A 225,931-nucleotide genomic window follows, 5' to 3' on the forward strand; every position below is an offset into this window, starting at 1 on the left:
ATAGGGATAGAACAGCAGATAGCTCTCCACCCTGAGCCAGTCGAGCGCGGTGAAGGAGGCGGGCACGATGCCCATGCGCTTGCCTTCCTTGAGGATGGTGTCCCAGATCTCCACCGCGTCCTCGGACTTGCAGAAGATCTCGTAGCCGCGCTCGCCGGTATAGCCGGTGCGCGAGATCATCACAGGCTTGCCGAACAGGGTGGTCTGCATGTGGTGGAAATATTTGAGGTCCTTGATGCCGGGCACATGCTTGGCGAGGTATTTCACCGCCAGCGGGCCCTGCAGCGACAGGTCCTGCAGATCGTCGTCGAAGATGACGGCAACATTCTTGCCGGCAGCATCGCGAGCCATGTCCTCGAAGCCGGTGCCCGAGCCATAGACCGTCATCCAGCTGTTGGGGCCGGTGCGATAGAGGATGCAGTCGTCGGTGAACTTGCCGGCATCGTTGAGCACGCAGGCATAGGCCGACTTGCCGGGCACGATCTTGCGCACGTCGCGCGTGGTCAGGCGCTGCAGCACCTGATGCGAATGCGGGCCGACCAGATGGGACTTGCGCAGGCCGGACACGTCCATCAGCGCCGCCTTGGTGCGGATCGCCTCATGCTCGTCGGCGAGGTCGGACTTGGTATAGGTCCAGGCCGTCTCCATCCCGTTCCAGTCTTCCAGGGTGGAGCCGAGGGCTCGGTGGCGGGCTGCGAGCGGCGAACGCCGCCAGGACATGACACTCATGGATGTTCCCTTCTGTGATTGGTGGCCGGTCTTCGGACCGGTGTGGGTGGGCGGGCAAGGCCGGAGAGCGAGGCCGCGTTACATCCTCACCCTCGTCTTGTCCGGGTCGTAATGGGCAAAGCGCACGACCTTGGCCTTGAGGCGCTTCTGGTGGCCGTCGAGCTTGCCGATCTCGAGTTCGGTGCCGATCTCGGCCGAGCCGATATCGACGCGGGCGAGGGCGATGTTCTTGTCGAGAATGGGCGAACGCATGCCGGAGGTAACCACGCCGATGCGGGCGCGCCCGGCATAGACATGATCGCCGTGATGGGCGGTCTCGCGTCCCTCGATTTCCAGGCCGACGAGCTTGCGCTGCGGCTCGGCCTTGCGCTTGACCAGGGCCTCCTTGCCGACGAAGTCGCCCTTCTTGGAGACCAGCGGCACGGTGAAGGCGATGCCGGCCTCGAACGGGTCGGTCTCGTCGGAGAATTCGTAATGGGCGAAGATCAGCCCGGCCTCGATGCGCAGCATGTCGAGCGCCTCCAGCCCCATCGGCACCACGCCGAGCGGCTTGCCGGCCTTGAAGACGGCATCCCACACGGCCTCGCCATCGCGCGGATGGCAGAAGATCTCGTAGCCGAGCTCGCCGGTATAGCCGGTGCGCGAGACCACAACGGCGGGACCCTGGGCATGGCCGAGGCGGCCGACGGTGGAGCGGAACACGCCGATTTCGTTGGCGGCCGGCTGGGCCGGCGGCGTCCAGATGATCTTGGCGATGAGGTCACGGCTTTTCGGGCCCTGCACGGCGAGATTGTGGAGCTGGTCGGTCGAGGAGCGGATCCAGACCTTGAAGCCCTTTTCCTCGGCGAGCTGGCGCAGATGCACGCCGACATAGGGATCGCCGCAGACGAGGCGGAACTGCTGCGGCCCGAGGCGGAACACGGTGCCGTCGTCCAGCATGCCGCCATGTGGGTAGCAGATGGCGGTGTAGACCACCTGGCCGACCGAAAGCTTGGTGATGTCGCGTGTCACGGCATAGTCGAGCAGCGCTTCGGCGTCGGGGCCCAGCACTTCGAACTTGCGCAGGGCGGAAAGGTCGATCACCGCCACCTTTTCGCGGCAGGCCCAATATTCGGCCACCGCGCCATCGGCGAGGAAGGAATTGGCGAGCCAATAGCCGCGATACTCGACCATGCGGCGCGAAAGGGGAGCGACCTTCGAATGGAACGCCGTCTCCTTGGTGAAGACCGGAGGGGAATCGGGTGTCATGCGCGTAGCGATCGCCTTGGGGAATTCGTGATCGGCGTCATAGACGCGGACCTGGATATCGGTGGGGTTCCAGCCATTGGCTGGATCGATGTCGTCGGCACAGGAGGAGGCGGCGCAGGTGAGGTCGATCAGCGCACGCATCAGCACATAGTCGCCGGGGCGCGACCAGGGCTCGTCGGCACTGATGGTGCCGTCATGGTTGACCTGTGTGTTGAAGAAGAAATTGATTGCCGGCCAGCCGGGGCGGGGAGCGATGCCGTCCTGCGCCAGCACCCTGTTGAAGTTCTCCGAGCAGGAATCATGGCCCGGATAGCCCATGTCGTCGTAATATTTCATGGTGCAGGCGAGGCCGAAGGTGTCGTGCCGCCCGCAGGTGTCCTGCACCACTTCCACCGTGGCCCGCATGCGCTGGTCGAAGAATTTCGAGAACAGGCCGGGGCCGGGATAGGCGCGTCCCATCAGGGTGCGGGTCGCGGTGGCGTCGAGGCCGCATTCGATGCCCTGCTTGAGCAGCTCAGTGTCGAAGGCGAGGAAATCCGAGCATTGGCGCCCATCGATGTCCATGATCTGGATATATTGGCCGGCCTTGACCTCGAAACGCTCCGCGGTCGCGGCCTTCACCCGGAAGTCCTGGACCGGCGTGGCGAGAGGGGCGGCGGGCTGGCTCTGCGGCGCGCGCTTGGCGGTTTCATCGCTGCGCGCGATCTCCAGATGGAAGTCGGTGGCCGGAACCACGGCATCCGCCGTCGAATCGCCGGCCGGCACGATCAGCACGCAGGTCATGTCCCGCTCGGCCGCCAGTGAGAGGGCCTCTCCCGCCGGGGCGTCGGGTCCGGAGATCAGGATGCCGCTGGCACTGGCAAGATCGCGGCCGGCGAGTTGGTGATGGGTGGCGGCGGCATTCTCATTGGCGGCGATCAGGCCCGCCAGTGCATCGCGCGGGGCGGCGGGATGGCCCGAAGGCAGGCTCTCCTGCGCCGCAAAGGCATAGAGCAGGGCGTTCTGGCCGCCCTCCAGATCGGTCAGACGCAAGCGATCGCCCTTGCCGAGGGCGAAGACCTGGCTCGATCCGCCGGCGACACGAAGCATTTCGGCTTCAGGCATGGCAAACCACTCCTACAGGCAAGCGAACGGGCAGGACGCGCCCGGATGATTGACGATATGCAGCGCTACTCGGCTTCCTCTCCCAGCACCCGGTAGCGGCCGCCGAAGAAGAGCAGCGGCTCGCCCTCGACATTGTGCTCCATGTCGACCACCCGGCCGACGATGATGCGGTGGTCGCCGCCCTCGTACTGGGCATGGTGCAGGCAGTCGAAGGCCGCCATCGTGTCCGGCAGGATCGGCGCCCCGAAGCGCCCGGCCGTGTAGGCCACATCCGCCCATTTGTCCTGGCTCTGCCGCGCAAAGCGGGCCGAAAGGGCGCGTTGTTCCTTGCGCAAGACGTTCACGCAGAAGCCCGGCGCTTCCAGGAAGGCCGACAGGCTGCGGGCCTTGTTGGCGATGGAGAACAATACCAGCGGCGGATCGAGCGAGACCGAGGAAAAGGAATTGGCGGTGATGCCGATCAGCCCCGCGGTCGGATGGGCGGCGGTCACCACGGTGACGCCGGTGGCAAACAGGCCGAGCGCCCCGCGAAAGCGCAGGGGATCGATGGTTTCTGGAACGGTATCGGCCTTCGCTGGCTTTGTTGCAGAACCCTGGACCATCTTGCCTCATACCCTTACCGACGTCGGCGCTTACGCTCCGACACCGGTATACCCCGGATTCGCTCGAATCCGGGAGGCGGCCGCAAACCATTGCCGCCTCGTCGGGGCGGAAACCGAAACGGACCGCATTTCCTGCCGGGGATTGCGTTTCCAGCCGCATCTTACGCCGTCTTCCGAATGGCAGGGGGATTGATTTCCGCCAGAAGCCGCTCGGCCAGAGCGCGCTTGGCGTCCACATCCATCTTCTTGATCTCGTTGTTGAGAACGCGCTCGTTGATCGAGGTGTTCCAATAGTCGACTGCCTCGAAGCCCAGCAGCGAGGTCTTGCCCACGAACTGGCGCAGCACTTCGTTGGTGGGCCCCATCACCCAGCCGGCCTTGGCGTCGCGCAGATAGCGCTCGATCTGCAGCTCGGGCTTGTAGCCGGTGCCGCCGCAGGCATGCAGCATCTTGTCGGAGACGGCGGCGACGTTCTTGGCGGCAGCGAATTTCAGCTGCCAGAGCCAGTGCAGCAGGCCGGCGCGCGGCAGGAAGGAGACATCGCTCTTGTGGATCGACCAGTCATTGTTGCCGGTGGCGTCGTCCAGCGCCTTGGCGATGAGGAAATCCATCGAGCGCACCACATTGGTGTCGATGATCGCTTCGCCGACGTAATCCTGGATGGTGGCGTAGTCGGCCACCCGCATGCCGACATCCTTGTGGGTCTTCTTGGTGGTGTGCGCCTTGGCGATGTCGATCATGCCCATGGCGATGCCGCTCCAGCAGGCGGAGGAGCACAGCAGGAAGAAGGGGTCGACGATCTCGTCATTGGAGCGGGCGCCGTCCCCGACCGGGCCGACCAGGCGGTTGCGCGGCACCACCTTGTTGACTTCCAGCGGGCCGGACTGGTTGCCGCGCAGGCCAAGGCCGTTCCAGCTGCCGGGATCGCTGGTGATCTCATCGCCGAGGATGAGGAAGCAGGAGAGGTCGGCATAATTGCCGTTGAAGTTGGGAGAGGTCGTCTGGACGATATACCAGTCGGCAAAGCCGCCGGAGGTGGTCCAGGACGCCTTCTTGCGGACGTGCCAGCCTTCCTTGGTCTCCTCGACGCCCGAGGAGATCGGATACCAGAAATGCGATCCGGTCTCCGGATCGGAATAGGACAGGGTGCCGATCAGGCAGTCCTTGTCGAGACGGCGCAGGATGTCCTTCAGGGCTGCATTGTCGTGATGGCGCAGCAGGGCGGCGGCGACGGCACCGGTATGCATGGTGTAGCACATGGCCGTGGAGGCACAGCCATAGCGGGCGATGGTCTCCACCACCATGGCGACGCAGATGTGATTCTCGCCCTGGCCGCCGAGCTCCTTGGGCACGATCAGGCCCAGGAAGCCATGCTCGGCCAGGATCTGGAAATTCTTGCGCGGATAGGCGCGGTTGCGGTCGCTCTCGACAGCGTTGGCGCGCATCTCCGTCTGGCACAGCTCGATGAGCTTGGCCTGCAAGGCCTTCTGGCGGTCGGTCAGCATCCATTGCGGATCCCACTCGAAACCGAGGCCCCAGAACGGCTCATTCCCCCACATCTTGCGTGACGACATACGGGCATCCTTCGAATGGTTCGTCCCGCGCATTTTGCCTGCCCGGTGACGCCTGAAGTTTCCAGAGAAGAAACAAGTTTGTCCAGCAGGAAATTTTATCAGCCCGAATTCTTTTTGCTCCGTGACGGTTGGAGCCCTCCAATCGGATTGCTGTTGTGCTCAAAAAATAGGCAGAAATTCGGTTATTTCCCAGGGAATCGCAGAAAACTAAGGGTTGACGCTTCCTCAGAGTGTGTCAATCTTCACTCGCAGTAAAAAAGAGAGACGGTGGGTGAAGACGAGAGCCGTCGTGGAACTCTCGCAGCCAGCACCGCCCCAGCATCCAGTGCAGTCGATCAGATCCGGGGAACACAATGACGGCGACAACTGACGCAAATACGAGCGCAGGGGGCGAGAGCCAACTGCTGCGCCATATCGATTGGCGAGGAGCCTTCTGGGTAGCAAGCGGCGTACCGCCGCTCGTGCTGTTCTCGATCGGCGGCATTGCCGGCACCACCGGTACGCCGGCCTTCCTGATCTGGACGGCCTCCATGATCATGGGCTTCATCCAGTCCTTCACCTATGCGGAGATCGCCGGCCTGTTTCCCAACAAATCGGGTGGCTCCTCCGTCTATGGCGCCACGGCCTGGCTGCGTTACTCCAAGTTCATCGCGCCGCTCTCGGTCTGGTGCAACTGGTTCGCCTGGTCACCCGTGCTGTCGCTCGGCTGCTCCATTGCCGCCGGCTACATTCTCAATGCCCTCTTTCCGATCCCCGTCTTCACCGACAGTTCACCCGAAGTCCTGGCCTATATCGCTGCCCATGCCGGCACGGCGCCGGCTGACGCCATCACGGCGGTGACGGCGGCGGCGACCCCGGCGATCCGGACCTGGACGCTGTTCAGCCATACCTTCCCGCTCTTCGGCTTCTCGCTCAATTCGGTCTTCTTCATCGGCGCCGCGCTGATGCTCCTGACCTTCGCGATCCAGCATCGCGGCATTCTCGGCACCGCCAACACCCAGAAGATCATCGGCCTGATCGTCATCATCCCGATGCTGATCGTCGGCATCGTGCCGATCATCACCGGCCAGATCAACTGGGCCAACTATTCGCCGCTGGTCCCCCTCGCTACGGCCTATGCGCCGGCGCCCGGCAGCTGGAACGTCGCGGGCTGGACGCTGGTGCTCGGCGGCATGTTCATCGCGGCCTGGTCGACCTACGGCTTCGAGACCGCGGTCTGCTACACCAGCGAGTTCAAGGATCCGGGCCGCGATACCTTCAAGGCCATCTTCTATTCCGGCCTTCTGTGCATGCTGCTCTTCATCCTGGTGCCCTTCACCTTCCAGGGCGTGCTCGGATTGAACGGCATGCTGGCGACCCCCATCGTGGACGGTTCGGGCGTGGCAGCGGCGATGGCCGACATGGTGCATGGCGGCGCCATCATCAGCCAATTGCTGGTCATGCTGATGATCCTGGCGCTGATCCTGGCCATCATGACCGCGATGGCCGGCTCCTCCCGTACCCTCTATCAGGGCTCGGTGGATGGCTGGCTCCCTAAATATCTGAGCCATGTGAACTCGCATGGCGCCCCGACCCGGGCGATGTGGACCGACCTCATCTTCAATCTGATGCTGCTCGCCATCGCTGCGGCCGATGCCACCAGCTTCTTCTTCATCCTGGCCGTGTCGAATTGCGGCTATATCATCTTCAACTTCCTCAACCTCAATGCCGGCTGGATCCACCGGATGGACAATGGCCACATCAACAGGCCCTGGAAGGCGCCGACCTTCGTCATCGCCATCGGCGCCATCTTCGCCTATGTGAATGCCATGTTCATGGGGGCGGGCGCCAAGGTCTGGAACCCCCTGGCGCTGTGGGCGGGCCTGTGCACCGCCGCCCTCATCATCCCGGTGTTCTGCTACCGGCATTACATTCAGGATGGCGGCAAGTTCCCCGAGCACATGCTCGACGATCTCGGCCTCAGATCCGTCGACCTCCAGCAGAAGAAGGCGGGCATCCTGCCCTACCTTACCCTCGTGGCCGGCTTGGCCGTGGTGCTGCTGGCGAACTGGTACTTCGTCCTCTGACAAGGCCATACGGCCTTGACGACGAACGGGGCGCTTCGGCGCCCCGTTTTGCGTGAATAGGTCGAGACAATCCAGGGACCGGGCTTCGTCCCGCCGGGCCGATCAGGTCCGATAGCGTTCGAGCTGCGCGATGCCGAGCCGCGCGATGCCTGCGAGCTCCTCGCTGCTGGCGCCGTCCTGCGCCTGCACGGACATGCCCTGCACCAGGGCGCCGAGGAAGCGGGCGAGAGCAGCCGTATCGGTATCCGGCTTGAGGTTGCCCTCCCTGACGGCGCGCTCCAGGCGTTCGCGAAACATGGCAAGGGCGCCCAGGCGCAATGAAGAGACATGTTCGGCCACCGGCCGGTTCTCGCTGGCGCAGCGCAGCACGGCGGTGGAGATCATGCAGCCTCGAGGGTGTTCCTTGCGGGCATATTGGTCGGCCCAGGCGAGCAGGATGCGCTCGAAGGCTCGGACCACATCCGCTTCCTGCGCCAGTATCTGCGGCCCGAAAGCACCCACATGGCCGCGATACCAGATCAGGGCCTCCCTATGCAGTTCGGCCTTGGAGCCGAAGGCGGCATAGAGGCTCTGCGGCGTGATGCCCATCGCCTCGGTGAGATCGGTGATCGACGCGCCCTCATAGCCGAGGGCCCAGAAGGTATGAGCGGCGGCAGCGAGCGCCTCTTCACGATCAAAGCTGCGGGGACGCCCGCGGGGGCGTCTTTCGGCTTCGTTATTTTTCACAGTGTTCACTCTAGAAATATCCGAAGACCTGCTGTATTCAGGAATGACCATTGTGATAATAGTGGATGCCCGCTCATGAGTCTTCAGCCAAATGTCGCAGCCCTTTCCGCCGATCCGTTCCTCGACCGCCTGGATGGCGTGATCGACCGGGCGCTGGCCGAAAAGCGCATTGTCGGTACGGTCGTTCTCGTCGCCAGAGACGGCGATCGTGTCTATGAGCGCGCGGCCGGCCTGGCGGATCGCGAGGCCAGGCGAGCGATGGCGCCCGATACCATTTTCCTGCTCGCCTCGATCACCAAGCCCTTCGTCACGGTGGCGGCCATGCGCCTGGTCGAGCAGGGCGTGATCGGCCTCGACGATCCCGTGTCACGCTGGCTGCCCGACTTCCGCCCGCGCATGGCCGACGGGACCGAGCCGGTGATTCGGCTGCGGCATCTCATGAGCCACAGTGCCGGCCTCAGCTATGGCTTCCTCGAGCCGCAGGGCACGCCCTATCACCAGCTCGGCGTCTCCGATGGGCTCGACCACCATCCCGGCCTGACGCTGCCCGAGAATTTGCGGCGTCTGGCTTTGGCGCCGCTCGCCTTCGAGCCCGGTGCCGCCTGGCGTTATTCGCTGGGCATGGACGTGATCGGTGCCGTGCTGGAGCAGGCGAGCGGGGAGAGCCTGCCATCCCTGGTGCGCCGCCTGGTCACGCAGCCACTCGGCCTTGCCGATACCGGCTTCGCGGTGACGGACAGGTCCCGCCTGGCGATAGCCTATGCCGACGGCGACCCCGAGCCGCGATTGATCGAGGACGGCATGGACGTGCCGCTCTGGGATCAGGCGGTGCGCTTCGCGCCGAGCCGGATCTTCGATCCTGAGGCCTATCCGTCGGGGGGAGCCGGCATGGCGGGGACGGCCGGCGAGGTTCTCGCCCTCCTGGAGGCGATCCGGCGGGACGGTGCTCCGCTGCTTCGGGCCGAGACGGTGCGCATGATGATGACGGACCAGATCGGCAGCGAAGCGCAGGGGCCGGGCTGGCGCTTCGGGCTCGGCTGGGCGGTGCTCGACGATCCCGGCTTGGCGCTGTCGCCCCAGACCAAGGGCACGATCCGCTGGGGTGGCGCCTATGGCCACAACTGGTTCATCGACAAGGAGAGTGGGCTCAGCGTCGTCGTCCTGACCAATACGGCCTTTGAAGGCATGTCCGGCGCGTTCTCGCTGGATGTCCGCGACGCGATCTATGGCGCTGCGCCCTGAACCAGGAGGGCGGCTGCGGTCGCCTTGGCTTCCGCCAGCAGCCAATTGCGGAAGCGGCCCACATCGGGCCGTCCGGCGACGGTGCGGGGATAGACCAGCCAATAGCTGTAGTCGTTCGGCAGGATAAGATCGACCGGACACACCAGGCGGCCTTCCCGCAAGGCGTGTTCGGCCAGGAACAGCTTGCCGAGCGCCATGCCCTGTCCCTCGGCGGCCGCCTGCAGCAGATGGCCGTGGTCGTCGAAGGCATGGCCCGCCGCAAGGGCGGCTTCGGGCTGGCCGGCATGACGGAACCAGCGCGACCAGGCATCCCTGGGCGTGTCGTGCAGCAGATGGCTGGCAAGCAGGTCCGACGGCGAGCAGGGAGAAGGCAGCCCTGCTGCGATCGCCGGACTGCAGACAGGGCCGAGCATCTCCTGCGCGATCAGGTCGGCCTTGAGCCCAGGCCAGCGGCCGAGGCCCGAGCGGATGGCGAGATCGAAGCGGTCCTCGGTGAAGGCCCAGCTATCGGGTGAACTCGTCAGTTTTAGCTCGATATCGGGATGGCTTTCGCGAAAACGCCCGAGCCGGGGCACCAGCCAGCAACTGGCGAAGGAGGGCAGCACCGTGATGCGCAGGGGACCGTCGCGCCGGCCGCGCACGGTCTCGGTCACCGCCGCCAGGCGATCGAGCACCTCGCCGACTTCGGCAAGATAGGCACCTCCCGCCTCGGTCAACCGCAGGGCATGGCCCGCGCGTTCGAACAGCCGGACACCCAGCCAGGTTTCGAGCTGCCGCACCTGATGGCTGATCGCCGTCTGGGTCACGCATAATTCGTCGGCGGCCCGGGTGAAGCTGAGGTGCCGGGCGCCGGCCTCGAAGGCTCGGACGGCCACCAGCGGCGGTAGGCGACGCATGCTCGATGAATCCAGTTCATGGAGGGCGTGAAAATAGATCGTTTTGTCCGGCCCGAATAGTGGTGTTTCCATCCTTCCAGCGTACCGGCCCGTGCCCGGTGCGGCGTGTTGAAATGAGATCGCCATGCTCGTCTGGAATGTCTGGATTCTCTTCGCCGGCTATGCGGTGCCTCTGGTCATCAGTCCGGGACCGGGCAATACCGTGCTCACCGCCATGGGCGCCCAATATGGGGTGCGCGGTTCCGTGCGCTTCTGGGTGGGCTTCGAGATCGGCAATCTGGCGCTTTGCCTGATCTATGGCTTCGGCCTGGGGGAGGTCGTTCGCGCCCACCCCGGTTTCGCCTTCGGGCTGAAACTGGCGGGCATAGCCTACCTGCTCTATCTGGCCTGGAGCTTCTTCCGGTCGGCGGGCCACGACGCCGCTTCTGCGCAAAAGCGCCAGCCGCATCTCGGCCTGGTCGACGGCATCCTCTCCGTCGCCGTCAATCCCAAGATCCATTCGATGGTGCTGGCGATGTTCACGCAGTTCCTCGATCCCGCCGCCGGTGTCACCAGCACCGTCATCCAGCTCACGGCCGGTTTCGTGCTGATCTCGGTGCTCTGCCATTTTCTCTGGATCTATGCCGGAGCCAGTCTGCTTGGGCGTTTCCGCTCCGAGCGTGCCCAGCGGGCCCAGGGCTGGACCTTCGGCACCTGCATGCTGCTGGTCGCCGCCTTTACGGCGATCAATTGAGGATCGGTGCGGCGGCGTGACTTTCCGCCCGCGAGAGGACACCTCGCAACTGGTCCTGGCTTGGCCGGCTCAACCGGTCTATGAGCGCAGCTGGAAGCGTGCCCATGTTCGGCGGGCAGCGGAAAGCGGAGAAAATTATGCCCCACCTCATTGTGAAAATGCTGCCCGGCAGGTCCGAGGAGCAGAAGCGCAAGCTCGCCGACGCCCTGACCCAGGCCGTGATCGACAGCCTGAACAGCCAGGACAAGTCGATCTCGGTCTCGATCGAGGACGTGCCGGAAGAAGAGTGGACCCGGAAGGTCTACATTCCCGACATCCAGGACAAGCCGGATCTCGTCTACAAGAAGCCCGGTTACGACCCGTTCGCCTGACGGCGGATACGCCGGCGCTCAGCGTGCCTCGGCGGCTTCCTCGATCACGCCGGCGATGGCATCGAGCATGGCGGTGTCGTCGCCGGCCATGCCGTCCATGTCGGCCATGCGGCCGATCACGGTGGCCGCGATTTTTTCCTCCACCGTATTCTCGGCATAGGCGTAGTAGATCACGGCGCGCTGGCCGTCACGATGGCAGCGCCCCTCGATCTGCTGGAGCTGGATGGCGCTGTGGCGCATGTCGTGCACCACCAGCGAACGCTCGCGTTCTCCGCCCGGCATTTCGCCACGGTGGAGGGAGATCGCTTCGGTGACGGTGAACACCACGGCATCGAGCTCGCCGCGCTGGAAGGCCTGCCTGACGGCTTCGTTGCGCTCGCCGCTCTGGGTGCCGTTGATGGCGTCGACGCGCCAGCCATGGCCCCGCAATTTCTCGACCAGCAGGGCGCTCGTTTCCAGGAAGGCGACGGAAATCGCCACTTGCTGGCCATTGTCCATCAGGTCGTCGGCAAAATCGGCGGTGCCGGCGATGCGCAGGAGGCTGCCTTTCTGGCGAAAGCGCAGATCGGCGGCCCAACCCGCCGCCCGCCGCGTCGAGCCGCCGGCCAGGCCGACTTCCCGGCGGAATTCGCGCCAGGTCGCCTCATAGAGGCGCCGGTTCTCGGCATCGAGCGCGGTCGGCGTTACCTCGCGCTGCACTTCGGGCCAGCCGGCGATCTCCTCGGGCCGACGACGCAGGCCGATGGCATCGCGCCCCTTGTAGAGTAGAGAGGACATGGTGCGGCGGTCGTCCTCGTTCGGCTCCCAGGACCAGTTCTTCCAGCGCCCCTTGGCGCGCCCGATCCCGAGCCGCTTCATCAGGGCCCGGAAGCCGTCGAGATCGGCGGCCAGGCCCTCGCCCTTCCGCTTGTCGCCTTCCCGCGCGAACAGGCGGGCGAGATAGGAAAGTTCGTGCGGCGCCTGCCCGGCGGTGGCGCTCATATAGAGGGTGAAGTCGGCGGCCGCCGCCATCTGGCGGCAGACCAGTCCCTGCTGCGAATTGGGATTGCGGATGCGGTGGGCTTCGTCGATCACCACCAGCGGCCAGGTGCGCTTGGGCGTGCCGAGCTTGGCGAGTTCGTTGTTCTTGGCCCGGGTCGAGCGCTTGGTGCTGGTGGCGGGCGGCGCCATCAGCATCTTCGTGCGCTCGAAATTCATCACGGTGACCGCCTTGGCCGGCAGGCCGGCCTGCGCCATGGTCAGGCGCCATTGCGGAATGGCCCCCTTGGGGCAGATCACCAGGATTTCCTGTTCCGGCATGGCGCTCAGCGCCAGCCAGGCCGACAGCGTCTTGCCGAGGCCGGTCAGGTCGCCCAGCAGGAAGCCCGGCCGCCCGGCGCGGCGGGCGGCGAGGATGGCCTCGCTCGCCTCGACCTGATGCGGGCGGGGGATGAGCTGGGGTGCGGTGCTCACGCCTCGTCGCGGAAATAAGGCTCGACCTTGCCCTTGAGCTTGATGGTCAGGGGATTGCCGCGCCGGTCCTTGGCATTGCCGGCGGCGACCCGGATCCAGCCTTCGCTGACGCAATATTCCTCGACATTGGTCTTCTCGGCGCCGTTGAAGCGGATGCCGACGCCGCGCTCCATCAGCGCCTGGTCGAAAAAGGGGCTGTCGGGATTGGCGGCGAGGCGGTCGGGCGGGCTATCGGTCATCACGTCTCTCTCATGAAGATGTCAGACGCCGGATTAGCGCCCCAAGGCCGGAATGCCAACGCCTGATGTGAATTTTGTGCCATCGGGCGTGCCTTTCGCCGCAAGGCCGTCTAAGGAAAGCTCTGATGTAACGAACAAGGAGTGGCGCGATGGATGATCGGCCCATGAAGAAGGCCCGTATGCTCGCCGAGATCGCCAGCATCCAGAAGCAGGCCAAGGTCCTGGCGGTGCAGAAGAACCGCGGCGCCCATTACGAGCGGCTGGCCCGCGAGGCGGAAGAGCGCGTTGCCAAGCTGCGGGAATCGATCGCGGCCATCGAGGCGGAGCTCGCTGCCGCCAAGCAGTGAGGCGCAGCGCTATTGGAGTGGCAGGTTGCTGCAAGGTGCGGCACCGCCTGCCTGCGAAGGTGTCAATTGCATTGCGGATTTATGTCAGGAATGCAATATTGCATACGTGTTGAGCGAATTGGTTAAGAACTCGCCATATTCGACCCTTTAGCCATGCGAGCTATGCAATTCGGCATTGCGGCGATGTATGTTGCAGCGCAACATGAGAAGGTGGATACTCCTTGGCAACAAAGGAGTAGTCATCATGATCTTCGCAAGCATCATTGCTTATTTTAAGGACCGCATGGCCAAGCAGGCCGAGTTCCTGCGCCTGCTCGATGAGATCAACAGCCTGTCCGACCGCGATCTGCGTGATCTGCGTGCCGACCGCATGGAAATGATCCGTCATGCTCGCCAGCAGGTCTACGGTGCCCAGGCTGTCTGAGCACCGCCTTCCGTCGACGGACGAGTTTCGAACGCGCCGCCTTCTTCCCTGAAGGTGGCGCGTTCTGCTTTTGGGGGCAATGAACCCTCGGCAGCATCAGGCATAGGCAGGCATCTGGCCGTGCAGGGAGTGATCGAGAGCCTTGCGCAAATAGCGCCTGGCCTGTTCGAAGGCTGCGCTGTCGCGATCGCGCGGGCGAGGCAAGTCGACGCTGACCGTCTCTTCGATACGTCCGGGCTTCGGCGCGAGGACGACGACGCGATCGGCGAGCAGCAGCGCCTCCTCGATGTCATGCGTGACGAGAAGAAGGGTCTGCCGGTCCTCCAGCCAGAGCCGGGCGACATGATCCTGCAGGCTCGCGCGGGTCAGCGCATCGAGGGCGGAAAACGGCTCGTCGAGAAGAAGGATGCCCGGCCGCGCCGCCAGGGTGCGGGCGATGGCGACGCGCTGGGCCATGCCGCCGGACAATTCCTTGGGCCATCTTCTACCCTGTCCCTCCAGACCGACGCGTGCGAGGACTTCGGCGACCCGCCTGTCTCGCTCCTGCCGGGGCAGGCTGGCGAGGCCGAAGGCGACATTCCCCGCGACGGTCAGCCAGGGCAGCAGGCGCGGCTCCTGGAAGACGAAGCCGACGGTCTCCGCCGGGCCGCTGACGGGCACGCCATCGATCTCCACCCGCCCACGGGTCGCGGTTTCCAGGCCACCGATCAGGCGCAGCAGCGTGCTCTTGCCGCTTCCCGAGCCGCCGATGATGGCAACGGCCTCGCCGGGCGCGACGGACAGGTCGATGCCGCGCAGCGCCTGCGTGCCATTGGCATAGGTCTTGTCGAGATTGCGCAGCGACAGCATCAGCGGTCCCCGCCGGCGAAACTGTCTTCGTGATGCAGGAAGGGGTGGCTGAGCGCGACCAGGATCATGTCGCTCGCCTTGCCGATCAGCGCGAACAGGATGATGGTGGCGACGATCTCGTCGGGTTTGCCCAGTTGCTGGCCATCGACGAGCAGATAGCCGAGCCCTTCGGAGGCTCCCATGATTTCGGCAGCCACCACGAACATCCAGCCGAGGCCGAGGCCGACCCTGAGCGCCGTGACGACCTGTGGCAGGATCGCCGGCAGGAGGATGCGCCGTACCAGCTGCAGCCCTTTCAGCCGGAAGACCTGGCCGACCTCGACGATCTTGCGATCGACCGAGCGGATCGCGCTGGAAACGCCGAGATAGACCGGAAAGAACACGCCGACGGCGATGAGGATGATCTTGGATTGCTCGAAAATGCCGAACCACAGGATGAAGAGCGGTACCCAGGCGAGGGAGGGAATGGCACGCAGCCCCTGCAGCGTCGGGTCGACCAGGGTCCGGAACAGGGACGAATAGCCGGAGGCAGCGCCGAGTGCGATGCCGGCGAGAGCGCCGAAGAAGAAGCCGGCCCCGACCCGGGCCAGCGTTGCGAGGATGTGGGTGGTGAGGTCGCCATTGCGCGCCAACTCCAGCAGCGTCGCGGCGATGCGGCTCGGTGGCGGCAAGAGCCGTCCGTCGCTCCAGCCGGCATGGACGGCATATTCCCATGCCAAGGCGAGGGTGAGGGGCAGAAGCAGCCCGGCATAAGGCCGGACATGGCGAAGAGAAGGCCTGGTCGCCGGACGCCGCTCTTTCAACGCCTCCGGCGCGGCAGGGCTTTCGAGTGCCGTCATCGCCCGGCCTATTGCGTCTGTGCGCCGAAACGCGGGTCGATCAGCCCGTTCACTGCCGCGGGCACGTCGATCTCGGCCTTGATCACGCCGGCGCCCTGCAGGGCTTGCCCGGCGGCCACCAGGGTCTGTCGCTGGGCGTCCCCGATCGTGCCGGTCGACAGGTCGGTGCGGGTGAGCTGGCGTTCGATCACCGCATCGGGCAGCTTGGCGGCCGCGATCAGGCTCTGCTTGAGATCGGCGGGATTGGCGAGGGCGTGCTGGCGGCCCTTTTCATAGACGGCCAGCACGCGGCGCACGAGCTCGGGATGGGCAGCGGCAAAGGCCTCGCGCACATTCAAGACTCCCCAGCTGTTGAGCGCGGCATCGCGGAAGAAGAGTTTGGCGCCATTTTCAACCTCCGCGCCGGCCATGATCGGGTCGAGCCCCGCCCAGGCGTCGACATCGCCGCGGATCAGGGCAGCCTTGCCGTCGCCATGCTGAAGCGGCACGAGCGCAATGTCTTTTTCCTTCAGCCCGGCCGAAGCCAGCGCGCGGATGAGGAAGATGTGAGGATCGGTGCCGCGCGTTGCCGCCACGCGCCGGCCCTTGAGATCGGCGACGGCGGCGATGCCGGTGTCGGGGCGCGTCACCAGCGCAGTCCATTCCGGGCGCGAATAGACATAGACGGCTTTGATCGGATTGCCGTTGACGCGGCCGACCAGGGCGGCCGCTCCCGCCGTCGAGCCGAAATCGATGCTGCCGGCATTGAGGAATTCGAGTGCCTTGTTGGAGCCGAGGGACTGGACCCAGCGCACCGCGATGCCGTCGGCCTTGAGCTCCTCCTCCAGCCAGCCCTTGTCGCGGATCAGCAGGCCGACGGGATTGTAGGTGGCATAGTCGATCCGCAGTTCGGACGGATTGTCGGCGGCCTTGGCGAGCCGAGGCGCTGCAAGGCCACCGGCGACGAGGGAGGCTAGGCCGGCAATGAAGCGGCGTCGGGTCGGCAGAGCGGGGCGGGACACGGCATATCTCCGAAACAGATCCTCGTTCTATTAATACATAAAGATTGTAGACAAAATAGATAAAAACATCTCGCGCGGCCGCCCGAAGGGGGATTGTTCTCGCTGGGCATGGCTGCTAGCATCCGGCCATGCGCATTTCGTCTTTCTCAGCAAGCTGGTGGTGGCCCGTCTAAGCACGGACGGCCACGCATGATCATTGCACATCTGGCCGTCCCGGGAGGGGCGGCTTTTGATTTTTTGAAGATCAGCGCAGGAGCACCCAACCCGAGACGGCCGTAACTCGGAGTTGGCTCCATGACGGACCATATCTACCATTCGGCCGGCGGCATCCGGATCCATCGCACCTGCCGCGACCTCGACTATCCTCATGACCTGTCCGCCCTCGTCGATCGCCTGGACCGGCAGCGCGGCGCGCTGTTCTCCTCGGGCTGCGAAGTGCCGGGGCGCTATCGGCGCGGCGAGATCGGCTTCGTCGATCCGCCGCTGGTCATCACCGGCAAGGGCCGAAGCTTTCGGATCGGGGCCCTCAACCCGCGCGGCACCTGCCTCATCCCGGCTATCGAGGCCCGCCTGCGCCCGCTCGATCTCTTCGAGACCTTCACCAGGGGTGAGGACTATCTCGCAGGTGAGGTGCGCGCGGCGGAAGGCGGCTTTGCCGAAGAGGAGCGCAGCCGCCAGCCCAGCCTGTTCTCGCTGCTGCGGGCGGTGATCGAGCTCTTCGCAGCGCCCGACGACCCCCATCTCGGCCTCTACGGTGCCTTCGGCTACGACCTCGTCTTCCAGTTCGAGCCGATGGACCTCAGGCTGCAGCGAGCCGAGGACCAGCGCGATCTCGTGCTCTATCTGCCCGACGAACTGGTGGTGGTCGATCATGCCCGCCAGCGGGCGCAACGGCTGAGCTACGATTTCGGCGTCGAGGGACGCTCGACCCGAAACCTGTCCCGCGCCACTGAATCCCATCCCTATCGCATGCTGGCCGGCCCGGACCTGCCGCCCGAGAGCGACCACGCGCCTGGCGAATATGCTGCCATGGTCGAACGGGCCAGGGCCGCCTTCGCCCGCGGCGATCTGTTCGAGGTGGTGCTGGGGCAATTGCTGTCCAAACCCTGCGCGCAAGCGCCGAGCACCGTCTTTCGCCGGCTCAACAGCGCCAATCCCTCGCCCTTCGGTGCCCTGATCAATCTCGGCGAGGGCGAGTTCCTGGTGGCGGCCTCGCCGGAAATGTTCGTGCGGGTCGACGGAAGACGTGTCGAAACCTGCCCGATCTCTGGCACCATCCGCCGCGGCGCCGATGCCCTGGAGGATGCCGAGCGCATCCGCGAGCTCCTGAATTCCGCCAAGGACGAGGCGGAACTGACCATGTGCACCGATGTCGACCGCAACGACAAGTCGCGCATCTGCGAGCCCGGCAGCGTCAGGGTGATCGGCCGGCGCCAGATCGAGCTCTATTCACGCCTGATCCATACCGTCGACCATGTCGAGGGCCTGTTGCGGCCGGGCTACGACGCCCTCGATGCCTTTCTCAGCCATGCCTGGGCGGTGACGGTGACCGGGGCACCTAAGCGTGGTGCGATCCGCCATATCGAAGCCGAAGAGAAGAGCGCCCGGCGCTGGTATGGCGGGGCCTTCGGCTCGATCGGCTTCGATGGCGCCTTGAATACCGGCCTGACGCTACGCACCATCCGCCTGCAGGATGGGGTGGCGGAAGTCCGTGTCGGCGCCACCCTGCTGCATGACAGCGATCCCCTGGAGGAAGAGGCGGAAACCCGGTTGAAAGCCTCCGCCATGCTGGCCGTGCTCGAGAAGGAAACCCCCACGGTTGGCCGGCTGGTGGTACCGGTCCGCAGGGCTGGCCCCGGGCCGCGCCTGCTGCTCGTCGATCACGAGGATAGTTTCGTGCACACGCTGGCCGGCTATTTCCGGGCCGCCGGTGCCGAAGTCGTGACATTGCGCCCGGCTTTGGCGCGGCAAAAGCTCGCGGACGGGGAGCCGGCAGATCTCCTGGTGCTCTCGCCGGGGCCGGGGCGGCCGGCGGATTTCGCCATGCAGCGGACCCTGGCGCTTGCCTTGCAGCGCGGGCTGCCGGTCTTCGGCGTCTGCCTCGGCCTGCAGGGCATGATCGAATATTTCGGTGGCCGGCTCGACCTGCTCGCGAGGCCTATGCATGGCAAGGCCTCGCGGGTGGAGGTCGAGGACGGCAGGCTCTTCGCCGGCCTGCCCGGCAGCTTCCCGGTGGGGCGCTACCACTCCATCCACGCCGATGCGCAGGTTCTGCCGGCGGAGCTGCGGGTCACCGCGCGCGACGGCAACGGCGTCATCATGGCGGTGGAGCATGCCAGCCTGCCTCTGGCCGCCGTGCAGTTCCACCCGGAATCGGTAATGACCAGGCCCGAGATCGGCCGACGGATGATCGAGAACGTGCTGGCGATGATCGAGCATGGCGGCATGGCAACGGTGGCGGCGGAGTGATCAGGGTCATCCCGCGCGCGGTGCAGCATGCAATGCTGCGCCGCAGATGCGGGACCGTAGGCCGGGTGAGTCTCATTCTCTACGCGGTCCCGCACCTGCATCGCATCACTTCGTGCTGCAATGCGCGCGGGATGACTATGCATCACCACCCATGCGCAGGTTCCAGGTCTCGTAGGGGCGGCGGAAGGTCGGCAGGCGATCCTTCATGGCGGGCAGCGGCGCGAAGGGCTTGTGCGGCTCGGCCTGGTACCAGAACGCGACGGAGGAGAGGTCGTCCGAGCGCCGGTTGGCGTGGCCGTGCTCGATGCTGACGCGGATCGATCTGTGGAAGATCACCGGGTCCTCGATGTGCCAGCGATAGAGCGTCACCGGTTCGGTCCAGTTCGGGCCGCCGGCGGCGATGATGCCGTGATAGGGCGCGCTGTAGTCCTGTGTCGGGCACCAGGCCGTGTTGAAGTAATCCTCCGTGCCGGTGCCGTGCAGGGTCGGCGGCCAGGCATCGTTGGCGCCGGGGCTGCTCTCGCTGCGCGGCGCGATCGGCGCGGCCTTGGGCCCGATGCGCGGATCGGGCTTGCGCACCGTGTCGGGCACCGACAGGCCCGGCTCGCCATCGACGAAGATCATGTCGTCGCCCTCGCCATACCAGTCCCATAGGTCCGAGCGCCGCCGCGAATAGACGCTGTAGAGCACGCCGACATAATGGCCGTGCCCCTCCGCCTCCAGGATGGTGTAGTTGTCCTTGCCGTCGACGGTCTCGCCGCCGAACAGGAATTGCTCGTTGGCCAGGCCCGTTTCGTCCACGCCTTTGGGCCGGTCCTGGCGATATTGGGCGTGGAAGCGGCCGAGTCCCGGCTCGAGCTCTTCGTGCAGTTCAAGGTCGACATAATAGTAGAACAGCAGGTCGTCCTCGGCCTCGTTGGTAATAGTCAGCCTCATGTGGCTGGCGAACGGCATCGGGAAATAGCAGTTGAAGGCCTTGCCATCCTCGGGGCTGGCCTGCACCGGCAGGCTGGCGAAGTTGCGCGTGGCGGCATGGCCCATGCCGAAGAAATCGCCGATCGGCGTCTCGACGCTCGGATGCTCCTCGCCGTCCCAATAGGCCCGGAGCACGATCTTGCGCAGGAACAATTCGCTCTTGCAGGCGAGGGTGGCCCAGATATGGGTGACGATGCCGGCGCCGGCATATTCGGCGATAACAACCGTCTGCCCCGGCTCGATATGCAGCCTGTCGTCATTGCCGCCGGTGCGGTCATAGCTGGAGAAGCGGCGGGAGCGGCCTTCGCGCAGTTTAGCGAGGCCGCGCAGGGGCGAAAGTCCGGACTGGGTCATGCTCACTTCCTCGAAAGGCTTTTTTGGAAACGGGGGCAGCTCATTTCAGGCCGCTGGTCTTGATGGATTCGGTGATCTGGCGCTGGAACACGGCAAACAGGATCAGCATCGGCAGGGCGACGATGGTCGAGGCGGCCATCACATAGTTCCAGGCGCCGGCATATTGGCTGCGGAAGTTGGCGATCGCGACCTGGACCACCCACAGGCTGGAATCGGAGGCGACCGTGAGCGGCCAGAGGAAGGCGTTCCAGTTGGCCAGGAAGAACAAGATGGCCAGTGCCGCCAGGATCGGCCGGCTCAGGGGCAGCACGATGCTCCAATAGATGCGCCAGCGCCCGGCGCCGTCGATCAAGGCGGCTTCCTCCAATTCGCGCGGCAGCGACAGATAGTATTGCCGCAGGAGGAAGATGCCGAAGGCGTTGAAGATCGAGGGCACGATCAGCCCGGCATAGGAATTGAGCATGCCCATCGCCCGAACCAGGATGAAGAGCGGCACGATGATCACCGGCAGCGACACCAGGAAGGTGGAGAACATGGCGAGGAAGATTGTGTCTCGACCCGGGAAGTGCAGCCGCGCCAGCGCGTAGCCCGCCATGGAATGGAAGAACAGCGCGACGATGGTGACGATCGCCGAGACCAGGAAGGAGTTGAGGAGGTAGCGCAGGAAGGGGATCTCGGTCAGCACATGGAGGAAATTGCCGATGGTGGGTCGCTGCGGCACGAGATCGGGCAGGAACACCTCGGCCGGCGGCTTGAAGGCGACCACCAGCATCCACACCAGCGGGAACACCGTCATCAGCGCCAGGACGAGGCTGACCAGCATCCACAGGAAGCGCACGAGCTGGCCCGATGGGGGCAGGGCAGGGGCGTTGCGCTCAGGCATGATGGAAGCGCCCGCCCCGCGTCAGCCTGAACAGGATGAGGGTCACGGCCATCAAGAGCGCCACCAGCAGCGAGGCCATGGCCGAGGCATAGCCGAAGGCGCCGAACTGAAAGGCCTGGCGATAGATGTAGACGATCAGGGCGGAGGTGGCGTTGGCCGGGCCGCCCTTGGTCATGACATAGATGAGATCGAAGACCTGGCCACCGGCCGCCGCCATCACCACCGAGACCAGCACCACGAAGAAGCTGGTGGGACGCAGCAAAGGCAAGGTGATGTAGCGAAAGCGGGCGAGCGCACTGGCACCGTCGAGCTCGGCCGCCTCGTAATATTCGGCCGGGATGTCCTGCAGGCCGCCGAGAAAGATCAGCATGTAGAAGCCCATCATGAACCAGACGCTGATGGCCACGAGGGTGAACAATGCCAGGTTCGGATCGCCCAGCAGGGAAAGCCCGGGCAGGCCGAACCAACCGAGGAGGCGGGAGAGGATGCCGACCTTCTCCACCAGCAGGATCTGCCAGACCATGGCGACCACCACCAGGCTCACCATTTGCGGGGCGAAGAACATCGAGCGGATCACGGTTTCGAACCGCCCGCCGCGCTGCACCAATAAGGCGAGGCCAAGCCCGCTGACATAGAGGGCGGGCACCAGCAGGGCGGCATAGACGAGCGTCACCCTCAGCGAGGTCCAGAACAGCGGGTCGCGCCACATGCGCCCGTAATTGGCGAGGCCGACGAAACGATAGCCGCCGAAGCCGTCGACCTCGTAAAAGCCGATGGCCAGCGCCAGCAGCATCGGCAGGCCGACGAAGATGGCAAGGCCCAGGGCGTCAGGCAGTACGAAGAGATAGCCGGCGAGAGCATCGCGGCGGGCGGCGCGGGCGGATGTCATGGCGCGGCTCCCGCAAATCCATCAAGCGAGCAGTACAAGCCGCGACCACCCTTCTCCCCTTGTGGGAGAAGGTGCCCCGTAGGGGCGGATGAGGGGAGAAACGCAACCTTGCAAGGCGTCCGCCGCCACCCCTCATCCGGCGCTTCGCGCCACCTTCTCCCGCAAGGGGAGAAGGGTGGTCGCGGCTTTTTCTGAGGCCTCGCGCCTGCATCCCATATCGACGACAACACCACCCTACCCCTCACAGGATCGGTGCGCCGCTATAGCCGGCGAGGAAGGCGTCGAGCTGCTGGCTGGCCGCCGTTGCCGCTTCACGCGGATCGGTGCCGCCGAGCTGGGTGGCCTGGATCGCGTCGGAGATGATCTTGTAGACCTCGGGCGGTACGCGCGGTTCGGCCCGCGTGCCCGGATAGATCTCCTTGGAGAAGACGCCCATCCGGCCGGCCTGGAAGGCGGCGGAACCGGCGGCGAGGGCGCTGGAGCGCGGCGGCATGTCGCTCTTGGCGGTCGTGCACCAGTCGACCACCCGCTGGATCGAACCCTTGTCCATCGAGGCCAGGGCCCAAGCGCAGAATTTGGCCGCCGCGTCGGGGTTCTGGCCCTTGGCATTGGCGACGAAGGCCCAGCCGCCGCCGACGGTGACATACTTCCCGCCGGCCGGAACCGGCAGCTTGAACACGCCATAGGGCATGTCCTTGGCGTTGTTCTCCATGGCGGCGATGCCCCAGATGCCGACATTCTGCATGGCGGTGAGGCCGGCGCCGAGATTGGAAACGATGTCGAAGCCGCCGCTGACCACCTGCCGGGGCGCCGCGCCGGACTGGATGGCGTCCTGCCAGAGCTTGAGGGCCTGCACGGTGGCGGGGGAGTCGAAGGCGCTCTTGCCGTCCTTGCCCTGGATCTCGCCGCCGCCCTGCCAGAGGAAGGGATACCAGGTGAAGTTCTGATAATAGCCCGGCGTGGTCTCGAACAGCACGCCATAGCGGTTCGAGGTGGTCAGCTTCTTGGCAAGCTCGAGGAGCTCGTCCCAGGTCTTGGGCACGTCGTTCTCGTTCAGCTTGGCTTCCTCGAAGGCCTTGACCGAATAATAGAAGGCCATCGGCTCGACCTCCATGGGCACGCCATAGATCTTGCCGTCGACCTTGCGGTTGGCGATCACGCTATCGGGAAAGTCGGTGCGGGCTGCTTCCTCGATATGGGGCGTGAGATCGGCCAGCACGCCGCCATTGTAGTAGCGCAGGAAATCGCCCGGGCTGATCAGGAAAATGTCCGGACCCTGGCCCGAGGCGAATGCGGTGGCGAGCTTGGAGCCGGAAATGTATTCGCTGTTGACGATATATTCGAGCTCGACCTTGGGGGAGTGGTCGGCATTCCAGGCCGCCACCAGATCCTGGAACCATTTGACCTGGGGCTTCACGTCCCCGCCCGGCGCATAGAACTGCCAGAATTTCAGGGTGGCGTCCTGGGCCTGGGCCCCGGAACGATTGAGATAGGGGGTGTTCAGGAAGCCGCCCGCCAGGCCAGCGCCGGCGACGAGCAGGCCGCGCCGGCTGATGCCGGCACCACGGTTCTCGGGACCTATGGCCTTCACAGTCATGATTTCCTCCCTGTTGCCGGTTGTCGTGCCACCGGCTTGTCGTTCTCGACGGATGCGGCGTCTGCCGCCTTCCCGTCAGGCTGAATCGAAGGGGTGCAGGATGGATGGCACGGTTGCCGTACGCGGCGCGCCCGTGAAGCTGCCGTTCAGGCGTTCGAGCAGCATGGTTGTGGCCTGCCGGGCGAGGGTGGCCGGGCTGTTGCCCACCCGCGTCAGGCGCGGGCGGACATATTCGAGCTGGGGCAGGTCGTCGAAGACGGATACGGCGATCTGCCCGGGCACCGAAATACCGCTGTCGTAGAATTCCGTGAGGGCGCCGGAGGCCATCAGGTAGTTGGCGAAGAACACGGCCGTCGGCAGAGCATGGCCATGCTCGCGCTTGAGCCAGGCGGCCGCCTCGCGGCCCGATGGCGCGAGATAGCTGCCGGTGAAACGCAGAGCGGGATCGATGGCGACGCCATTGTCATCAAGGGCCTTCTCGAAGCCGTCGGCGCGTGCCATCGCCTCGGAGAAGAAGGCCGGGCCGGTGACATGGGCGACGCGCCTGTGTCCCTGGCGCGCGAGGTATTCCCCCATCAGATAGCCGCCGCCGAAATCGTCCAGCCGGATGCTGTCGACCGCCTGGTTGGGCAGATGGCCGATGAAGACGGTGGGAATGTCGATATCTTCAAGCACGTCATGCATGCCGTGCAGGGCGAAATCGCCGACGATGAGCCCGTCGACCCGACGGTTGCGGATCTGCCTGAGATATTCGCGGCCATGGTCCTGGGAATGGCCGCCGGGCACGTCCGTGTTGAAGATCAGCATGTCCAGGCCGACATGCTCCAGCTCGGACTGAGCCGTCTTCACCAGCTCGGGATAGAAGGGGTTGCGGATGTCGGGGATCAGCATGGCGACCGTATCGGTGCGCCCCGTGCGCAGGCTGCGTGCCTGGGGGTTGGGCTGGTAGCCCAATTCGCGGATCGCCTGTTCGACACGCTCGCGCAATTCCCTGGACACGCGATCGGCATGATTGATCGCATGCGATACGGTCGTGCGTGAAACGCCAGCTTTCTCGGCGACTTTCGATATCGTGCTCACTGGGGCATGATATCCAAGATGAATGCATTTGCAAATCGATTTGCATGCATATTGGGAGCGAGCTTTTCTGGGTGCGTGGACGTCGCGGCATGCGAGCAAGTCGCCGTGACGTCCGCGCACCCGCAGGGTCAGGGCGTGGCCTGCACCAGGGTACCGGAATAGAGGATGGGGCCGGTGGGCTGGCCTGAGGGGGAGCCGCCCTCCGGCTCCAAGGTCACCGCCAGGACGGCCTGCTGCACCACCTGCTCGGGTACGCTGGACAGGCGTGCCTTCTCCACCGTGAAGGGCCGGTCGCCGATCACGCCGAGCGATCGCGGGCCGGGCAGCTTGTCGTTCACCAGCCACAATTCATAGGACTTGTTCGGCTGGGGCCGGGCGGCCACCGGCCGGATGGTGAGGGAGCGCGCCTCGACATTCACCGAGACGATGAAGGCGGGGGAGGCGGCGTCCTTCTGCAGCACGGCGACGAAATTGCCGGGTTGCGCCGGATTGCGGAGTGAGGGCGTAAGGGCGAAGAGGGCCAGCCCCGCGGCCAGCGCGCCCGCACCCAGGGCGGCCATGCGCCAGCGCCGCAGGCGCCTTTCGAGCAGGGGAACCAGACTGTCTGTCCCGCCGTCGAGGCGGCCGAGGATGCTCGGGAACAAGGAAGCAGGCGCCTCCATGGGCGCGACGGTCTCGACCAGGGGAGCTAGACGACGCTCCCAGGCCGTGATGGCGGCATCGAGATCGGGCTCGCGCTGGCGCCGGGCCGCAACGGCGGCCCGTTCGGCCGTGTCGAGCGTGCCGAGCACATACTCGCCTGCCAGGAGATCGAGATCATCGCGCTCAGTCATGGCCGAGGCACTCCCTCAGCTGGGCGAGGCCGCGATGCAGCAGGGTCTTGACCGTGGGCACCGGCCGCTCGAAGCGCCGGGACAGGGCCTCGCGCGTGGCGCCGCGATAGTAAGCGAGCAGGATCATCTGGCGCCGCTCCTCGTCGAGGCCGGCGAGGCAGGAGAGCAGTCGCCGCAATTCCTCGCTGCGTTGGCGAGCCTCGAGCGGTTCGCTTGCTTCGGCCGGCAAATCCTCGATCTCCTGGACGTCGGCACCGGCTGAGGGGCGCGCGCTGCGCAGCAGGTCGATGGCGCGGTTGCGGGCGATCGTCGCCATCCAGGTCATGGCGGAGGCCTTGCCGGGGTCGAAATCCGCCGCCTTGTCCCAGATTCTCACGTAGATCTCCTGCACTGCATCGTCGGCCGCAGCCCTGTCACGCAGGATACGGAGCACCACCCCGTAAAGTTTCGCCTGTGTCGCATCATAGAGGCGCCGAAACGCGGCCCTGTCGCCGGAGGCGACGGCGTGCAGCAGGCCCTCCAGCGACGACCCTTCCTTCTCGTTGACGCCTCTGCTGCTGCTCAAGCCGATTGCCCCGGTTTCCGCCTGGCCTGGACTGGTCGCCCGCTTCAATCAAACAATAATTCGCTGCCCGGCGAAACAGAATTCCATCCTGAAATCCGGCGGGTTGGTGCGTACGTTGCAGCTGCGCAAAGGTTTCATCGAAATGTGGAAATAATTTTATTCACAGAAATGAAACTTCATGGGCCGTGTATCGTATCTATATATTTCATTGTTATTTCAGTTTTGAAAATAAAATTGAAGAATATTTTTTAATTCTGAAACTCGTGCGAAATCGAGGCGTAGATCTTCACGAGACGCGGACATCCCCGTGCTCCACCGCTCGGAACGAGCGGTGCAACCTTCCGGAGATCTATCATGACCCGTCGCACCTCCTCTTACGCAGCCGTCATCGGTGTGGTTCTCGCCGCCTCGGTGTTCTACACGGGTGCGGCCTTTGCCGAGACCACCGTCAATGTCGGCGGCGCGCCGATGTATCCCTCCAAGAACATCATCCAGAACGCCGTCAATTCGAAGGACCACACCACGCTGGTCGCCGCGGTCAAGGCGGCCGGCCTGGTCGATACCTTGATGGCCCCCGGCCCCTTCACCGTGTTCGCCCCGGTCAACAAAGCTTTCGGCAAGCTGCCCAAGGGCACGGTGAACACGCTGCTCAAGCCCGAGAACAAGGCGACCCTGACCGCCGTGCTGACCTATCACGTCGTGGCCGGCAAGCACTCGGCCGCCGAACTGATGTCCGAAGTGAAGGCCGGGGGCGGCAAGGCCACGCTCAAGACCGTGCAGGGCGGCACGCTCACCGTCGTGCAGGACGGCCGCAAGCTCGACATCATCGACGCCAAGGGTGACCGCTCCACCGTCACCATCCCCGACGTCAACCAGAGCAACGGCGTCATCCACGTCGTCGACACCGTGCTGCTGCCGCAATGATGGCTTGCGCCGGACCGCGGACGCATCCGCGGTCCGGTGCCTCCTTGATCCCTTTCGGGAGTCCGTCGCCATGACGCAATCTCACCCCCTGCCAGTTCCGGCCGTCGCGCCGATCCACCCGATGATCGTGCGGATCAGCCATTGGACAAATGCGGTCGCGATGCTGATGATGATTTCCTCAGGCTGGGCCATCCACAATGCCTATCCTACGCTGCCGTTCCCGTTTCCTTCGGCCCTCACGCTCGGCAGCTCCTTGATCGGCGGTCTGCAATGGCATTTCGCCGCCATGTGGCTGGTGATGGCCAATGGCCTGGTCTATCTCGCCTATGGCCTGGTTTCCGGCCGGTTCCGGCACAAATTGCTGCCGGTCACGCCGGCCGCCGTGCTCACCGATCTCAGGGCGGCGTTGGCCGGCCGGCTCGGCCATGAGGATCTCAGCCACTACAACGCCGTGCAGCGCCTGCTCTATCTCGGCGTGATTGGCGCCGGCGTGCTGGTGGTGCTGTCGGGCCTGGCGATCTGGAAGCCGGTGCAATTGCGCCCGCTCGTCATGCTGCTCGGCGATTTCGACACGGCCCGCCTGATCCATTTCGGCGCCATGTCGGTGATCGTCGGCTTCCTGGTCGTGCATGTTGCGATGGCCCTGCTGGTGCCGCGCAGCCTCGTCGCCATGATCCGCGGGCATTGAGGGAGGGTGTCATGCTGCGTGAACCCCATTCCGATACTGGCGCGATCCTCAAAGAGGCCGCCGGTCGGCTCGATCGCGCCACGCGGCGCCAGTTCCTGCGCCGGGCGCTCGGTCTGGGAAGCCTGACCCTGCTCGCCGGCTGCGATGTCACCGACGGCTATAGCGCCGAGGCGATGCTGGGGCGGATCTCCGATTTCAACGACCGCGTGCAGGCCTGGCTGTTCTCCCCGGAGCGCTTGGCGAAGGAATATCCCGAAAGCATGATCACTCGGCCCTTCCCGTTCAACTCCTTCTACGAGCCCAACATTCCGGACAAGGCACCGGTGATCGATGCCGGCCTCTATCGCCTGAACGTCACGGGCCTGGTCGAGCAGCGGGCGGACTGGACACTGCCGCAGTTGCACGCCTTGCCGCGCGTCACCCAGATCACCCGCCATATCTGCATCGAGGGCTGGAGCGCCATCGGCAGCTGGTCCGGCGTACCCTTCTCGCATTTCCTGCGCCGGATCGGCGCCGATCTCACGGCGAACTATGTCAATTTCCGCTGCGACGACAATTACGTCACCAGCATCGACATGCAGACCGCCCTGCATCCGCAGACGCAGCTCACCTTCTGGTTCGACGGGCAGGTGCTGCCGCGTGCCTATGGCTTCCCGATGAAACTGCGCGTGCCGACCAAGCTCGGTTTCAAGAACCCCAAATTCATCGGCGAGATCGAGGTGAGCAACGACTATCTCGGCGGCACCTGGGAGAGCCAGGGCTATAATTGGTTCAGTGGACTGTAGCTGCCTGTTTGCTCGTGGAAAAGAAAATGCGGGCGACGATGCCCGCACTTCCATGGATACTTCGCTTCCAGTGCTTCCGCGACGGGGACAGGCTGGCCTATTCGGCGGCGGCCTTCGTCGTCACGCTCGCTTCGGCGGCTTCCTGGGCCTTGAGGGCTTCGGGATGCGGCATCGAGATGATGTTGTAGCCAGAATCGACGAAATGTACCTCGCCGGTGACGCCGGTGGACAGATCGGAAAGCAGATAAAGCGCCGAACCGCCGACCTCTTCGATGCTCACCGTGCGGCGCAGCGGCGCATGGGCGCGCTGGTAGTTGAACATCAGGCGGGCATCGGAAATGCCGGCACCGGCGAGGGTGCGGATCGGACCGGCCGAGATGGCATTGACCCTGACGGCCTGCGGGCCGAAATCGGAGGCAAGGTAGCGCACCGAAGCTTCCAGCGCAGCCTTGGCGACACCCATGACGTTGTAGTTCGGCATCACTCGCGTGGAGCCGCCATAGGTGAGGGTGAGGATCGAGCCGCCATCATGCATCAGGTCGGCGGCGCGCTTGGCGATCTCCGTGAAGGAGAAGCAGGAGATCACCATGGTCTTGGCGAAATTGTCGCGCGTGGTGTCGGCGTAGCGGCCCTTGAGCTCGCTCTTGTCCGAATAGGCGATGGCGTGGACGAGGAAGTCGATCTTGCCCCATTCCCGCGCCAGCGTGGCGAAGACGCCGTCGACGGAAGCGACATCCTCGACGTCGCACGGCACCAGCAGGCTGGAGCCGACGCTGTTGGCCAGCGGCTCCACGCGCTTGCGCAGGGCATCGCCCTGATAGGTGAATGCCAATTGGGCGCCTTGGGCGGCAAGGCTCTTGGCGATACCCCAGGCGATCGAATGATCATTGGCCACGCCCATGATCAGACCGCGCTTACCTTGCATGAGCCCTGTCATGGCCTGCAACTCCAAATCCTGGTCATCAGTCACCAAAGCAAAGCGCGTTTTCGTGTGAACGTTACTTTGCTTTGACTCCTTGGTTGGACGCGCTTTGCGATTCGACGCGATCCCGTCAAATCGCAAAGCGCTTTGGGGCGCAATCAGACCAGAATCGGCCGATCAGCCCGCATTTCCGCCTCTTTACCACGTTTTGACAAAGCAGCCGGGGATTTGCTGGCTTCCCGGATCACTTTATCTGTCTCTTTGTTACCGGGCATGCTCATCCACGGTCTTCAAACTATGGATGAGCGCCTACCCTGGATAGTCCGGGCGGAACAGGCGGTGACCGATCTCAGGCGTCGAGGCGCTTGAAGACCAGGGCCGCGTTGGTGCCGCCGAATCCGAAAGAGTTGGACAGGACATGGCTGAGCTTGGCATTGTCGATACGCTTGCGGACGATCGGCATGTCAGCAAAGGCCGGATCCAACTCCTCGATATGCGCGCTCTCGCAGATGAAGCCATTATTCATCATAAGGAGTGAATAAATTGCTTCCTGCACGCCCGTCGCGCCCTGCGAATGGCCTGTCAGCGCCTTGGTCGCGGCGATCGGGGGGCATTTGTCACCCGAGCCGAACACTTTGCGGATGGCCTCGATTTCTGGCGGATCGCCGGCCGGCGTCGAGGTGGCGTGCGGATTGATGTAGTCGATCGGTGCCTTGATATTGGCCAGCGCCATGCGCATGCAACGCTCGGCGCCTTCGCCCGAGGGGGCAACCATGTCATGGCCGTCGGAGGTTGCGCCATAGCCGGCGATCTCGCCATAGATGCGGGCGCCGCGGGCCTTGGCGTGCTCCAGTTCTTCCAGTACCAGCACACCGGCACCGGCGGAGATCACGAAGCCGTCGCGATTCTTGTCATAGGGGCGGGAGGCCGTAGACGGGGTGTCGTTATATTTGGACGACATCGCACCCATGCCGTCGAACAACACGGCGAGCGTCCAGTCGAGTTCCTCGCAGCCGCCGGCGAACATCACGTCCTGCTTGCCATATTGGATCTGCTCATAGGCATTGCCGATGCAATGGTTCGAGGTCGCGCAGGCCGAGGAGATCGAGTAGTTCGTGCCCTTGATCTTGAACCAGGTCGAGAGCGTGGCCGAAGCGGTGGACGACATCGCCTTGGGCACAGCGAAGGGGCCGACCTTCTTGGAACTGCCCGACTCGCGCGCCTTGTCGGCAGCCTCGACGATGGTGCGGGTAGAGGGGCCGCCGGACCCCATGATGATGCCGGTGCGCTCGTTGGAAACTTCGTTGGCTTCGAGGCCTGAATCGAGGATGGCCTGCTCCATCGCCACATGGTTCCAGGCGGTACCGCCACCGTGGAAGCGCATGGCGCGGCGATCGACCACCGAGGCAGGGTCGAGCGTCGGCGCGCCATAGACCTGCGAGCGGAAGCCGTATTGGGCGAACTGCTCGGCGCGCGTGATACCGGATCTGGCCTCGTGCAAGCTGGAGAGAACCTCCTGCGTCGAGTTGCCGATCGAAGACACGATACCCATGCCGGTAACGACGACACGTCTCATGGCGATCCCTTCCAGTTTCGTGACCGCCCCACGATCCTCTCCGAGGAGATCGCCAGGCCGGCACTGCGTTCCCTAGAGAAAAGCGCGTTCAATGTGAACGCTCGCTTGCCCTAGCTCCTTGTTTCCAAGCCAATCCGACGGATTGGCGGGAGCGTCCTTGCGATTTGAGGCAATTGCGTCTCATCGCAAAACGCTTGAGCAGAATTTCGCAAGCGGCCCGGTTTTGGGCAAGCTCGGAAATTATGCTCGCTGCCCGCGGACGGGCAGGACCCGGACACGGACAGCCTAACAAAGCGTCGACCCCGTCGGCGCGTCGAGCGTCGTCGGGGCCGCACCCTGCATGTTTCAAAGCGCATTGCAACAGGCAGGCCAATGCCAGGCCCGACCGGAAACGCGCTCGATCCGCGCCGCGCTCAGGCCAGAAATCAGGCTTGGAACAAGCCGACGCGCAGATCCTTGGCTTCATAGATGGTGCGGCCATCGGCCTTTAGCCAGCCATCCGCAATGCCGAGAATCAATTTACCCTTGAAAACCCGCTTGAGGTCGACGCCATACTCGACCTGTTTGACGCTGGGCAGCACCTGGTCGGTGAACTTGACTTCGCCGACGCCGAGAGCACGGCCGCGTCCGGACTGGCCGAGCCAGCCCAGGAAGAAGCCGGTCATCTGCCAGAGGGCGTCGAGGCCAAGGCAGCCCGGCATCACCGGATCGCCCTGGAAGTGGCAGGAAAAGAACCACAGGTCCGGTTTGACATCGAGCGTGGCGCGTACGCAGCCCTTGCCATTTGGCCCGCCGGTCTCGGAGATCTCCGGGATGCGATCGAACATCAGCATGGGGGGGAGGGGCAATTGCGCATTGCCGGGGCCGAACATCTCGCCGCGCCCGCAGGCCAGGAGATCTTCATATTCAAAGCTCGAACGGCGTTCCGCCATTGCGTCTCAGTCCTCATCGACCAGTCAAAACCGCGTGGCCGGACAGGCGAGCCTGCCCGCTCCACGGCCTCCCCTTAACATAGCAATCCCGCAGCCGAAAGCGGGGGAAGGGTCGCGGGGGCGATGTTGCCCCCTTAAAAAGGACTCAAGCGGCTTTGTCGGACCACGGACCGGCTGGTCGGCAGGGGCATGCGTGCTATCGCGCCGCCGAATCGTAGCGGAATACCAGCGTGTCGTCGCGCCAGCCGGTTTGCGCACAATCCTTGGCACGTCGGGGAGCCTTGCCACGCAGGGTGATGATCGGCGGCTCTCCGGCCGCCGAGCCCTCGACGCGATAGGAGATCGGCCCGCATTCGCGCGAGAAGACATAGGCCTGGCCGCGATAGATGCCGCCGCTGGCGCTCCCCTTGAACAGCAGTGCCCCCTTGCGGACCCCGACCTCGGCCAGGCCCGGGCGCGGCGCCTCATAATAGAACAGGCGGTTGCCCTCGCTCGCCGAAAGCGCCACGCGCGAGCCGTTATGGTTCCAATAGCTCGAGATCGTGTAGGGTGGCGGATCGGGTCGAGCGGGCGCGGACGCAGGTGAGGCGGAGATCGGCGCCGGCCCGGCCGCAGGCTTGGCCAAGGCTTCCAGCCGCCGGCGCACCGAGGCGGCGCAATAGCCCTTCGGAAAATTGTCGAGATAGGCTTCGAGCTTGATCGGGGTGGGTTCGGTACCGAGATCGGTACAGGCCGCCATGTCCGCCTTGTCGGGGACCGGGCTTCCCGGCGCCGGCGATGGCTGCTGCGTGGCGATGGGGACCGAACCGGATATGGCGTTTCCAGACAGATAGAGATCACCGAGCAGGGCTTCATCCACCCACGGCGTCTGGCGCTGGTTCGTGGCGGCATGGACGTCCTGGCGTACCAGCGCCAGCATGCGACGGATCTCGATGCCGGCCTCCGGCAGTCGCTTCAGCAAGGCGGCCGCGAAGGGAGAATGGCCGTTGTCCCCATCGTCGGCGACGGCATTGGGGCCGGTGGCGAAGGCGACCAGCGTGCCGGTGCTGGCGGCGTCGAGCCGGGCGAGGCCGCGTGAGGCGCCGCGGCTTGCGCTTGCCGGCAGGGGATTGTTGCGGCAGGCATCCACCAGCAGGATCTTGGCCTTGGCGCCGGAAGCGCTCAGGATGTCGCTGATGTCGTCGAGTTTGATGGTCTGCGTGGCGAGATCGACGCGACTCTTGATGTCGGCGCCGACGGGAATGAGGAAATTGCGCTGGTCGACCTGCATGCCGTGGCCGGCATAGTACACCAGGGCGATATCGGCATCGGTGGCCTCGTTGCCGAATTCGGACATCGCCCTGAGCATGGCGGCATGATCGGCGTCGGTGGCGCGGATCACCTTGAAGCCGAGTGGGCCACCTGCGAGCAGCGTGGCCATGGCGTCGGCATCGGCGACGGGATTGGCGAGGCGGCCGAGCGTGCGATAGTCACCATTGCCGATGACGAGCGCGACACGCTTGTCGGCGAGCGCGACGGTGGCCCCGGCCAGCCAGAACAGACACAACAGCATTACGCAACGCCGGATCATCGCCCCACCCCGGATTCACGGCAGCACCACATCGATTGTGGCACGCGCGCCAGGCGCTGGCCAGTTCGGGGGGAACAGGCCGTAGGGCAGCTTTGCCAGGGCACCAGGACGTCGTCTCTTCGTGATAGATTTGTAAACGCTCGCACACTTTCCTCCGCATGGCTTTCCTTCGAGGATCGTGGAGGCTATCGTCGCGGCCCGAAATCGAAAGGCCACGCAGGGCCAAGGCGTCTTGCGATCTGGCCGTCGGCCGGGAATCGCAAAGACGCGTTCCGCTTGACTGCGTTCTGCTCCAGGGAGCCCCATTCGTGACCCTTCTTCCCCAGGAAATCATCCGCAAGAAGCGCGATGGCGCCGCTCTATCCGCGGCTGACATCGAGAGTTTCGTGCAAGGGCTGGTCGCCGGCAGCGTCACCCATGCCCAGGTCGCGGCCTTTGCCATGGCGGTGTTCTTCCGCGGCATGGCGATGGAGGAGCGCATTGCCCTGACGCGGGCGATGACCCAATCGGGCACCGTGCTCGACTGGCGCGGGCTCGACCTGCCGGGGCCGGTGGTGGACAAGCACTCGACCGGCGGCGTCGGCGACAATGTCAGCCTGATGCTCGGGCCGCTGGTGGCGGCCTGTGGCGGCTTCGTGCCGATGATCTCGGGCCGGGGCCTGGGGCATACCGGCGGCACGCTCGACAAGCTCGATTCGGTGCCCGGCTACGCCACCCAGCCCGATCTCGACCTGTTCCGCCGCGCCGTGCGCGAGGCAGGCACCGCCATCATCGGCCAGACCGCGGATCTCGCTCCGGCCGACAAGACCGTCTATTCGATCCGCGACGTCACGGCCACGGTCGAATCGATCCCGCTGATCACGGCCTCGATCCTGTCGAAAAAGCTCGCAGCCGGACTTCAGGCCCTGGTGATGGACGTGAAGACGGGCTCTGGCGCCTTCATGCCCACCCTGGAAGGCTCGCGCGAACTGGCCGAATCGATTGCGACCGTCGCCACGGGAGCCGGGCTGCCGACCACTGCACTGATCACGGCGATGGACCAGCCCCTTGCCAGCGCCGCCGGCAACGCCCTGGAGGTCCGCAATGCCGTGGACTTCCTCACGGGAGGGCAGCGGGATCTGCGCCTCCTGGAGGTCACCGTCGATCTTTGCGCCGAAATGCTGGTGCTCGGCGGGCTTGCCCGCGATACCGCCGAAGGCCAGGCGCGCATCGAGCAGGCTCTGGCGAGCGGGCGGGCGGCCGAACATTTCGCCCGCATGATCGCGGTGCTCGGCGGGCCGGCGGACTTCGTCGAGCGGCCCGAGCATTATCTGCCCGTTGCACCAGTGATTAAACCCGTCTTCGCCGAGCAGACAGGGCGGGTCGGCGGTATCAATACGCGGGCCGTCGGTCTCGCGGTGGTGGCGCTGGGCGGCGGGCGCACCCGCCCGCAGGATGCGATCGACCATGCCGTGGGCCTGACCGGCCTCGCCGAACTCGGCGCCGAGGTCGGGCCTGACAGTCCCCTCGGCTTCGTGCATGCGCGCAGCGACGCGGCAGCCGAAGCGGCGGCCGCCAGCCTGCGCACCGCCTACCGCATCGGAGAAGGCGAAGCAGCCCTGCCGCCGGTACTCGAACGCATTGGAGGAAAGTGACATGGGCCGCGCTCTCCTTCTGGTGATGGATTCCTTCGGCATCGGCTCGGCTGACGATGCCGAGCGCTATGGCGATGCGGGAGCGGATACGCTCGGCCATATCGCCGCGGCCTGCGCGGCGGGCCGGGCGGGGGAGAACGAGCATCGCACGGGGCCCCTGCGCCTGCCCGTGCTCACCAGCCTGGGCCTCGGCGCGGCTGCGCAGGCTGCGACAGGCACACTCCCGCCTGGCCTGGAAGGCGGCGTGGCCGAGGGGCTGTGGGGCTATGCGGCGGAGGTTTCCAAAGGCAAGGACACGCCATCCGGCCATTGGGAGATTGCCGGCTATCCCGTGCCGTTCGACTGGGGCTATTTCCCCAGGGAGGTGCCCTGTTTTCCTCCCAAGCTGATCGCCGCCATCGTCAAGGAGGCCGGGCTTGCCGGGGTGCTCGGCCAGCGTCATGCCTCGGGAACGCAGATCATCGCCGAACTCGGTGCCGAGAGCATAGAGACGGGCAAGCCGATCTTCTACACCTCCACCGACAGCGTGCTGCAGATCGCCGCCCATGAGGAGGCGTTCGGGCTGGAAAGGCTGTTGTCCCTGTGCGAGATCGCCCGGCGCCACGCCGACCACCTCAATATCGGCCGGGTGATCGCGCGGCCTTTCGTCGGCGATGCCGTCGGCGGTTTCACACGCACCGCCAACCGGCGCGACTATGCGGTGCCGCCGCCGTCCGACACGTTGCTCGACGTGGCAGAGCGCGCGGGACGGGGCATCGTCACCATCGGCAAGATCGGCGATATCTTCGCCCATCGCGGCACTGGCGAGATCGTCAAGGGCCCGAGCAACGACGCCCTGATCGATCGCACGCTCGAAGCTATGGGGCGCCTGCCCGATGGCGGCCTGCTCTTTGCCAACTATGTCGATTTCGACACGCTCTATGGCCATCGCCGCGATATTCCCGGCTATGCCGGCGCCCTGGAGCAGTTCGACATGCGCCTGCCGCAGATCCTGACGCGGCTGGGCGAGGAAGACCTTCTGATCATCACGGCCGACCATGGCTGCGACCCGTCCTGGACGGGAACGGACCATACGCGCGAATTCGTGCCGGTGCTGGCGCGTCTGGGCAAGCGCACGGGGCCGATCGGCCGGCGCGACAGCTTCACCGACATGGCCGCCAGCGTGGCGGAGCACCTCAGGCTGGACTGGCAGGGGGCGGGCAAGTCGTTCCTGTAGTCCGGAGGGCGTCGCCGAGGGAGAAGCGGGCAAGTGCCCGCGCACCCGCAGGTCCGCTCACATCTTCTCAACCATGATTCCAGACGGTGCGGCGAATTCGCGCCGCGTTAACGCCCGAGCATCCGCGACGCTTCCATCATGACCCCCGTTTCGAGGTGGGTCGGTTATGATCGAGCGTATGCATATGGTGTTGAAGGGCGGCATTTCCGCCGAGGACAGGGCGCAGTTCTGGGTGGGACTGACGCTGGCCGTCGCCACCGTCGTGCTGCTGTGCGCCAGCTTCCTCGACCTGGTCTCGATCTGAGGTTCTATCCGAGATTTTCCGGGCCGAAGCTCTCGGGCAGCAGCTCGTCGAGCGTGAAGCTGCGGCGGATGCCCTCGGGCCCTGCGACATGGATAGGTGTCGACGGCCTCGCGAATTCACGGATGCGCTGGCGGCAGCCGCCGCAGGGCGTGGTCAGGCCGGGCGCATCGGGGTGGGCGTCGGTCCAGCCCAGTACCAGGATTTCGGCGATTCCCGTTTCGCCATCCGCCACCATGGCCGAGATGGCGCCGCCTTCGGCGCAGGCCCCGACCGGATAGGCGGCATTCTCGACATTGCAGCCGGCATAGATCCGGCCCGAACGGCCGCGGATGGCCGCTCCCACCTTGAAGCGCGAATAGGGGGCGTGCGCCTTCTCGCGCACGGCCCTGGCGGCTTCGAACAGATCGGCGAGCGCGTCCATCAGCGTTCCTTGAGATAGGGAATGCCCGCGGCCTTGGGCGGCGTTGCCGCGCCGACGAAGCCGGCCAGCATCAGTACGGTGAGGATGAAAGGCAGCGCCGAGATCAGCTCGGAGGGCACCAGCATGCCAGCGACGACGAAGCCCGATCCCATGCGGATCGAGATGGCGTCGAGCAGGCCGAAGAGCAGGCAGGCGCCGAGCGCGGGCCAGGGCCGCCATTTGGCGAAGATCAGGGCCGCCAGGCCCATATAGCCGCGCCCGCCGGTCATGTTGGAGACGAAGGCGGCCGAGTCGGCGGTGGAGAGATAGGCACCGGCGATGCCGGTCAGCAGGCCGCAGATCAGCACGGCGCGGTAGCGCAGCCAGGCGACCGAGATGCCGGCGGTGTCGACCGCCTGCGGGTTCTCGCCGACGGCGCGCAGGCGCAGGCCGAAACGGGTCTTGTAGAGGACCCAGGCCGTTACCGGCACGCAGATGAAGGCGAAATAGACCAGGATCGAATGGCCGGAGAGCACGTCGGCATAGAGCTCACCGATCACCGGCACGCCCTTGATCGCCTCCGCACCCGGCAGCTCGATCGGTTGGAAACGGGCGGCGCCGCTGAGGCTCGGCGTGCGGCCGCCCTCGCCATACCAGGCATTGCCGATGAAGGCGGTACTGCCGAGCGCCAGGATGTTGATGGCGACGCCGGAAACGATCTGGTTGCCGCGATAGCGGATGGAGGCGATGCCGTGCAGCAGCGCAAAGCCGATGGAAACGATGATGGCGGCGATGAGGCCGAGCCAGGCCGAGCCATAGGTCGCGGCGGTGACCGCGGCGGCGAAGGCCCCCACCAGCATCTTGCCTTCGAGGCCGATGTCGACGATGCCCGAACGTTCCGAATAGAGGCCGGCGAGGGCGCAGAGCAGATAGGGCGTGGAGATGCGGATGGCGGCGGCCGCCACGCTGGCCAGCATGATCACGGTATCCATGGCGTCATGCTCCCTTGCCGGCGGGGGTGAACAGTTGGAACAGGGCAGCGAGCTGGGGTCGGAACATGGTCTCCAGGGCGCCGACGAAGAGAATGATGATGCCCTGGATCATCACGATCATGTTCTTGTCGAACACGGGGTTTTCGAAGGACAATTCCTGACCGCCCTGTATGAGCGCTCCGAACAGAATGGAAGCAAGCACGATGCCGGCCGGATGGGAGCGGCCCATCAGGGAAACGGCGATGCCGATAAAGCCGGCGCCGGCCGTGTAGTCGATGATCATGCGGTGCTGCTCGCCCATCAGCACATTGGCGCCCATCAGGCCGGCCAGGCCCCCCGAGATCAGCATGGCGATGATAATGATTTTCGCAGGCGAGATGCCGGCATAGACGGCGGCCGTCTGGTTGTGGCCGACCGTGCGCATCGCATAGCCGAGCCGCGTGCGCCAGATCAGGGCCCAGACCAGTAGGGCTGCGATCAGGGCGATCGGAAAGGCGAGATTGACGAGGGTGAGGTCGAGCTGGATGCCGATGCCGGCCAGGATGTCGCTGAGCAAGGGCATGCCCGTCGAATCCGGAAAAAGCTCGGACTTCGGCTCGCCCGAGCCCGGCTTCATCATCACGTTCACCAGAAGATACTGCACCAGAGCGGTGGCGATGTAGTTGAACATGATGGTGGTGATGACGACATGGCTGCCGCGCTTGGCCTGGAGGTAGCCCGGAATGAAGGCCCAGGCGGCGCCGAAGAGCATGCCGGCGGCCATGCCGAGCGGGATGGCGAGGAGCCAGGGCAGGCCGCCCAGATGCAGGCAGGCCCAGGCGATGCCGATGCCGGCGATCTGGCCCTGGCCGTCCACACCGATATTGAACAGTCCGGCATGAAAGGCGACGGCGACGGCAAGGCCGGCAAAAATGAAGGTGGTGGCATAATAAAGCGTGGTGCCCACGGCGTTGGCATCGCCGAACGCCCCGCCGATCATGGTGACGCCGACGGTCAAGGGGTCGGCGCCGACGATGATCCACACCGCGATGCCGGAGACGATGAAGGCCACCAAGACGTTGAGCAGCGGCAGGATGATGGTGTCGGCCCACCAGGGCAGGGTGATCAGGCTGGCGCCGCTGCGCCCCGAAAAGATCGCCCCCAGAAAGGCCCCGGGCGTGGTGGTCTGCCCGCTCATGCCGCTTCTCCCGAAACGCCGGCCATCAGGAGGCCAAGGCCGTTCTCGGTGGCGTCCTTGGCCAGGCACTCGCCGGTGATGCGCCCGCCGCACATCACCAGGATGCGATCAGAGAGGCCCATGATCTCGTCGAGCTCGACCGAAACCACCAGGATGCCCTTGCCGGCGTCGCGCATGCCGATCAGGCGGCGGTGAATGAACTCGATGGCGCCGATGTCGACGCCGCGCGTCGGCTGCCCCACGATCAGCAAAGCCGGGTCGCGCTCCATCTCGCGGGCTAGCACGATCTTCTGGGCATTGCCGCCCGAGAAATTGGCCGTCTTCAATTTCGGATCGCGCGGGCGCACATCGAAACGTTCCATCTTGTCGGTGAGGTCGGCGATGATGCGGCGGTAGTTGAGGAAGGGGCCGCTGCCGAGCTTGCGATCCTTCTGATAGCCCAGGATCGCGCTTTCATAGGCGGCGAACGGCTTGACCAGGCCCATCTTCATGCGGTCTTCGGGCACGTGGGCCAGGCCGAGCTTGCGCAGCTCCGCCGGGTCCGCGGCCGCGGCATTGCTGCCCCGCAGCCGGATCTCGCCGGAAAAGACCGGCCGGATGCCGGCAATGGCTTCCAGCAGCTCCGATTGGCCGTTGCCGGCGACGCCGGCGACGCCGACGATCTCCCCGGCCCGCACGGTGAAGGAGACGTCATCGACGCGGGTGATGCCCTTCTCGTCCTTGACGGTGAGGTTTTTCACTTCGAGGATGACGTCGCCCGGCTTGGCCTCGGCCTTGTCGACACGCAGCAGCACCCGGCGCCCGACCATCAGCTCGGCGAGCTCGGTGGGATTGGTCTTGGCGGTATCGACGGTGGCCACCATCTCGCCGCGCCGCATCACCGAGACGCGGTCGGTGATCGCCATGATCTCGCGCAGCTTGTGGGTGATCAAGAGGATGGTCTTGCCCTGCTCGCGCAGGACCTTGAGGATTTCAAAGAGCTGGTCGGCTTCGGCCGGGGTCAGCACGCCGGTGGGCTCGTCCAGGATGAGAATGTCGGCACCGCGATAGAGGGCCTTGAGGATCTCGACGCGCTGCTGGGCGCCGACGGGCAGTTCGCCCACCACGGCATCCGGATCGACTTCCAGGTGATAGCTCGTTTCCAGCCGCGCCAGTTCGGTGCGGGCATGCTCGCGCCCCTTCGCCAGCAGGCCGCCGCCCTCGGCGCCGAGCATGACGTTTTCCAGCACCGTAAAGGGATCGACCAGCATGAAGTGCTGATGGACCATGCCGATGCCGGCATCGATGGCATCCTGGGAGGAGCGGATCGCCTTCGCGGTGCCGTTGACGTGGATCTCGCCGCTGTCGGCCTCGTAGAAGCCGTAGATGATCGACATCAGCGTGGATTTGCCGGCGCCGTTCTCGCCGATGATGCCGTGGATGGTGCCTCTCTCGACCACGAGGTCGATCGCCTTGTTGGCGTGGACGGGGCCGAAACGTTTGTCGATTTGCTTCAGTTCGAGGGCAGTTGCCAAAGGGAGCCTCGCGGGAGCAATTAGGGGCCGATCCCGGATCGGCGAAGACGGCGGTTCATAGCTGAAAGGCGAGCCCAGGCCCAATGCGGTTCACTTAGGGAGGAAACGCTCCGATTTGTCATAGCCGGGCTTGACCCGGCTATCCAGGAACCCCACGCGCAACCGGTCGGGAGGTGGATTGCCGGGTCAAGCCCGGCAATGACAAAGGTCGTGCAGTCTCGAAGACACTTGAGTGAACGGCACTAAATCCGGGGACCCGCCTTTCAGCTTACGAAAAATGGTCTGTCCGCCCTCTCAGTTCACCGGGCAGACATTGTCCTTCTCGTAATTATGCACCACCACCTTGCCGTCGGCGATGTCCTTGGTCACCGCCTCGATGGCGGCCTTGTTGGCGTCGGTGACCAGGGGCTTGTTGTTGTCGTCCATGGCCAAGGCGACGCCGCTGTCCTTGATACCGAGCACGTGGGTACCGGCCTTGAACTTGCCTTCCTCGCCGTCCTTGAAGCCCTGATAGATCGCTTCGTCCACTCGCTTGAGCACCGAGGTCAGCACCTTGCCGGGATGCAGGCCGTTCTGGTTGGAATCGACGCCGATGCCGAGCTTGTCGCCGTCGGCGGCCGCCTGCAGCACGCCCAGGCCCGTCTGGCCGGCGGCGGCATAGACGATGTCGGCGCCTTGCGAGATCTGCGCCTTGGTGAGTTCGGCGCCGCGGCCGGGGTCGTTCCAGGCCGCCGGCGTGGTGCCGGTCATGTTCTGGATGACCTTGATCTGCGGATTGGCGGCCTTGGCGCCCTGGACATAGCCGCAGCCGAAATTACGAATGAGCGGCACGTCCATGCCGCCGATGAAGCCGATCGTGCCGGTCTTGCTGGTCTTGGCGGCGAGATAGCCGGCGAGATAGGAGCCTTCGTCGGCGCGATAGACATAGGAGGCGACGTTGGGCAGGTCGACGACGCTGTCGACGATGCCGAAATGCACCTTCGGATAGGCCTTGGCCACCTTCGCCAGCACGTCCTCATAGGCAAAGCCCATCACGATGATGGGATCGTTGCCGTCCTTGGCGAAGCGGCGCAGCGCCTGCTCGCGCTGGGAAGCATTGGTGATTTCGAAGTCGCGATAGGTCTTGCCGCTTTCCTTCTTCCAGCGCTCGGCGCCGTTATAGGCTCCCTCGTTGAAGGACTTGTCGAATTTGCCGCCGAGGTCATAGATGACCGCCGGGCCCGGCTTGTCGGCTGCCTGTGCCGCGCCAAATCCCGCAGTGCCGGCCGCCAGAATGGCGGCCAGGCCAAGAAGGGTCGATTTCATCACGCTCTCCCGCGCTCGTTCTCGCTCTTGGATGGGGGCCGCGCGGGAAAGGCTTCCCGTGCAGACCTTATGGTCAACATGGCATGCCGATTGCGCTATTGAGAAGAGGCGTTGTGCGGTTGCCCCTGATTTTCACATGGAATCAGGTGGGAAACGCCGGTTGGAAACGAGGATATGAGATGGCAAAGCTGGTCCGGCGCACTCTGGCGCTCGTCGCGCATGATCTGAAGAAGGACGAAATGGTCGAGTTCGCGCGCACCCACCGGGCCATTCTGGCGCGCTTCAATCTCGTCGCCACCGGTACCACCGGCAGCCGCATATTGGCCGCCTGCCCGGAACTGTCGCTGACACCGCTGAAGAGCGGTCCGCTCGGCGGCGACCAGCAGATCGGCGCCCTGATCGCCGAGGGGCAGGTGCATGGCCTGTTCTTCTTCGTCGATCCGCTTTCGCCCCTGCCGCATGATGTCGACGTCAAGGCGTTGACCCGGCTCGCGCTCGTCTACGATATTCCCATGGCCCTCAATGCCTCGACGGCGCACATGATCGTGGGCCAGCTGGTGGATTGAGGAGGGAGAGGCAAAGGCCCGGTGGGCGAAGAACGCGACACCAGCCGCCCCTTCGCCCCGTTCTTACGGGGAGAAGGTGAGGATGAGGGGCAGCGGGGCGCACACAAATAATAAGGCATTGCGTAGCCCCTCACCCGTACCCTCTCCCCGCAGGCGGGGCGAGGGGGACGCGAACGTCGCACTTTCATATCGAAGCCTTCATCTCGCCCGACCATGAAGGTCAGTATGGATCCTCACAAAATACCCTCCAGCCGGACATAGCTGGCTTCCATGCCGTGCTCCATGCCGGTCGCCAGCATCTGCTCGCGCACCTCGGCGCTCGGGAGGGTCATGCGCAGGGTCATCAGCGTGCCCGCACCGTCTGCCTCGAAGCGGGTCTCGACATGGTTGTCCGGCGTGGGGTCGGGCAGATGCATGCGCTCGACATGCACGATGCGGCTATGGGGCTCGAGCTCGACATATTCGCCCGTCAGGGAGAAGCCGCCGCTTCCCGAGGCGTCCCGCCATTCGAAGCGGATCTTGCCGCCGGGCCTGGCCTCGCTGATGCAGACGGGCATGGTGTAGCCGTCCGGCCCAAGCATCCATTGCTGGATGAGCCTGGGCTCGGTGTGGGCGCGGTAGACCGCCTCGGGCGGGGCGGCGAAGCGCCTGGTCACCACGACATGGGTTTCGCCTTCGGTTCGGATCGTGAGCTTGGTCATGGGGTTTCCTCTGTTTTCTCGGGAAGGCCAGGTTTCTCGGGCAGTCCTTGGGCCAGGAGCGCGTCCAGCCGGTCGTAATTGCGGGTGAGGGCTTCGCGCAGCAGGCCCAGCCATTGGTCGATGGCGGCGATGCCCTCCGGGGCGAGCCGGCAGGGTCGTCTCGTTCCCTCGGCGCGCCGGACGATCAGCCCGGCGCCTTCGAGGACCTTGAGATGGCGCGAGATGGCGGGCTGCGTCATCGCGAAGGGTTCCGCCAGCTGCATCACCGTCGCTTCGCCGCGTGCCAGGCGGCTGAGGATGGCCCGGCGGGTCGGATCGGACAGGGCGGCAAAGGTGTGGTCGAGATCGGGCATGGCGGTTGTGCTTCATAAATAACAATTTTGTTATATAACAAGATTGTTATAGTCAAGGCAAATTTCGTCGGCTCTCGCCGCGAGAGCGGGCCGGCGAAATCGAGTGACCGGCGATGCCAGCTGATGTATCGCTATACGGCCTGTTGGCTTGCCTCGGCCGGAGACGGCCGGCCCTTCGTCCAAGAATTGTGACGAAGACGCAAATTCCTTAGCGGACAGGCAGCTTTCGCGCCTTGCGGCCTGTGAAAGCCCCCCTTATATACCCGCCGAACCCGTGATTAATCCAACGTCAGTCACGGGGTTTCCGATAGGGACCGGCCGGGTTCCTGAGGGCTTTCCCGGCCTAGGCGCTGCTGCTTCGGGGCGCGCCGGTCTGCTGAATAGGAAGGATGAGAACTATGGCTAAAGTTATTGGTATCGACCTCGGCACCACCAATTCGTGCGTGGCCGTCATGGAAGGCACGAGCGCCCGGGTCATCGAAAATTCCGAGGGCATGCGCACCACGCCCTCCATCGTCGCCTTCACCGACGATGGCGAGCGCCTCGTGGGCCAGCCGGCCAAGCGCCAGGCTGTGACCAATCCCGAGCGCACCTTCTTCGCGATCAAGCGCCTGATCGGCCGCACCTACGACGATCCCATGACCAAGAAGGACATGGGCCTGGTGCCCTACAAGATCGTCAAGGGCGGCAATGGCGACGCCTGGGTCGAGGCGGACGGCAAGTCCTACTCCCCGTCGCAGATTTCGGCCTTCACCCTGCAAAAGATGAAGGAAACGGCCGAGGCTCATCTGGGCCAGCCGGTGACGCAGGCCGTCATCACCGTTCCCGCCTACTTCAACGATGCCCAGCGCCAGGCCACCAAGGACGCCGGCAAGATCGCCGGCCTGGAAGTGCTGCGCATCATCAACGAGCCGACGGCGGCTGCGCTCGCCTACGGCCTCGACAAGAAGAAGGCCGGCACCATTGCGGTCTATGACCTCGGCGGCGGCACTTTCGACGTCTCGATCTTGGAGATCGGCGACGGCGTGTTCGAGGTGAAGTCCACCAACGGCGACACCTTCCTCGGCGGCGAGGACTTCGACATGCGCCTGGTCGAGTATCTGGCGGATGAGTTCAAGCGCGAGCAGGGCATCGACCTCAAGAAGGACAAGCTCGCTCTCCAGCGCCTGAAGGAAGCGGCCGAAAAGGCCAAGATCGAGCTGTCCTCGACGGCCCAGACCGAGATCAACCTGCCCTACATCACGGCCGACGCTTCGGGTCCGAAGCATCTGGCTCTCAAGCTCTCGCGCTCCAAGTTCGAAAGCCTGGTCGACGATCTCGTCCAGCGCACGGTCGAGCCCTGCCGCAAGGCCTTGAAGGATGCCGGCCTGGCTGCTGGCCAGATCGACGAAGTGGTGCTGGTCGGCGGCATGACCCGCATGCCCAAGATCCAGGAAGTCGTGAAGCAGTTCTTCGGCAAGGAGCCCCATAAGGGCGTCAACCCGGACGAAGTGGTCGCCATCGGTGCCGCTGTCCAGGCCGGCGTGCTGCAGGGTGACGTCAAGGACGTGCTGCTGCTCGACGTGACCCCGCTGTCGCTGGGTATCGAGACGCTGGGTGGCATCTTCACCCGTCTGATCGAGCGTAACACCACGATCCCGACGAAGAAGAGCCAGACCTTCTCGACCGCCGAGGACGGCCAGACGGCCGTGACCATCCGGGTCTTCCAGGGTGAGCGCGAAATGGCGGCCGACAACAAGGCCCTCGGCCAGTTCGATCTCGTCGGCATTCCGCCGGCGCCCCGCGGCATGCCGCAGATCGAGGTGACCTTCGACATCGATGCCAACGGCATCGTCAATGTCTCGGCCAAGGACAAGGCGACAGCTAAGGAGCAGCAGATCCGCATCCAGGCTTCCGGCGGTCTTTCCGATGCCGACATCGAGAAGATGGTCAAGGACGCCCAGGCCAACGCCGAGGAAGACAAGAAGCGGCGTGAGCTCGTCGAGGTCCGCAACCATGCGGATGCGGCGGTGCACCAGGCCGAGAAGTCGATCAAGGAGCTTGGCGACAAGATCTCCGAGGCCGACAAGTCGACCGTCGAGTCCGCGATCACCGCCCTGAAGTCCGCGCTGGAAGGCGAGGACGCCGAGCTGATCAAGACCCGCACCAACGACTTGCAGCAGGCTGCCATGAAGCTGGGCGAGGCCCTGTATCAGCAGCAGCAGGCGGCTGGCGCGACGGAAGGCGAGGCCGGCACGAAGAATGACGATGTTGTTGATGCCGACTTCGAAGAAGTCGACGACGACAAGAAGCGTGCGTAATCTCTGACGATCGTGTGCGAGCCCTCGCCAAACGGCACGGACCTCCGAGGTTCGTGCCGGGTATGGCGGGGGCTTTCGCGCACCTTCGGGAGCAAGGCGCGTTCTAGCGGAGGCGCCCTTCGCTCGAATTGGTTGTTTCACACGTCTTTGCGAGCGCCGGTGGTTTGCCGCCCTTCGCAAAGACGCTTTCGCTGGGATGCTTTGAGCGATTCCTATGGCCAAGCGTGACTATTACGAAGTGCTCGAGGTTACTCGCGAAGTAACCGAAATCGAACTCAAGGCTGCTTTCCGCAAGCAGGCCATGAAGCATCATCCCGACCGCAATGCCGGTAACAAGGATGCCGAGGCCAAGTTCAAGGAAGTGAACGAGGCCTATGAAGCCCTGAAGGACCCGCAAAAGCGTGCGGCCTACGATCGCTTCGGCCACGCCGCCTTCGAACAGGGCGGCGGTGGAGGCGGCTTCGGCGGAGGCGGGGGCTTCGGTTCCTTCTCCGACATCTTCAACGACATCTTCGAGGATCTGGCCGGGCGCGGCCGCGGGCGCAGCAATTCGGGCGGGCGCGAGCGCGGCGCCGATCTGCGCTACAACATGGAGATCACGCTGGAGGAGGCCTTCAACGGCAAGACCGCCACCATCAAGATCCCGACCTCTGTCACCTGCGATGCCTGTTCCGGTTCCGGTGCCAAGGCCGGTTCCAAGCCGAAGACCTGCGGAACCTGCGCCGGCCATGGCCGCGTGCGCGCCACCCAGGGCTTCTTCTCGATCGAGCGCACCTGCCCGACCTGCCAGGGCCGCGGCGAGGTCATCGATAATCCCTGTCCATCCTGCGGCGGCGCCGGGCGCACCACGCGCGAGCGCACCCTCTCGGTCAACATCCCGGCCGGCGTGGAGGACGGAACGCGCATCCGCCTCGCCAATGAAGGCGAGGCCGGCTCGCGCGGCGGACCGTCGGGCGACCTCTATATCTTCCTGTCGCTGGCGCCCCACGAATTCTTCCAGCGCGACGGCGCGGACCTGCATTGCCGCGTGCCGATCTCGATGGTGACGGCCGCCATCGGCGGCGAATTCCAGGTGCCGACCGTCGACGGCGGCAAGGCCAAGGTGGCGGTACCCGAGGGTACGCAGACCGGCCGGCAGGTGCGCCTGCGCGGCAAGGGCATGCCGGTGCTGCGTTCGCGCGAGCATGGCGACATGTATGTCCAGCTCTTCGTCGAGACGCCCAAGAACCTCACGCGCCGCCAGCGCGAATTGCTGGCCGAGTTCGACGCGCAATCGTCGAAGGAGACCCAGCCCGAAAGCGCAGGCTTCTTCGCCAAGGTCCGTGATTTCTTCGACGGGCTCGGACAGTAATGGGGGGCGGGTCTTCAGACCCGCCTTTGTCGTGAGGCCGGAAGGGGGACTGGCGAGTCTGGCGATCCGCCCCCTGAAACGGCGGGAATGTGTTGCATGAATCTCCTGATCTTCGGCCTCGGCTACACCGCCTCGCATTTCGCGGCCCGCTATGGCGAGCGCTTCGCCGCGGTCACTGGCACTTTCCGCTCGACGGCGCCGCACGAGAAACTGCCGGACCTGCCCGGCGTGACGCGCCTGGCCTATGACGGCCTTGCCGGTTCGCCGGCCGCCGAGGCGGCGATTGCCGAAGCGACGCATATCCTCACTTCCATCGCCCCCGACGATGGCGGCGATCCTGTCCTGCGGCATTTCGACCGGGCCCTGAGGCAGGCGCCGAAGCTGCAATGGATCGGCTATCTCTCCACCGTCGGGGTCTATGGCGACGCCGGCGGCGCCTGGATCGACGAGACCGCGCCGCTGCGCCCGACCATGGCCCGCAATGCCATGCGGGTCGATGTCGAAAAGGAATGGCTCGAACTTGGCCGCGGCAAGGATGTGCCTGTGCAGCTTTTCCGGCTCGCCGGCATTTACGGCCCGGGGCGCAATGCCGTCGTCAATCTCAAGCGCGGCACCGCCCGTCGTATCGTCAAGCCGGGCCAGGTCTTCAACCGCATCCATGTCGAGGACATCGCCGGCGCCGTCGCCGCCGGCATCGAGAAGCCCGGGGCGGGGCCGGCCTTCAACGTCACCGACAACGAGCCGGCGCCACCTCAGGACGTGGTTACCTATGCGGCCGAATTGCTTGGTGTGACGCCGCCGGCCGAGATCGCCTATGACGAGGCCCAGATGACGCCGATGGCCCGGTCCTTCTATGGCGAGAACAAGCGCGTCTCGAACCGGCGGGTTCGTGAGGATCTCGGCTACATGCTGCGCTATCCGACCTATCGCGAGGGCATCCGCGCCTGTTTCGACGCGGATGCGTAACGGTCTTTTGCGGCCGCGACGATACAAGGCTGCTCAGGCAGTCCTCGATCGGCTCATTGCGGAATGATCGGCCGCGTGCTGCCGATCGGCCGTCCCGGCCGGCCGGGACGGGAGACCGGGGTCGGACGCGGGCCGCCCTGATGGGGAGGCCTCACGCCGGGCGGGCGAACGCCAGGAGGGCGGCCTCCAGGTGGACGGACCACTGGTGGGCGCGTCCCGGGCGGGCCAATGACGGGCGGCCGTGGACGCCAGCCAGGCCCGTGATGCGGCGGCCGTGGTCGGCCATGGCCCCACCAGGTGTTGTACCAGGGACGCCGCACATAATAGCGATCCCAATAGGCATAGCTGAACACGATGGCGGGGATCGCCAGCGCGCCGATACCGACATTGCGGTTCGCGGCGGCGGACAGATATTTGTTCGCCGACCAGCCCCGCTCGCCGCGGACGGAAATATCGCACCAGGAGCGGTCGGAGAGGCAGCCATGGATGAGCACGGCTTCGCCCGGCCGCAACGTGGTGACGGCCGGATATTGGGTGCCGGGACCGGCACGCAGATTGACATTGGCGGTGGCATAGCCGCGGACGGCCGCCTGCGCGCCGCCAGCCAACAGGAGAACGCCGCTACTGGCCAGGACGGCGATGAGCAAAGCCCGGACCAGGAGTGGGATCCGGATGAGGAGGCCCGTCTGATCGGGCTGAGGTGAGGGCATCATGCAACCCCATGCAGTGGAAGCCGCTCCGCAGGAGAGCCGGAGCGGCCTGACGCGGCCGACAATGCAACGTGCAGGCCTCTTCGCCAAGCAGGCAAGCCGACTATTTCGGTATTATTCGGTAGATTGGCAGCCGTGATGCTTCAGAGCGAAGCCGACAGATCGGTCAGGAAGCCGGCAATGTCGTCCGTGACATAGTCGACATGCTCGGCCTGGACGCGCTCGATTTCCCAGGCGTCGCGCACGATCTCGGCATCGAGCTTCGGCACCACCAGCACGGTGCGCATGCCCCGGTCATGCGGCACGATCAGATTGCGTGAGAGATCTTCGAACATGGCGGCACGAGCCGGATCGACGTCATGGCGGGCGAAAAAACTGGCATAGGTATCGGCGGCGGGCTTGGGCAGGTAGTCGGCCGAGACGATGTCGAAGACATCGGCGAAATGCTCCTCCACCCCCAGGCGCTTGACGATGTTCAAGGCGTGCCGGGTGGTGCCCGAGGTGAAGATCAGCTTGCGGCCGGGCAGCAGGCTGAGCGCGGTGCCGAGCAGTGGGTTGGGCTCCAGCGGCGAATGGTCGATGTCATGGGCAAATTCGAGGAAATGCGCGGGATCCACGCCCTCGTCGATCATCAGGCCGCGCAGCGAAGTCCCATAGCGCTGATAGTAATATTTCTGCAGCCCGCGCGCGGTGAGGCCGTCGACACCGTAGTAATTCGCCATCCAGGTGGTGATGCGGTTGTCGACCTGCTCCCACAGATTGGCGTGGTGAGGGTAGAGCGTATTGTCGAGATCGAAGACCCATGTGTCGACATGGGCGAAATCCGCCGACAGCTTCTCCGTGATTGTGGCTACGCTTTGATCCATGCTCGTCTCTATCATCCTTATGCCAGCATCGGGTGGCAAAGTTAAGGATGGATTGCGTGCGAACAGGGCGGCATTTCGCCCTTGTCCTGTCATCGGCTGCCTTGGGGATGCTATCAAATGCGGCGCTCCCCTGATTCCGTGGGGAGCCGAAATGTATGGAAGGGCAGCGATGACAGGGCGCGGTGAAGTCAAGCCGATCGACAGCTGGTATGTCGACCTGGAGGCCGAGAACGCCATGGGCGAGGGCCACGCCCCGATCTGGCGCCACCTCATCGGCCTGGTGATGGAGCGCGACCTCAGCGACTGCACCGTCCTGGACTTCGGCTGCAACCAGGGCGGCTTTCTGCGCCACCTCCATGCCATGCTGCCCTTCAAGCGGGGGCTCGGGGTCGATATCGCCGAGAAGTCGATCGAGAAGGCCAACCAGCTCAGGGCCGGCCTGCCCATCCGCTACGAGGTGCGCTCGACGATGCAGGGCGAGGATGCTCGGTTCGACCTCGCCTTCAGCCATGAGGTGATCTATCTCATTCCCGATATTGCCGCCCATGCCGCCGATATCCTCTCGGCCCTCAAGCCGGGCGGCGTCTACTACGCCGTGACGGGCTGCCATACCGACAATCCGCTCTGGCCGCGCTGGCGCAAGCTGGTGGCAGAGCGGACGAACACCGTCGTCCAGGACCGTTCGATCACCGATTACGCCCGCGTCTTCAGCGAGGCCGGTTTCGAAGTCTTCGGGCGCAGGCTGCGCTTCGAGGGCTTCCTGCCCTATTCGGGCGCCAGCGGCTGGATGCCCGACTTCGCCGACGAACTCGATTATTACGGGCAGACCAAGATCCTGTTCCGCCTGGTCAAGCCGCGCTGAGCGGATCCTATCCGCTCACGCTTGGCGGCGGCCGTGCCCCGATCTCGACATCGAAATGCGGAGCGCTGCCGGGGCCAAGGCTGACGAAGCGCCCGCGCACGTTGAATACGCGTTCGATCAGACCGCTCGCCGCCAGGGCCCCTGCCGTGCCGTCGAACACCAGCCGGCCCTTTTCGAGCAGGGATATGCGGTCGCAGACCGCCATGGCCTGGTTGAGGTCGTGCAGGGCCATCACCACGGTGACGGCGCGCTCGCGGGCGAGGCGCGTGAGCAGCTCCAGCACCTCCACCTGATGGCCGATATCGAGGAAGGAGGTCGGCTCGTCGAGCATGATGATGTCGGCCTGCTGGGCGAGGGCCGCCGAGATCCAGGCCCTCTGCTGCTCGCCGCCCGATAATTGGCGCAGGCTGCGCTGGGCCAGGGCGGTCAACCCGGTGCTTTCCAGCGCCCAGTCAATGGCGTCGAAGTCGGCGGGGCCGTAGCTGCGCAACAGGCCGACATGGGCAAAGCGCCCCTGCTGGACCAATTGTTCCACCGTCATCTCGTCCGGAGCCTGGGGCTGCTGGGGCATGAAGGACAGGCGCCGGGCAAGCTCTCGGCGCGACATCGTCGACAGGGTCCGGCCGTCGAGAGTGACCCGTCCTCCGCTGGGCTGGATCAGCCCGGCGGTGGCCTGCAGCGCGGTGCTCTTGCCCGAGCCATTGGGACCGATCAGGGCGCGGATCTCGCCGCGCTCCAGCCTGAAGTCGAACCCCTGCAGTGCCTTGTGGCTGCCATAGGAGACGGAAAGGGCGGAGCAGGAAAGGATCATGGCGGCACTCATGGCAGGCGGCGCAGCAGGATGACGAGGATGGGGGCGCCGCCGATGGCCGTGACGACACCGATCGGTATCTCATCGGCCTGCCCGATCAGGCGGCCGACGAGATCGGCGGTCGTGACCAGCATGGCGCCGAGGAGGATGGTGAGCGGTATCACGGCGCCGCCATGCCGGCCCGCCAGCATGCGGGCGAGATGCGGCACCACGAGGCCGACGAAGACCAGCGGCCCGACCGCGCCCACTGCACTGGCGGCGAGGCCGCAGGCCAGCATCAGCACCAGGGTGAAGTGGCGCCTGTAGTCGAGGCCGAAGGAACGCGCCACCGGCGCCTCGAACCGCAGCATGCCGATCGAGCGCTGCAGGAAGGGCAGGGCGGCCAGGCCGACGATGGTGAAGGGCAACAGGAACAGCACATGCTCCCAGCTGCGGGCGTAGAGGCTGCCCGTGAGCCATTCCAGCAGGATCTCGATACGGGCGGAGCCCCAGCCGGTGATCAGGCCGATGGCCATGGCATGCAGCACGGCCCCGACGGCAATGCCGCAGAGCGTGATGCGCAGGGGTCCGAGATCGTGGCGCAGTGCCAGCAGATAGATGATGCCGCCGGCGACGAGGCCGCCGATCAGGCCGGCGGCGGGAAGCCAGGCGATGGGGAGCTGGTAGAGCATGTTGCTGCCGCCGGCGGAGCCATAGACGGTGGCGAACAGGAAGAGGGTGACGGCGAGTGTGGCGCCCTGCGAGACGCCCATCAGCGTCGGATCGGCGAGGGGATTGCGGGTGATGGTCTGCAGGAGCAGGCCCGCCAGCGCGAAATGAATCCCTGCCAGGATGCCGGTGATCACCCGTGGCACGCGGAAATCGCCGATGATGAGATTTGCTTGCCGACTGCCCTGTCCCGTCAGGGCGGCCAGTACGTCGGCAGGCGCGACATGGCTGGCGCCGAGGAAGATGGCGGCGACGGCCACCAGCAGCGGGGCCCCGAGCAGCAGGGTGAGCCAGCTTCGTGCGGCAGCGGTTCTCGAGGGCAATGGCCTTGCCATCTCAGCGCTCCCTGCCTGCGCCGAAGTTCGGCCTTTGCGTCAGATAGACGAAATAGGGGCCGCCGATCAGGGCAGTGATGATGCTGACGGGAATCTCGCGTGGGGCCGCGAGGCTGCGGGCCAGCACGTCGGCGGCCACCAGCAGCATGCCGCCCGCCGCCAGGTTGAGCATGACGGCTGTCGCCGGCCCGGACGGGCGCAACAGGCGCACGATATGGGGGACGGCGAGGCCGATGAAGGCGATCGGCCCGGCCACCGGCGTGATGCCGGCGACCGGCAGTGTCGCCAGCACGAGCAGGACGGGCTTCCATAGGGCAGGATTGAGACCCATGCCGGCCGCGGCCTGATCGCTGAGGGACAGCATGGCGACGACGCGGTGGCAGAGCAGCGCCCCGATCAGGCTGGCCCCGATCCAGGGCAGCATGAAGGCGATGTGGCTCCAGGATCGTCCCTGCAGGCCACCGGAGAGCCAGAACAGCACGGCCGGCGATTGCGGGCCGCCCAGCAGCAGCATGTAGGTGGTGATACCGCCCAGGAAGAGCGCGACGGTCACGCCGCCGAGAGCCAGGCGCAGCGGCGAGGTGCGGCCGCCGCGGGCGATCCAGAAGGTGGTTGCCGCCGCCCCGAGTCCGCCGACAAGGCCGATCGGCGCGTAATAGATCGAGGAGAGCCAGGGCAGGAAGACGAAGCAGCCGACGATCGACGCGACCGCGCCGGCAGTGACGCCGGTGAGATCGGGGGAGGCCAGGGGATTGCGGCTGAACGACTGCAGCAGATAGCCCGACAGGCCGAGGCCGCCGCCCGCCAGGAAGGCGGCGATGCTGCGCGGCAGGCGCAAGGTCCAGACGATGGTGCTGTCGATGTTCGCGGTAGGCGCAAAGATCGCGTTGAGCGCAGTGTCGAGGCGCATGGGCTTGGCACCAACCAGCAGCCCGCCGAAGCCGACCAGGATGGCGATCAGCAGGAACAGGCCGGCCAGGGCGACCGCGGACAGGTGCCCGCCGGCCGTCCCTGCTGCTTGCCTTGCCGCTATTCCTCTCATTTCGAGGCGGCGGGGATCAGTTTGGTTGCCTCCGCCGCGACGTCCGGCTTGGGGAAAACATCCGGATAGAGGTAATGCGCGGCCTCGCGCAGGACGATCTCGCGCGCGATCGGGCCATGCGCCTCCACCCATTGGTCGCCGACATAGTAGACCCGGCCGTTCTTCACGGCGGACAGGCTGTTCCAGATCGGATTGTTCTCATTGGGACGATCGGGACCATAGTCATAGACGAAGATGACTTCGGGATCCTTCTCCAGCATGGTTTCGAGGCTCATCTCCACCCCGAAATTGTCGACCTTGTAGGTCGCGGGATTGTTGCCGGCAATGTTCTCGCCCCCCAGGGCCGTGAGGATCGCCGCGGTCATGTTCTCGTTGTAGAAGGTCCAGGGCGCATCGCCGGCCCACATCACCTGGAAGCGTGGATGCACGCCCTTGGGTGCCTTGGCGGCGAAGGCGGCCAGGTCCTGCTTGAACTGGGCATTGAGCTGTTCCGCCCGCTCCTTCTTTCCCAGAAGGGTGGCAAGCTGCGTGATGGTGCGGTCGCTATCGTCGTAGAGTTCGAGATTATAGGCAAGATAGGGGGCGATCTTCTGGTACTGCGCCGCATTGCCCTCGGTGTAGCGGCGCATGGCGACGATCAGGTCGGGCTTGGCCTCGGCAAGCAACTCCAGATTGGGCTTGGCGCGTTGGCCGATCTGGGGAATGTCCCTGGTCCGTCCGAGCAGGAAGTCGGGCTCCCGGCCCTTGACCATATAGGTGGTGGCTATCGGCTCGAGGCCGAGAGCGAGCATCAGGTCCACGCCGAAATAGGAGATCGCTGCCACGCGCTTCGGCGTGGCCGGCACATCGACCTTGATGCCGCGATCATCGGTGATTGCCGTGGGCTTGGCTTCCTCGGCCAGGACTGCGCTGCCAAAAAGCAGGGACAGGAGACTTGCTTTCAGTAGTGTCGTGATCGCTCTGAACAAGATATGCCCCGATTTTAATTATTCTAATTAAAACTATGTCGTCTCGACGCCTCGTCGGGCCGATTTACAAGGCAATATCTTTGCCTTCAAGAAAATTTACTTGAAGAGCAGTGGGCGAAATCGGGAGGAGCGGATCAAACAAAAGCCCGCACCGGCGAATGCCGGCGCGGGCTGAAAGCGGAACGGGGAAACTGTGGACTGTGCGTTATGGCGCTCAGCGCCGGATCAGCGTACCCGCGCCGTGATTGGTGAGGAGTTCCAGCAGCACGGCATGCGGCACCTTGCCGTCCATGATCACCACGGCCTCGACGCCCTTTTCGAGGGCATAGATGCAGGTTTCCACCTTGGGGATCATGCCGCCGGTGATGGTGCCGTCGGCGATCAGGCGGCGGATGCCTTCCACGTCGATTTCCTCGATCAGGTTCTTGTCCTTGTCGAGGATGCCCGGCACGTCCGTCATCAGCAGGAGACGGGTGGCGCCGAGCGCCCCGGCGATGGCGCCTGCGAAAGTATCGGCATTGACGTTGAAGGTGCCGCCGTCATCCGATGCCGCCACCGGCGCCAGCACCGGGATGATCTGCGAATGGATGATCTGGTCGAGCACGGTGGTGTCGACCTTGTCGGGCTCGCCCACGAAGCCGAGATCGACCACCTTCTCGATGGCGGAATCCGGATCGTAGATCGTCCGCGTCGCTTTCTTGGCGGTGAGCATGCGGCCATCCTTGCCGGAGAGCCCGACCGCGCGGCCGCCGGCGGCGTTGATGAAGCCGACGAGCTGCTTGTTGATCGAGCCGGCCAGCACCATTTCCACCACCTCGACGCTGGCAGCGTCGGTGATACGGTGTCCGGCGGCAAATTCGGACTGGATGCCGAGGCGCTTCAGCATTTCCGAGATCTGCGGGCCGCCCCCATGCACCACCACCGGATTGAGGCCGGCCTGTTCGAGCAGCACGATGTCGCGCGCGAAATCGCGGGCGACCTGCTCGCTGCCCATGGCATGGCCGCCATATTTGACGACGATGGTGGCATCGTCATGCTGCTGCATGTAGGGAAGGGCTTCGGAGAGGATTTCAGCCTTGTCGTGGACGCTCAAATTAGGGCTCATGGCTACGGGATCCGAAAGAGACTGGAAGCGCTTTTACAGCATGTTGCGGGCATGAAAAGAGGCGATTGCGCCAAATCGCAAGATGCCCGGGCGGTCACTCCATCGCTACCGAGGCCGGCTCGACCTTGGTCCTGAGCGGCCGCTCTTCCATGCGCAACAGGGCGCAAAGCGTGGCGAGCGATCCGAAGGCAGCGGCCAGGAACACCCAGCGGAACACCGAACCGATGTCGCTGCCGGCGGCAGCGATCGATTTCGCCAAGGTCTCGATGGTGACGTTGGCAGCGAGGTCGGCCGGCAGGCCGCCCATCACGATGGCGCCGAACACCGCAACGATCAGGGCGCCGCCGAGCGAGCGAAAGAAATTCATGGCGCCGGTGGCCGTGCCCATCTGGTGCTGTAGGACGGCGTTCTGGATCGCCACCGTGGTGACCGGCAGCATGGTGCCGATGCCCAGGGATGCGGCCGTCAGCAGGACTTCGAGCACCACCAGAGGCAGGGCCTGCGGATTGATCGAGATCAGGGCGAAGGCGAGGGTCGAGACGGCAAGGCCGATCAGGGGTGGGCGCTTATAGTGCGTGATGCGCGCCATCAGGCGGCCCGACAGTGTCGCCCCCGTGACGGTGCCGACCATCATCGGGATCAAGGCGAGGCCCGATTGGCTTGCCGTCAGGCCATAGACGCCTTCCAGCAGGATCGGCATGTAGATCGTCATGCCGATGAAGACGCCCATGCCGAAACAGGCGGCGATGGTGCCCGCCGCCACCACCGGATTGGCCAGGATCTCGGTGGGGATCAGCGGTTCGGGCGCGGTGCGCAGGCGGACGACGAAGCCGATCCAGAACAGGACGGAAAGGCCGAACAGGCCGAGGATCGGTGCCGAGGTCCAGGCATAATGCGGCCCGCCTAGGCTGAGGGCGAGCAGCAGGGCGATGGTAGCCACGGCCATCAGCGCCGAGCCGAGAAAATCGAGCTTGTGCGGCCTTTCGTGGCGCGGCAGCTTCTTGAGCACCGAATTCGTCATCCAGAAGGCGAGCAGGCCGAGCGGCAGGTTGATCCAGAAGATCACCGACCAGTGGAGCTTCTCGGCCATGAAGCCGCCGAGTACCGGGCCGGCGATGCTGGAGGAGACGAAGACGGTGGCGAAATAGGCCTGATAGCGAGCGCGTTCGCGTGGCGGAATGATATCGGCGATGATGGTCTGCGCCAGCGAGATCAACCCGCCGCCGCCGAGGCCCTGCAGAGCCCGCGCCAGGATCAGGGTCAGCATGGTCGGGGCGAGGGCGCACAGAATCGAGCCGGCCACGAAAGTGCCGATCGCCACCAGCAGCGTCACGCGCCGGCCGGCGATATCCGCCATCTTGCCATAGAGCGGCGTCACCGCCGTCGAGGTCAGCAGGTAGATGGTGACGACCCAGGGCAGATTCTCGAAATCGCCAAGCACGCGGCCGATCGTCGGCATTGCCGTGGCCACGATGGTCTGGTCGAGCGCCGCAAGGAACATCGCCACCAGCACGCCGATGATGATCGAGCGTATCTCCTGAGGGCTCAGCGCGGAACTGGCCGGTTCGGACTGGGTCATAACTGCTTTCCGGAAGCTCGGTCGCGGCTTCCTATTCTATGCAAAATATCTTGCACATTCCTCCGGATCGCGGCCTTGGACGACAAAGAGGGATGTGCCTGGAGCGGAAAGAAGAGGCGGGCCCGAAGACCCGCCTCTTCTTGGAAATGGCCGGAATGGCGTCCTTCAATGACCCGCCATCGATAATCGGCAAGCGCCTATTCGGCTGCCTCGCGGTTTGGCGCGGGGACCGGCTGCAGGTCGAGAGGCAGGCGCCGCTCGGCCTCGCCGATATAGTCGCGGGTCAGCGGTACGGCGTTGACCGACTTTGCCACCTGGATCTGGAAGACCATGTGGCCGCCCCAGCGGAAAGTGGCCTCGGAAGCGGCCAGATACATATCCCACATCCGGCAGAAGCGCTCGTCATAGAAGGAACGGATCTGGTCGCGATGATGGTTGAAGCGCTCGCGCCAGTGCTTGAGCGTCTCCGCATAATGGATCCGGAGGATCTCGATGTCGGTGACGACCAACCCGGCCCGTTCGATCGCCGGCAGCACTTCCGAAAGCGCCGGCGAATAGCCGCCGGGGAAGATATATTTCTGGATCCACGGGTTGGTGGCGCCGGGCCCGTCGGAACGGCCGATGGCATGCACGAGGCCCACGCCGTCCTCGTTCAACAAGGCGGCGATCTTGCGGAAATAAGCATCGTAATGGTTGACGCCGACATGCTCGAACATGCCGACGGAGACGATGCGATCGAATTTCCGGTCGAGGGCTCGGTAGTCGATCAGCTCGAAGCGCACGCGGTCGGCGATGCCGGCGGCTTGGGCCCGGGCGTTGGAAACCCGGTGCTGCTCTTCCGACAGGGTGATGCCGGTGACATCCGCCTTGGTCACGTCGGAAATGTAGAGACCCATGCCGCCCCAGCCCGAGCCGATGTCGAGGACCTTCACGCCCGGCTTCAGCAGCAGCTTGGCGGCGATATGCCGCTTCTTATAGGCCTGCGCTTCTTCCAGCGTGATGTCGAGGCTGGGAAAATAGGCGCAGCTATACTGCCGGTCCGCATCCAGGAAGAGGTCGAACAATTCGTCCTTCAGGTCATAGTGATGGGCGACGTTGTTCTTCGACTTTCCGGCCGGATTGTACTGGGCGATGCGCCGGCTGATCTTGCGAGCCGTGGAAGCGATGTTGCTCAGCGGGCCGATCGAGGTAGACCAGCCGATATTCTGCATGAACACGGCGAGCATGTCGTAGACATCACCCTTTTCGATGACGAGGCGCCCGTCCATGAAGGCTTCGCCCACTTCCAGTTCCGGATTGGTGAGAAGCTTCCAGGCTGTTGCCTTGTCTACGATTCGAATGGTGCTCGAAAAACCCTGGCCGGATCCGTAGGTATGAACGTGGCCTTCGGGATCAATAACTGTAAGTGCACCCTTTTTAATCAGGCGCTTCAACATAGTATCGAGAATAAACATCTGCAAAAACCCCAGCGGTTTCGCATCGCGGGAGCCCTTTCGGTCGCCTGCCGCTCTCATCACGCAGGGAGGACCGCCACTTGCCGGCTGGCAGATTCGACACGAACCGTTCCCAAATTGAACGCAATTTGAGCAGGGATGCAATTGTTTTTCTGCCCAGCCTAAACAAAATCAAAAAGCGCGACACGATGCCGCCTACGAATATTTTCCCGGAATCAGAATTCGGCCTGTCGGCGCGGGCCGGCAATTGATGGCGGAGCGCATTTTACCGTTGCGCTCTGTCGAATGCTTTCTATGATGCGCGTCTGCTAATTTGTCTGAGGAATGCGCCGCGTGTCTCCTACTCCCCTCCGCCTAGCCCAATTGCGCCATCAGGGTCGGCGCGCCGTCGTCGCCACCAGCGAGGGCGTCTCGCGCCTCATTCGCGACACCGCGACGGTGCTGGACCTCGCCAATGCCGCGATCGCTTCAGGTCACAGCCTGAGGGCCGAGATCGAGAAGCGGGGCCTGGGTGAGACCGTCGACCTCGCGGCCGCGCTTGCCGCCGGCGAGGTGCTGGCGCCGATCGACCATCCGGACCCAAGCCATGTCATGGTTGCCGGCACCGGGCTGACCCATCTCGGCAGCGCCGAAGGGCGCGACAAGATGCATCAGGACCTTGCCGATCTGTCGAAGGCCACCGATTCCATGAAGATGTTCCGCATGGGGCTCGATGGCGGCCGGCCGGCGCCGGGCCGGGAGGGCGTACAGCCCGAATGGTTCTACAAGGGCGATGGCTCGACGCTGATTACTCCGCAGGGCGCCTTGCCGTCGCCATCCTTCGCCCTCGACGCTGGCGAGGAGCCGGAACTGGCCGGCATCTATGTCAACGGGCCCGACGGCACGCCCTGGCGTATTGGTTTTGCGCTCGGCAACGAGTTTTCCGATCACGTCACCGAACGGCAGAACTATCTCTATCTCGCCCATTCCAAGCTGCGCGTCTCAGCCATCGGGCCGGAGCTCCTGGTCGGCGAGGCGCCCGCCGATATCCGCGGCACCTCGCGCATCCTGCGCCAGGGCAAGGTAATCTGGGAAAAGCCCTTCCTCACTGGCGAGGCGAACATGTCGCACACCATCGCCAATCTCGAAGGCCATCACTTCAAGTACCAGCTGTTCCGCCAGCCGGGGCAGGTGAACGTGCATTATTATGGTACGGCGACGCTGAGCGTCTCCGACGGCGTGGTGACCGAGCCCGGCGATGTCTTCGAGATCGCGGCCGAGCCGTTCGGGCTGCCGCTCGCCAATCCGATCGGGCGCGTGGACGCGCCATGGCCGACGGTGAAGGCGCTGTGATCCTAGGACCGCCGGCCTCCTGGCCGGCTCTTGGGAACTTCTGTCGTGCGAAAGACAGGATGCCGGCCAGGAGGCCGGCGGTCCTAGGATCATCCGAAATACTGCCCGAGAATGCGCTGGTAGATTCGCGTCAGGCTTTCCAGGTCGAGGATGTCGACGCGCTCGTCGATCTGGTGCATCGTCTTGCCGACCAGGCCGAACTCCACCACCGGACAGACATTCTTGATGAAGCGGGCGTCCGAGGTGCCGCCCGAAGTCGACAGCACCGGGCGGCGGCCGGTTTCCGCCTCGATCGAGGAGACGATCGCATCGACGAAAGCGCCGGGCGGCGTGAAGAAGGATTCGGAAGCCGAGCGCTCGAAGACGAGGTCGTAGGCCACTTCGTTGCCGGCGGCGCCGTCGAGCTTGCCGCGCACCCATTCTTCCAGGCTTTGCCGGGTCCAGCGGTCGTTGAAGCGGATGTTGAAGGTCGCGCGGGCATCGGCGGGAATGACGTTGAAGGCCGGGTTGCCGACATCCACCGACACCACTTCGAGATTGGAGGCGTCGAAATGGTCGCTGCCCTGGTCGAGCTCGCTCTGGGTCAGGGCGGCGAGCAGGCGCACCATCTGCGGCACGGGGTTCATGGCCAGGTGCGGATAGGCGACATGTCCCTGCTTGCCATGCACGGTGATGATGCCCGACAGCGAACCGCGCCGGCCGATCTTGACCATGTCGCCGAGGGCGTCGGGGTTGGTCGGCTCGCCGAGGATGCAATGGCCGATGCGGTCGCCCTTGGCCACGGCCCAGTCCAGCAGTTTCACGGTGCCATTGATGGCCGGGCCTTCCTCGTCGCCGGTGATCAGGAAGGCGATCGGCGCCTCGGGATTGGCATCGAGATGACGCAGGCTCGCCGCGACACTGGCGGCGACGCCGCCCTTCATGTCCACCGCGCCGCGTCCGTAGAGCTGTCCGTTGACGATGTCGCCGGAGAAGGGCTGATGGCGCCAGCGCGCCTCGTCGCCCGGCGGCACAACGTCGGTATGGCCGGCGAACATCAGGGCCGGCTTGTCCGGCGGCCCGATGCGCGCATAGAGATTGACGATATCAGGCGTGTCCTCGTCGCTGAACGGCACCAGATGGGCAGTGAAGCCGTTCGCCTGCAGCACCTCGGCCAGCAGCGTCAGGGCACCGCCTTCGGCCGGCGTGACGGAGGGGCAGCGGATGAGGGCCTGGGTGAGGGCGACGGGATCGCGGGGATCGAAGCTGAGATCAGTCATGGGGCGTTTGGGGGGGCGGGTCTTCAGACCCGCCTCTTTCTTGACAAATGATGCAGTTCCAGGGGGGGCTGAAGACTCGCCCCCGATGCGGCTCAGTGGTTTCCGTCGCGCAGCAATTCGTTGATGCTGGTCTTGGAACGCGTCTGCGCATCGACCGTCTTGACGATCACGGCGCAATAGAGCGAGGGGCCGGGGCGGCCGTCCGGCAGGGGCTTGCCGGGCAGGTTGCCGGAGACCACCACCGAATAGGGCGGCACATAGCCCTTGTAGGTCTGGCCGGTGGCCCGGTCGATGATGGTGGTGGACGCGCCGATATAGACGCCCATCGAGATCACCGAACCTTCGCCGATGATGACGCCCTCGACCACTTCCGAACGGGCGCCGATGAAGCAGTCGTCCTCGATGATGGTCGGATTGGCCTGCAGCGGCTCGAGCACGCCGCCGATGCCGACGCCGCCGGACAGATGCACGTTCTTGCCGATCTGGGCGCAGGAGCCGACGGTCGACCAGGTGTCCACCATGGTGCCGGTGGAGACATAGGCGCCCAGATTGACGAAGGACGGCATCAGCACCACGCCGGGCGCGATATAGGCCGAATGGCGCACCACGCAATTCGGAACGGCGCGGAAGCCGGCCAGGCGGAATTCCGTCGTGCTCCAGCCCTCGAACTTGGAGGGAACCTTGTCCCACCACAGGGTGCCGCCCGGGCCGCCGGCAATCGTGGTCATGTCATTGAGGCGGAAGGACAGCAGCACCGCCTTCTTCAGCCATTGATGGGTGTGCCAGGATTCACGGCCGGTCGCGCCGGGCACCTTTTCGGCGACGCGCAGCTTGCCTTCGTCGAGCAGGCCGAGCGTATGGTTGACGGCTGCCCGGATCTCGCCCTTGGTCTCGAAATTGCACTGGGCCCGGTCTTCCCAGGCGGCGTCGATCACGGTCTGCAGGCGGGCGATTTCCATGGCGTCTCCTCACATAATCCCGCCGCAAATGCCGCGCGAAAGCCGGGCCTGTCAAGTTCCAGACCGTCCTGGACTGGCCTAATCTCCCTCTCTCGGCTGTTGTGCCGACAAAGGGCTTGACGGCGCAAGGCATCGTTGCTGGTCTGCGCGCTCGATTGTTCCCTTTTGAGGTTTGCCATGTCCATTTCCTCCGAGAGCCATTCCAAACGTCTCGACAAGCTTGCCGAGACGGCCGTGAAGGTCGGCCTCGGCCTTGCGCCCGGCCAGGAATTGGTGATGACGGCCTCGATCGAGGCCTTGCCGCTGGTGCGCCGGATCACCGAGCATGCCTACAAGGCTGGTGCCAGCCTGGTCACCACGCTGTTTTCGGACGAGGAATCGACGCTGGCGCGCTATCGCTTCGCACCGGATGCCGCCTTCGACACCGCTTCGGGCTGGCTGTTCGACGGCATGGCCGCGGCCTTTGATCGCGGTGCCGCCCGCCTCGCCATCGCCGGCGAGGATCCCTCGCTGCTGGCTGGCCAGGACCCGGCCAGGATCGCGCGGGCCAATCAGGCGCGCTCGGCCGCCTACAAGCCGGCGCAGAAGCGCATCGTCGGCTTCGACATCAACTGGAACATCGTGTCCTACGCCTCCGCCGCCTGGGCAAAGGCCGTGTTCCCCAATGAGGCGGAGGAGGTTGCCGTCGCCAAGTTGTGGGATGCCATCTTCGCTGCTTCGCGCATCGATTCGAACGATCCGGTCGCGGCCTGGGCCGAGCATAACCGCAACCTGCATGCCCGTGCCGCCTACCTCAACGACAAGCGCTATGCCGCGCTGCATTACACCGGCCCGGGCACCGATCTCACCATCGGCCTCGCCGACGGGCATGAATGGCTCGGCGGCTCGTCCAAGGCCAAGAACGGCATCACCTGCAATCCCAACATCCCGACCGAGGAAGTCTTCACCACGCCGCATCGCGACCGGGTGAGCGGCTATGTCTCCGCCACCAAGCCCTTGTCCTACCAGGGCACGCTGATCGACAAGATCGCCGTGCGCTTCGAAGAGGGACGCATCGTCGAGGCCGATGCCGCCACCGGCAAGGACGTGCTCGCCAAGGTGCTGGATACCGATGCGGGGGCCCGGCATCTCGGCGAAGTCGCGCTGGTGCCGTTCTCCTCGCCGATCTCCCAGAGCGGCCTGCTGTTCTACAACACGCTGTTCGACGAAAATGCCGCCAGCCACATCGCGCTCGGCCAGTCCTACAGCCAGTGCTTCGTCAATGGCGGCTCGCTGAGCCCGGAAGAACTGGCGACGCGCGGCGCCAACAACAGCCTGATCCATATCGACTGGATGATCGGCTCGGGCGAGATCGACATCGACGGTATCGGCGCCGATGGCAAGGCCGAGCCGCTGATGCGCAAGGGCGAATGGGCGTAGCCGGTCTCGCCCTGGGCGGCTCAGCTCTTGGTGTAGCCGAGGCTCGCCTCGAGGTTCTCGAACGTGTCGTCCATGGCGTAACTGCGCAGGAAGGGCAGCGAGAAATGGCCGAAGCGCAAGGACATCTGGCTTTCCGCCTGCGCTTCGCTCGTCTTGCTGATCGCCGCCAGATAGAGCGCGGCGGCAAGACCACTGCGGTCCGCGCCGCCTTCGCAATGGATCAGGATGGGTTTTTCCGCATTGCGCAACAATTGTACCAGGGCGTCCGCCTGCAGGCCGCTCAGTTCGCGTGACGCGGACATGGCGAAATCGACATGGGTGACGCCGAGCCGGGCCGCTTCGGCGATCTCGGCGTCGTACCAGGCGGCGCCGGTGTTCCTACCGCGCAGATTGATCACCGTGCGGATACCCGCCTCATGGACATAATGCCTGAGCCGCCCGGGCGTGGGTTGGCCGGAGCGATAGAGTTCGCCGGCAACCACGGTGTGGAAATTGCCGCCGAGATATTGCAGGCCCAGATAGGTTGCGCCGGTGGCCAGGACGGCGGCACAGCCCAGGCCCGCCGCCAGGAGAACGCCCCTCAACCAGGCGGCAGTTCCTGCGCTGCGCCCGGTGGGGAATTTGTACGCTGAACCGCTACTCAACCTTCGCCTCCGACCACCTATCGTCGGCGCGTTCTAGCCCAGCAGAATTAGGGCAGACTTAGAGGGGGCTGCCGAGCATTGCCGCCAGGGCCTGGTGCAGGCCGGTTTCGCCACGCCGGATATTCCCGGTGACCTCCTCCACCTCGATGCGTCCGGCATTGTGGGCGTCGTACATCTCGGCGACGAGCTCGGCATAGCTCGCGCTCAGGCCGCCCTGAACCAAGGCGGGAAGCCACTGGGCGCGCGGCAGCTCCCGTGCCGCGATCTCCCGGCCGGTGAGGCTGGCCAGGGCCGAGGCGACATCCGCCGTGCTGTAGCGTTCCGGGCCTTCCGCGTGAAAGACGCGAAACCCGGCGCCGGAGCCGGTCGTCAGCAACTGGGCGGCAATTTCTCCGACGTCGGCAGCCGAAACCGTGGGAAACAGCTTGGTCACGGGATGATGCAGGCTGGGCAGGACACCGGTTTCGACCGCGCGCGGCAACAGCCGGGCCCAGTTCTGCATGTGCTCGGCCGACCTCAGCACCGTCAGGGGCAGGCCAAGGCCGCGAAGGGCCTCCTCCAGATGGTGAAAGGTCAGGGCGATCCCAGTCTCGCTGGCATGGTGGGCGCCATAGTCCGAAATTGCCAGCACGGAAGCTGGTCGGGTTTCGGCCAAGGCGGCGACGATCGCCTCGATCGAGCTGCGCATTTGCGCGCCGGCGTCGTCGCTGCGCGGGCTGATGGGGCAGATGACCTGAACCGCCTGCGCCTCCCGCAGGGCGGGGCGCAGAGCCTGGCCGTCATGGATGTCGGCCATGGCAATGTCGCAGCCAAGGGTTTGCAAGGCCGCTGCATGGTCCGCGTTGCGGATGATGGCCCTCACAGGTGCGCCGAGCTGGCGGAGCGTTTGGATCGAATGGCGGCCGATTTTGCCGTTGGCGCCCAGAATGACGAACATCGTGTCTGTCCTCGCTTGCTGTCGAGGCGCGATTGAAGACGTTCCGGCCGGCATCGTCGCACGCAAAAGGATGGCGCAAAGCAGAAAGGGATGAAAAAAACGGGAGCTTTGGCGTCAGGCGGCCTGTTCCCGCCTCAGGCGGGCGAGACCGGCCGGCGTCATGCCCAGGATGCGCTTCATGGCATGGGCGAGATGGCTTTGGTGCGCAAAGCCCGCGCTCAAGGCAACCTGACTGATCGGCAGGTCGCCGTTCGCGAGCAGGCGCCTGGCATGTTCCACCCGGCGCCGGATGACATATTGGTGCACCGGCAGGTCGAACGAGCGGCGGAACAGGACCTTGAGATGGGGCACGCTGATGCCGGCAACCCGCGCCAGCACCGCGAGGGAGAGATCATGCTCGAGATGGCTTTCGATGAATTCGACCAGATCGTCGCGCTGTCTTGCCGAAAGGGTCTGCCTTGCCGAAATGGCGGCCAGCCTCGCATGTCCGTCGACGAGGCGCACAGCCAGGGCCGAACCGAGGCCTTCGGCAACCAGGCGGTCGGTCGGAGTCCGTCCCGCCGGCTCGGCCAGGGCTTTGGCGATATATTCGATCCTGGCGTCGCGGCATTGGAAACGCGGGATCAGCCGGACGCGGTCGGGATCGATCTCAAGATCTTCGGCGGCCTTGCGCAGAAGGGCCGGGCTTACCCATAGGCGCAGGATGGTGCAATCGGCGTCGTCTTCCCATTCGCCATCCAACCCGGCCGGAACGATGTCGATGTCGCCATCGGACTGGATGCGGATGTAGCGTCGGCCGTCACAGCGGCAGGAGGCGTTGACAGGCCTGCCGACATGGACGCCAAGCCGGTGGAAGGGCGAGGCGGGCACATGGGTAAGGCCGGCGGCAATGTCGCGTCGCTCGACCGCAACGCCGATGGTATCAAGCCAGTCTGCGCTCATGACCGCTCCAATCGCCCAACCGGATATAGCGACTATGTGGCCATGAAAATGGCGCGCGGCCAGCCCGGCCACGGCATTTTTCAGGATCCTGCCGGGGCATTCGCGATTTCGCCGTTCAGGCGAGCCGAAACCAGGAGTTCGGCTACCAGGCCGCTGCGATCCGCCCGATTGGCCAGGGTGAGGGCGATGCCGTGGCCGTCGGCGATGGACCTGGCGATCGCCAGCCCCAATCCGGTCCCCTCGACATGCTGCGGTGCGGCCCGGAAGAAGCGTTCGAAGACACATTCGAGCAGGTCGGGATCGAGCCCCGGACCGCTATCCGTGATGCGGATGCCGTGCCTACCTTCCTCAAGGGTCTCGATCGTGATCTCGCCTCCGGAGGGGGTGTAGTGCAGCGCGTTTTCGATCAGATTGGTGAGCAGCGTCCGCAATTCCCTGGCGTCGCCGACAAGCGGAACCGCGCTGCGCCGCTGCATGCTCAGATGCAGTCCGCGGGCCTTGGCGATCGGTTCGAGTTCGGCAACGCAAGCCTGCGCCAGTACGCCGAGGTCCTGGGGCGTGTGTTCCTGGCCACCGGTGCCGGCTTCCAGGCGGGCGAGCTGGAGCATCTGGTTGGTGAGGTGGGTGGCACGCCTGGCACCTGCCTCCAGGTCATCGAGCCTCGCATGCAGTGCCGCACCGCGGGAAAGGGGCCTGAGATTGCCGATCTGCAGGGTGAGCGCGGCGAGCGGGGTGCGCATCTCATGTGCGGCATCGGAGATGAAGCGGCGCTGGCGTTCCAGCGTCTGCTGCAAGCGGGACAACAGATGATTCATCGCAGCGACGAGTGGCAGGACCTCGGATGGCACCCCTGTTACGGGAATGGGCGTGGTGTCGGCGGCTGATCGCGCGGACAGAGTGGCGGCGATACGCCCAAGCGGCTTCATCACCAGATAGATGACCAGGCCAAGGAAAAGCCAGGCAACCGGGATGAGGATGATGATCGGCAGCACGGCGCCCAAGGCGGCATGCTCGGCCAGCTCCGTGCGCGCTTCGATCTGCTGGGCGATCTGGACGGTGCGTTCACCCTCGACCAGGGTGTAGACCCGCCAGTCATGCCGGGCGACGGTCTCGTTCGAGAAGCCGGTACCGCTGCTGCGTGGAATGGCGATGGCGGGATTGGTCGAGCGCATCGGCGCGTCGGCGCTGTCCCAGACCTGAACGAGAAGATCGTCCTCGCGATTGCGCGTGCTTTTGATGGCAGGGCGCAGGCTGCGGGCATCAAGGGCGTAGACGGCGACCTGCTGCAGCTGCTTGTCGAGGAAGCGATGGGCCTCGCGCCGCACCGCGAAGTAGGAGGCGAGGGCCGCGCCGATGCCGACCACCAGCAGCACGGCGGCGATGGCGATCAGGCTCGACCAGCGCAGCGACATCAGGGAGCGTCCTTTGCGACCATCCAGCCGGCTCCACGCGAATTGCGGATGATGTCCTTGCCGAATTTCTTGCGGATGGCGTGGATCAGCACCTCGACGGCGTTGCTTTCGACCTCCTCGCCCCAGCCATAGAGGCGTTCTTCCAGCTGGCTGCGCGAGACGATCGCGCCGGGTCGTTCCATCAGGACCAGCAGCAGGGAAAATACCCGTGCGGTCAGCACATGGCTTTGGCCGCGATAGGTGACGCGGTGGCTTTCGAGATCGAGCTCGAGGTCGCCATGGACCAGCGTGGAGACGGCCTGGCCGCCATGGCGGCGACGCAGCACGGCCCGGATCCGGGCCTGCAACTCGCGCATCTCGAAGGGCTTGACGATGTAGTCGTCGGCGCCGAGATCGAGGCCGTCGACGCGATGGTCGAGGTCGTCCCGGGCGGTGATGATCAGGACCGGCGTGGTGTCGCCGCCCCGCCTCAGATCGCGCAGCAGTTCAAAGCCGGTCTTGCCGGGCAGGCCGTTGTCGAGGAGCACGACGGAATAGCCGTGTTGCCGCAAGGCCGCTTCACCGTCCGGGCCGTCGCGAACCCAGTCCACCGCCATGCCGGCATCGCCAAGCGCCTGCAGCAGCGCCTTTCCGATCATCGGGTCGTCCTCGATCAGAAGAATGCGCATGGGGCCGCCGCGGAAACAATGTGAACTCGGCGAGGATGGCAACCAATTAAGGGCTGATCAAGGAAGCGGCCCGCCTCACTTGGTTCCGTAGATGCGGTCACCGGCATCGCCCAGGCCCGGCACGATATAGCCGTGGTCGTTGAGGTGGCTGTCGATCGCCGCCGTCCAGATCGTCACGTCGGGATGGGCCTCGCGCAGATGCTTGATGCCTTCGGGCGCAGCGAGCAGGCAGACGAAGCGGATATCCTTGACGTCGCGAGCCTTCAGCCGCTCGATGGCGGCGACGGCGGAATTGGCCGTGGCCAGCATCGGGTCGAGTACGATCACCAGGCGCTCCGCCACATCGGGCGGTGCCTTGAAGTAGTACTCAACGGCCTTTAGTGTTTCGGGATCACGATAAAGCCCGATATGAGCGACACGAGCCGAGGGCACGAGGTCGAGCATGCCTTCGAGGAAGCCCTCGCCGGCGCGCAGGATCGGGGCCAGCACCAGCTTCTTGCCGGCCACGCGCGGCGCCTGCATCTTGGTCAGGGGCGTCTCGATCTCGACCATTTCCAGCGGCAGATCGCGGGTGACCTCGTAGCAGAGCAGGCGGCCGATCTCGTTGAGCAACTGCCGGAACCCCTTGGTCGAGCGATTCTTGTCGCGCATCAAAGTGAGCTTGTGCTGCACCAGCGGGTGGTCGACGACGATGACGCCTTCCATCGGAGTTTCCCTTCTTCACATTCTCCCTTTACCTAGCCGATTTCTCGGCCGGGGTAAGGCATCATAGCGCGCCTTCCACGCCTTTCGTCGCGGCTTAGGCTTAAGGTTTTCCGTTTTTGCAAGCTTGCGCATCGAAAAATCTGGCGTGAAACTTGCTTCTGGCCGCGGTCCATGCAGGATGCTGCCCGCAACAAGAGCAATAATCAGGATCGTGCGCGTTCATGGCGTTGTCGCAAAGGCTTGAGTTCCGCCAGACCCAGTCGCTGGTGATGACGCCGCAGCTGATGCAGGCGATCAAGCTTCTGCAACTATCCAACCTCGATCTCACCGCCTATGTCGAGGCGGAGCTGGAGCGCAATCCGATCCTGGACCGCGCCGATGGCGAGACCTCGCGTGAACCGGAGACACTTGCGCCAGCGCCCAGCGATCCTGCTGCGGGGGATTGGCTCAAGGACGACATGGCCCCCTCGCGCGAGGCGATGGAAGCGGGGCTCGGCACCGATCTCGACAACGTCTTTCCCGACGAGCGGCCCGCCGAAAGGCAGGAGGCGCCGGCGGCCATCGAGCAGTTGGCCGGCAGCGATCCCTATGTCTCGTCCTGGTCGAATGTCGGCGCGGGTGGGCATGGCGGCGACGAGGACGTCAATTATGAGGGCATGGCCGCGGCCGATCTTTCGCTGGCCGATCATCTGGAGACGCAGCTCAACCTGGCGACCCGCGATCCCGGGCGCCGGCTGATCGGCCGCTTCATCATCGATATGATCGACGAGAGCGGCTATCTCGTCGGCGACCTGGCGGAACTAGCCGAGCGCCTGGCTGCGCCGCTCCAGGAGGTGGAGGCCGTGCTCGCCATCGTGCAGGGCTTCGAACCGAGCGGCATCGGCGCCCGTTCGCTGAAGGAGTGCCTGGCGCTCCAGCTCAAGGAGCGCAACCGGCTCGACCCGGCGATGGCGACGCTGCTCGACAATCTGGAACTGGTGGCCAAGCGCAACATCCCGGCCCTGCGGCGCCTGTGCGGAGTCGACGATGAGGATGTGGCGGAGATGATCGCCGAATTGCGCAGCCTTACGCCCAAGCCGGGCCTGGCCTTCGGCTCCACGCCGGTTCAGCCGGTGGTGCCGGACGTGCTGTTGCGCGCGGCGCCTGACGGGACCTGGATGGTGGAGCTCAACCCCGACACCTTGCCGCGCGTGCTGGTCAATCAGAACTACTATGCCCGGGTGGCGCGCACGGCCCGCAGCGAGGCAGACAAGACCTTCCTGACCGAGGCGCTGCAGACGGCGAACTGGCTGACCCGCAGTCTGGAGCAACGCGCGCGCACCATCCTCAAGGTCGCTACCGAGATCGTGCGCCAGCAGGACACCTTCTTTGCCCTCGGCGTGCAATATCTACGTCCGCTCAATCTCAAGACCGTGGCCGATGCCATCGGCATGCATGAATCCACAGTGTCGCGTGTTACCGCCAACAAGTTCATCGCCTCGGCCCGCGGGCTGTTCGAGCTCAAATATTTCTTCACCGCCTCGATCTCGAACGCGGAAGGGGGCGAAGCGCATTCGGCCGAGGCCGTGCGCCACCGCATCCGCCAGATGATCGACGCCGAAGCACCCGATGCCATCCTGTCCGACGACACCATCGTCGCGCTGCTGCGCAAGGACGGCATCGACATCGCCCGGCGCACCGTGGCCAAATACCGCGAATCCATGCGGATCGCCTCCTCGGTGGAAAGGCGGCGGGAGAAGGCGGGGCGATGACGAGCGGTTTGCCGGTCCTGCCCATTGATGGCCGCCAGTCCGCGATGGCCCTGACGATCCAGCGCGGCGCCAGCCGGCTGCTGCGCCAATACGGCCTGACGCCGGTGCCGGAGGTGACGCTGCCCAATGGCCGCCGTGCCGATCTCCTGGCGGTCGGGCGCAAGGGCGAGATCTGGATCGTGGAAATCAAGTCCTCGGTGACGGATTTCCAGGTCGATCAGAAATGGCCGGAGTATCTCGCCTATTGCGACCGGCTGTTCTTCGCCGTCGGCCCGGATTTTCCGCTGGCCCTGCTTCCCGAGGCAGCCGGCCACATCGTGGCCGACGCCTATGGCGGCACGCTGCTGACCGAGGCCCCCGAGCAGCGCCTTGCCGCGCCGACGCGCAAGGTCCTCACCCTGCTGCTCGCCCGCCTCGCAGCGGGACGGCTGCACCAGGCCATGGATCCCGAAGGCGCCTTCGGCTTTGGCGAGTGATGCCCCCGAAGGCGTTATTGCCCGGCGAATGAGGTGACGAGCGAGACCAGTTCCGCATCCTGGCCGTTGAAGCCGTGATGCGCGCGGGACCGGCAGGGATTGCCGGTTTGCAGGCCGCCCTCCAGCCATTTCACCGTGACCCGCTCCCCGGCCCAGGCCTGGAAGGGCGCGACGCCTGCCGGTTTGGTGAAGCGGCAGCCATCCTGGCGGTGATGCACGACGAGCGTGGGCGGCAGCAGCCAGGGAGAACCGAGCATCGCCATGACGCTCTGGGACGGCCCTGAGCCCTGGCTGAGGAAGGCGGAGGTCAGCACCAGCCGGTCGGGCCTGGCGCCCTTCAGGAGGCCCTCGGCCGCTCGCTGCGTGCCGGCGGAGGTGGCCACGAGCGTGACGGGCCGCTTCAGGCCCGCCATGGTATCGACTGCGGTGGCGAGGTTGGTGCCCTTGTCGACCAGCAGGACGTTATAGCTCTTGGCGGCAAAAGTATCGCGGTTGCGGATGAGCACATTGTCGGCGCCGCTGCGGAACTGGCCGTTGGGCCCGACTTCGAGCCGGCCGTCGCCACCGGTGAGCAGGATGAGGCTGCCTTTGGCATGGGGATGCCGGATCAGGATGTTTTCGATGCCGGCGACGGTCACCGTCTCGCCACCGCTGGCGATCGCAGCTGTCTGGGCGAGGGCTGGCCTGCTTAGGGAGAAAAGGCCGAGGAAGCAAAGCGCGAAGGCCCCTCGTCTGCAAGGCGATGTATTCCAGCTCATGATTCGAACGGCCCCCGTTGTCCTCTCTCGATAGGAAGCAAGGGTTGCGGCTGGATTACGGGCAGGGCCTAGCGGCAGTGGACGGCATCAAATTTACATCCTTGTCTTGCTCCCCTGCGGCCGGTCATGATCTATGAAGCGAAAGGGCATATGGCCCGGGAGGAGCAGTTCCATGGATATGAGCGGTTCGCAGCGCATCGAGGCTTCGCGCGAGAAGGTCTGGGAAGGCCTGAACAATCCCGAAATCCTCAAGCAATGCATTCCGGGCTGCGAGTCGATCGAACTGGTTTCGCCGACGGAGATGACCGCCAAGGCCGTGCTGAAGATCGGACCGGTCAAGGCCTCCTTCAACGGTAAGGTCACACTGTCGGACCTCGATCCGCCCAATGGCTACACGATTTCCGGCGAGGGGCAGGGCGGTGTCGCCGGCTTTGCCAAGGGCGGAGCGACGGTGCGCCTCGAGGCTGATGGCGAGGACGCCACCATCCTCCACTACGACGCCAAGGCCGATGTCGGCGGCAAGATCGCCCAGCTCGGTGCGCGCCTGATCGACGGCACCGCCAAGAAGCTGGCCGGCGACTTCTTCGAGAAGTTCGGGCAGGCGATCTCGCCCAGGCCGGAAGGCGAGGAGGCTCCGGCCGAGCCGGAAAAGAAGGGCTGGTTCGGCCGCAAGAAGTGAGCCGGTCGCCTGTCCTCACGCGGGTATGAAGGGAATGCCGCGCAAGGCCTGGATGAAGACGAAGAGGGTGGCCGCACCATAGGCGAGCGCAACTGCGCTGATGATGAAGATGGCTGTGCGGCCGCTCACCCAGCGTTCCGCGGCCAGGCCCAGCACGGGCAGGATCTGCAGGACGTGCAGGCCCAGGAAATGGGCCACCCTGAGGTCACCGCCCGTGCGTGACCAGCCGAAGATAGGCACGCCCGCTGCATCGCTGCGAATGCCGCCGATCCAGTGGCCATTGCCGGCGGAAAGGACGCTGCCCGAGCCTGCGCCCAGCACGAAAGTAAGCGTCAGACCGAGCAGGACCGACAGCCAGAAGGCGGTCGACCAGGCCTGGGGGCGGTGTCGCAGCAGCAAGACCGCCAAGGCAGGGCTCAGGGCCGTGAGCGTCATCGCGCCGATGCCCATCAATGTGTACATCAGCCGATGGAACGGATCGGCCACGTTGTAATGCGAAGCAAGACCCCTGGCGGCCTGGAGGCTGATGTAGCCGATCTCGAAGGTGCTCGCGGCAAGGCCGAGGGTGACGAGGATCCTGATTGCCCGCCCGCGGCGCGTCTCTTCGGGCAAGGCGCCGATGAACCAGGCCAGCGTCAGGAGATAGAGGCCGACCGAGAGCTGGAACTTCAGCGGCTTCACCCAGACCGAGATGCCATTGAGCGTCCTGCCGTCGATCGCCAGGGCCATGAGGGTCGGGACCATCAGCGCCAGGATGATGAAGCCGCCTTGTGCCAGCAGGCGCTCGCGTCGCAGCAACTCATCCATCACTCGCCAGGCAAACGCATGCGGGCGGCAGGCAAGGCGAAGGCTGGGCGTGTTCGTCGTCATGCGGGTTCTCCTTGACGGCGCGAGAGGCCTCGCAGCCAGACGCTGCGCAGGGCCAGGAACGTCAGGAAGCCGATGGGGCCGAACAGGAAGGTGAGCGCGAGACAGGGCAGGACGGCCAGATGCGGCAATCCGGACCGTCTCGCCTCGCGCACCTCCCAGGCTCCGACCAACAGGTCGAAGGCGAGGTAATGCAGCCAGCCGGCCAGGAGCAGGCCGCGATGGCTGAACAACGCGCCGACGTCGCCGAGAGAGCCGAAGCCGCCTGCGGCTTCGCCCCAGAAGCGAAAGAGCAGGGCGGCATAGGCAAGACCGAGCATGATCGGAACGAATCTGGCGGCGATCAGCTGGGCGAGGGCCGGACGCAAGGGAGACAGGGCAAGCGCGATCCAGCCGCAGAGAGCAAGCATCCCGGCACCGGAGAAGATCTGATCGAGCGTGAACGCCTGGTCGAGAGCCATGTCGGTATCCTCAACTTGACAGTGTCAAGATAAGGATGGCAGCTATTTTGACATTGTCAAGATCGTGATGGATAGTGGCGCTCGCGCCGCGCAATGGCGCGGTGGCACCGGTGGTATGGAGCGGGTAGGAAGTGGAGCAACAGGGATCGACGGCGCATAAGGCCGGCTATCATCACGGTGACCTGCGGGCCGCGCTGCTGGCGGCCGCCGAACTCGTCCTGGCCGAACGCGGTGTCGAGGGTTTCACGCTTCGGGAGTGTGCCCGCCGCGCGGGGGTCTCCCACGCCGCGCCCGCGCATCATTTCGGCGACGTAGCCGGCCTCCTGACCGCGGTGGCGGCGCTGGGATTCGAGACGCTCACGCTCTTCATGCGTCGGGCCCGCGCCGGCATCGACGAGCCGGAGGCCCGATTGCGGGCGATCGGGCGCGGCTATGTCACATTCGCCCGCCAATATCCGGAGAGATTCCGGCTCACCTTCAACCGGCATCGCCTCAATATCGCGGACCCGGCCCTGAGGGCTGCCGGGCAGGAGGCCTTCGCCGAGCTCGAGACCGCCATTCGCCTGGTGACCAAGGCCGGCGACGGCCCGCTCGAGCGTGACCAGCTCGACGTCTTGCTGCAGACTTGGTCGGTCGTGCACGGCTATGCCCATCTCCTGCTGGCGGGGCAGCTCGACGGGCCACTCAAGGGCGGAGGCGAGGCTGCGGCGGATGCCGCCCTGGAAGGCGTGCTGGCCCGCCTCACAGCGCGATAGGCAGTCCGCCTGCGCGATCCCAGGAGAACCTAGATCCTCCTGAAAGTGAAATAGGCGCCGCGCCGACCTTCCCGGAGCGCCTTGGCTTCGTAGCGGGTGGAGCGCCAGCCCTCCCACGGCGTCAGCCAGTCGGCCTGGCGCTCGGCCGTCCATTCGAACTCGGACGAGCGCGCCACGCGCGCCAGGGCATAGGCGGCATAGTCGTCGATGTCGGTGGCAAAGCGCAGCTCTCCGCCCGGCTTGAGAATACGAGCCAGGCGCGTCAGCATCTCCTTGCCCAGGAAGCGGCGCTTGCGGTGGCGCCGCTTGGGCCAGGGGTCGGGATAGAGCAGATAGATGCGTGCGATCGAGCCGGCCGGCAGCCAGTCCACCACCGCCTTGGCGTCGTCGTCCCACAGGCGGATATTGGCGAGCCCGTTCTGCTCGATCTGCGCCAGCATCTTGGCGGTGCCGTTGACATAGGCCTCGCAGCCGATGAAGCCGATTTGCGGATTCTCGCCAGCGCGCTGGGTGAGGTGCTCGCCGCCGCCAAAGCCGATTTCGAGCCAGACCTCGCCGACAGGCTCCGGGAATAGGCCAGCAAGATCGGCGGGAGGCGGGGCGGTCAGGTCAAGACGCAATTGCGGGAGCGAAGCGGACATCAGGTCGGCATGCCCCGGCCGCAGGGTCTTGCCCTTGCGGCGGCCGAAGAAGGCGCCGTGGCCGCGAGGCGGGGCATCCGTGCCCTCGCCGAATTTGTCCTTGTCGTCTTCAGTCACGGCCCACATCCACCAGAGGAAAGCGCGTTTGGACGCAATCTACTCCAACATTTTGGTCGGAAGCGTCATTGCGATTCCGGATGACGCCGTCAAATCGCAAAATGCTATGAAAAAAGCCTCTCCCGGCGGGCGGGAAAGGCTTTGCGTTGACGGCTCGCGGCAGATCAGGCGCGCACGGCCTTCTTGATCGCGTCGGCGAGATCGGTCTTCTCCCAGGAGAAACCGCCGTCACGGGCCGACTTGCGGCCGAAATGGCCATAGGCGGAGGTGCGGGCGTAGATCGGCTTGTTGAGGTTGAGATGCTCGCGGATGCCGCGGGGCGTCAGGCTCATCACGTCACGCAGGGCCTTCTCGACCTTCTCCTCGGAGACGTTGCCGGTGCCGTGCAGGTCGACATAGATCGCCAGCGGCTCGGAAACGCCGATGGCGTAGGCGAGCTGGATGGTGCAGCGATCGGCCAGCTTGGCCGCTACCACGTTCTTGGCGAGGTAGCGCGCCGCATAGGCGGCCGAGCGGTCGACCTTGGTCGGGTCCTTGCCGGAGAAGGCGCCGCCGCCATGGGGGGCCGCGCCGCCATAGGTGTCGACGATGATCTTGCGGCCGGTCAGGCCGCAATCGCCGTCCGGGCCGCCGACCACGAACTTGCCGGTGGGGTTGACGTGCCAGACCGTGTCCTTGGTGACCCAGCCTTCCGGCAGAGTCTTGAGGATATGGGGCTCGACCAGCTTCTTGATGTCGCCGGAGGTGAGCTTCTCGTCGAGATGCTGGGTGGAGAGCACGATCTGCGTCACGCCGACCGGCTTGCCATTCTCATACTTCACCGTGACCTGGCTCTTGGCGTCGGGGCCGAGCATGCCAAGTTCGCCCGATTTGCGGGCCTTGGTGATGTCCTCGAGGATCTTGTGGGCGTAATAGATCGGAGCCGGCATCAGCTCCGGCGTCTCGCGGCAGGCATAGCCGAACATGATGCCCTGGTCGCCTGCGCCTTCGTCCTTGTTGCCGGAAATATCGACGCCCTGGGCGATGTCGGGGGACTGGCCGTGCAGCAGGACCTCGATCTTGGCCTTCTTCCAGTGGAAGCCGTCCTGCTCATAGCCGATCGCCTTGACGGCGCGGCGGGCGGCACTCTTGATCTTGCCCTTGGTGACGGTCTCGGGACCACGATATTCGCCGGCGATCACCAGGCGGTTGGTGGTGGCGAGGGTTTCGCAGGCGACGCGCACCTGGGAGGGGTCCATTCCGGTCTTGGCGGCCTCGCGATAGAACAGGTCGACGATTTCGTCGGAGATGCGATCGCAGACCTTGTCGGGGTGGCCTTCAGCGACCGACTCGCTGGTAAACAAATAGTCGGAACGGGACACGAATGTTTCTCCACGCCAAAATGGAACTCGGTATTGTCCCGTTTTGGCGAGGGGAAGCTTCGTCGTCAAGCGGCAAATCGTACGTTTTGTTCGTTTAAAGGAACGCGGCGCGATTTTCCATCACGCTTCCTGGCTTGGCGGCATCGCCAAGCCCGACAAAGGCACATCGAAGTCACAGGGGCGCTTTATTGGCCCGTTCCGTGGCTCAGGCTGCGTGTTCCTGGCTGAGCGTGGAGACGAGATCGACGACCCGGCGGCGCACCTTCGGATCCTTGATGCGGGCAAATGCCTTGTTCAGCTGCAGGCCCTCGGTGGTCGACAGGAATTCGATGACGTGCGAGGTATCGCTCTCGTCGGCATGTTCAGCCGTGTGCACGGCGCCGGTTTCGGGCGGCAGGCCCTCGAAGAAGAAGGAAATGGTGACGCCCAGGATCGAGGCGATCTGCTGCAGCCGGCTCGCACCAATGCGATTGGTGCCCTTTTCATATTTCTGTACCTGCTGAAAAGTAAGGCCAAGTGCCTCGCCGAGCTTCTCCTGGCTCATGCCTACCAGGACACGCCGGATACGGACGCGGCTGCCAACGTGCTGATCAATGGGATTGGGTACTTTCTTGATCATAATATTAACTCCAGGTCACTAGCAAATATTTGAAAATACAGCGACGAATTTGAAAATGAATTGCGGCCGCAACGTGGCGGAAGCACGGCATGCCAGAGATACAATTACGGCAGCGCAATCTGAAGTAGTTCAAATGCATCCTGCAACCAACAGGGTGACTATACCTCCTTATGCGGGAAAATCCAGTCAGTCTCGCGCTTTCCGCTTGGCGCGGTTGTAACAAATATGTGTTATCGCAGCTGTCGGCGATGGTTTCGACAACCAAGGCCGGCGCCGATTAAGGCAATCAGAAACAATCCGGCAATAATGCCGGTGCCGGCCGTGGCAAATAGCGGTGGTGGCAAGGTGGTGGGAAGGCGCGAATCGAGCACGCCGCTGGTGCCGAGCGGCAGGCTGGCGACGATGCGCCCCACCGGGTCGATTACGGCCGAAATGCCGTTGTTGCCGGCGCGGACCACGGGCAGGCCTTCCTCGATCGCGCGCGCCCTTACTTCGGTGAAATGCTGGTAGGGCCCCGGGGTGATGCCGAACCAGGCGTCGTTGGTGACGTTGAGCAGCCAGCCCGGACGGTTGGCCGGATCGATCACCTCGCCCGGAAAGATCGCTTCGTAGCAGATCAGGATGCCGGCGGGCGGCGCGTTGGGAATGTCGAGCGTGCGCAGGCCGGGGCCGGTCGAAAAGCCGCCACGCTGCTTGGTCAATTGCTCGAAGCCGAGGGATTCGAGCAAGGATTGATAGGGCAGATATTCGCCGAAGGGGACGAGGTGCACCTTGTCGTAATTGCCGATAATGGTGCCGGTGGCGTCGATGACGTGCAGCGAATTGAAGAAGCGCCAGCTGCCGTCGTCGAGATTTTCCTCTGCCCGGCCTGCACCCGTCAGCAGCACGGCCTTGGGCGCCACCAGGTCGCCGAGCACCTTGAGGGCCTCGGGATCCTGCGCCACCAGGAAGGGAAAGGCCGATTCCGGCCAGATCAGATGGGTTGTTTTGGCAAGGCCGTCGCTGCCGTCGGCGGCCGGCTGGCGCGACAGCGCGAGATAGCGCGTCAGCACTTCGTTGCGCAGGGCCGGATTGAACTTGGCATCCTGCGGCAGGTCGGGCTGCATGATGCGCAGTTGCACCCCGTCGACGAAGCTGGTGGGATGTTGGCCGAGGCGCCATACGCCGAAGGCCGCCATCGCGACCAGGACAGCGACGGACAGGGCCGGCCAGCGCCAGCCGCCTCGCCGCACCAAGGCGACAGGCGTGGAGAACAGGACGAGTGCGACGAGAGTGAGCCCATAGGCCCCGATCAGGGACAGGCTCTGCGCCAGATGAAGTTCCTCGGCGAGCGCATAGCCGAACAGGTTCCAGGGAAAGCCGGTCAGGATATGGCCGCGCAGCCATTCGACAGCAGCCATGGCGACGGCAAAGGCGAGGATGCGGGCAATTCCCCGTGACCATAGCAACCGCGCCAGCGCAAACCCGGCGGCGTGGAAGAAAGCAAGGCCGGCAGGCAGGAGCACCACTGCGAAGGGCAGCAACCAGGCGAATTGGTCGGCATCGACGAGGAAGGCATTGCCGATCCACCACAGCCCGGCCAGGAAATAGCCGAAGCCGTAGCACCAGCCGAGCCGAGCCGCCGAGCCGATGCTGCGCCAGAAACGGGGGGACGGATTCTCCGGCGCAGGGAAGGCGACGCCGTCCAGCAGCCAGATTGCCACCGGAAAGCTGACGGCCAGAACCGGAAAGGCATTGAACGGGGCCATGGCCAGCGCCGCGAGGGCACCTGCCAGGAAGGCGACGGCCATGCGTCGCCAGCCCCTCAGCCCGGCCAGACGGGACGCAAGTGCAGCGATCACGTGGCGCCGTCGCCGCTGGTTTCGTTCGCCGGGGTCCTCTCGCCATCGGCGGCTGCGGCCGCTTCATCGGCAGGGGACACCGTCTTCTTCTCGCGCTTGCGCCCGTCGCGCGGCCGAGTGATGCCGCTGCCGGCCGTGTGGATGCGGACCCGCTTCACCCGGCGCGGATCGGCATCGAGGATCTCGAATTCGAGCTGGCCCGGTCCCTGCACGATCTCGCCGCGCACCGGTACGCGGCCGGCCAGTGTCACCAGCCAGCCTCCGAGCGTATCGACATCGGCCTCGATCTCGTCCTCATGCATCTCCAGGCCGATGGCGGCGGCGACGTCTTCGAGATCGGCGCGGGCATCGGCAGTGAAGATGCCTTCGCCGGAGGCGACGATCATGTCGCCGTCATCCTCGTCATGCTCATCCTCGATGTCGCCGAGCACGATTTCGACGATGTCCTCCATCGAGACCAGACCGTCCGTGCCGCCATATTCGTCGATCACCAAAGCGAGCTGGGTGCGGGTGGCCTGCATCTTGGCGAGCAGGTCGATCGGCGGCATCGAAGGGGGGACGAACAGCACGTTTCGGGTCAGGGACTTCACCGAACTGAGCGGCGTCGACAGGGTGATGTTGCCCAGGGCGAGGGCCGCTTCCTTGGGCGAGGGCTTGACGGCCTCGCCGTCCCTGGCGGTTTCGCTCTCGCGGACCTTGCGGCTGCGACGGGCGGCAATGGCGGCCCGCGACGCCAGCCAGGCCACGAAATCGCGGATGTGCACCATGCCGCGCGGATCGTCCAGCGTCTCGTTGTAGACGGGCAGGCGCGAATGGCCCGCTGTCTGGAACACCTTGAGCAGGTCACCCAGGGAAATGTCGAGCGGCACGGCCACGATATCCGCCCGGGGCACCATGACGTCATCGACGCGCTTGCCGCGCAGGCCGAGGATGTTCTTGAGCATGGCCCGCTCCTCCGGAGAGAAGCTGGAATCCTCGCCGGCGCGTGTATTCTCGAGCGCGTCGGCCAGGTCCTCGCGGATGGAGGGGGCCGATTTCAGCCCGAGCGCGGACTTGATCCGCCCGAACAGGCCCTCATGCTGGGTGTCCTGGGTGGTGCCGGCTTGGCTGCTACTTCGATCGTTGCTGTCGGACATGGCTCTGGATGTTAGCTCGCTTCGCGCAACAAGGGCGCGTCGGCATAGGGATTGGCGATGCCGAGCTCGGCGAGAATGCGCACTTCCAGCGCTTCCATCACCTCGGCTTCGGCATCGTTCAAATGGTCATGGCCGAACAGATGCAGGAGGCCATGCACGGTGAGGTGGCTGAGATGGTCGGCAAAGCTCACGGAAGTTTCCTCGGCTTCCCGCGCGATCGTCTCATGGGCAAAGATGATATCGCCCAGCATCGGCGCCGTCGCGATGGCTTCTCCCACCGCCTGCGGGAAGGACAAAACATTGGTGGGCTTGTCCTTGCCACGCCATTCGGCGTTGATTTCGCGGATGGAGGCATCGTCGGTCAGGACGATCGAAAGTTCGGCTCCCGGTGCATGGGCAAGCGCCGCGACATCGATGGCTCTGGCCACGGCGCGCGTGATCAGGGCCTCGATGGCATCGAGGTCCTGCCAGAGCCCGCTCTCCTGAGCGATCTCGATGGTAATGGCATCGGTCATGACTTGGTGTCGCCCGAGGGCTTGCTGGAATCCTTGGCTTCATAGGCCCGCACGATCTTGGCAACCAGTTCATGGCGCACGACATCGGCGGCGTTGAATCGGCAGATGGCGATTTCCGGGATGTCTTTCAACAGGTCGATCGCCTCGATCAGGCCCGATTTCTGGCCGGGCGGCAGGTCGATCTGGGTCGGATCGCCGGTGATGATCATGCGCGAGCCTTCGCCCAGGCGCGTCAGGAACATCTTCATCTGCATCGAGGTGCAGTTCTGGGCCTCGTCCAGCAGCACGACCGAATTGGCGAGCGTGCGCCCACGCATGAACGCCAGCGGCGCCACCTCGATCATGCCCGAGGTCAGGCCGCGCTCGACGCGTTCCGGCGGCATCATGTCGTAGAGCGCGTCATAGAGCGGGCGCAGATAGGGGTCGACCTTCTCGCGCATGTCGCCGGGCAGGAAGCCGAGCCTCTCGCCCGCCTCGACGGCGGGGCGGGACAGGATCAGCCGGTCGGCCTCGCCCTTCTCGATCAGCGCCGCGGCGTGGGCGACCGCAAGATAGGTCTTGCCGGTACCCGCCGGGCCGGTGGCAAAGACGAGCTCATGCTTCTGCAACGCCCTGATATAGGCGTCCTGCGCCGGGGTACGGGCGGCAATCGTCTTCTTGCGTGTACCGACGGAGGCTGCACCGCCGGTCGTCGCTACTTTCGGCTTGCCTTCCGGCGTGAACAGCACGCCTTGCGAGGCGGCCATGCGCAACGCGCCGTCGACATCGCCCAGCGCCACCTGCTGGCCGGAGCGCAGGCGCTGATACAGGCTCTCCAGCACGCGCTTGGCCTGTTCCACGCTGTCCTTGGCGCCGCGCAGGGCAACGTGGTTGCCGCGGGCCGTCGCCTCGATGCCGAGCTTGCGCTCGATGAAGGCGAGGTTCTGGTCGTGCTGGCCGAAGAGCAGCGTGGCCAGGCGATTATCCTCGAAGGCCGTGACGATTTCCGCGGGAGCTTCTGTCGTCGGCAGGGGTGGGGTTTGCGTTGTCATGCGTGTCCGTCGTTCCTCGTCCACTTTCAAGCAACGGCCTCCCGGAAATCGGCGCCGGCCAGCACGCCATGCAGCGACCAGGCACCCGTGGCCGTGATCTCGACGGGAGCCACCGTACCGATCAGGCTGTCGTCCGCCTCGATCTGCACGGCCTGGAGATAGGGAGTGCGGCCGGCGATCTGGCCCGGGCGCTTGCCCTTGCGATCGAACAGCACATCCATGGTGCGCCCGATGCTGGCCTGATTGAAGGCCTTCTGCTGGCTTTCGGTCAGGGCCTGCAGCCGTGCCAGGCGGGCTGACTTCACCGCTTCGTCGACCTGATCCGCCATGCCGGCCCCCGGCGTGCCCGGACGCGGGGAATATTTGAACGAATAGGCCGACACATAAGTGACCTCTTCGATCAGCCGCAGGGTCGCCTCGAAATCGGCGTCGGTCTCGCCGGGGAAGCCGACGATGAAGTCGGAAGAAAATGCCATGTCGGGCCGGGCCTGCCGAATCTTCTCGATGAGCTTGAGATAATCGACTGCTGTATGCTTGCGATTCATGACATCCAGAATGCGATCGGAGCCCGACTGCACCGGAAGATGCAGGAAGGGCATCAGGGCCGGCAGATCGCGATGGGCCTCGATCAGGCTGTCATCCATGTCGCGGGGATGGGAGGTGGTGTAGCGCAGGCGCACCACCGGCTCGATGCGGGCGAGGCGATGCACGAGCTGGCCCAGCGTCCAGGCGCGGCCGTCCGGGCCTTCGCCATGATAGGCGTTGACGTTCTGGCCGAGCAGGCTGATCTCGCGCACGCCGGCATCGGCCAGGCGCTCGACCTCGGCCACGATAGCGGCAACCGGCCGCGACGTCTCGGCGCCGCGCGTATAGGGCACCACGCAGAAGGTGCAGAACTTGTCGCAGCCTTCCTGCACGGTGACGAAGGCGGAGGGGCCGCGGGCCAGGGTTTTCTCCCGCCGCGGCGCCGGCAGGATGGCGAACTTGTCCTCGACCGGAAAGTCGGTATCAACCGGCTTGGCCGTGCCATCCGCTTTGGCGAGCAGCTCCGGCAGGCGATGATAGGCCTGCGGGCCCACCACGAGATCGACGGCGGGGGCACGCCTGAGGATCTCCTGGCCTTCGGCCTGGGCGACGCAGCCGGCGACGGCGATCTTCATGTCACCGCCTTGGCGGCGGCGCTCGTCGCGCGCCACGCGCAGGCGGCCAATCTCCGAATAGACCTTCTCGGCCGCCTTTTCCCGAATATGGCAGGTGTTGAGGATGACGAGGTCAGCCTCGTCGGGATTGGCCGTTTCCACATAGCCCGTCGGCGCCAGCGTGTCGGCCATGCGCTGGCTGTCATAGACGTTCATCTGACAGCCATAGGACTTGATGAAGACGGTTTTGGCGCGAGTATCCCCGGAGCCGGCATCACCGTGCGGGTTATGCGGGCGTTCGATCTCGGTCTCGTCAGGAATCATGGGTCTCGCTATTGCCACCTTTCAAGGTGCTAGGGATAGCGGTTTTCCGATCCGATGAGAAGGGTTGAGTTGCCGCGCCCGGGTCCTTCCTGTTGCGAAAGGCTGCGCGAGGGGTGGGGTGAAGCGGCGGGCCTTGCCGACCTTGCCGGTTCCCGGCACTGTGCGCCATCCCATCAAGGCGATTCAAGCTCATGCCCTCTGTCGACCCCGCCGTATTTGCTTCCGATGCCGTGGCCGAGACCACGGCGGCGCTCAATGCCGACATCATCGCCAAGATGAGCGCTTTGCCGGATCTGTGGTCCTTCCCGCCCGAACTGATCCGCGAGACCCGGCGCCAGGGCAAGGGGATCTTCCCGCTGCAAGGCAAGAGTTCCCGGGCTGAAGTGCTGGAGATCGACGGCAAGCAGGGAAGGGTGCCGATCCGCATTATCGCACCGGAAGCACCGACCGGGGTTTACATGCACATCCATGGCGGCGGCTGGATGTTCAACCAGTCCGACTTCCAGGACGAAAGTCTGGAGAAGATTGTCGCGGCCACCGGCATGGCCTGCATTTCGGTGGAATATCGCCTGGCGCCGGAACATCCCTTTCCCGCCGGACCGGACGATTGCGAGGCCGCGGCGCTGTGGTTGGCGTCGGAAGGCAGCAAGCGTTTCCGCACCAAGCGCTTCTTCATCGGCGGCGAGAGCGCCGGCGCCCATCTCTCCGCGCTGACGCTGCAGCGCCTGCGCGACCGGCACGGCCTCACGCCCTTCGCGGGGGCCAATCTCATCGCCGGCTGCTACGATCTCGGCATGACCCCGAGTGCGCGCAGCTTCGATCGCGGCAAGCTGATCCTGACGCCGCGCGACATCGCGCTGTTCGTGCGGGCCTGCGTGCCCGATGGCGTCGATCTGCGCTCGCCCGATGTTTCCCCGCTCTATGGCGATCTCAACGGCATGCCGCCGGCCCTGTTCTCCGTCGGAACCTATGACGCCCTGCTTGACGATAGCGTGTTTATGGCGGGACGCTGGGAGGCGGCTGGCAATGCCACGACGCTCAGGCTGTGGCCGGGCGGCTGCCATGTCTTCCAGGGCTTCGACTTTCCGATGGCGCAGGAGGCCTTCGCCGAGGAGATCGCCTTCTTCAACGGGCATTGAGGGCACGGCCCATGCCTGACGAGGGCCAGATTTCGGTTTTCGACGATCCCGCTCCTGCAGATCTCCAGCGGCTCGACGATCTGCTCGACCAGGACAATATCGAGCGCACCGGTATCCGTGATGCACGGCTGCTGGCCATCCTGCTGCGCTCTGCAGAAGGCGAGCTTTATGCCGGCTTGCACGGGCATAGTTGGGGCGGTTGCTGCGAGATCAAGACGCTCTGGGTCGCCGAAGGCCGTCGTCGGCAAGGCCTTGGCGCGCGCCTCCTGGCAGCGGCCGAGGAAGAGGCGCTCCGTCGGGGCTGCTGCCAGATCGTACTGACGACCCACTCCTTCCAGGCGCCCGCCTTCTACGAGAAGTGCGGATTCCGGCGGTTGGCATCGATCGAGGATTATCCGCGGGGATATGCCAACATCGTGATGGTGAAACCATTGAAGCGGTGATGCAGCCTGCGTGCCGGCACCTTGTCCGTCTTTCCCGCGCGGTAAAGGCATGGGGCAGGAACGGGCGAGATGCCGGCAGGTTCGCGGTTCACCTCCGCTTCTTGCGCCAGGGTGCGTCCTGCTCCCAGTCGCCGGCCATGATCGAGCCATAGGGCAGGACCTCGTCGATCACCTCGGCGAGGCCGTATTTGTCGATCTGGGCCCGGACCGCGGCAGCATTCTTGTAGGCCTGCGGCAATTCGGACAGATCCGCCTTGCCACAATAGAAGCGCACGTCGATACCCTCGGGCAGGCCCGGCTTTTCCTGGCGCAGAAAGGCCGAGCGGCTGAGATTGCGGCCCGCCCCGTGCGGGGCGAAGCCGAGGGCCTGCTTGCGGTCGCGATGCGTCGTGATCAGGATCGGTTCGGCCATGTTGAGCGGGATCAACGTGCGGCCGTCGTCATCCGGCGAGAAGCCGGTCCAGGAGGGCGTGGCTCCCTTGCCATGATAATAGAGCCCGTCATCGCGCCGGAACACGAAATTGTGCTCGTTCCAGAACCGGTCGGCCACGGCATTGCCCAGCGATCGGGCGGCAAGGTCGTGAATGGCGAAATGGCTTGCCTTGGTCCAGCTCCGCGCGAATTGCAGAGCCTGCCAATAGGCCTGCCCCTCTTCACTCGAAGCCTGCAGCCAGGCATTGTGGGCCGGCACCCGCGGCGCCACGATCTGGGTGTGCCTGCGGGCGGCTGCCATGCCGCGCTTGTAGAGCTGGGCACCGAGCCCGCGCGAACCGTGATGGGTCACCAGCGCCGGCTGGCCGCTGGAGCTGAGGTGGCCGACATAGGCAAAGTGATTGCCGTCGCCCTGCGAGCCGAAATGGCCTGTTACGATGTTGCCGAGCCCGTGCAGGAAGGGATTGGCCTGCAGCGTGGCATCGATGTCGGGCGCGAAATCCGGGACGATCATCGCCTTGCGTCCGCCGGGGCCGAAATGAGTCGCGGCCTGGACCGCATCGAGGATGCGCCTGGGATCATCCTTGCGTGCAAACACGGTGATCGCCACCGAGCAGCAGATGTCGGCGGAATGAAAGCCGGGATGGATGGCGTCCTCGCAGGCGACCGCGCCGCCGACCGGGATCGTCCCGAGAGCGGTGCCGGAAGGGCAGGCGTCCGGCATCACGGCGCCGGCGACGATGGTCGGCACCCGCATGAGAGCGTCCATATGCGCGGTCACGGCCGCGAGGTTGGCCCGTTCGAGTTCGCCTTCGGCGTCGAGGAAGACGCCATAGGGCAGGCCATTGGTGCGCAGCAGGGTCTCGACCGGCTGCAAGGCCTGCAGGGCGGTGAAGATGGCATCGTCATCCGCGCCGGCCTGGCGCAGGCGATTGGCCTCGGCCAGGGCCTGCCCGAACCACTTGCCGGGCTGAAAGCCCCAGGCAATCAGCGTCGTGCCATCGATGGTGCCAGTGGTTGCGGTCATGTCGGGAGATGCCCCGTCCACATTCCGTGTCATTGCTCTGGTTCCGGTGTGTTGTCTTGCAACGCCGCGCAACAAGAGTTTGGGGCGGCACGGCGTTTAGGCCGATGCGCCGCTAAAAGCAAGCGGATTTCCCTTTGGGAAAGGTACCAGTACGCCGCAAAGAAAAAGGCAGGGAAATCCCTGCCTTTGAATGGATCGGATGGAAGGCTGCGATCAGGCGCGGGCGGCGCGACGCTCCTTGTCGCGCTCACGCCGACGGTCGAGCACCGGCTGGTAGGCGATCGAGGCATGATGGGGGCAGTAGGGGCCAGAGGGGCCGACGCGGCTGCCGCAGAAACGGAAGTCCTCACGCCCGGGATCGCCCAGCGGCCAGCGGCACATATGCTCGCGCAGTTCCATGATGGTGACACGCTCGGACATCGGGATGACGACTTCCTCGACCGGACGCAAGGCGGGTTCGGGGCGTTCTTCAATGGCGACGAGCGGCATGATCTGCGGAGCGAGGGCGGTATTGCCCCGCACCACGGGCGCGGAGGTCTGGGTGCGGAGCGGATGCGAGGGAGCCCGCGTGGGCTTGATGCGACGCTGTGGTGCCGGCGCGGGCGCCTTGGCCCGGCCAGACAAACCGAGTCTATGCACCTTGCCGATCACGGCGTTGCGTGTGACGCCGCCAAGTTCTGTGGCAATGGCGCTAGCAGACAGACCTTCTGACCACAGCTTTTTCAGAAGTTCTACCCGCTCGTCTGTCCAGTGCATCAGCCTCTCCTGCCTTCCGCCTTGTTTTCGCCCGAATTCGCTACGCCGAATCCTTTCCCATCAGCCACGATGTCGACAGAACATCGTTGCGCATGCACGCCATGAGCTGACAGGAGTTACGAGACGCCGCACGAGATGTCGTGCTTAACGAAGCCTTAACTACAATAGGCAGTGACTCTCGCGCAAGAGTCCTGCTGGCGCGGGGTGCGTTTTCCCCAGCTTCGGCGACAAAGTGAGTCTTTTCGGTAACAGCGGAGGGCGTGCAAGTTTCCGTTTACGTCACGGAAGGCCTGCAAAGGGATCGACAGGAAACCAGCGGCGCACGAGATCGGCATAGATGCCCTGTTCCCAGATCTGGAAAAGGGCATAGTCGATGGCCTGCTTGAGATCCCCGTCCTCCCGGCGCATGGCCATGCCGATGCCGTCACCGAAGAAGTGGCCGTCGAGATAGGGCGCGCCCGCAAAGCTGCAGCAATTGCCGGCCTCCGAGCCGTTGAGCCAGAGCGACAGGCCGATGCCGTCGGCGAAGACCAGGTCGATTTCTCCGCGCTTGAGCGCCTCGCGCAGCGCCGCGTCATTGGCGAAGGATACCAGGTTGGCGGTCTTGAGATAGGCCTTGGCGTAAGCGGCATGCGCCGTGTCGGCGACGACGCCGATGCGACGGCCGGCCAGTCCCTCCGGCGTCAGGGCCGGTGGCGGGTCCTGGCGCCGCATGGCGAAGCGGGCGGGGCGCATGTAATAGGGGCGGGAGAACTGCAGTCTTTCGCGGGCTTCCTTGCTCGGCACGAGCGAGGCAGCGATCACATCCGCCTGCCCCTCTTCCAGGGCTGCGACGATGGTGTCCCAGCGCCGGGCCTGGATGGTGCAGGGGACTTTCAGCTGCCGGCAGACCGCGCGGGCGAGGTCGACATTGAAGCCTTCCAGGGCGCCGCTGGATCCCTGGAAGTCGAAAGGCGGAAAATCGTCCTCCGTGAGGAAGCGGATCCGGCGTACGGATTTCAGATCCGGCCGCTCCGGGCGCCGGTGCGGATCCCACAGGCCGTAGGGGCCGGTGCCGGTCGGGGCTGCCGTGCTGTTGCCATGGGCGAGGATGGCGAGCATCAATCCGAGGAGGAGCGTCCAGAGGGCACCGAATTTCAACAGGCCATATTCCTATTGCAGCGGGGCCGGGCAGGGTTTCCCGGCGGGGTCCATGGATGTGTCCTGGAGTTGGCTGCTGCCCTGGCAGGGAGTGCCCGATCCTTTCCTGGATGCCGGTTGCAAGGCCAACCCTCGATGTCGCACTTTATCGAGCCTGCATGACAGTTTCCAGAAGAGCAACCACTTCGTCCGAAGAGGCGTGCAGGTCGAAGCTCGATTGTACGCGGCCATTCTTGTCGAGTACAAATACGGTGTCGGTGTGGTCGATATTGTAGTTCTTGCCTGTCCCAGGCAAGATATTTGCCTCTATACCGTAGATGTCGCGTATCGAGGCGAGTTGTGCCGGGTCGCCGGTCAGGCCGCGCAGGTGAGGGTCATAGGCGGCGAGGCTGGTCTTCAATTGCTCGGGCGTGTCCCGGTCGGGATCGACAGTGATGAAGAGGGCGTTGATCCGCGAGGCGTCCGGCCCGAGTTTCTTCAGCGCCTGCGCGAGCAGGAACAAGGTCGTCGGGCAAATGTCGGGGCAGTGGGTGAAGCCGAAATAGACCAGGCTCGGCTTGCCCTGCAATTCCTTGGAGTCAAACACGCGGCCTTCAGCGTCCGTCAACTTGAACGGCCTGTCGATCACGCTGATGGGCTTGTGCAGGAAAAGGAAGAGGGCCCATAGACCAAGGCCGGCAAACACAAGGAACGCTGCGCTGCCGATCAGGTATTTTCGACGCAGGAATACGGCCACTTAACGCGGCAGGGCGTTGGCCAATCCCTCGTAGCTGCGGCGCAATTCGACCAGGGCTTCATCGATCTCGCGGCGCTGACGCTCCAGATGTTCGATCTGCTCGCGGACGGTGCTGGCGCTGATATCGAGACTCGCCGTCTTGCCTTCACCGTGATGGGCAATCATCTCGCCGATTTCTACCAGGGTAAAACCCAGCCGCTTACCCTTAAGGATAAGTTGCAGATGCTCACGATCGCGTGCACTATAGAGCCGAGTCAGGTTGTCGCGCGTAGGATTGAGGAGACCCTTGTCCTCGTAGAAGCGCAAGGTTCGCAAAGTAACGCCAAATTCTCGCGCAAGGTCACCTATTGTATAGGTGGTCGTGCTATTCGTAGCGTTTTCTGTCTCTGCTACGAATACCGTCACCGGTTGGCCTTTTGTGTTTGTTGCCGACCTGGCTTCCAACTTTGACATGGTCTCTCTCTCGCGCCCGTTACAGGCTAGCAGCGCCGCTACTCATTCGTTGCAACAGGTACCATAATACGAAATCCGGGGGGCGTCAGCAATTAATATATTACCAAGCGAACGCCCAAATCTCCAGCAGGGAGATCATAGCCCTCGCTCTGCTTCCTTTCAAGGGTAACGTATTAAATTAGGGCGCGTTGAGCGTTTCGAACAACACGAGCATCAACAGAATTCTGACCTTGTTGCAAAGTCTAATGTCGGTTCTTGCAAGGTATCCCACTTTCCCGTCTGCTCTGCAGTTCGGGTCGGAAGGTTTTTAGTAAAAAAAGCGCTTTGGATGCTCTGCAATGTTGTTGCCATCGGGAAGAGCGCTAGGGCAGTGAGGGTTAACAGGATATTTACCCTGTTGCGCGAAACCTGCTGTTGCGGGCACTGCGTGCCGCCCTCTCCACGCGTTCCCGGCCCGGTTTTCCGGGGCGGAGGCTGGGAGAGGCGTGAGAATCAGGCCGTTCGTCGGCACGGGAAGCCAAATGAGCCAAGCAGCGTCATGGAGTGTCGAGGGCGTCGATTCCCAGACGCGCGAAGCTGCCGCCGTTCTGGCCCGCCGCTCGGGCATGACGCTTGCACAATGGCTCAAATCCACTGTTGCCGAGCAGAAATTGCATGAACCGTCGCTTTTTGAGACGCAGAGCGACCTGCCGGAATCGCCCTTGGCCGCGATTGCTCGGAAACTGGCTGCGACCCGGGAGAGGTATGTCGGTAGTGGTTCCGATGACCCGAAACGAAAGATCCAGACGGTAGAAGTCAGTGCGGCAGTGCTCGCGCGCCATATCCGTGCGAGTGAAGCCAGAATGGCGGGGCTGATCGAGCAACTTATCCACAGGCAGGAGCAGAGCGAGGTGCAGATGGCTGCCCTGGTCGATGCCCTGGTCGATGGTTTTGCGTCCCGGCCCGCCCCTGCGGCGCCGGTCGGCGAAGTCGATGCCCTCGACGATCTGGCGCGGGATCTGGAGCAGCGCATCGCCGGCATGGCCGACAAGATCGGTTCGTCCGCATCCGTACCTTCGGTCCAGCCTGCTCCTCGCGATGATCTGAGCGAGCAGATTGCGGCGCTGACGCGGGAGGTCGCCGAACTCAGGCGCAGCCATCCCCCGGCCGCATCCGGCCAGGAGGATCTCGCCGGCCTGCGTGCGGAGATGGCGGATCTCAGCCGGCACGTGGCCGACATCCGTTCCCCCGAACAATTTGCGCGCCTCGACAAGAAACTCGATCTGTTGGCACGCCAGGCCCAGGATCCGGCCGTGCTGGCCACACTCCAGCGGGAGACGGCCGATATTCGCGCCCGCATCGGCGATCTCGTCCGCCAGCCCGAGAGCACACACGAGCTTCATGAGAAGATCGATGCCCTGCGCCAGGCCGTCGACGAGGCGCAGTCCTCGACCAGTGCCTCGCTTACGGGGGTGATGGCCCGGCTCGAAGGCCTGGATGGGCGTGTCGTCGACGAGGCGGCTCTCTCCGCCCTGGAGCGGCAGATCGCTGCCATGGCCGGCAGCATCGAGGGGCTCGCCGGCGGCGGGCCTGGCGCTGCGCAGCTGCGGGCGGCTTTCGGCGAGACATTGGCCGGATCGGCGCTGGCCGCCTTGCCGGAGGAATTGCAGCGGATCTATCGTGAACTGCGCCAGTACCAGCAGGACGATGTCCGGGACACTCGAAAGGCTCTCGACTCCTTGCAATCGCTGCTGCACCAGCTCGGCAACCGCCTTGCCTCCGTCGAGGAGGTGGTCAGGAGCCGGGGCGGAGCGGTCGTTGCCGGACCGCCGGATCTGGCGGGGGTTCCGCCCTTGTTCGGCCGCGAGCGACCCGACGACATCGCCTGGTCGGATGACCTGCCGCGATCCCTTGCGGGTGACGGCCCCCGCAGTTCTGTCACCGACACACCGCACAATACCGGCCGTCCCAGCCAGGTTTCCGCACTCGGGGCGGGCGGCTCGCCGCCACCGAGCGGAACGCGCAGCGCCTTCATCGCCGCGGCGCGGCGGGCGGCGCGTGCCGCAAACGAGGCCGAGGGGGCTATCACGCGCGAGGAGAACGATCCCGTGACCGGAGGTGAACCTTTCTACAAACGGCACAAGCGCCCGATCCTGCTGGGACTGGCGGCCGTGACCATGATGCTGGGCGCGCTGCAGGGCGGCAAGGCCGGCGCCGCACCTAGCAGCCGGCCCATGACGCGCCTGAGCACGTCGGCAACGCCCCAGATGCGGCCGGAGATCGCCATACCCAAGCCCGAGCAGGCCGGCCAGGCCCTGGTTTGGTTCGAGGAGGCACGCCGGCTCGATCGGCCCGATGCCTCCACCCAGGATCTTGCCAAGGCGGCCGGGCTGTATCGCCAGGCGGCCCAGATGGGCTATACCCCGGCCTTGTTCCTGCTGGGGCTGGCCTATGACAAGGGCAGGGGAGTCGGCCAGGATGCCGTGCTGGCCGGGCTGTGGTATCAGCGCGCGGCCGAGCATGGCTCCGTGAACGCGATGTACAATCTGGCCGTGCTCTATGCCAATGGCGCCGTCATGGGCGCTCCCGATTACGAACAGGCGGCTCGCTGGTTCCATCAGGCCGCCGAGAAGGGCCATGTCGCCAGCCAGTATAATTACGCCCTGCTGGCGGCTCGGGGGCTCGGCACGCCGCGTGATCTCGCCGTTTCCTACCGCTTCCTCGCACTGGCCGCCGCGGCGGGCGATGCCGACGCCCTGATGAAGCTGGCGGAGATCGAGCCGCGCCTGACGCCGTCGCAACGCGCGGCGCTCGATGGCGGCAAGGCTGGGCACCATCCCTGCTGAGGGGAGCTTTGTTCCAGCAAGATGAGGAGTGACCAGCCCGCTCCCACGAGGGGAGAAGGAAGTGGCACTCCCTCACCCGCCCAGGCAGCGTGCGCGCGGGAAGGCAAAGACGCGTTCATCGCCCATCAGATGGGCGGTGAAGCCGTCGGGAAAGAGCGGCGCGAAGGCAGCGTCGCGCACGTTCAGCCCGCCGGCATAGGCGCCGAAGGCCGGCAGGATGGCGCGCCGGCCGTCGCCGGCAAAGCATCGCCGCCTGAGCGACCTGCCGCGCGTCGCCACCCGGGCGACCGGATGCAGGTGGCCGGCGATCTCGCCCGGCTCGGCTCTTGCCGATGGCTCATGACGGAACAGCACCGGCCCGATGGCGAGTTCCGGCGTTGCGGTGCCGCCAATGCCCGTGGGCGGATCCGGATCATGGTTGCCGGCGATCCAGAATATCTCGCGCCCGTGAATGCAGCGTTGCAGCGCTTCGCGATCGCCGGTGGCGAGACGGGTATCGGCGCGGCGGTCGTGGAAACTGTCGCCGAGGAAGACTAGTCGCTTCGCGCCGAAGCGGGACAGGAGCCGCGCCAGGCGCTTCAAGGTCTCGGCGGTATCATAGGGTGGCAGAAGCACGCGGCGTTCGGCGAAGGAGGAGCCCTTTTCCAGATGCAGGTCCGAAACGACGACCAGGCTTTCCTCGAGCCAGACCAGCGCGCCGTCGGCGGTGGCGAGGAATTCGACGCCCGCGACCGCCAGCACGGCTTCATCCCGCCGGATCATCTCAGGCGCTTTCTCTGTCGTCGGGTCGATCCTGCCGTCCAACCATGGCCTCCGCGATCAAATCATCCGCTGCCTCGGCGAGGACGCTGTCCGTCGCCTCGCCATAGACCGGCTCGCGGCCGATCTCCAGCATGATCGGTACCGCCAGAGGCGAGATGCGATCCAGCCTCTTATGGATGATTCGGCCCCTGATGCGCGAGAGCATGCCGGACAGGCGCTGGAGGTCGAGCAGGCCGGTGCGCGCATCCTCCCAGGCGGCGCGCATCAAAATGTGGTGAGGTTCGTGCTGGCGCAGCACGTCATAGACGAGGTCGGTCGATACCGAGATCTGGCGCCCGGTCTTCTCCTTGCCGGGAGCCCGGCGCTCGATCAGGCCCGAGATGATGGCGCAGGTGCGGAACATGCGCTTCATCAGGGCGGACTCTGCCAGCCATTCCTCGAGATCGTCGCCGAGCATGTCCTGGTCGAAAAGCTGGTCCATAGCGGCCCGGTGCATGTCCGAGACACCCCAGACCGCGAGCGCATAGTCGTTGGCGACGAAACCCATCGGCTTCAGCTTGGCTCGTTCCAGCCGGCGCGTCAGCAGCATGCCCAGCGTCTGATGGGCGAGGCGGCCCTCGAAGGGATAGCAGACCAGGTAATGGCGATTGCCGCGCGGAAAGGTCTCGACCAGGAGGTCGCCGGCCGGCGGCATCCGGGAGATGTCGCGCTGCAGGCGCAGCCAGTCCGCCACCTGGTCCGGCAATCCGCCCCAGCTGTCGGGATCGGCCAGCATCGAGCGCACCCGGCTGGCCAGATGCGTGGAGAGCGGAAACTTGCCGCCGGCGAAGGAGGGGATCTTCGGATCGCGCCCGGGCGGGGCGCGGGTGACCAGCACGTCCTCTTCCTGGATGCCTTCGAAGCGCAGGATCTCCCCGGCGAACAGGAAGGTGTCGCCCACCGAAAGCCCTTCGGCGAAATATTCCTCGACCTCGCCCAGCACCCGGCCGAAGCCGCGCCGGGCCGTGGTCTCGCCCGGTTTGCGTTTGGGCGGGCCGGAGGCCTTTGGGTCCATGAACCAGGGCAGATAGGGCGTCGGCTTGTCGGCGGCCATGCGCGTCGGCTCGCGCGGACCGCGATTGGAAAGGCGGACCTTGAGCAGGGCTTCCTCGACGATGGTGCCGACATTGAGCCGATAGGCCTGCGCCACCATGGGATTGGCGACGCGCCACAGGCCGTCCTTGCCCTGCCGGATCTTGGCGAAGCGGTCATAGGTCTTCAGGGCATAGCCACCGGTGGCCACGAAGGCGAGGACGTCGTCGAACGTCGCATGGTCGAGCCCGGCATAGGCTTCGGTGGAAACGATTTCCCGGTAGAGCGCATCGGCATCGAAGGGCGCCCCGCAGGCGACGCCGAGCACGTGCTGGGCCAGCACGTCGAGGGCGCCTGTGCGGGCGATCGGCGTGTCCTGCTCGCCGGCCTTGGCCGCATCGACGGCCGCCTTGCATTCCAGCACCTCGAAACGGTTGGTCGGCACCAGGATCGCCTGCGAGGGCTCGTCCAGCCGGTGATTGGCACGGCCGATGCGCTGCAGCAGGCGGGAAGCCCCCTTGGGTGCACCGACATTGATGACGAGATCGACGTCGCCCCAGTCGATGCCGAGGTCGAGGGTGGAGGTACAGACCACCGCCTTGAGCCGGCCGGCCGCCATGGCCTCCTCGACCCGGCGGCGCTGGCCGACTTCCAGCGAGCCGTGATGGAGCGCGATGGCCAGATTCTCCTCGTTCACCCGCCAGAGTTCCTGGAACACGAACTCGGCCTGCATGCGGGTGTTGACGAAGACGAGCGTGGTCTTGTGAGCCTTGATCAGGGCGTAGAGCTCGGCCATGGCGTGGCGCGCCGTGTGCCCGGCCCAGGGTAGCCGCTCGGCGGTTTCGAGGATGTCGAGCACCGGCGCCGCGCCGCCCTCGGCGATCACCAGGTCGGCCATGGCAGGGTGACCCGGGGATTGGGGCACGATCCAGCGCCGCAGTTCGTCCGGATCGCGCACCGTGGCCGAGAGGCCGACGACTTCGAGATCCGGCACGAAATGCCGCAGGCGCGCCAGGCCGAGGGCAAGCAGGTCGCCGCGCTTGGAGGTGACGATGGAATGAAGTTCGTCCAACACCACGCGCTTGAGACCGCCGAAGAGGTCGGCAGCCTCCCGACTTGCCAGCAGCAAAGCGAGCTGCTCGGGGGTGGTCAGCAGAATATCGGGCGGATCGCGCTTCTGGCGCTGGCGCTTGGCCTGGGGCGTGTCGCCGGTGCGGGTCTCGATGCGGATGGGCAGGCCCATCTCGCCGGCGGGACGCTCCAGATTGCGGGCGACATCGACAGCCAGCGCCTTCAGGGGCGAGATATAGAGCGTGTGGAGCGCGGCGGGACCATTGGCGCGGCGAGCTGCGAGATCGATCAGGCTCGGCAGGAAGCCAGCCAGGGTCTTGCCGGCACCGGTGGGGGCGATCAGCAGGGCCGAACGCCCACTGCGCGCCTTCTCGACAAGCTGGAGCTGATGCGGCCGCGGTGTCCAGCCGCGCGCAGCGAACCAGTTTGCGAAGATCGCCGGAAGAGTTGGGAGCGGGGCTGTGGAGATTGGATCTCCGTTCTCCCGCGTCCCGCTTTGTTCGTTCATGCCGCTATCGCCAATTCCTGCGGAGATATTGGCGTGCCGCGGTCAGATGTCCACTGCGGAGCTGAAGTGTCCAAAGCAAAGCGCGTTTTCGCGAAAACGCCTTTTTGCTTTAGCTCCTTGTTTTTGACGCGTCTTTGCGATCGTCGGCAATAGTGCCAAATCGCAAAACGCTTTAGCGGCAATCATAGATCGCCATGATGGTATAGGCCGAGACATAATTGCCCCAGCGCCCCGTGAGACTGTGGCGCATCGGCGGCAGGCCTCCGGCGCAGCCTTCACGGCGGGCGCGTGCATCGAAATCCCGCAGGATGGCCGGAGTGATCGGCTGCGACCGGCGCCAGTAGTAGAAATTGGAGACCATGAGGCCGCCGGCAAAAGGGCCCCCATCAATGCGCGAGATACGCTTGACCACTTCGCCCCGTGCGGTGTCCTGCGAGGTGCGGGTGATCAGGTCCAGGTCGCTGCGGCCGGCGCAACTGGCAAGACTGAGGCCCGCGGCAGCCACGATGAGAAGTTTCGAGTCCATGGTCTTTCCTCCGGGAAAGGCTGTGTCTTGGTTGAAAGCTGTTCGCGGGGCGTCCTGCGCCGCCGGGGCGTTCAGTCGCAGTCGTAATGGCCGATGATGCGATAGGCCGAGGTGTAGGTACCCCAGCGAGCGCTGACGCTGCGGCGTGTCGGGGCATTGCCGTCGAGGCAGCCGGCGCGGCGGGCCCGGATGTCCATGTCGCGCAGGATTGGCGCCGTTACCGGTTGCGGCCGATTCCAGTAGTAGAAATTCGACACCATCAAATTGCCGGCGAGGATGCCGTTGGTGATGCGGGTGGTGTTCTTGACGACCCGGCCGCGCGGCGTCTGGTCAGCCGTCCGCGTCAGGGTCTGCAATCCGTCGCTGGTGGCGCAGCTCGTGCAGGCGAGACCGGCCAGGACGACCGCGGAAACTCTCGAAAACATGATGCCCCCTTCAAGCGCATGACTCTCCTCTGGCTGGCAAGCAGCCAAGTCCCCCAGGCCATCCTTACGTTTGGGAAGTCATTTTGCCAAGGCACACGGCGTACCGGGAGCTGCGCCCGATCTTTCTCTCCGGGGGCGGCTATCGCTCGAGTACGACGACCTGGCCCGGTACCGGCATGCCCCGATCGGTGCGAGCCCAGGCATCGTCGAGATGGCGCAGGTGCAGGCCGGCCCCGGCCACCCAGTTCTCGATGCCGCCCCGTGAATGAGCGTAACGTAGATCGTGGTTCAGGATGAAGGCGGCCGGCTCGCTGTGGCTTTGGATCGTAAAGACGAACAGGCCGCCCGACACCAAGATACGGGCGGCCTGATGGAAGATGTTATCGAGATCGCCGAGATAGATGAAGACGTCGGCTGCCAGGATCAGGTCGGCGCTATCCGCGGCCTGCCGGAGAAGAAAATCGGCGATCTCGGCCTGCTCCAGCTGCCGATAGACCTGCTTGGCCCGCGCCTTGGCGAGCATGGCGGCGGAAAGATCGACCCCGACGATGTCCTGGCAGAGCGGGCGGAAGGCTTCGCCGACAAGGCCGGTGCCGCAGCCCAGATCGAGGGCACGTTGGAACGGTCCGTTTCGGCCGATCCCCTCCAGGGCCATGCGCAGCAGGGCAGGCCCGCGATAGGAGAGATCGTCGACCAGGGAACGCTCGAAGCGCGGCGCGTATTCGTCGAACAAGGCGGCGATATGGGCCGGCGTCATGGCGCCGTCGGGCGGCATCTCGCCGAGCCGGGCCAGGCGTGCGCCGGCTCCGGCTTCGTCGGCCGGGTCGAGACGAAGGGCCTGGCGATAGGTATCGATGGCTTCGCGCCGGCGGCCGAGCGTCTCGTTGAGATCGCCGAGGGCCAGCCAGCCGGCAGCCCAATCCGGCGCTTCGTCGAGGGCCTGCACCACCAACTCTGCAGCCGAAGCAAGATCGCCCCCCGCCTTGTAGGCCATGGCATAGGCGAAGCGGCGGTCGGCAACGGCGTTGCCGGAGGAGCGGGCTTTGAGCATGGCACGCCTATAGGCCAGGACCTGCGGCAAGAGAATAGCAAGAGAATAGGCCGCACTCGCAGGGGCGGTTCAATCCGTGGCTCCGATCGCATTGCTGTTGCCACCCGGATCCATTGGCGCTCGATCGCAGGCTGCATTGTGCGTGCTCTGCCAGGCCCCGAATGGGTCTTCTTCCGCCTGGGGCGACCTGAGATGATGGCAGCAATCGGCGAAGCGTTCCGCTCGGATTTTCGCGCCGACGCGGAACAGGCCGATGTCCCGGAGACCACGGTCGTTCAGTGCCTCCAGCGTGCGGGCGTGGCAGATTCGTTCGCGATGGCGAGAGACCGCAGCAGCGCCGAGGCGGGCGAATGCGCGGATCTTGGACGCAAGCCATCTCGGGGCTGCCGGTTGAGCGCCCATGCGAGACCTCCGGTGAGGTTGAGGATGCCTAGAGCAAAGCGCGTTCAGGCGTGAACGCTCATTTGCTCGAACTCCTTGTTTCCAAGCCAACCCGAAGGATTGGCTAAGGCGTCTTTGCGGTTCTTGGTGATTCCACCAGATCGCAAAACGCTCTAGGCCCTGTGGCCGGCGACCAATTCGCTGCGGTCGAAATTCATATGGGCGAAGCGTCGTCGATACTCCGCCGGGGTCATGCCGGTGTGGCGCTTGAACAGGCTCCTGAAGAACACGATGTCGGCATAACCCGTCTTGGCGCAGACCGCCTGAATGGACGTCGCCCCGGCTTCCAGCAGTTCCTTTGCCGCCGACATGCGCAGCATCTGGACATAGGCACCGGGCAGGGAACCGGTCGCAGCCTTGAAGCGGCGGATGAAATTGCGCGGACTCATGCCGCTGCGCCCCGCCAGCGCATCGAGCGACACGTCCTTGTCGAAATGCATGCGCAGATACTCCTCGGCCTCGCGAACCCGGCCGTCCGCATGCGGACGCGAGAGGGGAAGCACGGCGTAGCCGGATTGGCGGCCGCGCGGCATGCTGACGAGAAGGGACCTGGCGCATTGCAGGGCGACCTCATGGCCGCAGAACTTCTCCACCAGATAGAGACTGAGGTCGATCGAGGCATAGACGCCACCGCTGCACAGGATATGACCGTCCTCGGTGACGAATTGCTCGGTCTGCCAATGAACCTGCGGGTAGCGCCGGCGCAGGATGTCGGCAACGCCCCAATGCGTCGTTGCGATCCGCCCGTCGAGCAGCCCGGCCTCGGCCAGGAAGATCACGCCCGTACAGATGCCAGCGATGTAGGCACCCCGCTTATGCCATTTGCGCAGCCAGGAGAGGAAGGCCTCATCGCCGATGAAGCGATCCTGGATGTCCCAGCCGGAGGCCGGCACGATGACGATGTCCGCGTGCTCGACGTCGTCGATCGACAATGTCGGCACCAGGCCCAGTGCGCACAGGCTGGTCACGCCCTGGCCGTCGATGGAGACAGTCCGAACCCGGAATGGCGGCCTCGGGGTCTCACCATGAAGCCAATTCCACAGAGAACCGGCCGAGTGAAAAACCTCGAGCGGGCCAATGGCGGTCGAGGCATAGCCGCCATCCAGCAGCACGATCGTGACCTCGATCGGCTTGGCTCCCAGTTTGGCCGCTGCCGAGTCGCTCGAGGCTTCAGCCTGCGCCAGCATCGGAGCTCTCCGTGAAGCCTGCGCCAGGCAGCTCCCACAATCCGACCAGTGCACCGACCGGATCGAGGATGAGGGCGATCCGTGCCAAACCCGGTGCGTTGGCCGAGTGGACGACCACCTCGCCGCCGAGGGAGATGGAGCGTGCGAGGGCCTCCTCGAGATCGCCCACCTCGAAATAGGGCGTCCAATGCGAAGGTACGCCCTGTGCGCGATGAGCATGGCTGAGCTGGTAGGCAGAGCCGAAATCCATGCCGGACACATTGAATCGGGTAAATTGACCGCCGTTCATCGCTTCATCACTCGATCTCCAACCGAACATGCCGGCATAGAACACCTTGGCGCTCGCAATATTCGTTGCCGCGAGATCGACCCAGCGCAGGAGGCCACGGCACGGACGACCGAGGTCTGGAAATTGCGGATTTCGCATCGGCCTCATCCAACCAGGAACGGACGCCGCCTGGAGGAGGCGGCGTCCCGGCGTCAGGAATTGGCCGTCATCGGCTCGACCACGCTGCGGACTTCGGTGATCTTGGTCGCCGGAAAGCCGCTGAGCTTTGCATGCTCGCGGACAGCGTCCTCGTTCTCGGCCAGGTAGACGCAGAAGGTCTTGTCATCGACCACATAGGACTGCAGCCATTGGGCCCGACCCTCGAGCTTGGCCAAGGCGGCATTCGAGGTGCGGGCGACATCCTTGAGCTGGTCCCGGTTCAGGCCGCCGACCCCAGGAATGTCACGTTCGATCACATAGCGCTTCATCTCTTCGCTCCGTTTGCGGGTGAGGAAGGCGAGGATCGTCCGGTTCCCATCGGCAGGACAGGCGGCAGTTTCGACAATGTCGGATGGTGATCGTGACAATCGGACGAGCTGTCCTCAGCCCTGCGCATCCTAGCCGGCCGGCAGCGGACGCGGGCGACGAAGTCCCCACCAATCGCGCCAATCGGGCGCCGGCCCCAGGCAGGAAGCAGCCGGCGCGCCGAGACGGCCCCAGCCGTTTCGAGCTTTTGCGCTCGGGGATTTCAGGCAAAAGCGCAGCAGATCTCGGCGCTCCTGCCCACAGGAGCCGTGCGAGGATGATCCAGCGAAGCGTTTATTGGACGCCGGCCGACCAGTCCGGCCAATCCTTGATGATGGCATCGGCAAAGGCCGAGCCGACGCGATAGGCATTGGCGACGGACGGGCCGAAGCCGCCGGACTTAGCCGAGAGCGATTCCGCCGCGCTCTGGCCGGGTGCCTCGCGATCGAAATTGGAGGCGGTGCGCAGCACGGCGATACGCTCGAAATCGAGCAGGCCGGCATCGGCGCCGCGCTTGAGGGCGGTCAGCGTGGCATTGTCTTCCATCTGGGTGGTGCAGTAATTCGCCTTGCCGTCGGTGGCATGCCTGGCCCAGCGCTCCATGGCGTCGCCGATCCTGGAGCCGTGCCAATAGGTATCGATCGAGATGGTGTCGCACAGCTTCACCGCCGGCTTGGCGCGGGCGGCCTCGTCCTGGTAGCGGGCGCGATAAGCCTCGGCATCCTTGCCGTCGGCGAGCTCGACCGAGCGGGTCAGCGCGAAGGCCTTTTCCGCCAGTTTGGCGTTGAGGGCATAGACCTCGGTACCGGCGCTCCAGCCTGCCTTGTCGCTCGGCTTGGCGGCGCCGAGAGGCAGCATGCCGTCGGGCCAGTCGGACGGGATCTGGCGTGGGTCGATATCGTGGCGCAGCCCGCCATCGATGACATAGCGTGCCCACAGCGCCGATCCCAGCGTGCCATCCTTGGGGTCGATGCCGGCGATGCCGTCGATCAGGAAATAGGTCTGCTTCAGGTCGAATTGGCCGCCGAGCACAAGGGCTGCCGTCGAACTGGCCGCATTGGCATAGCCCATGGCGGTCGTCATCACGCATAGGCCCTCGGAATCGCAGGCGACGTCGGGATAGTCCTTCGACAGGCCGGGAACCTTGATTTTCGTCGTCAGCTTGCGAGCCTCGAGCCAGGGCTTGGTTTCCTCGCCGAACATGGTGATCACCATCACCTTGGGGGCAATCCGCTCGGCGGCGCTGACATGAGCGCTGCCGATGAGGGCGAAAGCCGCCGCAAGGCCGGCGCCGATGAGATGTTTGCCGGTGGATGACACCCGCGATCGGGCATTGGTCAGCATCGGCGTCCGGGTGAACAGCATCGGGATTGGATCTCCAGGGTGGCTTCTTCCGGTATCGCATGGATGCGGCGCTGTCATCCTGTCCGCGTCGCCGATACCCTGCAAAGATCGAGGCTGCCCGAAGCGGGGTTGCGGACGACACCTTGGCCCCATGCCGCTTTCACCCTATGTTCTCGCCATGCGGCCTTCGGACTTGCTGATTCCGACGCCGTCGGGGCTGTACTGCCCACCGGCGGACGTCCATGTCGATCCCATCAAGCCAGTCGAGCGGGCCCTGATCACCCATGCCCATTCCGATCATGCCCGCGCCGGCCATCGCCAGGTGCTGGCCACCGCCGAGACGCTGGCGATCATGGCGGCGCGCTATGGCGAGGATTTTTGCGAGACCCGCCAGACCGCCATCCTCGGGCAGACGATCGATCTCGGCGGTGTGAGCGCGACCTTCCATCCCGCCGGCCATGTGCTGGGCTCGGCGCAGATCGCCTTCGAGGCGAAGGGCCTGCGCATCGTCGCCTCGGGCGATTACAAGCGCCAGGCCGATCCGACCTGCCTGCCCTTCGAGCCGGTGCCCTGCGACGTCTTCATCTCGGAAGCCACCTTCGCTTTGCCGGTGTTCCACCATCCCGATCCCCGGCATGAGATCGGCAAGCTCATGGATTCGCTGGCCTTGTTTCCCGAGCGGGCCCATCTCGTCGGCGCCTATTCCCTCGGCAAGGCGCAGCGCATCATCGCCATGGCCCGCCATGCCGGGCATCAGGCGCCGATCTATCTGCATGGCGCCATGGAGAAAGTGACGCGCCTCTATCAGGATTTCGGCATCGAACTCGGGGCGCTGCAGCTGGTGCGCGACGTCAAGCCGGCCGGACTGGCCGGTGCCATCGTGCTCTGCCCGCCCAGCGCAGCCCAGGAAGTCTGGTCACGCAAGATGCCGGATCCCCTCAGCGTCTACGCGTCGGGCTGGATGCGCATCCGGGCGCGGGCGCGCCAGAGCGGTGCCGAGCTGCCGCTGGTGATCTCCGACCACGCCGATTGGCCCGATCTGCAGCGCTCGATCCTGGAAACGGGCTGTTCGGAGCTGTGGGTCACCCATGGCCAGGAGGACGCGCTGGTGCATTGGGCCCGCAGCCAGGGGCTGAAGGCCCAGCCCCTGCACATGATCGGCTATGGCGACGAGGAGGCCGAGGAGGCATGAACCGCTTCGCCGAACTGCTCGACCGCCTTGCCTATGAGCCGGGCCGCAACGCCAAGCTGCGCCTGCTGACCAGCTATTTCCGCGAGACCTCCGATCCGGACCGCGGCTATGCGCTGGCGGCGATCACCGGGGCGCTGTCCTTCCGCAACGCCAAGCCGGCCCTGCTGCGTGAATTGATTGGTGAGCGCGCCGATCCCGAGCTCTTCGCGCTGTCCTACGACTATGTCGGCGATCTTTCCGAAACCATCGCGCTGATGTGGCCGGCCCGGCCGGGCATGAACCATGCGCCCAGCCTGTCGGAAGTGGTGGAGGCCCTGAGCCAGGCCGGCCGTTCGGAAATGCCGGCGCTGATCGCCCGCCATCTCGACGCGCTGGATGAGAAAGGACGGTGGGCCTTCCTCAAGCTGATCACGGGTGCGCTCAGGATCGGAGCTTCCGCCCGTCTCGCCAAGAGCGCCGTGGCCGCGCTGGGCGCCCTGTCCCCTGATGATATCGAGTTGGCCTGGCCCGGCCTGCAGCCGCCCTATGAGAGCCTGTTTGCCTGGGCGCAAGGCAAGGGCGAGCGGCCCGAGAGCGGCAATCCGGCACCCTTCCGGCCGGTGATGCTGGCCCATGCCCTGGAGGAGGGCGATCTTGCGGCCATCCTGCCGGACAGCCATGTGGCGGAATGGAAATGGGACGGCATTCGCGTCCAGGCCGTCGGCGCGCGCACCGCGAACGGGCCGATGCTGCGCCTTTATTCGCGCACCGGCGAGGATATCGCCCCGGCCTTTCCCGATCTCGTCGAGGCCCTCGATTTCGAGGGCGCCATCGACGGTGAATTGCTGGTGCGGCGGCTCGGCGAGGATGGCGAAGGCCGCATCGAGAATTTCAACGCTCTCCAGCAGCGGCTCAACCGCAAGAGTGTGACGCCGAGGCTCATCGCCGACTATCCCGCTCATATCAGGGCCTATGATTTGCTGGCCGAAGGGGAGGAGGACCTGCGTGACCGTCCCTTCATCGAAAGGCGTGCGCGGCTGGAAGCCTTCGTGGCACGCCTGGCTTGCCCGCGTCTCGACCTTTCGCCATTGGTCGCCTTCGCCGCACCGGATGCCCTGGCGCTGGCCCGGGAGAATCCCGCCAACGCCGGGGCCGGTCCTGATGCCGAGGCGGTCGAGGGGCTGATGCTGAAGCGGCGCGACAGCCTCTATGTGCCGGGCCGGCCGAAGGGGCTGTGGTTCAAATGGAAGCGTGAGCCGTTCCGCATCGACGCGGTGCTGATGTATGCCCAGCGCGGGCATGGCAAGCGCTCCTCCTTCTATTCCGACTACACCTTCGGCGTGTGGAAGGGCGAGGAGCTGGTGCCGGTCGGCAAGGCCTATTTCGGCTTCACCGACGAGGAACTGCGCGACATCGACCGTTTCGTCCGCAACAACACGGTGAACCGCTTCGGCCCGGTGCGGGAAGTTGTCCACACCGCAGACAAAGGCCTGGTGGTGGAAGTCGCCTTCGAGGGACTGGCGCGCTCCAGTCGCCACAAATCCGGCGTCGCCATGCGCTTTCCTCGGCTGGCGCGCTTGCGCTGGGACAAGCCGCCCGGCGAGGCCGACAGGCTGGAAAGCCTCACTGCCCTGCTTGACCGCACGGCCGTCACGCCCGAAATAGGGGCTGGTACGACAGGAGATTAGCTATGGCTGGGCTGGAGAAGTTCATGGGCGGCTCGGTGATGGGCACGATTATCAAGCTGGTGGTGGTTTCTGTTGCCGTGGGCCTCGTGCTGGCCTGGCTCGACCTCACCCCCTGGGAACTCCTTGCCAGGCTTCGGCACTTCCTCGAGCGCCTCTCGGCGCAGGGTTTCGGCATGATCAAGGACCTGTTCGGCTATTTCCTGCTCGGCGCGGTGATCGTGGTACCGATCTGGCTCGTGCTGCGCCTGTTGAAATCCGCCCCCTCCGGCGGGCGCAAATAGAACGGCACACCCCTGTCGCCGGGTCTCGCTACGCGGCGAATTCCTTGGCAAAGCTGCCCAGGCTTTCGGCCGCCGCCCTGCGCATGAAGGCCTGGTCCGAGGCCACGATGAAGGTAGAGGCGCCGATTGTATGGTAGCGCTTCGCTTCGGCGGCGTTGGCCACCATCATGCAGACTGGCTTGCCCGCCCGTTCGGCCGCGGCGCAGATTGTCTCGACGGCAGCCTGTACCGGCGGCGCCTCGGGGCTCTCGGCCTGCAGGGCTACCGTAAGATCGCCCCGCCCGATGAAGACGGCATCGAGGCCCTCGGTTGCCAGGATGGTATCGATCTCCGCCAGCGCTTCAGGATCCTCGATCATCGCGATGAGGCTGACATGGGCGTCCTGCCGGTCGACATGCGGCCAGATGCCGAGGCCGCCATAGCGCCCGGCGCGCGGCGAATTGGAAAAGCCCCGTCGGCCGCCGCGATAGCGGCAGGCCGCGGCGGCCTCGCGGGCCCTCGCCGCGGAGGAGATATGCGGAACCAGGACGCCCGCGGCTCCATCGTCGAGGGCACCGAGGATGCGGGCGATCTCGGGCACGCGGACGATCGCGGCGGTGCCCGCTGCGCGTGCGGCCAGCATTATCAGTTCGGTCTGGCCGCGATCGAAGGGAGCATGTTCCTCGTCCACGACAACGAAGTCGAAACCGAGATCGCCGAGGATTTCGGTCGCGTGGACGGTGGGTGTCTTGATGAACGATCCGAGCAGGGGCTTTCGCGACAGCAGGCGCTGGCGGAAGGCGTCGGCCGGGCGTGCGGGGGCATTGTCGTGCATGGCGATGATTTTCTCTTGTTTCGATAGTCGAAACATTGTTTCTATGATTAGGTTCAACCTAAAGGGCGCCCGTGTCAATGGCCGGGCCTGCCCTGCCTCGTGAGGAACTGAAGAATGCCTCGTGTTAGCGGCCCGGGCGGTGACGGCGTGCAGGCGGTGGTTCTGGCCATGCGCATCCTGGAACTGCTGGCGGAGGAGGGGCGGCCCATGGGCGTGTCGGCGATGGCCGTCGCCCTGGAGACCACCAAGAGCCGGATCTGGCGCTATCTGCAGACGCTGGTGCAGCATGGCTACATCGTCCAGCTGCCGGAGACGGAGCGCTATCAGCTCGGCAGCCGCCTGATCAAGCTGGGGCAGGCCGTGGGGGAGGGGCGCGACATCGTCTCGGCCAGCGCCCGGGCCCTGCGGGAATTGCGCGACAGCCTGGGCCATTCGGCGGTGATCGCCCAGCTGGAAGCGGAGGGGGTGCGCGTGCTCACCACCGTCCCGGGTAAATCCACCGTCGAGATTGGCGTCCGGCCGGGGTCCCTGCTCGAGTTTCACAGTTCAGCCCAGGGCAAGATCGCCCTTGCCTTCGGCAATGACGCCTTGCGGGCCACCGTGTTCGGCATGCGCCTGGAGCGCCGCACCCAGGCGACGATCGTCACGCCCGGCGGTTTGCGCAAGGAGATCGAGCGCGTGCGCCAGGCCGGCTGGGCAATCGCGCCGAACGAGATCCTGATCGGCCTCAATGCGCTGGCGGCCCCGGTCTTCGATGCAGCCGGCTCCCTGGTCGGGACGCTGGCGATCGTCGATTCCGTGCAGTTCATCACCGAGACGCCCACCGCCGAGCAGATCGAGCGGACGGTCAGGGCCGCAAAGCAGGTTTCCGAAGCGCTGGGCTACGTGCTCGATTGACGGCCGCTGGCGGCCCTCTTGACAAGGGAGGACTTTGCTTCAAAAATAAATAGAACACCGTTTCGGTTAACGAAACAAAAAAAGGAAAATGGCTGATTGGGCGTGACCTGCGCCGGGCCGCTGGGAGGTTGCCATGTATGATGCTTCGGATCCGCGTTCGACGCTGGCGTCGGTCCAGGCCGGGCCAATGGCGACCGCCTTCGCCGGCGCCGATTGCGGCAAGTTCTATGAGGCCCCGCCCCAGGAGGACGATGCCAATGGCCGCAGCTGGCTCATCCGCAGCCAGCATTGCGTGGTCGCCTATAGCGAAGCGCGGGATGGCGCCTGTTTCTCCCGCGCCGCGCAGCCCGACGAATATGTGTTGCTCTTGCCCGATGCCGCCGTCAGCGCCGAGGTCGAGACCGCCGATGGCAAGACGCGTGTGCCAGGCTATTCGATTGCCTTCGTTCCGCCCGGCCCGAGCACGATCCGGATCGTGGGATCGGGGCCGGTCGTGCGCCTGTTCACCACCAGGGCCGGGGATCTCGTGGCCCGCTGTGCGAACGCGGCATCCTATGACACGCCGCATCCCAATGTGGCGCCCTTCCAGCCCTGGCCGGAAGCGGCGGGCGGATCGCGGCTTCATGTCTATTCGCTCGACGTGCCGGACGAACCGGGGCGGTTCGGGCGCATCTGGCGCGGCTCGACCATGATGGTCAACGTCCTGCCGGTGCAGCACGGGCCGCGCGACGTCACCAAGCTCTCGCCGCATCATCACGACGATTTCGAACAGATCTCCCTCGCGCTGGAGGGAGCCTTCACCCACCATCTGCGCTGGCCCTGGACCACGGATCTCAACGCCTGGCGCGACGACCAGCACGAATATTGCGAAGCGCCCTCGGTGATGGTGATCCCGCCGCCGGCGATCCATACCTCCCGCGGCATGCTCGCCGGGGTGAATCAGCTCGTCGACATCTTCTGCCCGCCGCGCCGGGATTTTTCGCTGAAGCCCGGCTGGGTGCTGAACGCCGCCGACTATCCGATGCCGGCCGAGGGTGCCGGGACCCCGTCCTGACGCACCGATCGCGCAGTAGAGCAGGCAGGACGAAGGAGGCAGTACCATGGACGCACTGACCATTGATACCGGATCGGCCGGGGATACCAAGCGCATCGACGCGCTGCTCAAGGGGGCGATCGATCCCCATGTCCATAGCGGGCCTTCGATCGCGCCGCGCGGGCTCGACCATCTGGAACTGGCCCGCCAGATGTCGGAGGCGGGCTTTGCGGCGGTGATCACCAAGGATCACGACTATGCCGGCGTTGCGACGGCGGCCCTGATTTCCCAGCATCATCCGGAACTCACCACCAAGGTCTTTTCCGGCATCGTGCTCAACAATGTGGTGGGAGGCATCAATCCCTACGCCGTCGAGCATACCGCGGCGATGGGCGGCAAGATCGTCTGGATGCCGACACTGGCCGCCGAGAACCATCTCGAATGGGAAAAGACCTCCTCCTGGTCGCATCCGGCGTCGACCCAGAAGATGCGGCCGGCCCGGGCGGTCCCGGTCCTCGATGCCAACAAGCAGGTGCTCGACGACGTCAAGGAAGTCCTGGACGTCATTGCCCGCAGCGGCATGGCGCTTGCCAGCGGCCACCTCCATGTCAGCGAGACCTGGATCCTGTTCGAGGAAGCGCGGCGCCGCGGCGTCGAGCGCCTGATCTTCACCCATCCGGAGGACATCGTCGGCGCGAGCCTGGACGATGTGAAGGAGATCGCCGCCATGGGCGCCTATGTGGAGCACTCGCTCTGCATGTTCCTGGAAGGATCGAAGTTCAAGACCCGCTCGGCGGAGGATCTGCGCCAGCAGATCGAAGCGGCCGGCGTCGACCGCACCATCCTGTGTTCGGATCTCGGGCAGGTCGGCGTGTTCAGCCCGCTGGAAGGATTCCGGCGCGGCGTGCGCCTGTGCCTGGAACTCGGCTATTCCGACGAGGCGATCCGCCGGATGGTCTCGACCAACACGGCGCATGTGCTCGGGCTGGAGCAACTCGTTTCCCAGGCGGCCTGAGCCTACGCCTGACGCAAGTTTGAGTTTCGCAATGAGTTTCGGCGGCATTTTCGGGCCGCCGAGTGCAGACGCATATCCGATGCTCACGCAGCGCCGGTTCAAGGCCTATCGACATAACCGGCCCCATTGCTCGCTTCTGCCAGGACGGTCGGACGCGCAGCCTCCAACATAAGGCCGGAAGCAGGGAGGAATGCATGTTCGCCTGGTTCACCAGTCTCGATCGTACCGAGCGCAAGACGCTCTATGCCTGTTTCGGCGGCTGGGCCGTCGATGCGCTCGACACCCAGCTCTACAGTTTTCTCATCCCGACCCTGATCGCGGTATGGGGCATGACGAATGCCGAGGCCGGCTTTCTTGGAACCTCGGCCCTGATCTCCTCCGCCATCGGCGGCTGGGCGGCCGGTATCCTGAGCGACCGCATCGGGCGCGTGCGCGTCATGAAGCTCGCCATCCTCTGGTTTTCGTTTTTCACCGTGCTGAGTGGCTTCTGCAACTCCTTCGAGCAGCTGCTTGCCGCCCGCATCCTGTCGGGCATTGGCTTCGGCGGCGAATGGGCTGCCGGCTCGGTGCTGATGGGCGAGATCATCCGTTCCGAATATCGCGGCAAGGCCGTCGGCACCGTGCAGAGCGCCTATGCGATCGGCTACGCCATTGCGGCGATCCTCTCCTCCATCCTGTTCGCGACGCTGCCTGATACCCAGGCCTGGCGCTGGATGTTCTGGCTCGGGGCAGCGCCGGCCATTCTGGTCCTGCTCGCCCTGCGCGGCGTGCCCGAGCCTGCCGTCTTCCTGGCGGCCCGGGAGAGGAGAGTGAAAGCCGGGGAGGCGCCGGCGAGCCCATTGATGATCTTCCACCGGCGCTATCTGCGCACCACCTGCCTGACCTCACTCCTGGCCTTCGGCGTGCAGGCGGGCGGCTTTTCCATGGTGATCTGGCTGCCGACCTTCCTGAAGACGGTGCGGGAAATCTCCACCGTGGGTGTGGGCTATCACATGTTCGTCCTCACCGTGGGCTCCTTCGTCGGCTATATCGTCGCCGCCTATCTGTGCGATGCCATCGGCCGCCGCCGCAACTTCCTGCTCTTTGCCCTGCTGAACTGGATCTTCATTCCGGCCTTCCTCTATCTGCCGGGTGGCGGGGTGGTGATGTTCGCGCTCGATTTCGTGCTGGGCTTTGCGGCTCTTGGCATCTACAGCGCTCTCGGGCCCTATTTCACCGAATTATTCCCGAACGCCATCCGGGGCAACGGCCAGGGCTTTGCCTATAATTTCGGCCGGGCCGCCGGCGCCTTCTTTCCCACGGTCATCGGCCTGATGACGGCAGGCGGCCATCTCCTGCTGCGCGACGCCATGGCCGTCACGGCCGTCAGCGCCTATTTCTTCGTGCTCCTCGCCATCGCCCTGCTGCCGGAAACGCGGGGCCGTGAACTCGCCGAGGAGGTCGAGAAGGAAAATGCCGGGCAAGGTGCGTTGCGCCTGGCGCAACCGGTTCCCGGGAACGGCTCGTAACGGGGGGCGGGCAAATCGGCTCGGGGGTATCTTGGGCGGGGCACCTTGGAATGACTCTTGATTGGGGCTACCAAGGCGCGAGGAAAATCACCGCCCATGCCCGCCGCTTCGATCGACGCCCCCATCCGCCCCGTTCCCGTCAGCCACCGCATCGTCATCGGCATCGCCGCGCCGATGACGTTGGCCCATCTGTCCACCCCGCTGCTCGGGCTGGTCGACACCGCCGTGATCGGCCAGATCGGCAGTGAGGCCCTGCTCGGGGCGGTGGCGCTCAATGCCCTCCTGTTCGATTTCCTGTTCTGGGGCTTCGGCTTCCTGCGCATGGGTACCGCCGGCCTGACGGCGCAGGCCGTCGGCGCCGACGACAGGCTGGAGCAACGGGCCGTGTTCCTGCGAGCGCTGGTGATGGCGGGCGTGCTCGGCCTCGCCATGGTGGCACTGCAGCGCGCGATTGCGGCGGTCGCCTTCCCGCTCCTCGGCGCCTCGCCCGAGGTGACCCATGCGGCGGAGGTCTATTTCGCCATCCGCATCTGGTCCGCTCCCTTCGCCTTCGCCAATTATGCCGTGCTCGGCTGGCTGATCGGCCTGGGACGGACCACCACCGGCCTGTTGCTGCAGATCGGCATCAACGTCGTCAACATCCTGCTCTGCATCCTGTTCACGCTGGGAATGGGCTGGGGCGTCGCCGGTACCGCCTGGGCCACCACATTGGCGGAAACCACCGGCGTCGTCGCCGGCCTGGCCGTAGTGATTGCCCATTTCGGCGGGAATCTGGGCGTGCCGCGGTCCCTCGTCTTCGACAGGGCCAAATTCGTGCGCATGATCGCGATCAACCGCGACATCATGCTGCGCACTTTCGCCTTGCTGGCCGCCTTCGTCTTCTTCGGGCGCCAGGGTGCGCTGGCTGGCGACGTGACGCTGGCCGCCAATGCCATCCTCAACAATTTCTTCCTGGTCGGGGGCTATTTCCTTGATGGCATCGCCACTGCGGCCGAGCAGCTCAGCGGGCGCTCGATCGGCGCCAACAATCGGCCGTCCTTCGAAAAAGCGGTGCGCTATTCGGTGATCTGGAGCCTGGGACTGGCGATCGGCATGTCCGCCGTGCTGTTTGCGGCGGGCGGGGCCTTCATCGATTTCATGACCACCAGCACCTCGGTTCGCGAGCTGGCCCGGCAGTTCCTGCCCTATGCCGCCGTCACGCCCATCGCAGGCGCGCTCGCCTTCACCTTCGACGGCGTCTATGTCGGCGCCACCTGGAATGCAGCCATGCGCAACCTGATGGCGCTGGCGCTCGCCTGCTATTTCGGGCTGTGGTGGTTGCTGCAGCCCCTCGGCAATCACGGCCTGTGGCTCGCCTTGATCGGCTTCCTGGTGGCGCGTGGCGCCGGGCAGGGACTGGCCTATTTCCGCCTGTTGCCGGGCTCCTTTTCAGGCATCCAGACCAAGGCCGCCTGAGCGGGTTGCTCCGGATTGCGGCATTGCGATACCTTCGTTGCCTGAAATTTTCGCTTGGCCTCGCCGGCAAAATTAGTTGTAATCGTCCACTATATCGAGGGCGGGGTGCTGATGTCCCGCCGGTGATTGGGAAGGACGGTCACGATGCTGGTCTCCGACGCCGAGCCGAAAACCCCGAGCGCCACCATCCTGTCGGTCGACAAGCTCACCGTCAGCCTGCCGCGCAACATGGAACGGCCCTACGCCGTCGAGAACATCTCCTTCGAGCTCAAGGCCGGCGAGATCCTCTGCATCATCGGTGAATCCGGCTCGGGCAAATCCGTCACCGCCAACACGATCATGGGCCTGCTGTCGTCATCGCTGACGGTGACGGGCGGGCGCATCCTGTTCAAGGGCATGGATCTGCTGGCGACCCGGGAAGAGCAGCTGCGCGACCTGCGCGGCCGGGCCGTCTCGATCATTTTCCAGGATCCGCTTTCCGCCCTCAATCCGCTGATGACCATCGGTGACCAGATCGCCGAGGCGATGGAGGCGCATGGCGTGGGCACGCCCGCCACGCGGCAGCAAAAGGTCGTCGAACTGCTCGGCGAGGTCGGGCTGCCCAATCCGGCGACCATCCGCCATCAATATCCCTTCCGCCTTTCGGGCGGCCAGCGCCAGCGCGTGATGATCGCCATTGCCCTGGCCCTCGATCCGGACGTGCTGATCGCCGACGAGCCGACCACGGCGCTCGACGTCACCACCCAGGCCCAGATCCTCGAACTCATCCGCAAGATCCAGCGCCGCAAGGGCATGAGCGTGATGTTCATCACCCATGATTTCGGCGTGGTAGCCGAGATCGCCGACCGGGTCGTGGTGATGGAAAAGGGCCGGCTGGTGGAGCAGGGCACGGCAGCCCAGGTCCTGCGCGAGCCACAGCATCCCTATACCAGGACGCTGATCGCGGCGGTGCCGCGCATGGCGGCCGATGATGCCGCGCCTGCCGCTCTGCCCCCTGTCATCCTCGAGGCGGAGGGGATCCGCAAGACCTATCAGGGGCAGGGGCGTTTCTTCGCCAAGGGCACGCCGGTACGCGCCGTCGACGATGTGAGTTTCTCGATCCGGCAGGGCTGCACGCTGGGGCTCGTGGGGGAATCGGGCTCGGGCAAGTCGTCGCTGGGCCGGGTACTGATGAAGCTGATGGGCAGCGATGGCGGCCGCATCCTGTTCGAGGGGCGGGATATCGCGCCCTTGCGTGAGGACGAGTTCCGGCCGCTGCGCCCGCGCATCCAGATGATCTTCCAGGATCCCTACGCCTCGCTCAATCCCCGCCATACCATCGGCCGCATCCTCACCGTCGGGCCCATCGCGCAGGGCATGGCCGCCGGCAAGGCCAAGGAGAAGGCGGTCGGCCTGCTCGCTCGCGTCGGCCTCGATGCCGGCGCCTATGACCGCTTTCCCCACGAATTCTCCGGCGGCCAGCGCCAGCGCATCGGCATTGCCCGCGCGCTGATGTTCGATCCCGTCCTGCTGATCGCCGACGAGGCGGTCTCTGCGCTCGACGTCTCGATCCAGGCCCAGATCCTGCAATTGCTGGCGCGCATTCAGAAAGAGATGCATCTGGCCATGATCTTCATCACCCATGATCTGCGCGTTGCCAGCCAGATCTGCGACGAGGTCGCGGTGATGTTCAAGGGCCGGATCGTCGAATCCGGGCCGCCGGCGCAGGTCTTTCGTAGACCGCAGAACGACTACACCAAGCGTCTGGTGGCGGCCATTCCGGGCAGCGAGTGGGAGCCGGCCGCATGAAGGTGAAACGGGCCAAACCGCCGACGTTGCCCGCGCATATCGATCTCGATGTGCTCGAGGATACGCTCAGCTTCTACATCCGGGTGATCAGCCTGGCGGTGTCGCGAGACCTCGACGAATGGCTCGATGGCCTCGAAGTGGCCAAGGGCACCGGCAAGGTCACCACGCTGCTGCTGGTCGACAGCCATCCCGGCATCCGCCCCTCGGTGATCGCCCATCTGGTGATGAAGGACCGTTCCGCCATGGGGCGGCTGGTCGACCACATGATCGAGCAGGGGCTGCTCACCCGCAAAATCTCGTCCGACGACAGCCGGGCCCACGAACTTTACATCACGCCGGCCGGCGCCGAGCTGGCCGCCAAGGTGCGTGTATTGGCGACGGAGCAGTCGAAACGCTTCTTCGACTTCATCCCCGAGCATGAGCAGAGACAGGTCATGGACATCCTGAAACGGGCCTATTGCCGTTTCGTGGGCATGCCGCCTCAGAACAGTGCCGACAAGGAAGGACAGGTGGCATGAGCGAGCAGAGGGTAGCCCTGATCTCGGGCGCCAATCGAGGCATCGGCCAGGCGGTGGCGGCCGAGCTCGCCAGCCGGGGATGGCGGCTTTCGCTGGGCATGCGGCGGCCGGAGCAGCCCGCCTGGGCGGATCCGGAACGCGTGCATCTGCAGGCCTATGACGCCGCCGATCCCCAGGCGGAGGCGGACTGGACCGAGGCGACCCTGCGGCGTTTCGGGCGCATCGATGCAATCGTCGCCAATGCCGGCATCATGATCCCCAAGAACGTCATCGAGGCCGAGGACGAGGATCTCGATGCCATGCTGGCCGTGAACGTTAAGGCGCCGCGGCGCCTGGCCAAGGCGGCCTGGCAGGCCTTGTCCGAGAGCGGGAGCGGGCGGGTGATCGTCATCGCCTCGCTGTCGGGCAAGCGGGTCAAATCCTCGCGGGCCGGCCTCTATTCCATCTCGAAATATGCGGCCGTCGCCCTGGCGCACGGCATCCGTCACGAAGGCTTCGAGCGCGGCATCCGCGCCACCGCGATCTGTCCCGGCTTCGTCGCCACCGACATGGCTCTGAGCCTGACCGACCGCTCGGCCGAGAAGATGACCTCGCCGCATGATCTCGCCCGCATCATCGCCATGCTGATCGACCTGCCCAACGAAGCCAGCGTCGCCGAATTCACCATCAACTGCCAGCTCGAAGAGTCCTACTGACATGCCCGGCCCCACTATCATTCCCGTCCAAGGCGACGCGGCGCTGCCCGCCAAGGTCGATGTCGTCGTCATCGGCGGCGGCATCATCGGCACCTCCACGGCGCTCGAACTGGCCGAGCGGGGCCTCAAGGTCGCGCTTTGCGAGAAGGGCGGCATCGGCCAGGAACAGTCGAGCCGCAATTGGGGCTGGGTACGCATCTCGCGGCGCGACCCGCGTGAAGTGCCCCTGATGGCCGAGGCGCTGAGGATCTGGAAGACGCTCGACCAGCGCGTCGAAGGCGACACCGGCTATACCCGTGCCGGCATCATGTTCACCTGTGAGAACGACAAGGAATATGCCGACCACGAGCGCTGGAACCGCAATCTCGACGGCTACCAGCTCGACTCCCGCATGATCTCGGGCACCGAATACAAGCGGATGTTTCCCGGCACCACCATGGACATCAAGGGGGCGCTGTTCACCGCCGAGGACGGCCGCGCCGAGCCGCAGCGCGCCGCTCCCCTGATCGCGGAGGCGGCCCGGCGCAAGGGCGCCGCCATCCTGACCGAATGCGCCGTGCGCGGCGTGGAGACGTCGGGCGGAGCGATCAGCGGCGTCGTCACCGAACGCGGGCCGATCGCCTGCAGTGCCGTCGTCCTGGCCGGAGGAGCCTGGTCGAGCCTGTTCTCCGGCCGCTTCGGCATTCGCCTGCCGCAGTTGAAGGTGAAGAATTCCGTCCTGCGCACCAAGCCGCTGGAAGGCGGGCCGGGACCGGCAATCTGGTCCAACGGCTTTGCCGTGCGCAAGCGCGCGGATGGCGGCTATACCATCGCCTCCGGGCACGAGAACGTCGTCGACATCGTGCCCAACAGCTTCCGCTTCTTCTTCGATTTCCTGCCGGCGCTGCGCAAGGAATGGCGTTCGCTCAATCTGAGGATGGGTGGCCGCTTCTTCGAGGAAGCCCGCGTGCCGAAGCAATGGGCGATGGACGAGGTCAGCCCCTTCGAACGCTGCCGGGTGCTCGATCCCGAGCCGGCGAAGGAATTGACCGATGTCGCCCTGGCCAATCTCACCAAGGCCTTCCCGGTCTTCGCCAAGGCAGAGATTGCGCAGCGCTGGGCCGGCTATATCGACGTCACGCCGGATGCCGTGCCGGTGATCTCGCCGGTCGAAGCCATACCCGGCTTCCACATCGCTACCGGCTTCTCCGGCCACGGCTTCGGCATCGGCCCGGCGGCCGGCAAGTTGATGGCCGATCTCGTCACCGGACGGCCGCCCTTGGTCGACCCGGCCAATTTCCGTTTCTCCCGCTTCTCGGACGGATCGAAGATCGAGCTGATCAGCGGGTTCTAAGCCTGCCGGCCTGGGAGATCTCGGGCCGGCAACCGACTGCAACAACCATAAAAATAAAGCCACTCTCCAGAGGAACTCATCATGTCGAAACAAGAGCGAAACCAGTTTCCCCATCCCAATCGCCGGCAGGCTCTCGGCCTGATGGCAGCGACCGGCGCCTCGGCGCTGCTGATGCCGGCCCTGCTCGGGCGGGAGGGGGCCCTGGCGGCCGGCAAGGACAAGCCGTCCGGCCAGATGGTCATCAGCTTCTCGCAGGAGCCGACGGTCTTCAATCCGCATCTGCTCCATATCGAGGTGGACGAGGGCATCCATTACAGCGTGTTCAATCCGCTGTTCGACGTCGATCCGGACGGCAAGTTCACGCCATCCCTCGCTGTCGAGGTGCCGAGCGTGGAGAATGGCGGCATTTCCGCCGACGGCCTCAATTGGAAGGTCAAGCTGCGCGATGGCGTGAAGTGGCATGACGGCAAGCCCTTCACGGCCGAGGACGTCAAGTTCACGCTGGAACTGATGGTCGACCCGAATTTCCGCAGCTGGCGGCGCACCGGCCACGAGCATGTGCGCGACATCAAGGTAGTGTCGCCCACCGAGATCACCTGGCGCATGGACAAGCCCTTCGCGCCCTATCCCTCGATCCTGGCCTCCACCTTCATCGTGCCCAAGCACATCCTCGGCGAGGCTGCCGATAAGAATACGGCGCCTTTCAACAATGCGCCCGTCGGCACCGGGCCCTTCAAGTGGAGCAAGCGCGTCGCCGGCGACTATATCGAGCTTGCCGCCAACGAGGATTATTTCGGAGAAGGCCCCTATCTGGAGCGCATCGTCTACAAATACATCCCCGACATGACGGTGATGTACACCCAGTTCAAGACCGGGGACGTCGATGTCCTGGGCCTGCAATGGATCACGGCCGACCATTACGAGGAAGCCAAGACGCTCGAGGGCAAGGTCGTGGATGTCGTGCCGAATGCGACCATCGAGTCGGTCGGATTCAATATGGAACGTCCGCAGTTCAAGGACCCGGCCGTCCGCAAGGCGCTCTATCATGCGCTGGATAAGAAGACGATCATCGAGGCGCTCTATTACGGCCTGCCTGCCCCGACCGAATCCTACATGCCGCAGCAGTCCTTCTACTACAATCCGGACCTTCCCAAGCAGGACTACGATCCCGAGAAGGCCAAGAAGGTGCTCGACGAGGCTGGCTGGGTGCCCGGCGCCGACGGAATCCGCGCCAAGGACGGTGTGCGCCTGTCCTTCAGCAATTCGACCACGGCCGGCAACCATCTGCGCGAGCAGGTGCAGCAATTCATGCAGCAATCCTTCAAGGACATCGGCGTGGAGATGACGATCTCCAACCTGCCGCCGGCCGTGATGTGGGGCGACTACTGGATGTTGTCGAAGTTCGACAGCGTTGTCGTCGGCATCAACTTCATCACCGGGCCGGATCCCGATACCTCGGACTATTTCATGTCGACTTCGAGCGGGGCGAAGGGCGGTAACGGCCAGAACACCTGGCAATATGCCAATCCCGAAGTGGACAAACTCCTGAAGGAGGCCGGCAACCTTTTCGTGCCGGAGGAACGCCGCAAGCTCTACTTCAAGATCCAGGAGATCATGCGGACCGACCTGCCCTTCCTGCCGATCTATCAATACGCCACCGTGCGTGGGCGCAAGAAGGGTGTGGAGGGCTTCCTGCCCAACATCAACAACCGCATCGACAGCTGGAACGTCAACACCTGGCGCTGGGCCAAATAGGCCTGCTGCCCCGGGGCAATTGCTTGGATTAGACGAGCTCCGTCCTACCCTCCCTCCTCCGGGGAAGGGGAGTGGGCCGGGGTCTCAACCCGAAGCGATTGCATTGGCCCGCCACCCTGCTGACAGCCGGCCCATAAGGCCGGCCGAGTGGAGACGATCCCATGCTGCGCTATCTCGCTGGCCGGTTGTGGCAGAGCCTCATCCTGCTGCTGCTGGTCTCGGTCATCGGTTTTGCTGTGCTCAATCTGGCGCCCGGCGGCCCGCTTTCGCAATACACGCTCACGCCGGGCATGACCAAGGAGGCGCTCGATCGCATCGCCGAGCAGATGGGCCTGAACCGCCCGCTGCCGATCCAGTATCTCGACTGGTTCTGGCGTCTGGTGCAGGGCGATTGGGGCCGGTCCTATCGCGACGGCCAGCCGGTGCTCGCCATCATCGGCGGGCATCTCTTCGCCACGCTGCTGCTGATGGGCTTTTCAACCCTGATTTCCATCGTCATCGGCACCTGGATCGGTGTGATGGGAGCGACGCGTCGCTATTCGCTGTTCGATACGCTGGCGACGGTGGGGGCGATGATCGCGCTCTCCATTCCCACCTTCTGGTTCGGCCTGGTGGGGATCTACCTCTTCTCGCTGAAGCTGAAATGGCTGCCGGCGGGCAACATGTTCACGGTGGGCGACGGCAGCTTCGCCGACTATGCCATCCATCTCATCATGCCCAGCATCGTGCTGGCGCTGGTGAATGTGGCGGTCTGGAGCCGCTACATGCGCACGGCCACGCTCGACGTGATCAACCAGGATTTCGTGCGCACGGCCAAGGCCAAGGGGCTGAAGCCGCGCCGCGTGCTGGTCAAGCACGTGATCGGCAATGCCCTGCTGCCGATGATCACCCTGGCCGGCCTGCAGATACCCACCATCCTGAGCGGAGCGCTGGTGACGGAAACCGTCTTCACCTGGCCGGGCATGGGCCGGCTGTTCCTCGATAGCCTGGGCTACAGCGACTATCCGGTGATCATGGGGCTTTTGATGTTCTCGGCGATCCTGGTGCTCATCGGCAATCTGATCGCCGACCTGCTGGTCGCCTTCGTCGATCCCCGCATCCGGCTCGGTTAGGGAGAAAAGCAATGGCCTCAGCAACTCTTTCCCCCGCATCGCCTTCGCCGAAGCCGCGCTGGTGGCGCAGTCGCACGGTACGGCGCTTCTGCCGGCATCGGCTCGCCATGGTCGGCCTGGCAATGATCATCCTCCTGACGCTTGCCTGCATCCTCGGCCCGCGCCTGCTGCCCTATGACGAGCTCTTCATCGATCTGAGGGCCCGCTTCGCGCCGCCCTTCACCGGCTACCACATCTTCGGCACCGATCCGCTCGGCCGCGACCTCGCCGCCCGCCTGTTCATGGCGGGGCGCATCTCGCTGCTCGTGGGCTTCTTCGCCATGTTGCTCAGCACGGCGCTCGGCACGGTGATCGGCGTCACCGCCGGCTATTATGGCGGCTGGGCCGGCTCAGCCCTGATGCGCTTCGTCGACGCCTTCCTGTCCTTCCCCAGCATCTTCCTCCTCCTGACGCTGGCGGCCTTCATCAAGCCGAGCCCGCTGATGATCACGGTGATCATCGCCGTCACCAGCTGGATGGAGGTGGCGCGCATCGTGGAGGCGGAAGTGCGCTCGCTGCGCGAGCGCGATTTCGTGCTGGCGGCGCGCATGGTGGGGCTGTCGAACAGCTGGATCATGTTCCGCGAATTGCTGCCCAACGTCATCGGGCCGATCATCGTGGCGGCGACGCTGACGGTGGCCCGCGCCATCCTGCTGGAGGCCTATGTGAGCTTCCTGGGCTATGGCATCCAGCCGCCGCTGCCGAGCTGGGGCAACATGCTCAACGGGGCCCAGCAATATCTCGCCAATGCCCCCTGGCTCGCCATCGTGCCGGGCGTGGCGATCACGCTCGCCGTCACCAGCTTCAACTTCATCGGCGATGGGCTGCGCGATGCCCTCGACGCCCGAAGCGACCTGAACTGAGAGGGCCTGGCCATGTCGAAATTCTCGCCCTTCGACGCGACGCTCTGGTATGCGACGGCCGCTCCCACCCCGCACACCGTGCCCCTGGCCGGGCGCGTGCAGGCCGATGTCTGCATCGTCGGTGCCGGCTATACCGGCCTCACCACCGCGCTTGAACTGGTGCGCAAGGGCGTCAACGTGGTGCTGCTGGAGGCCGAGCAGGCCGGTTTCGGCGGCTCCGGCCGCAATGCCGGCCATTGTACGCCGACCTTCACCCATTTCAGCCTGCCCGAATTGCGCAGGCTGCTCGGCGAACCCTGGGCCGAAAGGCTGATCGCCCGGCAGACCCAGGCCAATGCCCGCGTCAGCGCCATGATCGAGCGCTACCAGATCCAGTGCGAATGGCAGCAGAACGGCTATGTTCAGGCGGCGGCCCGCCCGGGTGCCATCGATGCCATCAAGCGCAAGGTCGAGGAATACAACGCCGTCGGCGCCCGCACCCGCTTCGTCGACAAGGCGGAGGTGGAGGCGATCACCGGCAGCCCGCGCTTCCATGGCGGCTGGTTCCACAGCGAGGCGGGCCATCTCAATCCGCTCGGCTATGCGCGCGGCCTGGCGCGGGCCGTGCAGCAGGAAGGCGGGATACTGCATACGGGCTCGAAGGTGACCAATGTCACGCGCGAAGGCCTGCGCTGGGTGGCCCATACCGCTGATGGCAGCGTGGTGGCCGACAAGGTGATCTTCGCCACCGGCGCCTATACGATGGAGGGCTGGCCCAAGCTCGACCAGAGCTTCAAGATCATGCGCGTCTTCGTGGCGGCGACGCAACCGCTCAGCGAGGAGGAGCGCCGCTCCGTCCTGCCCGAGAACACCACCATGCATGACGGCCGCGGTGACATCTATGTCTACAAATACAATGCCGAGGGCCGCATCGTCGCCTCGATGTTCCCGATGGGGCGGCGCGGGCGCGACCTTGCCTATACGCACCAGGTCATGAGCGATCGCCTGAAATGGCTGCATCCGCAGATCAGGCAGGAGATCCGCTGGGAGTATTTCTGGTTCGGCGAACTCGACATGCAGGCCAGGACCATTCCCCGTCTCTACGGCCTGGCGCCCGGCATCGTCGCCCTTACCGGCCTGTCGGGGCGCGGCGTGCCCACCGGCAGCATGCTCGGCGGCATCCTCTCGGAATGGGCGCTCGACGTGCCGGAGCAGGAGCTCTCGCTCAAGGTCGAGCCGCTGCACGAGGCGCCTTTCTATATGAGCTTCGGCCCCCAGCTCACGCTGCGCTACTACCGGGCGCGCGATTGGCTGAAGACCCGCATGGACGGCGCGCCCCTGCCGCCGCACGCCTGACGCGGGAAACTCCCCGATTTTCCACTGCAGAGAGCTGAAGGGCGCGACCGCTGGATCGCGCCTGCTGTCCGCTCGGGAAGAGAGGAGACTTCGATCACGGGCCGTAACGTGATCACAATTCGCGGATTTTTCTGGATATATGTTGACAGTATAACCTTCAATCTGCTGATTGTGATCACAATAGCGTGGGCCATCGTTCGGCGATGAACGGTGCCACAATCCATTCAGCGGAGGTTCCTCGTGTCCAGCACGCCGATCGACAATGCAGCCATCGAGGCGCGGGTGAAGGCCCTGCTGCCGGCGGAACGGCAGCTTTATGCCGAGCGTCGTCCCAAGGCGCGGGCCATGGCGGAGCGCAAGGGCAAGGGCCTCTTCGACAATGTGCCGATGCACTGGATGCTCGATTGGCCGATGCCCTTCCCGATGGTGATCGAGCAGGCGAGCGGCGTGCATCTCACCGACATCGACGGCAATGGGGTGGTCGATCTCTGCCTCGGCGATACCGGCGCCATGTTCGGCCACGGGCCCGAGCCGATCCTGGAAGTGCTGCGCAATGCCGGCCATCGCGGCCTGACGACGATGCTGCCATCCGCCGATGCCGAGATCGTCGGCGAACTGCTGGCTGCGCGCTTCGGCCTGCCGCATTGGCAGATCGGCGCCACGGCGAGCGACGCCAACCGTTTCGCCATCCGTGTGGCGCGGGCCGTGACCGGGCGGCGCAAGATCCTGGTGTTCGACGGCTGCTATCACGGCGCCGTCGATGACACGCTGGTCGATCTCGTCAATGGCCGTACTTTCTCGCGGGCGAGCCTGCTCGGTCAGGTGGTCGATCTCGGCGAGACCACCATTGCCATTCCCTTCAACGATGAGGAAGCGCTGCGCGGCGCCTTGGCGTCCGGTGAAGTCGCCTGCGTGCTGGCCGAACCGGTGATGACCAATTGCGGCATGATCCTGCCTGCGCCGGGTTTCCACGACACGCTGCGGCGGCTGACGCGCGAACATGGCACGCTATTGCTGATCGACGAGACCCATACGATTTCCACCGGCCTCGGCGGCTACACCATGCTGCACGGCCTGGAGCCGGACCTGATGGTGATGGGCAAGCCCATCGGCGGCGGCGTGCCGGTAAGCGTGTGGGGCATGAGCGCCGAGGTGGCCGAGGGGCTCGACCGGGCGCGGCGAGCGCGCGACAGCCATGGCCATTCCGGCATCGGCACCACTTTGTCCGGCAGTGCGCTGCAACTCGCCTGCCTGAGGGCGAGCCTGGAAAAGGTGATGACCTCAGGGACCTATGCCACCATGGCCGCGCGAACCGACATCATCGAGGCAGGCCTTATCAAGGCCATCGGGGCGCAGGGCCTGCCCTGGCATGTCACCCGCGTCGGCGCCCGGCTGGAAGTGGTGTTCAGCTCCGAGCCGGTGCGCAACGCGGCGGAAGCCCGTGAAGCCGCCTCCTCGGTCATCGAGGAGGGATTGCACCTGTCCCTGCTCAATCGCGGCTTCCTGCTCACCCCCTTCCACAACATGATCCTGGTCAGTCCGGCCTTGGCCGAGGCGCAAGCCCAGGAGCTGGTTGCCGCCTATGGCGAGATCCTCGCCCGCTTCTGCCAGGCCGGGGAGGCGGCGTAATGGCCGGCGCCCTGACGACGCGGCCGGCCCAGGCCGCTGATATTGCCGAAGCCGAGGCCTTCCTGGCCGATCATCCCGAGATCGGCGCCTTTGATCTCGTCCTTGTCGACATCAACGGTATTGCCCGCGGCAAGATCATCAGGCGGGAGGAACTCCTGCCGCTGTTCCGCGGTGGCCGGCATCTGCCCGGCTCCATTCTCAGCCTCGACGTCACGGGCGAGGATGTCGAGGAAACCGGCCTGGTCTGGTCGGATGGCGATGCCGACCGGCGCGCCTGGCCGATCGCCGGCTCCCTGGTGCCGCTGCCCTGGACATCGCCGCCGCGCGGCGAGGTGCGCCTGTCGCTGTTCGAGCTCGACGGCTCGCCGATGGCGGCCGATCCCCGCCATGCCCTGGCAGCCCAGCAGGCTTTGCTCCAGGCCGAGGACAGGCAGCCTGTCGCCGCCTTCGAGCTCGAATTCTACCTGCTCGATCGCGAGGCGACGGCAGATGGCCGCCCGCAGCCGCTCCGCCTGCCGCTGACCGGCGAAAGGCTCGGCGGCATCCATGTCTACAGCGTCGATGAGCTCGATCGCCTCGAGCCCTTCGTCGATGCCGTCTATCGCGCCGCCGAGGCGCAAGCCCTGCCGGTACAGACGCTGATCTCCGAATATGCGCCAGGCCAGTTCGAACTGACATTGCGCCATCGCGAGGATGCGCTGCGCGCCGCCGACGACCTGATCATGCTGAAGCGGCTGCTGCGTGCGCTCGCCGTCCGCCACGGCATGAAGGCCTGCTTCATGGCCAAGCCCTTTGCCGGCCGCGCCGGCTCGGGCATGCACGCCCATGCCAGCCTGGCAGGCCGGGACGGCGCCAATCTCTTCGCCGACCGCGACGGCGAACTCGCGCCGGCCCTGCGCCATGCCATTGCCGGCCTGCTGGAGACCATGACGGAGAGCATGCTGGTCTTTGCGCCCCATCTCAATTCATGGCGGCGCTTCGCGGCGCAGAGCTATGCGCCGACGGCGCCGAGCTGGGGCGTCAACAACCGGGCCGTCGCCGTGCGCGTTCCCGCCGGTTCGCCGGAGGGCCGGCATCTGGAGCAGCGCGCCGCCGGGGTCGATGCCAACCCCTATCTGGTTGGCGCCGTCGTGCTGGCGGGCATCCGCAGGGGCCTTGCCGCGCAACGCGATCCGGGGCCGGCAGCCACTGCCTATGCGAGCGCGGCCGATGATGCCCTGCCGGCCGATTGGCGCAGCGCCATCGAGGCGGCGGCCGGCTCGGCCTTCCTGAAGGAGGCCCTGGGCGAGCGCCTCCACCATGTGCTGCTGGCGCTCAAGCGGGCGGAATATCGGCGTTTTGCCGCCGATATCACCGCCTTGGAGCTGCAGCTTTACGGGGAGGTCGTCTGAGATGACCAGGCGGACCATTCTGATTGCCGGCGGCGCCGGTGGCATGGGGCTGGCGACGGCCCTGCGCTTTGCCCAGGACGGCGCGCGCGTGGTCCTGGCGGATCTTCCGGGCGCGCGTCTCGAAGAGGCCCGGGCCAAGGTGGCGGATGCGGGTGTCGAGGTGCTCGCTTTGCCGCTCGACATCCGCTCCGCCCAGGCCTGCCGCGAGGTGGTGGCGAGGGCGGCCGAGGCCGGTGGTCTCGACGTGCTCGTCAATGCGGCGGGCGTCTGGCTGGAGGGGCCCGCCACCTCGGTCAACGAGGAGGACTGGGACCGTGTGCTCGACGTCAACCTCAAGGGCGCGTTCTTCCTGATCTCGGCCGCCATTCCTCATCTCACGGCGTCGCGGGGCGTGATCGTCAACATCGCCTCCGATGCCGGGCTGGTCGGTAACAAGGGCGCGGCCGTTTATTGCGCCTCCAAGGGCGGGCTGGTGCTGCTCAGCAAGGCCCTGGCGCTGGAACTCGCGCCGCAGGGCATTCGCGTCAACGCCATCTGCCCCGGCGACGTCGCCACGCCGATGATCGAGTATCAGGCCGTGACCTATGGCGACGGCGATCCCGACGCCTATAAGCGACGGCTGCTCGGCAACTATCCGCAGGGCGAGAGTGCCCGTTTCATCAAGGCCGAGGAGATCGCCGGATTCATCCACTATCTCTGCCAGCCCGGCGCCGCCCCGATCACCGGCGCGGCCCTCTCCATCGATTTCGGCATCACCGCAGGCTATTGAATCCGGGCTTATGGCATGAAGACCTTCTACACCGCCGACCACCATCTCCATCACAGCGGCATGGAGCTTTCCTTCGGCAAGATCGTCGAGACATTCGAAAAGCCGGAACGCGCCGAGATCATCCTGGCACGGGTCAAGGACGTGGGCCTCGGGCCGATACTGACCCCGCAGGATTATGAGCTCGCACCGATCAAGCGCGTCCACACGCCTGATTATGTCGATTTCCTCAAGGGCGTGTATGAGGAATGGCAGGCCGCCGGCCGCGATGGCGAGGTCTGGCCCTATAGCTGGCGCCATCGTTCCATGCCGCCGATCGATAAGGCGCCCCGCGGCCTCGATGCCCGTCTTTCCTACTATTCCTTCGACATGGCCGGTTCGATCACCGCCACCACCTGGCAGGCGGCCAAGCGCGCCGCCGACACCGCGCTCGCCGGCGCCGATGCCGTGCTCGGCGGCGAGCGCACGGCCTTCTCGCTATGCCGCCCGCCCGGCCATCATGCGGGCCGTGATTTCTTCGGTGGCTATTGCTACCTCAACAATGCCGCCATCGCCGTGCAGCGTTTTCGTGATGCCGGCCGCTCGCGCGTCGCGGTGCTCGATGTCGACTATCATCACGGCAACGGTACGCAGGAGATCTTCTACGATCGGGCCGACGTGCTGGTCGCTTCCATGCATGGCGATCCCGATTTCGAATTTCCTTTCCATCTCGGCTATGCCCGCGAACGCGGCGAGGGAGCTGGCGAGGGCTTCAACCTCAACTATCCCCTGCCTTCAGGCACGCAATGGCCGGAATGGTCCGCCGCCTTCGAGGATGCCTGCCGCAGGATTGAGGCCTTCGATGCGCAGGCCCTGGTGGTCTCGCTCGGGGTCGATACCTACAAGGACGACCCGATTTCCCAGTTCAAGCTCGATACCCCGCATTTCAGCGAGATCGGAGCACGGATCGCGGCGCTGGGCCTGCCGACCCTGTTCGTGATGGAAGGCGGCTACGCCATCGGCGCGCTCGGGGTCAATGCCGTCAATGTCCTGACCGGCTTCGAACAGGCGGGAGGGTGAGATGGCTTCGGGATCTTTCGTCCGCTCGCGCTCCGTGTTGGTAACGGGCGCCGGGGCTCCCGACGGCATTGGTTTCGCCATTGCCAAGGCCTTCGGGCGTGCCGGCCTGTCGGTGGCGATCACGGCCTCGACCGACCGGATCTATCGCCGCGCGGCGGAACTGGAGGCCGAGGACATCGAAGCCTGGGCAGTAGTTGCCGATCTCACGCGGCCCGACGAGGTGCGCCGATTGCGGACGGCGGCCGGCGATGTCGACATCCTCGTCAACAATGCCGGCATGGGCAGCGTGCTGAAGCCGGCGGTGCAGAAGCGCTTCGTCGATCTCGACGAGGCCGAATGGAATCGCGGCATCGACGTCAGCCTGAACACCGCCTTTCTGGTGACGCGGGCCTTCCTGCCCGCCATGATCGCGAGGCGCCACGGACGCATCGTCAATGTCGCCTCGGTCACCGGCCCCTATGTCTCCAATCCCGGCGAAGCCGCCTATTCGACGGCCAAGGCGGGCATGGTCGGGCTGACCCACGCCCTCGCTTTGGAGGTGGCCGGGGATGGCGTCACCGTCAATGCGGTGGCGCCGGGCTGGATCGAGACGGGCTCCTCAACCGAGGAGGAGCGCATCGCTGCCCGCGCTACGCCGCCGGGCCGCGCAGGAACCCCTGACGAGGTCGCCGCTGCGGTGGCTTTCCTGGCCTCCGACGGCGCAAGCTACGTTAACGGCTCCGTGCTGGTGGTGGACGGCGGCAACATCCTGCAGGAGCGCAAGGGCTGACACTCCAATCCCCTTCGAATGAAAACTGCAACTGTGGTGTTAGTTCGCGCCCAGGCCGAGCGTATGCCGCAGCAGGTACATGCCATCGAGAATGTCGGCCTCGATGGCGGTGCGCAGTGAATCCGCATCGTTCCGGCGAATCGCCTCGATCGCCATCTTGTGCTTGTCGATGATCTCGGCGCCTTCGACCACATCATAGATGGTGCGCATGAAGGGGCCGAACTGCACCCACACGCTTTCGAGCAACGGCACCAGCACGTCCGAATTGCCGGCGCGGTAGAGCTCGAAGTGGAAGTTGTAATTGGCGAGCATGTAGACGTCGGCGTTGCCGGTCTTGTAGTTTCGGTTCATCGTCTCGTCATGGGCGATCATGCGCTCCAGCCTGTCGCTATCGACAAAAGGCAAAGCGCGCCGGGCGCAAAGCGGTTCGAGGGCGAGCCGTGCGCTCATCAGTTCCTCGAAACGGGCCACGGTCAGATGCGGCACGCAGACCCGCCTGTTCTGCTGGACCTCCAGGGCGTTCTCGGCGGCCAGGCGGCGGATCGCCTCGCGGCAAGGCATCACGCCCACGCCCAGCATGTCGCTGATGCCGCGCAGGCTCATGCTTTTGCCGGGATGGAAATTGCCGATGATCAGCTGTTCGCGCAGCGTCCTGTAGACCTGCTGATGCAGCGGGTTGGGCGTGGTGTCGGCCGGTTCGACGGCGGCGAGACTGTCGGTGCTCATCGCCGACTGTGATCACATTGGCGACCCGAGGGCAAGCACCGAAGCAGGACGGGGCGTCCTGCTATGCTCCGGCTTCGACCAGCACTGCTGCCGGATTGCGGATCAGGCCGAAACCCGGGGTGTCGGGAACGTCGAGGCGTCCGTTTCGAGGCACCGGTTCATTGGTGAAGAGGGGGCCGAAAACCGGCAGGACGTCCTGGCCGTCGGCGCTGTTGGCAACATATTCGCAATAGGGCGAATGGGGCTGCGACATCACGAAGTGATAGCTGAAGGGGCCGCTGCCATGCGGTACCACGGGAATGTCATAGGCGCTGGCATGGGCGGAGATCCGCAGCAATTCGGTCAGGCCGCCGACCCACATCACGTCGGGCTGCAGGATGTCGATATGGCGCCCCTCGATCAGCTTGCGGAAGCCGTAGCGCGAATATTCATGCTCGCCCGTCGTCCATTTTGTTGCCGGCAAAGCTCTCTTGAGCAGCGCATAGCCGTCGACATCATCGGGATGCAGCACCTCTTCCCACCAATAGATGTCGAGGTCCCTGCAGGCGGTGGCGAGCTCGATCGCATAGGGCACGTCGAGTGCCATGTAGCAATCCACCATCAGCGGATAATCGGGGCCGACGGCTTGCCGATGCGCAGCCAGGAAGGCCACATTGGCGCGCAGGCCATCGATACCGTCGGCCGGGCCATGGGGCAGGGGCACCTTGCCGCCCCAGAAGCCGAGCCGGCGGGCCGCTTCGGGCCGCGGGCCGGTGCAATAGAAGCGGATCTCATCCTTGGTGCGCCCGCCGATCAGCTTGTAGACCGGTTCCTCCCGCAGCTTGCCGATGAGATCCCACAGCGCCAGGTCCACCACCGAGATGGTTGCCAGTGGCAGACCCTTGCGGCCGTAATACATCGATGCCCGGAACATCTGGTCCCAGAGGCGATTGAGGTCGCGCGGGTCGGCGCCGTCGAGGAAGCGGCGGAAATGGTGCTGGATCAGCCAGCAGGCAGGCTCGCCGCCAAAGCCCGTGGCGAGGCCGACATGGCCGCTTTCGGTCTCGATCTCCACCACGATCGAGCCCATGACGTTGACGCCCCAACTGGTGCGCGAAGCCTTGTAGTCGGCATAGCCGGACATCGGATTGGCGATCAGCGTGTCGATCAGCCAATGGCCCTGCTTCTGGCTGAAATAATCGCCGCCGCCTTCGCTGCGGACCAGATAGGTCCTGACCTGCTTGATGCGGGGAGATGCCATGCCTCGTCCTTCCTGCGTTGGGTTGCGCAGAATAGTGACGCAAGAAATTTGTCAGTCAAGTTTACAAATTCCTGAAAGCTCACTCTCTTGTTGTCTGACAAATAATCCGATATCACCCGATTGCCCCGGAAAACACGGCGGCGCCGGCAGCACGGCCGGCATTCGGAAGGCAGGGAAGGACCGGCATGACCACGATCATTCGCTATGAGGGCCGCGGCGCCATCATCACCGGCGGAGCCTCCGGCATCGGCCTCAAGACGGCCGAGCGCATCGTGGCCGAGGGCGGTTCGGTCTCGATCTGGGACGTGGATGCCGCCCGCATCGAGACGGTGCGCCAGGCGCTGGGCCCGAAGGCCCATGGCATCGCCATCGACATCACCGACCCTATCGCCGTCGAGAAGGCGGCCCAGACTGCGGAAAGCCAGCTCGGCCGCATCGACGTGCTGGTCTGTTCCGCCGGCGTGGCGGGCAAGAACGAACTGCTGGTCAATTATCCGATCGAGGAGTGGAAGCGGGTCTACGACATCAACGTCAACGGCCTGTTCTACTGCAACCGCTTCGTTGCGCCGCTGATGCAGAAGCATGGCTATGGCCGCATCGTGAACGTCGCCTCCATCGCCGGCAAGGAAGGCAATCCCACGGCGTCGGCCTATTCCTCCTCCAAGGCGGCGGTGATCGGGCTCACCAAGTCGCTGGGCAAGGAATTGTCGAAGGAAGGCATCACCGTCAACGCCATTACGCCGGCAACGGTCGATACGCCGATCCTCCAGCAGGTCAGCCAGGCCCATATCGACTACATGCTGTCGAAGATCCCGATGGGGCGCTTCGGCACCGTGGAGGAACTGGCCGCCATCATCACCTGGCTCGCCAGCGAGGAATGCTCCTTCACCACCGGTGCCGTGTTCGACATTTCGGGCGGCCGGGCCACCTACTGATCGTGCATCAGCAACGGCGGGCCATCAGCGCCCGCACCAGCACCACGGCGAGCGCCGCCAGCCCGATGGCGGCGGCTGCGACGATGACGGTGAGGCTCGTCGTCACATAGCAGGGCGCGGAATTGGCGGGGTTCTGCTGGCAGGGCAGCCGGCTGTCGATCAACCGTGCCAGGTAATGTCCCTGCGTCTCAAGAAAGACCAGTATGGCGCAGCCGAGGGCCAGCAGCGCAAGGAAAGCGGTACTCGGACGCATGAAACGATCCTTCGGGAAGCAGTACCGGTTTCTCGCATCGATTGAGCAGTCCGGCAGTTTCGCGGGTCACAGCCAGCGGCGATTTGACAGCCACGGTTCCGGCCAAATCGGCTAAACAGGGGCGGATCGAGTCGCAGCCGACGGAGGAATATCGGACATGAAGGTCGTATTCAGCGAAACCCAGAGGCGCCACGATCCGACCTTCTTCCTGTCGAGCGGCACGCAGAGGCCCAATCCGGAAGTGCCGCGCCGCTGTGACATCCTGTTGCAGGCAGCCCTTGGCGCCGGCCTGACGCAGGTCGCGCCCGACGATGCCGGCCTGGTGCCCGTCGCCGCGGTGCACAAGCCCGACTACATCCACTTCCTCCGCCATATTCATGCGCGCTGGTGCGAGATCGATGGGGCCTCTGCCGAGGTGATCCCCAACATCCATCCCGATCGTCGCAACGGGGCTTATCCAGCCTCCGCCGTCGGACAGGCGGGTTATCATATGGCCGATACGGCCTGCCCGATCTCGGCCGGGACCTATGAGGCGGCCTTGGCCAGCGCCCATACGGCCTATCATGCCGCCGGCCTGGTGCTCGGCGGCGAACGCGCCGCCTATGCGCTCTGCCGTCCGCCGGGCCATCACGCCTTCGCCGATCTGGCCGGGGGCTTCTGCTTCTTCAACAACAGTGGCATCGCCGCCCAGGCCCTGCGCAGCCGCCACGACCGCGTCGCCATTCTCGATGTCGACCTGCACCATGGCAACGGCACCCAGGGCATGTTCTATGGCCGCCCCGACATCTTCACCGTTTCCGTTCATGCCGACCCCATCCGTTTCTATCCCTTTTTCTGGGGCCATGCGGACGAGCGCGGCGAAGGCGAGGGGCTCGGCTACAACCTCAACCTGCCCCTGCCGCGCAAGACGGGGGACGAAGGCTTCCTCGCAGCCCTCGACATCGCCCTGGACCGCATTGCCGCCTTCGCGCCGGGCGCGCTGGTGGTGGCACTCGGCCTCGACGCTTTCGAGGGCGACCCCTTCCAGGAATTGACGGTGACCACCAAGGGGTTCGCTCGCATTGCCGCCCGTATCGCCAGCCTCGGGTTGCCGATGGCGATCGTGCAGGAGGGTGGCTATGTCTGCGATGCGCTCGGCGACAATCTCGCCAGCTTCCTCGGCGGGCTGTGAGGTATTTTTCCAACCCCTATGGCTGACGACATCAAAATGCCGGGGTCGGGGCGTAGGTTCAGTGCTGGTTTGGGACGATTGAGGGAGTTGTTCCGATGACCAGTCTTGCCGTCGATGCCAGTGCCTTGCTGGCAGCCCTCTGGATGCCGGCCCTGTTCAAGGTTCTCGCCGCCGATATTGCCATCGGCGCGGTTATCCTGTCGGGCTATCTCTGGCACAGGAAACAGGAACGCTGCAACGCCGAGCTGTCCGAGCGCAAATGGGGCAGGCGCCATCTGCATGGCTGAAGCCGCCTTCGCCGCTATGGACGGTTTGCCTGAACTTGTCGCTTCAACGCTTTCTCTCAAGCGAAAGTCAGCCGGCTTTTCGGCATGACGGCTCAATGCACGATCGCACCAGCCGCATTGCCCTTCGACATCCACACCACCAAGGCATCGTTGAAGGAGGCCACGGCATCGCTGGCGATGGGGATGCGGATGATCGCCCCATCCGCGAATTCGAATTCGGCCACGGCAAATTGCCGATGTCCCGGTGAAGTGAGGCCGCGAAATTTCGTAAGAAGCGGCGTGACGACCGAGCCGTCTCCACTTCCGAGCGGGTCCGAAGGATCGCTCATCCAACCATCCAATGCCCAAGTCTAACAATTGCCTTCCCTATGACGAAAGGCTGTGACATGGGCGTGATATGAAATATATCACCTGAGAATTTTTTTAAGCCAATGACAAGCAGAGATATCATGCTGACGCAAAGGCATAAAAAATATACGAGTCGGTTGTCGCGATAGAGTCCGGCCATAATATAGAAATGGAAACGCTTCCTGGCCAATTCTTTCCAGGAAGCGTATCAGTATGCATCTATTTTTTATTGTATCAACGTGGCGTTCCCGAGCGGAAAACTGCCGATCCGCCGATCCGGACCGAAGCGATCGCCAGATCATCCGTCAGCACGACCATGTCGGACCGGCTGCCCCGATCGAGGCGGCCATAATGTCGGTCCATGCCAACGGCCATGGCCGGATAAAGCGAGGCCATGCGCAGGGCTTCGCCGAGATCGAGGCCGATCCGCTCATGCATGAAACGCACGGCCGAAATCATGTCGAGATCGGCGCCTGCGAGAGTGCCGTCATCGAGGGTCAGGCGGCCGTTTTCGCGTTTGATCACACGGCCATTGAGCGTGAACTGCCGCATATCCGTGCCGATAGTGGCCATGGCGTCCGTGACCAGGAAGATCCGGCCGGGTTGCTTCTTGGCCCGTAGCGCGATGTCGATGGTGATGGGGTCGACATGGATACCGTCGGCTACCAGCCCGGCGGAGAGGCCGCCGAGTGCGATCGCCGTGCCGGCAAGTCCCGGCTCGCGATTCTTGATCTGGCTCATGGCGTTGAACAGATGCGTGGCCATGGAGGCACCGGCTTCCGCGGCTGCGACCACGTCGCCATATTCGGCGTCGGAATGGCCGATGCTGACGACCAGACCGGCCTCCGCGAGGCGGCGAATCTGGGCCGGCGTTACCGATTCCGTCGCGACCGTCGTGAGCAGGACGGGAACCTGGCCTCTGGCGGCAATCAGCCTAGCGAGATCGGTCTCCTCCATCGGGCGGATCAATTGCGGATCATGCGCGCCTTTGCGTGAAACGGCCAGGTGCGGCCCCTCGATATGCAGGCCGAGGAAACCCGGCACCTTCCGTCGTTCGGCCTCCGCGCCAGCCTCGAGGGCCTCGGCGGTGATGGCGGGCGTGTCGGTGATCAGGGTCGCCAGCAGGGCCGTGGTGCCGAACTGGGCGTGGGCCGCGCAGATGGTGGCGATGGTTTCGGCGTCGCGGCTGTCATTCAGCATCACACCGCCGCCGCCATTGACCTGGAGGTCGATGAAGCCGGGGGCGATGAAACCCGTCTCGATCGTCTCGACCGCCATGCGTGCCGGCACGGCGCTGCGCGGCACGATCGCCTCGATGTGCTCGCCATCGACGATCACGGCGGCATCCTGGTGCCAGGCCTCGCCATCGAAGATGCGCGGGGCGAGCAGGGCCGATTGCATGCTCATACCGTCTCCGTGACCTTGCGCAGATTGCGGGGCTCGTCGGGATTGAGGCCGCGACGACGGGCGAAGGCCTCGACGAAGGCGTAGAAGGAAGCGATCAGCACCAGCGGGTCGGTCAGCGGGTGGCCGGTGGCTGCGAAGGGCAGGCGGGCGGCTTGCCTGGCGCCGTCGGCGGTGATGAAGGCAGCGGCCCCCTTGGCCGCCAGCGCGTCGGCGGCACCGATGATCGAGCTTTCCGCCTTGTCGCGAGCCGCCAGGGCCAGCACCGGGAAACCGGGCCCGACCAGCGCCATCGGGCCATGCATGACCTCGGCGCCGCTATAGGCTTCCGCGTGCACCGAGCAGGTCTCCTTGAACTTCAGGGCCACCTCGTTGGCGATCGCCAGGGCCGGTCCGCGGCCGAGCACGAAGACCGAAGAAGTGCCGTCAAGGGCATCGGCGAAGGTGGTCCAATCGCAAGCGACAGCCTGCTCAAGATGACGGGGCAGGTCCTGAAGGGCTGACAGCAGCGCCTTGTCGCCGGCCCAGTGGGCGAGGACGCCGAGGCCGGCCACGGCGGAGTTCACGAAGGTCTTGGTCGCGGCAACGCTCTTCTCGGTGCCGGCGGCGATATCGATGGCGTGATCGGCCGCGAGCGCCAGGGGCGAGCCTGCCGTGTTGGTGAGGGCAACGGCGACGGCGCCGCTGCGGCGCACCGTTTCCGCCATGGCGACGATGTCGGGGCTCTTGCCGGACTGCGAGATGGAAAGGCTGGCGGCGCCGGCGAGCTTGAGTGGCGCCTGGTAGATCGAAGCGATCGAGGGGCCGAGCGAGGCGACCGGCACGCCGGTGGTCAATTCGACCGCATATTTGATAAAAGAGGCGGCATGGTCGGAGGAGCCGCGGGCCACGGTGACGAGGACGCGCGGATCGACGGCCTTCAGCGCGGTGCCCGCCCGCTCCATCTCGGTGGCGGATTGTTCGAACAGGCGCGCGACGGCCTGGGGAATTTCCAGCACCTCGCGGCGCATATGGGTCTCTGTTGTCACAGTGCTTCTCCTTCGCTGGGCTCGGCCAGACGCAATTCCGCTACGAAATCATAGGTATCGCCCCGGTAGATCGACCGGGTGAATTCAACCACCTTGCCACTCGGCAGATAGGAGACGCGCTCGATGTTGAGGCTGGCGGCTCCGGGAGGTACGCGCAGAAGCTGGGCATCCTCCGGCCCGAGATTGGCGGCGGAGATGCGCTGGACGGCGCGGACCGGCTTGTTGCCATGCTCGGCAAGGGCGGCGTAGAGCGAAGAGCCGACTGCTTCCGGGTTCGGCAGCAGCGAGGCCCCGATCGAGGCACGTTCGATCGCGACGGCGGCTTCATTGGCAAAGCGCAGACGGTTCACACGCGCCACCATCTCGTTGGCGGTCAGACCGAGGATCATCGTCTCCTGCGGCGAGGGCACATAGAGGCCGCGCTCGAGCCAGACCGATTGTACCAGCTTGCCGCGCCGCGCCATGTCCTCGGTGAAGGATGTCAGGCGCGACAGGGATTGCTCGACGCGCTCGACCCGGGGCGCGACGAAGGTGCCGGAACCGTGACGCTGGATCAGCACGCCCTGTTCGACCAGGTTCTGCAGCGCCTTGCGCACGGTGACGCGCGAAATATCGGCCTTCATGGCGATGTCGCGCTCGGAAGGGAGCGCGTCGCCTGCGGCCAGGACACCGTCCCGCACGGCTTCCTCGATCGATTTGCGCAATTGCAGATAGAGCGGCGCGTTGCTGCCCTTGGCATCGGCGAGGGAGCGGAAGATGAGGTCGACGGCGTCACTCATGGCTTGCCTTTCCAAGCCGAATTCCCGGGCCTGCTCCCTGTAGGAGGGCAAGAGTTCGGCGTGACTCAACTGCCTGGCGATCATGGCTGCATCAGTCCCTGTTTGCCATCCGACAATGACCGCTCGAGGCCGAATAATCGGGCAGCCATGGATACTGCGCCGCCCAACGCGTCCTGCAGAGGAGGCACGAGCCGCTCCCGGTGTTTCGGGGGCAGGCGAGGTCCGACCAGCGTTGCCAGGCCGCCCAATAAGCAACGGGGCGTCGCGTTGGCAAGCGCAAGGGCGTCCAGGGAAGCCTCGACCGCCGAGACGGCCCTCTCGACGATCCTGTCCGCCGCTGGATCTCCGCGCTCGAGATAGTCGAAGACCATCGGCGCGAAAGTTCCGAAATCACGGGGCTGAGCGGATTTGGTGAACTCCACGATCGCCTGCGGATCGTTGCCATGCGCTGTCAGAACGGCATCCAGGAGGGAGGTATGGGGGGCTATGCCGTCATGGGCGAGCAGTGCCTCCTCGAGCAGGTCTCGTCCGATCCTGGCGCCGCTGCCCTGGTCACCGAGCAGGAAACCCCAGCCGCCCAGGCGGCGGATCTCGCCCGACTGACGCGCCAGATAGTGGCTGCCCGTGCCCAGGATGCCGATGGCGCCGTCTCCCGCGCCGATCGCGCCTTCCAGGGCGATAAGCACGTCGGACTCGATCAAGCAGCGGCGAAAGGGCAGCCGAGCCCGCAGTTCGGCAGCATAGGTTCCGATATTGGCGCCCGCCAGGCCGAGCACGACGGGTGTGTCGGGAATATGGGCCGGATCCTGGCCGGCGGCGGCGAAGGCCTGGCCGACGGCTACCATGATGCTCTCGCAGGCCCCGTTCAAATCCGTGCGGATATTGGCCGACCCGGCCTTGGCGCGGCCGATGATCTGGCTTTGGGCTGTCGCGAGCGCCGCCCTGCAGCTCGTGCCTCCACCATCGACGCCGAGGATCATCATTGCTGTGTTCTCCCTATGCAAAGACAATACCAATAAGCTACCACTCGTCAAGAGGTGTTCTGGGCAAAAAATTTAAACTAAGTTAAAACAGATACTTATGCGAAATGTGATGCTTCATCGAGAAAAGTTATGTGAGGTCACTGGACAAGTGGTATTTATTTGGTATTGTCCGGCCTATCGGGGAGGTGGGGTCGGACCTAGGCCGGCGCTGCCGAGCGGAGGCCTGCGGGCATGCAGGTTCTTCGGGTCTCCGGGCAGCAGGCCAGTTGCCGGCCGGAAAGGCTGCATGAGCGGCGCATCCCGGCGGGGGCTGGGTACCGCAAGGTCGACCAGAGCCGGCCCAGGCAGTGGCCGGTACAGGGAGGAAGACGGATGAAGAAGCGACTTTTGACGGCCCTATTCCTGGGCACTACTTTTCTCAGCGCGACGGCCGCCTGGGCCGAGGACGCTACCCTCACCATCGAAAGCTGGCGCAATGACGATCTTGCCATCTGGCAGGAAAAGCTGATCCCTGCCTTCGAGAAGGCCAATCCCGGCATCAAGGTGAACTTCACCCCGTCGGCGCCGCCGGAATACAATGCCGCGCTCAACGCCAAGCTCGATGCCGGCACCGCCGGCGACGTGATTGCCTGCCGTCCCTTCGATGCCTCGCTCGAGCTCTACAAGAAGGGCCAGCTGACGGATCTGTCGACCCTGCCGGGCATGGACAATTTCACCGACACGTCCAAGTCTGCCTGGCAGACCGACGACGGCAAGACCACTTTCTGCGTGCCGGTCGCCTCGGTGATCCACGGCTTCATCTACAACAAGGAAGCCTTCGACAAGCTCGGCCTCAAGCCGCCGCAGACCGAGGACGAGTTCTTCGCCGCCCTCGACAAGATCAAGGCGGACGGCACCTATGTTCCGATGGCGATGGGCACCAAGGATCTGTGGGAAGCCGCCACCATGGGCTACCAGAACATCGGGCCCAACTACTGGAAGGGCGAGGACGGCCGTCTGGCGCTGATCAAGGGCACCCAGAAGCTGACCGATGCCGATTGGGTCGAGCCCTTCGTCACGCTGGCCAAGTGGAAGTCCTATCTGGGCGACGGCTTCGAAGCGCAGACCTATCCCGACAGCCAGAACCTGTTCACGCTCGGCCGTGCCGCCATCTATCCGGCCGGCTCCTGGGAAATCTCCCCCTTCGGTGCCCAGGCGCAGTTCAAGATGGGCGCTTTCCCCCCACCGGTGCGCAAGGCCGGCGATACCTGCTACATCTCCGACCACAACGACATCGGCTTCGGCCTGAACGCCAAGAGCAAGAACCCGGAAGCGGCCAAGAAACTGCTGGCCTGGATCGCCTCGCCGGAATTCGCCACGCTCTACGCCAATGCTTTGCCGGGCTTCTTCAGCCTCGCCAAGAGCGAGGTGAAACTCGACAATCCGCTGGCGCAGGAATTCGTGTCCTGGCGTAACAAGTGCAAGTCGACGATCCGCTCGACCTACAAGATCCTGTCGCGCGGCACGCCCAATCTCGAAAACGAGACCTGGGTGGAATCCGCCAATGTGATCAACGGCGTAGACACGCCGCAAGCAGCTGCCGAGAAGCTCCAGAAGGGGCTCGACAGTTGGTATAAGCCGGCTAAGTAAGTTCGGCTCGGCCGCGCCTCGATGACGGCGCGGCCATCCTCCCCCTCATCGCCATCTCCGACAACAGCAACGCACATGCGAGGATTGCTGCAATGTCTCTCGAAGATTCACCAAGTAGAAAAGCGTTCCGCTGGCACATTCCGGTTTTCCTGGCGCCGGCCGTCATCATCTACACGCTCGTGATGATCCTGCCGCTGATCGGTACCCTGCAGCTTTCGCTGTTCCGGACCGTCGATGGTGTGTCGAATTTCGCGGGACTCGACAATTTCCGCACGCTGTTCGGCGACCCGCGCTGGGCCTCCAGCTTCTGGAACGCCCTGCGCAACAATTGCTGGTTCTTCCTCATCAACATGGTGGTGCAGAACCCGATCGGCGTCGTGCTGGCGGCCCTGCTCTCCCATCCCAAGCTGCGCTTCGCCGCCTTCTACCGCACGGCGATCTTCATCCCGACCGTGCTGTCCTTCGTGATCGTCGGCTTCGTGTGGAAGCTGATCCTTTCCCCGCTCTGGGGCGTGGCACCCTCGATGCTGGACCTGATCGGCCTCAAGAGCTGGTTCACGCCGCTGCTCGGCAAGGAAGCCTATGCGCTGACCACGCTCGGCCTCGTCTCGGTCTGGCAGTTCGTCGGCATCCCCATGATGCTGATCTATGCCGCGCTCTTGTCGATCCCCGACGAGGTGATCGAAGCGGCCGAGATGGACGGCATTACCGGCATCGCCCAGTTCTGGAAGATCAAGCTGCCGCTGATCCTGCCTTCGATCGGCATCATCTCGATCCTCACCTTCGTCGGCAATTTCAATGCCTTCGACCTGATCTATTCGGCGCAGGGCGCGCTGGCCGGGCCGAACTACGCCACCGACATTCTCGGCACCTTCCTCTACCGCACCTTCTTCGGCTTCCAGCTGCAGCTCGGCGATCCGAACATGGGCGCCACCATCGCCTCCATGATGTTCTTCATCATCCTGGCCGGCGTGTGCGTCTATCTCTTCGCCATCCAGACACGGCTGCGGCGCTATCAGTTCTGAGGAGATCGACATGAGCAAAGCCACGCACTCTCCGGCCCGTTCGATCGCAGCCCATACGGTGCTGATCACCTACACCGTGATCGCCCTGTTTCCGGTGATCCTGATCCTGATCAACTCCTTCAAGTCGAGGGACGCGATCTTCCGCTCGCCCCTGACACCGCCGGGGCCGGCGACCTTCGACGCCATCGGCTACAAGACCGTGCTCGCCCAGGGCGACTTCTTCCTCTACTTCCAGAACAGCATGATCGTCACGGTGGTCTCCCTGTTCTTCGTGCTGCTGCTCGGCGGCATGGCGGCCTTCGCGCTCGCCGAGTATCGCTTCAGGGGCAACACGCTGATGGGGCTCTACCTGGCTTTGGGCATCATGATCCCGATCAGGCTCGGCACCGTCGCCATCCTGCAGCTTATGGTCGCCACGGGCCTGGTCAACACGCTGACGGCGCTCATCCTGGTCTATACGGCCCAGGGCCTGCCGCTGGCGGTCTTCATCCTGTCCGAGTTCATGAAGCAGGTCTCGGACGATCTCAAGAATGCCGGGCGCATCGATGGATTGTCGGAATACCGCATCTTCTTCCGCCTCGTCCTGCCGCTGGTACGGCCGGCCATGGCGACCGTCGCGGTCTTCACCATGATCCCGATCTGGAATGATCTGTGGTTCCCGCTGATCCTGGCGCCAGGCGAGAAGACCAAGACCATCACGCTGGGTACCCAGGTCTTCATCGGGCAGTTCGTCACCAACTGGAATGCCGTGCTGGCGGCGCTGTCGCTCGCCATCCTGCCGGTGCTGGTGCTCTATGTGATCTTCTCGCGGCAGCTCATCCGCGGCATCACCTCGGGCGCTGTCAAATAGAGCCTGGCGTCACGCCATGCCGCCCGCTTTGCGCGAGACGGCCCGGTGATGAGCCGGCTCAAGGTATCCGGTCGCTCAATCTGCGATGAAATTTTTTCGTGGTCCGCATCGAGCGGATGAAGAAGCGCGCATGCGCCCCACAGGCAAACTTCAGGGGAAGTATCATGGGTTCGCTGAATATCGAGAATGTGAAGAAATCGTTCGGCTCGGTTGATATCCTCAAGGGGATAAACCTGGATGTGAAAGACGGCGAATTCGTCGTCTTCGTTGGACCGTCGGGCTGCGGCAAGTCCACGCTGCTGCGCATCATCGCGGGGCTGGAGGACACGACCTCCGGGGGCGTGAAGATCGATGGCCAGCGCGTCAACGACGTGCCGCCGGCCAAGCGCGGCATCGCCATGGTGTTCCAGAGCTATGCGCTCTATCCCCATCTCACCGTGCGCAACAATATGGGCCTTGGCCTCAAGCAGGCCGGCGAGGCGGCCGCCGAGATCGACAAGCGCATCAAGGCTTCCTCGGCCATGCTCGCGCTCGAGCCCTATCTCGACCGCCGGCCGTCCGAACTCTCTGGCGGCCAGCGCCAGCGCGTCGCCATCGGCCGCGCCGTGGTGCGCGAGCCCAAGCTCTTCCTGTTCGACGAGCCCCTGTCCAATCTCGATGCGGCGCTGCGCGTCAATACCCGCATCGAGATTGCCCAGCTCCACCAGCGCCTCAAGGCGACGATGATCTACGTCACCCACGACCAGGTCGAGGCCATGACCCTGGCCGACAAGATCGTGGTGCTGAATGCCGGCCATATCGAGCAGGTCGGCGCTCCCATGCATCTCTACAACGACCCCGACAACACCTTCGTCGCCGGCTTCATCGGCTCGCCCAAGATGAATTTCGTCGATGGTGCGCGCCTGGGCGAGAGCGTCAAGACGATCGGCGTGAGGCCCGAGCATGTCTCCGTCAGCCGCGAGGCCGGCGACTGGAAGGGCACGGTCGTTTATGCCGAGCATCTGGGTGCCGACACCTATCTCTACCTCGATACCGAGAAGGCAGGCTCGATCACCGTGCGGCTCTCCGGCGAGTATCAGGTCGAGCCGGGCGCCACCATCTACGCCACGCCCGATGCGACGAGGACCTTGCGCTTCGACGAGAACGGCAAGCGCCTGCGCGGCTGAGTGGCACGGTTCGGTGTGCCGGTCCCGCTCCGTCGCCATGCCGACGGAGCTGAGAAAACCGGCATACGGCCTCGCCGTCGTCTCTCGTGCATGTAGACAAAACATTTATTGTGGACTAGTTCGTCTATGCTTGCCATTTGACGGATGAATCCTGCAATGACCGACATCGTCGAAGATGCCCTGCCTCGCCTGATCGCAATGCGGCACGATCTGCATCGTCATCCGGAGATCTCCCGCGAGGAAGCCTGGACCTCGGCCTTCGTTGCCGAAAGGCTGACCGAAATGGGAATTCCCGTCCATACCGGCGTCGGCGGTTATGGCGTGGTCGGCGTCGTCGAAGGGAGCGGGGAGGGCCCCGGCGTGGCCCTGCGTGCCGACATGGATGCCCTCGCCATGGATGAGCACAACAGCTTCGGCCATCGCTCGCAGATCCCCGGCGCCATGCACGCCTGCGGCCATGACGGCCACATGACCATGCTTCTGGGGGCGGCGTCCTATCTCTCGCTGACCCGCCGTTTTCGCGGCACGGTCTATCTGGTGTTCCAGCCGGCGGAGGAGCGCTATGGCGGCGCCCAGCTCATGCTGGATGCCGGCCTGCTCGAGCGCTTCCCCGCCCGCAATATTTTCGGCCTGCACAATTGGCCGGATGTGCCGGCCGGCGAGGTGATCGTTCATGACGGCCCGGTAATGGCTGGGGCGGGGGAATTCACCCTGAAGTTCAAGGCGCCCGGCGGTCACGCCGCCATGCCGCACATGACCGGCGATCCCGTGCTGGCCGGCAGCCATTTCGTCACCGGCATCCAGCAGGCGGTGGGCCGGGCCGTCAATCCGCTCGAGGCGGCCGTCGTCACCGTCGGCTCGTTCCAGGGTGGCTTTGCCCAGAACGTGATTTCGCGCGAAGCCACTTTGGCCGGCACTTTCCGCGGCCTGCGCCCGGAGATCCTGGCCCTGTTGAGGGGGCGGGTCGAGGAGGTCGCTCAGTCCGCGGCCAGGATCGCTGCGACGGAGGTCGAGATCGGCTTCGACGAACTGCCGAGCCCGCCCGTGGTCAATACGCCGGCCGAAGCCGAGATCATGCGCCGGGCTGCCCGCACATTGCCCGGTAGTCCCGCCTTGCATCTCGGCGTGCCGACCATGGCGGGTGACGATTTCGGCGCCTTTCTCGAGCATCTGCCCGGTGCCTATGCCTGGATCGGCAATGGCCCATCGGACCGCAATGGCCGGCTTCACCAGCCCGACTACGATTTCAACGATGCCATCATCGGCACTGGCGTTCGCCTTCTTTCGGCCACGGCCGAACAGGCATTGTTGTAGACATAAAATCTCTTGTAGACTTTTTTGTTCTTGAGGCCTAAACGTTGCGGCCAGGATGGCGATGGCATGGCGAGCTTTATCGAGAAGCCGCGCCAACCGCGCCGCGATAGGGGATGACGCTTGGATCGGATGCCTATGGACAGCCTTCATCGCTATCGCCCGATCTGTGACGCCATCGCGGCACTGTTCCAGCCCTATGTCGAGGTGGTCCTGCATGAGCTCGCCACCGACAAGGCCGTCTACATCGCCGGCAATTTCTCCAAGCGCGTGCTGGGCGAGCCCTCGCTGCTGCACGAGGTCGATTTCGATAGCCAGAACCCGGTGATCGGTCCCTATGAGAAGGTCAACTGGGATGGCCGGGCCCTCAAGTCGATCACCGTCGTGCTGCGCGACGAGGCAGGCGCTCCGCTGGGCGTGATGTGCATCAACGTCAACGTCTCCGACTTCCACGCCGTGATGCAGACCTTGTCGGCGCTGGTGCGCGTGCCCGAGCCGCATTACCGGCCGGATGCCCTGTTCAAGGAAGACTGGCACGAAAGGATCAACGAGTTCATCCGGCAATGGACGCAGGGGCGCAACGTCACGATTTCCTCGATGACCCATGCCGATCGCAAGGATCTGGTCACTGCTCTTGCCGACAGCGGCGCCTTCAGCGGCAAGAACGCCGCCGCTTATATCTCGCGCGTGCTCGGCATGGGGCGCGCGACGGTCTACAAATATTTGAGAAACGAGAAATGATTAGCCTTTCGCTGGCCCAGCTCCAGGAGCTGGTTTCGATCGATGCCGCCGCCATCTCAGCCATCACCGATGCCTATGTCGCCGTCGCGGACGGCCGGGCCAATGTGCCGCCGGTCGGCTATCTCGGGCTGCCGGCGCAGAATGCCGATTGTCACATCAAATATGGCTATATCGCCGGCGACCCGATCTTCGTGGTCAAGATCGCTTCCGGTTTCTACGACAATCCCAAGCGCGGCCTGCCGTCCAGCAGCGGCATGATGATCGCGATTTCGGCCGTCACCGGCGCCACCGTCGCCATCCTCAACGATGAAGGCTGGCTCACCAATCTGCGCACCGGCATCGGCGGCGCCGTCGCCACCTTCGCCCTCTGCCGCCCGGACAGCGAAGTCTTCGCCGTGCTTGGCACCGGTACGCAGGCGCGCTTCCAGATCCGCGCCGCTGCGGCGCTGGCCAAGCGTCCCGTGCAGTTCCTGGTCTGGGGCCGTTCGGTGCAGAAGGCGCGCGAACTCGCCGACGAATTCGCCGATTCGCCCATCGACGTCTCGGTGGCGGCCGATCTGGAAGAGGCCTGTCGCTCGGCCGACGTGATCATCGCTACCACGCCCTCGACCACACCCTATGTCGCGAGCGAATGGGTCACGCCTGGCACCCACATCACCGCCGTCGGAGCTGACGCCCCCGGCAAGCAGGAACTGGCCCTGGCCCTGGTGGCACGGGCGGATCTGCTGGTCGCCGATCTCGCCAGCCAGAGCCTCGACCATGGCGAATTCGCCGCCGCCTTCCAGGCCGGCCTGTTCCGGCAGGAGGACTGCCTCGAACTCGGCGCCATCCTGAACGGATCGAAGCCGGGGCGCGGTTCCAGCGACGCGATCACCATTGCCGACCTCACCGGTCTGGCCACCCAGGACATCGCCATCACCAGGACAGCCCTGCAGCGGGTGCCCGATCTGGTGATGTGAGTCCGTTTTTCGTCGTCTGAGCGGGCAGCCCGCCATGCCCGCGCCGTTCATGTTTCTTGAGAGGGGACTGCCGTGAAGAGAGTATTGTTGGTTTCGCTCGCCGCGCTGCTGGGCGTTTCGGCTGCCAGGGCCGAAAGCCTGCGCATCGCCTCCAGTGCGGATTTTCCGCCCTGGGAGTCCGTCGATGCCGCCAATGAGATCGTCGGCTTCGATCGTGACATCGGCAACGAGGTCTGCAAGCGCATCGGTGCCGATTGCAGCTGGACCAACCAGGCGTTCGACGGCCTGCTGCCCGGTCTGCAGGTCGGCAAATACGATCTGATCATGTCGGGCCTGTCGATCAATGACGAGCGCGAGAAGCAGGTCGATTTCTCGGCACCCTACGCCGATGCGCCCAACAACATCGTCGTCGCCGCCGGGAGTCCCGTCGCCCAGGCCAAAGACACCAAGGCTCTCGAAGAGGGGCTGGCCGGCAAGGTGATCGGTGCGCAGACGGGCTCGACCCATGAGGCGGTGATCCGGGCCCATTTCAAGGATGCCGACGTCCGTCTCTATGACCGGGCCGAGCAGGTCGCCGACGATATCGTCGCCGGCCGCCTCGATGCCGGCCTGATGGAACGTTCCGCCTGGGAAGGCATGATGGCATCCCGCAAGGACAGCGGCATCACCATCGCCGGCCCGCTGATCACCAGTGCCGACTATGCCGAGTTCGGCCGGGGCCAGGCCATCGCCCTGAAGAAGGGCAAGGATGATCTGAAAAAGCGGGTAGACGAGGCCGTCAACGCCATGCTCGCCGACGGCACGGTCGCCAAGCTTTCGGAGAAGTGGTTCAAATACGACGTCTCCTTCAAGAAGAAATGAGTGTAAGCGCCGGCGCCGCCGCGTAGCGCCTTGAGCCGATGGGATGCTTGCCCCCTCTCCCTAAAGGGGAGGGGGAGCGCCACTCCAGCGGGCTCCCGAAGCGAGATCCCTCCGATGTCCGTGGTTTCAACCTATCTTCCGCAACTCCTTCAGGGGCTTCTCGTCACCCTGCAGGTGGCCGTCGGCAGCTTCGTGGTCGGGTTCGTTCTTGCCGTGGCCGCCGTCTTCGCCTGGAGCTCCGGTCCCAGGCCCCTGCGCTGGCTGGTGGCCTCCTATGTGGCCGTCATTCGCGGCCTGCCGGAACTGTTGGTGATCTTCCTGGTGTTCTATGGCGGGACGGTGCTGCTCACCGGACTGGCGGGAGACTATGTCGAGGTCAGCGCGCTGGCGGCAGGCATCGCGGCGCTGTCCTTCGTGTCGGGCGCCTATCTGACCGAGATCCTGCGCGGCGCCTTGCAGACCATTCCTCCGGGGCAATGGGAGGCGGCGCGCAGCCTCGGCCTCAAGCAGGGCCAATTGTTCCGCAAGATCATCCTGCCGCAGATGTTCTCCCACGCGCTTCCCGGCCTTGGCAATCAATGGCTGGTCATCCTGAAGGAAAGCGCGCTGGTCTCCATCGTCGGGCTGGAGGAATTGATGCGCAAGGGCGTGGTGGCGGCCGGCGCCACCCACCAGCCGATGACCTTCTATCTCATCGTCGCGGCCCTTTTCGTCCTGATCACCACCGTCTCGACCGCCGTGCTGAGCTTCGGCAACAGCCGCCTGACCTGGATGCGATAGGAGGCGACATGTCCCTGGAAATGCTGCTTCGCGCCATTCCCGTCGTCCTGACCGGGCTCAAGCTGACGCTGCTGATCACCTTGGCTGCCTTTGCGGTCGGGCAGATCGTGGCGCTGCCGGTCGCCCTGGGCCGGGTCTCGAAGTTCCGGCTGCTGCGCGGGGCGACCTGGCTCTACACCTTCCTGCTGCGCGGCAGCCCGCTCCTGGTGCAGCTCTTCATCCTCTATTACGGCCTCGCGCAGTTCCCTGCCGTGCGCAGCAGCGTGTTCTGGCCGATCCTGCGCGATCCGGTCTATTGCGCCATCCTGGCGATCGGCATTAATTCCTCGGCCTATGTCGCCGAGGTGATCGCCGGCGGCATTCGCAAGATACCGGCCGGGCAGTTCGAGGCCTGCATCTCGCTCGGCCTGTTGCGCCGGCGTACCTTCATCGATGTCGTATTGCCGCAGACCTATCGGGCGATCTTTCCCTCGATCGGCAACGAGATCATCCTCGTGCTGAAGGCGAGCTCGTTGGCGAGCGCGGTGACCGTGATGGAGATGACGGGCGCGGCGCGGGCCTTTACCGCCAAGACCTATGCGCCCTTCGAAGTGTTCATCGTCGCCGGCCTCGTCTATCTCCTGGTGGGCTTCGTCTTCAGCCTCATCTTCCGGGTGAGCGAGAGTGCGTTGTTCCGCTCGACCGGCCTCGGTTCCAGCAAGGCAGCGGCGGCTGGCCGCCGGCCTGCGGAGGTGGCGTCGTGATCCAGGCCGACAATCTCACCAAATCCTATGGCCCCCATGCCGTGCTCAAGGGCGTCAGCCTGTCGATGAAGGCGAGCGAGCGGGTGGTGCTGTGCGGCCCGTCGGGCTCGGGCAAATCCACCTTCATTCGCTGCCTCAACGGCCTGGAGACGCGCAGCGGCGGTGATATCCGCATCGCCGGCCATGCCTTGGCGCGGGACTGCTCCAACGTGCTCGATCTCGCCGGCGAGGTCGGCATGGTGTTCCAGCAGTTCAACCTGTTCCCGCACAAGACGGCGCTCGAGAATTTGATGCTGGCACCCCGCCGTGTGCATAGGCTCGGCCGCAGGGAGGCGGCGGAACTCGCCATGGCGATGCTGGAGCGCATGCGGCTCGCCGACAAGGCGGCTTCCTATCCAGGCCAACTCTCCGGCGGCCAGCAGCAGCGCGTGGCCATCGCCCGGGCGCTGTGCATGTCGCCGAAGGTGATGCTGTTCGATGAGCCGACCTCCGCCCTCGATCCCGAAATGGTGAAGGAAGTGCTCGATGTGATGATCGACCTTTCGCGCGAGGGGCTGACCATGGTCATTGTCACCCATGAGATGGGCTTTGCCAGGAATGTGGCCGACCGCGTGGTCTTCCTCGATGGCGGCCGGATCGTGGAAAGTGCAGGGCCTCAGGCTTTTTTTGAAAATCCGCAACACGCCCGCACCCGGGATTTCCTGCGCCAGATCGCGCGGCATTGACCCGGCCTGGCGAGGCCTCGGCCAAGGAGAATAGTGTCATGAATCCAGACGTTCTGGCCTCGGCCGCCCGCTCGGTGCAGGCGCGCCAACGCATCAAGGCCCATATCTACGAGACGCCGCTGCTGCCGTCCCGGCAGATCGGCGCCGAAGCAGGCAGCCGGCTCTTCTTCAAGGCCGAGAATTTCCAGCTGACCGGCTCCTTCAAGATCCGGGGTGCCAGCGCCAAGATCTCGGCGATGGCGCCGGGCCGACATCTGGTCACCGCCTCGTCCGGCAATCACGGCATCGGTTCTTCCCAGGCCGCCCGTTCCTTCGGGCGGGACCTGACCGTGGTGTTGCCTGAGACGGTAGCCGCCGCCAAGCTCGCCCGCATCCGCTCCTATGGTGTGGAGACGCGGTTGCATGGTGCGGAGACCTGGTATGCGGAGCAGCACGCGCTCGAGCTCGCCCGCGACAAGGGGTATGAATATATCTCGGCCTATGACGATCCCCACGTCGTCGCCGGGCAGGGCACCATCGGGCTGGAACTCCTGGAACAGCACCCGGACATCGACAATGTCTTCATTGCCATGGGGGGCGGGGGCCTGATCAGCGGTATCGGCAGTGTGCTGAAGAGCTTCCTGCCCCGTGCGCGCGTCTATGGCGTCGCGGCCCGCAACTCCTGCGCGCTTGCCCTGTCGATGGCAGCGGGCAAGGTGGTCGAGACCGAGCATCTGGAGACACTGGCGGATGGCGTCGCCGGCGGGCTTGCCGAGGAGACGATCACGCTTGAGCTGGCGCGGGCCGTGGTGGACGAGACGATCATCTGCTCGGAAGAAGAGATTGCCGCCGCCCTCCGCGACCTCGCCTTCAAGGAGAACATGCTGGTGGAAGGCTCTGCCGGCCTGGCCCTGGCGGGGTTCGCCAAGGTCGCGGACGCCTGCCGCGACCAGGTCAACGTGGTGCTGCTGTGCGGGGCCAATTACGACCGGGACAAGCTGGTCAAGGCCGTATTCAGCTGAAGAAACGGCCCAATCCGTGGATCGAACTGGGCCGTTGATCGATTAGACGAAGGAACCCGCGCTGTGGGCGGCTGCGTGGGCCTGATTCTGCGTGACGGCCGTGCTGTCGCCCGCAGGCTCAGCCGATACCGACGTGAGCGTGATGGCGGTGACGGCGCTAAGAAATAGAAAAATAGACGTAATGATGATCTTCATTTCTGGAATCTCTCGAAAATATAGGGAGGCAATGCTTCCGAGGAGGAAGCTCCATGCTCCACGAGCGCGATGAAATTTCACGCAAGCTAAAAATTAAATATGATTTCGTTATTGAATAAGAATTGCACCGATCTCAACGCTGATCAGCGCATGCTCAAAACATGCGCAATGCGGACAGAAAGATCCGTGTTTCGCTGGCTATTGGAGCCCTTGAAATCGGCGAGAACCCCCTTCCCCCGAAAGCCTCCTGATTCTCCATCGATGTTACTTACCGGTAACACCCAGGGGTGAAATAGTCAAGGCCGCAGGGACATGATGCGGATATTTCAAAGCCGAATGGAGGATAGGCCAGCGCAGACGGACGCCTTGATTGCGAGCAAAATCCTCAATGGCTCTCGACTCCTCCGAAGTGAAGATAGCCGATGGCCAGGCCGAAATGCCTCGGCATTTTCGAGGATCACCCGGGACTTCGGTCGTTCGAATGCCGACAGACTGCAGATCCGGCGCAAGCCCGGCGGCGCCAAGGCGTTTCCTCCGTCATATTTCCGCGAGAGCCAGACGGGGTGGCGTTCAACCCATCTGGCCTCGAGCGTCAGACGCGAGAACCGCTTAGCATTCGCGCGAGCGCAATGAGGATGCAGGCGCCGATAAAGCCCGCGATGAGGTAGCCCAGCCACCCGCCGAAGCCCGCGCCTATCAACCCCAGCAGAAAGCTGGCGAGGGCCGCACCGACGATGCCAAGAATGATGTTCATGAGAACGCCGGTGTTGCTCTTCATGAACATCTCAGCCAGCCAACCGGCCAAGCCGCCGATAATGATCGCAGCGATCCAGCCAACTTCAGGACGATCCATTCCTTCACCTCCGCTTCTATCGGATTGTCTGGGATTTACGCCTTGTCGATGACCGACTTGACCGCGTCCTTGACCTTGCCTTTGGCCTCCTGGACCTCTCCTTTGGCTTTTTGAATCGCGCCTTCGGCTTCCATCTCCTGATTACCCACGGCCTTGCCGACGCCTTCCTTCACCGAACCCGCCACTTTGTTGGCGATACCCTTCACCTTGTCCGTTGTGCTGTTCACCCGGTTACTCCCTTGAATGCAGACCCCCAGCTCACAAACGCGGGTGTCGTTTCGAGGTTCCGTAGTGATTTTGGCTTATGGATTAATCCGCCGCAGTACGTGAGCGGTGGCAGCGAAATTGCCGCAATCGAGAGATAACAAAATCGAAACCATTCGATTCCTACCGTAATTAATCGTCAATTACAGAAGGAATTGACTGGATGGGTATGCGCCTCATAAGCGGAATTTTCGCCTTTTCCATGATAATCATCTTCATGGCTATGGTCTCTGGACATGCAGAAACCCTGGGTACAGCATCCTTTTACGGTAGGGAGCTGAAAGGGCACCGTACCGCCAACGGCGAACGCTTCAATCCAGCCGGGCTGACGGCTGCCCATCGGACCCTGCCTTTCGGAACGACGCTGCGCGTTACCAACCTTAGGAACCACAAGAGCGTTGTCGTCCGCGTCACCGATCGAGGCCCCCATAAGCGTGGCCGCCTGATCGACCTCTCCTATGGAGCGGCCAAGGCCGTCGGCATGCTCGGCATGGGCACGACGAGAGTTTCAGTCGCCAAGATTGCGGCGTCTTCCCAGGCCTCGGACAAGGGCAACTCGCCGCCAAGGCTCCCGCCTGGTCGACGATAGCCAACGACCGCATGGACAGCTGCATCTTCACCCCCTTGGCCTGGAGGGGTACCTTTGCGTCCGGGACTTTGTGCGACCGGCTTGCCCCAAGCGCGCAATGGCTACTTGACCATTGTTGCCAGGAGGATTTTTGGAGCGGGCGATGGGAATCGAACCCACGACATTCAGCTTGGGAAGCTGACGTTCTACCTCTGAACTACACCCGCGCAGCGATTGCTGCGATCTTGTAGCCTGTTTCTCAGGGATGGATCAAGGCCGCCCCTGCGCTTTTCATTGAATGTGACAAGGCCCGGCTCAAGGCCGGGCCTGACGATCTCGCAACTATCGGCTCATTGCGCCGGGTCGCGGCGCCAGCCGCTCTCAGCTGTAGACCTTGAAGCGATCATTGTCGTTCATGAAGCTCTTCTCGGGGAAGGGCTGCTCGTTGGAGCCGAAGGGCATCTGGGCGCGCAGCTTCCAGGACTTGGGCACATGCCATTCCTTCTGCACGGCCTCGTCGACCAGCGGGGCATAGTGCTGCAGGCTGGCACCGATGCCGTGCTCGGCCAAGGCCGTCCACACGGCGAACTGCGCCATGCCGCCCGACTGTTCCGACCAGATGGGGAAATTGTCGGCATAGAGCGGGAATTTGTCCTGCAGGCTCTTCACCACGTCCTGATCCTCGAAGAACAGCACGGTGCCGGCGCCGGCGGCAAAGGAATCCATCTTGGCCTCGGTCGAGGCGAAGCTGTCGGCGGGCACGATCTTGCGCAGGATTTCCTTGGTCAGGTGCCAGAACTTGTCGCTCTGCTTGCCGAACAGGATCACGGCGCGCGAACTCTGCGAATTGAAGGAGGAAGGCACATGCTTGATCACGTCCTGGATCAGCAGTGAAATCTCTTCCTCGCTCTTGGGCAGCGTCTTGCCCAGGGCATATTGCGTGCGGCGGGTCTTGACGTGGTCGATAAAGGTCTTGGACATGAGAAGAATTTCTCTCTCAATGAAAATTTGCCAAAGCGGAAGAGGCGCCTGAATGCAGCCTCGACTGCAGATCTGCATGCCCTGAAATGGACATGCCGAAAACCTGCATAATCTCGATCGTTAGGTTCGATGAAATTGATATGTCGCTCGCGGTGACTGTCAGCCTCCGCTGTCAACGCCGGTCTCGGCCACGGCTTCCAGGCGGGCGGCGATCTCGCGACGCAGGGTCCGCCGCAGTTCCGCTGCCCGATAGCGTCGTTCCTCGGTCGGCCCTTTCACTTCCAGAACCGGTACGGCCGAGGGGCGGCCCTCATCGTCCACTGCCACCATGGTGAAATAGCAGGAATTGGTGTGGCGACGGGTGCCGGAGCGGATGTTCTCCGCTTCAACCCGGATGCCGACCTCCATCGATGTCCGCCCGGCATGGTTGATCGAGGCCAGGAAGGTAACGAGTTCGCCCACCTGGATCGGCTCCTTGAACATCACCTGGTCGACGGACAGCGTCACCGCATACTGGCCCGAGAAGCGCGAGGCGCAGGAGAAGGCGACACGGTCGAGCAGGTTGAGCAGTGCGCCGCCATGCACCTTGCCGCTGAAATTGGCCATGTCCGGTGTCATCAGCACGGTCATTTCGAGGCGGCGGCGATCCATGGCGTTTTCCCAGGCTAGGTTGCTCGCCGCCGAGTGTAATGGAGAAATCTGCAGGACCTCAAACGCACGCGGGATTTCCCGACATGGGGCCCAGGCATAGGCAATGGCTGGAAGCTTTTTTCGATCAGGTCTTGCTCACCGGCTGGGAACGCAAGCGGCCTGCGATGGAGGGATCCGCGCGGCGGCAGAGCTGCGGCGACAGGTCCTTGAGGATGAGCTCGAGATCGGCGACCGCCATGCTGCCGATCTCGAACAGGGCATCCCTGGTGCCACCGGTGCGATGGGCCGAGAACACCATGTTCGGCGTGGTCCGCATCGGATCGTCGGCCGGGACCGGCTCGACCGGGAAGACGTCGGTGGCCACACGGATATGGCCGCTGCACGCGGCCGCGATCATGGCCGGGAAATCGACGACCGCCGCCCGGCTCATCAAGAGGAAGGCCGAGCCCTTCTGCATGCGGGCAAAGTGCGGGGCGCCGATGAAATGGGCGTTTTCCGTGGTGGGGGCGGCGAAAACCACGACAAAGCGGCTGCGTTCCAGCAACTCATCCAAATCGGTTTGCCGGCAATCCAGCCGCTCGATCGTTTCCGCCGGCAGCCAGGGATCGTAGACCCTGACCTCGTTGCGGAACGGGCGGATGAGTTCGCGGAATTTGCGGCCGAGATCCCCGAAGCCGATGATGCCGACCGGGGCGCCCTCGAAGCGGATGGTGTCGAGATTGGCTTCCAGGCCATAGGTCTCGGTGCCGGCCCGGAAGGCGCGGTCGGCGGCACTGATGCCGCGGGCGAGGTCGAGGGCGAGGCCGAGCGTGGCTTCCGCCACCGGGGCTGCGAAAGCGGAGGCCGGTGTCAGCACCCAGATGCCGCGCGCCTGGCAGGCGGCATAATCGATATTGGGCAGGAAATTGGTCTCGACATTGATGATGGCTTTGAGCCGCGGGGCCCGCTCGAGCCTTTCGGCGGACATTGCCGTCTGCCCGATGATGGCCACGGCATGGGGCAGCAGCGCCTCGATCTCGTCGTCGTTCATCGGCCTGGCCTCGCTGATGACCAGGCGTCCGAGGCGTTCGAGGCGGGCTCGCACCGATGGTGCCATGATCTGTTCGAGCGTACGCGGTAGGGGGTCGACGAGAATGACGGGCGTGGCCATGGCAGGTCCTGTGCACGGAAACCCGCAAAGCATGAAGGGTCGCGACGGAGTCTGCAATGGTCAGACCATAAGGGTTTGACGGCAGAGCCCGTGAATGCGTAAATCGGAATATGTACAGCGCCACCACGCGGCATATCAAAGTGACGGTCCGCCCCCGTTTCCTTGCCGAGGAATCGCGGCCGGCGGACGGGCGTTATTTTTGGGCCTATACCGTCGAGATCGCCAATATGGGCCCGGAAACGGTACAGCTGCGGTCGAGGGCCTGGGAAATCACCGACGAGAATGGTCGCCGCGAGGAAGTCAGGGGCGCCGGCGTTGTCGGCGAACAGCCCGTACTGGAGCCCGGCGAGCGCTTCGAATACACTTCCGGCTGCCCGCTGGGAACGCCGTCCGGCCTGATGGTGGGCACCTATTTCATGGTGGCCGACAGCGGCGAGACTTTCGAGGTCGCCATTCCGGCCTTCTCTCTCGACAGTCCCTACGCCAAGCGCAGCGTCAACTGAGGGTCGGGCGGCCTTAGGCCGGTATTCATCCTCCGATTTTGACCTAGTACGCCGAAAAGCGAAGTCTTTCCGTTGAAAGCAACAAGGAAGTGCTTTATATATCCGGCATGACCGGAAAGCCTGATGCCACCATGGTTTTCGTCCTGGCGCCGACCGCCGAAGATCGCGGCGCGCTGCAGGCGACCCTCGTCGCCTACCGCCAGGCGATGACCATTCTCGACGGGACCAAGGGAGCCAATCTCGTCGCCCTTCACGAGGAGGCCTATGAGGAGATCCGCCTGAAGACGGGGCTGCCTTCGCGCATGGCGACCCTGGCCCTGCGCGATCACAGCCGGCGGCAGCCGGGCGAGGCGATCGACGACATTCCGCTCGATTCCAAGCTGTTCGCCGTGAAGGGGCCGGACAGTGTCAGCATCGCCACCATCGATGGCCGGGTGGTCATGCCCTATTCGGTGAGCGGCTATCACGGTGGCTGGGACGATTTCGCCGAAGCCCGCCTCGTCTTCGAAGGCCCGTCGCTGCGTATCGACGTCGGCGTGCAGGCCAGCATCCACCCTCAAAAGGAGACCCCGATGTCCAATGAAGGTATTCTCGCCCGGCTCGGGCGGGTCATCGCCGGTGTCGTCAACAATGCGGTCGATACGGCGGAAGCAGCCAATCCCACCGCCGTCGCCCAGCAGGCCGTGCGCGAGATCGGCAAGATCGCCGAAGAGGCGCGCGCCGCGCTCGGCGTCGCCGTCGCCGCCGGGCACCGCCTCAAGGCCAAGGCCGATGATCTCGATGCCGAGATCCGCGACCTCGACGGCAAGATCAGGGTCGGCCTCGAGAAAGGGCGCGAGGATCTCGCCCGCGCCGCGACCGGCGTCCAGATCGATCTGGAAGCGCAGCGCGAAGCGCTCTCCAAGGCGATCGCCGAGAATGCGGGGGAGATCGCGGAGGCCGAAACCACGCTGCGCAGCATTGCCTCGGCCCGGGCCGACGCCCAGAAGCGGCTGGAGGATGCCAAGCGGGCGGAGCGCGCCGCACCTGCCGCCGTGACGCCCTCGCAGCGCAATGATCAGCGGCTCGCCGACGCGCTGGCGGCGGTGGAACGCGTGACCGGCGTGCCGGTCAAGCCCACCACCGGCGCCGCCGAAGTCGAAGAGCTCGGCCAGTTGCAGCGCCAGGACGCGATCGAGGCGCGGCTCAGAGCCTTCAGGGATGGCCAGCGATGATGGGCAGCCTCGTCCAGCCGGGTACGGCACCTTTCTGGGTGGCATTGCTGACGGTGGTCGGCCTCGGTGTGGTCGAACTCGTCTCGATGCTGCTGGGCGCCTCCGTCTCGGCACTGCTCGACGACGGTCTTGGTTTTCATGCGTCGGGCGATCATGCGCCCGGCGACCATGATAGTGGCCTGCTCGGCGCCTGGGCTTCCTGGCTCAATGCCGGCGGCGTGCCCCTGCTGGTGCTGATCGTCATCCTGCTGTCCGCTTTCGCCGTGTTCGGCTTCGCCATTCAGGCGGTGGCCTCCAGCCTCGCCGGGCCATTGCCGGCCGTGATCTCGGTGCCCGGCGCACTGGCGGCCGCGATCCCCGCCACGCGCTGGCTGGGCCGGGGCGTGGGCAAGATCATCCCGCGCGAGGAAACCAGCGTGCTCAGCCAGGACGAGTTCATCGGCCTGACCGGCACGGTGACCATCGGGCCGCTCGACCAGGGCAATCCCGGCAGCGTGCGGGTCAAGGACCGCTACGACAATTTCCACGCCCTGCGTGCGAAAGCCGCGCCGGGGCATGTCATCGAGACGGGCGCGCTGGCGCTGATCGTGGATGGGGCCGACGGCCTCTTCCAGGCCATTCCCGCACCGCAGGCACTCGACAGCGACAGCAACAGGAGCTGAACCATCATGGACTTCTTCTCAGTGGGGCTCATTGCCGGAGTCATCGTGACGGCGATGGTCGTCATCGGCATCATCATGACGACGCTCTACACCAGGTCCACGCGCGACAAGGCCTATGTGCGGACCGGGCTGGGCGGCAAGAAAGTGGTGCTCGATGGCGGCTCGGTCATCCTGCCCATCTTCCATTCCTATTCCTGGGTGTCGCTGAGCACGCTCAGGCTCGAGGTCAAGCGCTCCGAATATGAATCGCTGATCACCAAGGACCGCATGCGTGCCGACATCACCGCCGAGTTCTATGTCCGGGTGAAGCCCGATGCCGAGAACATCGCGCTGGCCGCCCAGACCCTGGGCGATCGCACCAACGACGCGGATGCTCTCAAGACCCTGGTGGAAGCCAAGTTTGTCGACGGCCTGCGTTCGGTGGCGGCGACGATGTCGCTGCGCGACCTGCAGGAGCAGCGCGCCGAATTCGTCAAATCGGTGCAGGCGGCCGTGGCGCACGATTTGCAGTCCAACGGCCTGGAGCTGGAATCGGTCTCGCTCACCCGTCTCGACCAGACCGACATCAAGCATTTCAACCCGAACAACACGTTCGACGCCGAGGGCTTGACTGCGCTCACCAAGATCACCGAGGAGCGCAAGCGCGAGCGCAACCAGATCGTGCGCGACAACGAGGTCGAGATCGCCACCAAGGACCGCGAGGCCGCCCTCAGGCGCCTCACCATCGAGCGCGAGCAGCGCGATGCCGAGCTGACCCAGGAGCGCGACATCGCCAACAAGACGGCGGAAACCCGCGCCGAAACCGCCAAGGCCGAGCAATTGGCACGCCTGAGCCAGGAAACGGCCCGGCTCGATACCGACCGGGGCATTGCCGAGCGCGACGCCGAGGCGCGCCAGGCTCGCGAGGCGGCGCGTATCGGTGCCGAGCAGGGCATTGCCGAACGTGAGGCCGTCGCCCGCAAGATCACCGAAACGGCTCGCATCGACGCGGCGATCACCGTCGCCCGCAAGATCGAGGAGGAGCAGGCTGCCCGTGCCAAGGCCGATGAGGCGAAGGCAGCCGCCATCACCGCCGAGGAGCAGGTGACCACGGCCCGCGAGGTCGAGATCGCCGAGCGCGCCAAGCGCATCGCCGTGATCGATGCCCGCAAGGCCGCCGAGCAGGAGGCGACCGCCATCACCGTCAAGGCCGAGGCCGAGCGCCAGGCCGCCGAGAATCTCGCCGCCGCTACCAAGATCCAGGCCGATGCCGAGGCACAGGCCGCCAAGATCCGTGCCACCGGCGTGGTCGAACTGGGCGAGGCGGAAGCGCGGGCCGAGCGGGCCAAGAACGAAGCACGCAACGCATTGGCGGAAAGCGTCATCGGCTTCGAGCTCGCCAAGGCGCGTGTGGCGATCGTGCCGCAGGCGCTCGAACAGGCGATGAAGCCGATCGAGAAGATCTCGGACATCCGGATCTTCAGCGCGGGCGGGCTGGCCGGTGCCGTTGGCAATGGAGGAAACGGCGAGGCGGGCCATCCGATCGGCGATCTCTCCAGCCAGCTTCTCAGCTTCACGGCCCAGAAGCCCATTCTCGACGAAATCCTGGCCCAGGCCGGTTTCCGGGGCGCCGATCCGACGCAAGCGTTGCTGGCTGCATCGCTTGGTGGCGGGCACAAGGCGCCGGCTGCAAGCCGCAGCGAAGAGCCTGCGCGTCATACGCAGTCGGACGACACCAAGCACCACGATTGAGACTTGAACGTCGCGGAGCAATTTGCGGTATGGAAGCCAGCGCAAATTGCTCCGCCATTCTTCGGAGACGGGAAAAGCAACCGCTGCCGTGCCGCCTGGCCTGTCGGGATGTGGCTTCCAGCAATGCTCGCTCTTTCCAACCGGCCTGTCTTCACCTATGCAAGGTCGATTCCCGCCCCCAAACAGCCCACAGCCATGCACGGTAACGCTGCCCGATATATCGAAGTGAGGGTCTGGCCGCGTCTTCCTGTCGAGGAAATACGGCTGGAGAGGGAATGCCGTTGGCGGCGCCGGGAAGACGGCATGGCTTCCCCGCCGGACAAGTCCGGACATGGCATTGATCGAATGCCGTGATGCTGAAGTCTCCGCACGCCCTGTTGGACGAGGCTGTCCGGGCACATAAGGCCGGCCGGCTGGCCGAAGCCCAGTCCCTCTATCGCAAGGCCGTAGCCTTGCAGCCGACTAACAGCCCAGTGCTGCGGCTTTATGGTGTCTGCCTGCAGCAGCAGGGGCAGTTGAACCAGGCGATCGCGCAATTCCGTCGTGCCATTGCCGCCCAGCCGAGCAATGCCGAAGCCTGGCGCAATCTCGGCGTTGCCCTGCAGGACAAGGGCGACATGGCCGGCGCGGTCGAGGCTTACCAGAAGGCCATCGGCTGGCAACCGGGCTATGGGGAAGCCTTTCGCAATCTCGGCAATGCGCTCGCCGTTCAGAAACGCTGGAACGAGGCGGTCGTGGCGTATCGTGAAGCCCTCCGTCTCAAGCCGGATTATGCGGAAGCCCATACCAATCTCGGTGCGGCGCTGCTGGAAAAGGACGATATCGAGGGAGCCATAGAGGCGCATCAGCGTGCCATTGCCCTCATGCCCCGGTTCGTGCCAGCGCATAACAATCTCGGCTTGGCCCTGTTGCGCAAGGGAGCCTTCGAAACGGCTGTGCGGGTCCTCCGGCGGGCCGTTGCCCTGCAGGCGGATTATGCGGAGGGCCATAGCAACCTCGGTGCGGCCTATGACGCTCTTGGCCACAAGGAAGAAGCTCGTCATGCATTGCGGCATGCCTGCGAGCTGGCGCCCGCCAACGCACATTGCCTGCTCAACCTCGGCCTTCACCTGCAGCAGCATGGCATTCATGACGAAGCGCTGGCGGTCCACGGGCGCATCGCCGCACTGAAGCCTCGCAGCGTCGATCCCTATTTCAACATCGCCGGCATTCACGCCGCCAGGGGCGACCACGATGCTGCGCTCGTGGCCTTTCGCGGGGCCGTCAAGGCACAGCCCGCCGACGCCAATGCGCATCTCGCCCTGGGTTTCTATCTCCTTGGCCTCGGCGATTATCGCGAAGGGTTCAGTGAATATGAGTGGCGCCGCCGTACCGACGGCTATCGCACATTCGTCGGCGATCGGCCGGAATGGCGCGGCGAGGACATCGCTGGCAAGACCATTTTTCTCTATCATGAGCAGGGCCTCGGCGATGCCTTGCAGTTCTGCCGCTTTGCCCGGCTCCTCCGCAGGCGGGGCGCCGAGGTTCGCCTGGAGGTGCACCCGCCGCTGCGTGCGATCATCGCCGAGGCATTCCCCGAATTGTCGGTATTCGCCGCACCGGAAGAAGCGGGCTTCTTCGATGTCTACGCGCCCCTCATGAGCATTCCACATCGTCTTGGCCTGCCGCGCGAAGACATCGAGGGCCTCCCTTATCTGGCGGCCAGGCCCGATCGTGTCGAGACATGGGCTGGGCACCTGCCGGAGGGGTTCAATATCGGTGTGGTCTGGCAGGGCAATCCGCAAGGCGCCATCGACCGCGGGCGTTCGATTCCACTGATCGAGTTTGCGCCGCTGGCTCGGGTGAAGGGGGTCAATCTCATCAGCCTTCAGAAGAATTTTGGTCTCGATCAGCTCGATCAGCTGCCTGATGACATGGTGGTGCGGCGAATGCCGGCTTCCTTCGACGGCGGCAGCGATGCCTTTCTCGATACGGCAGGCCTGATGCAGAGCCTCGACCTGGTCGTGACCTCCGATACCTCCGTGGCGCATCTGGCCGGCGCCCTGGGACGTCCGGTCTGGCTCATGCTCAAATATGCGCCGGATTGGCGCTGGGGGTATGTGGGAAAGACGTCGCCCTGGTACGATTCGATGCGCCTGTTTCGGCAGGCGCGCCCGGGTGACTGGAGTTCACCATTCGCCCAGGCCGCCGAAAGCCTCGCCGCGTTGACCAGAGGAGCGTCATGACTGCCCCCACCCAGGCCCTGATTCCGGTGTCTTATGGAGAATTGCTGGATAAGATCTCCATCCTGGAGATCAAACAGGAGCGCATTGCCGACGCCGTGCGCAGGGCGCGCGTGAGCGACGAGCTTGGCTTGCTGCGGGTCGTCTGGCGGGATAGCGGACGCGAAGCCCCGGAGGTGCTGGCTGTCTATCGCGCCCTCAAGGACGTCAACCTTCGTCTGTGGGAGATCGAAGACGAAATCCGGGACCATGAGTCACGCAGGGATTTCGGATCCGGTTTCATCGAATTGGCTAGAGCGGTTTACAAGACCAATGATCGTCGATCGGCTCTGAAAGACCGGATCAATACACTGACGCAATCGTCCCTTTCCGAGCAGAAGCTCTATTCATCATATTGATTGCTTTTGCGTCTGACATTTGCGGTATATCGGTATTTCCTCAGCGTCGCTTGGCGTCCTGCGATTTTAATGGTCTCGCGATGATTATCTTTAAACGCGTTGCAATTTTTCGAATATTCTCCGAAGTGTCGTGTTTTTGTTGCAGGTGTGTTGCTTAATTATCACGCGCATTCCCGAACCTGCGGAGGAATAAGTTATTTCATCATGACCGTCTTGCGAATTGCCTGACGAATTCAATAGCCTTGATCCCGCAATATTGGGATCTGTCACTCAAATGAATTATCTTGTTCGTGGTCTTCTCGGTTCCTCTTTCCTCGTCGCTGCCGGCCTGGCAATGAGCGGCCCGGCATCGGCGCAGCCGGTATCATCAAACCGTTCCGATGCCGTCGCGCCCGTCTTCAGCTGGCAGGGCTTCTACGCCGGCGTGATCGGCGGCTATGGCCATATGCATGCCGAGGGCAGTGCCGCCCATCCCGCCGGTCCCGATATCACGACGACCACCTTCTTCACCTCGGGGTCTGGAACCTTTACTTTCACCGACACCGTGCCGGGCGCGCCGGCGGATGCCGCGAATTTCAGCATGAACGACGAGAGCTGGTTCCTGGGCGCCGAGGCGGGCTACGATCATGATCTCGGTCCCGTCGTGGTCGGCGGTGTGGTCGACTTGGCGGGGTCGGGCATGTCTGGTCGTACGGTCGCGGGTGACAGCGCGATCAAGGTCGGGCTGGATTGGTTCGGTACCGCGCGCGTGCGCATCGGGCTGCCGATCGATCGGTTCCTGGTCTATGGCACCGGCGGCCTGGCGATCGGCGGGATCAAGACGGACCTGAGCACACCGCTCGGGGCGACGTCCGATCGCTTCACCAAGGTCGGCTGGGCGGCTGGTGCCGGCGTCTCCTATGCCGTGACGGAAAAGGTCGTGCTCGATCTCAGCTATCTGCATCTCGGGTTCGGCTCGCACAGCGTATCGGGTGCGGCCGGAAGGGCCAAGGTCAAGCTCTCCAACGATCTGATCCGCTTCGGGGTGAGCTACAAGTTCGATTGAGCGCGCGCCGGAGCCGGTCTCCGGCGGTCGCCGCCTCCGCGATGCTGTCCCATCAACGCTGCCATTGACAGCATCGCCCTCGCGCCTAATATATTTTTCGTCGAAACAGCCGCCCTCAAGCAGCAACCTTGGGGCGGCGTTTTGATTTTTTGGCCCAAGCGTTCTGCGATTTGGCGGCTTCGCCATCAATCGCAAGATGCGTCGGAACCAAGAGTTGGAACAAAGTGCTGTTTCGCCGAAGCGCGCTTTGCTCTTGTCATCATGATGTTCCAGGACTGTCTCAAACCTCTAGAATTGCCAACCTGAAAGCCACACCCGTGAACGCCTCCGTCAAACCTCAGCCGTCCCATGATTCCGCCCCATCGGCCATCCTGCCGACTTATGCCCGAGCGGACGTGGCTTTCGAGCGAGGCGAGGGCGTCTGGATGATCGGCTCGGACGGCGAGCGCTATCTCGATTTTGGCGCGGGTATCGCCGTCAATTCGCTCGGCCATGCCCATCCGCATCTGGTTTCGGCGCTGACCGAGCAGGCCCAGAAGATCTGGCATACCTCCAACCTGTTCCAGATGCCGGGCGGCGAGAAGCTGGCCCGCCGGCTGGCGGATGCCACCTTCGCGGACAAGGTCTTCTTCACCAATTCGGGGGCCGAGGCGCTCGAATGCGCCATCAAGATGGCCCGCAAATACCAGTCGGCCAACGGCCATCCCGAGCGCTTCCGCATCATCACCTTCGAAGGGGCCTTCCACGGCCGTACGCTGGCGACCATAGCGGCCGGTGGCCAGGCCAAATATCTCGAAGGCTTCGGCCCCAAGGTCGATGGTTTCGACCAGATCGCCTTTGGCGACCACGAGGTGCTGGACCGGGCGATCACGCCGGAGACGGCCGCTATCCTGGTGGAGCCGATCCAGGGGGAGGGCGGCATCCGCACCCTCCCGCAGGCCTGCCTGAAGGGCATGCGCCAGCTCTGCGACGCCAAGGGCCTGCTGCTGATCTTCGACGAGGTGCAGACCGGCGTCGGACGCACCGGCAAGCTGTTTGCGCATGAATGGGCGGGCGTGACGCCCGACATCATGGCGGTGGCCAAGGGCATCGGCGGCGGCTTCCCGATGGGCGCCTGCCTCGCCACCGACGAGGCGGCCAAGGGCATGACTGCGGGCGTGCATGGCACCACCTTCGGCGGCAACCCGCTCGCCATGGCAGTGGGCAATGCAGTGCTCGACGTCGTGCTCGAGGAAGGATTCCTGGAGCATGTCGCCAAGGCCGGCCTGCTGCTGCGCCAGCGTCTGGCCGAATTGAAGGACCGCTTCCCCGATATCATCGAGGAGATCCGGGGCGACGGTCTGATGCTGGGCTTGCGTACGCGCGTGGCGCCGGGCGAGTTCGTCGGTGCCCTCCGGGCACAGAAGCTGGTGGCCATTCCGGCCGGCGACAATGTCACGCGGTTGCTGCCGCCGCTGATCATCTCGGATGAGGAGCTTCTCGAAGGCGTGCGCCGAATCGAGGCTGCCTGTGTCGCCCTCTCGCACAAGCTCAAGGCTGCCGGACATTGACGATGTTGAAGCATTTTCTCGATCTTTCCGATCTTCCCACCCAGGACCTGCGGGCCGTTCTCGATCTCGCCGCTTCGATCAAGGCCAAGCGCGTGAAGGGCAAGGTGGCCGGCGAACGCCCGCTCACCGGCAAGGTGCTGGCCATGGTGTTCGAGCAGCCCTCGACGCGGACCCGCGTTTCCTTCGATGTCGGCATGCGTGAGCTTGGGGGCGAGACCCTGATGCTGACCGGCGCCGAGATGCAGCTCGGCCGCGGCGAGACCATCGCCGACACCGCGCGCGTGCTCTCGCGCTATGTCGACGCGGTTATGATCCGCATGCTCGACCATGCGGCGGTACGCGAGCTGGCGGCCAACGCCTCGATCCCCGTGATCAACGGCCTCACCAAGCTCTCCCATCCCTGCCAGATCATGGCGGATATCCTGACCTATGAGGAGCATCGCGGCCCGATCAAGGGCAAGACGGTAACCTGGACGGGCGACGCCAACAATGTGCTGACTTCCTGGATCGAGGCAGCGCAGCGCTTCGACTTCACCATGCGTGTCGCCGCGCCCCAGGATCTTTCGGTGCGCAAGGAGGTCGCCGACTGGGCCCGTGCCAACAAGGCCCGGCTGGAAATCGGCACCGACCCGCGCGAGATGGTCGAGGGAGCCGACTGCGTCGTTACCGATTGCTGGATTTCGATGGGTGATTCCGAAGGCTATCGCCACAATCTGCTGCGGCCCTACCAGGTCAATGCCAAGCTGATGGCGCTTGCCAAGCCCGACGCCCTGTTCATGCACTGCCTGCCTGCCCATCGCGGCGAGGAGGTGACGGACGAGGTGATCGACGGGCCGCAATCGGTGGTGTTCGACGAGGCCGAGAACCGCCTGCATGCCCAGAAGGGCGTGCTCGCCTGGTGCTTGGGGCAGGCTGCGGCATGAGCGAGCCCCATCTGATGGAAGACGATCACATCCTGCCCTTCCAGGCCGAGGGCCTGGACGTGCGGGGCCGTGTCGTCAGGCTCGGCCCTGCCATCGATACCATTCTGCGCCGCCACGATTATCCCGCGCCGGTGTCGCGCGCGCTCGGCGAGGCGACGGCCTTGGCGCTGCTGCTCGGCACTACGCTGAAATTCGACGGCCGCTTCATTCTGCAGACCCGCACGGACGGGCCGGTGCGGATGCTGGTGGTCGATTTCCAGGCGCCGGACCGGGTGCGGGCCTGCGCCACCTTCGACAAGGAGGCCGTAGCTGCCGCCATCGACGCGGGCAAGACCAGCACGATCGAGCTGCTCGGCAGCGGCCATCTTGCCATGACCATCGACCAAGGGCCGGACATGGCGCGCTATCAGGGTATCGTCGCCCTGGAGGGCGAGAGCCTGGAAGCGGCGGCGGACCAGTATTTTCGCCAGTCCGAGCAGATTCCCACCCGCGTCCGCCTGGCCGTGGCCGAGAATTACGTGGCCGGGGAGGGGACGAGCTGGCGCGCGGGCGGCATGATGATCCAGTTCCTGCCGTCTTCGCCCGAGCGCATGCGCATGGCCGACCTGCCGCCGGGCGACGCGCCCGAGGGTGCCGAGGTGATGCAGCATCGCGAGGACGATGCCCAGGAGGACGATTCTTGGGTGGAAGCCAAGCTTCTGATGGGCACCGTGGAGGATCACGAGCTCACCGATCCGAACGTCTCAGCCGAGGAACTGCTCTATCGCCTGTTCCACGAGCGCGGAGCCCGAGTGTTCGAGAGCTCGGCCATCATCGAGAAATGCCGCTGCTCGCGCGAGGCCGTCACCACCATGCTGCGCAATTTCTCGCAAACCGATCGCCGAGACATGGTCGCCGACGACGGGTCGATCACGGTGACCTGCGAGTTCTGCAACGCCCGCTACGAGTTCGACAAGGCCGAGACGGAAGAACTGGTGAACGCCTGATCCTGGGAGCGCGGGCCTCTTGCCCGCTCTTCCTTTCCTTGCTCGCGCCGTTTTCAAGAGCGGGCAGGATGCCCGCGCACCCGGAAATCTCATGCCCGCACGTTATACCCCTGCCGAACTCACCGCCAAGCTGGTCTCCTTCGATACGGTCAGTTCCCGCTCCAATCTGGCGCTGATCGATTTCGTTGCCGATTACCTGGCCGGACATGGCGTCGACAGCATCCGCCTGCCCAATGCCGCCGGCGACAAGGCTGCTCTGCTTGCCACCATCGGCCCAACCGATCGGCCGGGGGTGGTGCTCTCCGGCCATGTCGACGTGGTGCCGGTGGAGGGCCAGGCCTGGACGGCGCCGGCCTTCGAGGCGCGACTGGAGGGCGATCGCCTTTATGGCCGCGGCACCTGCGACATGAAGGGCTTCGTTGCCACTGCGCTTGCCCTTGTGCCCGACTTCCTGGCGATGAAACTCAAGGCGCCTATTCATATCGCCATCTCCTATGACGAGGAAATCTCCTGCCTCGGCAGCCTCGACATGATTGCCCGCTTCGGCCAGGACTTGCCTTTGCCGCGCGCCTGCATCGTCGGAGAACCGACGCTGATGGAGGTGGTCGATGCGCAGAAATCGCTCGCCGGCTACCTTACGCGCATCACCGGCCGCCCAGCCCATTCGGCCATGCCGGCCCTCGGCGCCAACGCCCTGCATGCGGCCGCCCGCATCATCAGCCATCTCGACGATATCGCCGACGAGCTGCAGGCGGCGGGCGATCCCTCGGGTCGGTTCGAGCCGGGCTATTCCACGGTGCAGGCCGGCCTCATCCAGGCCGGCAAGGCCATCAACATCGTGCCGGACGAGGCGCGCATCGTCTGGGAATGCCGCGGCCTGCCCTCCCTGCCGGTGGAGTTCGTACCGGACCGGATCCGTGCCTTCAGCCAGGAAGTCGTGCTGCCACGGCTGAGGCGCAACGCACCCGAGGCGGATATCGTGACCGAACTCGACGTGGCCGTGCCGGCGCTCTCGCCCGAGCCCGGTTCCTATGCCGAGACGCTGGCCCTGCGCCTTGCCGGGCGCAACCATACCCAGGCCGTTTCCTACGGCACCGAGGCCGGTCATTTTCAACTCGCCGGCATTCCCACCGTGATCTGCGGTCCGGGCTCGATCAAGCAGGCGCATGGCGCCGATGAATGGATCGCCCTGTCCGAGCTCGAGGCCTGTGCCAGCTTCCTCAAGCGGCTCGGCCAGACGCTGGAGGTTTGAGGCGATGTTCTACGAGCCGCGCAAGGGCGACCACGGCCTGCCCCATGATCCGTTCAAGGCCCTGGTGACGCCGCGCCCGATCGGCTGGATCACCACGATGTCGGCGGCCGGAGCCATCAATCTGGCGCCGTTCTCCTTCTTTAACGCCTTCCAGTCGCGGCCACATCTGGTCGGCTTCGCCGCAGATGGCCGCAAGGACAGCGTCGTCTTCGCCGAGGAGACGCGTGAATTTGTCTGCAATCTCGTCACCGAGGATTTGATCGACGCGATGAACGCCACCTCCGCGAGGTTGCCGCGCGGCCAGAACGAAATGGAGTACGCCCGGCTCGAAGCCGCGCCCTCGCGCCTGGTGAAACCGCCGCGCGTGGCGCGTGCCGCCGCCGCATTGGAGTGCCGCTGGACCCAGACGATCCATCTCGTCGACGCGGAGGGCGCGCCGAGCGACGCCTGGCTCGTGTGCGGCGAGGTGGTCGGCATCCATGTCGATGACCGCTTCATTCGCGACGGCCGCGTCGATACCGCTGCGATGCGCGTGGTCTCGCGCCTGGGCTATCGGGACTATTCCGTAGTGGAAAGCACGTTTGAACTGGAACGCCCGACCTAGCGGCCGCTTGCATCTCCAGTCGTCGGAGGTAATTGTTACCTCTCTATAGTGACGGATCTTGGGGCGGGCGCTGGTATGATCAGGGGCCGACGCAAGATGTCGGTTGCGTTGACGTCGATCCAGTTACGCCACAAGCGGAGGCTCCATGCTCAAGGAATTCAAGGAATTTGCCCTTAAGGGCAATGTCGTCGATCTCGCCATCGGTGTGATCATCGGTGCAGCGTTCGGTCTGATCGTCGCGTCATTGGTTGATGACATCATCATGCCGATCATCGGCGCAATCACGGGCGGGCTCGATTTCTCGAACATGTATGTCGGCCTGAGTTCCAAGGTCCCCGAGGGCGTCTCGCTCGATGATGCCCGTAAGGCCGGTGCCGTCTTCGCCTATGGCAAGTTCATTACCGTCACCGTCAAGTTCCTGATCATCGCCTTCGTGCTCTTCCTGGTGGTGAAAGGCATCAACCGCGTCAAGAATCTGAAGCCTGCGGCCGAGGCAGCCCCTGAGGCGCCTCCTCCTCCGCCGGCCGATATCCAGCTGCTGACGGAAATCCGCGACCTGCTCGCCAGACGATAAGCTCATTATGCGGCGGCCTTTTCCGCAAGGCGGAGAGGCTGCTTGCATTCATGCATGCCGGCGATGGAAACCATTCCAAGTTTTGGTTTCTGCCGCTCGCACGGATGTCATAAGGTCCGGCATTCCCATTGCAAGGATGATGCCGTGACTGCCGCCGTCGAGACGATTCCCGCCGCCCCCTCCTTCCTCGATGGCCTCAGGCCGGAAGCGCTCGGCGCGCCGGAAAGCGGCATCGTCGAGGTGATGAATTACGGGCGTACGCGCCAGGGCATGATCCCGCTCTGGGCCGGCGAGGGCGACGTGCCGACGCCGGCTTTCATCACCGAGGCGGCGACACGGTCGCTGGCGGCCGGCGAAACCTTCTATACCTGGCAGCGCGGCATCCCCGATCTACGCGAAGCCTTGGCGCGGTACCACACCAGTCTTTTCGGCAAGCCATTCTCGGCCGATCGCTTCTTCGTCACCCAGTCCGGCATGCACGCGATCCAGACGGCGGTTCGCCTGATCGCCGGCGTGGGCGACGAAGTGATCGTGCCGACACCGGCCTGGCCGAATTTCGCGGCGGCCATCGGCGTGGCCGGCGCCAAGCCGGTGATGGTGCCCCAGATCTTCACCGAGCAGGGCTGGAAGCTCGATTTCCAGCGCCTCGCCGATGCCATCACGCCGCGCACCCGCGGCATCTTCATCAATTCGCCGTCCAATCCCACCGGCTGGGTCGCCACCGCGGAGGATATCGCCTTCGTGCTCGATCTGGCGCGCCGGCACGGGTTGTGGATCTTCGCCGACGAGATCTATACCCGCTTCCACTATGCCGGCGGGCGCGCCCCTTCCTTCCGCGACATCCGTACGCCGGAGGATCGCATCATCTTCACCGACACCTTTTCGAAGAACTGGGCGATGACCGGCTGGCGCATTGGCTGGATCGAAGCGCCGCCCAAGCTCGGGCAGACCATCGAGAACCTCATCCAATATTCCACCTCGGGAGTCGCCACCTTCCTGCAGCGTGCCGGCATCGCGGCGCTGGAGCGGGGCGAGAGCTTCGTCGAGCATCAGATCGCCCGTGCCCGCCAGGGCCGCGACATCGTCATCAGCGGCCTGAGTGCCACCGGCAAGGTGCGCTTCGCCCCGGCGAGCGGCGCCTTCTATCTGTTCTTCTCCGTCGAGGGGAAACCGGATGTGCGCCGCCTGGGACTCGAAATCGTCGACCAGGCCAATGTCGGCCTCGCGCCCGGCACGGCCTTCGGGGCGGGCGGCGAGGGCTTCATGCGGCTGTGCTATTTGCGCAGCCCCGAGCAGCTCCAGGTCGCCACCCAGCGCCTGGTCGATTGGTTGGAGAAGATCTGAGGAGCGCAAGAGGCGGACAAGATGTCCGCGGTCCCAGCCGCGCCGTTTCCTGCGTGACCTCGGCAAGGTTTGCGCTGCAACCGCCAAGGCTGGGACCGCGGACGTCCCGTCCGCCTCTTGCTTTCCCACAAGTCCGGCGCTTCCAGGAGGGGACGAGAGGTCCGCTCTTGCCGGATTTACGGCTTGGCGCCGAGCCGCGACAGGCCGCCCTTGGCCGGCTTGTTGGCGGGGTCTAGTTCCAGCGCCTTGTTGAAATCGGCGATGGCATCGTCTCGCTCGCCCCGGCTCTCATGGATGCGTGCGCGTGTGACGAAATAGTCGGTCACGTGGCTATCGGCGGCGATGGCGGCGTCGGCATCGCGCAGCGCCTCGTCATAGCGATCGGCGGCGAGATAGGTCAGGGCCCGTTCGTTGAGGGTATCGGGCTTGTCCTTGGTGAGTTCCAGCGCCTTGGCAAGGTCCGCGAGGGCATTGTCGTAGTCCCCGAGTTCGCGCCAGATGATGCCGCGCGAGACATAGGCCTGGTCGCTGCTGGGCTGTTCGCGGATGGTCTCGTCATAATCGGCCATCGCCTCGTCATAGCGATGCAGGGCAGCAAAGAGCTGTCCGCGTTCCAGGCGGGCGGACGGGAAATTGGTATCGAGCGCGAGCGCCTTGGTATAGTCGGCGATGGCGGCTTCGGTGTCGCCGAGCTGCCATTGCACGAAAGCGCGGCTGAAATAGGCGGAATCGAAATCGCTGTCGAGGTCGAGCGCCTTCTGCAGGTCTTCCAGGGCGCGGGTATAGTCCTTCATCTCGATGAGAGAGCGGGCCCTGGCGTAGAAAGCGTTCTTGTAGGTCTTGTCGAGCCGGATGGCCTGCGTGTAGTCGTCGATGGCGGCCATATGCTCCTCGAGGGCACGATGGGCATCGCCACGGCCTTTATAGGCCTCTTCCTCGCGTCCGTTGAGGGCGATGGCCGCATCGAAATCCTTGATCGCCTCCTCGTTGCGATCGAACTGGAGCAACGCGAAGCCCCGATTGACCAGCGGGAGCGCCGAGCGCTTATTGACGGCGATCACGGCGGCATAGTCGGCCAGTGCGGCATCCATCTCGCCGAGGCGGGACTGGGCGTCTGCCCGCGCGGTCAGGCTGGCGGCATCACGCGGCCGCAAGTCGAGTGCCGCGCTGAAATCCGCCACTGCCTTGCCATCGTCGCTGTTTTCCGCATAGGCCTGCCCGCGCCGGAAATACACCAATGCCCGGGTCGATTTGGCCAGTTTCCGGTCGAGCAATTGCGTGCACGCGGGAATGCGCTGCTCGGCCGCTCCTTTCGAGCAATCCCTGTCGGCGCTGTCGGCGAGAGCGGGCGTGCCGGCGCAAAGAGCAAGCAGGACAAGGGCGGGGCGCAAAAGGGCGGTCATACCGGGCACGGTTCCACTGACGGGGCGAAAGAAAAAAGATGGCACAGCCTCTAGACCAAGCCGTGGCAGCTGGGAATGGCAGAACTGTGATCTTTCCCCCTCTTAAGCCTACTGGGGCCACGCCCTTGTGAATTTCGACAAACCTGTGTTATCGATTTAGCGTCATTTGGCCGGACGACTGGGCCGGTGCGTCCATGCTCGAGCACGGCGCACGTTCAGGACACCCTCCCCAAATTTCGCAAAACCGGGCGGAGCACGGATTTCCGTGGGACGTCCATGCTTTGGAACGAAGTAAAGGACTATCTATGAGCACGGGAACCGTAAAATGGTTCAACACCCAGAAGGGTTACGGCTTTATTCAGCCCGATGACGGTGGCCGCGACGTGTTCGTGCACATCACCGCCGTCGAGCGTGCCGGTCTGCCCGAACTGCGTGAAGGCCAGAAGATCGGTTACGAGATCCTGACGGATCGCAAGACGGGCAAGGCGGCAGCCGGCAATCTCAAGGCTGTGTAACCCCGACAAGCATCTTCAGGCGGAGGGGTTACCGGTTCGCGTGAAGGCCATCGACGATAACAAGAATGGAGAGCCTGTCCGGATCGCATGACCGGAAAGTCCTCTCACCCAATCCCATTCAGAGGCGCGCTCCGGCGCGTCTTTTTTATTGGCCGCAGCCTCGTGTGCCGAAGCGGGCACTTCACGAAGTGCTGAACCACCTTACCATTTGATCATTTGAGATGGCGGCAAAGGATGTTCAATATCCCGTCGCTTGGGGGCGGACGAGAGGGTTGTATTAACCTTAATTCCGCATGGTCGAAGGCAATGGATTCCTCGCCTGGCCGATGGCGTATTTCTGAAAGGCCGTCTTCATGATCCGACTCCTCGCGGGTCTTAGTGCTGTTTCCACGATTGGTTTTGCCGCAGGTTCCATCATCGGCCCGGTGCCCCTGTATCTGCCCTTGGCCTCCCTCGTGCTCACGGCCGTCTTGTTCCTTGCCGCCCGCATTCCGACAGTTCTGCGCTTCCTGGTGGGGCTGTTTGCCTTCGCCTTTCTCATTCTGGGTGCCGTCACGGCCTTGAACGAGGCCGGTTGGCTGCCGGAAGGGATCCAGGCCTTTCTGCCGCCCGCCAACGCTGCCATTGTCGCCAGCATTCTCGCTTTGCTGCATTACCTGATCTATTTCGTGCCGGTGCTTCGCCGCATCGTCGATCTCGTCAATCCCTATTTCGAAGCTGAGGACCGGACTGAGCTCAATCTGGGTTTTCTCGGCAAGTGGCCGATGCGCGAGCGGACGGTGGCCCTTGGTCTGCTCGGCTTCGTCGTCGTCATCAACGTGTTGCTGGTCTATCTGAACGTCCTGTTCAATTTCTGGCAGAATCGTTTCTACACCGCGATTCAGGACAAGGCGGCAGCGGCCTTCTGGACGGAAATGGGGGTGTTCGGCAGCCTCGCCACCTTCTGGGTGCTTCGGGGCGTGCTCGATTCCTATGTTAACGGCTATGCCGTGTTGCGCTGGCGCAATTGGCTGTCGCAGCGCTATGTCAATGATTGGCTGTCGGACAAGGTTCACTACCGGTTATCGCTGGCCGGCAACAAGACCGACAACCCCGACCAGCGCATCGCCGAAGACGTCCGTGACTTTACGCTGTCTTCCTACGACAATTATACCGGTATCTTCTCGCAGCTCCTCAGCATCTATGCTTTCGTCAGCATATTATGGGGCATCTCGGCCGAGTTTCCCTACCAGCTTGGTGGCTTCGACCTCAGCAAGATCCCAGGCTATCTGGTGTGGATGCTCCTGGCCTGGGCCGTGCTCTTCACCTATCTCTCGCACCTCATCGGCCGTCCTTTGGTGCCGATCAACTTCAGGGTCCAGAAGCTCGAAGCCGATTTCCGCTACAATCTCGTGCGTGTGCGTGAGAATGACGAGCAGATCGCGCTCTTGCATGGCGAGGACGTCGAGAAGAAGGGCTTGCTGGCCCGCTTTGCGGCCGTCTACGGCATGCGCTTCGCCCTGCTGGTGAGGCAGATCAAACTCGGTTCGCTCACCTTCGCCTATGGCCAGTTCAACCTCGTCCTGCCGTTTTTCCTGCTCGCACCCGCTTATTTCGCCAATGAGAGCATGAAGTCGGGCACGCTGATGCAGACCGCCGACGCTTTCGGCAACATCATTCCCGCCTTCTCCTTCTTCGTGACGTCCTACGCCACGCTGGCAGCCTACAAGGCAACCATCGACCGTCTCACCGGATTCGACTCCGCCATCGCCAAGGCCAACGCAGCTCGCGATGACGGCGTGCATGCCCTGCCGCAAACGAGGCAAACGGCCATCGATGGCCGGGATGTCGACGTTGCCCTGCCGAACGGCGCGATCCTTCTGGACAAGGCGGACTTCAGCTTGCCCAAGGGGGTACGTACGCTGGTGACCGGGCCGTCGGGCTCCGGCAAGACCACCTTGTTCCGTGCCATCGCCGGCATTTGGCCCTATGGCAGGGGCACCATTGCGCTGCCACAGACGGACGACGTCATGCTCCTGCCGCAGCAGCCCTATTTCCCGCTCGGATCGTTGCGTGCTGCGCTTGCCTATCCTCTCGGCGAGGAGGCCTTCGAGGAGAAACAGTACCACGACGTGCTGGAGCAGGTCGGCCTCGGCGAACTCGCCGATCGCCTCGACGCCGACGACAAATGGGACAATGCCCTCTCAGGCGGGGAAAAGCAGCGCATCGCTTTGGCGCGCGCTATCCTGCGCCGGCCTGCCTGGCTGCTGCTGGACGAGGCGACCTCCGCGCTCGACGAAAAAAGCGAGACCGAGCTCTACGGCCTGCTTCGTCAAGCCTTGCCCGATACCACGATCGTTTCGATCGGGCACCGCTCCTCGCTTGCCGGATTGCATGATCGCCGTCTGGCGGTCGTACCCGATGAGAAGGCTGCGCATGTCGAAGAACGTCCGCTGGCGGAGTTCGGGGCACGATGACGATGTCTTTTCCTTCTCGCTTTAAGGCCCAGGCGCCGTCTTGGCCCGAAGAATTCGGCTGCTTCATCTGGCTTCCTTCCGTCCCATGACATGACAGATGAGCAGCGCCATAAGTCAGGTTGCTGGTGCAAGAACCACAAGGGCGCCATTGCGCTCGCACACAAAGGAACTCTCTAGGTGTTCACCTCCTTCTTCCCAAAACCAAAGGTCTTCTTTTTGACGGCCTGCCTCTGGCTGCTTGCCGCAATACTGCTCTGGTATGGAGGTGCGAGAGGGTGGGGCCAATATATTGGACTGCCTGCCAGCGAGGGCGATGGCGACGTGGTCGACCTGTCCTATTTCTGGACCAATTCCTTTCTTTGGTTCTATATCTATTTCACCGTGTTTCTGGTCGTCTTCTATGGATTTTGGGCCGTTTTAAGCCCGCACCGCTGGCAGAACTGGTCTATTCTCGTATCCGGTTTTCTGATCTTCGTGACTTATTTCGGCGTCCAGGTCAGCGTTGTGATCAATAATTGGAGGGGACCCTATTTCAATCTCATCCAGAAGGCGCTTTCTGCGCCAAACTCCGTATCCGCGTCCGAATTGTATCTTGGATTATTGACATTCCTGGTTATCGCATTGGTTGCCGTTGCTGCCTTTGTGCTCACCTCGTTCGTGACGAACCACTATGTCTTCAGGTGGCGCACGGCGATGAACGATTTCTACATGGACAATTGGACCAGGCTGCGTTCCATCGAGGGCGCTGCCCAGCGTGTCCAAGAGGACACGATGCGGTTCTCCACCATCGTTGAATCGCTCGGCATTTCTCTGGTGAGTTCCGTGATGACGCTGGTGGCATTCCTGCCACTCCTGTCGTCCCTGTCGCGGCATATCGTTGCCTTGCCGGTGGTCGGCGTCATCCCCCAACCCCTGGTCGTGGCGGCGATCCTATGGGCCGTGTTCGGGACGGTGCTACTGAGCGTGATCGGCATCAAGCTGCCGGGGCTGCAATTCCTCAATCAGAAGGTGGAAGCGGCCTATCGTAAGGAACTGGTCTATGGCGAGGATCACGTCGACCGGGCTGGGCCCATTACGGTTCAGGAATTGTTCGCCAATGTAAGGAAGAACTATTTCAGGATCTATCTGCACTACACCTATTTCAATACGGCGAGGTCACTTTATCTGCAGGCCGACAATGTCTTTGGGATCTTCCTGATGATTCCGTCTTTTGCGGCTGGCGCCCTTACGCTTGGCCTTTATCAGCAAATCGCCGGTGCCTTCAACAGTGTCGCCAATTCCTTCCAGTTTCTGGTGAATTCGTGGACGACCATCGTCGAATTGCTGTCCATCCACAAACGTCTGCGGGCCTTCGAGGCGTCGCTGGATACCAGCGGCAGGATGACTCATTCCGAACCCACGGCTGTGGCGTGAGGTAACGTTGCTTCCATCGCAACGCAAAAAGGCCGGTCTCTTGCGGACCGGCCTTTTCAATTCTACCCCAAGCCTGTTCTTACGCTGCCGGCTGGAATTTCATCTCGCCATAGGGGCCACGCAGGGTCAGCGTGTAGCCGTCATAGGACCAGTCGGTCGAGGTGCGCATCACGAACAGGAAGACCTGCTCGTTGTGCATCAGGCGGTCGGCGCATTTGCGCTTGCTGATGGCCACCGGGCCGATGGCCATGCGCTGATCGGCGCGCGGAATGATGGTGGCCGACCAGTTGTTGCAGGCCGAGAAGCCCGTGCCGCGATAGCTGTCCGAGACCAGGATGGTCGGCCGGTCGTCCTTGAAGGTCTGATCCTTGTAGGAGATTGCCGCAAAGGTGCGGTTCATCGGGAAGGGACGGGAGGCCTTGCTGTCCATGGGCTTGGGCAGAGTCGGCGGCACATTGTTCGGCGGCACCGAGCCGAACATCGAACAACTCGTCAGGGTCACGGCCGACAGGGCGGCAAGGGCAAGGGAACGCAGAACGCGCATCAAATCCTCCGGTTCATTGCCGCGCACGATAGAGGCGGAGCTGAAAAATCGCAACGCGGCTTATACAGGATACACGGCCTGGAGAGAAAGATGTTCGCCGTCTTCGGACTGTATCCGCCGGAACAGGCCTACGTCGGTATGACAGTAGTGGTCTCAGCCCAATCTCTCGGTGATCTTGTCGATCAGGCTTTCACGCAGGGCGCGGTAGGCGTCGAGCTTCTGCTCGCGGTTGCCGCTGACGAGGCTGGGGTCCGGGGTCGGCCAATATTCGACGTCGGCGGCCAGGGTGCGCGTGAGGTCGAGCGCCTTGTGGTGGGCCTGCGGGGCGAGGGTGATGATCAGGTCGAAGTTCAGTCCTTCCAGTTCTTCCAGATCCTCGAAGCTCTGGGGGCGGTGCTTGCCGAGCGAAATGCCGATCTCGTCCAGCGCGGCGGCGACGAAAGGATCCGGCTCGCCCGGGCGCACGCCCGCCGAGCCGAAAAAGATGGAGCGACCGAAATAATAGCGCCCGATCGCCTCCGCCATGGGCGAGCGGACGACATTGTGCGCGCAGGCGAACAGGACCGACTGTGGACGGCGGCCCTCCTTCACGCCTCAGCCTTTCCAGTAGAGCGCAGAGACGAGGGTGAACAGCCGCCTGGCGGTGGATAGATCGAGCCCGATCTTGCCGGCCAGCCTTTCGCGCAGGATTTCCGAACCCTCATTGTGCAGGCCGCGGCGGGCCATGTCGATCGTCTCGATCTGGGAGGGCGTGGCGCTGCGGATGGCCGCGTAATAGCTGTCGCAGATGGTGAAATAGTCGCGTACCACGCGCCTGAGCGGCGTAAGCGAGAGGATATGCACCACCACCGGTTGGCTGTCGGCATCGCGGATGTCCAGGACGAGGCGGCCATCCTGCAGGGATATATGCAGTCCGTAGGGGCCGGCATCATAGCCGACCGGCGAGAACACATTCTCCTCGATGAGGTCATAGGCGGCGACCCGCCGCTCATGTTCTTGATCCTGGCTGCCGCGCCCGATGCTGCGCTCATCGAGATGAACGGCGATCAATCGGCAGGTGGGGCTGAATTCCTCATTGTCCATAACATCTCATAGCATGGTGCCTAAGCAGATTCTCCTTGATTGAGCCGGGGGCTCGATCAAGGAGAACCTGCAACATCTCAAACACTTGCAGAGTTTCTCGATGTTGCCTATCCGCAGGCGACATCGAGAGACTCTGCCTCGGCTCTCATAGAGCAAAGCTCGTTGAAACGGAACGTTGCTTCATATCGGGGAATGTCGACCTCGTTCCATCGCTTGATGGAGTTGGGAGGTCGCCACTCCGTGCTTTTGCGCCTTAAAGCCGGTTGCTGCGGATCGAGACCGAACGGGCATGGGCGGCAAGGCCCTCCGCCTCGCCGAGCGCGATCGCCGCCGGACCTATGGCTGCAAGCTGCTCGGGCCCGCATTTGAGGATGGAGGTACGCTTCATGAAGTCGAGCACGCCCAGGCCCGAGGAGAACTTGGCCGAGCGGGCCGTCGGCAGCACGTGGTTGGAGCCGCCGACATAGTCGCCGATCGCCTCGGGCGTGTGCGGCCCAAGGAAAATGGCGCCGGCATTGCGGATACGCGCCGCCAGAGCCTCGGCATCCCGGGTGATGATCTCCAGATGCTCCGCAGCGAGGCGGTCTGCCAGTGGCGGGGCCTCGGCCAGCGAGGCCAGGGTAATGACGGCGCCATAGTCGCGCCAGCTGGCTCCGGCAATCTCAGCGCGGGGCAGGGTGGCGAGCTGGGCCTCCACTTCGTGTTCCACCTGAGCGGCCAGGGCGGCGCTGTCGGTGATCAGGATCGACTGGGAGGCCGTATCATGCTCGGCTTGGGCCAGCAGGTCGGCGGCGATCCAAGCGGGATTGGCGCTGTCGTCGGCGATCACCAGCACTTCCGAAGGGCCGGCGATCATGTCGATGCCGACATGGCCGAAGACGCGGCGCTTGGCGGCCGCCACATAGGCATTGCCCGGCCCGGTGATCTTGGCGACGGGTGCGAGGGTGGGGGTACCGTAGGCCAGGGCGGCGACGGCCTGGGCGCCGCCGATGCGATAGACCTCGTCGACCTCGGCGAGCTTGGCGGCCGCCAGCACCAGCGGATTGAGGACGCCGCCCGGGCTCGGCACCACCATCACCAGGCGTGGGCAGCCGGCGACCTTGGCCGGAATGGCATTCATCAGGACGGAGGAGGGGTAGGCCGCCGTGCCGCCCGGCACGTAGAGGCCGACGGCCTCGATCGCCGTCCAGCGCCAGCCGAGTTCCACGCCGATGGCATCCTTGAACAGCGTGTCCACAGGCTTCTGGCGCTCGTGATAGGTGCGGATGCGGCTGGCGGCCAATGCGAGTGCCTCCAGCGCGCCGGCATCGCATTGGGCCTGCGCCGCCTCGATCTCCGCCGCGGTGACGCGCATGGTCTCGGGCGTGAGCGTCAGGCGGTCGAAGCGGGCGGTGTAGTCGATCACCGCCGCATCGCCGCGCGCCACCACATCCTCGATGATGGCGCGCACGGAGGCATCGACATCCTCCGAGATCTCGCGCTTGGTGGCGAGGAGGGCGGCGAAGGCGTCGGCGAAATCGGCCTGGGTGCTGTGGAGCCGAACCGGCATGGCATTTCCTTGTGCGGCGGACAGTCGTGAAACGAGGCGCTTTGCTTGAGAGGTCACGCTGCCCCTCACCTTACCTCTCCCCGTAGGGACGGGGCGAAGAGGCGCAAGCGTCATGCCTGATTCTCAAAGCTTTCATCTCGCCCAACCGTCTAGCGAGATGAAAGCTTCTTGAATTGAACTCGACGTTGAAGTCCCCTCGCCCCGTCCCTACGGGGAGAGGTAAGGTGAGGGGCAGCGCAAGCGTGAGTACTTGCGCTGAGGGGAGAATGCAATGCGGTAGCAATCTCCAGCTTCACACCCGGGCGGGTGGCGGGGAGCCGCAGGGCCAGGCCGGGCCGAGATCGGACATCGCTGCTTCCAGGCACTCCACTTCGAGGCGAATGGCACTGCCACCCTCGAAATAAAGCGTCACCAGCCCCGCCGGATCGTCGCTCACCTCGAAGGAGATCGACAGCAACACCGCCTTCTGGCTGGCGTTCTGCTCGAAATGCGAGTGCTTGACCCCGAGAACCCGCTCGAAATGCAGGCCCGAGCGGCGCCTCGTGCGTTCGCCGCTCTGGGCGCCGCACCAGTCATAGCGATCCATCACCAGGGCGAAGCGCTTCTCACGCGGCAACCAGGCAATCTCTGCCGGCGCGACGGCCGCATCCTGCAGATGGGTGGAGATGACCTCCAGGTCCTCTCCATCGAAAGCAAGCAACTTGAGGGGTTCGGGCGACAACATGAGTTGCATGTAATGTCCCGCAAGCTGCGCGGCAAGAGGTCGCGGGGATCGACGGTTCCAAGGCGCGCCTTTCGCAAGGACGCCGGTACCGATGGCAAGATGCCGAGGCTGCCCGGAAGAATGGCGGTTCCACCAAGCGGATCCTCGGCGTATGACAGAGGCGACCCATCCGAGAGTGCCAATGCCCATGCCGGTGTCCCAAACAGAGCCCAAATCCGAGTCAGTTTCGCGCAATGGTGGCCGCCTGATCGTCGATGCGCTGGTGGCGCAGGGCGTCGAACAGGTCTTCTGCGTGCCGGGCGAATCCTATCTTGCCGTGCTCGATGCCCTGCATGATGCCCCGATCAACGTCACTGTCTGCCGCCAGGAAGGCGGAGCGGCGATGATGGCCGAAGCCGTCGGCAAGCTCACCGGTCGGCCCGGCATCTGCATGGTCACGCGCGGGCCCGGCGCTACCAATGCCTCTCATGGCGTCCATATCGCCATGCAGGATTCCACGCCGATGATTCTCTTCATCGGCCAGATCGAGACCGGCATGCGCGAGCGCGAGGCTTTCCAGGAGGTCGACTACAAGGCTTTCTTCGGCTCGATGGCCAAATGGGTGGTGGAGATCGACAAGGCAGAACGCATTCCCGAACTGGTTACCCGCGCTTTCCGCGTCGCCATGCAGGGCCGTCCGGGGCCGGTGGTGGTCGCCTTGCCGGAGGACATGCTGGTCGAAACGGCCACGGTTGCCGATGCCGCCTATGTCGAGCCGGCGCAGACCTGGCCGGGCCGCGATGAGTTGGCCCGCCTCGAAGCTCTGCTGGGCGAGGCCAGGAAGCCTCTGCTGATCGTCGGCGGCTCGGGCTGGTCTGATGAGGCGGTGACGAGCCTGGTTCGTTTCGCCGAGCGCTTCGACCTGCCTGTCGGCACCTCGTTCCGGCGCCAGATGCTGTTTCCGGCCGACCATCCCAATTATGCCGGCGATGTCGGCATCGGGCCCAATCCCAAGCTGGCCCAGCGCATCAAGGAGGCCGACCTCCTGATCCTGGCGGGCGGGCGTCTTTCTGAAATGCCGTCCTCCTCCTATTCGCTGGTGGACATTCCCACCCCACGCCAGAAACTCGTCCACATCCATGCCGGTGCCGAGGAACTGGGGCGGGTCTATCAGCCCACCCTTGCGATCCACGCCACGGCTCAGGCCTTCGCCTCGGCCCTCGACGGTCTGCAGCCGTCCGGCAGCCTGCCCTGGTCGGCCGAGACGCGCCAGGCGAACCGGGACTTCCATGACTGGACCGACGAGCCCAAGCCGATCCCCGGCACGTTCCAGTATGGCGAGGCCCTGCTCTGGCTGCGCGACCGCTTGCCCGAGGACGCTGTGATCTGCAACGGCGCCGGCAACTACGCCATCTGGGTGCAGCGCTATCTGCGCTTCCGCCGCTATGGTACGCAGCTCGCGCCGACATCGGGCTCGATGGGCTATGGCATGCCGGCTGCCGTGGCCGCCAAGGCATTCGACCGTTCGAAGACCGTGGTCTGCTTCGCCGGTGACGGCTGCTTCATGATGAACGGCCAGGAATTCGCCACCGCCGTGCAGTACGACCTGCCGATCATCGTCGTCGTGGTCGACAACGGCATGTACGGCACCATCCGCATGCATCAGGAGCGCGAATTCCCGGGGCGCATCTCGGCGACGAAGCTCAAGAACCCGGATTTCGCCGCCTATGCCGTCGCCTTTGGCGGGCATGGCGAGACGGTGACGACGGCCGCCGAATTCGGGCCGGCCTTCGAGCGGGCGCTGGCGTCCGGCAAGCCGGCCATCCTGCATTGCCGCATGGACCCGGAAGCGATCACGCCGATGACCACGATCACCCGGATCCGCGAGCAGGCGCTGGCGAAATGACGATATCTTCCTGGGATCGCAGGCTTCCAGCCTGCTCTTCCCTCTCTGCAGGCTCGGTATTTTCAAGAGCAGGCTGGAAGCCTGCGATCCCAGCGACCCTCGCCCTTCTCCTTCTGGCATCGCCTGCCTTCGCCGGCGATGCCGTGAAGGGCAAGGCCGGTTTTGCCCGCTGCGCGGCCTGCCACCGGGTCGGCGAAGGCGCCAAGAACGTCGTGGGGCCGCAACTCAACGGCATCGTCGGCCGGCCGGCGGCCTCCTCGCCGGACTATGTCTATTCGCAAGCGATGAAGGCCTCGGGCAAGACCTGGGACGAAGCGTCCCTGCGCCTCTTCCTCACCCGTCCTTCCGCCGCCGTTCCCGGTACCAAGATGACCTTCGCCGGCATCCGCGACGAGGCGACGGTGGATGATGTCATCGCCTATCTCGCGACCTTCGATGCCGAAGGGAACGCCAAGCCATGAGCCATCCCTTACAGAACCGAGTGACACCTTTCGGAGATATCGTCGCTTTAGCGGCGCGTGGAACAATGATGGGTAATCGTGGTGGGCGTCTCCATGATGATCATCAGCGACTGGGGCGTCGACGTTGGGCATCCAGGGCTTGGATATGTTGCGAACTCAGCTTCAAAGGTTGGCGGCGATCGGTAATGGCGGCAGGAAGTGGCTACACCGAGTTGTTCTTCCTGGATGAAGTGACGGCCCTTGCCGCTGGCCATCGCCCCTGTTTCGAGTGTCGCCGTGCTGATGCGAAGGCCTATCAGGCGGCATTTCCGAGCGAAGACCGGACTGCTGGAGGCATGGACCGTATTCTCCATGTCGAGCGCCTCAACGACCATCAGGTAGCAGAAACACGAGGCCTCCCAGACGGCGCCGTCTGGACCGATGGCGAAGACGCCTTCACACGCCGCGAAGGCAAAGTGTTGCGTTGGTCTCCCGAGGGCTGGGAAGAGGCCCAATGGCAGGATCGGCCAGCACGGATATTGACGCCGCCGGCGAGTGTCGCAGCGCTCCGCAACGGCTTCAGGCCCAGGTGGCACCCCACGGGGGGCGGGTCTTCAGACCCGCCTGGAATCGCCGTGTTCACCGAATGAGCAAGGCGGGTCTGAAGACCCGCCCCCCGGTCAGTCCGCCAGCGCTGCCGAAATCCGCTTGTTGAGCTCCTCCGGGTTGACCAGCGCGAGAGCCCCGCGTGTCTTGCTGACCAGGCCTTCCTTCTCCAGGGCCGAAAGCTCGCGGGAGACGGCCTCGCGACGGCAGCCGATGCGGGCGGCGAGGTCGTGGTGGAAGGGCGGCGGTGAGAGCACGCGCTGTCCGGGATGGCTTGCGCGGGGCTGGGACAGGCGGATGAGCTCGGCATAGAGCCGGTGCTTGGTCTGCAGGAAGGAGTGCTCGGCGAGCTTGGTGTTGAGCGCGCGCACGCGGCTGGCGAGCAGTTGCAGGATCTGCTTGCAGACAGAGGCGTTCTCGGTGAGCAGCTCCATGAACACCGGGCCGGAGATGATGCACATCTGCGAACGGTTGAGCGCGGTCACATTGGCCGAGCGCCCGACGCCGTCGATGGCCGACAATTCCCCGAAGAACTGGCCGCCGCCGAGCTCGGCCAGGATCACTTCCTTGCCGGTAATGGTGCGGTAGAGCACGCGCACCTTGCCGGAGATCAGGAAATAGACGTCGTTGGAATTGTCGTCATAGTCGACGACCAGCTCGTTCTCTTCGAACTTGGCCCAACGCACCCGGCCGTCGAAGGCCTTGATCGTGGCTTCGTCCAACGCCTGGAACAATGGAATCTGGGACAGGGTATTCGACATCGTTCCTCCGCTGAAGCGTCTGCCGAGCCGTAGAGCAAGCGCGTTCATTCCATGAATGTCACGACCGGAATTCGATCGTGGCGGGCCTCCATCGCCGCGCAAAGTGCTTCATGGCGCGCTTCGTGGCAAGCCCGCGCATCCAAGATCCCGTTACCGCCGACATGGCCACGGAATTTCCATGGAACGGCAACAGGATCCCAATTTGCCTCGCCGCGTGCGGCATCTTATTTTCGAGCCAACGATTCGGTTCAATTTCCGGAGCAAAGCGCGTTTAAGCGGAAATGCACTTTTGCTCCCTCTCTTTGGTTCGAACGCGTCTTTGCGATTCGTGGTGGTTTACCCAAATCGCAAAACGCTATGAGGAAACACAATGTCGAAAACGCGCGTCGCGGTACTGTTCGGTGGGCGCTCGCCGGAGCATGACGTCTCCATCGTTTCAGGCCTGCAGGCGCTCAACGCGCTCGACAGCTCGAAATATGAAGGTTTTCCCGTCTATGTCGCGGGGGATGGTGCCTGGTTCACCGGCGATGCCCTGCGCAACCGTGCCAATTACATTCCGGACGAAGAGGCCCGGCGCGCGCTGACGCGGGTCGACCTCGATTTGTCGGCCGGCAAGGGGCTGCTGATTCCGCGCGGCAAGACGGGACTTTTCGCCAAGAAGCCCGTGGCGATCGAGTTCGACGTCGCCCTGCTCGCCTTCCATGGCAATATCGGCGAGGACGGCCAGATGCAGGGCGTGTTCGAGACGGCCAACGTGCCCTATACCGGCGCTCGCACCCTGGCTTCGGCCGTCCTGATGGACAAGGCCATCACCAAGCGGGCCTTTGCCGGGCGCGGTATCGGCATGCTGCCCGACGTGGTGGTCTCGCGCCCCGCGACCGGCCTGGTGCCCGACAAGGCGGGCCTCGAAGCCTCTCTCAAGAACATCAGCTTCCCTGTGATCGTCAAGCCGGCGCATCTGGGCTCCTCGATCGGTGTCGCCCGGGCCGAGGACGTCGACACCGTGCGCCAGGTGCTGCCCGGCATCTTCAAGTTCGACACCCACGCGATCATCGAGCCTTTCGTCGAGAATCTGGTCGAATACAACGTCGCGGTGCGCCGGGAGAAGGGCGAGATCGTCACCTCGGCCATCGAGCGTCCCAAGCGCGAGACCGACCTGCTCGATTTCAAGACCAAATACATGTCCGGCGGCTCCAAGAAGACCGGCGGCGGCAAGCAGCCGGGCGCCTCGAGCCAGGGCATGCTGTCGCTGACGCGCGACATCAATCCCGAACTGCCGGCCGCCATGGAGAACACCATCCGGCAATGGGCGAGCGAGGCCTTCGATGCCGTGAACGGCACTGGCGCGCCGCGGATCGACTTCCTGTCCAATGAACGGACCGGGGAAGTCTGGCTCAACGAGGTCAATCCCTGCCCGGGTTCCTTCGGCTATTTCCTCTGGGAGGCCGCGGCCAAGCCGGTGCTGTTCACAGCCTTGCTCGACCAGCTCATCGAGGAGGCCAAGGCCTGCCACCGCGCGGCCCAGCTGCCCAGCGATCCCACGCCGACGGATGCCCGCCTGTTCAAGCGGTGATTTGACGCGTTCCCGGGTGCGCGGACGTCCCGTCCGCTTCTTCCTCCCCTGCAAGCACGGTGTTTCCAAGAGCGGGCAAGATGCCCGCGCACCCGGGAAATCCTGCTTCAGGGCCGGTCCAAATCTCGGCGCTCCAAAATCGCGGCCCGGACCCGGTCCGGCGTCGCCGGCACCCGGCGCAGCCTGATCCCGGCCGCGTCATGCAGCGCGTTGAGGATGGCCGGCGCGGTGGGAATGAGGGCCTGCTCGCCGACGCCCTTGGCGCCGAACGGGCCGACGGGTGAGGCGTCCTCGATCAGGATCGTCTCCACCGGCGGCACGTCGCCGATGGTGGGAATGAGATAATCGTGCAGGTTCTCGCCGCGGCCGGGATGGAACTCCTCCATCAGGGCAAGGCCGAGGCCCTGGGCGACGCCGCCTTCGATCTGGCCTTCCACCAAGGTGGGATTGATGGCGCGGCCGACGTCATGCGTGGCGGTGATCTTCAGGACCTTGATGGTGCCGAGCTCGCAATCGACCTCGATTTCGGCCATATGGGCGCCGAAGCCGTAGAGGGCGTAGGGCTCGCCCTGGCCGTCCGCGTCGAGGGGGCTGGTCGGCGGATCGAAGGTCTGTTCGGTCGCAAGAGCATAGCCGAGATCGTTGGCCGGCAGGTCCGCCAGCCTGAGCGTGCGCACCCTTTCGCCGTCCTCCACCGTCAGCACGGCATCGCCGAAGCGGATGGTGGCCGTTTCGCCGGCATTGGTCTGGCGCAGGATCTGCGCGCGCAGGTCCCGCCCGGCGAGCTCCGCCGCCTTGCCGGTGACGAAGGTCTGGCGCGAGGCCGAGGTCTTGCCGCAATCGGGCGACAGGTCGGTGTCGGCGGAGACGAGGTCGAAGGCCTCCACCGGGGCGCCGAGCGCCTGTGCGCAGATCTGGGTGATTGCCGTATTGGAACCCTGGCCGATATCGACCGCGCCCTGGTGCAGCGCCAGGCGCCCATCGGACTTGAGCCCGAGCCGGATGGTGGACGGATTGGGCAGGGACGTGTTGCCGCAGCCATACCACATGCCGGCAACACCCACTCCGCGTCGCAGGAAACCGCGCTGGCTGCCATTGAAGGCGGTGGCTTCCTCGCGTGCTCGCCGCCAGGGATCTCGCAAGGCCTCGAGGCACGTCTTGATGCCGACGCCCTTGCCGAGGACCTGACCCGTCACGGTCGGCAGGTCGTTGGTGAGGGCGTTGAGAATGCGGAATTCCAGCCTGTCGATGCCGAGCTTGTCGGCAAGCGCGTCATAGAGCTGTTCCTGGGCGATCGAGGATTGCGGCACGCCAAAGCCGCGAAAGGCGCCCGCCGGCACCAGATGGGTGTGCACGGCACGGGCGAGGGCGCGATAATGCGGGATGTAGTAAGGGCCGGAGGCGTGCACCGGCACGCGGTTCGCCACCGTCGGCCCCCAGGAAGAATAGGCACCGGTGTTGAAGTCGCCGGAAAAATCCATGGCGGTGAGCTTGCCGTCCCCGGAGGCGCCGATCCGCAGCTTCATGTGGGCCGGATGCCGCTTGGTGGTGGTCGAGATCGATTCCGAGCGCGAATAGACCATGCGAACTGGACGGTCGAGCTGCCAGGCGGCGACGGCGATGAAGGGCTGGACTGAGAGGTCGAGCTTGGAGCCGAAGCCGCCGCCCACGGCGGTGGGGATGATGCGCACATTCTCCGGCGGGATGCCGAGCAGGCCGGCGACGTCGTCGCGATCCATATAGGGCGCCTGCGTGCAGGCCTGGATCTCGATCCGGTCGCCCACTCGGCGGGCAAAGCCGGCCTCCGGTTCGATATAGGCGTGCTCGACGAAGCCGGTCTCGAACTCACCCTCCACCACGGCATCGGCAGCGGCGAGCGCCGCTTCGGCGTCACCACGCACGACGCGGCCTCGGGTCAGGACGTTCTCGGGGCGGGCGGAATGGAGGAGATCGGTCGAGGCGAGGGCCTCGTCCATGGCCGCAAGGGCCGTGAGCGGGGTCCAGTCGACCGGGAAGGCCGAGAGGTCGAGGGCCTGGATGGCTTCCGGCTCGCCCACCACGGCAGCAATTGCCTCGCCGCGGAAACGGGTTTCGCCACTGGCGAACACCGGCTGATCGGCAAAGGCCGGAATGACGCCGTAGCAATTGCGGCCCGGCACGTCGCGGGCGGTGAAGACCCTGACGATTCCGGGATGCGCGGCGAGGAAAGCGTCGACGTTGCCGATCTCGAAGGCGGCCCGATGGTGCGGGCTGCGTATGGCACGCAGGGCCAGGACATCGTGCGGTGTCTCGTCGGCACCGAAAATGTCGCGCCCTTCCACCTTGGCCGCGCCATCGAGACGATCGATACGCGAGCCGACCGGGCTTTCGGGGGTGGAAGGCAGGACGGTTGCAGGGCCTTCAGCCACAGCCAGCACGGCGGCGATGATCTTGCGATAGCCGGTGCAGCGGCAGAGGACGCCGCCGAGAGCATCGGCGACGCTGTCTTCCGTCACCTCGGTTCCACTCTGCAGCAAGGCCGTGGCGGCCGTGAGCATGGCGGGCGTGCAGATGCCGCACTGCGCCGCGCCGTGCCGCAGGAAGGAGGCCTGCAAGGCCCCGGTGAGAGGGTTGCTGCGGGTGAGCCCCTCGATGGTGTCGACCCGGCGCCCCTCGATCTGCGCCGCGGCAACCAGGCAGGAACAGGCCGCCTCGCCGTCGAGCAGGACCGTGCAGGCCCCGCAGTCGCCGGCATCGCAGCCGACCTTGGTACCCGTCAGCCCGAAGCCTTCGCGCAGGACCTGGCTCAGGCGGGTGCCGGGCGCCGCCGCGACGGTGGCGGTTTCGCCATTCAGCATGAAGCCGGGCAGCCTCTGGTCCATCCACCCCTCCCTATTGCAAGGTCGCATCGAGCGTTCGGGCAATCAAGGTTCTTACCGCATCACGCCGATACTCGGCACTGGCCCTGACGTCGTCGATCGGCGCAAGGCCTGCGAGATGCTCGGGTTCGATCATCGCGCCGAGGCCAGGCCCCGCTTTCGTGCCGACGAGCGCCGTCTCCAGAGCGGTGAGGCGTCGGGCGACCTCCGAACAGGCGCCGACCGCGATACGCGCCTCGACGATTCTACCTTCATCGTCGCAAGCGATGATGACGGCCACCATCGCAATCGAGATGACGAGATATTTGCGAGCCCCGAGCTTCAGGAAGGCCGAACGGCCGGCCTCGATGCTGCGCGGCACCAGGACTGCACTCACCAATTCGTCGGGGCGCCGGGCGGTTCTGCGATAGCCCGTGATGAAATCGGCCAGGGCCAGCTCGCGCGTGCCTTTTGCCGAGCGCAGTTCAACGCGCGCATCGAGGGCGAGCAGAGGCGGTACGCCATCGGCGGCGGGCGAGGCATTGCACAGATTGCCGGCTATGGTTCCCGCATTCTGGATCTGGATGGCGCCGACCTCGCGGGCGGCCTGCTGCAGAGCATGCAAAGCCGGCGGCAATGCAGCCCTGGCGATGGCCGACCAGGTCGTACGGGCGCCGATGCGGATGAGGTCGACACCGAATTCGATGCCCGACAGCCCTTCAATGGCGGACAGGTCGAGCACGGCGCCGGTCAGGGGTCTGTCGCCCAGGCCAGGGAAGATGTCGGTGCCGCCGGCGAGAATGCGCATCGGCTCAACTGCGAGGGCCTCGCAGGCTTCGTCCACCGTTCTGGGGCGCAGATACATCCCCACCTCGCGGAGTGAGAAATTGTTAGTGTACTAATAAATTATCGAGGTCCCGGAGTCTGTCAAGTGAAGGTTGAGAGGGCGGGTGCAAGACGCCCGCCCGCCGAGGTCAGGCCTTACAGGCCAAGGCTTTTGCGGATCGCCGGCAAGCCGGGCTGCCCATCGAAGGTCGTGACTCCCGCGAGCCAGGTTTCCAGCACGCCGGGATTGCCCTTGAGGTATTTTTCCGCCGCCGCCGGGCCGTCCAAGCCGTCGCCTGTGATCATCTGCATCATCTGGTTTTCCAGCTCCACAGTGAATTTCAGATTGGCGATGAAGCGGGCTGCATTCGGGCATTGTTCGGCCCAGCCAGCACGCACATTGGTATTGACGACGGCCTTGCCATAGTCCGGCCCGAAGGTGTCGTCGCCGCCGGTAAGATAGCGGATCTTGAAGTTGACGTTCATGGGATGCGGCGCCCAGGCCAAGAAGACCATGTCGTCCTGGCGGGCAACGGCACCCTGGAGCTGGGCCAGCATGCCCTGCTCCGAGGATTCGACGACCTGGAAGCCCTTCAGGCCGTTCTTGTTCGCGTCGATCAGGCCTTGCACCAGGCGATTGCCGTTGTTGCCGGGTTCGATGCCGTAGATCTTGCCTTGCAGGCTGTCCCGGAACTTGGCGATGTCGGCGAAGTCGTGCAGTCCCTTGGCATAGGTGTATTCGGGTACGGCGAGGGTGTATTTCGCACCCACCGGCAGATTGGCGCCGATGACCGCGATCGACTTGTCTTCCAGATAGGGCTTACGGTCGTTCTCCATGCTCGGTTGCCAGTCGCCGAGGTAGACGTCGATATCCTTGGCCTTCATCGAGGCATAGGTGACCGGAATGGAGAGCACGGTCGTCTCGGGCCTATAGCCCAGTCCCTTGAGCATGACCGAGGCGATGGCGGTGGTCGAGGTGATGTCGGTCCAGCCGACATCGGAAAACCGCACCGCCTTGCAATTTTCCGGATCGGCCGCGAGGGCGGGTCCCGCCGCGCCCACCAGCAGCGCGGCCATGGCGAATATGGTGCCGATATGCTTCATTTTACCCCTCCTGGAGCCGATGAGGCTCTCTCCTGTCCTTGATCCGCTGCGCGAACACGGCACGCTGGGACCCCGGAACAGGGATGCAAGGGGATACAGGCATCGAGGGCGCGCGGGCCTCCAGCCAAGCACAGTACCTGCGTACCGCCTATGTGACTGCGGGCACCCTTGTTGATGCGGATGCGCCGCTGTTACCCTAAGGCGGGCCGTATCACTGGTGCCTCCTGGCAGTGACAGGGTCCTCGGTCGTCCGCCGGCGCGCGACGCGGACCCTCAGGGCCCGACGATCACCGGCATCTTCGTCGCCGGCGGCGTGTTGCGGCTGCGCTGGGTGCGCACCACGCCATCGATGACCGTCATGCCGATGCCAGGCAGGTCGCCGAGCTGGATGCTGTCCAGAAGGTCCTTGCCCGCCGAATGCTGGGCCTTGTCCATCAGCACGAAATCCGCAGCCCGGCCCACTTCGATCAATCCGCAGTCGAGCGAGCGCATGCGGGCGGTGTTGCCGGTGGCAAAGCACAGGGCGATCTCGGCCGGCACGTCGCCGAGCGAGGACAGCATCGAGACCATGCGCAGGATGCCGAGCGGCTGCACGCCCGATCCGGCCGGCGCGTCCGTGCCGAGGATGACGCGTTCGAGCTGGTTCATCTCGCGCGCGGTGCGCAGCGTGTAGAGGGCGGCCCGTTCATTGCCGTTATGCACCAGTTCCAGGCCACGGCCGCAGCCCTCGCAGATGCAGCGGATCTGGTCGAGCGGCAAAGCAGTATGGCCGCCATTGATGTGGCCGACGACATCGGTATCGGCTTCCAGCACGACATCCTTGTCGATCAGGCCGGAGCCCGGAATCGAGGGGCCGCCGGTATGGATGGTCGACTGGATGCCGTATTTGCGGGCCCAGCCCACCATCCTGCGCGCGGTGGGGCCGTCCTTGACACCGCCGAGACCGACCTCGCCGAGCAGCTTCACGCCGGCAGCGGCGAGTTCCCTGAAGTCGTCCTCCACCATGTCGGGTTCGATCACCGGTGCGCCGGCATGGATCTTCACGCCGCTGGGCCGGAAGGCGGAGAAGGTGCGCTGGGCGTAGATCGCCATCGCCTTGAGACCGACGACATCCCGGGGGCGCCCAGGTGTGTGCACCTCGCCGGCCGAGATCATGGTGGTGACGCCGCCATGGAGGTTGGATTCGATCCAGCCGAGCTGGTTCTGCCGCGGCGTCCAGTCGCCGGCGACGGGATGGACATGGCTGTCGATCAGGCCCGGGGTGACGGCGGTGCCGGAGGCGTCGATCACGCGGGTGGCACCGGAAAGGTCGATATCCTTCTCCCGGCCGATGGCGGCGATGCGGCCGCCGACCGCTACGATGGTATCGGCGTCGAGGATAGGATTGGCGATGTCGCCGCTCAAGATGAGGCCGATATTGCGAATGACGAGCTTGTCATTGGCCCCGCCGTCCCTAGCTTCCTCATGCGCCATGCTGTGCTCCTCCCGATGGTTTGAGATCGTTAGTCTACAAACAATTTTGAACAGCTCAAGGGCCCATGGGGCGACGGCTTGTCGATCGCCCATCACCGAAAGTGCCGCTTTGGCCGATGCCGGCGCAGGCGTATTCTAGCGGTATCCGCCTCGTCCGGCTTCTCCAGCGCGGTGCGATGCGGCTGGAGGGAAACGTCATGAGCGATCGGGCAAGCGTGGAAGAGCTGGTGCGCCGGGCCTATGAGCGGCGCAGTGCCGGCGATTTGGACGGCATCATGCAATGTTTCGGGTCGGATCCGAGCTTCCGGCTCGCTGGCGATGAGGTGCTAGGTGTCCTGACGACCAAGGTCCGCGGGCAGGACAATTTGCGGCAGGCGATGCGCCAATTGGTGGAGGCCTGGGACTGGAAGGACTATCGGATCGACGCCATCCTGGTGGATGGCGATCGCATCGCCGTCCACGCCAAGGGCACCATGCTGTTCGTGCCGACCGGGCAGCGCTTCGATACGGAGACGCTGGACTTGTTGGAGATCGCCGACGGCAGGATCAAGCAGTTCCTGCAATTCTGCGATACCCATATGGCGGCCAAGGCAATGGGCTTGGCCGCCTGACTGTGCGCTTCGATGGGCGTCAGGCTACGGCATCGTGCCCGATCTCCGACTCGGTCACGACGCTGTCATTGATTGTTGATGCATCGTCTTCGCCGAAAGCCGGTACCCACCTTTCGGCACCATACTCTAGCGCGATGAAGCTGCGTCAGCCGGTCTCTTCGTCTTCCTTCGCCTCCTCGGCTGCGTCGATGGCTTCCTTGTTCAGGGTGACGCCGACGGTGTCGGGACGCTCCAGCGGCTCGGGCTTCATCAGGCGCTTGGAATTGACCAGGTCCATGCCGGCATAGATGCCACCCTGCTGCTGCGCCACGATGCGCCTTGCGTCGCGATCGCGCACATCCTCGATGATCTCCTCGGCCTCGACATTGTCGACACCGAGGGCTTCCAGGGTCGATCGTCCGAAGGCGAGGGCGCTCTCATAGGTCTCGCGCATGTGGAAATCGACGCCGGCACTCAGCAGCGCCAGCACGTGCTGGCGGTCATAGGCGCGGGAATAGACCTCGGTGAGCGGAAACTCGGCCTTGACCATCTCGACGATCTTCACCGCCGTGGCGCGGTCGTCGATCGCAACGCAGATCACGCGGGCCTCGCCGGCACCGGCCGCGCGCAGCACGTCCAGCCGGCCGCCATCACCGAAATAGACCTTGGCACCGAAGCGGGCGGCGACGTCGATCATCTCGACATCCTTGTCGATGATGGTCGTCTCGATGTCGGCGGTGCGCAGGACCTGCGAGACGACCTGGCCGAAGCGGCCGAAGCCGATGACCAGAGCCTTGCCGTGCGCGTCGGAATAATCTTCCTCCCGGGTCAACTCGGCCGGGGCGAAGCGGGTGAGCAGTCGCTCGGAGCCGGCCGCGATCAAGGGGCCGAACAGCATGGTGAAGGCCGCCAATGCCTTGACGAAACCGGCCTGCTCGCCCTGGAGGAAGCCGTAGGACAGTCCGAGCGGGATCAGCACGAAAGCGAATTCGCCGGCCGGCGAGAGCAGGATGCCGGAGCGGATGGCATCGAGCTTGGTGGAGCCGGTGAGGCGGAAGACGGCGGCGACCGAGACGGACTTGACCAGGATGAGGCCGAGGGCGGCCACCACCAGGGCCAGCCAGTGCTGCAGCACCAGGGCGCCATTGATGTCCATGCCAACGCTCATGAAGAACAGGCCGAGCAGCAGCCCGCGGAAGGGCTCGATATCGGCCTCGAGCTCGTGGCGGAAATTCGATTCGGCCAGCAGCACGCCGGCGAGGAAGGCGCCAAGGGCCATCGACATGCCGGCCCACTGCATCAGGAGGGCAGTGCCGAGCACCAAAAGCAGGGCGGCGGCCGTCATCACCTCGCGGGCGTCGGTGGTGGCGAGGATGCGGAACAGCGGGTTGAGCAGATAACGCCCCGCCAGCACCACCACGGCGATCGAGCCGATCATGATGCCGGTGCGGGTCCAGCCGCCGCCCTCACTGGCCGCATGGGTAGCTTCGACAGCAAAAAGCGGGATCAAGGCCAGGATCGGCACCACCGACATGTCCTGGAACAGCAGGACCGCGAAGCTGCGCTGGCCATAGGGCGCCTGCAATTCGCCGCGCTCGCCCAGGACCTGCAGGGCGATGGCGGTGGCGGAGAGGGCAAGGGCAATTCCGGTGAGTGCCGCCCCCATCACCGACAGGCCGAGTGCATGGGCGATGCCGCCGATCACCAGGGCGCAGACCACGAGCTGCAGGCCGCCGAGGCCGAAAATATCCTTGCGCATCGCCAGCAGGCGCGAGAGCTGCAGCTCGAGCCCGATGACGAAGAGCAGGAGGACGATGCCGATCTCGCCGATATGCTGGATGGTGACGGTATCGGTGAACAGCGCGAAGCCGGAAGGGCCGATCGCCAAGCCGGCGATCAGGTAACCGAGGATAGCGCCGAAGCCGATGCGCTTGAAGATGGGAACCGCGACGACGGCGGCGCCGAGGAAAAGCAGAAGGCTGGGGAGAAAACTGGCGTTGGAATGTTCCATGAGCCTTCATGCAATTGGAGAGCAGCGAGGTCAATTCCCTTGGGACGCCAGGCACTCGAGAACGCGAATGACCGGGCTGGGAGACCTTGGAAAGAGACGGGCGTCTTCCAGATTTATTGCTCTGGCGGCCCGGTTCAAGGGCGCCCTTCGACAAGCATGATCCAGGCAAACAAAAAGGGCGGCGCTTGCGCACCGCCCTTCGAGATTCTCACGAGGAGACCGGACTTAGAAGTCCATGCCCCCCCTCAAGTCCGGCATGCCGGACTTGAGCATGTTTCGCTTTTGGGCGAAGGGACTTCTTAGAAGTCCATGCCGCCCATGCCACCGCCCGGCATTGCCGGAGCCGCAGCGGCCTTGTCCTTCGGCGCTTCGCCGATCATCGCTTCCGTGGTGATCAGGAGCGAAGCCACCGAAGCGGCGTCCTGCAGCGCGGTGCGCACGACCTTGGCCGGATCGACGATGCCCTTCTCGAGCAGGTCGACATATTCCTCGTTCTGCGCGTCGAAACCGAAGGTCTTCGACTTGTTCTCGAGGATCTTGCCGACGACGATCGAGCCTTCGACGCCCGAGTTCTCGCAGATCTGCCGGATCGGGGCTTCGAGAGCCTTCTCGACGATCTTGATGCCGGCGCGGATGTCGGAGTTGTCGGAGGAGAGCTTGGCGACCGCAGCCTTGGCGCGGAGCAGAGCCGTGCCGCCGCCGGGGACGATGCCTTCCTGAACGGCCGCGCGGGTGGCGTTCAGAGCGTCGTCAACGCGATCCTTCTTCTCCTTGACTTCCACTTCGGTGGAACCACCGACGCGGATGACGGCAACGCCGCCGGCGAGCTTGGCCAGACGCTCCTGGAGCTTCTCGCGGTCGTAGTCGGAGGTGGTCTCTTCGATCTGAGCCTTGATCTGGGAGACGCGGCCTTCGATGTCCTTCTTCTTGCCGGCGCCGTCGACGATCGTGGTCTTCTCCTTCTCGATCGACACCTTCTTGGCGCGGCCGAGCATCTGGAGGGTCACGGTCTCGAGCTTGATGCCGAGGTCGTCGGAGATCACCTGGCCGCCCGTGAGGATGGCGATGTCTTCCAGCATGGCCTTGCGGCGATCGCCGAAGCCCGGAGCCTTGACGGCAGCGATCTTCAGGCCGCCACGCAGCTTGTTGACGACGAGGGTGGCGAGAGCTTCGCCTTCGACGTCTTCAGCGACGATGAGCAGGGGCTTGCCGGTCTGCACGACGGCTTCGAGCACCGGCAGCATGGCCTGGAGGCCCGAGAGCTTCTTCTCGTGGATGAGGATGTAGGGATCCTCGAGGTCCGCGATCATCTTCTCGGCGTTGGTGATGAAGTAGGGCGACAGGTAGCCGCGGTCGAACTGCATGCCTTCGACGACGTCGAGTTCAGTTTCGGCGGTCTTGGCTTCTTCAACCGTGATGACGCCTTCATTGCCGACCTTTTCCATCGCCTTGGCGATCATTTCGCCGACTTCGAGGTCGCCGTTGGCCGAGATGGTGCCGACCTGGGCGATTTCGCCGTTGGTGGTGACCTTCTTGGAGGACGCCTTGATCTGCTCGACGACGACGCCGACAGCCTTGTCGATGCCGCGCTTCAGGTCCATCGGGTTCATGCCGGCGGCCACGGCCTTGGCGCCCTCGCGGACGATGGCCTGGGCGAGCACGGTGGCGGTGGTGGTGCCGTCGCCGGCGGGGTCGTTGGACTTCGAGGCCACTTCGCGCACCATCTGGGCGCCCATGTTCTCGAACTTGTCCTCGAGCTCGATCTCCTTGGCGACGGTGACGCCGTCCTTGGTGATGCGGGGCGCGCCGAACGACTTCTCGATCACGACATTGCGGCCCTTCGGGCCCAGCGTGACCTTGACGGCATTGGCGAGAATGTCGACGCCGCGCAGCATCTTGTCGCGCGCGTCGGTAGAGAATTTGACTTCCTTGGCAGCCATGTGGGTGTCCTCAGAATGAATGGGGAGAATGGTAGCTGCCGATTAGGCAACGATACCCATGATGTCGGATTCCTTCATGATGAGGTAATCCTCACCATCGAGCTTGATCTCGGTGCCGGACCACTTGCCGAACAGGACGCGATCACCAGCCTTGACATCGAGGGGGGTGAGCTTGCCGGCTTCGTCGCGGCCACCCGGGCCGACGGCGATGACCTTGCCCTCCTGGGGCTTTTCCTTGGCAGTGTCGGGGATGATGATGCCGCCCTTGGTCTTTTCTTCGGCATCGACGCGCTGGACGACCACGCGGTCGTGGAGCGGACGGAACTTCATGGTTGTCTTCCTCTTGTGCGAGGGGCGGGGCCCCTTGGTCCACATCGAAGGGATTTTATGATAGACCGTTAGCACTCAGCAATGGTGAGTGCTAACGACTGACCGGGATTTAGTCAGCCCCCTGCGGACTGTCAAGGAGCGCCCCTGCAAACAATTTCGACCAAAGTGAATTTGGTGAATGGGACGGGGGACGAATCCCGGCCGGGCCTCAGGCCGGGCGGGCCCGCGGAGCGCTGAAGGTGGCGAAGAGACAGGCTGCCATGATCAGCGTAGCGCCCGCGAGCGTCCAGTTCGTCGGCACTTCGGCGAAGAGGTAGTAGCCGAAGATCATCGCCCAGACGAAGGCGGTATATTCCATGATGCCGAGCCGCGCGGCATGGCCACGCGCATAGGCCCAGGCGAGGCACAGATGCCCGAATGTGCCGAACAGGCCCACCGTGGCCGTGATCGCCCAATGCTCGAGCGTGACCGGTTGCCATTGCCACAGCCCGGCCGGCAATACGAACAGGAAGGCGAAACAATTGGAGAGCATCACGATGGTCAGGGTCGAATCCTGGCTCGACTGCTGGCGCATCAGCACCATCGACAGGGCATAGAAGAAGGCGCAGCCGAGCGCGGCCAACAGGCCGATCACGTCGAAGGCATGGGCCTGGCTGGCCTCCTGGCCACGGGCGATCACCAGCACGCCGGCAAAGCCGACCAGGATGGCGACCAGCGCCCGCACGGCGATCGGCTCCTTCAGGATGATGCGCCCCAGCAGTGCCATCAGCAACGGGGCGAGGAAGGTGAGGGTGATCGCCTCGACCAGCGGCAGCCGCGAAATTGCCGTGAAGAAGCAGGCCGCCGTCGCCAGCACCACCACGGCGCGCAGGCCGTTGCGCCTGAAGGCGGCCGGACTCGGCCAGCCCTTGGCGAAGAGGAGATAGATCGCCAAGGCGATCACGGCCCCGGCGCCATAGCGCATGGTGATGGCCTGCATGAGGGGATAGGTGGTCGAGATCACTTTCATGCCGGTGTCGAGAAAGGCCAGGAAGGTCACCCCCAGTCCCGACATCAGGATAGGACGCAGCGAAGCCTCGTTCCTCATGGCCGCACCGGCCCTCGGAGTTTTGCCGGGGCGCGGGGCCCGGCGGCGCCATCCCTCTCGCGGGCTTCACGGGTCTCGATATCGGGGAGGAACACGGGGTAGCCGCTGTGCATCAGGAAATCTTGTTTCCTTTCATTAATAAGGATGGGGGTGAATCGTCCATCGGGCGTCGAAAATATTTCTTTGTCCTCGACCCGTTCGCACTCCTGCCGGAAGCACTTTCCAGCAATCGGAGGAAGACGGCCGGGCACCTTTGCCTTAGTTTTGCGTCGTGAGGTTGCGTTGCGTGCGAAAGCGCAGGGACCCGCGACCAATCGCCGTCTTTACTGTCCATCATGGTGCATCGGCCCGAAATCCGGGTTATGACTGATCCAGATTGGAAGAATTCGAAGCGAGCAACGATCTCTCGGGGCCGGTGTCGCCGGATATTGACCATCGCCGGCCAGGGCCGGCCGAAGGCGAGTTTGGGTTGAAATGATGAACTATACTGCGATTTTCGAAACGGCTGTCGACGCTCTCCGGCGCGAGAAGCGCTATCGTGTCTTCGCCGACATCGAACGGATCGCGGGGCGCTTTCCCCATGCCCTCTGGCATGCGCCCGATGGTCCGCGCGAGATCGTGGTGTGGTGCTCCAACGACTATCTCGGCATGGGCCAGCATCCGGCCTCGATCGCGGCGATGGTCGAGGCGGCCCAGCAACTCGGCGTCGGTGCCGGCGGCACGCGCAACATCTCGGGCAACAGCCATCAGGTGGTGATGTTGGAGCAGGAGCTTGCCGATCTCCACGGCAAGCTGGCGGCCCTCGTCTTCACCTCCGGCTATGTGTCCAACCAGACCGGCATCTCCACCATCGGCAAGCTGCTGCCCGACGGCCTGATCCTGTCCGACCAGCTCAACCACAATTCGATGATCGAGGGCGTGCGGCAATCGGGCCGCGAGAAGGTGATCTTCCGCCACAACGATCTCGATCATCTCGAGGAGCTCCTGCGCAAGGCCGGCAAGGAGCGTCCCAAGCTGATCGCCTTCGAGAGCGTCTATTCCATGGATGGCGACATCGCGCCGATCGGGCGGATCTGCGATCTGGCCGAACGCTACAACGCCATGACCTATCTCGACGAAGTCCATGCCGTCGGCATGTATGGCGCGCGGGGCGGCGGCATCGCCGAGCGTGACGGCGAGATGGCACGCGTCGACGTGATCGAAGGCACGCTCGCCAAGGCTTTCGGCACGCTGGGCGGCTATATCGCCGCCAACACACCCATCGTCGATGCCGTGCGCTCGCATGCGCCGGGCTTCATCTTCACCTCGGCGCTGCCGCCGGCGGTGGCGGCGGCGGCCCAGGCCTCGGTCCGCCACCTCAAGACCTCGCAGAGCGAGCGCGCGGCCCAGCAGGCCAATGCGGCCCGCACCAAGGCGGCGCTTGCGGATGCCGGCTTGCCGGTGACGATCTCGCAAACCCATATCGTGCCGGTGATCGTCGGCGATGCCGAACGCTGCAAGGCCGCCAGTGACATGCTGCTCGCCGAGCACGGCATCTATATCCAGCCGATCAACTACCCCACCGTGCCACGCGGCACCGAGCGTCTGCGCATCACGCCGACGCCTTTCCATGACGAAGCCTTGATCGCCGAACTGACGAAGGCGCTGGTGGCGGTGTGGCGCAAGCTCGACCTGCCCTTCCGGCTGCGGGCCGCCGCGGAATAAGCCGGCCTCCGGTACGCAATTGCAGTTCGCCGAGGCGTCTTCGAGTTCGCACGACCATGTCATAGCCGGGCTTGACCCGGCTATCCAGAAGCCGCACGCGCAACCGGCCGCGAGGGCTGGATTGCCGGGTCACGCCCGGCAATGACAAATCGGAGCGTTTCTTCCGCAAGTGAAATGCGTTGTCTCCGAAATTCGGCTTCTCGTCATGCGAACCGCGTGAAGCACGCCGGCGTGTTGCGGGCGCGTGGTGGCGCTTGCGACGGCGGCATGGGCCGAGACGGGACGGGGCCCAAAACAGGCCGCAGCGGTAACCATGATTGCTAGCCGAAAAGTTACCATATTTCGGGAATGGCGCGCCTTGTGGCCCGAAATCAACGGCTCTGCCTTTTGATTCAATCTTTGTTGGCGATTTACGCACAAACGTTTCGTTACGGCTTCCGGGGGGACTGGGGCCGATCGTTCCGGCGTTTGTTGACGTGAGTATCCATGCGCGTACTGGGCCTGCCAGCCATTCTCGTCGCCTGTCTCGCTCTTGCGAGTTGCAGTGCCATCAGCGGCGATCCTGACCGGCCCATCCGGCCGCCGGAGACCACGGGCTCGGTCGCTTCCTCCATTCCGGCACCGCCGGAGCCGGAACCGATCCAGCAGCCTCTGCCCGAGGGCGTGCCGCCGGACACGGTAGCCATGGTGCCGCCGCCGATTTCCAAGCCGCCACTGCGGCCAGTCGCGTTACCCGTCGAGCCGGTGGCGGCGGTCATGGCGGCGCCGATGGTCAGGTCGGGCCCGCGCGAACGCATCTATGGCCGCCGCTTCCGCGATGCCAAGCCGATCAATTTCGGCAGGGCTTCGCCGCGGGCCTTCGCGGTCCATGGTGTCGACGTCTCACGCTGGCAGGGCGACATCGACTGGCAGACCTTGCGCCAGCAGGGCGCCAATTTCGTCTTCATCAAGGCCACCGACGGTGGCGACCATCTCGATCCCCTATTCAAGCGCAATTGGCGCGGCGCGCATGAGGCGGGCCTGCGTCGCGGCGCCTATCACTTCTTCTATTGGTGCCGCAGCGGCGCCGAGCAGGCACGCTGGTTCATCCGTAACGTGCCGCGCATCCCGGGAGCGCTGCCGCCGGTGCTCGATGTCGAATGGAACGCGGATTCGGCCTGCAAGCGGCGACCTTCGCCCAGCAACATCCGCGATAACATGCAGGCCTTCCTGACCATTGTCGAAAGACATTACGGCCAAAGGCCTATCATCTACACGGCGCCCGGCTTCTACCACGACAATCTGGAAGGGGCTTTTCTCGATTACCCGTTCTGGCTGCGCTCCGTCGCCCGCCATCCTTCCCAGGTGTTCGAGGGCAGAAAGTGGGTGTTCTGGCAATATTCAGGCTCGGGCCTTTCGCAGGGCGTGGGCGAGAAGATCGACCTCAACGTCTTCAATGGCAGCGCCGAGGCCTGGTATCGCTGGCTCGGGATGAATGCGGACGGGGGTGGTGCAGGCCAGGATCGGTATGCGTCGCGATAATAGCTAACAATTTCAATAGACTTTGACGCCGGTGCCCAAATGATGAATCGTCGACTCGATCGGATTTCGAGTCGATGGATCTTCCAATGCGCATCATCCTCGCCGCCTTTTCCGCCTGCTTCCTGGTTTTCGCCTCGCTCGGCGCGGTCCTGGCGGCTGAGCGCTGGGAGACGCTGCCGCCGACGCCGGCGCCCGTCGCCAAAGGCAGCTTTGCCGACATCAACGGCATCAAGCTTTATTACGCGACCCTCGGCAAGGGAGCGCCGGTCGTGCTGCTGCATGGCGGCCTCGGCAATTCCGACTATTGGGGCCTGCAGGCCAAGGCCCTGGCACGCCGTCATAAGGTGATCCTCGTCGACAGCCGCGGCCATGGCCGCTCGAGCCGGGACACCAAGCCCTACGGCTATGATCTGATGGCCGACGACGTCGTCGCCCTGCTCGACAAGCTCAAGATCAGACAAGCCGACATCGTCGGTTGGAGTGACGGTGCCATTCTCGGTATCGATCTGGCCATCCGCCATCCCGATCGTGTCAACAAGGTCTTCGCCTTTGCGGCCAACACCGTGACGTCAGGCGTCAAGGACGGAGTCGACAAGAATCCAACCTTCGCCGCCTATATCGAACGGGCCGGCAAGGAATATGCCAAGCTGTCGCCAACACCGAAGGAGTATGAGGCCTTTGTCGGGCAGATCAGCCAGATGTGGGCGACACAGCCAAGCTGGACCGATGTGCAGCTCAAGGCGATCAAGACACCGGTGCTGGTGGTCGATGGCGATCATGACGAGGCGATCAAGCGCGAGCATACCGAATATATCGCCGCCACCATTCCCGGCGCCGGCCTTCTGATCCTGCCCAATGCCAGCCATTTCGCCTTCCTGCAGGATCCGGCCTTGTTCAATGCGGCGCTGCTGGGTTTCCTCGACGGGAAATGAGCACGGGCTGGCAAGGCCTGACGCCGACTATCCATGGGCGAGGAGACGGAATGTCGATCGACCGTCGTGATCGGGGGAATGCGCCGACTCCCCGCTAGGTTCGACGGTCCGGATCGAACCGGTGAAGGTAACCCGCGAAAACGTCCACCGAGGCAGCCCGCGCGATCTGCGGCAGCAGGCGGCCGATCTCGCCGCGGTGATAGCCGCCATGCGTGACGACATGCGCCAGCATTTCCTCGCGTGACATGCGTCCGGGCTGTCCGTCCGTAAACCTGAAACGAATGGGTGCCTGCAGTTCCTCCGCCGACAGGCCGGCGACATAGTCGATATAGGCTCTGTCCGTCCGGCGAATATCTGCGGAGAGAGGCTGCAGCGACGGCAGATCATCTGGCTCGTTGTTGTCATAGCCATGGCTGAACCCCTGAAGATGCGCCATGAAGATGCGATCGACGATGTGAGCGTGATTGAGAATGCGCAGCGCCGGGCCGAAATCAGAGGGCGGGCCGGCGCGCTCCAGCTCGATCATCGCATCCAGCAGGAGATCGTCGGCCCAGGCCTTGTAGCCATACAGCGAAGTCAGAAGCGACTGGGCGCCCATGCGCTCTCTCCATCTTGCTCGGTTGACGCAGACTTGCATCGCCGCTGTATTCGCGCAAATTCGAATTCCGGGCTCGCGAATAAGCAGATGTTATGGCTCTTCCGATCAATCTGAGACAGGTCGAGGCCTTCAGGGCCGTCATGCGTGCCGGCCGGATGACCCTGGCGGCGGAGCTGATGTCGGTGACGCAGCCGGCCGTCAGTCGCCTGATCGCCGATCTGGAGCGCGCCACCGGTCTCACATTGTTCGAGCGCAGGAGCAATCAGATCAGGCCGACCCGTGCGGCGATCGATCTGATGCGAGAGGTGGAACGCTCCTTCGTCGGCCTGGACCGGATCGCTTTGCTCGCCCAGGAGATCGGGCGGCATTCGGCCGGAACCTTGCGGATTGCTGCCATGCCCGCTTTGGGCAATGGACTGCTGCCGCGCTTCCTGGCCCGCTTCCTACGCGATAAGCCGGGCCTGAACGTGTCCCTGGATACGCTGCCTTCCGCCATGGTCATCGAGGCGGTGGCTGTCGGCCAGGCCGATATCGGCTATGCGGATGAACCGCTGGACAGGAGCGGCTTCCTCGTCGAGGCCTATCCTGCCGCCGCGCTTGTCGCTCTGCCGGCGCGCCACCCTCTGGCCGGCAAGACCGTCATCGCACCCGGCGATCTTGCCGGCGAACGCGTCATCAACCTGGATCCCGGCACATTGTTTGCGATGCGGGTTGAATTGGCGCTGGCCGGCGTGCCGCGCCTTGCCGCGCTTGAAACAAGGCTCTCCTACACGGCCCTCACCTTGGTGGTCGAAGGTGCGGGCATTGTCTTGGTCGATCCGGCATCGGCGAGCGAGTTCGCGGGGCGGGGTATCGTCTTTCGCCCCTTCAGCATTTTCATCGATGCCGGTTTCCAGATGATCCGTTCGGCAAGCCAGGTGCGTCTCGAGGTGGCGGAGCGCTTTGCCAGCGAATTCGATGCTTATCTGAAGGAGCACCTCGGCGAGATGCTTCAGCCCGAGCGATAGGGCAATCGGTATCTCTCAATAGGCGAGACGGCCCCGCAGATCGTCGAACGGAATCATCACATGCTGCCGATATGGCGTGCGCGCCATGAGACGCTCGTACCACGCCTGCACATTGGGAATGTGAGGGCGCGAAATATCGAGGTTGAAATAGCGATAGAGCGCGGTGCCGACGGCGATGTCTGCCAGGCTGAGATCGTCGCCCAGCATATGGCATCTGCCTTCCAGCCAGCGATCGAGCAGGAGGAAATGGGTGCTGCAGCATTCGATGCCGCGACGGATGCGCGGCCAGTCCCTTTGGGCTTCCGGCGTGCGGTAGAAGCCCCAGAACACGTCGGAGAGGAAGGCAGGCTGCAGCGCCGTCTGCGACCAGTCCATCCAGCGTTCGAATTGGGAGCGCTCGCCGGCATCGTCAGGCCAGAAACGCCCGGCGCCGAAGCGGGCGGCGAGGTAGCGCAGGATCGTGTGCGATTCCCACACGATGACGCCGGCATCGTCAATGACCGGCACCCGGCCATGGGGGTTGAGCGCCAGGAATTCGGGTGTATCGAGGCCGCCGAAATCGCCGCCCGCAGGAATATGGTCATGGGCGATGCCGAGTTCGCCGACCAGCCACATCACCTTCTGGACGTTGAAGGAATTTCGGCGTCCCCAGATCTTCAGCATGCCGGGCAGCCCTTGATGTCAAAAGGGCGCGAACCGGCATGGTCGCGCCCCGTCATTCGATTGCAAGCCGGATCCAACTCTCTGTTTTTACGCATTTTCTCAATCGAAAAGTCTGTCAGCTTTTCTGGAAAACGCTTTTGCGAGGCGGAAAGTCTCAGCCCTCGCCGGAGATTCGCTCGATCTGGGCGCCGCAGGCTGCAAGCTTGCGTTCCAGGTTCTCGAAGCCGCGGTCGAGATGGTAGATGCGATTGACGACGGTGTCGCCCTGGGCGGCGAGGCCCGCGATCACCAGCGACACCGAGGCGCGCAGATCGGTCGCCATCACCGGCGCGCCCTTGAGGGTCGAGACCCCCTCGACGATCGCCGTCTGGCCATCGAGATGGATATGGGCGCCGAGGCGGGCCAATTCCTGCACGTGCATGAAACGGTTCTCGAAGATCGTTTCGGTGATGCGCGACTTGCCCTTGGCCTTGGTCATCAGGCCCATCAGCTGGGCCTGCAGGTCGGTGGGGAAGCCCGGGAAGGGCTCGGTGGTCACGGCGACCGGATCGATGCCATGGCCGTTGCGGCGCACGCGGATGCCTTCATTGGTGGCGGCGATCTCGGCGCCGGCCTCGCGCAGCACGTCGAGCGCATTCTCGAACAGTTCGGGCTGGGCGCCTTCCAGCATGACGTCGCCGCCGGCCATCGCCACGCACATGGCATAGGTGCCGGCCTCGATACGGTCGGAGATCACGCGGTGATGCGCACCCTGCAGGCGGCTGACGCCTGATATCTCGATGGTGGAGGTGCCGGCGCCCTTGATCTTGGCGCCCATCTTGATCAGGCAGTCGGCGACATCGACGATCTCGGGCTCGCGCGCCGCATTGTGGATGACGGTGGTGCCCTCGGCGAGCGTCGCGGCCATCAGCGCGACATGGGTGCCGCCCACGGTGACCTTGGGAAAGTCGATCTCGGCGCCCTTCAGGCCGTTCTTCGCCTCGGCGACGGCGTAACCGTTCTCGATGTCGATCTTGGCACCGAGCCGTTCCATCGCCATCAGCAGGAAGTCGACCGGGCGCGTGCCGATGGCGCAGCCGCCGGGCAGGGAGACGCGGGCATGGCCCATGCGGGCGAGCAGCGGGCCGAGCACCCAGAAGCTGGCGCGCATGCGCGAGACCAGTTCGTAGGGTGCGGTGGTATCGACGATGGAGCGCGCATCGAGACGCACCGTCTGGCCGGTCAGTTCCAGCTCGCCCGGGCGCTTGCCGGCAATGGTGACGTCGAGGCCGTGATTGCCGAGGATGCGGGCAAGCAGGGCGACGTCGGCCAGGCGTGGCACATTGGTGAGGGTGAGCACGTCTTCGGAGAGCAGGCTCGCGATCATCAGCGGCAGGGCAGCGTTCTTGGCGCCGGAAATCGGAATGACGCCGTGGAGCGGCGCGCCGCCGGTGATCTTGATTCGATCCATGGTCGATCCTTCGGAATGGCTTCGGCCTCGCCCGTGATCGGCGCAGTGGCGGCCGGGAGGCAAGCAGTCGAGCAGCGTAAGAGATAAGGTTAACCGGTTTGAGTAAACGAAGCGCAAAGGCCGGACAAGGGCGAAGCCCGGGCAGAATCGCGGCAGGGCCTATTCGCTGTCGTCCTGTGGCATTTTCGCATCGCCGTCGGCACTTTCCCGGCCTTCGCCCGATAATGCATCGCGCCCGGCGTCACGCCCGCGCGACTGGCTCTTGCGCCGGCCGAGATTGGCGCGCAGGGCCTTGGCCAGGCGCTCGGCCCGCTTTTCGGCCTCGGTTTTCACGGGTGTTTTCATCAAATGACGACTTTATGCAGCAACCGGCTTGCGCCGGCGCCTCCCTTGTGGCACTAGAGCGCCGCGCCGGGCAAGTCCTTCGGCAGAAGCTGCAGTAGCTCAGTGGTAGAGCACTCCCTTGGTAAGGGAGAGGTCGAGAGTTCAATCCTCTCTTGCAGCACCATCTCAATTCCTGAAATTTCTGATCGCTCAAGCCGTCGTTCCGGCGATTTGCGTTGCGCATTCAAGCATCTGTCCTTGATACGGCTCTCCGAAAGCCGCAGGGCCCCGCTGCATCCGAGACCTTTCGGTCAGGCGGATTCGCTGGGGATGTCTTTGGGCGATGGGCAGGACGGCCAAAAGAAACGGGCCGGAGATCCGGCCCGTAAACATCTTCCTATGGCTTGGCGAACGCCGATCCTGCCTCAAATCTCGGGGCGAACCAGCGTCTTGGCCGGTGGCCGCAGGTCGTAGATCGCTTCCAGTTCTGCCAGCATGTCCGGCAGGGACTTCGCGCCGGTGGCGGGAGAGGGCACTTCCTCGGTCACGTCGCCGTTGCGGATATGCTCCTGCCATTGGGCTTCGCTCATCTGGCCGGAAAGATAGCAGGCGCGAAGAAGATTGGCTTGTTCGGTAGTCATTGCAATCGATTGGCTGAAAGGGAAACAGGTATCGCCATGATAAAGCGAGGCGTCGCGCGGCCAAGTCAGCAATTAGGCGTTGGCCTGCGCCGAAAGAACTAGTCTGGAGGGAGTACGCCTCGCCCGGGGCCATGATGAGGCCGCATCAAGGAAAGTCTGTGATGCCAGGCGCGATGGCGGCGAGGCGAAGGGGCGGTCCCGAATCAGGAGACGGCCCGACTATGCCCGCTCAGGCGAGCGCGGCAGGACGTATGGCGATGCCGGGAAGGCGAGTTTCGATTTTTTCGGGCGCGGTTGAAGTTGCTGATGTGGTTGACGTTGCGTTAATCTTCCGCTCGTTCAAGACAAACCAGCGATGAGCAATTAAAATTACGAGAGCTACAATAAGATCGAGGACGATCATGCTGAGCATGGTCGAATTAAAAAAATAACTGAACCAGTCGCTGGAAATCTGAGCGTTTTGCGAAATATCTGTCATTCCCTGGTTGAACTCCAGTTCACCTACAGCGCCCCGCCGCCCGGTAGCCTTACGCTAGGGATGATTAGGTTGCACAAACGTTAACGCATGTCTCGTTATTTTGCCGTGACCGAGCGCACAGGATGCGCGGCACGATGCCACGCGGCTGCGCGGGAGAGGCCGGCCTACCTTGTCGGTGCCTGTTACCGGCCCTCGGGCGTCAGCGCGGAGACAAACGGTGAGCTACGGACTTTATATCGGCAGGAACCATACGGCTGACGGCATCGCCTATCTCGCCGGCTATGGCGATGAACCCTCGAGCCATTGGCTCGAGCTCCTGCCTCGCTGCCGGCATGAGGCGGATGCGCGCATCCCGGTCGGCGTGACGCCGCAGGCCGATCTGCCCGGCCGCATGAGCGAGATCCCGCAGGTTTCCGAAACGGCGCGGCATCTGCGCGTCAGCTACAGCTACTACAAGGGCGTGCCGGCCCCGCTCACCAATGGCGGCCTCAACGAACATGGCGTCGCCGTGCGCGACATCTGGTCATCTTCGCGCCCCGACCTGGTGGCGATGACGCCGGTGGACCAGACCGGCCCCAATTACAGCGACCTTGCTCGCCTCGTCCTGGAGCGGGCGCGCACGGCCCGCGACGGCGTCGATATCATCGCCGACCTGATCGCCCGCCACGGCTATGCCGACTATGGCGGCAATTCGCATCTGATCGCCGATGCCGAGGAGGCCTGGGTGGTGATCGAGTTCTCGGGTGGCCGAGGCCTGTGGGTGGCGGAGCGGCTCGGGCCGGATGCCATTCGCGCCTCCCGGCCGGGCTATGTCGGGCTGGTGCCGATCGAGGATCCAACCCGGGCGGATTTCCTCTATCCGCCGCACTTCGTCTCCTTCGCGCAGGAACAAGGGTGGCATCGGCCTGGCACGCCCTTCGATGCCAATGCCGTCTATGGCGACGGCAAGGGCCGCTGGGCCGGCGTGCAGTGGATCGAAGCGGAGATGGCGGCACGGGCGGGGCGGCCGGAGAAGATCGGCCTGGCGGACGTCTTCTGGGCGGTGCGCACGGAAAGGCTGACCGGCGACACCGCCGGCTATGGCCAGGTGGTGCCGCTGCTGGGCGCGGAGCCCGAGGCCTTGCGCCTCGTCTGGCACACCCAGGTCGGTGCGGTGGCGGCGCCGTTCGTGCCGGTGTTCCTGGGCATCGAGAGCGTGCCGGAGGAATATCGTCGGCATCGCTATCTCAGCGATGGGGAGGCCGCACGCTTCCTCGACACACGCCATGCCGAGAAGGGGCGCCCCGAAACCTTGTCGGCGGTGCCGCAGGGCATCGAATCGACCCGCTCGGCCGGACTCGCCGGCAAGCGGCTGCTCAACCTGCTCTTCCAGCACCACGAAACCTTCCTGCCCGAAGCCCTGGCACTATGGCAGGCGATCGAGGCGACGCTCATCGGGGAGCAGGCGCGAATTGCACGCAGCGCCGCAGTGCTGATCCAGGCCGGCGAGCCGGATCTCGCCGCGCACCTCCTCACCTATTTCACCGGCACGGAGCTGCGGCGTGCCCTCGATACCATGGAGCAGTTGGCGCAGTCCCTGGAGATCAGGACACGCCATCTCTTCGGCTTCAGGACGGAACGCGTCCCGCGTGCCCCTGAGCAAATATGGTGACAGGACCGCTGCGCCCCAGCATCGCTGCCATCCCTGCAAGGCTCAGCACCAGGGCGAAGGGAATGAGGCGAAAGGTGAAGGAGGCGTGCTGGATGGTGTGGTTGGCCTTGAGCTCCACCACCAGCATCGGCAGGAGCGTCAGCGCCAGAACGGCGAGCGCGCCGGCCGCCCGGCCGCGCCGCAGCGCCAGCGAGAACAGCACGAGCCAGGCCAGGAGGCAGGCCGCGATCGGCCACCAGCCCAGAGGCATGGCCGCGCTTTCCAGCAGCATCTCGTAGAGGGCCCGCAAAGGCCGGTAGACCCCGTCGCCGCCGCCGAACCAGCGGGCGAAATCCTGGCTCGGCACCGAGGTCTGTTCCCCGAAGATCCGTCCGGCGAGGACCACCAGGCCCCATTTCGTCGCCCACATGGCGAAATAGCCGGCTATAACAATGGCCTGCAGGTGGATGGCCTGCACCAGGCTGGCGCCGAGCGGGCGCTGCTCCGCCAGCACGGCGCGCAGCAGGAAGGTCCAGCCGAGCACATAGGCCAGCAGGTCGGGATTGTAGAGAAAATCGAAGAAATTGTAGACCGCGCCCATGGCGAAGGCCCAGGGCGCAAAGCCAAGCAGCTCCATCGGCCCCCGCTTGCGCAAGGCGACCGTCCAGCACAGCAGGAGGACCGAGAGGGAAATCGTGTGGGTCGGCGTCAGGCCTGATATCGGCAGGTCCGTCATCACCAGGCCCAGGGCCGTCACGGCCAGGAGCGTGGCGACCCGCGCCGGGCTCGCCGTGCCTCGGAGGACGGGAGGCAGGAACGGTGCCAGCGCCACAAAGGCGCACAGGAAGAGGAGGGCGCCGCCCCAGAGCTGCAGGCTGCGATAGGAGAAGAACGACAGGAATGGCTCGGTAATGAGGCGATAGCCGTGCCAGTAGCGCGAATAGGGGTAATGTGGCTGTTCGGAGCCGGCGAGTTGGTCGCGCAGGCTGTCGCAGATTGACTTCGGCGGCTGCCACAGCAGGGCCGGGGACTGCAGCGTGAAAGTGATCGGGTTGGTCGCCCCTGGCGCGATTGCCGTCGACAGGCCGACGCATTCGCTGAAATGGCTGAGCCGGTGCCGGCCGATGCGCTCGAACGCTTCGTGATCGCCGAAGGACTGGCTGGCAAAGGCCTGCCGGACTGCTTCCTTGATGGCCTCGGGTCGGCGCAGGCCGTCGGCCAGCCCCAGCGAGAGGGAAGCCAGCACGACGATCACGGCGAGGGCTGCTAGCGCCCGCGCGAGGGTTTTGGCGATGGCGGTCAGATCCACGCGGTGAGCCCCGCATTCCGGTAGCAATACGCCGGAACTGGCGGCAAATGCCGTATCTTGTCAATTCACTCGAGTTGCCTCGCGAACAGGCACGCGACTTGTCGGTTTGCTGGAAAGACTTTACGGCGCGATTGCACAAATATTAGGCGCTTCCTGAGAACGGGAGGCCTGTACATCCGGGGCCAAAGGCGGCATAGCGCAGGGAAAGCATCGATGGGCTCGGGACTCCCGGGCAAACAGGGAGAAGCCGAAAAAATGGCACAGGCAGATATCGCAGTCATCGGCATGGCAGTCATGGGGCGCAACCTCGCCATGAACATTGCCGAGAAGGGATTCAAGGTCGCCGTCTACAACCGTTCCTCGGCCCGTACCGACGAGGCCTTGGTCGAAGCCGGCGATCTCGCCGGCAACATGATCGCCTGCCGCTCGATCGAGGAACTGGTCGCCGCCCTCAAGCCGCCGCGCGCGTTGCTGCTGATGGTGAAGGCGGGCGCCGCCGTCGACGAGACCATCGCCCAGCTCAAGCCGCATCTGGCCAAGGGCGACATCATCATCGATGCCGGCAATGCCAATTATCGCGACAGCGTCGCCCATGACCAGGCCTTGTCGGCCGAGGGCTTCGAGTTCCTCGGCGTCGGCGTCTCCGGCGGCGAAGAAGGCGCCCGCCACGGCCCGTCGATCATGGTTGGCGGCAGCCAGAAGGCTTGGGAGCGCGTCCAGCCCGTGCTGACGGCGATCGCCGCGCGCTATCAGGGCGAATCCTGCTGTGCCTATATGGGCCCGGCCGGCGCCGGCCATTTCGTCAAGACGCTGCACAACGGCATCGAATATGCCGACATGCAGATGATCGCCGAAGCCTATGGCCTGATGCGGGCCGGCCTCGGCATGGCGCCGTCGGCCATTGCCGATGTGTTCGAAGGCTGGACCAGGGGCCCGCTCGCCTCCTATCTCACTGAGATCACCGTACAGGCCCTGCGCAGCACCGATCCCTCGACCGGCAAGCCGTTGGTCGACATCATTCTCGACAGTGCCGGCCAGAAGGGCACGGGCCGCTGGTCGGCCATAGAGGCACTCGATCTCGGCGTGCCGGCGAGCGCCATCGCCGCGGCGGTCGAGGCGCGTGGCCTGTCCAGCATGCGCAGCCTGCGCCAGGCGGTGAACGGCGCTCTCGGCGATGCCGAACGGGCCGCAATCGGTGCGGCGACGCCCGAGATCATCGCCGAGATCGAGAAGACGCTGCTCACCGGCAAGATCCTGGCCTATGCCCAGGGCTTCGACGTTTTGGCGGCCGGCTCCAAGCAATTCGGCTGGAACCTGCCGCTCGCCGAGATCGCCAAGATCTGGCGCGCCGGCTGCATCATCCGTTCGCGCATGCTCGATGCCATGTCGCGCGCCTATTCGGCGACGCCGGCGCCCGAATCGCTGATCCTCGACCCCGATTTCGCCGGCGAGCTCAAGGCGAGCCTGCCGGCTGCGCGGAAAATCCTCGGCCTTGCCGTGGCCAATGGCCATCCGGTGCCGGCGCTGACCTCGGCGCTCAATTATCTGCAGCAATTGCGTGCCAGCCGGGCCACCGTGGACCTGGTGCAGGCCCAGCGCGACATCTTCGGCGCCCACGGCTTTGAGCGCATCGACCAGCCCGGTGCCCATCACGGCCCTTGGCACACCGGCGCCGAGTAATTGAGGCAAAGTGCGATTTCCGCATGTCGCACTTTCTCTCCAACGCTTTGCATGGGTGCGTTTTCCAGGTCGAGAAGCCTCTCGGCTCTTCTGGAAAACATTCATGAAAAAAGGGGCATGGTCCGCCATGCCCCCCCTCGCAATGCCGATGTCGGACAGCCGACGCCTATTTTCAGAAACGATTGGGAACGCAGCGCCGGCCGGACGAGGCGGGGTGCGTGCCTCGAGGGCAGGTCGGGCGGCGATAGGCCGGGCCGGGACGCTGGAAACGGTCTGCGCGGCGGAATTCGCAGCGCCCGAAGCGGTTGCGTTCCATGCCCGGTCCGCAGCGGAAGGCAATTTCGTTGACGACCAACGAGCCCTTCGTCATCGGGGTGGAGGCAGGCATGGCCTGCGCTGCGCCCGATGCCACAGCAATAAATCCAAGTGCGGCAGCGATCTTTACAATTCTTAACATAGTATCCGTCTCCGTAGGTGAATATTAGCAGCCCGCCAACCAACGTAACGTAGGGGAATGTTGCGTCGTTGGGTATATGGAAGAGGGCGAAAAGTGTCAATGTGTGGCAATTGTTCAGGCCTAAACGCGCACATGCGCCGGCATGCGTGGTAAATTTTTAGTATTCTTGCCAGGGGTCACCTACTTGCTCGGGTTGGCCATTTTTCTGAACACGCTGTCTATGGCGTTCATCAGCAGCATGTCGGGCTGGTGCCGACAGACGCCCTTCACCGCCAGGATGATGCCGTTGCCGTCCGTGCGACTGCCGACCCAATGATTGTCGTTGCGGCTGTTGAGCCCGGTCCACCAGCCGAGAATCCAGCTATTGCCCTCGCCTTCGAGGCGTGTGGTGGAGAGCCAATATTTGCACGGCATTGTGCCGACGCCGAGCGCCATATAGTCATAGGCCCGGGCGGACGACGTGGTGATGAAGGCAGCTGCCGCTGCCAGGCAGAGCGCCCCGACGCGACTCATGCGTGGACCTTGTCGGGCAATTCCAGGACGGTCCGGTCGCTTGCAGACCCCTCCTGGTCGTGTCCCCGACCCGATCGGGAGGAGCCTGTTTAGAATCAGATGGAACTTACTCACCCTTCATTCCCGTCGCTGACATGATCGAATTGCGCCCCTTGCAGCAGGCGATGCCGGGCCAGGCGGACGCCGACGCCCCGGCCATGTTCCGAGATGAACTCGACCCCGCCGGTCTCGAGCGCCCGGCGGATGGCGGCGGCGTTCGCGCTGGTGATCTGTGGAACGTCGTCAAAGGCATCGGCTCGCCGGATCGTCGCCACGCCGAGGCTGGAGGCATCCGCCAGCTTCTGGGCGGTCCAGCGCAGCAGGGCACGGCCAGCCCGGATCTGCGCACCGGTAATCGGGGTAGCATGCATCACGTCAGTCCCCTCTCTTATCGGATGATCGGATAGCGCTCACGACTATACGCCGCCGGCTGTTGGGACGGAACCGGTTGCATGGCCCGCGCACCAGCAAATCCGCCGAATCCTGCGGGTTAATCTCGGCGGCAACTCTATAATGCATATTCCATGCACTATGCTTGACTTTGCCCGGGCAGGCCGCTCTGATGACCTGAAGAGAAAGCCAGGATGTATTCCTGTTCCGGCCGTGCCCCCCGCGACCGGGATCAGGAATATGCGCATGCCTTGGCGGGATACAGGGAGCCCAGCATGGCCAGGATCGAACGCATCGAATTGTCGATGGTGGTGCTCGAGCCCAAGGTGAAACGCGTCGATGCCATCCAGTCCTTCGTGGCACAGGAGACGCCGATCGTTCGCATCTTCGACAGCGATGGAGCAATCGGCATCGGCTATAGCTATACGATCGGTACGGGCGGGCATTCGGTCCTGGAACTCCTGGCGCGCACCTTCGCGCCGGCCCTGATCGGGCGCGAGGCCGCCATGGTCGAGCAGATCTGGCGCGATCTGCTCTTCCTCAGCCATGCCACTTCGGTGGGAGCCATCACCTCGCTCGCGCTTGCCGCGGTCGATACGGCGTTGTGGGATCTGCGTTGCCGCAAGGCCGGCCTGCCCCTGCATGTCATGGCTGGTGGCGCCCAGGACAGGGTCCGGCTCTACACCACTGAGGGCGGCTGGCTGCAGCTCGACACGGCGGCGATCGTTGCCGATGCCCTCCAGGCCAAGGCCGATGGTTTCGGCGGCTGCAAGATCAAGGTCGGCAGGCCGGTGCGCGAGGATGTGAGCCGCCTCGTCGCCGTGCGCGAGGCGGTCGGCGAGGGCTTCGAGATCTTTACCGATGCCAACCAGGCCTTCGCGGTGGACGAGGCGATCCGGCGCGCCCATCATTATCGCGAGGCGGATATCGGCTGGTTCGAGGAGCCTCTGCCGGCCGATGACGTCGACGGGCATGTCAGGCTGGTCGCCTCCACCTCGATCCCGATCGCGGTCGGCGAGAGCATCTACAGCCCCTCGCATTTCCGCGACTATCTGCAGCGGCGCGCCTGTTCGGTGGTGCAGGTCGATGTCGCTCGCATCGGCGGCATCACGCCCTGGCTCAAGGTGGCGCATATGGCGGAGAGCTTCAATGTCGCCGTCTGCCCGCATTTCCTGATGGAACTGCATGTCGGCCTGTGCTGCGCCGTACCGAATGCGCGCTGGGTGGAATATATTCCCCAACTCGACGGCGTGACCGGCAATACAATGCGCATCGAGGGCGGCTATGCGCTGCCATCGCAGGAGCCGGGCCTGGGGATCGATTGGGACGAACAGGCGCTCGCCACCTTGCAGGCGGAGGGCTCGGCCAGGCGCATCACGGCTCGCTGATGGAGGGAGGACTGTCATGGCAAGGCGGCTCAAGCTGCAATTCATCGCCGTGACCTGTGACGAGGATTTCTTCCGTCCGGTCCGCAAGGGCATGGCGGATGCAGCCGCGATGATGGATGTCGAGGCGACATTCACGGGGACAAAGGGAGTTGATGCCGGGGAAATGGCAGCGCTCGCACGCCAGGCCATGGCGGAGGGCATCGACGGGCTGGCATTGGTTGCCTTCGACGGCGCTGCCTTCGCGCCGGTGGTGGCCGAGGCCCATGCCAGGGGCATTCCGGTGGTGGCTTTCAACATCGACCAAGGCAAGGGCTGTGCCGGTACGCTCAGCGGTATCGCGCAGGATTTCGGCGGCGCGGGCCGGACCCTTGGCCGGCGCGCGGCAACTGCCATCGCGCCAGGCAGTCGCGTGCTGCTTACCCTCCACGATGCCGGTATCTCGGCGCTGGAGGAACGCCGCGACGGCATCAAGGCGGCCCTGGAGGGGCACGACATCGCGTGGGTCGAGACGATAACAGGCCATCAGGTCGAGGAGGCCGCCCGGCGCGTCGAGGCGATCCTGGCCGGAGAGCCCGGTATTTCGGCGATCCTGGCCACCGGCCAGGCCGACACCGAGGGCGCAGGGGTGGCGGTGGAGCGAACGGGCCGCACGCTCTATGCCGCCGGCTTCGATCTGTCGCCTGGCATATTGCGCCTGGTCGAAGCGGGACATCTTGCCTTCACCATCGACCAGCAACCCTATGCCCAGGGCTTCTATCCGGTGATTCAGCTCGTGCTCAATTTGCGCTATGGCTTGATGCCGGCAAGCCTCGATGCCGGAGCCGCGATCGTCGACCGTGCCAATGCATCCCGGATTCGGGTTCTGTCGGAAGCGGGCTATCGTTGAGGGGCTAAGGCCAGGCGGCTTCCTTCCGGTTGCGTCACGAGTGCGATCGAGGAGACACTGTAGAAATGTCGAACATGAGCGGGCTTTTCGGGCAGGGCCAAGGTGGACCCTCGCCGGAAAAGTCTGCTTGGAGGCGAGGGGAGGGGCGGCATGGGCATCCCGGCGACAAGACGGCGATTGAACGAGATCGTCGGCGAAACGCTGGCCTCCCATATCCGCTCGGGGGCGCTGCCGGCCGGCTTCGTCATTCGGGAAAAGGCGGTCACCGATCTCTTCGGTGTCGGTCGCATGCCGGCCGTGGTCGCCCTGGCCCGTCTGGAGGCCGAACGCCTGGTCCATCGCAGGCCGGCGTTGCGGGGCGTGGTCGTCGGCCTCAGCCGTACGGTGCCGGCAAGGCCGGGCGATCTGGCCGGGCATGTCACCCTGCCCGAGGGCCTTGGGCGCGAACTCGGGCAGCGCAATTGGCGCAGCCTGATTTATCCCGCCCTGGAGCGCCAGGTGGCCTCTTGCCTGCTGTTCGGGCGCTTCCAGATCCGCACCCCGGCGCTCGCCGAGCATTTCGGTGTCAGCAGGACCATCGCCCACGAGCTCCTGCTGAGGCTCGAGCGCGTCGGTCTGGTGCGCCAGGAAGTCAATGCACGCTGGTATGCCGGCCCGCTGACACCGACCCGAATCGACGAGCTCTACGAAATGCGCATCCTGCTGGAGCCGGCGGCTCTGCGGCAGTCGGTACGAGGGCTCGAACCGTCGGTCATCGAAGAAAGGCTCGACCGGGTGTCACAGGCCCATACTGCCGAGGCGCGGTCGGATGCCTCGCTGCTGCACCGGCTCGAAACCGATCTGCATCAGGATGTCGTGCTGCGCTGCGCCAATGAGGAGTTGCGCGCCACGCTCTATCGCTGCCAATTGCCGCTGATTTCGGTGCATCTGTCGTTCGGCAGTTATGGCGAGCGCACCGACATTCCCCAGATGATCGGCATGCACAAAGTCGTGCTCGAGCACCTTGCCGGGGGGCGGGTGGAAGAGGCGGCGCTCGCCCTCGAAAGCCATTTGAGGTGCTCGCGGGACGACAATCCGGCGCGCCTCGCCGATCTGCCCGCACTTGCTCCGTCGCAGTTACACCCCTATCTCGACCCGATTTGACCCTGAAACGGCTCAAATCGACGTAAATTCAATGTCAAATATGACGGGCGCGGCTGCGCTTGCATTTCTGCGCCGATGCCAGCATAAAAGCCCATCGATCTCGGCCGGACGTTTTGGCTGTGTGGTCTCATGGCCACGCTTGCTGATGACCTTCCTACCAATTTCGACCCATGGAGCTTCGTGCCGCCGGTCGGTTGCAGGAAGTTCGATCGTGCCCATAGGAAAGGTTCGTCATGAGCACAGGTACTGTTAAGTGGTTCAACTCCCAGAAGGGCTACGGCTTCATTCAGCCAGATGACGGCTCGAAGGACGTTTTCGTTCACATCAGCGCGGTGGAACGCGCCGGCCTGCGCGACCTGCAGGAAGGCCAGAAGATCACCTATGAGCTGACCGAGGACCGTCGTTCCGGCAAGCTGGCAGCTGATCGCCTGCAGGCTTCCTAAGTCCTGCGGTCGCGTCCCGGGACGCGCCTGAATTTGAGTTAGGATGGGTGAAAGCCCATTTGGCGCCTCCGGTCGCACCGGGGGCGTTTTTGTTTGAAAGGGGGCGCTGGATCGAATCGGCTCCTCGGTATCGGGCTGCAAGGAGCGGTTTTCGACGGGTGCAAGCGACAGGGACCATGGCAGCGGAAATGGCGCTGCTGGGCCGTTCGATGATCCGAGGATGAAGATCGGTATTCTTACCGGATGGCCAGCGGAGATGTCGAGGAAGGCGGGGCGGCCTTCAGGGCATCGACATGAGTCGCGAGAGCGGCAAGATTTGAACCGGCGGCCATATCTCGGCATCGCGTCCGATGCCGCCGCGAATCGTGCGTTCGAGAAACCCTATGACCGGTCGGCACAATCAGCCTGACAATGTCTGGGCGAGCAGCATTCCGGGAGCATGGAATGAAGATTTGTACCATCCCGGCACCAAGGCCGTGCGATGGTACAGTTGGGTGGACTCGAACCACCGACCTTCGGAGCCACAATCCGACGCTCTAACCAACTGAGCTACAACTGCATCTGGGCATGCGTTTAGCGGGATCGTTCCGCTATTTCAAGTGTGCAGGCAGGGGATTTTTTCATTCGCCCCCAATCAAAGAAAAAGGCCCGGACCAAGTCCGGGCCTCGAAACGTCAGCGGAGCTGAAAAATCAGGCAACGCTCTTGAAGGTCTTCTCGACCTGAGCCTTGACCGGAGCGATCGTCTCATTGGCGACCTTCTGGGCGAGCTCGCCATATTCCTTGGCCTGGGCCGAGAAGGTCTCGGCCTGCTTGCGCAGGAAAGCGGTGTTGAGCTCGATCACGTCCGAGAAGGTCTTCACGCCGAACAGGGCGATGGCATGGTCGAAGGAAGCGTTGGTGTTGGTGCGGGCGGACTCCAGGACCTTCAGGCCGAGGGTCGAAACGCCCTTGGAAGCGGTGCTGTAGGCGCCTTCGAAAGCGCTGGAAGCTTCTTCGGCAGCAACCTTGATCTTGGCATAGGTGTCCTTGGCCTGGGCAGCGCCCTTCTCGGCGAAGTCACGGACGGAAGCAGGAATTTCCAGCTTGGAGAGATTTTCGAAGGCCAGTTCAGTTTCAGTCTTGTTCTTGGCGGCAACCATAGAACGCTCCTTGGGAGTAAGGGTGAAATTGGATCAGTGGACTTAACGAAACGTCTTGAGGAGCCTTCGGCATGACATGCCGCGATGTGGGGCGACCTCACCTGCCACAATCTATATCAAATGCCCTTGTGCGATGCAATAACTCTGTTGCAGTGCACAATCGTCCGATAAAAGCACAAATTTTAAGCGATTCATGCCCAAAATTATGCCTATCGGTGAATTTTTGTGTGTGGTCAAAACCGTGGGGATCGACGGAATTTTGCTCGATATTGCGTTGCAATAGGCATTTTTGTGACAATTCCCCGCCAAATCGGTGCTCTTCACGTCCAGAAGGCAAGGCCGGCATTACGCAAGGGAAAGTATTGCTTGCGGTCTCGACGAAGAGATATGCCGTGAATGCAAGACAGGGCTGTCTTTTTGCGGTGACGGCAAGAATAGTTCAGTTGTCTGGAATTATTAACACGCAGATTTCAAGCAGTATTTTACCTTGCACCGGGCAAGCTTCCATGCCGAAAGCCCCAAATCAATGCTCGTGTGAGGTCCTGCCCGCATCTCCCCCCGAGAGGCCGGAAGGAATCCCTCGCATTTCCTGGAGTCGAGGTCGGGCTGCGGCCTTGCCGGGCTGCCTCTACGGGCAATCCCGGCAACGCGATTCGACGAGGCCCTATTTCTTCGGCTTGGTGACGTCAGAAGCCAGCTTGCTGGCCGTGGCACCGATATCCTTGGCCTGCTCGCCGAAAGCCTGGAGCTGCGCCTTGATGAAATCGCTCTGCAGTTGCAGCACTTGCTGGGGGTCCTTGGCCTTGACCAGGCTCGAGGCGAAGTCCAACGCGGCCGCGACGTTCTGCTCGGCATAGGTCAGGGCCTTGCGACCGATATCCTTGCCGCCGGTTTGGATGGCATCGCTCGTGCCTTCGATGGTACCGGCTGCCTTGTAGGCAGCCCCCATGAAACCGTCGAACGCCTTCTTGGCCTGATCGACGCTCTTTTCCGCCAGGTCGCGCATCTCGGACGGAATTTCGAAGTTCGGCGGCTTGGTTGTCATAGGCGTCTCCTCCGTTGCCCCCGTCCCCAGGCCGGTGACGGTGCGGGTGACGATAGCGCAGGCTTGCCGTTTTAACCATGCCCCAGATCAGCGGGGGATGACGGGGGAGCGGCGATTTACCCTTTTGTTTTCCATCTGTATTCATACTTTGTTAGTCATTTCGGCAGGTTCTTGGAAAACGGCATGATCGAGGCGATGTTGCGGACGGCTTTGATGGCCGATCAGCGCCTGCAGGCGCTGATGGACGACCCGCGCCCGGCCTTTGTCTGGCATCTGGACGGGCGTGCGCTCGCCTGGGCCAATCGCGCCGGAGCCCAGAGTCTGGGGCTGCTGCCCGCCGATATCCTGCGCCAGCAATCGAGCCCAGCCCTGGTCTCGCTCTCGCCCCAGATCGCGGCCATCGCCCGTAAACTGCCGAGGCCGGGCGCCATGCGGCTCGAGCGCCTGCGCCTGCCCGGCATGGGGGCGCTCGATACCCTGTCCTGTGCCTGCCGGTCCTTTGACGGTCCGGAAGGATTTCTCGGGCTGCTGGTGCAATCGCTCGATCTTCCGCGCGGACGGCGCCAGCACAGCTGGGCCCCGCCCTCGGTCGTGGATACGCTGCCGCCTTTGCCGGGCACGGAGCCGGCCTCGATCCCGTCCGGTGAATCGCCCGCCGCCAAGCCCTTCGAGCAGAGCGGTGCCTGGCGTTGGGTCGAGGCCGATGGCGAACGTGCGGAACCGATGAGGCCCGATGCGCCGCTGTCCTCGCCACCGGAGCCCGTTCGGAGCCAGGCATCCGAGCCCTCGCCGGTGGCTCGCAGCAAGCCCTTGCGCTTTGTCTTCCAGACCGATGCGGAGGGACGTTTCGTCTCCGTTTCGACCGAATTGGCGCAGGCTCTGGGCCGGAAGGCTGCGGACTGGACTGGTCGGCGCTTCGCCGACATCGCTGCGGCGCATGGCCTGCGCGACACCACGGCCATCATCGGGGCCTTTGCCGGCCAGCGCACCTGGACCGGCCTGTCCTTCCTGTGGCCCGATTCAGTCGCGCGCCAGGAAACGCCGGTCACTTTGAGCGCGTCGCCGCAATTCCAGGGCGAGGGGCAGTTTGCCGGATTCCGTGGCTTCGGCATGGCCGGTCTGCCACGGCCGCTATCGACCCCGGTCGAGGCCGAAGCACCGCCGCCGAAAGCCACGATCGTCTGGCAGGACGCCGATCCGGCGGAGGAAGAGGAACCGGCGCCAGCGCCCGTTCCTGAAGAGCCGACATTTCGCGCGACCGCCGGGAATACCGACAGCAATGTGGTGCGCCTGCCGAACAAGCCTTCCCAAGAAAGACCGGCCTCCGAGCGGCCTGTATCTGAAAGACCCACCTCGGAGCGTTCACCTCTCGAACGGCACAGCCTGACGCCGACGGAGCGCATCGCCTTCCACGAGATCGCCAAGGCTCTCGGCGCCCGTATCGAGGGTGAGCGCCGCGAGGAGCCGGCAAGGCAGGAGGTCCGCCCCGCGGCCGAGCCCGATCATGCCGATCGCGAGAAGGCTGCAACTGCGTCGGAATCGGAAACGCGCGCCGAAAAGCCTGACACGGCGATCCCTCCTGTAGAACCGGATCCCGAGCCCGCCGAACACGCGGTCGCGCCGGCCTTGAGTGCCGACGAGATCCGCTGGCTGGAGGATGCCGCTTCGGAGCCGGAGGCCGGCCCGGGCGAAACGGTGCCCGCAAGCGCGCCGGAACCGGTGGCACGCCCGGTCAAGCTCGGACGTCTCGACAAGGTGCCGGTCGCCCTGATCGATCGGCTGCCGATCGGCATCTTCATCGCTCGCGGCGAGGACCTGCAATTCGCCAATCGCACCATGCTCGAACTGCTCGGCTATCCCGATGTCGAAGCGATCCGCCAGGTCGGCGGCCTCGACCATGTCTTTGCGGGCAGCGACCCCGTTCCCCCGGGCGAGGAGGCCAATCCCGGCGTGCTCCTGAAAACGGCTTCGGGCGAGACGATTGCCGTCGACGGCCGTGTGCAGACCACGCATTGGGATGGGGAGAGCGCCCTGCTCATTTCCGTTCGCCGCCCGCTCGGCGAGGTCGGTGCCGACAAGCTGCACGCGGCGGAACGCCGGGCCGACGAGCTCCAGGCCGTGCTCGATACCGCCACGGACGGCGTGGTGATTCTCGACGGGCAGGGCCGCATCGTCAGCATCAACCGCAGCGCCGAGGCATTGTTCGGCTATGAGCAGCGCGAGATCATCGGCAAGGACCTCCTGCTGCTGTTTGCGCCGGAGAGCCATCGGGCCGCCTTCGACTATCTCGACAGCCTGCGCTCCAACGGTGTGGCCAGCCTGCTCAACGACGGCCGCGAGGTAATCGGGCGCGTGCGCCAGGGCGGTTCGGTGCCGCTGTTCATGACCATCGGCCGGCTCGGCAGCGAGAGGACGGGCGAGGAGGCCAAGCGCTTCTGTGCCGTGCTGCGCGACGTCACCAGTTTCAAGAAGGCCGAGAGCGAATTGACGGCCGCCAAGCGCCAGGCCGAGGAGGCCTCCTCGCAGAAATCCGACTTCCTCGCCAAGATTTCGCACGAGGTGCGCACGCCCCTCAACGCCATCATCGGCTTCGCCGAGGTGATGATGGAGGAGCGCTTCGGCCCGATGGGCAATGAGCGGTACCGCTCCTATGCCCGCGACATCCATACCTCTGGCGAGCATGTCATCAGCCTGGTCAACGATCTGCTCGATCTCTCCAAGATCGAAGCCGGCAAGCTCGACCTCAGCTTCTCCAGCGTCAATCTCAACGAGGTCGTGCAGCAGTCCGTCAGCCTGATGCAGCCCCAGGCCAGCCGCGACCGCATCATCATCCGCATGGCGCTGGCCGGAAACCTGCCCAATGTGGTGGCCGACGGCCGCAGCATGCGCCAGATCGTGCTGAACCTTTTGTCGAACTCGATCAAGTTCACCCAGGCCGGCGGCCAGGCCATCATCTCCACCACCTTGTCGGAGCGCGGCGAGGCTGTGCTCAGGGTGCGCGACACCGGCGTCGGCATGACCGAACGCGAACTCGCCATCGCCATGGAGCCCTTCCGCCAGGTCGCCTCGACCACACTGGGTGGCACCGGCCTCGGCCTGCCGCTGACCAAGGCGCTGGTGGAGGCCAACCGGGCAGCTTTCACCATCCAGTCCACCAAGAATTCGGGCACGCTGGTCGAGGTTACTTTCCCCTCGACGCGGGTGCTGGCGGAGTAAGGGTGCGTCACACGTGGCTGCCAGATCGCCGGCAAGGATATCAGAAGAGGGATGTGAGGTCGCGCCTTCCGTCGACGACACGGATGACCTCGACTTCGTTTACCGGCATGATCTCATCGTCCGGCTTGAGCCGATAAACGACGAGATAGGGTGCAATCACTAGGACTCTCGCAAATTCCCTGATTTCCGGGCGGGCGGTTCCAAGAGGAGGGTTATCGCGCAGCACAATTGGGCAACATCCTTCAAGCGATCATAGATCTTGTCTGCTGCGGCAGGACTGTCGAGGCCAATGGCTACGTAGATATCGAGCAGATCTTCTTCCGATTGCGGTGTCCAGATCAGCGCGGCGGCCATCAGGGCTTGGCTTTGATTGCTGCGAGGCGGCGACGGCCTTCGGCCCTTACAGCCTCAAAGTCGATGCTTCGGCCGGGTCCGCTGGCAATCCCCTCGTCCCAAGCCCGGCGCAGGCGCTCGATCTCGTTACGGCGCATTTCCCGCTTGACCTCCCAATCGCGCAGGGCTTCCCGCACGATCTCCGAAGTCGACGCATATTCACCGGCCTCGACGGCACCTCGGAGGCTCGAAATCTGCTTGACCGTCAGGGCGATGCTTACTTTTTCCACGGAGGCCATCAGGGCATATCCCCTTGTGTGGAGATCATGGATCTTGCTACTTTTTCCTACCATGATGCTAACAAAGGCGCAAACTTAGCCGATGGCACGCCCTAGATCCTACGGGCGCTCTCCTCCCGATGTCATCGCAGCCCCATACGCCACCGCGACCGTCGCTTCGAGCAGGAGCCGGGCGCCATCTCTGATGCTGGCGGGCTCGACATATTCGGCTTCGTTGTGGCTGATGCCGTCCCGGCAGGGCACGAAGATCATCGCTGTCGGCGCGACGCGGGCAAGGAACAGCGCGTCGTGGAAGGCGCCCGAGACCATTTTCTTGCTGGGCAAGGAGAGGCGGCCGGCCGCGGCCTCGATGGTGTCGATCATCCCGGGCGCGAAGACGCCCGGCGGCATGTCGAAGGCCATGCTGATCTCGACCGAACAGCCCTGCTTCTCGCCCTCGGCGCGGCAGATGGCCCGCACCTCGCCTTCGATGGCATCGAGCCTGATAGCCGAGGGATGGCGGAGGTCGAGGCTGAAGGTCACGGCCTTGGGGATGGCATTGACAGAACCCGGGATGGTGGCGATCCGCCCCACCGTCAGCCTGGCGTCGGCATCGGAGGGCATCACGCTGGCCTGGAGCTGATGCATCATGCCGACGGCCGCCACCATCGGGTCGCGGCGATAGGGCAGGGGCGTGGTGCCGGCATGGCCGGCCTCGCCGGTGACGGTCACCTTGAGCCAGCGCGTGCCTTGGACACCCGTCACCACGCCGATGGCGAGGCCTTCCTTTTCAAGCGACGGTCCCTGTTCGATATGCAGCTCGATATAGCCGGACAGGGGCGTACCAAGCGGACGCAGGGCCGCTTCGGGCAGGGCCGCGAGCGTCGCGGCGAGTTCGTCCGAGAAGGAGGCGCCATCGCTGCCGGCCAGGGACTGCCATTGCGCCGGATCGGCCGCGCCGGCAAAGGCCATCGACCCCATCACGCCAGGTGCGAAACGGCTGCCTTCCTCATTGGTCCAGGCCACCACTTCGATAGGTCCCGGTGTTTCCAGCTTGGCATCCTCCAGCGCTTCGAGAACCTCGAAGGCCGAGAGCGTGCCGAGGGCCCCGTCAAAGCGGCCGCCGGTCGGCTGGCTGTCGAGATGGCTGCCGATCAGCAAGGGCGGCAGGCTGTCGTCGCGGCCGCTGCGGCGGATGAAGAGATTGGCGATGGCATCCTGGAAGACGGTAAAGCCCCGGGCCAGTGCCAGTTCGGCGAGCAGGCGCCGGGCTTCCCGATCTTCCGGGCTGAGGGCCTGGCGGTTGACACCGCCCGCCGGCGTGGCGCCGATATGGGCGAAGGCCTCCAGCCGCTGCTGCAACCGTTCGGCCCTGATTGCCGGACGTGTCATCGCGCCAGCCCGGCGATGAAGGCCGTCACCCGGGCGGGATCGACCGGGTTCCACCACACACCGTCATGCTTGAGGGCGCTGGCGATGATCACGCCGTCGACGATGGAGAGGATGTCGTTGGCATTATCAGGAGTGACGCCACTGCCCACCAGAGTCGGCAGGCCGGCAGCTTCCTTGATCATGCGGATATAGCTCAGATCCGCGGCATGGCCGGTGCGCTGGCCGGTGGCGATGATGGCATCGGCGTCGAAGAAGACGAGGTCCTTGACCAGTTCCTCCACCGGCCTGTCGGCGACGATGGCATGGGCGCCGTGCTTGACATGGGCGTCGGCGAAGATGTGGATGCCGTTGGCGCGCAATCTGGCCCGAAAGCGCATGGCGCGGGCGGCCTCGCCCTCGACGAAGCCCTCATTGGCGACATAGGCGTTGGCCCATTGGTTGACCCGGATGAAGCCCGCGCCGGCGGCGCTGGCGATGGAAAGCGCCGGGATGGCGGCATTGGCGAGCACGTTGATGCCGATGGGGCGACCGAGCTCGCGCCGGATGCGGTCGGAGACCACCGCCATATAGGCCGAGGTTTCCGGGCCGATGTCGTCGGGCTTGGCGAAGGGGATGTCGCCGTGGTTCTCGACGATCACGCCGTCGCAGCCGCCATGCAGATAGGCCTTCGCATCGTCGAGGCCGCGCTGATAGATGGCCTCCACCGCCTCGCCCTGATAGCGCGGGGAACCGGGAAGGGGGGCCAGATGCACCACGCCGATGACGACCTTGGTTCTGCCATACAGGCTGGTCAGCGCATCGCCGGCAGCCTGGCCGATGGGTTTGGAGGAGGGTGTCATGGCTTTTCCGTTTCCAATGTCCTGATGAGGTCGCGGATCTCCGCCTTGCTGGGGCAGGATTCCGAGGTGCCGCTGCGGCCGACCGCGACGGCGGCGGCGGCGATGGCAAGGCTGGCGGCCTCTGCTGGCGTCATGCCGAGATCGATGCCGCCGGCGAAGATGCCGCAGAAGACGTCGCCTGCCCCGCTGGTATCGACGGCGTTGACCGCCGGGGCCGGCAGGCGGCGGTTGCTTCCCGTCGTTCCCTCGGCAATGAGGCAACCCCGGGGGCCGAGGGTGACGAGAACGATGCCGGCTCCCTGCCGAAGCAGTTCCATGGCGGCTTGATCGGGGTCCTCGCAGCGGGTCAGCGCCTGGGCTTCCCCCTCATTGACGATGACGATATCGGCCTGCGGCAGTGCGGGACCTGCTGCGGCGGGCAGCGGGCTGGGGTTGAGAATGGTGCGGGCGCCGCGATGCCGGGCCAGATCCAGGCAGGCCGCGGTGGCCCGGGGCGACAAATTGCCCTGCATCACCAGGATGTCGCCGGCAGCGATCCTGTCGGCAATATCCGTTTCCGCGAGCGGATCGAAGGCTTCCGCACACAGGCTTCCGGTGACGATGATGTTCTCGCCGCCGGCGTCGACCAGTATCGCCGAGCGGTCTGTGGGCAGGGGCTTGGCCGTGAGGCGGCAGGCAAGACTTTCCGCCGCGAGGCGGTCGGCGATCCAGCCTCCCGCTGCGTCGTCGCCAATTGCCGCCCACAGCGTCACGTCCGCGCCCGTGCGTGAAGTGGCAATGGCCTGGTTGGCGCCCTTGCCGCCGATGCCGTCGGCGTGACCGGCGGCATTGAGCGTTTCGCCGGGAACCGGGAAACGCTCCAGCCGGAAGGTCGTGTCGACACAGACATTGCCGACGACATGCACCGCCATGGTTCAGCCCTTCGTGGTCGCCCAGACCAGCATCTGCTCGAACAGTTTCTTGTAGCCGTCCCAGGCGATGAAGCCCGGCGGCAGCCAATGCGGGCCGACGTCGGAGGTCCAGGCCACGGTACGCCCCTTGCCATAGGTGCCGGTCACCAGCAACGGCTGGGAGCCGTAGTCAGAGGAGACGGTGGCGAGCACCTCGGCGCCCGGCTTGAGCGTCACCTCGTTATAGCCGAGCAGGATAGGCCATTGCGTGCCGAGACCCTGCAGGATCGGGTGATCGGCTGCGCCGGTGACGACGGGGGTATAGCCCTCCGGCACTTCCACACGATCGTCGAAGGCAAGGCATTCGACAGGCAGCACGTCTTCCACGGGCGTCTTGCGGTAGCGGGCGCCGCCATTGATGCCCTGGAAGCTGAAATAGCCACCGAACATCAGCAGGCCGCCGCCGCTCTGCACATAGTCGCGCAGGAGGCGCAGACGGTTCGGGGTGGGCTTGGAGTGGATCCAGGTATCGGGATGGAGCAGCAGCGTGTTGGCGCCGATATCGGACAGCACGACGGCATCATAGGCGGAAAGCGCCTCGATATTTTGCGGAAAATGGCGCTGGGCTTCATGCGCGGGCATGAAGGTGATGTCGAAGGCACTGTCCTTCAGGGCGGCGAGGAGTTCATCGGCGCCGGTGTGATAGGTCGCGGTCGGGAACTGGTCGAAGCCCTTGATATGGGTCGAGGTCGAGACCCAGGATTCGCCGGCGAGCAGGATCTTCTTCTTTGACATGGTCACTCCTTGGGGAAAGGGGGGAAGGCGTGGGCTCACGCAGTGGCGGAGAACACGGATTTGGGATTGTCGACGAGCATGCGGTCGATGGCGGCCTGTTCCACGCCGTGGCGCAGGAGGCGAGGCACGAAATGCTTGAGGATGAAGCCGTACCCGAAGCCGCCATAGCGGGTGAGCATGATCTTCAGGAAGACGTCCTGCGATAGCAGCAGGCGGTCGGTGAAGCCCATGTCGACCAGCGCGCGGATCGCCGTGGCGTTCTGCTCGTCGGAGGGGGACTGGGCGTCCTGGTCGGCAAAGTAATAGTCCATGCCGATCATGTCGTATTCGAGGAAGGCGCCGCGCTCGGCCAGGGCTCGCTGATAGTCGAGGTCCGCATGGCTCGGATTCATGTGGCAGAGCACGGTGTGCCTGAGATCGGCGCCCTCGGCCTCGACGATGTCGAGCACGCGGTGGCCGAGGCGCTCCCAGCCGGGCAGATGGATGGAGAGCGGCAGGCCGGTAATCCCGGCCGCGCGCGCCGAGGCGCGCAGCGACTTTTCCTCCTCGGCGGTGAAGTCCTTGCTGACGCCGACTTCGCCGATGATCCCCGCCATGATCTCAGGCTGTTCTTGTCCGCCGCCGACATCGTTGACGATGAACTGCGTCACCTCCTCGACACTCATTGCCTTCAGCCAGTCTGGATGGGTCGGCTCCAGATAGAAGCCGGTGCCCATGATGATCTTCATGCCGGAGGCGCGGGAGATGCGTGCCAGCTTCTCGGGCGCCCGGCCGATGCCGATATTGGTGGCCTCGATCACCGTATGGCCGCCGAGCGCCTGGAAGCGCTTGAGCTCGGACAGAGCGAGGTCGCTGTCGTCGAGCGAGACATTGTCGCGGTTCATATAAGGGTTCATCCGCAATTCGCCGATGATCTCGATATTCACCGCCTGCTCGGCGATCGCCTGCTCGTCCGGGTGGCACGGGCATTTCCAGGTGCGGGCGCCGTCGAGCAGGATGTGCTCGTGCATCAGGGTGATGCCGAGATCGTCCACCGGCACGGGGCCGAGCACGGTCATGGCGGTGCCGGATCGGATGCCGATCGGCTTGCGTTCGGCGGGACGGGGCTGGAACAGGTGATCCATGCTCAGTGGCTCCATGCTCAATGGCTTCTCATGGCGCCCTTGAACAGGCGGAAATTGAGCCAGATGGCGATCAGGATGATCGAACCGGTGACGATGGGTGTCAGGAAGGGCGACATATGCGCCAGCACCAGGCCGTTGGCGATCACCGCCACCGTCAGCGCCCCCAGCACCGTGCCGACAACGGTGCCGCGCCCGCCGAACAGGCTGGTGCCGCCCAGCACCACGGCGGCGATGACGTCGAGCTCGAAACCCTGGCCGGCATTGGAGGAGCCGGAGCCGAGGCGCGCCGCCAGGATGACGCCGGCGGCGGATGCCGCCATGCTGGAGAGGATGTAGACACACAGCACCACGAAGCGGGTGTTGATGCCGGCGCGCCTGACGGCCTCGGCATTGGCGCCGACGCCGGTGACATAGCGGCCGAAGGGCGTCCGGTTGAAGACGAGGAAGGCGATGACCAGCACCACTAGGGCGATCAGGGCCGGCACGGGCATGCCGAGGAACCAGGCCCGGCCGATCGCGGTGAAGGGACTCTGCGCCTCGACCGGGATCGAATAGCCTGCGGTGATCAGGAGTGCGAGGCCGCGGATCACCGACAGGCCGGCCAGCGTGACGATGAAGGCGGGGATGCGCTCATAGGCGATGAAGAAGCCCTGTATGGCGCCGATCACGCCGCCCATCGCCAGCATCAGCACGATGACGAGGGGCCAGGGAATGCCGGCCTGCAGGGAGGCCGCCGACAGGGTCGCGGCGAGCGCCAGAACCGAGCCGACCGAAAGGTCGATGCCGCCCGTGGTGATCACGAAGGTCATCGCGGCCGCCACGATCAGCAGCGGTGCCGACTGGCGCACGATGTTGAGGAGGTTGGGGGCGGTGAGGAAGGCCTCGGTCCAGATCGAGAAGACCAGGCAGACGAAAATGAAGAACAGCGCGATCGAGATGATGCTGCCGTTCGCCATCGCCTTGTCGCGCCAGCGGGCCTTGTGGACGCGCGGGCGATGGGCGGGCGTGGTGGATGAGGCCGTCATGCGCGAGCTCCGTTGTCCTTGGAGGCGTTGTCCTTGGGGGCTCCGGCGGAGCGGGCGTTGAATTTGCGGCCGACGATGAGGTTGACCACCTCCTCGATATTGGTGTCCTCGATCCGGCGCTCGGCGACGTTGCGGCCCTCATACATCACCTGGATGCGGTCGCAGACGAGGAAGAGGTCCTGCAGGCGGTGGGTGATCAGGATCACGCTGACGCCGCGGGCGCTGACGGTGCGGATCAGGTCGAGCACCGCCTCGACTTCGGCGACGGCCAAGGCGGCCGTAGGCTCGTCCATGATCAGCACGGAGGGGTTGAAGGAAGCCGCGCGGCCGATGGCGATCGACTGGCGCTGGCCGCCGGAGAGGTTCTCGACCTTCAGCCTGGTATCGGCGATGACGAT

Annotated in this window: 218 protein-coding genes and 3 tRNA genes (2 of these 221 only partly in view); 97 read left to right on the plus strand and 124 right to left on the minus strand. The window is 64.6% G+C overall.

Annotated features, from left to right (window positions below; genetic code table 11):
- The 4 genes from QM672_RS00270 to QM672_RS00285 form a co-directional block, all read right to left on the minus strand.
- On the minus strand, nt 1-720 hold the 5' portion of the coding sequence (locus QM672_RS00270; protein ID WP_149255477.1) for an aminomethyltransferase family protein. It extends 408 nt beyond the left edge of the window; 720 of the gene's 1,128 nt are visible here — the first part of the coding sequence; the start codon lies at nt 718-720; its stop codon lies beyond the left edge, outside the window.
- An 87-nt stretch (nt 721-807) separates the two neighbouring features.
- Nucleotides 808-3,081 (minus strand): DUF1989 domain-containing protein, encoded by a 2,274-nt coding sequence (locus QM672_RS00275; protein ID WP_376717738.1) that lies wholly within the window; start codon nt 3,079-3,081, stop codon nt 808-810.
- Between the two features lie 65 nt (nt 3,082-3,146).
- Complete coding sequence (locus QM672_RS00280; protein WP_311940792.1) at nt 3,147-3,683, minus strand: flavin reductase family protein; 537 nt, start codon at nt 3,681-3,683, stop codon at nt 3,147-3,149.
- Nucleotides 3,684-3,844: 161 nt separating this feature from the next.
- On the minus strand, nt 3,845-5,257 hold the full coding sequence (locus tag QM672_RS00285; RefSeq protein ID WP_415080298.1) for an acyl-CoA dehydrogenase family protein: 1,413 nt from the start codon (nt 5,255-5,257) through the stop codon (nt 3,845-3,847).
- Between the two features lie 353 nt (nt 5,258-5,610).
- Between QM672_RS00285 and QM672_RS00290 the strand changes: the two genes are divergently transcribed.
- Complete coding sequence (locus QM672_RS00290; RefSeq protein ID WP_068287898.1) at nt 5,611-7,323, plus strand: APC family permease; 1,713 nt, start codon at nt 5,611-5,613, stop codon at nt 7,321-7,323.
- A 102-nt stretch (nt 7,324-7,425) separates the two neighbouring features.
- On the opposite strand, the gene QM672_RS00295 is transcribed toward QM672_RS00290, so the two are convergent.
- A complete protein-coding gene (locus QM672_RS00295; RefSeq protein WP_311940783.1) occupies nt 7,426-8,100 on the minus strand; it encodes a TetR/AcrR family transcriptional regulator in 675 nt (224 codons plus the stop codon).
- Between the two features lie 24 nt (nt 8,101-8,124).
- Between QM672_RS00295 and QM672_RS00300 the strand changes: the two genes are divergently transcribed.
- Nucleotides 8,125-9,291, plus strand: a complete 1,167-nt coding sequence (locus QM672_RS00300; protein WP_415080299.1) for a serine hydrolase domain-containing protein — start codon at nt 8,125-8,127, stop codon at nt 9,289-9,291.
- Here QM672_RS00300 and gcvA read toward each other — a convergent pair.
- Complete coding sequence (gene gcvA / locus QM672_RS00305; protein ID WP_415080300.1) at nt 9,273-10,187, minus strand: transcriptional regulator GcvA; 915 nt, start codon at nt 10,185-10,187, stop codon at nt 9,273-9,275. The two genes, QM672_RS00300 and gcvA, sit on opposite strands and share 19 nt — an antisense overlap.
- Before the next feature lie 124 nt (nt 10,188-10,311).
- Between gcvA and QM672_RS00310 the strand changes: the two genes are divergently transcribed.
- Entirely contained in the window at nt 10,312-10,920 is a 609-nt protein-coding gene (locus QM672_RS00310; RefSeq protein WP_415080301.1) for a LysE family translocator, read from the plus strand.
- 137 nt (nt 10,921-11,057) lie between these two features.
- Entirely contained in the window at nt 11,058-11,291 is a 234-nt protein-coding gene (locus QM672_RS00315) for a tautomerase family protein (protein WP_311940771.1), read from the plus strand.
- 18 nt (nt 11,292-11,309) lie between these two features.
- Here the strand turns inward: QM672_RS00315 and QM672_RS00320 are convergent, their stop codons facing one another.
- Together QM672_RS00320 and QM672_RS00325 are read right to left on the minus strand one after the other, a co-directional pair.
- Nucleotides 11,310-12,743: a DEAD/DEAH box helicase family protein gene (locus tag QM672_RS00320; RefSeq protein WP_415080302.1), complete on the minus strand. Its 1,434-nt coding sequence runs from the start codon at nt 12,741-12,743 to the stop codon at nt 11,310-11,312.
- Nucleotides 12,740-12,982 carry a DUF3297 family protein gene (locus QM672_RS00325; RefSeq protein WP_311941021.1) on the minus strand — a complete coding sequence of 81 codons (243 nt, stop codon included), beginning with the start codon at nt 12,980-12,982 and terminating at the stop codon, nt 12,740-12,742. The genes QM672_RS00320 and QM672_RS00325 overlap by 4 nt, the downstream gene beginning before the upstream one ends.
- Nucleotides 12,983-13,131: 149 nt before the next feature.
- Here QM672_RS00325 and QM672_RS00330 point away from each other — a divergent pair, with 149 nt between their 5' ends.
- Together QM672_RS00330 and QM672_RS00335 are read left to right on the plus strand one after the other, a co-directional pair.
- Complete coding sequence (locus QM672_RS00330) at nt 13,132-13,329, plus strand: hypothetical protein (protein WP_068287917.1); 198 nt, start codon at nt 13,132-13,134, stop codon at nt 13,327-13,329.
- Between the two features lie 244 nt (nt 13,330-13,573).
- The gene (locus tag QM672_RS00335) at nt 13,574-13,753 is read left to right on the plus strand and encodes a hypothetical protein (RefSeq protein WP_311940764.1); all 180 of its coding nucleotides are present in this window, start codon (nt 13,574-13,576) and stop codon (nt 13,751-13,753) included.
- Nucleotides 13,754-13,849: 96 nt separating this feature from the next.
- Here the strand turns inward: QM672_RS00335 and QM672_RS00340 are convergent, their stop codons facing one another.
- From QM672_RS00340 to QM672_RS00350, 3 genes are read right to left on the minus strand one after another with little or no spacing between them, the layout of a single operon-like run.
- Nucleotides 13,850-14,602, minus strand: coding sequence for an ABC transporter ATP-binding protein (locus tag QM672_RS00340; protein WP_311940762.1), 753 nt, complete (start codon nt 14,600-14,602; stop codon nt 13,850-13,852).
- Nucleotides 14,602-15,441, minus strand: a complete 840-nt coding sequence (locus tag QM672_RS00345) for an ABC transporter permease (protein ID WP_415080303.1) — start codon at nt 15,439-15,441, stop codon at nt 14,602-14,604. The genes QM672_RS00340 and QM672_RS00345 overlap by 1 nt, the downstream gene beginning before the upstream one ends.
- An 8-nt stretch (nt 15,442-15,449) precedes the next feature.
- Nucleotides 15,450-16,427 carry an aliphatic sulfonate ABC transporter substrate-binding protein gene (locus tag QM672_RS00350; RefSeq protein ID WP_415080478.1) on the minus strand — a complete coding sequence of 326 codons (978 nt, stop codon included), beginning with the start codon at nt 16,425-16,427 and terminating at the stop codon, nt 15,450-15,452.
- Nucleotides 16,428-16,736: 309 nt separating this feature from the next.
- Here QM672_RS00350 and QM672_RS00355 point away from each other — a divergent pair, with 309 nt between their 5' ends.
- Complete coding sequence (locus tag QM672_RS00355; protein WP_415080304.1) at nt 16,737-18,911, plus strand: anthranilate synthase component I; 2,175 nt, start codon at nt 16,737-16,739, stop codon at nt 18,909-18,911.
- Between the two features lie 135 nt (nt 18,912-19,046).
- Here QM672_RS00355 and QM672_RS00360 read toward each other — a convergent pair whose 3' ends face one another.
- The 7 genes from QM672_RS00360 to QM672_RS00390 form a co-directional block, all read right to left on the minus strand.
- Nucleotides 19,047-20,240 (minus strand): glycoside hydrolase family 172 protein, encoded by a 1,194-nt coding sequence (locus QM672_RS00360; RefSeq protein ID WP_415080305.1) that lies wholly within the window; start codon nt 20,238-20,240, stop codon nt 19,047-19,049.
- A gap of 40 nt (nt 20,241-20,280) precedes the next feature.
- Nucleotides 20,281-21,123: a carbohydrate ABC transporter permease gene (locus QM672_RS00365; RefSeq protein ID WP_415080306.1), complete on the minus strand. Its 843-nt coding sequence runs from the start codon at nt 21,121-21,123 to the stop codon at nt 20,281-20,283.
- Nucleotides 21,116-22,012, minus strand: a complete 897-nt coding sequence (locus QM672_RS00370; RefSeq protein WP_415080307.1) for a carbohydrate ABC transporter permease — start codon at nt 22,010-22,012, stop codon at nt 21,116-21,118. Before QM672_RS00370 ends, QM672_RS00365 begins: the two co-directional genes overlap by 8 nt.
- Nucleotides 22,013-22,253: 241 nt before the next feature.
- A complete protein-coding gene (locus QM672_RS00375; protein WP_415080308.1) occupies nt 22,254-23,609 on the minus strand; it encodes an ABC transporter substrate-binding protein in 1,356 nt (451 codons plus the stop codon).
- A 75-nt stretch (nt 23,610-23,684) separates the two neighbouring features.
- A complete protein-coding gene (locus QM672_RS00380; protein WP_415080309.1) occupies nt 23,685-24,689 on the minus strand; it encodes a LacI family DNA-binding transcriptional regulator in 1,005 nt (334 codons plus the stop codon).
- A gap of 128 nt (nt 24,690-24,817) precedes the next feature.
- The gene (locus QM672_RS00385; protein WP_415080310.1) at nt 24,818-25,522 is read right to left on the minus strand and encodes an anti-sigma factor domain-containing protein; all 705 of its coding nucleotides are present in this window, start codon (nt 25,520-25,522) and stop codon (nt 24,818-24,820) included.
- Nucleotides 25,515-26,087, minus strand: a complete 573-nt coding sequence (locus QM672_RS00390) for a sigma-70 family RNA polymerase sigma factor (protein WP_367625235.1) — start codon at nt 26,085-26,087, stop codon at nt 25,515-25,517. Before QM672_RS00390 ends, QM672_RS00385 begins: the two co-directional genes overlap by 8 nt.
- Nucleotides 26,088-26,441: 354 nt before the next feature.
- On the opposite strand from QM672_RS00390, the gene QM672_RS00395 reads away from it, so the two are divergent.
- The 3 genes from QM672_RS00395 to QM672_RS00405 all read left to right on the plus strand — a co-directional run bounded on the left by QM672_RS00395 (nt 26,442) and on the right by QM672_RS00405 (nt 28,484).
- Entirely contained in the window at nt 26,442-27,011 is a 570-nt protein-coding gene (locus QM672_RS00395; RefSeq protein ID WP_415080311.1) for a fasciclin domain-containing protein, read from the plus strand.
- A gap of 70 nt (nt 27,012-27,081) precedes the next feature.
- Entirely contained in the window at nt 27,082-27,699 is a 618-nt protein-coding gene (locus QM672_RS00400; protein WP_415080312.1) for a cytochrome b/b6 domain-containing protein, read from the plus strand.
- 11 nt (nt 27,700-27,710) lie between these two features.
- Entirely contained in the window at nt 27,711-28,484 is a 774-nt protein-coding gene (locus QM672_RS00405) for a molybdopterin-dependent oxidoreductase (protein WP_415080313.1), read from the plus strand.
- 97 nt (nt 28,485-28,581) lie between these two features.
- Here the strand turns inward: QM672_RS00405 and fabI are convergent, their stop codons facing one another.
- The 4 genes from fabI to QM672_RS00425 form a co-directional block, all read right to left on the minus strand.
- Nucleotides 28,582-29,421 (minus strand): enoyl-ACP reductase FabI, encoded by an 840-nt coding sequence (fabI, locus tag QM672_RS00410; protein WP_311940723.1) that lies wholly within the window; start codon nt 29,419-29,421, stop codon nt 28,582-28,584.
- A gap of 334 nt (nt 29,422-29,755) precedes the next feature.
- The gene (gene fabB / locus QM672_RS00415; RefSeq protein WP_149253818.1) at nt 29,756-30,982 is read right to left on the minus strand and encodes a beta-ketoacyl-ACP synthase I; all 1,227 of its coding nucleotides are present in this window, start codon (nt 30,980-30,982) and stop codon (nt 29,756-29,758) included.
- 425 nt (nt 30,983-31,407) lie between these two features.
- On the minus strand, nt 31,408-31,914 hold the full coding sequence (gene fabA / locus QM672_RS00420; protein ID WP_068287971.1) for a 3-hydroxyacyl-[acyl-carrier-protein] dehydratase FabA: 507 nt from the start codon (nt 31,912-31,914) through the stop codon (nt 31,408-31,410).
- Between the two features lie 196 nt (nt 31,915-32,110).
- Nucleotides 32,111-33,466, minus strand: coding sequence for a caspase family protein (locus tag QM672_RS00425; RefSeq protein WP_415080314.1), 1,356 nt, complete (start codon nt 33,464-33,466; stop codon nt 32,111-32,113).
- Between the two features lie 326 nt (nt 33,467-33,792).
- Between QM672_RS00425 and deoA the strand changes: the two genes are divergently transcribed.
- The 3 genes from deoA to QM672_RS00440 all read left to right on the plus strand — a co-directional run bounded on the left by deoA (nt 33,793) and on the right by QM672_RS00440 (nt 36,638).
- Nucleotides 33,793-35,118 carry a thymidine phosphorylase gene (gene deoA, locus QM672_RS00430; RefSeq protein ID WP_415080315.1) on the plus strand — a complete coding sequence of 442 codons (1,326 nt, stop codon included), beginning with the start codon at nt 33,793-33,795 and terminating at the stop codon, nt 35,116-35,118.
- 1 nt (nt 35,119) lies between these two features.
- Nucleotides 35,120-36,334: a phosphopentomutase gene (locus tag QM672_RS00435; RefSeq protein ID WP_415080316.1), complete on the plus strand. Its 1,215-nt coding sequence runs from the start codon at nt 35,120-35,122 to the stop codon at nt 36,332-36,334.
- A 166-nt stretch (nt 36,335-36,500) separates the two neighbouring features.
- Entirely contained in the window at nt 36,501-36,638 is a 138-nt protein-coding gene (locus QM672_RS00440; RefSeq protein ID WP_311940706.1) for a hypothetical protein, read from the plus strand.
- A gap of 4 nt (nt 36,639-36,642) precedes the next feature.
- Here the strand turns inward: QM672_RS00440 and QM672_RS00445 are convergent, their stop codons facing one another.
- From QM672_RS00445 to QM672_RS00465, 5 genes are all read right to left on the minus strand, one after another.
- Nucleotides 36,643-37,059 carry a cytidine deaminase gene (locus tag QM672_RS00445; RefSeq protein ID WP_311940702.1) on the minus strand — a complete coding sequence of 139 codons (417 nt, stop codon included), beginning with the start codon at nt 37,057-37,059 and terminating at the stop codon, nt 36,643-36,645.
- The gene (locus tag QM672_RS00450) at nt 37,059-38,030 is read right to left on the minus strand and encodes an ABC transporter permease (protein WP_311940699.1); all 972 of its coding nucleotides are present in this window, start codon (nt 38,028-38,030) and stop codon (nt 37,059-37,061) included. Before QM672_RS00450 ends, QM672_RS00445 begins: the two co-directional genes overlap by 1 nt.
- A gap of 4 nt (nt 38,031-38,034) precedes the next feature.
- Nucleotides 38,035-39,207: an ABC transporter permease gene (locus QM672_RS00455; RefSeq protein ID WP_311940696.1), complete on the minus strand. Its 1,173-nt coding sequence runs from the start codon at nt 39,205-39,207 to the stop codon at nt 38,035-38,037.
- Nucleotides 39,204-40,721 (minus strand): ABC transporter ATP-binding protein, encoded by a 1,518-nt coding sequence (locus tag QM672_RS00460; protein WP_415080317.1) that lies wholly within the window; start codon nt 40,719-40,721, stop codon nt 39,204-39,206. Before QM672_RS00460 ends, QM672_RS00455 begins: the two co-directional genes overlap by 4 nt.
- A gap of 294 nt (nt 40,722-41,015) precedes the next feature.
- Nucleotides 41,016-42,026 (minus strand): BMP family ABC transporter substrate-binding protein, encoded by a 1,011-nt coding sequence (locus tag QM672_RS00465; protein ID WP_311940691.1) that lies wholly within the window; start codon nt 42,024-42,026, stop codon nt 41,016-41,018.
- Nucleotides 42,027-42,205: 179 nt separating this feature from the next.
- Here QM672_RS00465 and QM672_RS00470 point away from each other — a divergent pair, with 179 nt between their 5' ends.
- A complete protein-coding gene (locus tag QM672_RS00470; RefSeq protein WP_068288004.1) occupies nt 42,206-42,592 on the plus strand; it encodes a methylglyoxal synthase in 387 nt (128 codons plus the stop codon).
- Nucleotides 42,593-42,825: 233 nt separating this feature from the next.
- Here QM672_RS00470 and QM672_RS00475 read toward each other — a convergent pair whose 3' ends face one another.
- Both QM672_RS00475 and QM672_RS00480 read right to left on the minus strand, forming a co-directional pair.
- Nucleotides 42,826-43,293 (minus strand): SRPBCC domain-containing protein, encoded by a 468-nt coding sequence (locus QM672_RS00475; RefSeq protein WP_311940686.1) that lies wholly within the window; start codon nt 43,291-43,293, stop codon nt 42,826-42,828.
- On the minus strand, nt 43,290-43,646 hold the full coding sequence (locus QM672_RS00480) for an ArsR/SmtB family transcription factor (RefSeq protein WP_415080318.1): 357 nt from the start codon (nt 43,644-43,646) through the stop codon (nt 43,290-43,292). The genes QM672_RS00475 and QM672_RS00480 overlap by 4 nt, the downstream gene beginning before the upstream one ends.
- A 398-nt stretch (nt 43,647-44,044) precedes the next feature.
- Between QM672_RS00480 and dnaK the strand changes: the two genes are divergently transcribed.
- The 3 genes from dnaK to QM672_RS00495 all read left to right on the plus strand — a co-directional run bounded on the left by dnaK (nt 44,045) and on the right by QM672_RS00495 (nt 48,263).
- A complete protein-coding gene (dnaK, locus tag QM672_RS00485) occupies nt 44,045-45,946 on the plus strand; it encodes a molecular chaperone DnaK (protein ID WP_311940681.1) in 1,902 nt (633 codons plus the stop codon).
- 214 nt (nt 45,947-46,160) lie between these two features.
- Complete coding sequence (gene dnaJ, locus QM672_RS00490; RefSeq protein ID WP_311940678.1) at nt 46,161-47,297, plus strand: molecular chaperone DnaJ; 1,137 nt, start codon at nt 46,161-46,163, stop codon at nt 47,295-47,297.
- Nucleotides 47,298-47,393: 96 nt separating this feature from the next.
- Nucleotides 47,394-48,263, plus strand: a complete 870-nt coding sequence (locus QM672_RS00495; RefSeq protein WP_415080319.1) for an SDR family oxidoreductase — start codon at nt 47,394-47,396, stop codon at nt 48,261-48,263.
- A 53-nt stretch (nt 48,264-48,316) separates the two neighbouring features.
- Here the strand turns inward: QM672_RS00495 and QM672_RS00500 are convergent, their stop codons facing one another.
- Nucleotides 48,317-48,976 (minus strand): SH3 domain-containing protein, encoded by a 660-nt coding sequence (locus tag QM672_RS00500; RefSeq protein ID WP_415080320.1) that lies wholly within the window; start codon nt 48,974-48,976, stop codon nt 48,317-48,319.
- Nucleotides 48,977-49,116: 140 nt separating this feature from the next.
- Nucleotides 49,117-49,839 carry a pyrimidine 5'-nucleotidase gene (locus tag QM672_RS00505; protein WP_311940669.1) on the minus strand — a complete coding sequence of 241 codons (723 nt, stop codon included), beginning with the start codon at nt 49,837-49,839 and terminating at the stop codon, nt 49,117-49,119.
- Between the two features lie 169 nt (nt 49,840-50,008).
- On the opposite strand from QM672_RS00505, the gene QM672_RS00510 reads away from it, so the two are divergent.
- Nucleotides 50,009-50,701 carry a class I SAM-dependent methyltransferase gene (locus tag QM672_RS00510; RefSeq protein WP_311940666.1) on the plus strand — a complete coding sequence of 231 codons (693 nt, stop codon included), beginning with the start codon at nt 50,009-50,011 and terminating at the stop codon, nt 50,699-50,701.
- A 7-nt stretch (nt 50,702-50,708) separates the two neighbouring features.
- On the opposite strand, the gene QM672_RS00515 is transcribed toward QM672_RS00510, so the two are convergent.
- From QM672_RS00515 to QM672_RS00545, 7 genes are all read right to left on the minus strand, one after another.
- Entirely contained in the window at nt 50,709-51,512 is an 804-nt protein-coding gene (locus tag QM672_RS00515) for an ABC transporter ATP-binding protein (RefSeq protein ID WP_415080321.1), read from the minus strand.
- An 8-nt stretch (nt 51,513-51,520) separates the two neighbouring features.
- Complete coding sequence (locus tag QM672_RS00520; RefSeq protein ID WP_415080322.1) at nt 51,521-52,555, minus strand: FecCD family ABC transporter permease; 1,035 nt, start codon at nt 52,553-52,555, stop codon at nt 51,521-51,523.
- A gap of 1 nt (nt 52,556) precedes the next feature.
- On the minus strand, nt 52,557-53,597 hold the full coding sequence (locus tag QM672_RS00525) for a FecCD family ABC transporter permease (protein WP_415080323.1): 1,041 nt from the start codon (nt 53,595-53,597) through the stop codon (nt 52,557-52,559).
- Nucleotides 53,594-54,565 (minus strand): ABC transporter substrate-binding protein, encoded by a 972-nt coding sequence (locus QM672_RS00530; protein WP_415080324.1) that lies wholly within the window; start codon nt 54,563-54,565, stop codon nt 53,594-53,596. Before QM672_RS00530 ends, QM672_RS00525 begins: the two co-directional genes overlap by 4 nt.
- Nucleotides 54,566-54,779: 214 nt before the next feature.
- Complete coding sequence (gene argB, locus QM672_RS00535; protein ID WP_311942971.1) at nt 54,780-55,670, minus strand: acetylglutamate kinase; 891 nt, start codon at nt 55,668-55,670, stop codon at nt 54,780-54,782.
- Between the two features lie 94 nt (nt 55,671-55,764).
- A complete protein-coding gene (locus QM672_RS00540) occupies nt 55,765-57,249 on the minus strand; it encodes an MDR family MFS transporter (protein WP_311942968.1) in 1,485 nt (494 codons plus the stop codon).
- A 197-nt stretch (nt 57,250-57,446) separates the two neighbouring features.
- Complete coding sequence (locus QM672_RS00545) at nt 57,447-58,703, minus strand: class I SAM-dependent methyltransferase (protein WP_415080325.1); 1,257 nt, start codon at nt 58,701-58,703, stop codon at nt 57,447-57,449.
- 333 nt (nt 58,704-59,036) lie between these two features.
- Between QM672_RS00545 and araD1 the strand changes: the two genes are divergently transcribed.
- Complete coding sequence (gene araD1, locus QM672_RS00550) at nt 59,037-60,035, plus strand: AraD1 family protein (RefSeq protein ID WP_415080326.1); 999 nt, start codon at nt 59,037-59,039, stop codon at nt 60,033-60,035.
- An 89-nt stretch (nt 60,036-60,124) separates the two neighbouring features.
- Here araD1 and dapE read toward each other — a convergent pair whose 3' ends face one another.
- Nucleotides 60,125-61,294 (minus strand): succinyl-diaminopimelate desuccinylase, encoded by a 1,170-nt coding sequence (gene dapE, locus QM672_RS00555; protein WP_415080327.1) that lies wholly within the window; start codon nt 61,292-61,294, stop codon nt 60,125-60,127.
- 92 nt (nt 61,295-61,386) lie between these two features.
- Complete coding sequence (gene dapD / locus QM672_RS00560) at nt 61,387-62,253, minus strand: 2,3,4,5-tetrahydropyridine-2,6-dicarboxylate N-succinyltransferase (protein ID WP_311942958.1); 867 nt, start codon at nt 62,251-62,253, stop codon at nt 61,387-61,389.
- 177 nt (nt 62,254-62,430) lie between these two features.
- Between dapD and QM672_RS00565 the strand changes: the two genes are divergently transcribed.
- On the plus strand, nt 62,431-63,672 hold the full coding sequence (locus QM672_RS00565) for an aminopeptidase (protein ID WP_394313736.1): 1,242 nt from the start codon (nt 62,431-62,433) through the stop codon (nt 63,670-63,672).
- Between the two features lie 20 nt (nt 63,673-63,692).
- On the opposite strand, the gene QM672_RS00570 is transcribed toward QM672_RS00565, so the two are convergent.
- The 6 genes from QM672_RS00570 to upp form a co-directional block, all read right to left on the minus strand.
- Nucleotides 63,693-64,256 (minus strand): tyrosine-protein phosphatase, encoded by a 564-nt coding sequence (locus QM672_RS00570; RefSeq protein WP_415080479.1) that lies wholly within the window; start codon nt 64,254-64,256, stop codon nt 63,693-63,695.
- A 118-nt stretch (nt 64,257-64,374) separates the two neighbouring features.
- On the minus strand, nt 64,375-65,253 hold the full coding sequence (locus QM672_RS00575) for an NmrA family NAD(P)-binding protein (RefSeq protein WP_415080328.1): 879 nt from the start codon (nt 65,251-65,253) through the stop codon (nt 64,375-64,377).
- Nucleotides 65,254-65,367: 114 nt separating this feature from the next.
- Nucleotides 65,368-66,195: a helix-turn-helix domain-containing protein gene (locus QM672_RS00580; protein ID WP_415080329.1), complete on the minus strand. Its 828-nt coding sequence runs from the start codon at nt 66,193-66,195 to the stop codon at nt 65,368-65,370.
- A gap of 80 nt (nt 66,196-66,275) precedes the next feature.
- Nucleotides 66,276-67,607: an ATP-binding protein gene (locus QM672_RS00585; RefSeq protein ID WP_415080330.1), complete on the minus strand. Its 1,332-nt coding sequence runs from the start codon at nt 67,605-67,607 to the stop codon at nt 66,276-66,278.
- The gene (locus QM672_RS00590) at nt 67,607-68,275 is read right to left on the minus strand and encodes a response regulator transcription factor (protein ID WP_311942941.1); all 669 of its coding nucleotides are present in this window, start codon (nt 68,273-68,275) and stop codon (nt 67,607-67,609) included. Before QM672_RS00590 ends, QM672_RS00585 begins: the two co-directional genes overlap by 1 nt.
- 75 nt (nt 68,276-68,350) lie before the next feature.
- Nucleotides 68,351-68,980: a uracil phosphoribosyltransferase gene (gene upp, locus QM672_RS00595; RefSeq protein ID WP_068288071.1), complete on the minus strand. Its 630-nt coding sequence runs from the start codon at nt 68,978-68,980 to the stop codon at nt 68,351-68,353.
- 221 nt (nt 68,981-69,201) lie between these two features.
- Here upp and rpoN point away from each other — a divergent pair, with 221 nt between their 5' ends.
- A complete protein-coding gene (rpoN, locus tag QM672_RS00600; protein WP_415080331.1) occupies nt 69,202-70,731 on the plus strand; it encodes an RNA polymerase factor sigma-54 in 1,530 nt (509 codons plus the stop codon).
- Nucleotides 70,728-71,207 carry an MmcB family DNA repair protein gene (locus QM672_RS00605; RefSeq protein ID WP_311942932.1) on the plus strand — a complete coding sequence of 160 codons (480 nt, stop codon included), beginning with the start codon at nt 70,728-70,730 and terminating at the stop codon, nt 71,205-71,207. Before rpoN ends, QM672_RS00605 begins: the two co-directional genes overlap by 4 nt.
- Nucleotides 71,208-71,221: 14 nt before the next feature.
- On the opposite strand, the gene QM672_RS00610 is transcribed toward QM672_RS00605, so the two are convergent.
- Nucleotides 71,222-71,965 (minus strand): alpha/beta hydrolase, encoded by a 744-nt coding sequence (locus QM672_RS00610; protein WP_415080332.1) that lies wholly within the window; start codon nt 71,963-71,965, stop codon nt 71,222-71,224.
- A 172-nt stretch (nt 71,966-72,137) separates the two neighbouring features.
- On the opposite strand from QM672_RS00610, the gene QM672_RS00615 reads away from it, so the two are divergent.
- On the plus strand, nt 72,138-72,644 hold the full coding sequence (locus QM672_RS00615) for an SRPBCC family protein (protein ID WP_149253855.1): 507 nt from the start codon (nt 72,138-72,140) through the stop codon (nt 72,642-72,644).
- A gap of 15 nt (nt 72,645-72,659) precedes the next feature.
- Here the strand turns inward: QM672_RS00615 and QM672_RS00620 are convergent, their stop codons facing one another.
- Together QM672_RS00620 and QM672_RS00625 are read right to left on the minus strand one after the other, a co-directional pair.
- Complete coding sequence (locus QM672_RS00620) at nt 72,660-73,514, minus strand: hypothetical protein (RefSeq protein ID WP_415080333.1); 855 nt, start codon at nt 73,512-73,514, stop codon at nt 72,660-72,662.
- Nucleotides 73,511-73,972, minus strand: coding sequence for an ABA4-like family protein (locus tag QM672_RS00625; RefSeq protein ID WP_311942922.1), 462 nt, complete (start codon nt 73,970-73,972; stop codon nt 73,511-73,513). The genes QM672_RS00620 and QM672_RS00625 overlap by 4 nt, the downstream gene beginning before the upstream one ends.
- A gap of 131 nt (nt 73,973-74,103) precedes the next feature.
- Between QM672_RS00625 and QM672_RS00630 the strand changes: the two genes are divergently transcribed.
- Nucleotides 74,104-74,727, plus strand: a complete 624-nt coding sequence (locus QM672_RS00630; protein WP_367625214.1) for a TetR/AcrR family transcriptional regulator — start codon at nt 74,104-74,106, stop codon at nt 74,725-74,727.
- Nucleotides 74,728-74,756: 29 nt separating this feature from the next.
- Here the strand turns inward: QM672_RS00630 and trmB are convergent, their stop codons facing one another.
- The 8 genes from trmB to miaB form a co-directional block, all read right to left on the minus strand.
- Nucleotides 74,757-75,494: a tRNA (guanosine(46)-N7)-methyltransferase TrmB gene (gene trmB / locus QM672_RS00635; protein WP_415080334.1), complete on the minus strand. Its 738-nt coding sequence runs from the start codon at nt 75,492-75,494 to the stop codon at nt 74,757-74,759.
- 155 nt (nt 75,495-75,649) lie between these two features.
- The gene (gene metK, locus QM672_RS00640) at nt 75,650-76,846 is read right to left on the minus strand and encodes a methionine adenosyltransferase (protein ID WP_068288087.1); all 1,197 of its coding nucleotides are present in this window, start codon (nt 76,844-76,846) and stop codon (nt 75,650-75,652) included.
- A gap of 205 nt (nt 76,847-77,051) precedes the next feature.
- On the minus strand, nt 77,052-77,465 hold the full coding sequence (locus tag QM672_RS00645; RefSeq protein ID WP_068288091.1) for a helix-turn-helix domain-containing protein: 414 nt from the start codon (nt 77,463-77,465) through the stop codon (nt 77,052-77,054).
- 230 nt (nt 77,466-77,695) lie between these two features.
- A complete protein-coding gene (gene lnt / locus QM672_RS00650) occupies nt 77,696-79,255 on the minus strand; it encodes an apolipoprotein N-acyltransferase (RefSeq protein WP_415080480.1) in 1,560 nt (519 codons plus the stop codon).
- A gap of 47 nt (nt 79,256-79,302) precedes the next feature.
- Entirely contained in the window at nt 79,303-80,442 is a 1,140-nt protein-coding gene (locus tag QM672_RS00655; protein WP_415080335.1) for a transporter associated domain-containing protein, read from the minus strand.
- An 11-nt stretch (nt 80,443-80,453) separates the two neighbouring features.
- Nucleotides 80,454-80,957, minus strand: coding sequence for an rRNA maturation RNase YbeY (ybeY, locus tag QM672_RS00660; RefSeq protein ID WP_415080336.1), 504 nt, complete (start codon nt 80,955-80,957; stop codon nt 80,454-80,456).
- Nucleotides 80,954-81,988, minus strand: a complete 1,035-nt coding sequence (locus QM672_RS00665; protein ID WP_311942903.1) for a PhoH family protein — start codon at nt 81,986-81,988, stop codon at nt 80,954-80,956. The genes ybeY and QM672_RS00665 overlap by 4 nt, the downstream gene beginning before the upstream one ends.
- A gap of 26 nt (nt 81,989-82,014) precedes the next feature.
- Nucleotides 82,015-83,451: a tRNA (N6-isopentenyl adenosine(37)-C2)-methylthiotransferase MiaB gene (miaB, locus tag QM672_RS00670; protein ID WP_415080337.1), complete on the minus strand. Its 1,437-nt coding sequence runs from the start codon at nt 83,449-83,451 to the stop codon at nt 82,015-82,017.
- A gap of 191 nt (nt 83,452-83,642) precedes the next feature.
- Here miaB and QM672_RS00675 point away from each other — a divergent pair, with 191 nt between their 5' ends.
- Together QM672_RS00675 and QM672_RS00680 are read left to right on the plus strand one after the other, a co-directional pair.
- Complete coding sequence (locus QM672_RS00675; protein ID WP_415080338.1) at nt 83,643-84,590, plus strand: alpha/beta hydrolase; 948 nt, start codon at nt 83,643-83,645, stop codon at nt 84,588-84,590.
- An 11-nt stretch (nt 84,591-84,601) separates the two neighbouring features.
- The gene (locus tag QM672_RS00680) at nt 84,602-85,033 is read left to right on the plus strand and encodes a GNAT family N-acetyltransferase (protein WP_415080339.1); all 432 of its coding nucleotides are present in this window, start codon (nt 84,602-84,604) and stop codon (nt 85,031-85,033) included.
- An 88-nt stretch (nt 85,034-85,121) separates the two neighbouring features.
- Here the strand turns inward: QM672_RS00680 and QM672_RS00685 are convergent, their stop codons facing one another.
- The 5 genes from QM672_RS00685 to QM672_RS00705 all read right to left on the minus strand — a co-directional run bounded on the left by QM672_RS00685 (nt 85,122) and on the right by QM672_RS00705 (nt 89,577).
- Complete coding sequence (locus tag QM672_RS00685) at nt 85,122-86,492, minus strand: RtcB family protein (RefSeq protein WP_415080340.1); 1,371 nt, start codon at nt 86,490-86,492, stop codon at nt 85,122-85,124.
- 213 nt (nt 86,493-86,705) lie between these two features.
- Nucleotides 86,706-87,248, minus strand: coding sequence for a GcrA family cell cycle regulator (locus QM672_RS00690; RefSeq protein WP_311942886.1), 543 nt, complete (start codon nt 87,246-87,248; stop codon nt 86,706-86,708).
- A 279-nt stretch (nt 87,249-87,527) separates the two neighbouring features.
- Entirely contained in the window at nt 87,528-88,388 is an 861-nt protein-coding gene (locus QM672_RS00695; protein WP_415080341.1) for a transporter substrate-binding domain-containing protein, read from the minus strand.
- A gap of 145 nt (nt 88,389-88,533) precedes the next feature.
- Nucleotides 88,534-89,124, minus strand: a complete 591-nt coding sequence (locus tag QM672_RS00700) for an SCO family protein (RefSeq protein WP_415080342.1) — start codon at nt 89,122-89,124, stop codon at nt 88,534-88,536.
- The gene (locus QM672_RS00705) at nt 89,125-89,577 is read right to left on the minus strand and encodes a MerR family transcriptional regulator (RefSeq protein WP_082979729.1); all 453 of its coding nucleotides are present in this window, start codon (nt 89,575-89,577) and stop codon (nt 89,125-89,127) included. It abuts the gene before it with no gap.
- Between the two features lie 521 nt (nt 89,578-90,098).
- Here QM672_RS00705 and QM672_RS00710 point away from each other — a divergent pair.
- Complete coding sequence (locus QM672_RS00710; RefSeq protein ID WP_415080343.1) at nt 90,099-92,402, plus strand: hypothetical protein; 2,304 nt, start codon at nt 90,099-90,101, stop codon at nt 92,400-92,402.
- Nucleotides 92,403-92,474: 72 nt separating this feature from the next.
- Here the strand turns inward: QM672_RS00710 and pdeM are convergent, their stop codons facing one another.
- The 9 genes from pdeM to QM672_RS00755 form a co-directional block, all read right to left on the minus strand.
- Complete coding sequence (pdeM, locus tag QM672_RS00715; protein WP_394313703.1) at nt 92,475-93,164, minus strand: ligase-associated DNA damage response endonuclease PdeM; 690 nt, start codon at nt 93,162-93,164, stop codon at nt 92,475-92,477.
- Between the two features lies 1 nt (nt 93,165).
- The gene (locus QM672_RS00720; protein WP_415080344.1) at nt 93,166-95,814 is read right to left on the minus strand and encodes a ligase-associated DNA damage response DEXH box helicase; all 2,649 of its coding nucleotides are present in this window, start codon (nt 95,812-95,814) and stop codon (nt 93,166-93,168) included.
- A 172-nt stretch (nt 95,815-95,986) separates the two neighbouring features.
- Nucleotides 95,987-96,340: a hypothetical protein gene (locus tag QM672_RS00725; RefSeq protein WP_415080345.1), complete on the minus strand. Its 354-nt coding sequence runs from the start codon at nt 96,338-96,340 to the stop codon at nt 95,987-95,989.
- A gap of 71 nt (nt 96,341-96,411) precedes the next feature.
- The gene (locus QM672_RS00730; protein WP_415080346.1) at nt 96,412-96,765 is read right to left on the minus strand and encodes a hypothetical protein; all 354 of its coding nucleotides are present in this window, start codon (nt 96,763-96,765) and stop codon (nt 96,412-96,414) included.
- 139 nt (nt 96,766-96,904) lie between these two features.
- Nucleotides 96,905-97,816 (minus strand): class I SAM-dependent DNA methyltransferase, encoded by a 912-nt coding sequence (locus QM672_RS00735; RefSeq protein WP_394313700.1) that lies wholly within the window; start codon nt 97,814-97,816, stop codon nt 96,905-96,907.
- Nucleotides 97,817-98,370: 554 nt separating this feature from the next.
- Nucleotides 98,371-99,444: a GlxA family transcriptional regulator gene (locus tag QM672_RS00740; protein ID WP_311942860.1), complete on the minus strand. Its 1,074-nt coding sequence runs from the start codon at nt 99,442-99,444 to the stop codon at nt 98,371-98,373.
- Nucleotides 99,428-99,871 (minus strand): VOC family protein, encoded by a 444-nt coding sequence (locus tag QM672_RS00745; protein ID WP_311942857.1) that lies wholly within the window; start codon nt 99,869-99,871, stop codon nt 99,428-99,430. The genes QM672_RS00740 and QM672_RS00745 overlap by 17 nt, the downstream gene beginning before the upstream one ends.
- 53 nt (nt 99,872-99,924) lie before the next feature.
- A complete protein-coding gene (locus QM672_RS00750; protein ID WP_311942855.1) occupies nt 99,925-100,200 on the minus strand; it encodes a DUF4242 domain-containing protein in 276 nt (91 codons plus the stop codon).
- A 331-nt stretch (nt 100,201-100,531) separates the two neighbouring features.
- On the minus strand, nt 100,532-101,602 hold the full coding sequence (locus QM672_RS00755; RefSeq protein ID WP_415080347.1) for a purine-nucleoside phosphorylase: 1,071 nt from the start codon (nt 101,600-101,602) through the stop codon (nt 100,532-100,534).
- A 130-nt stretch (nt 101,603-101,732) separates the two neighbouring features.
- Between QM672_RS00755 and QM672_RS00760 the strand changes: the two genes are divergently transcribed.
- Genes QM672_RS00760 through QM672_RS00770 form a run of 3 tightly spaced genes read left to right on the plus strand, consistent with a single transcriptional unit; the run spans nt 101,733 to nt 104,721 of the window.
- Nucleotides 101,733-102,773 (plus strand): ligase-associated DNA damage response exonuclease, encoded by a 1,041-nt coding sequence (locus tag QM672_RS00760; RefSeq protein ID WP_415080348.1) that lies wholly within the window; start codon nt 101,733-101,735, stop codon nt 102,771-102,773.
- Nucleotides 102,770-104,440: a cisplatin damage response ATP-dependent DNA ligase gene (locus QM672_RS00765; protein WP_415080349.1), complete on the plus strand. Its 1,671-nt coding sequence runs from the start codon at nt 102,770-102,772 to the stop codon at nt 104,438-104,440. Before QM672_RS00760 ends, QM672_RS00765 begins: the two co-directional genes overlap by 4 nt.
- 2 nt (nt 104,441-104,442) lie before the next feature.
- Entirely contained in the window at nt 104,443-104,721 is a 279-nt protein-coding gene (locus QM672_RS00770) for a DUF6460 domain-containing protein (RefSeq protein ID WP_149253881.1), read from the plus strand.
- Between the two features lie 28 nt (nt 104,722-104,749).
- Here QM672_RS00770 and QM672_RS00775 read toward each other — a convergent pair whose 3' ends face one another.
- Entirely contained in the window at nt 104,750-105,535 is a 786-nt protein-coding gene (locus tag QM672_RS00775; protein WP_367625195.1) for an HpcH/HpaI aldolase family protein, read from the minus strand.
- A 114-nt stretch (nt 105,536-105,649) separates the two neighbouring features.
- On the opposite strand from QM672_RS00775, the gene QM672_RS00780 reads away from it, so the two are divergent.
- The 18 genes from QM672_RS00780 (at nt 105,650) to QM672_RS00865 (ending at nt 126,495) form a co-directional block, all read left to right on the plus strand.
- Complete coding sequence (locus QM672_RS00780) at nt 105,650-106,432, plus strand: IclR family transcriptional regulator (protein WP_149253883.1); 783 nt, start codon at nt 105,650-105,652, stop codon at nt 106,430-106,432.
- A 133-nt stretch (nt 106,433-106,565) separates the two neighbouring features.
- Nucleotides 106,566-107,486, plus strand: coding sequence for a hypothetical protein (locus QM672_RS00785; protein ID WP_367625194.1), 921 nt, complete (start codon nt 106,566-106,568; stop codon nt 107,484-107,486).
- Nucleotides 107,487-107,532: 46 nt separating this feature from the next.
- Nucleotides 107,533-108,480: a DUF6282 family protein gene (locus tag QM672_RS00790; protein ID WP_415080350.1), complete on the plus strand. Its 948-nt coding sequence runs from the start codon at nt 107,533-107,535 to the stop codon at nt 108,478-108,480.
- A 194-nt stretch (nt 108,481-108,674) separates the two neighbouring features.
- Nucleotides 108,675-109,988, plus strand: a complete 1,314-nt coding sequence (locus QM672_RS00795; RefSeq protein WP_415080351.1) for an MFS transporter — start codon at nt 108,675-108,677, stop codon at nt 109,986-109,988.
- Between the two features lie 96 nt (nt 109,989-110,084).
- Nucleotides 110,085-111,443 carry an MATE family efflux transporter gene (locus QM672_RS00800; RefSeq protein WP_415080352.1) on the plus strand — a complete coding sequence of 453 codons (1,359 nt, stop codon included), beginning with the start codon at nt 110,085-110,087 and terminating at the stop codon, nt 111,441-111,443.
- Between the two features lie 144 nt (nt 111,444-111,587).
- Nucleotides 111,588-113,231, plus strand: a complete 1,644-nt coding sequence (locus QM672_RS00805; RefSeq protein ID WP_415080353.1) for an ABC transporter ATP-binding protein — start codon at nt 111,588-111,590, stop codon at nt 113,229-113,231.
- Nucleotides 113,228-113,749, plus strand: coding sequence for a MarR family winged helix-turn-helix transcriptional regulator (locus QM672_RS00810; protein ID WP_149253889.1), 522 nt, complete (start codon nt 113,228-113,230; stop codon nt 113,747-113,749). Before QM672_RS00805 ends, QM672_RS00810 begins: the two co-directional genes overlap by 4 nt.
- Nucleotides 113,746-114,444, plus strand: a complete 699-nt coding sequence (locus QM672_RS00815) for an SDR family NAD(P)-dependent oxidoreductase (RefSeq protein WP_367625189.1) — start codon at nt 113,746-113,748, stop codon at nt 114,442-114,444. Before QM672_RS00810 ends, QM672_RS00815 begins: the two co-directional genes overlap by 4 nt.
- A gap of 1 nt (nt 114,445) precedes the next feature.
- Nucleotides 114,446-115,777, plus strand: coding sequence for an NAD(P)/FAD-dependent oxidoreductase (locus QM672_RS00820; protein WP_415080354.1), 1,332 nt, complete (start codon nt 114,446-114,448; stop codon nt 115,775-115,777).
- An 81-nt stretch (nt 115,778-115,858) separates the two neighbouring features.
- Complete coding sequence (locus tag QM672_RS00825; RefSeq protein WP_415080355.1) at nt 115,859-117,532, plus strand: peptide ABC transporter substrate-binding protein; 1,674 nt, start codon at nt 115,859-115,861, stop codon at nt 117,530-117,532.
- Nucleotides 117,533-117,693: 161 nt separating this feature from the next.
- A complete protein-coding gene (locus tag QM672_RS00830; protein WP_415080356.1) occupies nt 117,694-118,644 on the plus strand; it encodes an ABC transporter permease in 951 nt (316 codons plus the stop codon).
- 11 nt (nt 118,645-118,655) lie between these two features.
- Nucleotides 118,656-119,546, plus strand: a complete 891-nt coding sequence (locus tag QM672_RS00835) for an ABC transporter permease (protein WP_311942810.1) — start codon at nt 118,656-118,658, stop codon at nt 119,544-119,546.
- Nucleotides 119,547-119,558: 12 nt separating this feature from the next.
- A complete protein-coding gene (locus QM672_RS00840) occupies nt 119,559-120,881 on the plus strand; it encodes an NAD(P)/FAD-dependent oxidoreductase (protein WP_415080357.1) in 1,323 nt (440 codons plus the stop codon).
- 240 nt (nt 120,882-121,121) lie between these two features.
- The gene (locus QM672_RS00845; protein WP_415080358.1) at nt 121,122-122,510 is read left to right on the plus strand and encodes an aspartate aminotransferase family protein; all 1,389 of its coding nucleotides are present in this window, start codon (nt 121,122-121,124) and stop codon (nt 122,508-122,510) included.
- Entirely contained in the window at nt 122,510-123,901 is a 1,392-nt protein-coding gene (locus QM672_RS00850; protein WP_415080359.1) for a glutamine synthetase family protein, read from the plus strand. The genes QM672_RS00845 and QM672_RS00850 overlap by 1 nt, the downstream gene beginning before the upstream one ends.
- A 1-nt stretch (nt 123,902) precedes the next feature.
- On the plus strand, nt 123,903-124,670 hold the full coding sequence (locus QM672_RS00855; RefSeq protein ID WP_415080360.1) for an SDR family NAD(P)-dependent oxidoreductase: 768 nt from the start codon (nt 123,903-123,905) through the stop codon (nt 124,668-124,670).
- A 15-nt stretch (nt 124,671-124,685) separates the two neighbouring features.
- Entirely contained in the window at nt 124,686-125,726 is a 1,041-nt protein-coding gene (locus QM672_RS00860) for a histone deacetylase family protein (protein ID WP_415080361.1), read from the plus strand.
- Nucleotide 125,727: 1 nt separating this feature from the next.
- Nucleotides 125,728-126,495: an SDR family NAD(P)-dependent oxidoreductase gene (locus tag QM672_RS00865; protein WP_415080362.1), complete on the plus strand. Its 768-nt coding sequence runs from the start codon at nt 125,728-125,730 to the stop codon at nt 126,493-126,495.
- 39 nt (nt 126,496-126,534) lie between these two features.
- Here the strand turns inward: QM672_RS00865 and QM672_RS00870 are convergent, their stop codons facing one another.
- Both QM672_RS00870 and rhmD read right to left on the minus strand, forming a co-directional pair.
- The gene (locus tag QM672_RS00870; protein ID WP_311942790.1) at nt 126,535-127,221 is read right to left on the minus strand and encodes a GntR family transcriptional regulator; all 687 of its coding nucleotides are present in this window, start codon (nt 127,219-127,221) and stop codon (nt 126,535-126,537) included.
- Between the two features lie 61 nt (nt 127,222-127,282).
- Nucleotides 127,283-128,461, minus strand: a complete 1,179-nt coding sequence (gene rhmD, locus QM672_RS00875) for an L-rhamnonate dehydratase (RefSeq protein WP_415080363.1) — start codon at nt 128,459-128,461, stop codon at nt 127,283-127,285.
- Between the two features lie 185 nt (nt 128,462-128,646).
- On the opposite strand from rhmD, the gene QM672_RS00880 reads away from it, so the two are divergent.
- Nucleotides 128,647-129,396: an SDR family NAD(P)-dependent oxidoreductase gene (locus QM672_RS00880; RefSeq protein WP_149253902.1), complete on the plus strand. Its 750-nt coding sequence runs from the start codon at nt 128,647-128,649 to the stop codon at nt 129,394-129,396.
- Nucleotides 129,397-129,403: 7 nt separating this feature from the next.
- On the opposite strand, the gene QM672_RS00885 is transcribed toward QM672_RS00880, so the two are convergent.
- Nucleotides 129,404-129,649, minus strand: coding sequence for a hypothetical protein (locus tag QM672_RS00885; RefSeq protein WP_367625180.1), 246 nt, complete (start codon nt 129,647-129,649; stop codon nt 129,404-129,406).
- A gap of 157 nt (nt 129,650-129,806) precedes the next feature.
- On the opposite strand from QM672_RS00885, the gene QM672_RS00890 reads away from it, so the two are divergent.
- Both QM672_RS00890 and QM672_RS00895 read left to right on the plus strand, forming a co-directional pair.
- A complete protein-coding gene (locus tag QM672_RS00890) occupies nt 129,807-130,820 on the plus strand; it encodes a histone deacetylase family protein (RefSeq protein ID WP_415080364.1) in 1,014 nt (337 codons plus the stop codon).
- 95 nt (nt 130,821-130,915) lie between these two features.
- On the plus strand, nt 130,916-131,107 hold the full coding sequence (locus QM672_RS00895; RefSeq protein ID WP_068288216.1) for a hypothetical protein: 192 nt from the start codon (nt 130,916-130,918) through the stop codon (nt 131,105-131,107).
- 92 nt (nt 131,108-131,199) lie between these two features.
- On the opposite strand, the gene QM672_RS00900 is transcribed toward QM672_RS00895, so the two are convergent.
- The 5 genes from QM672_RS00900 to QM672_RS00920 all read right to left on the minus strand — a co-directional run bounded on the left by QM672_RS00900 (nt 131,200) and on the right by QM672_RS00920 (nt 135,649).
- Nucleotides 131,200-131,436, minus strand: coding sequence for a hypothetical protein (locus QM672_RS00900; protein ID WP_311942777.1), 237 nt, complete (start codon nt 131,434-131,436; stop codon nt 131,200-131,202).
- A 253-nt stretch (nt 131,437-131,689) separates the two neighbouring features.
- A complete protein-coding gene (gene nagA, locus QM672_RS00905; protein ID WP_415080365.1) occupies nt 131,690-132,862 on the minus strand; it encodes an N-acetylglucosamine-6-phosphate deacetylase in 1,173 nt (390 codons plus the stop codon).
- Entirely contained in the window at nt 132,859-133,869 is a 1,011-nt protein-coding gene (locus QM672_RS00910) for an SIS domain-containing protein (protein ID WP_415080481.1), read from the minus strand. Before QM672_RS00910 ends, nagA begins: the two co-directional genes overlap by 4 nt.
- Before the next feature lie 14 nt (nt 133,870-133,883).
- Nucleotides 133,884-134,666, minus strand: coding sequence for a GntR family transcriptional regulator (locus QM672_RS00915; RefSeq protein WP_415080366.1), 783 nt, complete (start codon nt 134,664-134,666; stop codon nt 133,884-133,886).
- Between the two features lie 80 nt (nt 134,667-134,746).
- Nucleotides 134,747-135,649, minus strand: a complete 903-nt coding sequence (locus QM672_RS00920; protein ID WP_415080367.1) for a BadF/BadG/BcrA/BcrD ATPase family protein — start codon at nt 135,647-135,649, stop codon at nt 134,747-134,749.
- Between the two features lie 372 nt (nt 135,650-136,021).
- On the opposite strand from QM672_RS00920, the gene QM672_RS00925 reads away from it, so the two are divergent.
- From QM672_RS00925 to QM672_RS00980, 12 genes are all read left to right on the plus strand, one after another.
- A complete protein-coding gene (locus QM672_RS00925) occupies nt 136,022-137,278 on the plus strand; it encodes an ABC transporter substrate-binding protein (protein WP_415080368.1) in 1,257 nt (418 codons plus the stop codon).
- 92 nt (nt 137,279-137,370) lie between these two features.
- Nucleotides 137,371-138,303 carry a carbohydrate ABC transporter permease gene (locus tag QM672_RS00930; RefSeq protein WP_415080369.1) on the plus strand — a complete coding sequence of 311 codons (933 nt, stop codon included), beginning with the start codon at nt 137,371-137,373 and terminating at the stop codon, nt 138,301-138,303.
- A 10-nt stretch (nt 138,304-138,313) separates the two neighbouring features.
- Complete coding sequence (locus QM672_RS00935) at nt 138,314-139,153, plus strand: carbohydrate ABC transporter permease (RefSeq protein WP_311942760.1); 840 nt, start codon at nt 138,314-138,316, stop codon at nt 139,151-139,153.
- A gap of 164 nt (nt 139,154-139,317) precedes the next feature.
- Nucleotides 139,318-140,319 carry an ABC transporter ATP-binding protein gene (locus QM672_RS00940; RefSeq protein ID WP_415080370.1) on the plus strand — a complete coding sequence of 334 codons (1,002 nt, stop codon included), beginning with the start codon at nt 139,318-139,320 and terminating at the stop codon, nt 140,317-140,319.
- 156 nt (nt 140,320-140,475) lie between these two features.
- Nucleotides 140,476-141,633: a M20 metallopeptidase family protein gene (locus QM672_RS00945; RefSeq protein WP_415080371.1), complete on the plus strand. Its 1,158-nt coding sequence runs from the start codon at nt 140,476-140,478 to the stop codon at nt 141,631-141,633.
- Nucleotides 141,634-141,768: 135 nt separating this feature from the next.
- Nucleotides 141,769-142,371, plus strand: coding sequence for a transcriptional regulator (locus QM672_RS00950; RefSeq protein ID WP_246683681.1), 603 nt, complete (start codon nt 141,769-141,771; stop codon nt 142,369-142,371).
- Complete coding sequence (locus QM672_RS00955; protein ID WP_415080372.1) at nt 142,368-143,330, plus strand: ornithine cyclodeaminase family protein; 963 nt, start codon at nt 142,368-142,370, stop codon at nt 143,328-143,330. Before QM672_RS00950 ends, QM672_RS00955 begins: the two co-directional genes overlap by 4 nt.
- Nucleotides 143,331-143,402: 72 nt before the next feature.
- Nucleotides 143,403-144,191: a transporter substrate-binding domain-containing protein gene (locus QM672_RS00960; protein ID WP_415080373.1), complete on the plus strand. Its 789-nt coding sequence runs from the start codon at nt 143,403-143,405 to the stop codon at nt 144,189-144,191.
- 114 nt (nt 144,192-144,305) lie between these two features.
- Entirely contained in the window at nt 144,306-144,971 is a 666-nt protein-coding gene (locus QM672_RS00965; protein WP_311942746.1) for an ABC transporter permease subunit, read from the plus strand.
- Nucleotides 144,972-144,979: 8 nt separating this feature from the next.
- Nucleotides 144,980-145,714, plus strand: a complete 735-nt coding sequence (locus QM672_RS00970; protein WP_415080374.1) for an ABC transporter permease — start codon at nt 144,980-144,982, stop codon at nt 145,712-145,714.
- Entirely contained in the window at nt 145,711-146,439 is a 729-nt protein-coding gene (locus tag QM672_RS00975) for an amino acid ABC transporter ATP-binding protein (protein WP_367625169.1), read from the plus strand. Before QM672_RS00970 ends, QM672_RS00975 begins: the two co-directional genes overlap by 4 nt.
- A 38-nt stretch (nt 146,440-146,477) precedes the next feature.
- On the plus strand, nt 146,478-147,440 hold the full coding sequence (locus tag QM672_RS00980) for a threonine ammonia-lyase (RefSeq protein ID WP_415080375.1): 963 nt from the start codon (nt 146,478-146,480) through the stop codon (nt 147,438-147,440).
- 42 nt (nt 147,441-147,482) lie between these two features.
- On the opposite strand, the gene QM672_RS00985 is transcribed toward QM672_RS00980, so the two are convergent.
- The 3 genes from QM672_RS00985 to QM672_RS00995 all read right to left on the minus strand — a co-directional run bounded on the left by QM672_RS00985 (nt 147,483) and on the right by QM672_RS00995 (nt 148,715).
- A complete protein-coding gene (locus tag QM672_RS00985) occupies nt 147,483-147,635 on the minus strand; it encodes a hypothetical protein (RefSeq protein WP_156771516.1) in 153 nt (50 codons plus the stop codon).
- 592 nt (nt 147,636-148,227) lie between these two features.
- Entirely contained in the window at nt 148,228-148,488 is a 261-nt protein-coding gene (locus tag QM672_RS00990) for a GlsB/YeaQ/YmgE family stress response membrane protein (protein WP_415080376.1), read from the minus strand.
- Nucleotides 148,489-148,523: 35 nt separating this feature from the next.
- Complete coding sequence (locus tag QM672_RS00995; protein ID WP_311942729.1) at nt 148,524-148,715, minus strand: CsbD family protein; 192 nt, start codon at nt 148,713-148,715, stop codon at nt 148,524-148,526.
- A 200-nt stretch (nt 148,716-148,915) separates the two neighbouring features.
- On the opposite strand from QM672_RS00995, the gene QM672_RS01000 reads away from it, so the two are divergent.
- A complete protein-coding gene (locus QM672_RS01000; RefSeq protein ID WP_311942727.1) occupies nt 148,916-149,341 on the plus strand; it encodes a septal ring lytic transglycosylase RlpA family protein in 426 nt (141 codons plus the stop codon).
- A gap of 131 nt (nt 149,342-149,472) precedes the next feature.
- Here QM672_RS01000 and QM672_RS01005 read toward each other — a convergent pair.
- The 4 genes from QM672_RS01005 to QM672_RS01020 form a co-directional block, all read right to left on the minus strand.
- A tRNA-Gly gene (locus QM672_RS01005) sits at nt 149,473-149,547 on the minus strand.
- A gap of 154 nt (nt 149,548-149,701) precedes the next feature.
- Nucleotides 149,702-150,301, minus strand: coding sequence for a nitroreductase family protein (locus tag QM672_RS01010; RefSeq protein WP_415080377.1), 600 nt, complete (start codon nt 150,299-150,301; stop codon nt 149,702-149,704).
- 159 nt (nt 150,302-150,460) lie between these two features.
- Complete coding sequence (locus QM672_RS01015; RefSeq protein ID WP_311942721.1) at nt 150,461-150,952, minus strand: acyl-CoA thioesterase; 492 nt, start codon at nt 150,950-150,952, stop codon at nt 150,461-150,463.
- 124 nt (nt 150,953-151,076) lie between these two features.
- On the minus strand, nt 151,077-152,102 hold the full coding sequence (locus tag QM672_RS01020; RefSeq protein WP_311942720.1) for a hydroxyacid dehydrogenase: 1,026 nt from the start codon (nt 152,100-152,102) through the stop codon (nt 151,077-151,079).
- 110 nt (nt 152,103-152,212) lie between these two features.
- On the opposite strand from QM672_RS01020, the gene apaG reads away from it, so the two are divergent.
- The 14 genes from apaG to QM672_RS01090 all read left to right on the plus strand — a co-directional run bounded on the left by apaG (nt 152,213) and on the right by QM672_RS01090 (nt 167,110).
- Nucleotides 152,213-152,605, plus strand: a complete 393-nt coding sequence (gene apaG / locus QM672_RS01025) for a Co2+/Mg2+ efflux protein ApaG (protein ID WP_068286796.1) — start codon at nt 152,213-152,215, stop codon at nt 152,603-152,605.
- A 107-nt stretch (nt 152,606-152,712) separates the two neighbouring features.
- On the plus strand, nt 152,713-153,819 hold the full coding sequence (locus QM672_RS01030) for a PspA/IM30 family protein (protein WP_415080378.1): 1,107 nt from the start codon (nt 152,713-152,715) through the stop codon (nt 153,817-153,819).
- Complete coding sequence (locus QM672_RS01035; RefSeq protein ID WP_367625164.1) at nt 153,816-154,481, plus strand: OB-fold-containig protein; 666 nt, start codon at nt 153,816-153,818, stop codon at nt 154,479-154,481. Before QM672_RS01030 ends, QM672_RS01035 begins: the two co-directional genes overlap by 4 nt.
- A 6-nt stretch (nt 154,482-154,487) precedes the next feature.
- Nucleotides 154,488-156,212, plus strand: coding sequence for a flotillin family protein (locus QM672_RS01040; protein WP_311942710.1), 1,725 nt, complete (start codon nt 154,488-154,490; stop codon nt 156,210-156,212).
- A gap of 353 nt (nt 156,213-156,565) precedes the next feature.
- Nucleotides 156,566-158,437: a tetratricopeptide repeat protein gene (locus QM672_RS01045; protein ID WP_367625163.1), complete on the plus strand. Its 1,872-nt coding sequence runs from the start codon at nt 156,566-156,568 to the stop codon at nt 158,435-158,437.
- Nucleotides 158,434-158,832 (plus strand): DUF6165 family protein, encoded by a 399-nt coding sequence (locus tag QM672_RS01050; protein ID WP_311942706.1) that lies wholly within the window; start codon nt 158,434-158,436, stop codon nt 158,830-158,832. Before QM672_RS01045 ends, QM672_RS01050 begins: the two co-directional genes overlap by 4 nt.
- A gap of 274 nt (nt 158,833-159,106) precedes the next feature.
- Nucleotides 159,107-159,877, plus strand: coding sequence for an outer membrane protein (locus tag QM672_RS01055; RefSeq protein ID WP_311942703.1), 771 nt, complete (start codon nt 159,107-159,109; stop codon nt 159,875-159,877).
- Nucleotides 159,878-160,194: 317 nt separating this feature from the next.
- Nucleotides 160,195-161,427, plus strand: coding sequence for an aspartate aminotransferase family protein (locus QM672_RS01060; RefSeq protein ID WP_367625162.1), 1,233 nt, complete (start codon nt 160,195-160,197; stop codon nt 161,425-161,427).
- A 2-nt stretch (nt 161,428-161,429) separates the two neighbouring features.
- Nucleotides 161,430-162,350: an ornithine carbamoyltransferase gene (gene argF, locus QM672_RS01065; RefSeq protein ID WP_367625161.1), complete on the plus strand. Its 921-nt coding sequence runs from the start codon at nt 161,430-161,432 to the stop codon at nt 162,348-162,350.
- Nucleotides 162,347-163,336 carry an Hsp33 family molecular chaperone gene (locus QM672_RS01070; protein ID WP_367625160.1) on the plus strand — a complete coding sequence of 330 codons (990 nt, stop codon included), beginning with the start codon at nt 162,347-162,349 and terminating at the stop codon, nt 163,334-163,336. The genes argF and QM672_RS01070 overlap by 4 nt, the downstream gene beginning before the upstream one ends.
- A gap of 91 nt (nt 163,337-163,427) precedes the next feature.
- Complete coding sequence (argE, locus tag QM672_RS01075; RefSeq protein ID WP_311942696.1) at nt 163,428-164,588, plus strand: acetylornithine deacetylase; 1,161 nt, start codon at nt 163,428-163,430, stop codon at nt 164,586-164,588.
- Between the two features lie 4 nt (nt 164,589-164,592).
- The gene (locus QM672_RS01080; protein WP_415080379.1) at nt 164,593-165,192 is read left to right on the plus strand and encodes a flavin reductase family protein; all 600 of its coding nucleotides are present in this window, start codon (nt 164,593-164,595) and stop codon (nt 165,190-165,192) included.
- Between the two features lie 145 nt (nt 165,193-165,337).
- Nucleotides 165,338-165,766, plus strand: a complete 429-nt coding sequence (mscL, locus tag QM672_RS01085) for a large conductance mechanosensitive channel protein MscL (RefSeq protein WP_311942689.1) — start codon at nt 165,338-165,340, stop codon at nt 165,764-165,766.
- A 144-nt stretch (nt 165,767-165,910) separates the two neighbouring features.
- The gene (locus QM672_RS01090; protein WP_415080380.1) at nt 165,911-167,110 is read left to right on the plus strand and encodes a pyridoxal phosphate-dependent aminotransferase; all 1,200 of its coding nucleotides are present in this window, start codon (nt 165,911-165,913) and stop codon (nt 167,108-167,110) included.
- Between the two features lie 176 nt (nt 167,111-167,286).
- On the opposite strand, the gene QM672_RS01095 is transcribed toward QM672_RS01090, so the two are convergent.
- Complete coding sequence (locus tag QM672_RS01095) at nt 167,287-168,513, minus strand: tetratricopeptide repeat protein (protein WP_367625155.1); 1,227 nt, start codon at nt 168,511-168,513, stop codon at nt 167,287-167,289.
- A 305-nt stretch (nt 168,514-168,818) separates the two neighbouring features.
- Here QM672_RS01095 and QM672_RS01100 point away from each other — a divergent pair, with 305 nt between their 5' ends.
- The 3 genes from QM672_RS01100 (at nt 168,819) to sbmA (ending at nt 172,897) form a co-directional block, all read left to right on the plus strand.
- A complete protein-coding gene (locus tag QM672_RS01100; protein WP_068286760.1) occupies nt 168,819-169,028 on the plus strand; it encodes a cold-shock protein in 210 nt (69 codons plus the stop codon).
- Nucleotides 169,029-169,381: 353 nt separating this feature from the next.
- The gene (locus tag QM672_RS01105; protein ID WP_415080381.1) at nt 169,382-171,484 is read left to right on the plus strand and encodes an ABC transporter ATP-binding protein/permease; all 2,103 of its coding nucleotides are present in this window, start codon (nt 169,382-169,384) and stop codon (nt 171,482-171,484) included.
- Between the two features lie 177 nt (nt 171,485-171,661).
- Nucleotides 171,662-172,897 carry a peptide antibiotic transporter SbmA gene (sbmA, locus tag QM672_RS01110; RefSeq protein WP_394310630.1) on the plus strand — a complete coding sequence of 412 codons (1,236 nt, stop codon included), beginning with the start codon at nt 171,662-171,664 and terminating at the stop codon, nt 172,895-172,897.
- A gap of 79 nt (nt 172,898-172,976) precedes the next feature.
- On the opposite strand, the gene QM672_RS01115 is transcribed toward sbmA, so the two are convergent.
- The 5 genes from QM672_RS01115 to QM672_RS01135 form a co-directional block, all read right to left on the minus strand.
- On the minus strand, nt 172,977-173,441 hold the full coding sequence (locus QM672_RS01115) for an META domain-containing protein (RefSeq protein ID WP_068286751.1): 465 nt from the start codon (nt 173,439-173,441) through the stop codon (nt 172,977-172,979).
- A 153-nt stretch (nt 173,442-173,594) separates the two neighbouring features.
- Nucleotides 173,595-174,032: a low molecular weight phosphatase family protein gene (locus tag QM672_RS01120; RefSeq protein WP_311942674.1), complete on the minus strand. Its 438-nt coding sequence runs from the start codon at nt 174,030-174,032 to the stop codon at nt 173,595-173,597.
- Nucleotides 174,033-174,035: 3 nt separating this feature from the next.
- Complete coding sequence (locus QM672_RS01125; protein WP_311942671.1) at nt 174,036-174,524, minus strand: UPF0262 family protein; 489 nt, start codon at nt 174,522-174,524, stop codon at nt 174,036-174,038.
- A 253-nt stretch (nt 174,525-174,777) separates the two neighbouring features.
- Nucleotides 174,778-176,073, minus strand: coding sequence for a histidinol dehydrogenase (gene hisD / locus QM672_RS01130; RefSeq protein ID WP_415080382.1), 1,296 nt, complete (start codon nt 176,071-176,073; stop codon nt 174,778-174,780).
- A gap of 292 nt (nt 176,074-176,365) precedes the next feature.
- Nucleotides 176,366-176,806 carry a DUF2948 family protein gene (locus tag QM672_RS01135; protein WP_367625152.1) on the minus strand — a complete coding sequence of 147 codons (441 nt, stop codon included), beginning with the start codon at nt 176,804-176,806 and terminating at the stop codon, nt 176,366-176,368.
- Between the two features lie 178 nt (nt 176,807-176,984).
- On the opposite strand from QM672_RS01135, the gene QM672_RS01140 reads away from it, so the two are divergent.
- Both QM672_RS01140 and QM672_RS01145 read left to right on the plus strand, forming a co-directional pair.
- A complete protein-coding gene (locus QM672_RS01140; protein WP_415080383.1) occupies nt 176,985-178,682 on the plus strand; it encodes a thiamine pyrophosphate-binding protein in 1,698 nt (565 codons plus the stop codon).
- A gap of 143 nt (nt 178,683-178,825) precedes the next feature.
- Nucleotides 178,826-179,143, plus strand: a complete 318-nt coding sequence (locus QM672_RS01145; protein WP_415080384.1) for a c-type cytochrome — start codon at nt 178,826-178,828, stop codon at nt 179,141-179,143.
- Nucleotides 179,144-179,802: 659 nt separating this feature from the next.
- On the opposite strand, the gene QM672_RS01150 is transcribed toward QM672_RS01145, so the two are convergent.
- Entirely contained in the window at nt 179,803-180,489 is a 687-nt protein-coding gene (locus tag QM672_RS01150) for a Crp/Fnr family transcriptional regulator (protein ID WP_367625148.1), read from the minus strand.
- A gap of 370 nt (nt 180,490-180,859) precedes the next feature.
- On the opposite strand from QM672_RS01150, the gene QM672_RS01155 reads away from it, so the two are divergent.
- Nucleotides 180,860-182,062, plus strand: a complete 1,203-nt coding sequence (locus QM672_RS01155) for a hypothetical protein (protein ID WP_415080385.1) — start codon at nt 180,860-180,862, stop codon at nt 182,060-182,062.
- Between the two features lie 107 nt (nt 182,063-182,169).
- On the opposite strand, the gene QM672_RS01160 is transcribed toward QM672_RS01155, so the two are convergent.
- From QM672_RS01160 to QM672_RS01175, 4 genes are all read right to left on the minus strand, one after another.
- Complete coding sequence (locus QM672_RS01160; RefSeq protein ID WP_415080386.1) at nt 182,170-184,923, minus strand: molybdopterin-dependent oxidoreductase; 2,754 nt, start codon at nt 184,921-184,923, stop codon at nt 182,170-182,172.
- Nucleotides 184,924-184,933: 10 nt separating this feature from the next.
- Nucleotides 184,934-185,764 (minus strand): FAD binding domain-containing protein, encoded by an 831-nt coding sequence (locus QM672_RS01165; RefSeq protein ID WP_415080387.1) that lies wholly within the window; start codon nt 185,762-185,764, stop codon nt 184,934-184,936.
- A 116-nt stretch (nt 185,765-185,880) separates the two neighbouring features.
- Nucleotides 185,881-186,828, minus strand: coding sequence for a choline ABC transporter substrate-binding protein (locus tag QM672_RS01170; RefSeq protein WP_415080388.1), 948 nt, complete (start codon nt 186,826-186,828; stop codon nt 185,881-185,883).
- A gap of 273 nt (nt 186,829-187,101) precedes the next feature.
- On the minus strand, nt 187,102-188,301 hold the full coding sequence (locus QM672_RS01175; protein ID WP_415080389.1) for an amidohydrolase family protein: 1,200 nt from the start codon (nt 188,299-188,301) through the stop codon (nt 187,102-187,104).
- A gap of 197 nt (nt 188,302-188,498) precedes the next feature.
- Here QM672_RS01175 and QM672_RS01180 point away from each other — a divergent pair, with 197 nt between their 5' ends.
- A complete protein-coding gene (locus QM672_RS01180; RefSeq protein ID WP_415080390.1) occupies nt 188,499-188,912 on the plus strand; it encodes a nuclear transport factor 2 family protein in 414 nt (137 codons plus the stop codon).
- 145 nt (nt 188,913-189,057) lie between these two features.
- On the opposite strand, the gene QM672_RS01185 is transcribed toward QM672_RS01180, so the two are convergent.
- The 4 genes from QM672_RS01185 to QM672_RS01200 form a co-directional block, all read right to left on the minus strand.
- The gene (locus QM672_RS01185) at nt 189,058-190,902 is read right to left on the minus strand and encodes a monovalent cation:proton antiporter-2 (CPA2) family protein (protein ID WP_311942637.1); all 1,845 of its coding nucleotides are present in this window, start codon (nt 190,900-190,902) and stop codon (nt 189,058-189,060) included.
- Nucleotides 190,903-191,201: 299 nt separating this feature from the next.
- Nucleotides 191,202-192,842, minus strand: coding sequence for a chaperonin GroEL (groL, locus tag QM672_RS01190; protein ID WP_415080391.1), 1,641 nt, complete (start codon nt 192,840-192,842; stop codon nt 191,202-191,204).
- 42 nt (nt 192,843-192,884) lie between these two features.
- Nucleotides 192,885-193,172, minus strand: a complete 288-nt coding sequence (gene groES, locus QM672_RS01195) for a co-chaperone GroES (protein WP_311942632.1) — start codon at nt 193,170-193,172, stop codon at nt 192,885-192,887.
- Between the two features lie 208 nt (nt 193,173-193,380).
- Nucleotides 193,381-194,259 carry a DMT family transporter gene (locus tag QM672_RS01200; protein WP_415080392.1) on the minus strand — a complete coding sequence of 293 codons (879 nt, stop codon included), beginning with the start codon at nt 194,257-194,259 and terminating at the stop codon, nt 193,381-193,383.
- A gap of 477 nt (nt 194,260-194,736) precedes the next feature.
- Between QM672_RS01200 and hemA the strand changes: the two genes are divergently transcribed.
- From hemA to QM672_RS01215, 3 genes are all read left to right on the plus strand, one after another.
- Nucleotides 194,737-195,963, plus strand: a complete 1,227-nt coding sequence (hemA, locus tag QM672_RS01205; RefSeq protein WP_415080482.1) for a 5-aminolevulinate synthase — start codon at nt 194,737-194,739, stop codon at nt 195,961-195,963.
- A gap of 486 nt (nt 195,964-196,449) precedes the next feature.
- Nucleotides 196,450-197,484: a GH25 family lysozyme gene (locus QM672_RS01210; RefSeq protein WP_394310610.1), complete on the plus strand. Its 1,035-nt coding sequence runs from the start codon at nt 196,450-196,452 to the stop codon at nt 197,482-197,484.
- Between the two features lie 74 nt (nt 197,485-197,558).
- A complete protein-coding gene (locus QM672_RS01215; RefSeq protein WP_367625140.1) occupies nt 197,559-198,416 on the plus strand; it encodes an alpha/beta fold hydrolase in 858 nt (285 codons plus the stop codon).
- Between the two features lie 94 nt (nt 198,417-198,510).
- On the opposite strand, the gene QM672_RS01220 is transcribed toward QM672_RS01215, so the two are convergent.
- Nucleotides 198,511-199,014 carry a DinB family protein gene (locus QM672_RS01220; protein WP_415080393.1) on the minus strand — a complete coding sequence of 168 codons (504 nt, stop codon included), beginning with the start codon at nt 199,012-199,014 and terminating at the stop codon, nt 198,511-198,513.
- A gap of 92 nt (nt 199,015-199,106) precedes the next feature.
- On the opposite strand from QM672_RS01220, the gene QM672_RS01225 reads away from it, so the two are divergent.
- Complete coding sequence (locus QM672_RS01225) at nt 199,107-200,021, plus strand: LysR substrate-binding domain-containing protein (RefSeq protein WP_415080394.1); 915 nt, start codon at nt 199,107-199,109, stop codon at nt 200,019-200,021.
- A gap of 15 nt (nt 200,022-200,036) precedes the next feature.
- Here QM672_RS01225 and QM672_RS01230 read toward each other — a convergent pair whose 3' ends face one another.
- The 3 genes from QM672_RS01230 to QM672_RS01240 all read right to left on the minus strand — a co-directional run bounded on the left by QM672_RS01230 (nt 200,037) and on the right by QM672_RS01240 (nt 202,467).
- The gene (locus QM672_RS01230; protein WP_311942614.1) at nt 200,037-200,684 is read right to left on the minus strand and encodes a glutathione S-transferase; all 648 of its coding nucleotides are present in this window, start codon (nt 200,682-200,684) and stop codon (nt 200,037-200,039) included.
- Between the two features lie 154 nt (nt 200,685-200,838).
- On the minus strand, nt 200,839-202,134 hold the full coding sequence (gene murA, locus QM672_RS01235) for a UDP-N-acetylglucosamine 1-carboxyvinyltransferase (RefSeq protein ID WP_311942611.1): 1,296 nt from the start codon (nt 202,132-202,134) through the stop codon (nt 200,839-200,841).
- A gap of 159 nt (nt 202,135-202,293) precedes the next feature.
- A complete protein-coding gene (locus QM672_RS01240; protein ID WP_376717750.1) occupies nt 202,294-202,467 on the minus strand; it encodes a hypothetical protein in 174 nt (57 codons plus the stop codon).
- Between the two features lie 100 nt (nt 202,468-202,567).
- Between QM672_RS01240 and QM672_RS01245 the strand changes: the two genes are divergently transcribed.
- A tRNA-Thr gene (locus tag QM672_RS01245) sits at nt 202,568-202,642 on the plus strand.
- A 241-nt stretch (nt 202,643-202,883) separates the two neighbouring features.
- On the opposite strand, the gene QM672_RS01250 is transcribed toward QM672_RS01245, so the two are convergent.
- Complete coding sequence (locus QM672_RS01250) at nt 202,884-203,171, minus strand: hypothetical protein (RefSeq protein ID WP_394310601.1); 288 nt, start codon at nt 203,169-203,171, stop codon at nt 202,884-202,886.
- Between the two features lie 157 nt (nt 203,172-203,328).
- On the minus strand, nt 203,329-203,577 hold the full coding sequence (locus QM672_RS01255; RefSeq protein ID WP_394310599.1) for a hypothetical protein: 249 nt from the start codon (nt 203,575-203,577) through the stop codon (nt 203,329-203,331).
- Nucleotides 203,578-203,794: 217 nt separating this feature from the next.
- On the opposite strand from QM672_RS01255, the gene QM672_RS01260 reads away from it, so the two are divergent.
- Nucleotides 203,795-205,228 (plus strand): C69 family dipeptidase, encoded by a 1,434-nt coding sequence (locus tag QM672_RS01260; protein WP_415080395.1) that lies wholly within the window; start codon nt 203,795-203,797, stop codon nt 205,226-205,228.
- Here the strand turns inward: QM672_RS01260 and QM672_RS01265 are convergent.
- Nucleotides 205,185-206,516: a hypothetical protein gene (locus tag QM672_RS01265; protein WP_415080396.1), complete on the minus strand. Its 1,332-nt coding sequence runs from the start codon at nt 206,514-206,516 to the stop codon at nt 205,185-205,187. The genes QM672_RS01260 and QM672_RS01265 overlap by 44 nt on opposite strands.
- A 255-nt stretch (nt 206,517-206,771) precedes the next feature.
- On the opposite strand from QM672_RS01265, the gene gndA reads away from it, so the two are divergent.
- Entirely contained in the window at nt 206,772-208,196 is a 1,425-nt protein-coding gene (gene gndA / locus QM672_RS01270) for an NADP-dependent phosphogluconate dehydrogenase (protein ID WP_415080397.1), read from the plus strand.
- A 172-nt stretch (nt 208,197-208,368) separates the two neighbouring features.
- Here the strand turns inward: gndA and QM672_RS01275 are convergent, their stop codons facing one another.
- The 3 genes from QM672_RS01275 to QM672_RS01285 all read right to left on the minus strand — a co-directional run bounded on the left by QM672_RS01275 (nt 208,369) and on the right by QM672_RS01285 (nt 209,576).
- Nucleotides 208,369-208,584, minus strand: a complete 216-nt coding sequence (locus QM672_RS01275) for a hypothetical protein (protein ID WP_415080398.1) — start codon at nt 208,582-208,584, stop codon at nt 208,369-208,371.
- Between the two features lie 249 nt (nt 208,585-208,833).
- The gene (locus tag QM672_RS01280; protein WP_311942589.1) at nt 208,834-209,166 is read right to left on the minus strand and encodes a hypothetical protein; all 333 of its coding nucleotides are present in this window, start codon (nt 209,164-209,166) and stop codon (nt 208,834-208,836) included.
- Between the two features lie 110 nt (nt 209,167-209,276).
- Nucleotides 209,277-209,576, minus strand: coding sequence for a hypothetical protein (locus QM672_RS01285; protein WP_068286669.1), 300 nt, complete (start codon nt 209,574-209,576; stop codon nt 209,277-209,279).
- Nucleotides 209,577-209,870: 294 nt separating this feature from the next.
- On the opposite strand from QM672_RS01285, the gene QM672_RS01290 reads away from it, so the two are divergent.
- From QM672_RS01290 to QM672_RS01305, 4 genes are all read left to right on the plus strand, one after another.
- Entirely contained in the window at nt 209,871-210,983 is a 1,113-nt protein-coding gene (locus tag QM672_RS01290; protein ID WP_415080399.1) for a mandelate racemase/muconate lactonizing enzyme family protein, read from the plus strand.
- A gap of 16 nt (nt 210,984-210,999) precedes the next feature.
- Nucleotides 211,000-211,869, plus strand: a complete 870-nt coding sequence (locus tag QM672_RS01295) for a substrate-binding domain-containing protein (protein ID WP_415080400.1) — start codon at nt 211,000-211,002, stop codon at nt 211,867-211,869.
- A gap of 150 nt (nt 211,870-212,019) precedes the next feature.
- Entirely contained in the window at nt 212,020-213,012 is a 993-nt protein-coding gene (locus QM672_RS01300) for a GntR family transcriptional regulator (protein WP_415080401.1), read from the plus strand.
- 233 nt (nt 213,013-213,245) lie between these two features.
- Nucleotides 213,246-213,455, plus strand: coding sequence for a cold-shock protein (locus QM672_RS01305; RefSeq protein WP_068286658.1), 210 nt, complete (start codon nt 213,246-213,248; stop codon nt 213,453-213,455).
- 482 nt (nt 213,456-213,937) lie between these two features.
- Here QM672_RS01305 and QM672_RS01310 read toward each other — a convergent pair.
- The 3 genes from QM672_RS01310 to QM672_RS01320 form a co-directional block, all read right to left on the minus strand.
- Nucleotides 213,938-214,014: transfer RNA gene (locus QM672_RS01310), tRNA-His, on the minus strand.
- Nucleotides 214,015-214,146: 132 nt separating this feature from the next.
- Nucleotides 214,147-214,596 (minus strand): phasin, encoded by a 450-nt coding sequence (locus QM672_RS01315; RefSeq protein WP_068286655.1) that lies wholly within the window; start codon nt 214,594-214,596, stop codon nt 214,147-214,149.
- A gap of 664 nt (nt 214,597-215,260) precedes the next feature.
- Nucleotides 215,261-215,641 carry a phasin gene (locus QM672_RS01320; RefSeq protein ID WP_311942575.1) on the minus strand — a complete coding sequence of 127 codons (381 nt, stop codon included), beginning with the start codon at nt 215,639-215,641 and terminating at the stop codon, nt 215,261-215,263.
- Between the two features lie 183 nt (nt 215,642-215,824).
- Between QM672_RS01320 and QM672_RS01325 the strand changes: the two genes are divergently transcribed.
- Nucleotides 215,825-218,857, plus strand: a complete 3,033-nt coding sequence (locus tag QM672_RS01325) for a PAS domain-containing protein (protein ID WP_415080402.1) — start codon at nt 215,825-215,827, stop codon at nt 218,855-218,857.
- Between the two features lie 159 nt (nt 218,858-219,016).
- Here the strand turns inward: QM672_RS01325 and QM672_RS01330 are convergent, their stop codons facing one another.
- From QM672_RS01330 to QM672_RS01370, 9 genes are all read right to left on the minus strand, one after another.
- Nucleotides 219,017-219,211, minus strand: coding sequence for a type II toxin-antitoxin system RelE/ParE family toxin (locus tag QM672_RS01330; RefSeq protein WP_311942569.1), 195 nt, complete (start codon nt 219,209-219,211; stop codon nt 219,017-219,019).
- Nucleotides 219,211-219,489 carry a type II toxin-antitoxin system ParD family antitoxin gene (locus tag QM672_RS01335; protein ID WP_394310585.1) on the minus strand — a complete coding sequence of 93 codons (279 nt, stop codon included), beginning with the start codon at nt 219,487-219,489 and terminating at the stop codon, nt 219,211-219,213. Before QM672_RS01335 ends, QM672_RS01330 begins: the two co-directional genes overlap by 1 nt.
- 99 nt (nt 219,490-219,588) lie before the next feature.
- Entirely contained in the window at nt 219,589-220,860 is a 1,272-nt protein-coding gene (locus QM672_RS01340; RefSeq protein ID WP_415080403.1) for a Zn-dependent hydrolase, read from the minus strand.
- On the minus strand, nt 220,857-221,699 hold the full coding sequence (locus tag QM672_RS01345; RefSeq protein ID WP_415080404.1) for a BtpA/SgcQ family protein: 843 nt from the start codon (nt 221,697-221,699) through the stop codon (nt 220,857-220,859). The genes QM672_RS01340 and QM672_RS01345 overlap by 4 nt, the downstream gene beginning before the upstream one ends.
- On the minus strand, nt 221,696-222,610 hold the full coding sequence (locus QM672_RS01350) for a ribokinase (RefSeq protein WP_415080405.1): 915 nt from the start codon (nt 222,608-222,610) through the stop codon (nt 221,696-221,698). The genes QM672_RS01345 and QM672_RS01350 overlap by 4 nt, the downstream gene beginning before the upstream one ends.
- Nucleotides 222,611-222,613: 3 nt before the next feature.
- Nucleotides 222,614-223,384 carry a glutamine amidotransferase gene (locus QM672_RS01355; protein WP_367624303.1) on the minus strand — a complete coding sequence of 257 codons (771 nt, stop codon included), beginning with the start codon at nt 223,382-223,384 and terminating at the stop codon, nt 222,614-222,616.
- A 35-nt stretch (nt 223,385-223,419) separates the two neighbouring features.
- Nucleotides 223,420-224,508, minus strand: a complete 1,089-nt coding sequence (locus QM672_RS01360; RefSeq protein ID WP_367624302.1) for a phosphotriesterase — start codon at nt 224,506-224,508, stop codon at nt 223,420-223,422.
- A gap of 17 nt (nt 224,509-224,525) precedes the next feature.
- Nucleotides 224,526-225,533 carry an ABC transporter permease gene (locus tag QM672_RS01365; RefSeq protein WP_149253979.1) on the minus strand — a complete coding sequence of 336 codons (1,008 nt, stop codon included), beginning with the start codon at nt 225,531-225,533 and terminating at the stop codon, nt 224,526-224,528.
- On the minus strand, nt 225,530-225,931 hold the 3' end of the coding sequence (locus QM672_RS01370) for an ATP-binding cassette domain-containing protein (RefSeq protein ID WP_394310576.1). Its footprint extends 414 nt past the window's final position; the window shows 402 of its 816 coding nt (coding positions 415-816); its start codon lies off the right edge, out of view; the stop codon is at nt 225,530-225,532. Before QM672_RS01370 ends, QM672_RS01365 begins: the two co-directional genes overlap by 4 nt.

This window comes from Labrys sp. (in: a-proteobacteria) (assembly GCF_047605565.1).
GTDB classification, from domain to species: domain Bacteria; phylum Pseudomonadota; class Alphaproteobacteria; order Rhizobiales; family Labraceae; genus Labrys; species Labrys neptuniae.

Bases quoted from the DNA above. Each gene is read 5' to 3' on its own strand.
- QM672_RS00275 (WP_376717738.1), bottom strand. From the start codon at position 3,081: ATGCCTGAAGCCGAAATGCTTCGTGTCGCCGGCGGATCGAGCCAGGTC.
- QM672_RS00280 (WP_311940792.1), bottom strand. From the start codon at position 3,683: ATGGTCCAGGGTTCTGCAACAAAGCCAGCGAAGGCCGATACCGTTCCA.
- QM672_RS00285 (WP_415080298.1), bottom strand. From the start codon at position 5,257: ATGTCGTCACGCAAGATGTGGGGGAATGAGCCGTTCTGGGGCCTCGGT.
- QM672_RS00290 (WP_068287898.1), top strand. From the start codon at position 5,611: ATGACGGCGACAACTGACGCAAATACGAGCGCAGGGGGCGAGAGCCAA.
- QM672_RS00295 (WP_311940783.1), bottom strand. From the start codon at position 8,100: ATGGTCATTCCTGAATACAGCAGGTCTTCGGATATTTCTAGAGTGAAC.
- QM672_RS00300 (WP_415080299.1), top strand. From the start codon at position 8,125: ATGAGTCTTCAGCCAAATGTCGCAGCCCTTTCCGCCGATCCGTTCCTC.
- gcvA (WP_415080300.1), bottom strand. From the start codon at position 10,187: ATGCGTCGCCTACCGCCGCTGGTGGCCGTCCGAGCCTTCGAGGCCGGC.
- QM672_RS00310 (WP_415080301.1), top strand. From the start codon at position 10,312: ATGCTCGTCTGGAATGTCTGGATTCTCTTCGCCGGCTATGCGGTGCCT.
- QM672_RS00315 (WP_311940771.1), top strand. From the start codon at position 11,058: ATGCCCCACCTCATTGTGAAAATGCTGCCCGGCAGGTCCGAGGAGCAG.
- QM672_RS00325 (WP_311941021.1), bottom strand. From the start codon at position 12,982: ATGACCGATAGCCCGCCCGACCGCCTCGCCGCCAATCCCGACAGCCCC.
- QM672_RS00330 (WP_068287917.1), top strand. From the start codon at position 13,132: ATGGATGATCGGCCCATGAAGAAGGCCCGTATGCTCGCCGAGATCGCC.
- QM672_RS00335 (WP_311940764.1), top strand. From the start codon at position 13,574: ATGATCTTCGCAAGCATCATTGCTTATTTTAAGGACCGCATGGCCAAG.
- QM672_RS00340 (WP_311940762.1), bottom strand. From the start codon at position 14,602: ATGCTGTCGCTGCGCAATCTCGACAAGACCTATGCCAATGGCACGCAG.
- QM672_RS00345 (WP_415080303.1), bottom strand. From the start codon at position 15,441: ATGACGGCACTCGAAAGCCCTGCCGCGCCGGAGGCGTTGAAAGAGCGG.
- QM672_RS00355 (WP_415080304.1), top strand. From the start codon at position 16,737: ATGACGGACCATATCTACCATTCGGCCGGCGGCATCCGGATCCATCGC.
- QM672_RS00360 (WP_415080305.1), bottom strand. From the start codon at position 20,240: ATGACCCAGTCCGGACTTTCGCCCCTGCGCGGCCTCGCTAAACTGCGC.
- QM672_RS00365 (WP_415080306.1), bottom strand. From the start codon at position 21,123: ATGCCTGAGCGCAACGCCCCTGCCCTGCCCCCATCGGGCCAGCTCGTG.
- QM672_RS00370 (WP_415080307.1), bottom strand. From the start codon at position 22,012: ATGACATCCGCCCGCGCCGCCCGCCGCGATGCTCTCGCCGGCTATCTC.
- QM672_RS00375 (WP_415080308.1), bottom strand. From the start codon at position 23,609: ATGACTGTGAAGGCCATAGGTCCCGAGAACCGTGGTGCCGGCATCAGC.
- QM672_RS00385 (WP_415080310.1), bottom strand. From the start codon at position 25,522: ATGACTGAGCGCGATGATCTCGATCTCCTGGCAGGCGAGTATGTGCTC.
- QM672_RS00395 (WP_415080311.1), top strand. From the start codon at position 26,442: ATGACCCGTCGCACCTCCTCTTACGCAGCCGTCATCGGTGTGGTTCTC.
- QM672_RS00400 (WP_415080312.1), top strand. From the start codon at position 27,082: ATGACGCAATCTCACCCCCTGCCAGTTCCGGCCGTCGCGCCGATCCAC.
- QM672_RS00405 (WP_415080313.1), top strand. From the start codon at position 27,711: ATGCTGCGTGAACCCCATTCCGATACTGGCGCGATCCTCAAAGAGGCC.
- fabI (WP_311940723.1), bottom strand. From the start codon at position 29,421: ATGACAGGGCTCATGCAAGGTAAGCGCGGTCTGATCATGGGCGTGGCC.
- fabB (WP_149253818.1), bottom strand. From the start codon at position 30,982: ATGAGACGTGTCGTCGTTACCGGCATGGGTATCGTGTCTTCGATCGGC.
- fabA (WP_068287971.1), bottom strand. From the start codon at position 31,914: ATGGCGGAACGCCGTTCGAGCTTTGAATATGAAGATCTCCTGGCCTGC.
- QM672_RS00425 (WP_415080314.1), bottom strand. From the start codon at position 33,466: ATGCTGTTGTGTCTGTTCTGGCTGGCCGGGGCCACCGTCGCGCTCGCC.
- QM672_RS00435 (WP_415080316.1), top strand. From the start codon at position 35,120: ATGGGCCGCGCTCTCCTTCTGGTGATGGATTCCTTCGGCATCGGCTCG.
- QM672_RS00440 (WP_311940706.1), top strand. From the start codon at position 36,501: ATGATCGAGCGTATGCATATGGTGTTGAAGGGCGGCATTTCCGCCGAG.
- QM672_RS00445 (WP_311940702.1), bottom strand. From the start codon at position 37,059: ATGGACGCGCTCGCCGATCTGTTCGAAGCCGCCAGGGCCGTGCGCGAG.
- QM672_RS00450 (WP_311940699.1), bottom strand. From the start codon at position 38,030: ATGGATACCGTGATCATGCTGGCCAGCGTGGCGGCCGCCGCCATCCGC.
- QM672_RS00455 (WP_311940696.1), bottom strand. From the start codon at position 39,207: ATGAGCGGGCAGACCACCACGCCCGGGGCCTTTCTGGGGGCGATCTTT.
- QM672_RS00465 (WP_311940691.1), bottom strand. From the start codon at position 42,026: ATGAAATCGACCCTTCTTGGCCTGGCCGCCATTCTGGCGGCCGGCACT.
- QM672_RS00470 (WP_068288004.1), top strand. From the start codon at position 42,206: ATGGCAAAGCTGGTCCGGCGCACTCTGGCGCTCGTCGCGCATGATCTG.
- QM672_RS00475 (WP_311940686.1), bottom strand. From the start codon at position 43,293: ATGACCAAGCTCACGATCCGAACCGAAGGCGAAACCCATGTCGTGGTG.
- QM672_RS00480 (WP_415080318.1), bottom strand. From the start codon at position 43,646: ATGCCCGATCTCGACCACACCTTTGCCGCCCTGTCCGATCCGACCCGC.
- dnaK (WP_311940681.1), top strand. From the start codon at position 44,045: ATGGCTAAAGTTATTGGTATCGACCTCGGCACCACCAATTCGTGCGTG.
- dnaJ (WP_311940678.1), top strand. From the start codon at position 46,161: ATGGCCAAGCGTGACTATTACGAAGTGCTCGAGGTTACTCGCGAAGTA.
- QM672_RS00495 (WP_415080319.1), top strand. From the start codon at position 47,394: ATGAATCTCCTGATCTTCGGCCTCGGCTACACCGCCTCGCATTTCGCG.
- QM672_RS00500 (WP_415080320.1), bottom strand. From the start codon at position 48,976: ATGATGCCCTCACCTCAGCCCGATCAGACGGGCCTCCTCATCCGGATC.
- QM672_RS00505 (WP_311940669.1), bottom strand. From the start codon at position 49,839: ATGGATCAAAGCGTAGCCACAATCACGGAGAAGCTGTCGGCGGATTTC.
- QM672_RS00510 (WP_311940666.1), top strand. From the start codon at position 50,009: ATGACAGGGCGCGGTGAAGTCAAGCCGATCGACAGCTGGTATGTCGAC.
- QM672_RS00515 (WP_415080321.1), bottom strand. From the start codon at position 51,512: ATGATCCTTTCCTGCTCCGCCCTTTCCGTCTCCTATGGCAGCCACAAG.
- QM672_RS00520 (WP_415080322.1), bottom strand. From the start codon at position 52,555: ATGGCAAGGCCATTGCCCTCGAGAACCGCTGCCGCACGAAGCTGGCTC.
- QM672_RS00525 (WP_415080323.1), bottom strand. From the start codon at position 53,597: ATGAGAGGAATAGCGGCAAGGCAAGCAGCAGGGACGGCCGGCGGGCAC.
- argB (WP_311942971.1), bottom strand. From the start codon at position 55,670: ATGAGCCCTAATTTGAGCGTCCACGACAAGGCTGAAATCCTCTCCGAA.
- QM672_RS00540 (WP_311942968.1), bottom strand. From the start codon at position 57,249: ATGACCCAGTCCGAACCGGCCAGTTCCGCGCTGAGCCCTCAGGAGATA.
- QM672_RS00545 (WP_415080325.1), bottom strand. From the start codon at position 58,703: ATGTTTATTCTCGATACTATGTTGAAGCGCCTGATTAAAAAGGGTGCA.
- dapE (WP_415080327.1), bottom strand. From the start codon at position 61,294: ATGACTGATCTCAGCTTCGATCCCCGCGATCCCGTCGCCCTCACCCAG.
- dapD (WP_311942958.1), bottom strand. From the start codon at position 62,253: ATGGAAATCGCCCGCCTGCAGACCGTGATCGACGCCGCCTGGGAAGAC.
- QM672_RS00565 (WP_394313736.1), top strand. From the start codon at position 62,431: ATGTCCATTTCCTCCGAGAGCCATTCCAAACGTCTCGACAAGCTTGCC.
- QM672_RS00575 (WP_415080328.1), bottom strand. From the start codon at position 65,253: ATGTTCGTCATTCTGGGCGCCAACGGCAAAATCGGCCGCCATTCGATC.
- QM672_RS00580 (WP_415080329.1), bottom strand. From the start codon at position 66,195: ATGAGCGCAGACTGGCTTGATACCATCGGCGTTGCGGTCGAGCGACGC.
- QM672_RS00585 (WP_415080330.1), bottom strand. From the start codon at position 67,607: ATGTCGCTGCGCTGGTCGAGCCTGATCGCCATCGCCGCCGTGCTGCTG.
- QM672_RS00590 (WP_311942941.1), bottom strand. From the start codon at position 68,275: ATGCGCATTCTTCTGATCGAGGACGACCCGATGATCGGAAAGGCGCTG.
- upp (WP_068288071.1), bottom strand. From the start codon at position 68,980: ATGGAAGGCGTCATCGTCGTCGACCACCCGCTGGTGCAGCACAAGCTC.
- rpoN (WP_415080331.1), top strand. From the start codon at position 69,202: ATGGCGTTGTCGCAAAGGCTTGAGTTCCGCCAGACCCAGTCGCTGGTG.
- QM672_RS00605 (WP_311942932.1), top strand. From the start codon at position 70,728: ATGACGAGCGGTTTGCCGGTCCTGCCCATTGATGGCCGCCAGTCCGCG.
- QM672_RS00610 (WP_415080332.1), bottom strand. From the start codon at position 71,965: ATGAGCTGGAATACATCGCCTTGCAGACGAGGGGCCTTCGCGCTTTGC.
- QM672_RS00615 (WP_149253855.1), top strand. From the start codon at position 72,138: ATGGATATGAGCGGTTCGCAGCGCATCGAGGCTTCGCGCGAGAAGGTC.
- QM672_RS00620 (WP_415080333.1), bottom strand. From the start codon at position 73,514: ATGACGACGAACACGCCCAGCCTTCGCCTTGCCTGCCGCCCGCATGCG.
- QM672_RS00625 (WP_311942922.1), bottom strand. From the start codon at position 73,972: ATGGCTCTCGACCAGGCGTTCACGCTCGATCAGATCTTCTCCGGTGCC.
- trmB (WP_415080334.1), bottom strand. From the start codon at position 75,494: ATGTGGGCCGTGACTGAAGACGACAAGGACAAATTCGGCGAGGGCACG.
- QM672_RS00645 (WP_068288091.1), bottom strand. From the start codon at position 77,465: ATGATCAAGAAAGTACCCAATCCCATTGATCAGCACGTTGGCAGCCGC.
- lnt (WP_415080480.1), bottom strand. From the start codon at position 79,255: ATGGCCGTCGCCTTCCTGGCAGGTGCCCTCGCGGCGCTGGCCATGGCC.
- QM672_RS00655 (WP_415080335.1), bottom strand. From the start codon at position 80,442: ATGTCCGACAGCAACGATCGAAGTAGCAGCCAAGCCGGCACCACCCAG.
- ybeY (WP_415080336.1), bottom strand. From the start codon at position 80,957: ATGACCGATGCCATTACCATCGAGATCGCTCAGGAGAGCGGGCTCTGG.
- QM672_RS00665 (WP_311942903.1), bottom strand. From the start codon at position 81,988: ATGACAACGCAAACCCCACCCCTGCCGACGACAGAAGCTCCCGCGGAA.
- miaB (WP_415080337.1), bottom strand. From the start codon at position 83,451: ATGATTCCTGACGAGACCGAGATCGAACGCCCGCATAACCCGCACGGT.
- QM672_RS00675 (WP_415080338.1), top strand. From the start codon at position 83,643: ATGCCCTCTGTCGACCCCGCCGTATTTGCTTCCGATGCCGTGGCCGAG.
- QM672_RS00680 (WP_415080339.1), top strand. From the start codon at position 84,602: ATGCCTGACGAGGGCCAGATTTCGGTTTTCGACGATCCCGCTCCTGCA.
- QM672_RS00685 (WP_415080340.1), bottom strand. From the start codon at position 86,492: ATGACCGCAACCACTGGCACCATCGATGGCACGACGCTGATTGCCTGG.
- QM672_RS00690 (WP_311942886.1), bottom strand. From the start codon at position 87,248: ATGCACTGGACAGACGAGCGGGTAGAACTTCTGAAAAAGCTGTGGTCA.
- QM672_RS00705 (WP_082979729.1), bottom strand. From the start codon at position 89,577: ATGTCAAAGTTGGAAGCCAGGTCGGCAACAAACACAAAAGGCCAACCG.
- QM672_RS00710 (WP_415080343.1), top strand. From the start codon at position 90,099: ATGAGCCAAGCAGCGTCATGGAGTGTCGAGGGCGTCGATTCCCAGACG.
- pdeM (WP_394313703.1), bottom strand. From the start codon at position 93,164: ATGATCCGGCGGGATGAAGCCGTGCTGGCGGTCGCGGGCGTCGAATTC.
- QM672_RS00720 (WP_415080344.1), bottom strand. From the start codon at position 95,814: ATGAACGAACAAAGCGGGACGCGGGAGAACGGAGATCCAATCTCCACA.
- QM672_RS00725 (WP_415080345.1), bottom strand. From the start codon at position 96,340: ATGGACTCGAAACTTCTCATCGTGGCTGCCGCGGGCCTCAGTCTTGCC.
- QM672_RS00730 (WP_415080346.1), bottom strand. From the start codon at position 96,765: ATGTTTTCGAGAGTTTCCGCGGTCGTCCTGGCCGGTCTCGCCTGCACG.
- QM672_RS00735 (WP_394313700.1), bottom strand. From the start codon at position 97,816: ATGCTCAAAGCCCGCTCCTCCGGCAACGCCGTTGCCGACCGCCGCTTC.
- QM672_RS00740 (WP_311942860.1), bottom strand. From the start codon at position 99,444: ATGCTGGCGCAGGCTGAAGCCTCGAGCGACTCGGCAGCGGCCAAACTG.
- QM672_RS00745 (WP_311942857.1), bottom strand. From the start codon at position 99,871: ATGCGAAATCCGCAATTTCCAGACCTCGGTCGTCCGTGCCGTGGCCTC.
- QM672_RS00750 (WP_311942855.1), bottom strand. From the start codon at position 100,200: ATGAAGCGCTATGTGATCGAACGTGACATTCCTGGGGTCGGCGGCCTG.
- QM672_RS00755 (WP_415080347.1), bottom strand. From the start codon at position 101,602: ATGCTGTTCACCCGGACGCCGATGCTGACCAATGCCCGATCGCGGGTG.
- QM672_RS00760 (WP_415080348.1), top strand. From the start codon at position 101,733: ATGCCGCTTTCACCCTATGTTCTCGCCATGCGGCCTTCGGACTTGCTG.
- QM672_RS00765 (WP_415080349.1), top strand. From the start codon at position 102,770: ATGAACCGCTTCGCCGAACTGCTCGACCGCCTTGCCTATGAGCCGGGC.
- QM672_RS00770 (WP_149253881.1), top strand. From the start codon at position 104,443: ATGGCTGGGCTGGAGAAGTTCATGGGCGGCTCGGTGATGGGCACGATT.
- QM672_RS00775 (WP_367625195.1), bottom strand. From the start codon at position 105,535: ATGCACGACAATGCCCCCGCACGCCCGGCCGACGCCTTCCGCCAGCGC.
- QM672_RS00780 (WP_149253883.1), top strand. From the start codon at position 105,650: ATGCCTCGTGTTAGCGGCCCGGGCGGTGACGGCGTGCAGGCGGTGGTT.
- QM672_RS00785 (WP_367625194.1), top strand. From the start codon at position 106,566: ATGTATGATGCTTCGGATCCGCGTTCGACGCTGGCGTCGGTCCAGGCC.
- QM672_RS00790 (WP_415080350.1), top strand. From the start codon at position 107,533: ATGGACGCACTGACCATTGATACCGGATCGGCCGGGGATACCAAGCGC.
- QM672_RS00795 (WP_415080351.1), top strand. From the start codon at position 108,675: ATGTTCGCCTGGTTCACCAGTCTCGATCGTACCGAGCGCAAGACGCTC.
- QM672_RS00800 (WP_415080352.1), top strand. From the start codon at position 110,085: ATGCCCGCCGCTTCGATCGACGCCCCCATCCGCCCCGTTCCCGTCAGC.
- QM672_RS00805 (WP_415080353.1), top strand. From the start codon at position 111,588: ATGCTGGTCTCCGACGCCGAGCCGAAAACCCCGAGCGCCACCATCCTG.
- QM672_RS00810 (WP_149253889.1), top strand. From the start codon at position 113,228: ATGAAGGTGAAACGGGCCAAACCGCCGACGTTGCCCGCGCATATCGAT.
- QM672_RS00815 (WP_367625189.1), top strand. From the start codon at position 113,746: ATGAGCGAGCAGAGGGTAGCCCTGATCTCGGGCGCCAATCGAGGCATC.
- QM672_RS00820 (WP_415080354.1), top strand. From the start codon at position 114,446: ATGCCCGGCCCCACTATCATTCCCGTCCAAGGCGACGCGGCGCTGCCC.
- QM672_RS00825 (WP_415080355.1), top strand. From the start codon at position 115,859: ATGTCGAAACAAGAGCGAAACCAGTTTCCCCATCCCAATCGCCGGCAG.
- QM672_RS00830 (WP_415080356.1), top strand. From the start codon at position 117,694: ATGCTGCGCTATCTCGCTGGCCGGTTGTGGCAGAGCCTCATCCTGCTG.
- QM672_RS00835 (WP_311942810.1), top strand. From the start codon at position 118,656: ATGGCCTCAGCAACTCTTTCCCCCGCATCGCCTTCGCCGAAGCCGCGC.
- QM672_RS00840 (WP_415080357.1), top strand. From the start codon at position 119,559: ATGTCGAAATTCTCGCCCTTCGACGCGACGCTCTGGTATGCGACGGCC.
- QM672_RS00850 (WP_415080359.1), top strand. From the start codon at position 122,510: ATGGCCGGCGCCCTGACGACGCGGCCGGCCCAGGCCGCTGATATTGCC.
- QM672_RS00855 (WP_415080360.1), top strand. From the start codon at position 123,903: ATGACCAGGCGGACCATTCTGATTGCCGGCGGCGCCGGTGGCATGGGG.
- QM672_RS00860 (WP_415080361.1), top strand. From the start codon at position 124,686: ATGAAGACCTTCTACACCGCCGACCACCATCTCCATCACAGCGGCATG.
- QM672_RS00865 (WP_415080362.1), top strand. From the start codon at position 125,728: ATGGCTTCGGGATCTTTCGTCCGCTCGCGCTCCGTGTTGGTAACGGGC.
- QM672_RS00870 (WP_311942790.1), bottom strand. From the start codon at position 127,221: ATGAGCACCGACAGTCTCGCCGCCGTCGAACCGGCCGACACCACGCCC.
- rhmD (WP_415080363.1), bottom strand. From the start codon at position 128,461: ATGGCATCTCCCCGCATCAAGCAGGTCAGGACCTATCTGGTCCGCAGC.
- QM672_RS00880 (WP_149253902.1), top strand. From the start codon at position 128,647: ATGACCACGATCATTCGCTATGAGGGCCGCGGCGCCATCATCACCGGC.
- QM672_RS00885 (WP_367625180.1), bottom strand. From the start codon at position 129,649: ATGCGTCCGAGTACCGCTTTCCTTGCGCTGCTGGCCCTCGGCTGCGCC.
- QM672_RS00890 (WP_415080364.1), top strand. From the start codon at position 129,807: ATGAAGGTCGTATTCAGCGAAACCCAGAGGCGCCACGATCCGACCTTC.
- QM672_RS00895 (WP_068288216.1), top strand. From the start codon at position 130,916: ATGACCAGTCTTGCCGTCGATGCCAGTGCCTTGCTGGCAGCCCTCTGG.
- QM672_RS00900 (WP_311942777.1), bottom strand. From the start codon at position 131,436: ATGAGCGATCCTTCGGACCCGCTCGGAAGTGGAGACGGCTCGGTCGTC.
- nagA (WP_415080365.1), bottom strand. From the start codon at position 132,862: ATGAGCATGCAATCGGCCCTGCTCGCCCCGCGCATCTTCGATGGCGAG.
- QM672_RS00910 (WP_415080481.1), bottom strand. From the start codon at position 133,869: ATGCGCCGCGAGGTGCTGGAAATTCCCCAGGCCGTCGCGCGCCTGTTC.
- QM672_RS00915 (WP_415080366.1), bottom strand. From the start codon at position 134,666: ATGAGTGACGCCGTCGACCTCATCTTCCGCTCCCTCGCCGATGCCAAG.
- QM672_RS00920 (WP_415080367.1), bottom strand. From the start codon at position 135,649: ATGATGATCCTCGGCGTCGATGGTGGAGGCACGAGCTGCAGGGCGGCG.
- QM672_RS00925 (WP_415080368.1), top strand. From the start codon at position 136,022: ATGAAGAAGCGACTTTTGACGGCCCTATTCCTGGGCACTACTTTTCTC.
- QM672_RS00930 (WP_415080369.1), top strand. From the start codon at position 137,371: ATGTCTCTCGAAGATTCACCAAGTAGAAAAGCGTTCCGCTGGCACATT.
- QM672_RS00935 (WP_311942760.1), top strand. From the start codon at position 138,314: ATGAGCAAAGCCACGCACTCTCCGGCCCGTTCGATCGCAGCCCATACG.
- QM672_RS00940 (WP_415080370.1), top strand. From the start codon at position 139,318: ATGGGTTCGCTGAATATCGAGAATGTGAAGAAATCGTTCGGCTCGGTT.
- QM672_RS00945 (WP_415080371.1), top strand. From the start codon at position 140,476: ATGACCGACATCGTCGAAGATGCCCTGCCTCGCCTGATCGCAATGCGG.
- QM672_RS00950 (WP_246683681.1), top strand. From the start codon at position 141,769: ATGGACAGCCTTCATCGCTATCGCCCGATCTGTGACGCCATCGCGGCA.
- QM672_RS00955 (WP_415080372.1), top strand. From the start codon at position 142,368: ATGATTAGCCTTTCGCTGGCCCAGCTCCAGGAGCTGGTTTCGATCGAT.
- QM672_RS00965 (WP_311942746.1), top strand. From the start codon at position 144,306: ATGTCCGTGGTTTCAACCTATCTTCCGCAACTCCTTCAGGGGCTTCTC.
- QM672_RS00970 (WP_415080374.1), top strand. From the start codon at position 144,980: ATGTCCCTGGAAATGCTGCTTCGCGCCATTCCCGTCGTCCTGACCGGG.
- QM672_RS00980 (WP_415080375.1), top strand. From the start codon at position 146,478: ATGAATCCAGACGTTCTGGCCTCGGCCGCCCGCTCGGTGCAGGCGCGC.
- QM672_RS00985 (WP_156771516.1), bottom strand. From the start codon at position 147,635: ATGAAGATCATCATTACGTCTATTTTTCTATTTCTTAGCGCCGTCACC.
- QM672_RS00990 (WP_415080376.1), bottom strand. From the start codon at position 148,488: ATGGATCGTCCTGAAGTTGGCTGGATCGCTGCGATCATTATCGGCGGC.
- QM672_RS01000 (WP_311942727.1), top strand. From the start codon at position 148,916: ATGGGTATGCGCCTCATAAGCGGAATTTTCGCCTTTTCCATGATAATC.
- QM672_RS01010 (WP_415080377.1), bottom strand. From the start codon at position 150,301: ATGTCCAAGACCTTTATCGACCACGTCAAGACCCGCCGCACGCAATAT.
- QM672_RS01015 (WP_311942721.1), bottom strand. From the start codon at position 150,952: ATGGATCGCCGCCGCCTCGAAATGACCGTGCTGATGACACCGGACATG.
- QM672_RS01020 (WP_311942720.1), bottom strand. From the start codon at position 152,102: ATGGCCACGCCCGTCATTCTCGTCGACCCCCTACCGCGTACGCTCGAA.
- apaG (WP_068286796.1), top strand. From the start codon at position 152,213: ATGTACAGCGCCACCACGCGGCATATCAAAGTGACGGTCCGCCCCCGT.
- QM672_RS01030 (WP_415080378.1), top strand. From the start codon at position 152,713: ATGACCGGAAAGCCTGATGCCACCATGGTTTTCGTCCTGGCGCCGACC.
- QM672_RS01035 (WP_367625164.1), top strand. From the start codon at position 153,816: ATGATGGGCAGCCTCGTCCAGCCGGGTACGGCACCTTTCTGGGTGGCA.
- QM672_RS01040 (WP_311942710.1), top strand. From the start codon at position 154,488: ATGGACTTCTTCTCAGTGGGGCTCATTGCCGGAGTCATCGTGACGGCG.
- QM672_RS01045 (WP_367625163.1), top strand. From the start codon at position 156,566: ATGCTGAAGTCTCCGCACGCCCTGTTGGACGAGGCTGTCCGGGCACAT.
- QM672_RS01050 (WP_311942706.1), top strand. From the start codon at position 158,434: ATGACTGCCCCCACCCAGGCCCTGATTCCGGTGTCTTATGGAGAATTG.
- QM672_RS01055 (WP_311942703.1), top strand. From the start codon at position 159,107: ATGAATTATCTTGTTCGTGGTCTTCTCGGTTCCTCTTTCCTCGTCGCT.
- argF (WP_367625161.1), top strand. From the start codon at position 161,430: ATGTTGAAGCATTTTCTCGATCTTTCCGATCTTCCCACCCAGGACCTG.
- QM672_RS01070 (WP_367625160.1), top strand. From the start codon at position 162,347: ATGAGCGAGCCCCATCTGATGGAAGACGATCACATCCTGCCCTTCCAG.
- argE (WP_311942696.1), top strand. From the start codon at position 163,428: ATGCCCGCACGTTATACCCCTGCCGAACTCACCGCCAAGCTGGTCTCC.
- QM672_RS01080 (WP_415080379.1), top strand. From the start codon at position 164,593: ATGTTCTACGAGCCGCGCAAGGGCGACCACGGCCTGCCCCATGATCCG.
- mscL (WP_311942689.1), top strand. From the start codon at position 165,338: ATGCTCAAGGAATTCAAGGAATTTGCCCTTAAGGGCAATGTCGTCGAT.
- QM672_RS01095 (WP_367625155.1), bottom strand. From the start codon at position 168,513: ATGACCGCCCTTTTGCGCCCCGCCCTTGTCCTGCTTGCTCTTTGCGCC.
- QM672_RS01100 (WP_068286760.1), top strand. From the start codon at position 168,819: ATGAGCACGGGAACCGTAAAATGGTTCAACACCCAGAAGGGTTACGGC.
- QM672_RS01105 (WP_415080381.1), top strand. From the start codon at position 169,382: ATGATCCGACTCCTCGCGGGTCTTAGTGCTGTTTCCACGATTGGTTTT.
- QM672_RS01115 (WP_068286751.1), bottom strand. From the start codon at position 173,441: ATGCGCGTTCTGCGTTCCCTTGCCCTTGCCGCCCTGTCGGCCGTGACC.
- QM672_RS01125 (WP_311942671.1), bottom strand. From the start codon at position 174,524: ATGGACAATGAGGAATTCAGCCCCACCTGCCGATTGATCGCCGTTCAT.
- hisD (WP_415080382.1), bottom strand. From the start codon at position 176,073: ATGCCGGTTCGGCTCCACAGCACCCAGGCCGATTTCGCCGACGCCTTC.
- QM672_RS01135 (WP_367625152.1), bottom strand. From the start codon at position 176,806: ATGCAACTCATGTTGTCGCCCGAACCCCTCAAGTTGCTTGCTTTCGAT.
- QM672_RS01140 (WP_415080383.1), top strand. From the start codon at position 176,985: ATGCCGGTGTCCCAAACAGAGCCCAAATCCGAGTCAGTTTCGCGCAAT.
- QM672_RS01150 (WP_367625148.1), bottom strand. From the start codon at position 180,489: ATGTCGAATACCCTGTCCCAGATTCCATTGTTCCAGGCGTTGGACGAA.
- QM672_RS01155 (WP_415080385.1), top strand. From the start codon at position 180,860: ATGTCGAAAACGCGCGTCGCGGTACTGTTCGGTGGGCGCTCGCCGGAG.
- QM672_RS01160 (WP_415080386.1), bottom strand. From the start codon at position 184,923: ATGGACCAGAGGCTGCCCGGCTTCATGCTGAATGGCGAAACCGCCACC.
- QM672_RS01165 (WP_415080387.1), bottom strand. From the start codon at position 185,764: ATGTATCTGCGCCCCAGAACGGTGGACGAAGCCTGCGAGGCCCTCGCA.
- QM672_RS01170 (WP_415080388.1), bottom strand. From the start codon at position 186,828: ATGAAGCATATCGGCACCATATTCGCCATGGCCGCGCTGCTGGTGGGC.
- QM672_RS01175 (WP_415080389.1), bottom strand. From the start codon at position 188,301: ATGGCGCATGAGGAAGCTAGGGACGGCGGGGCCAATGACAAGCTCGTC.
- QM672_RS01180 (WP_415080390.1), top strand. From the start codon at position 188,499: ATGAGCGATCGGGCAAGCGTGGAAGAGCTGGTGCGCCGGGCCTATGAG.
- QM672_RS01185 (WP_311942637.1), bottom strand. From the start codon at position 190,902: ATGGAACATTCCAACGCCAGTTTTCTCCCCAGCCTTCTGCTTTTCCTC.
- groL (WP_415080391.1), bottom strand. From the start codon at position 192,842: ATGGCTGCCAAGGAAGTCAAATTCTCTACCGACGCGCGCGACAAGATG.
- groES (WP_311942632.1), bottom strand. From the start codon at position 193,172: ATGAAGTTCCGTCCGCTCCACGACCGCGTGGTCGTCCAGCGCGTCGAT.
- QM672_RS01200 (WP_415080392.1), bottom strand. From the start codon at position 194,259: ATGAGGAACGAGGCTTCGCTGCGTCCTATCCTGATGTCGGGACTGGGG.
- hemA (WP_415080482.1), top strand. From the start codon at position 194,737: ATGAACTATACTGCGATTTTCGAAACGGCTGTCGACGCTCTCCGGCGC.
- QM672_RS01210 (WP_394310610.1), top strand. From the start codon at position 196,450: ATGCGCGTACTGGGCCTGCCAGCCATTCTCGTCGCCTGTCTCGCTCTT.
- QM672_RS01215 (WP_367625140.1), top strand. From the start codon at position 197,559: ATGGATCTTCCAATGCGCATCATCCTCGCCGCCTTTTCCGCCTGCTTC.
- QM672_RS01220 (WP_415080393.1), bottom strand. From the start codon at position 199,014: ATGGGCGCCCAGTCGCTTCTGACTTCGCTGTATGGCTACAAGGCCTGG.
- QM672_RS01225 (WP_415080394.1), top strand. From the start codon at position 199,107: ATGGCTCTTCCGATCAATCTGAGACAGGTCGAGGCCTTCAGGGCCGTC.
- QM672_RS01230 (WP_311942614.1), bottom strand. From the start codon at position 200,684: ATGCTGAAGATCTGGGGACGCCGAAATTCCTTCAACGTCCAGAAGGTG.
- murA (WP_311942611.1), bottom strand. From the start codon at position 202,134: ATGGATCGAATCAAGATCACCGGCGGCGCGCCGCTCCACGGCGTCATT.
- QM672_RS01255 (WP_394310599.1), bottom strand. From the start codon at position 203,577: ATGACAGATATTTCGCAAAACGCTCAGATTTCCAGCGACTGGTTCAGT.
- gndA (WP_415080397.1), top strand. From the start codon at position 206,772: ATGGCACAGGCAGATATCGCAGTCATCGGCATGGCAGTCATGGGGCGC.
- QM672_RS01275 (WP_415080398.1), bottom strand. From the start codon at position 208,584: ATGCCTGCCTCCACCCCGATGACGAAGGGCTCGTTGGTCGTCAACGAA.
- QM672_RS01280 (WP_311942589.1), bottom strand. From the start codon at position 209,166: ATGAGTCGCGTCGGGGCGCTCTGCCTGGCAGCGGCAGCTGCCTTCATC.
- QM672_RS01285 (WP_068286669.1), bottom strand. From the start codon at position 209,576: ATGCATGCTACCCCGATTACCGGTGCGCAGATCCGGGCTGGCCGTGCC.
- QM672_RS01290 (WP_415080399.1), top strand. From the start codon at position 209,871: ATGGCCAGGATCGAACGCATCGAATTGTCGATGGTGGTGCTCGAGCCC.
- QM672_RS01295 (WP_415080400.1), top strand. From the start codon at position 211,000: ATGGCAAGGCGGCTCAAGCTGCAATTCATCGCCGTGACCTGTGACGAG.
- QM672_RS01300 (WP_415080401.1), top strand. From the start codon at position 212,020: ATGGGCATCCCGGCGACAAGACGGCGATTGAACGAGATCGTCGGCGAA.
- QM672_RS01305 (WP_068286658.1), top strand. From the start codon at position 213,246: ATGAGCACAGGTACTGTTAAGTGGTTCAACTCCCAGAAGGGCTACGGC.
- QM672_RS01315 (WP_068286655.1), bottom strand. From the start codon at position 214,596: ATGGTTGCCGCCAAGAACAAGACTGAAACTGAACTGGCCTTCGAAAAT.
- QM672_RS01320 (WP_311942575.1), bottom strand. From the start codon at position 215,641: ATGACAACCAAGCCGCCGAACTTCGAAATTCCGTCCGAGATGCGCGAC.
- QM672_RS01325 (WP_415080402.1), top strand. From the start codon at position 215,825: ATGATCGAGGCGATGTTGCGGACGGCTTTGATGGCCGATCAGCGCCTG.
- QM672_RS01330 (WP_311942569.1), bottom strand. From the start codon at position 219,211: ATGGCCGCCGCGCTGATCTGGACACCGCAATCGGAAGAAGATCTGCTC.
- QM672_RS01335 (WP_394310585.1), bottom strand. From the start codon at position 219,489: ATGGCCTCCGTGGAAAAAGTAAGCATCGCCCTGACGGTCAAGCAGATT.
- QM672_RS01340 (WP_415080403.1), bottom strand. From the start codon at position 220,860: ATGACACGTCCGGCAATCAGGGCCGAACGGTTGCAGCAGCGGCTGGAG.
- QM672_RS01345 (WP_415080404.1), bottom strand. From the start codon at position 221,699: ATGACACCCTCCTCCAAACCCATCGGCCAGGCTGCCGGCGATGCGCTG.
- QM672_RS01350 (WP_415080405.1), bottom strand. From the start codon at position 222,610: ATGGCGGTGCATGTCGTCGGCAATGTCTGTGTCGACACGACCTTCCGG.
- QM672_RS01355 (WP_367624303.1), bottom strand. From the start codon at position 223,384: ATGTCAAAGAAGAAGATCCTGCTCGCCGGCGAATCCTGGGTCTCGACC.
- QM672_RS01360 (WP_367624302.1), bottom strand. From the start codon at position 224,508: ATGGATCACCTGTTCCAGCCCCGTCCCGCCGAACGCAAGCCGATCGGC.
- QM672_RS01365 (WP_149253979.1), bottom strand. From the start codon at position 225,533: ATGACGGCCTCATCCACCACGCCCGCCCATCGCCCGCGCGTCCACAAG.